The sequence below is a fragment of the Bacteroides sp. OF03-11BH genome, assembly GCF_003604005.1.
Taxonomy (GTDB): Bacteria; Bacteroidota; Bacteroidia; order Bacteroidales; family Bacteroidaceae; genus Bacteroides; species Bacteroides ovatus.
In genome coordinates, this window is the sequence record NZ_QTMW01000010.1 from 1 (window position 1) to 204,288 (window position 204,288).

150 protein-coding genes, 2 tRNA genes and 2 pseudogenes are annotated in these 204,288 nt (G+C 41.1%); 63 read left to right on the plus strand and 91 right to left on the minus strand.

Annotated features, from left to right (window positions below):
* The first annotated feature begins 189 nt into the window (after window positions 1-189).
* The 8 genes from DXA54_RS09545 (at window position 190) to DXA54_RS09580 (ending at window position 18,729) form a co-directional block, all read left to right on the plus strand.
* On the plus strand, window positions 190-1,203 hold the full coding sequence (locus DXA54_RS09545) for a fimbrillin family protein (protein ID WP_157452186.1): 1,014 nt from the start codon (window positions 190-192) through the stop codon (window positions 1,201-1,203).
* A 45-nt stretch (window positions 1,204-1,248) separates the two neighbouring features.
* Window positions 1,249-2,874: a fimbrillin family protein gene (locus DXA54_RS09550; protein ID WP_004301565.1), complete on the plus strand. Its 1,626-nt coding sequence runs from the start codon at window positions 1,249-1,251 to the stop codon at window positions 2,872-2,874.
* A gap of 59 nt (window positions 2,875-2,933) precedes the next feature.
* Complete coding sequence (locus DXA54_RS09555) at window positions 2,934-6,113, plus strand: SusC/RagA family TonB-linked outer membrane protein (RefSeq protein WP_004301566.1); 3,180 nt, start codon at window positions 2,934-2,936, stop codon at window positions 6,111-6,113.
* A gap of 21 nt (window positions 6,114-6,134) precedes the next feature.
* Window positions 6,135-8,147 (plus strand): RagB/SusD family nutrient uptake outer membrane protein, encoded by a 2,013-nt coding sequence (locus DXA54_RS09560; protein WP_004301567.1) that lies wholly within the window; start codon window positions 6,135-6,137, stop codon window positions 8,145-8,147.
* A gap of 46 nt (window positions 8,148-8,193) precedes the next feature.
* A complete protein-coding gene (locus DXA54_RS09565) occupies window positions 8,194-11,244 on the plus strand; it encodes a SusC/RagA family TonB-linked outer membrane protein (RefSeq protein ID WP_055234858.1) in 3,051 nt (1,016 codons plus the stop codon).
* A 21-nt stretch (window positions 11,245-11,265) separates the two neighbouring features.
* Complete coding sequence (locus tag DXA54_RS09570; protein WP_004301569.1) at window positions 11,266-12,987, plus strand: RagB/SusD family nutrient uptake outer membrane protein; 1,722 nt, start codon at window positions 11,266-11,268, stop codon at window positions 12,985-12,987.
* Between the two features lie 80 nt (window positions 12,988-13,067).
* On the plus strand, window positions 13,068-15,149 hold the full coding sequence (locus tag DXA54_RS09575; RefSeq protein ID WP_055234856.1) for a hypothetical protein: 2,082 nt from the start codon (window positions 13,068-13,070) through the stop codon (window positions 15,147-15,149).
* Window positions 15,150-15,330: 181 nt separating this feature from the next.
* A complete protein-coding gene (locus DXA54_RS09580) occupies window positions 15,331-18,729 on the plus strand; it encodes a DUF6250 domain-containing protein (RefSeq protein ID WP_120079325.1) in 3,399 nt (1,132 codons plus the stop codon).
* Here DXA54_RS09580 and DXA54_RS09585 read toward each other — a convergent pair.
* The 3 genes from DXA54_RS09585 to DXA54_RS09595 form a co-directional block, all read right to left on the minus strand.
* The gene (locus DXA54_RS09585) at window positions 18,710-20,470 is read right to left on the minus strand and encodes an ATP-binding protein (RefSeq protein ID WP_004301572.1); all 1,761 of its coding nucleotides are present in this window, start codon (window positions 20,468-20,470) and stop codon (window positions 18,710-18,712) included. The two genes, DXA54_RS09580 and DXA54_RS09585, sit on opposite strands and share 20 nt — an antisense overlap.
* A gap of 712 nt (window positions 20,471-21,182) precedes the next feature.
* Window positions 21,183-22,817, minus strand: a complete 1,635-nt coding sequence (locus DXA54_RS09590) for a rhamnogalacturonan acetylesterase (RefSeq protein ID WP_165863235.1) — start codon at window positions 22,815-22,817, stop codon at window positions 21,183-21,185.
* A gap of 129 nt (window positions 22,818-22,946) precedes the next feature.
* Window positions 22,947-24,086, minus strand: a complete 1,140-nt coding sequence (locus DXA54_RS09595; RefSeq protein WP_120079327.1) for a glycoside hydrolase family 88 protein — start codon at window positions 24,084-24,086, stop codon at window positions 22,947-22,949.
* Between the two features lie 244 nt (window positions 24,087-24,330).
* Between DXA54_RS09595 and DXA54_RS09600 the strand changes: the two genes are divergently transcribed.
* The 4 genes from DXA54_RS09600 to DXA54_RS09620 all read left to right on the plus strand — a co-directional run bounded on the left by DXA54_RS09600 (window position 24,331) and on the right by DXA54_RS09620 (window position 32,436).
* Window positions 24,331-26,172 carry a rhamnogalacturonan lyase gene (locus DXA54_RS09600; RefSeq protein ID WP_120079329.1) on the plus strand — a complete coding sequence of 614 codons (1,842 nt, stop codon included), beginning with the start codon at window positions 24,331-24,333 and terminating at the stop codon, window positions 26,170-26,172.
* Between the two features lie 3 nt (window positions 26,173-26,175).
* A complete protein-coding gene (locus tag DXA54_RS09605) occupies window positions 26,176-27,585 on the plus strand; it encodes a glycoside hydrolase family 105 protein (RefSeq protein WP_120079331.1) in 1,410 nt (469 codons plus the stop codon).
* Window positions 27,586-27,604: 19 nt separating this feature from the next.
* Window positions 27,605-27,919: an L-rhamnose mutarotase gene (rhaM, locus tag DXA54_RS09610; protein ID WP_004308498.1), complete on the plus strand. Its 315-nt coding sequence runs from the start codon at window positions 27,605-27,607 to the stop codon at window positions 27,917-27,919.
* Between the two features lie 224 nt (window positions 27,920-28,143).
* A complete protein-coding gene (locus DXA54_RS09620) occupies window positions 28,144-32,436 on the plus strand; it encodes a two-component regulator propeller domain-containing protein (protein WP_120079401.1) in 4,293 nt (1,430 codons plus the stop codon).
* Between the two features lie 70 nt (window positions 32,437-32,506).
* Here the strand turns inward: DXA54_RS09620 and DXA54_RS09625 are convergent, their stop codons facing one another.
* From DXA54_RS09625 to DXA54_RS09645, 5 genes are all read right to left on the minus strand, one after another.
* Window positions 32,507-32,713, minus strand: a complete 207-nt coding sequence (locus tag DXA54_RS09625) for a DUF3791 domain-containing protein (protein ID WP_004308500.1) — start codon at window positions 32,711-32,713, stop codon at window positions 32,507-32,509.
* Window positions 32,710-33,234, minus strand: coding sequence for a DUF3990 domain-containing protein (locus DXA54_RS09630; RefSeq protein WP_004308501.1), 525 nt, complete (start codon window positions 33,232-33,234; stop codon window positions 32,710-32,712). The genes DXA54_RS09625 and DXA54_RS09630 overlap by 4 nt, the downstream gene beginning before the upstream one ends.
* Window positions 33,231-33,479, minus strand: a complete 249-nt coding sequence (locus DXA54_RS09635; protein WP_004308502.1) for a DUF3791 domain-containing protein — start codon at window positions 33,477-33,479, stop codon at window positions 33,231-33,233. The genes DXA54_RS09630 and DXA54_RS09635 overlap by 4 nt, the downstream gene beginning before the upstream one ends.
* Window positions 33,480-33,550: 71 nt before the next feature.
* The gene (locus tag DXA54_RS09640; protein WP_004308503.1) at window positions 33,551-36,514 is read right to left on the minus strand and encodes a glycoside hydrolase family 2 protein; all 2,964 of its coding nucleotides are present in this window, start codon (window positions 36,512-36,514) and stop codon (window positions 33,551-33,553) included.
* A gap of 14 nt (window positions 36,515-36,528) precedes the next feature.
* Entirely contained in the window at window positions 36,529-38,430 is a 1,902-nt protein-coding gene (locus tag DXA54_RS09645; protein ID WP_120079403.1) for a rhamnogalacturonan lyase, read from the minus strand.
* Between the two features lie 310 nt (window positions 38,431-38,740).
* On the opposite strand from DXA54_RS09645, the gene DXA54_RS09655 reads away from it, so the two are divergent.
* The 24 genes from DXA54_RS09655 to DXA54_RS09770 all read left to right on the plus strand — a co-directional run bounded on the left by DXA54_RS09655 (window position 38,741) and on the right by DXA54_RS09770 (window position 82,700).
* Window positions 38,741-40,051 carry a glycoside hydrolase family 28 protein gene (locus DXA54_RS09655; RefSeq protein ID WP_120079335.1) on the plus strand — a complete coding sequence of 437 codons (1,311 nt, stop codon included), beginning with the start codon at window positions 38,741-38,743 and terminating at the stop codon, window positions 40,049-40,051.
* A gap of 302 nt (window positions 40,052-40,353) precedes the next feature.
* A complete protein-coding gene (locus DXA54_RS09660) occupies window positions 40,354-42,783 on the plus strand; it encodes a glycoside hydrolase family 88 protein (RefSeq protein WP_371682940.1) in 2,430 nt (809 codons plus the stop codon).
* 86 nt (window positions 42,784-42,869) lie between these two features.
* On the plus strand, window positions 42,870-44,438 hold the full coding sequence (locus DXA54_RS09665; protein WP_120079339.1) for a polysaccharide lyase family 1 protein: 1,569 nt from the start codon (window positions 42,870-42,872) through the stop codon (window positions 44,436-44,438).
* Between the two features lie 14 nt (window positions 44,439-44,452).
* Entirely contained in the window at window positions 44,453-46,675 is a 2,223-nt protein-coding gene (locus DXA54_RS09670) for a fasciclin domain-containing protein (protein WP_120079341.1), read from the plus strand.
* 16 nt (window positions 46,676-46,691) lie between these two features.
* Window positions 46,692-49,961, plus strand: coding sequence for a SusC/RagA family TonB-linked outer membrane protein (locus DXA54_RS09675; protein WP_120079343.1), 3,270 nt, complete (start codon window positions 46,692-46,694; stop codon window positions 49,959-49,961).
* Between the two features lie 13 nt (window positions 49,962-49,974).
* Window positions 49,975-51,522 carry a RagB/SusD family nutrient uptake outer membrane protein gene (locus tag DXA54_RS09680; protein ID WP_120079345.1) on the plus strand — a complete coding sequence of 516 codons (1,548 nt, stop codon included), beginning with the start codon at window positions 49,975-49,977 and terminating at the stop codon, window positions 51,520-51,522.
* A gap of 13 nt (window positions 51,523-51,535) precedes the next feature.
* Window positions 51,536-53,275, plus strand: a complete 1,740-nt coding sequence (locus tag DXA54_RS09685; protein ID WP_120079347.1) for a DUF5108 domain-containing protein — start codon at window positions 51,536-51,538, stop codon at window positions 53,273-53,275.
* A complete protein-coding gene (locus DXA54_RS09690; RefSeq protein ID WP_120079349.1) occupies window positions 53,268-54,926 on the plus strand; it encodes a hypothetical protein in 1,659 nt (552 codons plus the stop codon). Before DXA54_RS09685 ends, DXA54_RS09690 begins: the two co-directional genes overlap by 8 nt.
* Window positions 54,927-54,944: 18 nt before the next feature.
* Window positions 54,945-58,079: a SusC/RagA family TonB-linked outer membrane protein gene (locus DXA54_RS09695; RefSeq protein WP_120079351.1), complete on the plus strand. Its 3,135-nt coding sequence runs from the start codon at window positions 54,945-54,947 to the stop codon at window positions 58,077-58,079.
* 2 nt (window positions 58,080-58,081) lie between these two features.
* Complete coding sequence (locus DXA54_RS09700) at window positions 58,082-59,713, plus strand: RagB/SusD family nutrient uptake outer membrane protein (RefSeq protein WP_120079353.1); 1,632 nt, start codon at window positions 58,082-58,084, stop codon at window positions 59,711-59,713.
* A 121-nt stretch (window positions 59,714-59,834) separates the two neighbouring features.
* Window positions 59,835-61,946 carry a hypothetical protein gene (locus DXA54_RS09705; RefSeq protein WP_120079355.1) on the plus strand — a complete coding sequence of 704 codons (2,112 nt, stop codon included), beginning with the start codon at window positions 59,835-59,837 and terminating at the stop codon, window positions 61,944-61,946.
* A gap of 16 nt (window positions 61,947-61,962) precedes the next feature.
* A complete protein-coding gene (locus tag DXA54_RS09710; protein WP_120079357.1) occupies window positions 61,963-65,226 on the plus strand; it encodes a DUF4450 domain-containing protein in 3,264 nt (1,087 codons plus the stop codon).
* Window positions 65,227-65,261: 35 nt separating this feature from the next.
* A complete protein-coding gene (locus DXA54_RS09715) occupies window positions 65,262-66,671 on the plus strand; it encodes a glycoside hydrolase family 28 protein (RefSeq protein ID WP_004320928.1) in 1,410 nt (469 codons plus the stop codon).
* Window positions 66,672-66,698: 27 nt separating this feature from the next.
* Window positions 66,699-67,034: a hypothetical protein gene (locus tag DXA54_RS09720; protein WP_008650812.1), complete on the plus strand. Its 336-nt coding sequence runs from the start codon at window positions 66,699-66,701 to the stop codon at window positions 67,032-67,034.
* 198 nt (window positions 67,035-67,232) lie between these two features.
* Window positions 67,233-68,624: a T6SS effector amidase Tae4 family protein gene (locus DXA54_RS09725; protein WP_008650818.1), complete on the plus strand. Its 1,392-nt coding sequence runs from the start codon at window positions 67,233-67,235 to the stop codon at window positions 68,622-68,624.
* A gap of 9 nt (window positions 68,625-68,633) precedes the next feature.
* The gene (locus DXA54_RS09730; RefSeq protein WP_008650819.1) at window positions 68,634-69,251 is read left to right on the plus strand and encodes a WG repeat-containing protein; all 618 of its coding nucleotides are present in this window, start codon (window positions 68,634-68,636) and stop codon (window positions 69,249-69,251) included.
* Between the two features lie 515 nt (window positions 69,252-69,766).
* Entirely contained in the window at window positions 69,767-71,182 is a 1,416-nt protein-coding gene (locus DXA54_RS09735) for an O-antigen ligase family protein (protein ID WP_232284372.1), read from the plus strand.
* The gene (locus DXA54_RS09740) at window positions 71,182-73,134 is read left to right on the plus strand and encodes a discoidin domain-containing protein (RefSeq protein WP_008650821.1); all 1,953 of its coding nucleotides are present in this window, start codon (window positions 71,182-71,184) and stop codon (window positions 73,132-73,134) included. The genes DXA54_RS09735 and DXA54_RS09740 overlap by 1 nt, the downstream gene beginning before the upstream one ends.
* 436 nt (window positions 73,135-73,570) lie before the next feature.
* On the plus strand, window positions 73,571-74,056 hold the full coding sequence (locus tag DXA54_RS09745) for a DUF4251 domain-containing protein (RefSeq protein WP_008650822.1): 486 nt from the start codon (window positions 73,571-73,573) through the stop codon (window positions 74,054-74,056).
* A gap of 178 nt (window positions 74,057-74,234) precedes the next feature.
* The gene (locus DXA54_RS28515) at window positions 74,235-74,558 is read left to right on the plus strand and encodes a DUF4251 domain-containing protein (RefSeq protein ID WP_243647646.1); all 324 of its coding nucleotides are present in this window, start codon (window positions 74,235-74,237) and stop codon (window positions 74,556-74,558) included.
* Window positions 74,489-74,734, plus strand: coding sequence for a DUF4251 domain-containing protein (locus tag DXA54_RS28520; protein ID WP_243647649.1), 246 nt, complete (start codon window positions 74,489-74,491; stop codon window positions 74,732-74,734). The genes DXA54_RS28515 and DXA54_RS28520 overlap by 70 nt, the downstream gene beginning before the upstream one ends.
* Window positions 74,640-74,972 (plus strand): hypothetical protein, encoded by a 333-nt coding sequence (locus DXA54_RS09755; protein ID WP_243647647.1) that lies wholly within the window; start codon window positions 74,640-74,642, stop codon window positions 74,970-74,972. The genes DXA54_RS28520 and DXA54_RS09755 overlap by 95 nt, the downstream gene beginning before the upstream one ends.
* Window positions 74,973-75,781: 809 nt before the next feature.
* Entirely contained in the window at window positions 75,782-78,313 is a 2,532-nt protein-coding gene (locus DXA54_RS09765; protein ID WP_120079359.1) for a hypothetical protein, read from the plus strand.
* A gap of 100 nt (window positions 78,314-78,413) precedes the next feature.
* Window positions 78,414-82,700 (plus strand): two-component regulator propeller domain-containing protein, encoded by a 4,287-nt coding sequence (locus tag DXA54_RS09770; RefSeq protein ID WP_120079361.1) that lies wholly within the window; start codon window positions 78,414-78,416, stop codon window positions 82,698-82,700.
* A gap of 65 nt (window positions 82,701-82,765) precedes the next feature.
* On the opposite strand, the gene DXA54_RS09775 is transcribed toward DXA54_RS09770, so the two are convergent.
* The gene (locus DXA54_RS09775) at window positions 82,766-83,905 is read right to left on the minus strand and encodes a glycoside hydrolase family 88 protein (RefSeq protein WP_004320924.1); all 1,140 of its coding nucleotides are present in this window, start codon (window positions 83,903-83,905) and stop codon (window positions 82,766-82,768) included.
* Window positions 83,906-84,169: 264 nt separating this feature from the next.
* Between DXA54_RS09775 and DXA54_RS09780 the strand changes: the two genes are divergently transcribed.
* Window positions 84,170-84,493: a nucleotidyltransferase domain-containing protein gene (locus DXA54_RS09780; RefSeq protein ID WP_004301671.1), complete on the plus strand. Its 324-nt coding sequence runs from the start codon at window positions 84,170-84,172 to the stop codon at window positions 84,491-84,493.
* Window positions 84,490-84,892 (plus strand): annotated as a pseudogene (locus DXA54_RS09785) (HEPN domain-containing protein). The gene DXA54_RS09780 and the pseudogene DXA54_RS09785 overlap by 4 nt, the downstream one beginning before the upstream one ends.
* Window positions 84,893-84,915: 23 nt before the next feature.
* Here the strand turns inward: DXA54_RS09785 and DXA54_RS09790 are convergent.
* A complete protein-coding gene (locus DXA54_RS09790) occupies window positions 84,916-85,566 on the minus strand; it encodes an HAD family hydrolase (RefSeq protein ID WP_004301675.1) in 651 nt (216 codons plus the stop codon).
* Window positions 85,567-85,745: 179 nt separating this feature from the next.
* Here DXA54_RS09790 and DXA54_RS09795 point away from each other — a divergent pair, with 179 nt between their 5' ends.
* Both DXA54_RS09795 and DXA54_RS09800 read left to right on the plus strand, forming a co-directional pair.
* Window positions 85,746-86,114, plus strand: coding sequence for a hypothetical protein (locus DXA54_RS09795; protein WP_120079363.1), 369 nt, complete (start codon window positions 85,746-85,748; stop codon window positions 86,112-86,114).
* Between the two features lie 7 nt (window positions 86,115-86,121).
* On the plus strand, window positions 86,122-86,550 hold the full coding sequence (locus DXA54_RS09800) for a DUF6575 domain-containing protein (protein WP_004301681.1): 429 nt from the start codon (window positions 86,122-86,124) through the stop codon (window positions 86,548-86,550).
* An 82-nt stretch (window positions 86,551-86,632) separates the two neighbouring features.
* Here DXA54_RS09800 and DXA54_RS09805 read toward each other — a convergent pair whose 3' ends face one another.
* The 3 genes from DXA54_RS09805 to DXA54_RS09815 all read right to left on the minus strand — a co-directional run bounded on the left by DXA54_RS09805 (window position 86,633) and on the right by DXA54_RS09815 (window position 91,489).
* Window positions 86,633-88,309, minus strand: a complete 1,677-nt coding sequence (locus DXA54_RS09805; RefSeq protein ID WP_004301683.1) for a glycoside hydrolase 43 family protein — start codon at window positions 88,307-88,309, stop codon at window positions 86,633-86,635.
* 154 nt (window positions 88,310-88,463) lie between these two features.
* Window positions 88,464-89,705 carry a DUF4861 domain-containing protein gene (locus DXA54_RS09810; RefSeq protein ID WP_120079365.1) on the minus strand — a complete coding sequence of 414 codons (1,242 nt, stop codon included), beginning with the start codon at window positions 89,703-89,705 and terminating at the stop codon, window positions 88,464-88,466.
* A gap of 164 nt (window positions 89,706-89,869) precedes the next feature.
* Window positions 89,870-91,489: a glycoside hydrolase family 28 protein gene (locus tag DXA54_RS09815; RefSeq protein ID WP_120079367.1), complete on the minus strand. Its 1,620-nt coding sequence runs from the start codon at window positions 91,487-91,489 to the stop codon at window positions 89,870-89,872.
* A gap of 351 nt (window positions 91,490-91,840) precedes the next feature.
* Between DXA54_RS09815 and DXA54_RS09820 the strand changes: the two genes are divergently transcribed.
* The 3 genes from DXA54_RS09820 to DXA54_RS09830 are packed head-to-tail and all read left to right on the plus strand — an operon-like array spanning window position 91,841 to window position 94,471.
* Complete coding sequence (locus DXA54_RS09820; RefSeq protein WP_004301687.1) at window positions 91,841-92,698, plus strand: enoyl-ACP reductase; 858 nt, start codon at window positions 91,841-91,843, stop codon at window positions 92,696-92,698.
* 6 nt (window positions 92,699-92,704) lie between these two features.
* A complete protein-coding gene (locus tag DXA54_RS09825; RefSeq protein WP_008650833.1) occupies window positions 92,705-93,712 on the plus strand; it encodes a hypothetical protein in 1,008 nt (335 codons plus the stop codon).
* A 54-nt stretch (window positions 93,713-93,766) separates the two neighbouring features.
* Window positions 93,767-94,471 carry an SAM-dependent methyltransferase gene (locus tag DXA54_RS09830; protein WP_004304520.1) on the plus strand — a complete coding sequence of 235 codons (705 nt, stop codon included), beginning with the start codon at window positions 93,767-93,769 and terminating at the stop codon, window positions 94,469-94,471.
* Here the strand turns inward: DXA54_RS09830 and DXA54_RS09835 are convergent.
* From DXA54_RS09835 to DXA54_RS09845, 3 genes are all read right to left on the minus strand, one after another.
* Window positions 94,437-95,555: a hypothetical protein gene (locus DXA54_RS09835; protein ID WP_008650834.1), complete on the minus strand. Its 1,119-nt coding sequence runs from the start codon at window positions 95,553-95,555 to the stop codon at window positions 94,437-94,439. The two genes, DXA54_RS09830 and DXA54_RS09835, sit on opposite strands and share 35 nt — an antisense overlap.
* Window positions 95,556-95,618: 63 nt before the next feature.
* Window positions 95,619-96,467: a lipoyl synthase gene (gene lipA, locus DXA54_RS09840; RefSeq protein ID WP_004308530.1), complete on the minus strand. Its 849-nt coding sequence runs from the start codon at window positions 96,465-96,467 to the stop codon at window positions 95,619-95,621.
* A complete protein-coding gene (locus DXA54_RS09845; protein WP_120079369.1) occupies window positions 96,467-98,677 on the minus strand; it encodes a S9 family peptidase in 2,211 nt (736 codons plus the stop codon). Before DXA54_RS09845 ends, lipA begins: the two co-directional genes overlap by 1 nt.
* A gap of 154 nt (window positions 98,678-98,831) precedes the next feature.
* On the opposite strand from DXA54_RS09845, the gene DXA54_RS09850 reads away from it, so the two are divergent.
* The 3 genes from DXA54_RS09850 (at window position 98,832) to DXA54_RS09860 (ending at window position 101,297) form a co-directional block, all read left to right on the plus strand.
* Window positions 98,832-99,134, plus strand: coding sequence for a hypothetical protein (locus DXA54_RS09850; protein ID WP_004301693.1), 303 nt, complete (start codon window positions 98,832-98,834; stop codon window positions 99,132-99,134).
* A gap of 139 nt (window positions 99,135-99,273) precedes the next feature.
* A complete protein-coding gene (locus DXA54_RS09855; protein ID WP_004301694.1) occupies window positions 99,274-99,642 on the plus strand; it encodes a BlaI/MecI/CopY family transcriptional regulator in 369 nt (122 codons plus the stop codon).
* Between the two features lie 23 nt (window positions 99,643-99,665).
* Window positions 99,666-101,297 carry a M56 family metallopeptidase gene (locus DXA54_RS09860; protein WP_120079371.1) on the plus strand — a complete coding sequence of 544 codons (1,632 nt, stop codon included), beginning with the start codon at window positions 99,666-99,668 and terminating at the stop codon, window positions 101,295-101,297.
* A gap of 49 nt (window positions 101,298-101,346) precedes the next feature.
* On the opposite strand, the gene miaA (DXA54_RS09865) is transcribed toward DXA54_RS09860, so the two are convergent.
* The 21 genes from miaA (DXA54_RS09865) to DXA54_RS09965 form a co-directional block, all read right to left on the minus strand.
* Entirely contained in the window at window positions 101,347-102,243 is an 897-nt protein-coding gene (gene miaA / locus DXA54_RS09865) for a tRNA (adenosine(37)-N6)-dimethylallyltransferase MiaA (RefSeq protein ID WP_004308534.1), read from the minus strand.
* Window positions 102,244-102,364: 121 nt separating this feature from the next.
* On the minus strand, window positions 102,365-102,919 hold the full coding sequence (locus DXA54_RS09870; protein WP_004308535.1) for an IS1096 element passenger TnpR family protein: 555 nt from the start codon (window positions 102,917-102,919) through the stop codon (window positions 102,365-102,367).
* A 21-nt stretch (window positions 102,920-102,940) separates the two neighbouring features.
* Entirely contained in the window at window positions 102,941-103,708 is a 768-nt protein-coding gene (gene lpxA / locus DXA54_RS09875; RefSeq protein ID WP_120079373.1) for an acyl-ACP--UDP-N-acetylglucosamine O-acyltransferase, read from the minus strand.
* 19 nt (window positions 103,709-103,727) lie between these two features.
* Complete coding sequence (locus DXA54_RS09880) at window positions 103,728-105,113, minus strand: bifunctional UDP-3-O-[3-hydroxymyristoyl] N-acetylglucosamine deacetylase/3-hydroxyacyl-ACP dehydratase (protein WP_004304529.1); 1,386 nt, start codon at window positions 105,111-105,113, stop codon at window positions 103,728-103,730.
* 11 nt (window positions 105,114-105,124) lie between these two features.
* On the minus strand, window positions 105,125-106,165 hold the full coding sequence (gene lpxD / locus DXA54_RS09885) for a UDP-3-O-(3-hydroxymyristoyl)glucosamine N-acyltransferase (RefSeq protein ID WP_074706692.1): 1,041 nt from the start codon (window positions 106,163-106,165) through the stop codon (window positions 105,125-105,127).
* Between the two features lie 82 nt (window positions 106,166-106,247).
* Window positions 106,248-107,477, minus strand: a complete 1,230-nt coding sequence (locus tag DXA54_RS09890) for an HD domain-containing protein (protein WP_004324970.1) — start codon at window positions 107,475-107,477, stop codon at window positions 106,248-106,250.
* Between the two features lie 30 nt (window positions 107,478-107,507).
* Window positions 107,508-108,332, minus strand: a complete 825-nt coding sequence (pyrF, locus tag DXA54_RS09895; protein ID WP_004304532.1) for an orotidine-5'-phosphate decarboxylase — start codon at window positions 108,330-108,332, stop codon at window positions 107,508-107,510.
* Window positions 108,333-108,408: 76 nt separating this feature from the next.
* Entirely contained in the window at window positions 108,409-109,521 is a 1,113-nt protein-coding gene (prfA, locus tag DXA54_RS09900; protein WP_004304534.1) for a peptide chain release factor 1, read from the minus strand.
* A gap of 3 nt (window positions 109,522-109,524) precedes the next feature.
* The gene (locus DXA54_RS09905; protein ID WP_120079375.1) at window positions 109,525-110,691 is read right to left on the minus strand and encodes an AIR synthase-related protein; all 1,167 of its coding nucleotides are present in this window, start codon (window positions 110,689-110,691) and stop codon (window positions 109,525-109,527) included.
* A 267-nt stretch (window positions 110,692-110,958) separates the two neighbouring features.
* On the minus strand, window positions 110,959-111,540 hold the full coding sequence (locus DXA54_RS09910) for a LemA family protein (RefSeq protein ID WP_008650853.1): 582 nt from the start codon (window positions 111,538-111,540) through the stop codon (window positions 110,959-110,961).
* Between the two features lie 8 nt (window positions 111,541-111,548).
* Window positions 111,549-111,869 carry a type II toxin-antitoxin system RelE/ParE family toxin gene (locus DXA54_RS09915; RefSeq protein WP_008650854.1) on the minus strand — a complete coding sequence of 107 codons (321 nt, stop codon included), beginning with the start codon at window positions 111,867-111,869 and terminating at the stop codon, window positions 111,549-111,551.
* The gene (locus DXA54_RS09920) at window positions 111,866-112,165 is read right to left on the minus strand and encodes a hypothetical protein (RefSeq protein ID WP_120079377.1); all 300 of its coding nucleotides are present in this window, start codon (window positions 112,163-112,165) and stop codon (window positions 111,866-111,868) included. The genes DXA54_RS09915 and DXA54_RS09920 overlap by 4 nt, the downstream gene beginning before the upstream one ends.
* A gap of 71 nt (window positions 112,166-112,236) precedes the next feature.
* Entirely contained in the window at window positions 112,237-113,160 is a 924-nt protein-coding gene (locus tag DXA54_RS09925; RefSeq protein ID WP_120079379.1) for a TPM domain-containing protein, read from the minus strand.
* 72 nt (window positions 113,161-113,232) lie between these two features.
* Window positions 113,233-114,183 (minus strand): alpha/beta hydrolase, encoded by a 951-nt coding sequence (locus tag DXA54_RS09930; RefSeq protein WP_004301723.1) that lies wholly within the window; start codon window positions 114,181-114,183, stop codon window positions 113,233-113,235.
* 18 nt (window positions 114,184-114,201) lie between these two features.
* Entirely contained in the window at window positions 114,202-114,948 is a 747-nt protein-coding gene (locus DXA54_RS09935) for a shikimate dehydrogenase family protein (RefSeq protein WP_004304542.1), read from the minus strand.
* Window positions 114,949-114,954: 6 nt separating this feature from the next.
* Window positions 114,955-115,983: a hypothetical protein gene (locus tag DXA54_RS09940; protein ID WP_120079381.1), complete on the minus strand. Its 1,029-nt coding sequence runs from the start codon at window positions 115,981-115,983 to the stop codon at window positions 114,955-114,957.
* Between the two features lie 17 nt (window positions 115,984-116,000).
* Window positions 116,001-116,738 (minus strand): bifunctional demethylmenaquinone methyltransferase/2-methoxy-6-polyprenyl-1,4-benzoquinol methylase UbiE, encoded by a 738-nt coding sequence (gene ubiE / locus DXA54_RS09945; protein ID WP_004308553.1) that lies wholly within the window; start codon window positions 116,736-116,738, stop codon window positions 116,001-116,003.
* Between the two features lie 162 nt (window positions 116,739-116,900).
* Window positions 116,901-117,845, minus strand: a complete 945-nt coding sequence (locus DXA54_RS09950) for a phosphoribosylaminoimidazolesuccinocarboxamide synthase (RefSeq protein ID WP_004301731.1) — start codon at window positions 117,843-117,845, stop codon at window positions 116,901-116,903.
* A gap of 71 nt (window positions 117,846-117,916) precedes the next feature.
* Entirely contained in the window at window positions 117,917-118,933 is a 1,017-nt protein-coding gene (locus DXA54_RS09955) for a PhoH family protein (RefSeq protein ID WP_004301740.1), read from the minus strand.
* A 101-nt stretch (window positions 118,934-119,034) separates the two neighbouring features.
* A complete protein-coding gene (locus DXA54_RS09960) occupies window positions 119,035-119,712 on the minus strand; it encodes a DUF5715 family protein (protein WP_004301742.1) in 678 nt (225 codons plus the stop codon).
* A gap of 84 nt (window positions 119,713-119,796) precedes the next feature.
* Window positions 119,797-120,657, minus strand: a complete 861-nt coding sequence (locus DXA54_RS09965) for a hypothetical protein (protein WP_004304548.1) — start codon at window positions 120,655-120,657, stop codon at window positions 119,797-119,799.
* Between the two features lie 191 nt (window positions 120,658-120,848).
* Between DXA54_RS09965 and DXA54_RS09970 the strand changes: the two genes are divergently transcribed.
* Entirely contained in the window at window positions 120,849-121,286 is a 438-nt protein-coding gene (locus tag DXA54_RS09970; protein WP_004304549.1) for a DUF6078 family protein, read from the plus strand.
* Between the two features lie 628 nt (window positions 121,287-121,914).
* On the opposite strand, the gene DXA54_RS09975 is transcribed toward DXA54_RS09970, so the two are convergent.
* Together DXA54_RS09975 and DXA54_RS09980 are read right to left on the minus strand one after the other, a co-directional pair.
* A complete protein-coding gene (locus DXA54_RS09975) occupies window positions 121,915-123,567 on the minus strand; it encodes a flotillin family protein (protein ID WP_004304550.1) in 1,653 nt (550 codons plus the stop codon).
* A 20-nt stretch (window positions 123,568-123,587) separates the two neighbouring features.
* On the minus strand, window positions 123,588-124,085 hold the full coding sequence (locus DXA54_RS09980; protein ID WP_008650860.1) for a hypothetical protein: 498 nt from the start codon (window positions 124,083-124,085) through the stop codon (window positions 123,588-123,590).
* Window positions 124,086-124,214: 129 nt separating this feature from the next.
* Here DXA54_RS09980 and truA point away from each other — a divergent pair, with 129 nt between their 5' ends.
* From truA to DXA54_RS09995, 3 genes are read left to right on the plus strand one after another with little or no spacing between them, the layout of a single operon-like run.
* A complete protein-coding gene (gene truA / locus DXA54_RS09985; RefSeq protein ID WP_004320895.1) occupies window positions 124,215-125,018 on the plus strand; it encodes a tRNA pseudouridine(38-40) synthase TruA in 804 nt (267 codons plus the stop codon).
* A 29-nt stretch (window positions 125,019-125,047) separates the two neighbouring features.
* The gene (locus DXA54_RS09990; RefSeq protein ID WP_004308564.1) at window positions 125,048-125,950 is read left to right on the plus strand and encodes a DMT family transporter; all 903 of its coding nucleotides are present in this window, start codon (window positions 125,048-125,050) and stop codon (window positions 125,948-125,950) included.
* A 44-nt stretch (window positions 125,951-125,994) separates the two neighbouring features.
* Window positions 125,995-126,645 carry a DUF3256 family protein gene (locus DXA54_RS09995; RefSeq protein WP_004304571.1) on the plus strand — a complete coding sequence of 217 codons (651 nt, stop codon included), beginning with the start codon at window positions 125,995-125,997 and terminating at the stop codon, window positions 126,643-126,645.
* Here the strand turns inward: DXA54_RS09995 and DXA54_RS10000 are convergent.
* The 9 genes from DXA54_RS10000 to DXA54_RS10040 form a co-directional block, all read right to left on the minus strand.
* Complete coding sequence (locus tag DXA54_RS10000; protein ID WP_004308565.1) at window positions 126,637-127,725, minus strand: phosphotransferase enzyme family protein; 1,089 nt, start codon at window positions 127,723-127,725, stop codon at window positions 126,637-126,639. The two genes, DXA54_RS09995 and DXA54_RS10000, sit on opposite strands and share 9 nt — an antisense overlap.
* A 30-nt stretch (window positions 127,726-127,755) precedes the next feature.
* Complete coding sequence (locus tag DXA54_RS10005; RefSeq protein WP_371682942.1) at window positions 127,756-131,097, minus strand: glycoside hydrolase family 2 TIM barrel-domain containing protein; 3,342 nt, start codon at window positions 131,095-131,097, stop codon at window positions 127,756-127,758.
* 72 nt (window positions 131,098-131,169) lie between these two features.
* Window positions 131,170-132,060, minus strand: a complete 891-nt coding sequence (locus DXA54_RS10010; protein WP_004301761.1) for a YitT family protein — start codon at window positions 132,058-132,060, stop codon at window positions 131,170-131,172.
* Window positions 132,061-132,174: 114 nt separating this feature from the next.
* Window positions 132,175-133,584, minus strand: coding sequence for a Gfo/Idh/MocA family protein (locus DXA54_RS10015; RefSeq protein WP_120079407.1), 1,410 nt, complete (start codon window positions 133,582-133,584; stop codon window positions 132,175-132,177).
* Window positions 133,585-133,890: 306 nt separating this feature from the next.
* Window positions 133,891-135,150 (minus strand): Gfo/Idh/MocA family protein, encoded by a 1,260-nt coding sequence (locus DXA54_RS10020; RefSeq protein ID WP_004308568.1) that lies wholly within the window; start codon window positions 135,148-135,150, stop codon window positions 133,891-133,893.
* A gap of 62 nt (window positions 135,151-135,212) precedes the next feature.
* A tRNA-Gly gene (locus DXA54_RS10025) sits at window positions 135,213-135,285 on the minus strand.
* Window positions 135,286-135,293: 8 nt separating this feature from the next.
* Window positions 135,294-135,376: transfer RNA gene (locus DXA54_RS10030), tRNA-Tyr, on the minus strand.
* A gap of 50 nt (window positions 135,377-135,426) precedes the next feature.
* The gene (ribH, locus tag DXA54_RS10035) at window positions 135,427-135,921 is read right to left on the minus strand and encodes a 6,7-dimethyl-8-ribityllumazine synthase (RefSeq protein WP_004301766.1); all 495 of its coding nucleotides are present in this window, start codon (window positions 135,919-135,921) and stop codon (window positions 135,427-135,429) included.
* 156 nt (window positions 135,922-136,077) lie between these two features.
* Window positions 136,078-136,761: a tetratricopeptide repeat protein gene (locus DXA54_RS10040; RefSeq protein ID WP_004301767.1), complete on the minus strand. Its 684-nt coding sequence runs from the start codon at window positions 136,759-136,761 to the stop codon at window positions 136,078-136,080.
* A gap of 160 nt (window positions 136,762-136,921) precedes the next feature.
* On the opposite strand from DXA54_RS10040, the gene recF reads away from it, so the two are divergent.
* Window positions 136,922-138,040: a DNA replication/repair protein RecF gene (gene recF / locus DXA54_RS10045; protein ID WP_032855812.1), complete on the plus strand. Its 1,119-nt coding sequence runs from the start codon at window positions 136,922-136,924 to the stop codon at window positions 138,038-138,040.
* Window positions 138,027-138,314: a DUF721 domain-containing protein gene (locus tag DXA54_RS10050; RefSeq protein ID WP_004301769.1), complete on the plus strand. Its 288-nt coding sequence runs from the start codon at window positions 138,027-138,029 to the stop codon at window positions 138,312-138,314. Before recF ends, DXA54_RS10050 begins: the two co-directional genes overlap by 14 nt.
* Here DXA54_RS10050 and DXA54_RS10055 read toward each other — a convergent pair.
* From DXA54_RS10055 to gap, 7 genes are all read right to left on the minus strand, one after another.
* Window positions 138,301-139,092 carry a histidinol-phosphatase gene (locus DXA54_RS10055; RefSeq protein ID WP_004324986.1) on the minus strand — a complete coding sequence of 264 codons (792 nt, stop codon included), beginning with the start codon at window positions 139,090-139,092 and terminating at the stop codon, window positions 138,301-138,303. The genes DXA54_RS10050 and DXA54_RS10055 overlap by 14 nt on opposite strands.
* Window positions 139,037-139,564, minus strand: a complete 528-nt coding sequence (locus DXA54_RS10060; RefSeq protein ID WP_004308571.1) for a 5-formyltetrahydrofolate cyclo-ligase — start codon at window positions 139,562-139,564, stop codon at window positions 139,037-139,039. Before DXA54_RS10060 ends, DXA54_RS10055 begins: the two co-directional genes overlap by 56 nt.
* A complete protein-coding gene (locus tag DXA54_RS10065; RefSeq protein ID WP_120079383.1) occupies window positions 139,542-141,290 on the minus strand; it encodes a S41 family peptidase in 1,749 nt (582 codons plus the stop codon). Before DXA54_RS10065 ends, DXA54_RS10060 begins: the two co-directional genes overlap by 23 nt.
* Window positions 141,291-141,320: 30 nt before the next feature.
* A complete protein-coding gene (locus DXA54_RS10070) occupies window positions 141,321-141,770 on the minus strand; it encodes a dCMP deaminase family protein (protein WP_004301773.1) in 450 nt (149 codons plus the stop codon).
* An 8-nt stretch (window positions 141,771-141,778) separates the two neighbouring features.
* Complete coding sequence (locus DXA54_RS10075) at window positions 141,779-142,294, minus strand: DUF4847 family protein (protein ID WP_120079385.1); 516 nt, start codon at window positions 142,292-142,294, stop codon at window positions 141,779-141,781.
* A gap of 31 nt (window positions 142,295-142,325) precedes the next feature.
* Entirely contained in the window at window positions 142,326-144,386 is a 2,061-nt protein-coding gene (locus DXA54_RS10080) for a M3 family metallopeptidase (RefSeq protein WP_120079387.1), read from the minus strand.
* Between the two features lie 172 nt (window positions 144,387-144,558).
* Window positions 144,559-145,569: a type I glyceraldehyde-3-phosphate dehydrogenase gene (gene gap / locus DXA54_RS10085; protein WP_004301776.1), complete on the minus strand. Its 1,011-nt coding sequence runs from the start codon at window positions 145,567-145,569 to the stop codon at window positions 144,559-144,561.
* 142 nt (window positions 145,570-145,711) lie between these two features.
* Here gap and mscL point away from each other — a divergent pair, with 142 nt between their 5' ends.
* Both mscL and guaA read left to right on the plus strand, forming a co-directional pair.
* Window positions 145,712-146,158: a large-conductance mechanosensitive channel protein MscL gene (gene mscL, locus DXA54_RS10090; RefSeq protein WP_004301777.1), complete on the plus strand. Its 447-nt coding sequence runs from the start codon at window positions 145,712-145,714 to the stop codon at window positions 146,156-146,158.
* Between the two features lie 131 nt (window positions 146,159-146,289).
* Window positions 146,290-147,813 (plus strand): glutamine-hydrolyzing GMP synthase, encoded by a 1,524-nt coding sequence (guaA, locus tag DXA54_RS10095; RefSeq protein ID WP_008650876.1) that lies wholly within the window; start codon window positions 146,290-146,292, stop codon window positions 147,811-147,813.
* A 96-nt stretch (window positions 147,814-147,909) separates the two neighbouring features.
* Here the strand turns inward: guaA and DXA54_RS10100 are convergent, their stop codons facing one another.
* Window positions 147,910-148,578, minus strand: coding sequence for a Crp/Fnr family transcriptional regulator (locus DXA54_RS10100; protein ID WP_004316175.1), 669 nt, complete (start codon window positions 148,576-148,578; stop codon window positions 147,910-147,912).
* 137 nt (window positions 148,579-148,715) lie between these two features.
* On the opposite strand from DXA54_RS10100, the gene DXA54_RS10105 reads away from it, so the two are divergent.
* Window positions 148,716-149,315, plus strand: a complete 600-nt coding sequence (locus DXA54_RS10105; protein ID WP_008650877.1) for a MarC family protein — start codon at window positions 148,716-148,718, stop codon at window positions 149,313-149,315.
* 140 nt (window positions 149,316-149,455) lie between these two features.
* Here the strand turns inward: DXA54_RS10105 and DXA54_RS10110 are convergent, their stop codons facing one another.
* Entirely contained in the window at window positions 149,456-150,124 is a 669-nt protein-coding gene (locus tag DXA54_RS10110; protein WP_120079409.1) for a rhomboid family intramembrane serine protease, read from the minus strand.
* A 213-nt stretch (window positions 150,125-150,337) separates the two neighbouring features.
* On the opposite strand from DXA54_RS10110, the gene DXA54_RS10115 reads away from it, so the two are divergent.
* From DXA54_RS10115 to DXA54_RS10125, 3 genes are read left to right on the plus strand one after another with little or no spacing between them, the layout of a single operon-like run.
* On the plus strand, window positions 150,338-152,275 hold the full coding sequence (locus DXA54_RS10115; RefSeq protein ID WP_008650881.1) for a glycogen debranching enzyme N-terminal domain-containing protein: 1,938 nt from the start codon (window positions 150,338-150,340) through the stop codon (window positions 152,273-152,275).
* 16 nt (window positions 152,276-152,291) lie between these two features.
* Complete coding sequence (locus tag DXA54_RS10120; RefSeq protein WP_008650883.1) at window positions 152,292-153,557, plus strand: glycosyltransferase family 4 protein; 1,266 nt, start codon at window positions 152,292-152,294, stop codon at window positions 153,555-153,557.
* Window positions 153,558-153,574: 17 nt separating this feature from the next.
* Window positions 153,575-155,029: a glycoside hydrolase family 57 protein gene (locus DXA54_RS10125; protein WP_008650885.1), complete on the plus strand. Its 1,455-nt coding sequence runs from the start codon at window positions 153,575-153,577 to the stop codon at window positions 155,027-155,029.
* Window positions 155,030-155,236: 207 nt separating this feature from the next.
* Here the strand turns inward: DXA54_RS10125 and DXA54_RS10130 are convergent, their stop codons facing one another.
* Both DXA54_RS10130 and DXA54_RS10135 read right to left on the minus strand, forming a co-directional pair.
* Complete coding sequence (locus DXA54_RS10130; protein WP_008650886.1) at window positions 155,237-156,895, minus strand: DUF4270 domain-containing protein; 1,659 nt, start codon at window positions 156,893-156,895, stop codon at window positions 155,237-155,239.
* 21 nt (window positions 156,896-156,916) lie between these two features.
* On the minus strand, window positions 156,917-157,750 hold the full coding sequence (locus DXA54_RS10135) for a glycogen/starch synthase (RefSeq protein WP_008650887.1): 834 nt from the start codon (window positions 157,748-157,750) through the stop codon (window positions 156,917-156,919).
* A 142-nt stretch (window positions 157,751-157,892) separates the two neighbouring features.
* Between DXA54_RS10135 and panC the strand changes: the two genes are divergently transcribed.
* Complete coding sequence (gene panC, locus DXA54_RS10140; RefSeq protein WP_004309009.1) at window positions 157,893-158,738, plus strand: pantoate--beta-alanine ligase; 846 nt, start codon at window positions 157,893-157,895, stop codon at window positions 158,736-158,738.
* Window positions 158,739-158,756: 18 nt separating this feature from the next.
* Complete coding sequence (panD, locus tag DXA54_RS10145; RefSeq protein WP_004301789.1) at window positions 158,757-159,110, plus strand: aspartate 1-decarboxylase; 354 nt, start codon at window positions 158,757-158,759, stop codon at window positions 159,108-159,110.
* 145 nt (window positions 159,111-159,255) lie between these two features.
* On the opposite strand, the gene DXA54_RS10150 is transcribed toward panD, so the two are convergent.
* The 23 genes from DXA54_RS10150 to DXA54_RS10265 form a co-directional block, all read right to left on the minus strand.
* On the minus strand, window positions 159,256-161,556 hold the full coding sequence (locus DXA54_RS10150; protein WP_120079389.1) for a bifunctional dihydroorotate dehydrogenase B NAD binding subunit/NADPH-dependent glutamate synthase: 2,301 nt from the start codon (window positions 161,554-161,556) through the stop codon (window positions 159,256-159,258).
* Between the two features lie 158 nt (window positions 161,557-161,714).
* Entirely contained in the window at window positions 161,715-162,989 is a 1,275-nt protein-coding gene (serS, locus tag DXA54_RS10155; protein WP_004301791.1) for a serine--tRNA ligase, read from the minus strand.
* Window positions 162,990-163,258: 269 nt separating this feature from the next.
* Window positions 163,259-163,522 carry a 50S ribosomal protein L27 gene (rpmA, locus tag DXA54_RS10160; RefSeq protein ID WP_004301792.1) on the minus strand — a complete coding sequence of 88 codons (264 nt, stop codon included), beginning with the start codon at window positions 163,520-163,522 and terminating at the stop codon, window positions 163,259-163,261.
* 21 nt (window positions 163,523-163,543) lie between these two features.
* Window positions 163,544-163,861: a 50S ribosomal protein L21 gene (gene rplU, locus DXA54_RS10165; protein ID WP_004316691.1), complete on the minus strand. Its 318-nt coding sequence runs from the start codon at window positions 163,859-163,861 to the stop codon at window positions 163,544-163,546.
* A 194-nt stretch (window positions 163,862-164,055) separates the two neighbouring features.
* Entirely contained in the window at window positions 164,056-164,694 is a 639-nt protein-coding gene (locus DXA54_RS10170) for an HAD-IA family hydrolase (protein WP_008650889.1), read from the minus strand.
* Between the two features lie 38 nt (window positions 164,695-164,732).
* A complete protein-coding gene (locus tag DXA54_RS10175; protein ID WP_008650890.1) occupies window positions 164,733-165,617 on the minus strand; it encodes a TraB/GumN family protein in 885 nt (294 codons plus the stop codon).
* Window positions 165,618-165,643: 26 nt separating this feature from the next.
* A complete protein-coding gene (locus tag DXA54_RS10180; protein WP_004324994.1) occupies window positions 165,644-166,267 on the minus strand; it encodes a C40 family peptidase in 624 nt (207 codons plus the stop codon).
* 25 nt (window positions 166,268-166,292) lie between these two features.
* Window positions 166,293-167,000: an ABC transporter ATP-binding protein gene (locus tag DXA54_RS10185; RefSeq protein ID WP_004301798.1), complete on the minus strand. Its 708-nt coding sequence runs from the start codon at window positions 166,998-167,000 to the stop codon at window positions 166,293-166,295.
* A gap of 38 nt (window positions 167,001-167,038) precedes the next feature.
* Window positions 167,039-168,532 (minus strand): DUF5687 family protein, encoded by a 1,494-nt coding sequence (locus tag DXA54_RS10190; RefSeq protein WP_165863237.1) that lies wholly within the window; start codon window positions 168,530-168,532, stop codon window positions 167,039-167,041.
* Between the two features lie 23 nt (window positions 168,533-168,555).
* Window positions 168,556-171,393: a M16 family metallopeptidase gene (locus DXA54_RS10195; protein ID WP_120079391.1), complete on the minus strand. Its 2,838-nt coding sequence runs from the start codon at window positions 171,391-171,393 to the stop codon at window positions 168,556-168,558.
* An 81-nt stretch (window positions 171,394-171,474) separates the two neighbouring features.
* On the minus strand, window positions 171,475-172,275 hold the full coding sequence (gene kdsA, locus DXA54_RS10200) for a 3-deoxy-8-phosphooctulonate synthase (RefSeq protein ID WP_008650894.1): 801 nt from the start codon (window positions 172,273-172,275) through the stop codon (window positions 171,475-171,477).
* Between the two features lie 75 nt (window positions 172,276-172,350).
* Window positions 172,351-173,277: a diacylglycerol/lipid kinase family protein gene (locus tag DXA54_RS10205; protein WP_004301802.1), complete on the minus strand. Its 927-nt coding sequence runs from the start codon at window positions 173,275-173,277 to the stop codon at window positions 172,351-172,353.
* Window positions 173,278-173,335: 58 nt separating this feature from the next.
* The gene (miaA, locus tag DXA54_RS10210; RefSeq protein WP_008650896.1) at window positions 173,336-174,256 is read right to left on the minus strand and encodes a tRNA (adenosine(37)-N6)-dimethylallyltransferase MiaA; all 921 of its coding nucleotides are present in this window, start codon (window positions 174,254-174,256) and stop codon (window positions 173,336-173,338) included.
* A gap of 721 nt (window positions 174,257-174,977) precedes the next feature.
* On the minus strand, window positions 174,978-177,629 hold the full coding sequence (locus tag DXA54_RS10215) for a TonB-dependent receptor plug domain-containing protein (RefSeq protein WP_008650898.1): 2,652 nt from the start codon (window positions 177,627-177,629) through the stop codon (window positions 174,978-174,980).
* Between the two features lie 23 nt (window positions 177,630-177,652).
* The gene (locus DXA54_RS10220) at window positions 177,653-178,858 is read right to left on the minus strand and encodes an ABC transporter permease (RefSeq protein WP_120079393.1); all 1,206 of its coding nucleotides are present in this window, start codon (window positions 178,856-178,858) and stop codon (window positions 177,653-177,655) included.
* A 94-nt stretch (window positions 178,859-178,952) separates the two neighbouring features.
* Complete coding sequence (locus DXA54_RS10225; protein WP_004301808.1) at window positions 178,953-179,597, minus strand: ATP-binding cassette domain-containing protein; 645 nt, start codon at window positions 179,595-179,597, stop codon at window positions 178,953-178,955.
* 20 nt (window positions 179,598-179,617) lie between these two features.
* A complete protein-coding gene (locus DXA54_RS10230) occupies window positions 179,618-181,165 on the minus strand; it encodes a DUF4836 family protein (protein ID WP_004304609.1) in 1,548 nt (515 codons plus the stop codon).
* 51 nt (window positions 181,166-181,216) lie between these two features.
* Complete coding sequence (locus DXA54_RS10235; protein ID WP_008650907.1) at window positions 181,217-181,915, minus strand: 16S rRNA (uracil(1498)-N(3))-methyltransferase; 699 nt, start codon at window positions 181,913-181,915, stop codon at window positions 181,217-181,219.
* 8 nt (window positions 181,916-181,923) lie between these two features.
* Complete coding sequence (locus DXA54_RS10240; protein WP_120079395.1) at window positions 181,924-182,517, minus strand: bifunctional nuclease family protein; 594 nt, start codon at window positions 182,515-182,517, stop codon at window positions 181,924-181,926.
* Window positions 182,518-182,530: 13 nt separating this feature from the next.
* Window positions 182,531-183,781, minus strand: a complete 1,251-nt coding sequence (locus tag DXA54_RS10245; protein ID WP_008650911.1) for a nucleoside permease — start codon at window positions 183,779-183,781, stop codon at window positions 182,531-182,533.
* A gap of 401 nt (window positions 183,782-184,182) precedes the next feature.
* A complete protein-coding gene (locus DXA54_RS10255) occupies window positions 184,183-185,361 on the minus strand; it encodes a class I SAM-dependent rRNA methyltransferase (RefSeq protein ID WP_004304613.1) in 1,179 nt (392 codons plus the stop codon).
* A gap of 63 nt (window positions 185,362-185,424) precedes the next feature.
* Window positions 185,425-186,084, minus strand: coding sequence for a 3'-5' exonuclease (locus DXA54_RS10260; RefSeq protein ID WP_004301815.1), 660 nt, complete (start codon window positions 186,082-186,084; stop codon window positions 185,425-185,427).
* Window positions 186,085-186,086: 2 nt separating this feature from the next.
* The gene (locus DXA54_RS10265) at window positions 186,087-186,749 is read right to left on the minus strand and encodes a DUF5063 domain-containing protein (RefSeq protein WP_008650924.1); all 663 of its coding nucleotides are present in this window, start codon (window positions 186,747-186,749) and stop codon (window positions 186,087-186,089) included.
* 125 nt (window positions 186,750-186,874) lie between these two features.
* Here DXA54_RS10265 and DXA54_RS10270 point away from each other — a divergent pair, with 125 nt between their 5' ends.
* Genes DXA54_RS10270 through trxB form a run of 3 tightly spaced genes read left to right on the plus strand, consistent with a single transcriptional unit; the run spans window position 186,875 to window position 191,021 of the window.
* Window positions 186,875-189,367 carry a DNA translocase FtsK gene (locus DXA54_RS10270; RefSeq protein WP_008650926.1) on the plus strand — a complete coding sequence of 831 codons (2,493 nt, stop codon included), beginning with the start codon at window positions 186,875-186,877 and terminating at the stop codon, window positions 189,365-189,367.
* Window positions 189,368-189,386: 19 nt separating this feature from the next.
* Complete coding sequence (locus DXA54_RS10275) at window positions 189,387-190,034, plus strand: LolA-like putative outer membrane lipoprotein chaperone (RefSeq protein WP_004309851.1); 648 nt, start codon at window positions 189,387-189,389, stop codon at window positions 190,032-190,034.
* A 36-nt stretch (window positions 190,035-190,070) separates the two neighbouring features.
* Entirely contained in the window at window positions 190,071-191,021 is a 951-nt protein-coding gene (trxB, locus tag DXA54_RS10280) for a thioredoxin-disulfide reductase (protein ID WP_004309849.1), read from the plus strand.
* A gap of 169 nt (window positions 191,022-191,190) precedes the next feature.
* On the opposite strand, the gene DXA54_RS10285 is transcribed toward trxB, so the two are convergent.
* The 9 genes and pseudogenes from DXA54_RS10285 to DXA54_RS10325 form a co-directional block, all read right to left on the minus strand.
* A complete protein-coding gene (locus DXA54_RS10285; protein ID WP_008650929.1) occupies window positions 191,191-193,620 on the minus strand; it encodes a beta-N-acetylhexosaminidase in 2,430 nt (809 codons plus the stop codon).
* Window positions 193,621-193,778: 158 nt separating this feature from the next.
* Window positions 193,779-195,068 (minus strand): thioredoxin domain-containing protein, encoded by a 1,290-nt coding sequence (locus DXA54_RS10290; RefSeq protein ID WP_004320880.1) that lies wholly within the window; start codon window positions 195,066-195,068, stop codon window positions 193,779-193,781.
* Window positions 195,069-195,088: 20 nt separating this feature from the next.
* Complete coding sequence (locus DXA54_RS10295; RefSeq protein ID WP_004301823.1) at window positions 195,089-196,264, minus strand: pepsin/retropepsin-like aspartic protease family protein; 1,176 nt, start codon at window positions 196,262-196,264, stop codon at window positions 195,089-195,091.
* Window positions 196,251-197,393 (minus strand): aspartyl protease family protein, encoded by a 1,143-nt coding sequence (locus tag DXA54_RS10300; protein ID WP_004301824.1) that lies wholly within the window; start codon window positions 197,391-197,393, stop codon window positions 196,251-196,253. The genes DXA54_RS10295 and DXA54_RS10300 overlap by 14 nt, the downstream gene beginning before the upstream one ends.
* A gap of 9 nt (window positions 197,394-197,402) precedes the next feature.
* On the minus strand, window positions 197,403-199,109 hold the full coding sequence (locus DXA54_RS10305; RefSeq protein ID WP_120079397.1) for a S8 family serine peptidase: 1,707 nt from the start codon (window positions 199,107-199,109) through the stop codon (window positions 197,403-197,405).
* Window positions 199,110-199,140: 31 nt separating this feature from the next.
* Entirely contained in the window at window positions 199,141-200,145 is a 1,005-nt protein-coding gene (locus tag DXA54_RS10310; protein ID WP_008650932.1) for a TlpA family protein disulfide reductase, read from the minus strand.
* 32 nt (window positions 200,146-200,177) lie between these two features.
* Entirely contained in the window at window positions 200,178-201,188 is a 1,011-nt protein-coding gene (locus tag DXA54_RS10315; protein WP_008650938.1) for a hypothetical protein, read from the minus strand.
* 31 nt (window positions 201,189-201,219) lie between these two features.
* A complete protein-coding gene (locus DXA54_RS10320; protein WP_008650940.1) occupies window positions 201,220-202,761 on the minus strand; it encodes a RagB/SusD family nutrient uptake outer membrane protein in 1,542 nt (513 codons plus the stop codon).
* A gap of 19 nt (window positions 202,762-202,780) precedes the next feature.
* Window positions 202,781-204,076 (minus strand): annotated as a pseudogene (locus DXA54_RS10325) (SusC/RagA family TonB-linked outer membrane protein); the annotation flags it as partial.
* Between the last annotated feature and the right edge of the window lie 212 nt (window positions 204,077-204,288).

The following is a 204,288-nucleotide window of genomic DNA, read 5'->3' on the forward strand; positions in this document are numbered from 1 at the left end:
AGTTATGTTTAAAAAGAGAATCTAACTTTTGTTTAACTTAACAGATATAACTAATGAATATGGAAAACAACAAAAAAAAGGCTTCATTTATTTCAATTGCTGGTTGGAAAAGAATGCAGCCATTGTCTTTTTTACTTTACGACGATTTTACTAATCAACAAAAATATGTTTAACTTTAAAAAACATGGTATGAAAAAAAACTATGTCACAACTGCTGTTGCCTTACTACTTTTAGCAGGATGTAGCAACGATATTAAAGAAACTGATATTCAGTTTACCGGTGATACGGGAGCGAAAGTTTCTTTTAGTGCAGTAATAAACAATCATGAGGCTAGCAATCTTGTTACAAGAGCTACGGAAACAAACTGGGAGGCAGAAGACTCGGTAGGAATCACTTGTGGTACGGAACAAGTGAATATTCATTACAAATACAAGGGCAATGGTCTTTTTGCAGCAAAAGGAGGAAATGCAGAAGAAATTTGGGTATTAGGTTCCGGAGAGTATGATGTAGTGGCATACGCTCCATTTTCTGGTACATCAGGTGAAGAACAACCTGCATTAGAAGTGACTACAGCTAGTGAAAATCAAGCTACAGCAGAAGAACGTGCGAAGATAGATTTTCTTTTTGCCAAAGGGAAGGCTACATCACAAACCCCGAACGTGACATTAGCATTCAATCATGTGATGAGTCGTATTAGATTGGAGTTTCAAGCTGGCGAAGGTGTGGACTTGGCAGATATAACTTGTTATCTTATTGGGCTTAAGAATAATGGTACATTTAATCCTAAAACAGGGGAGACAACAGTCAGTGAAGACCCTGTTACGGATAAAGATGATATTTATTGGGATAAAATAGGAGAGCAGGATAATTATACAGTACAAGCTATTTTACTGCCACAGAAGGTGCAAGGCAAAGTAACTATCCAAGCTAGAATGAACGGTTATCTTTATGAAGCCGAGTTTGCTAACTTGACAGAATTGAAATCAGGATTTTCTTATAATTACATCATCAAGACAAATAAATACGAGGACAATAATTATGTGTTGACAATTACAGAACAAACGCAAATAATAGGATGGGAGGATGAAAACCACGATCCTATAACATCCGACCCGAGTATAGCTGAAACTGGAACAGAGATAACTAATCCTAGTTGGAATATTACAGAAGAAACCGTAACTCCACAGCCTGTTGTGAAGTGATCTGTTTACCAATCTAATATAGATAAAAATGCTAAAAATATAAACATGAGATTTATGAAAATATATAATTATATATCAATGCTTTTTCTGGCTGGCGCAGCCATAGTTGCGTCTTGCTCGCAAAATGAAGAACTCACCGGAGAAACACCGGATTCTTTGCAGGGATTTCAGATTAGTGTGTCTGATGAAGGATTTATGGACGAAAGTGGTAAGACACGTGCTACAGAGAATGGATATACTACCCGATTTTCTAACGGAGATGCTATCGGTATATTTGCGGTAAGAGGAGAAACGGTGGTAGAGGATATCAAGAATCGGAAATTCACACTGACAGATGGCTATTGGGAATTGACTGATGGAGGGGATCCTATTGAATACAAAGGTTCACAATTTCAGCGGATGACTTTTTATGCATACTATCCGTATAATGCGAATGTGACTTTTGATCCGACGAAGGTGGATCCTTTTGAAACATACGTCAACAATTGGAAAATAGGCAGTGAACAAAATGAAGGAAATTATACACAATATGATTTGATGACGAGTACGGGTAGTGTTCAGGGGGATCGTTTGAAAGGACAGATCGCTTTTACTATGCAACATCGGATGGCTCTTGCGGTAGTGAAGATGCCTAATTTGACCTATAGCTTTACAAATGGCGGTATAGATGATTATTTGTTACCATTAACAGCCGGTTCGTTTACAGTGAACAATACTCAAGCAACTCCTTATTATCAGGAAAGTACGGATACATACCGTTTCTTGGTTAATCCGAAGAAGGAATTCTCAATTAAGGGTACTTATTCTGGAGTAAGTGAGATGGAATATGAAGCTAAAGGTACGCTGGAAGGAGGAACGGCGAAAATGTATACCATCGAAGATAAAAGTAAAATCAACCATACTTTGCAGGTAGGAGACTATTTTTGTGCAGATGGAAAAATAGTTTCAGTAGATGCGGAAACGGTGCCGGAGAATGTGATTGGTATTGTATGTTATGTAGGAAATTCACAACCCAGTGTAACACATACTGAACTCTATTCAGCAGAAGTTGATGCTTTGCGTCGCGATTTCCCTGCATGTACGCACGGTATAGTGCTATCTATTAAGAATTCTGTGGTAAAAGATAGTGAACAAAATGATGTTGCTTTGAAAATGTTCCATTCAAGTAAGTCCGGTTATTATTCAGACTGGTTTACTTCAGATGAGAATTGGGCAAACAAGTTTGTAGGTTGTAACACAGAGAAGGATGTTAACAAGAATGATGCTTCATTGGTTTTCCCAGCACTAATGGGATACAATAATACACAGTTACTTACTATGTGTTACGAAGGTATGGGTAGTCCTTCTACTTGCGACCATGCTTATGCGTATATCAAGGCTTATCGTGAAGCGGAAGCTATTCCGGCAAATGTGACTCCTTGGTATTTGCCCTCTATAATGTGTTGGGATACAGTCGCTAAGAATTTGAGTGTTATTAACCGTTGTCTCAAGAATGTAAATGGTGATGAGATGACCTCTGTCGAGTCAGGAACTAACAGTGGACACTATTGGAGTAGCACACAGCGTTCTCCAGCCAACCAATGGACACACGGTATGGCTGGTGGAAGATATCACATAATTTGTGAACGTGATTCGCGTGCCGGTTATTTCCGTATGATGCTTGCATTCTAAAATAATGACGGTATATAAAGTCCGTTAAAATTATACTTATATCATGAACATATACATATATGAATAAGAAAAACTTTATAAAGGGGACAACCTTACCTGTCGCTCTGTTTTTCACTATAGCAACTTTTGCACCTGCATGGGGATTGCAAACAGCCTCGGCAGCCATCGAAGTTGTACAGCAGCAAAGTACTATAAAAGGAACAGTAGTAGATAGCCAAGGCGAACCGATAATTGGAGCAAGTGTACTTGCGGAAGGAACATCTAATGGTACAATTACCGATATTGACGGTGTATTTAGAATAAATGTACGTCCCGGTGCGAAATTGAAAGTATCTTTTATAGGTTATACCGATAAAAAAGTAGTAGCGAAAAATGACATGAAAGTCATTCTGGTAGAGGATGTGACAGCACTTGAAGAGGTGGAAATCGTAGCTTATGGTACGCAGAAGAAAGTGACCATGACAGGAGCTATCGCTAGTGTGAAGGGAGAAGAATTGACCCGTGTATCTGTAGGTTCGGTTTCCAATGTATTAGGAGGGCAGATGACAGGTTTGACTACCGTACAATATTCCGGTGAGCCGGGAGCGGATGCCGCTGAAATTTTTATTCGTGGTAAAGCTACTTGGGAAAATTCTTCACCGTTAATTCAGGTAGACGGTGTGGATCGTGAAAGTATGAGTGATATCGACCCGAATGAAATTGAATCCATTTCTATCTTGAAAGATGCTTCGGCAACAGCCGTATTTGGTATTCGTGGAGCAAATGGGGTCATTTTGATTACAACTAAACGAGGAAAGGAAGGAAAGGCGAAAATTTCGTTTACTACTTCTGCTTCTGTATTGATGCCTACAAAAATGGTAGAACAGGCAAGTTCCTATGACTATGCCCGTTTTCATAATCAAATGATGTCCGGTGATGGCAAATCTGCCTTATTTAGTGATGGCGTGATTCAAAAATTTGCAGATGGTTCCGATCCTATTCGTTTCCCAAATATACAATGGGCTGACTATATTATGAAAAGCTCTACGCTTCAGAGCCAGCATAATCTGAACATCTCGGGAGGAACAGATAAAGTACGTTATTTCATCTCTGCAGGTGCTTATACGCAAGGAGGACTTTTTAGTGAGTTTGATCTTCCTTATAATTTAAGCTATCAGTACCGTCGGTTTAACTATCGTACAAACTTGGATATGGATGTCACTAAAACGACTACTTTGTCATTCAATATTAGTGGTAATGTGAATAATTCAGATCAACCGCGTACGAGTCAGGGATCTTCCGGATTGATTAAAAATATGTATTATGCTACTCCTTTCTCCAGTCCGGGAATCATAGATGGAAAATTGGTAAATTCGAGCGATGAGACTTATTCAGACGGACTGAAATTACCATTTACAGGAGGTACAGGTATGGGATATTATGGAAATGGGTTCAGCCAGACCAGCAACAATTCGCTGAATGTGGATGTGATTCTGGATCAAAAAATGGACTTCTTGACTAAAGGACTTTCTTTTAAAGTGAAGGGATCTTATAACAGCTCGTTTACAGTTAATAAAGTCGGTTCTGGTGGGTCTATTGCTACATACACTCCTGTATTGATGGATGACGGTAGTATTGCTTATCGTAAGTTTGGAGAGAATACAGATGTGAAGTATTCGTATACTACAGGCAAAGCACGTAATTGGTATATGGAAGCCAGCTTTAATTATAATCGTACTTTTGGTGATCATACGGTGACAGCCTTAGTTTTGTATAATCAACAGAAAGAGTATTATCCGAAATTATATTCGGACATTCCTCATGGATATGTCGGATTAGTCGGACGTGTCACTTATGATTGGAAGAGCCGCTATATGGCAGAGTTTAATGTGGGTTATAACGGTTCGGAAAACTTTGCGTCCGATTTGCGCTTTTCTTATTTCCCGGCTGGTTCTATAGGTTGGGTGATGAGTGAAGAGAAGTTTTTCCGTCCTTTGAAGTCGGTGGTTAGCTTCTTGAAATTACGTGCCAGTGTCGGTTTGGTAGGTAACGATAATATTGGAGGATCGCGGTTTATGTATATGGCTGATCCATATAATGTCGGTTTAGGTGACTTGGCAAATCGTGTAACGGCAAGTGGAGGAGCAACTAACGCCTGGGGATATGGATTCGGAACAGATAATGGTACTGTTAGTCTGGGTGCGCGTGAGGTAGCTAAGAATAACCCTGCTGTGACATGGGAAAAAGCTCTGAAACGGAACTATGGTGTTGATATTAACTTCCTTGATGACCGTCTGAAAACAACCTTTGAATATTATAAAGAACGTCGTAATGACATCCTTTTGCGTGACGGTACAGCTCCGGGAATGTTAGGGTTCATTACTCCCTATTCAAATTTAGGAAGTGTAGACAGTTGGGGCTGGGAACTTTCTTTAAAATGGAACGATAAGATTGGCGATAATTTCCGTTATTGGGCGGGTATTAACCTTTCTTATAATCAGAATGAGATTCTTGAAAAGAAGGAAGCACCGCAGAATAATTTATATCAATATCAGAAGGGACACCGTATCGGTTCGCGTAGTCAATATGTTTTCTGGCGCTTCTATGATGAGGATACACCTGCGCTATATGAGCAGACATTTAATCGTCCGTTCCCCACTCACGAGAGTATTCTTCAAAATGGAGATGCAGTATATGTTGACTTGAATGGTGACCGTAAGATTGATGCAAATGATGCAAGTTATGACTATGGCTTTACAGACGATCCTGAATATATGCTAGGTATTAATTTAGGATTCAGTTGGAAGAATCTGGAAATAAGTACTCAATGGACAGGGGCCTGGAATGTAAGTCGTATGATTTCGGATGTATTTCGTCAACCGTTTTATTCATCTTCCAATAGCGAGCAGGGAGGATTGTTGGCATACCATCTGGATCATACATGGACACCGGAAAATCCGTCACAATCTTCGGAGTATCCGAGAGCTACCATTGATAATGCAAAGAATAATTATGCTACTTCCACTTTATATGAGAAAGATGCCAAATACTTGCGTTTGAAAACTCTTCAGGTGGCATACAATTTTCACTTCCCATTAATGAAGAAACTTGGACTGAATACATGTCAGTTGGCTTTTGCAGGATATAATTTGTGGACGATTACACCTTATTTGTGGGGTGATCCGGAGGCAAGAGCTACTAATGCACCTTCTTATCCATTGTCCAAGACTTATACGTTGAGCTTGAAATTAGGATTCTAAAATAGATAAAGGAAAGATACAATGAAATTACAAAATAAATGGTTCATCGGTGCGATGTTGGGAGCGGCGGTTTGTTTGGTTTCCACTTCATGTGTGGACGAAATTAAATTCGGAAACTCTTTTTTGGATAAGGCACCGGGCGGAAATGCTACTATTGACACAGTGTTCAATAGTGCGGAATATACGCGCCAATTTTTGAATACCTGTTACAGTAGACAGTATTACGGATTACCTTATAATACGGACAGTAACGGTAATATTCCTGATTCTTCCAGTCCTTATTTAGGAAAGAAGGATGCGCTAACAGACTGCTGGTCACTTTATTTTAGTGACGCAACTGTATATCAGCAGTATTATTTGGGTTCTCTCAATGCCAACTATGGCACGCGTGGTAATATTTTCCCATATACACGGGAAATGGTATGGGAAGTAGTGCGCTGGTGCTGGTTGTTAATGGAAAATATAGATAGAGTGCCGGGCATGGATAGCACTGAAAAAACTCAGTTGGTGGCAGAAGCTAAATGCCTGATTGCGGCACGCTATTTTGATATGTTCCGTCATTATGGAGGTCTTCCATTGTTATATGCTTCATTCACCGGTACGGAGTCAGGTTATGAAATCCCCCGTGCTACGGTAGAGGAGACTGTTAACTACATGATAAAGATGTTGGATGATGCTATCAATTCCGGTGGATTGGTGTGGGCTTATGCTGATGCCGATCTTGCCAGCAAGGCCGGACACTGGACAAAGGCCGGTGCGATGGCATTGAAATGCAAAATCTGGCAATTTGCCGCTTCTCCGTTGTTTAACGATGTCAACGGATATGCAGGAGGAAACTCAGAGGCTGAACAGCAGCATCTGGTATGGTACGGCGGCTACCATGCGGAACTTTGGGATAACTGTTTGAAGGCTTGTGAAGCATTCTTTAAAGAGCTGGAGAGTCAAGGCGGATATAGCCTGAATAAGGCTTCGGAAGAAACACCGGAACAGTATCGGCAGGCATATCGTATGGGATATATTCGTCAGAACAGCAAGGAGGTCTTGCATTCTGTCCGCACGAATATGTCGGACGCTTTCAACTCAAGTTCTTATATGTGGCATTCCTGGGCTGTTCCGTCACTTTGTCGTACCGAATATCCGCCTACACAGGAATATGTGGAGATGTTCCCATGGGCCGACGGTACTCCGTTTGACTGGAAAAAGACGGAAACAGAAGGTAAGTTGGATGCAATGTTCCTGACCGGAACATTCAAAAATGGAGAACAACTATTGTCGGAAATCGTATTAACCCGTGATCCTCGTCTGTATGAGCATTGCATGGTAAACGGATTGCCGAAGATGTTAGACTGGAGTGCAGGAACAATGTCCGGTTTACCTTATGAATTGTGGGTCGGAGGATACGATGAAGGACAAAATGCTGCACTTGAATCAGGTAACTATGCGACTGGTTATAAAAATATGAAATATTATTTGGGAACAGAGTACCAACGTCAGTATACGCATTGGGTATATCTTCGTTTATCTGACATTTATTTAACTTATGCAGAGGCCTTGCTTCAAGCCAAGAATGATCACCGGGGTGCTATTGACCAAATGAATATAGTACGTGCCCGCGTAGGATTGAAGAAAGATTTGGCGGAGTGTGTTACAGATAAGAATTTACTTTCTGACAAAGCAGCCTTATTGGAAGAATTGCTGTGCGAGCGTGTTCGGGAATTGGGGCTTGAAGATAGCCGTTACTTTGATCTTGTCCGTTACAAGCGTGCCGATCGTTTCGAGAAGCGCCTGCACGGGTTGCTCGCCTATCGTTTGGATGATACCGGTAATCGTATAACGGGAAATGCTAAATGGAATGAAGGAGATAAGAACAAGGGGGCATTGCAGCCTACTCGTTTTGAATATGAAAGGTTTGAGTTATCCAAGCCGGTCCGTCGGTGGTGGACATACGGATTTGATCCCAAATGGTATCTTTCTCCATTCCCGCAAACGGAAATTAACAAAGGATATGGATTGATTCAGAATCCGGGTTGGTAATGTGAGACAGCGAAATAGATTAAAACAATATTGAATATTGATTTATATGAGAAAAAATAAGATTCTGATACTGGCTTTACTGGTTTGTTTGAGCATTCCGGTCAGAGCACAGAATACAGACAACAACATTATAGGTATTGTTGTTGATAAATCGGGAAACCCAGTCTATGGAGCGTCCGTTAATGTGGAAGGTGGCGCAGTGGAGACCCGGGTTGAAACTGATAAAGATGGTAAATTCGAGATTGCGGTCGAGAAAGGACAACGTTTGAGTGTCGTTTCTGTCGACAAAGGCTCTACCACAGTTGTGGCAAAGACTGATGGTCCGATGACTATTGTGATGGGATATGCAGCTCAGACTATTGATGTGGGAGCTAACCGGACATTCAGTCGTCATGAATCAACAGCAGCTGTTTCTACCACCTATAACGAAGAGTTTAATAAGCGGTCTTCCCGGAATATATCCAATTCTTTATATGGATATGGATTGGGCCTTACTACTTTGCAGAATGCGGCCAGTACCGGGTTAATGGCAGATCCTACCTTTTATGTACGTGGTTTGCAGAGCTTGTCAAGTAGTACACCGCTTGTGCTGGTTGACGGTTTGGAACGAGACATGAGCTTGGTGAGCCCAGAAGAAGTAGAATCCGTTTCCATCCTGAAAGATGCCGCGGCTGTGGCATTGTACGGATACAAAGGGGTGAACGGTGCGATCTTGATTACTACAAAGCGTGGTAAGTACAAAACAAAAGAGATAACTTTTACGTATGATCATATCATTAACACTCAGTCTCGACGTCCGGAATTTGTAGATGCAGCTACGTATGCTTCTGCAGTGAATGAAGCGCGTGGATATGAAGGTTTGGGAGCTCGGTATACTCCGGAAGAAGTCGATGCTTTCCGTAATGGAGTAGGTAGTGGAGGGGCTTCCCGTATGTACCCTTATCTCTATCCTAATGTGAACTGGATTGATGAAACCTTTAAAGACAGAGGAGTTTCTAATAAATATACGATCGAATTCCGTGGGGGAGGAGCAAAGTTCCGCTACTATACTATGGCGAATTTATTAACAGACAAAGGGTTTATCAAAACCCCGAATGCAAATGACGGATATTCTACACAGAATATGTATTCACGTGCTAATTTGCGTACAAATCTGGATATTGATTTAACCGCCACTACCAAATTGAAGTTGAATCTTCTCGGTACCTTGTCCGAATCTCGGATTCCGGGGGCTTCGGTTAACCTATGGGATATGATTTATTCGATTCCTTCTGCAGCTTTTCCGGTTCGTACGGAAGATGACAGTTGGGGAGGAAGTACTACTTGGGCGGGAACATCGAATCCTGTCGCACAATCGCAGGGAGCTGCTTATTCTAAAGGACACTCTCGCAGTTTGTTTGCCGACCTTACCTTGTCACAAGATTTATCTGGTTTGCTGAAAGGATTGGGAGCAAACTTTCGTTTAGCTTATGACAACTATTCCAATATTCTGGAAGACCATAGCAAGACTTATACGTATGCCGGTTATGCAACAAGCTGGACAACTAACGGTCCGTTTTATACTGCCATTTCAGGTGGCGAATCCAGTGAAATGGGTTCGGGTGCAGGTATTGACAACTGGGCGCGCCAATTTAACTTTGCAGGTAGTGTCGATTACAATCGCTCGTTTCGGAAGTGGGATGTGTATTCTCAATTCAAATGGGATTATGAGTATCGTGATTCATACGGATTGAACACTACTATTTATCGGCAAAATGTATCCTGGTATAATCATGTAGGTTTCTCTAATCGCTATTATTTGGATCTGGCATTGGTTGGCTCGGCCTCCAGTTTATTGGCACCGGGGCATAAATGGGCTTTCTCGCCTACCATTTCTGCTGCTTGGGTGCTTTCGGAAGAAAAATGGTTGAAAGATGTGTCTTGGGTGAACTTCCTGAAATTGCGCGCTTCGTTTGGAGTGATCAATGTTGATTATCTGCCTAAAGACGGAAGTACTACCGTATATGACTATTGGGATCAGATTTATACGACTACCGGTACGCAATATAAGTTTAACAGTAGTTACGACTCTGAATTCGGAAGTACTATTATCGGGCGCCTGGCAACTGCTAATTCGACACATGAGAAAGCGTATAAATACAATGTTGGTGTTGATGCCGTGTTGTTCAATGGACTGGACGTGACGGCAGAAGGCTATTACCAACGGAGAAAAGATATTTGGGTCTCTTCCGAAGGAAAATATACCGATGTGTTGGGCGTAGATGCTCCGTTCGAGAATGCCGGAATCGTTGATAGCTATGGCGTGGAACTAGGACTTAACTATACGAAACGGTTAGGAGATGTAGTGTTCAACCTTGGCGGTAATTTTGCTTGGAATAAGAATGAAATTAAGGAACAACTGGAAGAACCGCGTTTGTATAAGAATCTTGTGCAAACAGGAAATCGGTTGGGACAAGTATATGGAATGGTAGCTGAAGGTTTCTTCAAAGATAAAGAAGATATAGCAAACAGCCTTCCGCAAAACTTTAGTACGGTAGTGCCGGGAGACATAAAATATAAAGATGTGAATGGAGACGGAATCATTGATGCCAATGATAAAACAGCTATCGGTTATAGTACGACGGCTCCGGAAATTTATTATTCTTTCCATTTGGGAGCCGAATGGAAAGGGATTGGAGTAGATGTAATGTTTCAGGGAACAGGTAACTATTCTGCTGTCTTGAATACGAAGAGTATGTTTTGGCCGTTGATAAATAATACGACACTTTCTACTCATTATTATGAGAATCGTTGGACACCGGAAAATCAAAATGCCAAATATCCTCGTTTGAGTTCACAGAGTAATGCCAATAACTATCAGGCTAATACAGTTTGGTTGGCGGACCGGTCATTCTTGAAGTTACGTAACGCGGAGGTGTATTACAGATTTCCGGAAGAATGGATGAAGAAGACTAAGATATTGGGGAGTGCCAAGTTATATGTCAGAGGAACAGACTTGTTCTGTTCAGATCATATTGATGTGACAGATCCGGAATGTTATGGTGTAGCGACTCCGCTGAATAAGAGTGTAGTAGTCGGTGTTACGATTGGTTTTTAATCATAAAAACAAAGCGAAAGAATGAAACTGAAAAACATTATCTACGGAATGATGTGTGTAGCCGCACTCGGTTCCTGCTCAGATAAGATGGAATATCATGAGTACAATAATTATGATGAGGATTTTGTGAAGCTCAACTTCGGTAATGTAGGAGGGCTGATAACAAATATCTATTTGTCCATGGATGTGGACTTTGGAAACTATAGCGGGGCAATTCTTGGTTCTGCTACCGATGAGTCCGAATATGCTTATTCGGGAAATCAGATTGAAGACTTTTACAATGGTTCTTGGAGTCCGTCGAATGCTAAAAGTAGCATGTGGACGTCCTGTTATGAAGGGATAGCCAATTGTAATTTATATCTGGAGAAGTTTACCGGACTGACATTTCCCGAGTTGGCTTTGAACAGTGATTATGCACAACAGATGTTCCGCTATACCAATTACCAGTATGAGGTACGTTTCCTTCGTGCATATTTCTACTTTAACTTGGTACGGCAATATGGAGATGTGCCGTTTAGCGACCATATATTAACAGCCGAAGAATCGAATACGTTATCGCGCAGACCGGCACAGGAGATTTTTGATTATATCATAGCCGAATGTGATGATATTAAAGATAAGATTATCGTCGATTACAGTAAACTGGGAGATATGGCATTGCCTAGTAGTCCGGCGGAAACAGGACGTGCCAACCGTAAAACGGTATTGGCCTTGAAAGCTCGTGCAGCATTGTATGCGGCAAGTCCTTTATTTAATCCGACTGATAATAGAGAACTGTGGTATCGTGCAGCTAAAGCCAATAAGGAAATTTTAGATGACAGTAATGGGTTTGCTGAAAAGGCAAAACTCTTAGTGGAGGATTATTCATCACTTTGGAGCAAGGACAATTACAATGACGCTACTAATGAATTGATTTTTCTCCGTCGTGCCACTACTACCACTAATTCTTTTGAGGGATATAACTTCCCGGTAGGGTTGGAAAATTGTAAAGGTGGAAACTGTCCCACACAGACACTGGTGGATGCGTATGAGATGAAGGATACAGGGTTGCGTCCGGACGAGTTGGATAACTATGATCCTGCTAATCCTTATTATACCAACCGCGACCCTCGTTTCTATCTGACTATTGCCAAGAATGGGGACGAAAAGTGGCCTAACTGGAATACTGTTCCTCTGCAAACCTATCAGGGCGGACTAAATGCGGAGCCTTTGAGTGGCGGAACTCCGACTGGCTATTATCTGAAGAAGTATTGTCAGACGGCAGTAGACTTACGTGCCGGTACAGCTTCAAAGACCTATCATTCATGGATTACATTCCGTTTTGGAGAGTTCTATTTGAATTATGCGGAAGCTGTATATAAGTATCTGGGTAGTCCGTATGCAACGGATAATGAATTTACAACTTCGGCTGTGGATGCTATCAAAGTAGTTCGTACGCGTGCCGAGATGCCCGGATTCCCTCAAGGGATGACCAATGATGCTTTCTGGAAGAAATATCAGAATGAACGTATGGTAGAATTGGCCTTTGAAGGACATCGTTTTTGGGATGTACGTCGTTGGAAGGAGGGTGACAAACATTTCAAGAACATTGTTGAAATGAAGATTACGAAGAATGGGGATGATACTTATACGTATGAACGTAAGGTAAAAGAAAGAAGTTGGGATGATAAGATGTATTTCTTCCCGATTCCGCAGAGTGAAAAATCTAAGAATCCTAATTTGGAGCAGAATCCGGGGTGGTAACCCACAACCGGAATGCTGATGAATAGTGATAGGATATTCTTGCATAGAACGGATGTTTATAGAATAAAAAAACGAAAGAAATGAAGAAACATTATATAATACTGGGGCTGTTTTGTCTGCTGGCCATAGTTGCCTGCTCAGATAATGACCCCGTCGTTGAAGTGAACAATGGCAATCAAACAGAAGAATTGCCTCCTCTGCCGACCGAAGTCATAACGGGTAGCCGCGCCATGTGGGTGAGTTATGATCCTATTTCGGCTTCTGATCCCAATAACGCATCAGGGATTGCATCCGCATTGATTAGCTGGAGATTATTGAAGACCGATCCGTCTAATGTTGCTTTTGATATTTATAAGTCGGTAGACGGCGAGACGGAAGTGAAATTGAATGAGAAACCTATTTCGAATACTACTTCTTGGGTGGATGCGGATATTGATGTATCAAAAACGAATGTATACCGGGTCACTCTTGCCAATCAGGCTGAAACGCTTTGCGATTATACCTTTACCTCTGAAATGGCAGAAAAGTTTTATCATGAGATTAGATTAAACATGAATGTACCCGATGCGTCGATTACATATTCTCCTGATGATATTCAGCTAGGTGACTTGGACGGTGACGGTGAATTGGAGATTGTGGTGAAGAGAGAACCGTATGATGGTGCCAACCAGGGGGGATGGAATAATGGTTCGACCTTGTTGGAAGCTTATAAGATGGATGGTACTTTTTTGTGGCAAATTGATTTGGGAATCAATATTCGTTCCGGTTCACATTATACTTCATATATTTTATACGATTTTGATGGAGATGGTTTATGTGAAATAGCTTTCCGCTCTTCAGAAGGTACAAAGTTTGGGGATGGTAAGGTCATTACCGATGCTTATGGTAATGTGAACGATTATCGAATTCGTCAGACTGACGCTGTGGGCTGGTATTCGGGAGCAAGTATTAATACAATTTGCGGTTTGATAATGGAAGGTCCCGAATATATCTCTATTTGCCGTGGATATGATGGACGTGAAATTACCCGGGTGGATAATATTCCTCGTGGTGGAAGTGGTTCAAAAGCGTCGCGTGCTAAATATTGGAGTGAATATTGGGGAGATGATTACGGAAACCGCATGGACCGTTTCTTTATCGGGGTGGCTTATCTGGATGGTATACCTGACGAAGCGACCGGAGTGAGAACAAGCAACCCCAGTCTGATCATCAGTAGAGGTATTTATCATAATTGGCAAGTATGGGCACTCGATTTGAAAGGGAATAAACTGGAAACCCGTTGGAAGTTTGATACAGCCGAACATTCTTCAAAATGGTTGTCCATGTGTTCGCATAGTTTTCGTGTAGCGGACTTGGACGATGATGGAAAAGATGAAATCTTGTATGGTTCTGCGGCTATAGATGATGATGGAAGCGAATTGTGGTGTACCGGAAACGGTCATGGTGACTGTTTATGTGTTGGCAAATTTATAAAAGACCGTTCAGGATTGCAAATTGTTGCTTCATTTGAAGAACCGGGCAATTATAATGGACAAGGACACGGTTATGGATGTCAAGTGATTGATGCAAGAGATGGTGGCTTGATTACCGGCCATGGAGCGGGTTCGACTACTGATGTCGGTCGTTGTATTGTGGCAGATATTGATCCGGATAGCCCGAATTTTGAGTACTGGTCTTCTTTGCAGGAAGGGGTATTCAGTTGTAGTGGCAGTGGATTGGTATCCAGTACATATCCTACAGGTATTGGTGGTGGAGTTTTGTATAATGTAGCCATTTATTGGAGCGGGCAGCCGACAAGAGAAATGCTGGACCGTGCTTGTGTCGTGAGCTATAAAGAGAACCCTGATGTAAACAAGACGAATAAGACTCGTTTGGTATATTTTGGAACTTACGGTAGCAATGACGGTAACCATAGCACCAAATACAATCCTTGTTACTATGGTGATTTTCTCGGTGACTATCGTGAAGAAGTAATAATGGGTTCAAGTGACATGAAATCTATTTATATATTCTCCACGAATCATCCTACCGAATTCCGTCTTCCTCACTTGATGACCGATCATAATTATGATATGTCTCAAGCGATGCAGAATATGGGATATAACCAGGGAACTAACTTAGGTTACTATGTAGGTGCTGAAACTTTGAAAAAAGCAGAATAAAAAGGTTTTTGAATAAGAAATCTCTTATTTGATATGAGTTTGTTGAAAAAGAACAATCCGGCTAACTGTCGGGTTGTTCTTTTTTTCATAGTTGAACGAATCGCCATATATATGGATAATATTCTATTTCTTAATTGATCGGCTCTCCCTACCTTTGTAAGGTGAGATAGCAAATATACATATGAAAAAACTCTTTATCCTTTTGTTCCTCTTCATCACTTTAGGAACAAACGCACAAAACAATAAAGTTTCCGGCCTCAACGCCCGCCAGTTTCATAAATATTGGAAGGTAGAGTCGGAATCTCCGGATTATAAAGTGACATTTCAGGGTGATACCGCTGAAATACTGTCTCCTAAAGGCCTTACCTTATGGAGGAAAGAAAAGATGAGCGGACGGGTAACCATTGAATATGATGCGTGTGTAGTTGTAGAAAAAGAAGGAGACCGTTTGAGTGACCTGAATTGCTTTTGGATGGCTTCGGACCCCAAACATCCTGATAATATATGGAAACGTGAGAAGTGGCGTAGCGGAATCTTTCTGAATTGTTATTCTTTGCAACTCTATTACATGGGATATGGTGGAAATTATAACTCTACTACACGCTTCCGTCGTTATGACGGCAATGAAGCAGGAATCACAGATCCCAAAGTACGTCCTGCCATACTGAAAGAATATACAGATACCGAACATTTGCTAAAAGCGAACCACTGGTATCACATTAAGATAACAAATGAAAATAATAGGGTTAGTTATTACATAGACGGCAAGCGACTGGTGGACTTCCGCGATGCCGAACCTCTGACAGAAGGATGGTTCGGCTTTCGCACCACCTTATCCCGTACCCGCATTACAAACTTTCGCTATGAATGTTTACCACCCCAAACGTCTACTGTTCCTTTACATTGGATAGGCAATACTCCTGAACAAGACAAAGCTGTAAGTTTCGGAGTTCCTTTTGATGAAGGCTACCTATTTCCTGAAACTTCATTGCGACTAAAAACAGATAGAAATCAAGAGATTCCGGTAGATACTTGGCCATTGGCTTACTGGCCGGATGGTTCCGTGAAATGGAGCGGAGTTGCCGGAGTCATTTCTGCCGGAACAGAAAGACTGACATTAGAAAAAGCCCCCCGGAAAGCAAAAATTATCAATAAACAGCCTAATGCTTCTATTGCAATCACTGAAACGCCTGAAAATATTCAAATTGAAACAGGGCTGATTTCCGTATTTATTCCCCGACACGGAGATTTCCTGATTGATAGCCTATTGTATAAAGGAACTAAAGTAGGAGAGAAAGCGCGTCTGATTTGTAATACTCAAAGCGAGCCGATTCAAGAAAATACATCTCAAATATCTTTTACTCATTACATAGGGGAAATAAAATCAGTAACCATAGAACGTCTGGGCTCTGTACGGGCACTTGTAAAGTTGGAAGGGATACATCGGAACAGGAATAAGGAGATTGATACGAATCACTCTGAAGGGAAAGGGAATTATGCGAATAACTCTGATATGAACAAACGGAATAACCGTGAGTGGCTTCCTTTTGTGGTACGTCTCTACTTTTATGGTGGCAGTGAACAGATCAAAATGGTACATAGTTTCGTCTATGACGGAGATCAGAAGAAAGATTTCATTCGTAGTTTAGGTATCCGTTTCGACGTTCCTATGCGTGAAGCTCTGTATAATCGTCATATTGCTTTCTCGTGTGCAGATGGAGGAGTGTGGAGCGAGCCGGTACAACCATTGGTAGGGCGTCGCATACTCACTTTAAATAAGGCAGATAATAAGAAAAATAGTAATGAAAAGAAGGACGCACAACAGAAGCCAACAGATGAACCCTCCCTGCAACAGCAGCAAATGGAAGGCAAACGTATTCCGCCTTATGAATCTTTCGATGAAAAGAACCGCTCTCTGCTCGATAACTGGGCTTCATGGAATGACTACCGTCTGTCTCAACTCACTGCCGATGCTTTCTCCATTCGTAAACGTGCCAATAACGATAATCCCTGGATAGGAACCTTTTCCGGCACACGTAGCGATGGATATATTTTTGTCGGAGATATTACCGGAGGATTAGGACTTTGTATGCATGACTTTTGGCAGTCTTATCCCTCTTCTATTGAAATTTCAGACGCACGAACCCCGGTAGCTACCCTTACCGCCTGGTTGTGGAGTCCGGAGTCCGAGCCTATGGATTTACGGCATTATGATCGTATAGCTCATGACCTGAATGCCAGCTATGAAGATGTCCAGGAAGGTATGAGCACGCCATACGGCATTGCCCGTACAACTACGTTGACACTGATCCCACAAAGTGGCTATGCCGGAAAAAAGGCTTTTGCTGATTATGCCAAACAATTTTCTAGCCCTAGTCTGTTAATGCCAACCCCGAATTATCTTCATGCCCGCCAGGCTTTCGGGATATGGAGTCTCCCCGACCGTACTACTCCATTCCGTACTCGTGTAGAAGACCGCTTGGATGCTTACATTGACTTCTATCAGAAAGCAATCGAACAAAACAAGTGGTACGGTTTCTGGAATTATGGTGATGTGATGCACGCTTATGACCCTGTTCGTCATACCTGGCGTTACGATGTCGGAGGATTTGCCTGGGACAATACGGAACTGGCTTCTAATATGTGGCTATGGTATAATTTCCTGCGTACCGGGCGTATTGATATTTGGCGTATGGCAGAAGCTATGACGCGTCATACAGGCGAAGTGGATGTCTATCATATCGGTCCCAATGCCGGATTAGGCAGTCGGCATAATGTAAGTCATTGGGGATGCGGAGCTAAAGAAGCGCGAATCAGCCAGGCCGCCTGGAACCGTTTCTACTATTACCTTACTACAGACGAACGTTGCGGTGATTTAATGACTGAAGTGAAGGATGCCGACCACAAACTCTATGACTTGGACCCTATGCGCCTGGCCCAACCTCGCAGTGAATATCCTTGTACCGCTCCCGCCCGTTTGCGTATCGGTCCCGACTGGCTGGCTTATGCCGGTAATTGGATGACAGAATGGGAGCGCACAGGTAACACTGCTTATCGTGATAAAATAATAGCAGGAATGAAAAGCATTGCCGTCCTGCCTAACCGCCTCTTTACCGGCCCCAAAGCTCTAGGATTTGATCCGTCAACAGGAATCATCACAACCGAATGTGACCCCAAATTGGAAACAACCAACCATTTAATGACGATCATGGGCGGATTTGAGATAGCCAATGAAATGATGCGTATGATTGATATACCCGAATGGAAAGACGCCTGGCTTGATCATGCTGCACGTTACAAGAAGAAAGCATGGGAACTTAGCCATAGCCGTTTTCGTGTCTCCCGTCTGATGGCTTACGCAGCTTATCACTTGCGCAATACCCAAATGGCTGAAGAAGCCTGGAAAGATTTGTTTACCCGGTTGGAACATACACCTGCACCGCCTTTCCGCATCACTACCATACTTCCGCCGGAAGTACCGTCTCCATTAGATGAATGTACGAGCATTAGCACGAATGATGCTGCTCTTTGGAGCTTGGATGCTATTTATATGCAGGAAGTTATTCCGAAGGATGAATAGCAGAAGCATTTATTTCTTCACATTTCACCATATCCCAACCTTGGAACTGAATTAATAATAGGTGAAGTGTCGTTCCAGTAGCCAGTTTCTGCACAACTTTATCCTTACTGTATCGCAACAGTTGCTGTCTTCCTTCTTCTGCTTGGGCTTCAAGTTCAGCATTGGTAGCTGTACGTGTAGCGTATTTCAACTCCAGGATATAGCTGTGTTCTATATCGGAATAACGCATTTTGTCCGGCAATAGGAAGAAGTCACAATAGCCATAGTTCATTTCCAGTTCCGGCTGTACGAGATAATAAGAAGCAATGGCAAGATAGGCTTTTAGGAAACCTTGCAGGTTTCTTTCCCCTTCTATCGCATCACGTATGGAAGAGTTCTCCCGATAGGCACGGGCGATGGTTTCGAAGAATGGTTGCCAATGACCATCGAAGGCGAAATCATCTATCAAGTCTTTCAGATGTGAAAGATTCAGGGTATGGGCCTGTTGATAGTAGTCGCGCAAGAATCCAAGGTACTGCTCGCGCACACAATTGTTAGGTATGCACATTTTCAGACGGTCGCCACGGGTGCCGCACATGGTAAGTAAACCATAATAATAGAGCAGGCTTCGGAAGTTCTCTATATCTGCTATCTTTTCTGACGGGAACGAAGTATGTAAGTCTACCAGTATTTCACCTTTTGCCGCAATTTCTTCGATAGTACTCATGCGGCTTCCCTCATGGGTGTTGTCGTGGTCAATGCGTGCCAGCATTTTCAGTTTACTGTAATCCGTACGGATATTCTTGTCTACCATATTTTCGGGTGGACGGTGAAAATCAATTTGGTTACGTAAATAGTATAAAGTCATATCGCAATTAAACACACGGTCGTTGTCCAAAGATGTTCTGGCGAAGCAATAATTGTCATACCACGGTTTCATTTCTGTAATCATCGCTTCTACATCACCGACCAGCTTTCCATTTTGTTGGTAATAACGGAGCATTTCACGTACTTCAGTTTCATCAAATCCTATCATGGCATTAAAACGGGAATCAGTCGATATATTCCAGTCAATATTATACCCGCTAGATAAATCATCCAGTGTGATAGGGCTGACTCCCATTAGGAAAATTCGGTCAAACATACCTTTGAACTGCTTGAAGTATTCACGGTAGAAGCCGCTGGCATGAGTCAGGTCATGGAACATTTTCTGTCCGTGTTCGCTCAATATGACGTTGGTAAAGTTGTCATATTCGTCAATTATCAGATAGAGAGGATATCCTTTTTCTTTAGCCTTTACTTCTATATATGATAATTTTGCTTTAGCGCTTTCAATGCTTTCTACTGTTGACTTGAAATCTTCATCATAATAAGATGCGTATGCATGGGCAAACTGGTTGATGATGATACTGCAATATTCATTAAAGCTACTCATCAAATCTGCTCCCGGCAGTGAGCAGCCTGCTTTTGAGAAGTCGAAGAAAAGGACTTGGAAACTGTTATGTTGTTTGGTTGGACGGCTTCCTATCCATAAGTCACCGAAATACTTGTCGAAGTTATCCTTCTGTATTATGTCGTAATAAGTACGCATCATGCTTAGGAATAAGCTTTTTCCGAAACGTCTCGGACGAATAAGGAAAAGGTAACTGGGCATTTCCTCGATAAGGGGCAGATACATGGTTTTATCGACGAAATAGAAGTTTTCGTTCCGCATCCGGTTGAAGTCGGATATTCCGTATGGTATTCCTTTCACTTGGCTCATATTGGCAGGCTTTTAATTTGTACAGGCAAAGTTAATCTATTCCGTGGAATAAATCAATGATTTGCGACTGTATTATGTTGGATACGAACATTCATTTTTCCCTTGAATGGGGATGAACATATCCTGTCCAGATGTTCTGTTTTTAAGATTATATTAGAAAATAACCGTTGCGAAATTGATGAATCAGAGAAAAAACTGCATAAATAAGTGCAATAATATGCAGAAATATAGGCGAAAAGTGAATAATATCAGACAGAATATGCGTCTTTTCTAACGGAAAAAGAGTTCGTTAGGTTTAAACCAACAGGGTGATCCTCACCGATGAACGCTGTCTTCCTCACCGATGAACTTGTCCTTCATCGGTGAGGAAGATATAAATGTGCTTTTTTAAGCTAGTTTTTCTCTGATTTACCTGGACTTTTGAATAAGAAAATAATAACATAATGGAAGATTAATCCCTGAATCGATATCGACTTGCAAGTGTTGTAGGATAAAATAGGTGTGAAATGCTAGATAAACTCTATAAATGATAAGAATGAGGATTTGCGTGTTGACAAATGTCGGAGCTTTTTTATTCTTCTTCATCTGCTATGCTGTTTTCTCCATTCTGCACTGCTTAAATATTCCTTTTTTAAGATAGAATATTTAAACAGTCCGGATAGTCTATATTTCCCTTTAGTCCTTTGCTATCTTTACAGGATTCTCTTTCGTATTATTTCAAATACTCTTTTAGCGGGCAATCACTCTTTTTCAACCCTTCAGCAATACTTTTGGCGTTCATGTGCGCTCCTTTCAAAGAAGTATGTGTATGGTCGTGATTGTAGTAAGCTGCAGCTTTCTTCACACCTTTCTTTTCAAGTTTATCGGCACTAATCTTATTCAAGTCAATGAAATAAGCTCCCGTAGCTTCCGCAGCTTCACGTGTCCACTTGCCAAAAGACTCGGTATTACGTTCTATTTTTCCATCTTTCCATTTGTTGCGTGGCGTATGACTAAGAACGATGGGAATGGCACCTTTCTCCTGAACATCCATGATGAACTTTCGAAGATACCAGCCGAAAGTATAAACAACTTGATATTTGCCTGTCTTTTCCATTAGAAAGACTTTGCTCTCATCTCCCGAACCGCGCAATTCGGCACGGGCTTTCCCTTTGTTTATATCTCCTGCATCATTATGTCCGAACTGAATCAGAACGAAGTCCCCCGGTTGCAAGGCATTGTATACCTTATCCCAACGACCTTCATCGAGGAAAGTACGTGCACTACGTCCTGCCATCGCACGATTTTCTACAGAAATTTTATTTAGATTGAACTCGTCAGCAATTACGCTTCCCCAACCCCACATACCGTTTTTGTCTTTATCTTCATTTCTGACCGTACTATCTCCGATAGTAAACAATACCGGACGTCCCTCTTTCCGACTGGAACCTGTCACTGTATCTTTCTCAACAGGTTTCAGATAATTGGCTAATTCCAGTCCTTCATACGCACGTATTCCGTCAGCAGCAGATTCAGCATTTACTTTAGCACCGAAAGCACTTGTATGTATACGGTCGATGTAGAACATATATTTCACCTTATTCTTGCCGAACTTTTCAAATTTGCGGGCGCTGATATCATTCAAGTCAATAAAAGGAACACGCTGTTCTTCTGCCACCTGCTTTGCCCACAATCCGAAAGTTTTGTTGACACGTGTGATAATGGTGCTGTCTTTGTCTTCCCAGGCATTGCGGGGAGTAAGCGAAAATAGGATCGGATGAGCACCTTTGGCTTTTACATCTTGAATGAAACGACGCATATATTCCCCGTAGGTATATACGGTTTCTTTCACTCCGGTTTCTTTAATCGTTACGTTCAGTGTATCTTTACCAATTCCGGGAATGGAAGCACGGGCACGTCCGCTGTCGTATGGGCCGTTGTCATTGTGCCCCAATTCGATGATAACCCAGTCTCCCGGGCGTACTCCTTTGATTACATCCGGCCATAAACGGTTATAGAAAGTACGGCTACTGGTTCCACCCAATGCATGATTCTCTACAGTAATCCGGTTAGAGTCGAAATAATCGCCTGCATAATAGCCCCATCCCCATTGTCCGTTGTTGCCGTTTCCTAAAGTTCCGGTACGCATGGTAGAGTTACCTACCAGGAACAGAACTGGGTTGTCACCTTTCCGGCTGGAACCGGCTTCCGGTCGCGAGGTACGTGCTTTATTCAGGCTGTCCAGCGTGTTGTCAATTACTTGATTGACGTCTGCCATGGGAGCGGAAACTTTATTTTGCGCTTGCAGTTGCAAACTGAATGTAATGGCTGTCAGCCAACATATATACGGGAATAATTTGTTTTTCATGAATCTGTTCTCTTTGAAATCCCTCACTGACCGGTGTCTAAACAGTCAGTGAGGGAACTAGCTACTAACTAACCTCTAACTAAACCTAATGAATGATTATCTTTAAACCTAATGAAAAAACAGTGTATGTTATTTTAATTTATAAACTTCTGTTCCGGCAAGCAGGAAACAACCGACTCCGTAGTCTTCAAAGTCGGGCACACTCTTGTAAGTAACCGGCTGTCCGTCTTTAGGCTCTTTGCCTGTTCCCTGCACATATCCCAGGAATCCGTTCGGATGTACGGCATCTTTCACCATAGCGTTCCATGCTTTTAAAAGGACGGGAAGATATTCTTTGCGGTCGAGCAGTCCGTTGCGCACTCCCCAAGCCATACCGTATACAAACAGTGCTGTTCCGGAAGTCTCTTTGCCTCCGAAGTTCGTCGGATCATGAAGACTCACATTCCAGAAACCATCTTCACGCTGACATTTTTTAAGTGCCTTGCTCATAGCGAGAAAATCATTTATATAATCCTGGCGATGTGTTTCATTGGCAGGGATTTCATCCAATACCCGTACAAGAGCTGCATATACCCAGCCATTTCCACGACTCCAGTAGCAATCTTCTCCATTCGGTTCTTTGTAAGGAGGATCAAAGTCCTGATCGCGCCACCATAAGCAATCTTTAGGATTATACATTCCGGCTTCTCCGTGCACGTTACGAGTATAAGAATACATATCCCACATCTTATCATAGTATTTCTGTTCACCGGTCATTTTTCCAAACTTAGCGTAGATTGGCATTGCCATCTGGATAGCGTCAATCCACCACCAATCGTTCACCTGCGGAGTGTTGACTACCATATCGATACTTGCTTTTATATTTCGGATCATATTTGGGTCGGACGGACACATATTATAAAGGTCGATATAAACTTGTCCGCAGCAATGGTCGTCGGCATTACGGGTCGTATTGCCGTTTCTCATTCCCCATTTGTGGAAATCAGCCCAATCGTAGGCATACTTATAATAATCCTCACGAGGGTAAATGCCATACAGAGTCATTAATCCTTCATAATATACGCCTCTCGTCCATATATTGCTTGGACGAACTCTGCCATAGAAAGAAGGCAATGTATAATCGGCATACTTTTTCATAAAGTAGTCGTTTACTTTTACGATAGTCTCTAAAGTCTCTTTTTGTGTAGGTAACTCTTGTGCCATGACCGGCTTTCCTGTCATAAGACAAAGAAGGGTTACTGTAAAGAATGAGAGTAGTGATTTCTTCATGGTGAAATAATTCTGTTTTATTAATTGGGTGTTTATTCTAATTTTTATTGGCAAAGATAAGGGACGCACTTTTCTTTTTCAATGGATTTCCGTTCAGATATATTCATTTTTGTTCACCAGGTAGTTATAATGCGGTTTAAAAGTGGGCTATATGATGATTTCTACATAGATCTGTACAATATTCTATTTTATAAGTAGGCTGTGCCGCTTACTTTTGTGTTGTAAATTGATTAACGATAAAACTATGAAATGCATAAGTGCTTTTTTAAGTCTGTGTCTGATAGCTGCTTTTGTAGTGGCGCAGCCGAACTATGACTTTTCGAAATTGAAACGCGAACATTTGGGACGCGGTGTAATTGCCATCAGAGAGAATCCATCTACTGTTGCCGTGTCTTGGCGTTATCTGTCCTCCGACCCGATGGACGAATCTTTTGATGTTTATAGAAACGGTGAAAAGGTAAACAAATATCCGATAAGAAATGCGACTTTCTTTCAGGATATATATAAAGGTACGGAATCCGTACTTTATACCGTCAAAGCTATCCAATCAAAAACGGAAAGCTGTTATCAATTGCCGTCCGATGCTCCGGCTGGTTATCTGAACATCCCGCTGAATCGTCCTGAAAACGGTACGACTCCGGCAGGGCAAAGTTATTTCTATGCTCCTAATGATGCCAGTATCGGCGATGTAGACGGTGACGAGGAATATGAGATTATCTTGAAATGGGATCCGTCGAACGCACACGATAATTCGCATGACGGTTACACCGGAGAGGTATATTTCGATTGTTATAAATTAAACGGGCAACATTTATGGCGCATTAATCTGGGACGTAATATACGTGCCGGTGCACACTACACCCAGTTTATGGTGTTTGACTTCGATGGTGACGGTAAAGCGGAAGTAGTAATGAAAACCGCCGACGGAACAGTGGACGGAAAAGGAAAAGTGATTGGAGATGCGCAAGCTGACTATCGGAATGAACAGGGACGTATTTTGACCGGACCGGAATATCTGACTGTCTTCAACGGTCTGACAGGAGAAGCGATGCAAACAATTGATTACGTACCGGGAAGAGGAAACCTGATGGACTGGGGAGACAATCGTGGTAATCGTAGTGACCGCTTTTTGGCTTGCGTTGCCTACCTCGACGGTATCCATCCTAGTGTTGTGATGTGTCGTGGATATTATACCCGTACAGTATTGGCTGCATACGACTGGAATGGAAAGGAACTGAAAGAACGCTGGATTTTCGACAGTAACCATCCCGGTTGTGAAGACTATGCCGGACAAGGTAATCATAACCTTCGGGTAGGTGACGTAGACGGTGACGGATGCGATGAGATTATCTACGGCTCGTGTGCCATCGACCATAACGGCAAAGGATTGTACACAACGAAGATGGGACATGGAGACGCGATTCATCTGACTCATTTCGATCCTTCTCGCAAAGGATTGCAAGTATGGGACTGTCACGAAAACAAGCGTGACGGAAGTACGTACAGAGATGCGGCAACCGGAGAAATACTTTTCCAGATAAAAGATAGTACAGATGTCGGGCGTTGCATGGCGGCTGATATTGACCCGACCCATCCGGGCGTTGAAATGTGGTCTCTTGCTTCCGGAGGAATAAGAAATATAAAAGGAGAAGTGGTGAAAGCCCGTGTCAGAGGATTGTCATGTAATATGGCTGTCTGGTGGGACGGTGATTTACTGCGCGAACTATTGGATAGAAACATAGTCAGCAAATATAATTGGAAGAAAGGAGTCTGTGAGCGTATAGCCATTTTCGAAGGAGCTCTTTCCAACAACGGAACGAAGGCAACACCTTGCCTGCAAGGAGATATTGTAGGCGACTGGCGGGAAGAAGTACTGTTGCGCACAGCCGATAATACCGCTTTGCGGCTTTATGTCTCTACCATTCCCACTGATTACCGCTTCCACACCTTTTTGGAGGATCCTGTTTATCGCATCAGTATCGCTACCCAGAACGTAGCCTACAACCAGCCGACACAACCGGGATTCTACTTTGGACCGGATTTGCAGGGAACCCTATTCAGAGGATGTAAAATACCTAAAAAATAAAATATGAATATTCGTATCATAGCCATTGCTTTGTTGCTGATAGCTTTGCCTGTCAGTGCACAGAAAAAGAAAACTGTAGTGAATGACTCAAACACGCCTTTGCATTTATTGCAACCTGCTTATCAGGGCACTTATGGTGATTTGACACCGGAACAGGTAAAGAAAGAGGTAGACCGTGTATTTGCTTATATAGATAAGGAGACTCCCGCCCGTGTGGTAGACAAGAATACGGGTAAAGTGATTACCAACTATACAACGATGGGAGAGGAGGCACAACTGGAGCGTGGAGCTTTTCGTTTGGCAAGTTATGAATGGGGAGTGACTTATTCTGCCTTGATAGCGGCATCCGAAGCTACGGACGACACACGCTATATGGATTATGTACAGAATCGTTTTCGTTTTCTGGCCGAAGTAGCACCGCATTTCAAACGTGTTTATAAAGAAAAGGGTACAACGGACCCGCAGTTGCTTCAAATCCTCACTCCGCACGCACTGGATGATGCGGGAGCCGTATGCGCGGCGATGGTGAAAGTCCGTTTGAAAGATCCCTCGCTTCCTGTGGATGAACTGATACGGAATTATTTTGATTTCATCATTCATAAAGAGTATCGTCTGGCAGATGGAACTTTTGCACGCAACCGTCCGCAGCATAACACTCTTTGGCTGGATGATATGTTTATGGGTATTCCGGCAGTAGCACAGATGAGTTATTATGACAAGGAGCAAAAAGATAAATATCTGGCAGAAGCAGTGAGACAATTCCTGCAATTTGCCGACCGCATGTTTATCCCCGAAAAAGGATTGTATCGTCACGGATGGGTGGAAAGCAGTAGCGATCATCCTGCTTTTTGTTGGGCGCGCGCCAACGGTTGGGCTATGTTGACGGCTTGCGAACTGCTCGACGTTCTACCGGAAGACTATCCTCAACGTGCGAAAGTGATGGATTATTTCCGGGCTCATGTACGTGGAGTGACAGCCTTACAAAGCGGAGAGGGACTTTGGCACCAACTGCTCGACCGGAATGATTCTTACCTGGAAACTTCCGCTACTGCAATATATGTATACTGTCTGGCACACGCCATCAATAAAGGATGGATTGACGCCATTGCTTACGGACCGGTTGCTCATCTGGGATGGCATGCCGTAGCCGGCAAGATAAATGCGGAGGGGCAAGTGGAAGGCACCTGTGTCGGTACGGGAATGGCTTTCGACCCTGCTTTTTACTATTACCGTCCGGTCAATGTATATGCGGCTCATGGTTACGGACCGGTTCTTTGGGCAGGTGCGGAAATGATTCGCTTGTTGAAAAATCAATATCCGAAGATGAATGACAGTGCCGTTCAATACTACCAGGTGAAACAAAAGACGACAGCACCTATTTTTGCTATCGACACAGAAGAAAAGAAAGATTAACTTTAAATAGATTGAAACCATGAAACGAGAAGCATTTAAAATGTATTTGAAACCCGGATGTGAAGCCGAATATGAAAAAAGACATGCTGCCATCTGGCCCGAACTGAAAGCACTGCTTTCACAGAATGGAGTGTCGGACTATTCGATTTATTGGGATAAAGAAACAAATATCCTGTTTGCTTTCCAAAAAACGGAAGGGGGAGCAGGTTCGCAGGATTTAGGCAATACGGAAATCGTACAGAAATGGTGGGACTATATGGCGGATATCATGGAAGTGAATCCGGACAATTCGCCGGTATCCATTCCTTTGCCGGAAGTATTCCACATGGATTGAGTTTTCAGTAATTCTATCAGTCTGTAATTTTTTAGACGCGGATTACACGGATGACATAGATTTAAGAATAAAAAATCCGCGTCATTCGTGTAATCCGCGTCTAAAAATGGTAATAATTGCTCTTTAGCATATTCACTTCCTACTATTTAATGGAGTGTTTCTTTTATTATCTCAACTATCTTGATTATTTTTGTCCTACATTTATTATTAATCTTGGAATCTATATGACGCAAAGACACCTTTTAGTCTTCACTTTCCTTGTTAGCTTTGTACTGAATGCCTATAGTGCAATAGAGCTTCGTTCTACACAAATGAGAACTAGTGACGGTCTTCCCAACAACTCTATCCGATACATCTATCAGGATAGCAAAGGCTTTTTGTGGCTGGCTACCTTGAACGGATTAAGTCGTTATGATGGCAACTCTTTCCTGACCTTTCGTCCGGAAGCCGGAGATAAAGTGTCTTTGGTCGACAACCGGATTTACGATCTTACAGAAGATAAAGATGGCTTTTTATGGATTTCCACTACACCTGAACTATATAGCTGCTATGATTTGCAACGTGCCCGTTTTGTTGATTACACGGGTTGTGGCGAGTTAAGGCAGAATTACTCTACTGTATTTGTTACAGCCAACGGAGACGTATGGTTATCACATCAAGGCAATGGTTGCCGACGTATGGTGCATCAGAAAAACGGTGAAATGACATCCACCGTATTCAGGACAGAACGTGGAAACCTGCCGGACAACCGGGTGAAATTCGTGAATGAAGATGCCAGTGGACGTATCTGGATCGGCACTCAATGCGGATTAGTTTCTGTCTCCAACGGACAATATCGGATAGAAGACCGGTTGATTCATTTCACTTCTTCTCTGGCTTATAAGGACGACATGTATTTCCTTACAGCAGATGGAGATATTTATTATTACCATTCGGCTACGCAGAAGATGCAGAAGCTGGCTGCCCTTTCAACCGTTGCAGGGCAGACGTCGCCTACCGGAAATTTCTTGTTGAAAGATAAATGGATGATTCTGACTACGACCGGAGTATATACTTATGATTTTACGACCGGAGAAGTAGCCGCTGATCCTCGTCTGAATATTAAAAAGGGCGAACTGATTCGCGACAACCACGGAGACTATTGGATATATAATCATACAGGACGCCTCACCTACGTGGTTGCCGCAACCGGTGAAAGTAAAGATTTCCAGTTGATCCCTCAAGACAAGATCAGTTACATCGACTTCGAACGTTATCATATCGTACATGATTCCCGCGGAATCATCTGGATTTCGACCTATGGGAATGGGCTTTTTGCTTATAACACAGCCGAAGATAAACTGGAACATTTCGTTGCCAACATCAACGATCAAAGTCATATCAGTTCGGATTTCCTGCAATATGTCATGGAAGATCGTGCCGGTGGCATCTGGGTAGCTTCGGAATATTCGGGTTTATCCCGCATTTCAGTGTTGAATGAAGGAACTTCTCGCATCTATCCCGAGTCCCGTGAACTGTTCGACCGTTCGAATACCATCCGTATGTTGACCAAGATGTCTAATGGCGATATTTGGGTAGGTACGCGTAAAGGCGGACTTTATACTTTTGACGCGAATCTTCAGTCGAAAATGACGAATCAATATTTCCATTCCAATATTTATGCAATCGCTGAAGATCGCCAGGGACGGATGTGGACAGGAACCCGTGGTAATGGATTGAAGGTGGGAGATACCTGGTATTATAATACCCCGTCCGACCCGACTTCATTGTCGGATAATAACGTTTTTGCTATTTATCGCGATCGCAAAGACCGCATGTGGGTGGGTACATTCGGCGGAGGGCTCGAATTGGCTGAACCTACTTCTGACGGGAAATATAAATTCCGGCATTTCTTCCAGCAAACGTTCGGAATGAGGATGGTGCGTGTGATAGAAGAAGATGAAAACGGAATGGTCTGGGTAGGAACCAGTGAGGGGATTTGTATCTTTCATCCGGACTCACTGATTGCAGATGGTGATAATTATCATCTTTTCAGTTATACAAACGGAAAATTCTGCAGTAATGAAATCAAATGTATCTATCGTGATACGAAGGGACGTATGTGGATTGGTACTTCCGGTTCGGGACTGAACCTCTGTACGCCGCAGGACGACTATCATTCATTGAAATATGAGCATTACGGAACTTCCGAAGGGTTGGTCAACGATGTGATCCAGTCTGTTTTGGGAGATAGAAAAGGAAACCTTTGGGTAGCGACTGAATATGGAATTTCCAAGTTCACCCCGTCCACCCGTTCTTTTGAGAACTATTTCTTTTCTTCCTATACTTTAGGAAATGTGTATAGTGAGAATAGTGCCTGTATGCGTGAAGATGGGAAATTGCTTTTTGGTACAAACTATGGATTAATTGTGATCGACCCTGAAAAGATACAAGATAGTGAAACGTTTTCTCCGGTTGTTTTCACTGATTTGTACGTCAATGGAACCCAGATGAATCCGCAGATGGAGGATTCTCCTTTAAAACAGTCTCTTGCTTATTCGGATGAAATTACGCTGAAATATTTTCAAAACTCATTCCTGATAGATTTCTCCACTTTCGACTATTCGGATAGCGGACATACGAAATATATGTATTGGTTGGAAAACTACGACCAGGGATGGAGTGCTCCTTCTCCACTGAATTTCGCCTCCTTTAAGTATCTGAATCCGGGAACCTACATACTTCATGTCAAGTCCAGCAATGGATCGGGTATATGGAACGACAGTGAAACTACACTGAAGATTGTAATCGTCCCGCCGTTTTGGAAGACTACCTGGGCAATGTTGTGCTATGTGCTGTTATTGATGGTAGCCTTGTATTTTGCCTTCCGCATCGTCCGCAACTTTAATGGTTTGCGTAACCGTATTAACGTAGAGAAGCAACTGACTGAATATAAGCTGGTCTTCTTCACCAATATTTCTCATGAATTCCGTACTCCGCTTACCTTAATCCAGGGAGCTTTGGAGAAAATCCAGCGTGTCACGGATATTCCGCGCGAATTGATATATCCTCTGAAAACAATGGATAAGAGTACGCAACGTATGTTGAGGCTCATCAACCAGTTATTGGAATTCAGAAAGATGCAGAATAATAAACTGGCGCTTTCTTTAGAGGAAACAGATGTCATCTCTTTCCTTTATGAAATATTTTTGAGTTTCGGCGACGTGGCGGAACAGAAGAATATGAACTTCCGTTTCTTGCCTTCGGTGCCATCTTATAAGATGTTTATTGATAAAGGAAATTTGGATAAGGTGACTTATAACCTGCTTTCAAATGCATTTAAATATACCCCTTCCAACGGAACGATTATTCTTTCGGTGAATGTGGACGAAGGGAAGCAAACATTGCAGATTCAGGTTTCGGATACGGGAGTAGGGATTCCTAAAGAGAAACAGAATGAATTGTTCAAGCGGTTTATGCAGAGTAATTTCTCCGGTGACAGTATTGGGGTCGGTCTGCATTTGAGCCACGAACTGGTGCAGGTGCATAAAGGTACGATTGAGTATAAAGACAATGAAGGTGGCGGTTCTGTATTTACCGTATGTATTCCGACAGATAAGACGGTGTATTCGGAGAAAGACTTCCTTGTTCCGGGCAACGTATTGCTGAAAGAGGCGGACGGTCATGCACATCATTTGTTACAGCTTTCGGAAGAGCTTCCTGACCCGGAAAAGATGGCTGCTCCTTTGAACAAACGGAAAGTGCTGATTATTGAAGATGATAATGATATCCGTGAGTTTCTACGGGAAGAAATCGGCGCATACTTTGAAGTGGAAGTGGCTGCCGACGGCACGTCCGGATTTGAAAAGGCCTGTACGTATGATGCCGACCTGATTATCTGTGATGTTCTGATGCCGGGTATGACCGGATTTGAAGTAACCAAGAAACTAAAAACAGATTTTGATACGAGTCATATTCCCATTATCCTTCTGACCGCGTTGAACTCACCGGAAAAGCATCTGGAAGGAATTGAGGCAGGTGCGGATGCATACATCGCCAAACCATTCAGCGTTAAACTGCTGTTGGCACGTGTATTCCGTTTGATCGAACAGCGTGATAAATTGCGTGAGAAGTTCTCCAACGAACCGGGTATTGTGCGACCGGCTATGTGTACTACCGAACGGGATAAAGAATTTGCAGACCGCTTGGCTGCCATTCTCGAACAGAATCTTGCCCGCCCGGAATTTTCTATTGATGAGTTTGCGCAGCTTATGAAGTTGGGACGAACCGTTTTTTATCGGAAATTACGCGGCGTAACAGGATATTCGCCTAATGAATATTTGCGTGTGGTGCGAATGAAGAAAGCGGCGGAGTTGTTGCTGTCAGAAGATAATCTAACGGTTGCGGAAGTCTCTTACAAGGTAGGCATCAGTGATCCTTTTTATTTCAGCAAATGCTTTAAAGCACAGTTTGGGGTGGCACCATCGGTTTATCAGCGTGGTGTGAATAATGAAGGAATAAATGAAAAAAATGAGTGATAAGGATTCAAAAAGGAACGGTATGAAAAGAAGAGATTTTGTTTGCTTGGTATCATAATATATTCTAAAATTACTGCTTGTCTTGTAATTCACGCAATACATCATTTATAATATAAGTATCACTCATTAGATGCAGTCCGTAACGGGAGTCATGTAACATGGCACATACATTCGTTTCATAAAACAGATTTAATGCTCTTTCCGGGCTTATCTCCAATCGGGCTGATAATAATAGGACGATGCGACTGATTTTTCTCCAAAGTACTTGTTCTCTCATTTGTTACCTCCTTTTCTGTCCATAGTATCCAGTGGAAAACTATTATCAAAATGTAGATATGTATCAATGAGTTGCTGATTGAGCAAACATATCTGATGATTAGGTTGTGCATATACCAATTGCCCGAGGGCTTGCTCTATGGTGATAATGTCGTTAAGGTAATCTTCTATGGTGTCAATAACCCGATCGTTTGCTACGCCTCCTTCTATAATATCATAATCTTTCCAAGGCTGTTTTCCATTCCTACTAGCGACAATAAAATTCAACCAATGCTGATCGTAAGCATCAAAACGAAGTAGCTTGAATCCAGCTTTTATAGCTGCATCCATATCAAATTCGTATACATTAATCCATGCAGTAGTACTTGCCCGTAATAGTTGTACGCGGGCAGCCCACTGTTCTGCTTGTGAGCGTAGTGAGGTTAGATAAAAACCTCTACCGAAATCTAAATCGGCACGTCCCACTTTGGCTAAGGGATGCTCTATAGAAAGGGTGGAGCCATGATAAAGTGTTATTTTCATCCCTTCTCGCCCTCCTGTGCCTCCCAGTTCTTCAAAGCCTCGACCACATCCTCGCCTACATGTTTTAGACTTTGTGTGTGCATCACTTCGTAATTGTCCAGTAGAAGACGTTTGATTAGATTCATTTTCTCTAAACGTCGGCGCATTTCCATAGGAGAAATTCCCATTTCGCGTGCTCCAGCTTCTATTGCCATGACTGCAAAGTGAATCTTTTCACTTTCTAGGATATCCGGTTGTTTACACATAAGCGTTAAAATTCAGTTTATGAACAAAGATACTTGATGGCAGGCAAATAAACAACATTGCCGGAACTTTTTTATTTGATTGTTTCGAGAAACTCAACTTCGATGATTCTCAACTGGTGTTTGCTACTGCTTTTTTCCAATTCCATTGTATTGGCCGCTATAGCCTCTACTTCGATAATCTGTCCGAAAGCATCTTTGTCACTGGTGTTTCCTTTCAAGCGGATGGTTATCGTATTAGCACGTACGGGCTTTTCTACATTGAGATGAATATATCCCAGGCTTTTATCCGTGTTTCCGCTCCAAATCAAGGTGTTGCCGGCATATACTTCCAGCGGGTAACTTCGTGAACGCCATCCTTGCAGTTTGATGCATATATCGTCTATTTCGGCATCTCTTTCCAATGTATAGGTAATCCATGCAGTGCTTAGTTTACCGTCATTCTTCCATTCGGTCAGTTCGATATCATCGTAGCTTTTTTCAGCATCATTATTGTTGGAACCGGCTTTTGCCGAAACGATTCGTACACCCTTTTTGCTGTCTTTGTAAGAAGGGGTAGAAGGTGTTTCTCCTCTATCCAGTCTGCCTTTCAAAGTGGCCTGCGGAAGATAGGTACTCAAACCTCCGGTCACTTTTACAGGCACCGTTTCCAATGTGAGAGAGGCACTTAGAAGTCCTTTAGCCTGTGCTGTCAGAGTTACTTTTCCGGCAGCCGTCGTGCTGCGGATCAGTGCGCGGTTGATACCACATTCTACCGGAAGGTTTGTATCAAGAATATGATTGTTTTTACCTTGAGCAATACCTCCGCGCCATTCCGCCTGACCCTTGAGTGTGAACTGAATAGTGCGGTTGTCCAACGGACAACGTTGTCCGTCTTTATCTACCACTTCCACCTGTATCAATGTCATATCCGCACCGTCTGCATGAAAGCCTTCGGGGTTTTGGATAGCGGTAAGTTTCAGACTGGCAGGTTCACCGGCTGTATTTACAGCATAACGACTGATTTCTTTCCCTGCTTTATTGTAGCTGACAGCTTCCAGTTTGCCCGGTTTGAAGGCTACGTTGTCGAAAGTAAAGAGAAAATTGTATTGGCGTTTGCCTTTACCCAGGGAGTTACCATTCAGGAAAAGCTCCACCTCTTCTCCGGTAGATACTACCTGCACAGGTTTTACCGTATTATCCGGATAGTTCCAGTGTCCGATGATGTAGGTCTGGTCTTTTTCCGTATCTACCCATCCGTCCCACATTACCTGATGTGCGTAGAAAGCATCTTTTTCGATACGCATCGCGTCCGTCACTCCACTTCTTCGGTAGTTTTCCGCACCCCGGTAGTGGGTATTGGTGTCGGAGAAGATAATTTTAGTACCGCCGGAGCTGACTCTGTTACCCGTTCCGGGACGCTCACGCCAATAATCATACCAGCGGGCTATCATGGTGATGGCAAGTTCATCTTGGTTGCGGTTATAGTCAGTGGCCGGTTGTCCTTTATAAAGTGGTCCGTCACCTTCTTTGTGGAAAGGATAGCTATATTCATCCCAGTACTTTCTTAAACCTTCGTCGCGGCAATATTCGGTCGCCCACATCGGATGATGTTCGCTTCTGTTGATGTACAGCATTTCGCCACCGTATTCCGCTTCGCGGATATCCAACATTTCACGTGATCCGATGGCACGTCCGCCGAACGGGTCGTATTTGTCGCGGACAGCTTTCATTTCTATCATGTGTTCGCGGCTGATGGCTTTGTTGCCACATTCGTAGAACAGGATACTCGGATTATTACGGTTGTAGATAATCGCGTCTCGCATCAACTCCACCCGTTGTTCCCATTGACGTCCTTCACGGTCTTTTTCTGCATCTCCGGCAGGCATTGCCTGTATCAGACCTACACGGTCGCAGGATTCTACATCCTGTTTCCACGGAGTAGCGTGCATCCAGCGAACCAGATTCGCGTTTCCTTTCACCATCAGGTCATTAGAAAAATCGCTCAACCAGGCAGGTACGGACAGACCTACTGCCGGCCATTCGTTGCTGGTGCGCTGTGCATACCCTTTCATTTGGATAACACGGTCGTTCAACCATATCTTTCCTTCCGCGAAGCGGGTCTTGCGGAAGCCGGTGCGGGTACTGACTTCGTCGAATATCTGATTATTATCATCTTTCAAAGCGGTTTTTACCGTATACAAGTAACCATATCCCCAACTCCAGAAGTGAAGATTATGAAGGATGGCAGATGCTTTTACCGTCTTAGTCTCTCCGGCTTTCAAAGTCACTTTATCACCTTGGAAAGTTTTCATTAGTTTGCCGTCGGCATCAAGTATAGTCACCTGATAGCTGAATTGCCGGGTAGCTTTACTGTCATTTCTGACTTCCGATTCGGCATGAATCGTAGCTTTGCGTCCTTGGATGTCGAAGTCTTGGGCATAGACGTATACGCCTGTCGTTTTCAGGTTGCTATATAGGGGAAGAGTCTGATATACATTATCAGTAACGTACAAGAAGACGTTTTTAGGAATACCGCCATAGTTGGCATTGAAATTGCGGTCGTTCCACTGGAACTTAGAGTTAGTTCCTTCTTCTCTGTACATCCAGTCGTTGTCGGTGCGAACGGCAATCACGTTCTCACCCTCTTTGATATGTGGAGTCAGGTCGAACCCTACCGCCATAACACCGTTTTCGTGTCTGCCTAGATAATGTCCGTTAAGATAGAAGTCTCCGCGTTGGCGTACTCCTTCAAATTCGACGAATACTTTCTGATTACTTTTCAGTTCCGGAATCTGGAAACTCTTGCGATACCATACCACTGTATCTGTCAATTGTTCAATGGAAAGTTTGAATGCTTCATCTTCATTGAAGGCATGGGGCAAAGTTACTTGTTTCCATTTACTGTCGTCGAATTTTGTATCTTTGGCTTTAGGAAAGTCTCCTATCCGCAGCTTCCATTCGCTGTTGAAATTGTATTTTTTGCGTTCGGATGCCTGTATATTAATGGCGGACAGTATAGCCAGGAGAAATGTGAAAAGAAATAATTTGTGTTTCATGATAGTCTCTTAACTTACTTGAATTGATATCCTCTGAAAGTACCTTTCATTTTTATAAGGTCCGGTCCGAAATAGAATCCCGGTTGTGTTGGCTGGTTATAGCCTACATTTTGGGTAGCGATACTGATTCTGTATATCGGTTCTTCAAGGAAGGTGTGGAATCTGTATTCGGTCGGAATAGTCGAAACGTAGAGCCGGAGAGCAGCGTTGTTCTCGGAGCGTACGAGTACTTCTTCCCGCCAATCGCCTATAATGTCACCTTGGAGACAAGGATTCGATTTCGTTCCATTGTTGAAAAGAGTTCCTGTGAATTTGACAAGCGGAACAAACTTTTTGTTTTCCCAGTCGTATTTAATAATCATGTTTCTATCCAATAGTTCGCGTAATAGGTCTCCATCCCACCAGACAGCCATATTGGTCGGCATATTTCTCATTTTAGGGGCTATGATTTCTCCTTTTACGTTTCGAATTCCTTGTGAATCTCCTGACCACATTTCCACACCCGGATGAGTCGGGTCAATGTCGGCGGCCATACAACGTCCTACATCGGTATTGCTTTTTATCTGTAATAACACTTCTCCGGTGGCGGCATCTCTGTACGTACTTCCGTCACGTTTGTTTTCGTGGCAGTCCCATACTTGCAGACCTTTTCGTGAAGGGTCAAAATGTGTCAGGTGGATGGCGTCTCCATGTCCCATTCGGGTAGAATAAAGTCCTTTGCCGTTGTGGTCGATAGCACAGGAACCGTAAATGATTTCGTCGCATCCATCACCATCCACATCGCCTACACGCAGATTGTGGTTTCCTTGTCCGGCGTACAGCTCGCATCCGGGATGGTTGCTGTCGAATACCCAACGGTTCTTCAGTTCTTTTCCGTTCCAGTCGAAGGCAGCCAGAACAGTACGCGTGTAGTAGCCTCGGCACATGACAACACTTGGGTGTACTCCGTCAAGATAGGCTACACAAGCCAGGAAGCGGTCGCTTCGGTTACCTTTTGCGTCTCCCCAGTCGGCAACGTTGCTGCGGGCAGGGATATAGTCGATGGTATGTAAGGCTTCACCGGTGTCTCCTGAAAAAACAGTCAGGTATTCCTTACCTTTCAAGATACGTCCTTGCTTCATCATTTGATTCCTGCTTTGGTCAAAGGAACCGGCTTCGCGATAGTCTGCATCGGCATTTCCAATTACTTTTCCTTTTCCGTCCACTGTTCCGTCGGCAGTCCGCATCACTACTTCCGCTTTGCCGTCGCCATCCAGATCGTACACCATGAATTGAGTATAATGAGCTCCTGCACGTATGTTTTTACCCAAGTTGATACGCCATAGCTGTTCTCCGTTCATTCGGTAACAATCGATGTATACTTCGCCTGTATAGCCTTCATGTGCATTGTCGTGTGAATTGCTGGGGTCCCATTTGAGGATAATTTCGTATTCGCCGTCACCGTCTACGTCACCGATGGAAGCATCATTGGGACTGTACGTGTAGGTATCACCTGCCGGAGTTACTCCGTCGGCCGGTTTTTGCAGGGGAATTTCCAGATAGCCGAGAGGCGCGTTTTCCGGGAGTGTGTATGTACCGTCAATGTGATGCGTTTCCTTGCCTTTTAGAACAGGACGTATTTCGTAAACAGCCGTTTTCTGACTGTTATTCTTATCACGGAACAAGGTGCTGACTGTGATGGGAGTGTCTGTCAGTTTCTTCCCGTCTCTGTACACATTGAAACCGGTCTGTATCGGATCGGAAGAAAGATACCTCCACGAAACGATTACTTCTGAAGGGTTTTCGCGAATGGCAACTACGCCGCGGTTTAGTTTCTCCCGTTGTAACTTTGAGTAGTTATAACCAGGTTGTGCTGTCATTGTTGCAACAGGCAGTAACATGAATATGCACAATAGATAAATTGCAATTCTTCTCATATTTGTTTCATCGGTTTGGACCTTATTATATTTATTCACTCGCAAAATTACTCCTTTTTTGAATGTATGAAATGGAGAAATGTACAAAGACTATATACAATTGTGCACCCTTTCAAATTAATCTTTCAGCTGATGTAGAATTCGATGTATGTATGAAAGTGCCTCCAGATATGGAATATTGTATATATACAAGTAGTATTTGAATCTTTTGCATAGAACTCCATAAGAAAATCAATATCTCCATATCCTTTGCTTTGGGGCAAATGGAAACATGCGGTACTTTTGCAAAAAAAGTAACGAGATATAGAAAATGATAAAGTCAGCATTTTTAATAGTAGCGACATGTTGCAGTCTGCAACTGTTTAGTCAGGAAAAATTTCCCGATGGTAAAATTATACCGGATTGGTTTTACAAAAATGAAAAAACTGATATAAATGGATTAGGAAAGAGTTTCTTGATTACCGACTATGGAGTAGTGAATGATAGTACACTGTTACAGACAGAGAAAATTCAGGCTGTTATAGATTTGGCGTCTAATAATGGAGGCGGAGTCATTGTTATACCTGAAGGTACTTATCTTAGTGGTGCGCTGTTCTTTAAGCCGGGAACACACTTGCATTTGGAAGAGAAAGCTATATTAAAAGGTAGTGACGATATTAGCAACTTTCCTGTAATAGAAACACGGATGGAGGGACAGAACCTAAAGTACTTTTCAGCTTTGATTAATGTTGATAAGGTAGATGGTTTCACCCTTTCCGGAAAAGGAAAAGTTGATGGAAACGGTGAACGATATTGGAAGTCATTCTGGTTGCGGAGGCGTGTTATTCCTAAATGTACTAATATGGATGAATTGCGTCCTCGTCTACTTCATATATCTCATAGTAATAATGTACAAGTTTCAGATGTGCGACTTGTTAATTCTCCGTTTTGGACAACTCACATTTATAAGTGTGATAGTGTAAAACTTTTGGATTTGCATATCTTTTCACCTTCTTCTCCCGTAAAGGCTCCAAGTACGGATGCAATCGATATTGATGCATGTAAAAATGTACTTGTCAAGGGATGCTATATGTCGGTTAATGATGACGCAATTGCATTAAAAGGCGGCAAAGGACCATGGGCAGATCAAGATCCCGATAATGGTGGCAATTGTGATATTATCATTGAAGACTGTACTTTTGGATTCTGTCACGGAGTGCTGACTTGCGGTAGTGAATCGATATATAATCATAATATAATTCTTCGACGTTGCAATCTAGATCAGGCTAAACGCCTGTTGTGGTTGAAAATGCGTCCGGATACTCCCCAACAATATAAGTACATCCTCGTTGAAGACATAAAAGGAAATGTCCGCAATTGTATCTTTATTGCTCCTTGGACACAGTTTTATGATTTGAAAGATCGCAAGGATATGCCAGTCTCGTATTCCAGCTATATTACAATGCGTAATATTCATCTGGATTGTGATTCCTTTTTTGCTGTAGAGAAATCAAAACAATATAAATTATCCAATTTCTGTTTTGACAATTTGACTATTACGGCTAAAAAAGATGTGAAGATAGATGAAAATATTATTGATGAATTGGTTATGAGAAAGGTTGAGATAAATAAAGTGAATTAAAAAAGAATGGTAGAAAGACTGGAAAATCGTACATAGCCTGTAAAATCGTACAAAATAGGCGTGTGATGGGCTGTACACATATGAATTTACATAAGAAAGTCGAATTCTCCATATTCCTTTTCTTTAACTCTACCATGTAATGCGGTATCTTTGACATGTGCTTATTCAGTAAAATATTGAATCTAAAACTATAAAATACAATGAAATTCTGTAGAATTATTTTTTGTCTGTGGTTATTGGTCTGTTTCTTTCCAATAGGTATTCATGCAGATATACAACTTCCTTCTATATTATCAAATAATATGGTACTTCAGCAAAATGCGAAAGTACGTTTTTGGGGAAAAGCACGTCCCGGAGAAAAGATTTTGGTAAAGACTTCATGGGATCATAAGAAATACAAGGTGACTGCTTTAGCAAACGGTCATTGGGAACTGATGATACAAACACCGGCTGCTACTTCCGGACAATCTGTAATGTTGAAAGGTGATAATAAGATCCGGATCAATAATATATTAATAGGTGAAGTCTGGCTTTGTACGGGACAGTCAAATATGGAATTTCCCGTAGCCCGTAATCCGCAAGTGAAATGGAAAACAGGAATGTTGAATGAAGCGGAAGAAATGAAAGATGCTGATTTTCCGGAAATCCGCCTGTTTCATGTAGAGCATCAACTGGCACCTGATGGTGAGAAAGAAGATTGCGTTGGAAAGTGGGTGGTTTGTAATCCGGAGAATCTGAAAGACTTTTCTGCTGTAGGATTTGTCTTTGGACGTAAATTGTATAAAGAATTGAGTACACCGGTTGGATTAATTCAGTCTACTTGGGGAGGAACACATGCTGAATCTTGGACAAGTATGAAAGTGATGGAAAACAATCCGCTGTATGCTGATGTCTTAAAACAATATTCAAAAGAAAGGGTGAGTAGGGAAAAAGATAAGTGTAAGGTTCCGGCTACTTTGTGGAATGGCATGATTGCTCCTATGGTAGGATACACTGTAAAAGGAAATATCTGGTATCAGGGAGAATCCAACTCTGTTCGTTATGAGAAATATCAGGAAGTATTTACTAACCTGATTAATAGTTGGCGGAAAGAATGGAATCAGCCGGATATGCCTTTCTATTTCGTACAGATTGCGCCACATTACAAACAACCGGCAGGTATTCGTGAAGCACAATTAAAAACATGGTTAAGTGGACTTGAAAATATTGGTATGGCAGTAGTGACGGATGCAGCCGATTCTACCGACATACATCCACGAAATAAAGTTGCACCGGGCGAACGACTGGCAGCTTGGGCATTAGCAAAGCAATATGGTAAAAAGATTGTTTATTCAGGACCTCTCTACAAATCAATGAAAGTGAATGGGGGAGAAATTACATTAGATTTTGAATTTGCGGAAGGTGGCCTGCAGACACCCGGCAATGAACCGGTAAAAGGATTTTTTATTGCCGGCAATGATGCGCGGTTTTATCCGGCTGATGCTGTGATTGATGGAAGTTCGATAACACTTTCTTCAACTTATGTCTCTGCACCTGTAGCTGTACGCTACGGTTATGGGACTTTCTTTAGAGTGAATCTGTTTAATAAAGCCGGACTTCCGGCAGTTCCTTTCCGTACGGATACTTTTGCTCCCGACACTTATTATCGTCTGTTTGCCGATTCGGAAATTCGTCGTTTCCCGGAAGCGTGGCAACTGGATCATGGAAAACGCCTGTATTTTGGTTATGCGCAAGGAGTAGGTTGTTGTGCGATGTTACAAGTTTGGAAGAAAACAGGAGACCGTAGGTACTTTGATTATGTAGAGGCATGGGCTGATTCTTTGGTAGACGATAAAGGTGATATTCATTTATATAAGAAAGAAACCTATAATCTGGATTATATAAATTCCGGAAAAGTTCTGTTTGATTTGTACAATGAAACCAAAAAGGAGAAATATAAATTGGCTATCGAGAATTTGATAGATCAGCTAAAAAAGCAACCTCGTACAACAGATGGAGGTTTCTGGCATAAGAAAATATACCCTAATCAGATGTGGTTGGATGGATTGTATATGGCTTCTCCTTTTATGGCTAGATATGGAGCTGAATTTAATCGTCCGGAATGGATTGATGAGGCTGTTAAACAGTTCACTCTCTGCCATCAGCATACATACGATACCAAGACGGGACTTTATTATCATGCATGGAATGAGGACCGGAGCCAGCGCTGGGCTGATCCGGAAACTGGCCATTCTCCTAATTTCTGGGGACGTAGTATTGGTTGGTGGTTTATGGCTATGGTAGATGCTTTGGAATATATTCCCCAAGATCATTCAGGTTATGCTGATATGATTAAATGGACGAAAGAATTAGCAGAAACCCTTTCAAAATACCAAGATAAAAATGGATTATGGTATCAGGTAATTGACCAACCTTCACGTACCGGTAATTTCCCGGAAGCATCTGTTACGACACAGTGTATGTATGCCTATATGAAAGCTGTGAACAAAGGATATATTGATAGTCAGTATCGTGCTATTGCAGAAAAGGCCTTTAAAGGTTTGTGCGATAAACTGCTGATCTCAAATCCGGACGGCACATTGACATTAACAAGATGTTGTCAAGTGGGTGGGTTAGGTGGTAAGCCTTACCGTGACGGCAGTTTCGAATATTATATAGGAGAGAAAATGAGAGATAATGATGCGAAAGCGACAGGACCTTTCATTATGGGATGTATTGAACTGAACAAATAGTATGAAAATAAAAATTGTGAAATAACGAGATTTTATACGTATTTAAATATATCTACAAATAGTCTAATTATTTAATTTAATTATATATGAAAAACATTACATTATTAAAAGCAAAAGTAGGAATATTGGCAGTTTCCTGCCTTTCAATCACTGCTTTGTTTGCATGTGTTGATAAGGATGCTAGAAGTGATTTGAGTCCCAATTTGCCAACAGATCAAGCGCAAAATGGGGATTTTGGTGATCAAGGGGGAGGCTCGGATCAGGGGCTTAATTTCCCGGTTTTTGATGATGGAGTACTTGCTTTTCCTGGTGCGGAAGGATATGGGAAAAATGCAACGGGTGCTCGTACGGGTGAGGGACGAGAAATTTATCATGTGACTAATTTGAATGATGCGGGGCCTGGATCTTTTCGTGATGCAGTAAGCAAACCTTGGCGCATTATTGTCTTTGATGTATCTGGTGTTATAAAATTGAGTAAGGATCCCGTAGTTTTGAAAAGTAATCAAACTATTTTAGGACATACTGCACCGGGTGATGGAATCGTTCTTTATAATGGGCGTGTTTCTGCTTCAGGTGCACAGAATTTAATTGTTCGTTATTTACGTATACGTATGGGGGCTGCCTATCCAAGCGATCAGGTAGATGCTTGCGGAGTAGCTAATGGAGCAGATATGATATTCGACCATTGCTCTATGACTTGGGGAAGAGATGAATGTTTTTCTATCAATCCTGATGGTAAGGGAACTGCCCCAAAGAATATAACAATACAAAATTCTATAATCGGGCAGGGTTTGCAGAATCACTCGTGTGGTGGCTTAATGCAAACTGATATATCGAATGGGTGTACAATCTTCCGCAATTTATATATTGACAATAAAACTCGAAATCCGAAAGTTAAAGGATTAAACCAGTTTGTTAACAACGTTGTGTACAATTGGGGAAGTGGAGCTGCTTATAATATGGGTGGTGATTCTTCAGGTAAATCGGAAACAACTATTGAAAATAACTATTTTATAGTTGGTCCCTGTAATAATTGGCAGAATGTGGAAATTGCACCTAAAGTATATGAGGCGCAACAGGTACCAATGAATCCTGCAAGACCATTTACTGGTGGTAACAGTGATTTTAGAAGTTATTGTAAAGGTAACTATTATGACTATGACAAGGATGGAGCATTGAATGGAATAGAGATAACAGAAGTGAATTGGTCACAATATTGTAGTGGCTCTCCTACACTTCTTGAAGCTCGTTCTGATCTACATCCAATTATACGCAGTCAGAAAAGTGCACAGGAAGCTTATGAATGGGTAGTTGAAAAAGTAGGTGCTTATCTTCCGGTACGTGATGAAGTAGATAAATACTTGATAGATGAACTTACTTCGTTGGGAGGAAAAGGAACGATTATTCAAGATGAACGTAAAACAGAACAATTTCCGTTGGGAGGTCCTGGTACAATAAATGCTGCACAGAAACCTCTGGATTCAGATAATGATGGGATGCCAGATGCTTTCGAAGATGCATGGGGACTGGACAAATATGATCCGACAGATGCGGTAAAAGAGGCTAAAAATGGCTATTTGAATATAGAAAATTATGCCCTTTCGTTGGAATATCCTGATGAATATGAGTATGAACTTAATAAGAATAAACAATAATCAATTTGTGTAATATGAAAAACATGACATTTACAACAGTACTACTTTGTATACTGTTCATGCCTTTCTTTATCTCCTCATGTACAGATAAGATAGATGAACATTATGAAGAACCTGAATGGTTGAAAGGTAGTGCTTGGGAAGTCCTGGAAGATAGAGGGAACTACTCGCTATTTTTGCAGGCAGTAGAGTTGGCAGGTTTTAAGCCTATTATGGAGGGAAAAAGTATCCTGACTGTGATGGCTCCGGATGATACGGCTTTTTCGGCCTATTTGGAGAAGCACGGCTATTCCGACATCAGTGAAATAAATTTGGATGAATTGAAAAAAGTGATTGGTTTTCATCTGCTTTATTATTCTTACAATAAAAATAAGTTGGTGAATTTTCGTCCGGAAGGTGATTTAATAACTGATGAGGAAATGAATAAAAATGCGGGTCTGTATTATAAGTTTCGTACACGCAGTAGTAATGTACCTACTATGGAAGTAGAGGCTTCTACGGGTAAACGACGTATGGTATATCATCTGGACCGTTTTATTCCGGTTTTCTCTTACCGTTTTTGGGATACCAAAAAGTTGGATGCTGCATCTAATTATACCTATTTTTATCCTAATTCCACATGGAAAGGGACAGAGGGATTCAATGTTTCCAATGCTGCTGTTAGTGAATATGAAATTTTGGCAGATAATGGTTATGTATATATTGTTGATCAGGTAATTGAACCTTTGGAAACCATTTATACCCAGTTGGAATCAAATGAAAATTATTCGATTTTTTTCAACTTATATAATGAAAATACCACTTATACGTATGACGCTACCTTATCTAAAGATTTTGGAGCAGCCTTGGGGGCCGATTCACTTTTTATTCATACACATGGTACTTCTTTGCCTGCTATAGCAGTAGAATGGTATTCAACGAAATATTCGGATGTAGCCAATAATGCTTCAAAAGCATATAGTGTATTTGCACCGTCAGATGTGGCTATGAATAATTTCTTTGATAATTATTGGGAAAAGGGTGGATATGAATCTTTGGATGATGTAGATGATTTAGCAATGAAATATATGTTGAATCAATTTATTTATAAAGATGGAATTGCATTCCCTGATGAAATTACGAGTGGAAAAGTTAAGAATATGTATGACATGGTCTTTAACTTCGATCCTTCTAAGGTGACTGATAAATCAATGTGTGTCAATGGTGTCTTTTATGGATTAAATACAATGGATACACCTATTTTGTTTGCTTCTGTAGTCGGACCGGCTTTCCGTAACAAAGATTGTAATTATTATCTTTACATGTTGGATGGGACTGGACTGATAACTGCCTATTCTTCACAAGATACGAAGTATGTCTTGTTAGTGCCTACTAATGAACAAATAGAGTCAGAAGATATTTACTTGAGAACTTATGCGGATGGAAGTAAGTTACAACAAGAAACCGAGGATGGATTGGTAGATGTTTCTTCTTCTGTAATGAGAACTATTGTAAACATACATACGGCTACAGGTGTAGATGGACTGAAAACAAATGGGACACAGGTTCTAGCTACACAAACCGGTTTTAATTATTGGTATGTGAAGGACGGGAAGATAACAAGTAGTGCAGCTTATAATAAAATTTTGGAACCGGATAATAATGTGGAACCTTTCTCTGAATTTACAGAAGTAAAGAATGGCAATGACAACTGGAATAATGGAAGAACTTATATGTATAGTGGAACAGCCTTGTTTCAAGCGCAAGAAGGTGATGGGTTACAACATAAATTAAGCGTTTGTAATGATAATCGTTATGTTTACTATCAGTTTGCACAGCTGTTGCAGAAAGCTGATATGGTAATGTCTAGCAACTATATATTCGGACTAGCAGGAGCTTCTCATGTTATAGGTTTTATTCCGACAAATGAAGCCATTAGTACAGCAATAGCTGCAGGGCAAATTCCGGGCATGGATGCGACCGGAGCGGTAACTAGTAGTTCGAAACTTCGTCAATACCTGCTTTCATATTTTATACGTGATAGGGAAAATGCACTTATTTCTTATCCTTATCCGGGGTCGGCTATGAAGAGTTCTACATATGTTACTGCTAGTGGAAAGTCTTTGACGTATACAGATTCCGGAAGTTCATTAAGCATAATGGTAGATGGAAAAGTGGCAAACGTGATATCTGATTATAATTTCTTCCCGTTTGCGTTTGACGACGGATGTTTTCAGTTGATTGATACAGTCCTTTGATATAACCGAATTTAATATGAATATGAAATTAGTAAAATATATGCTGATAGCGATACTTGTTCTGGGGACAGGGGAAGTAGCCGCACAGGTACAAGTCGTGTCCGGTAAGGTGACCGAAATGCTGGGAAATCAGATCGAACCGATAGTAGGTGCGAATGTGAATATTGTGAACGCTCAAAACCGTTCTGTAGGAGGTGCGGTGACCAATTTGGATGGTGACTACCGTTTACAAATTCCTGCACAAGAAAACAATCTGACATTGGTATATTCATACATTGGTATGAAAACGAAACGAATCAAATATACTGGTCAGAAGGTATTGAATGTAAAACTGGAATCCAATGTGGAAACGTTGGATGAGGTTGCTATCACTGCTAAACGTATCGAACGTAATAATATGGGTATCGGACATAAAGAGAATGTATCTGCGACCCAGAAAGTGATGATGGAAGATTTGATTGCTACTGCTCCGATAGCTACGGTAGAAGAAGCTTTACAGGGGCAGTTGAGTGGTGTAGATATTGCATTGAGTGCTGACCCGGGAGCACGGAGTTCTATCCGTATTCGTGGTACCAGTACACTGAATGGCTCTGTCGAACCATTAATTGTGATTGACGGGGTTCCCTATACACAAGAGTTAGATGACGACTTTGATTTTTCTACTGCCAATGAAGAAGATTTAGGTGCTTTATTGAATATTGCTCCTACTGATATAGAATCGGTAGAAGTTTTGAAAGATGCGGCTGCTACGGCTATTTGGGGAACGAAAGGTGCTAACGGTGTGTTGTCAATTACGACTAAAAAAGGTAAGACTGGCAAGACTACATTTAATTTTTCTTCTAAGTTCACAGCAAAATTTGAACCGAATAGTATTCCAATGTTAAATGGATCGGAGTACATTGCTATGGTGCAGGAGGCTTTGTGGAATAGTGCTAATTATACAGGTTTGAATGCAGATACTTATTTAAAGTATTTGTATGATACACCTGAAATCAACTACTCGCCCAATTGGAACTATTTCAATGAATATAATGTAGATACGAACTGGTTGGACGAGGTACGTCAGAATGCATTTACTACAGACAATACATTTTCTATGAGCGGTGGTGGTGAAAAGGCCACTTATCGTCTGTCACTGGGATATTTAAGTGAAGGAGGTACAACCATCGGTACAGGGCTGAAACGTTTCAACTCATCTTTGCGTGTAGACTATAATTTCTCGGATAAGTTGAGATTCGGAGCAGATTTCTACTTTACACAGTCTGATAAGGATGACAATTGGGCACCAAAAGATAGCAATGTACGTTCGGAAGCGTTTAAAAAGATGCCGAATAAATCTCCTTATTATATGGATGAAGATGGAAACCGTTCTTCACAGTATTTTTCTTATCAGACGAAGGATTGGGAGGGTGAATTTAAGGCTGATAACAAGTCTGCATCCCATTTTAATCCGGTAGCTATGGCAAACGAAAGTTATAAAAACACCATGTCGCGTGATAGTCGTGCTAATTTCCGCATTGATTATAAAATACTTCCGTGTTTGACATATTCGGCTTATGCTTCTCTTAAGATGTCGACTACTACAACAGACAAATTCCTTCCTCAAGTTGCTACGGGGGTACCTTGGACAAGTCAATATGCCAACCAAAGTACTGCTGCTTCTTCAGAGAGTTTAACGTTGCAAACAGAAAATAAATTGATATTCAATAAAAACTGGAAGGATAAACATAATTTGATTGCAACTGCTGTATTCCGTACTACACAAGCTACTAGTTCCAGTACTACAAGTACGTCTTATGGTAATGCTTCTTCTGGTCTTGCAGATCCGATTACAGGTAGTTCTGTTTATAGTCTGGGTTCAGGGGAGTCAGAAGCGCGCAGTATTTCCGGAACCGGTTTGATTAACTATACTTTATTGGACCGTTATGTATTTCATACCTCTGCAACGATGGATGCTAATTCTGCAATGGGTAAGTCAGAACGTTTGGGTATCTTTCCTACTGTGGGAATTTCTTGGAATATGCAAAATGAACCATTCATGAAAAATACAGAAGACTGGATGGATGAAATCAAACTTCGTTTCAGTATCGGACAAAGTGGTAATGCTCCGAAAGGAACGGCTGCTTATTATGGAGCTTATACTTCACGAGGAGAATATATGGATATGTCTGCTATTTATCCTAGCAGAATGCAGTTGAATAATTTGAAATGGGAAACTTCAACAGAATATAATCTGGGCGGTGATTTTAGCTTTTTCCATGGCAAGTTAAGGCTGACTTTTGAGTGGTATAATAAATATATTAAAGACTTGCTGCAGAAAGAACCGAAAATGCCGACTACTACAGGATTCTCTAAGAATAAATGGTACAACTCTGGAAGAATGGAGAATAAAGGATGGGAGGCCCGTATCGATGGTGTATTGTATGAAAAGAAAGATTGGCGTGTTAGTGCTTATGTTAACTTGAGCCGTAACACTAACGAAATTACCGAACTGCCTGAAACAATGAATCCGGAACCTTACACCTTTAAAAATGGTGAGTATGCTATTCGTATAGAAGAGGGACGTCCGTTCGGTTCCTTCTATGGTTATCGCTACAAAGGAGTCTATCAGAATCAGGAGGCTACTTATGCACGGGATAAAGAGGGGAATGTCATGAATGATGTAAGCGGTAAGCCAATTGTTATGAAGAATGGTGCTAAGCAGGTATGTCCGGGTGATGCTATTTATGAAGATATTAATCATGATGGTGTGATAAATGAATATGATATTGTTTATCTGGGCAACTGTAATCCGATTCTTACTGGTGGTTTTGGCTTTACCGTTAAATATAAGCGTCTAAGTTTGAATGCATTATTCTATGGTCGTTTTGGACAGAAAATTATTAATGCGACTCGTATGGATAATGAATCTATGTATAATGCCAATAACCAAAGTAAAGCGGTTTTGCGGCGTTGGAGAAATGAAGGAGATAATACGGATATTCCACGTGCTTTATATAATGAGGGATATAACTATTTAGGGTCAGACCGTTTTGTAGAAGATGCTTCTTATGTTCGTTTAAAGACTTTGTCGTTGAGCTATTCCTTACCTAAAAAGGTGTGCAATTATTTAGGTATCAATACGCTTAATTTCTTTGTTACTGGTTATGACTTGTTAACTTGGACTGGTTACACAGGACAGGATCCGGAAGCGTCTCTTCCTACTTCGGCTTCTAAACTATCGAAAGATAGTGCAAATACACCTTGCTCTCGCCGTTTTTCTTGTGGTTTAAATTTGAATTTCTAATACATTTACAGACATGAAGAAACTGATTTATATAGGGATAATGGCAGGTAGCCTGCTGCTGAACAGTAGTTGCAGCGATTGGTTGGACTTGCTTCCTAAAAATGAACAAGTGACTGACGCTTACTGGAAATCGAAAGAAGATGTAGAAGCGGTCATTGCTTCCGGTTATTATTATATGCGTTCCTCCTGCCAGTCATTGCTAAAATGGGGAGAACTGCGAGGAGCATCTATTTGTACCTTGACAGGTGATAAGGATGGAATGAAGTTGCAGAATTTCCAGTTGGATGGAACAGAAGCTATTTGTAAATGGGAGAACATGTATCAAGTGATCAACATGGCCAATGTGGTCATCGCTCATGCTCCGGGAGTACGTGAAATAGATGACACCTATACAGAAGGTGCAATGAATGCACATCTTTCCGAAGCTTATTTCATGCGAGCATTAATGTATTTTTACTTGGTACGCAATTTTAAAGAAGTGCCTTTGGTAACAACTCCTTATGAGGATGACTCTACTCCGTTTTCTATTGCCAAATCTTCAGAAGAAGAAATCTTGAAGCAAATTAAGGCGGATGTGCAAACAGCTCTTGACTCTGGAGGTGCGAAGGAATTTTATGATAATGATAATTGGAATGCTTCCAAAGGACGGGCTACTAAATGGGCTTTGTATGCATTAATGTCGGAAGTTTCTTTGTGGACCGAAGATTATGATACTTGTATTAAGTATGCAGACCTATTAATCAACGCTACTGCATCACGTCGTCCGGCATTTATTACAATTCCGGAGAACTGGTATACAATTTTTAATCCGGGGAATAGTAATGAATCCATTTTTGAAGTGAACTGGGATGGCAACACCTATAGCCAGACGGGAGGGCCAAGTGCTATGTATACGACTGGTACAAATCCCAATTATCAATATTCTACTAAAATGGGTGAGGACTTGGAAAATGATTATGAGGAAGTAATAGCGGGAAAGGATGCTGTTCGCAGTTGGTATGGCGCTTTTATAGCACTTACTGATGGAGAGAACACTGTTCATTGTATATGGAAGTACAAGATGGGTGATACCGACCCAACGAATTTGGATGCAATACGTTTGAAAGATGATGCTAACTGGATTATTTACAGAATGGCAGATGTCATGTTGATGAAGGCGGAAGCATTAATTTGGAAAGGAAAGGAAAATTGGCAGGAGGCTGTTGATATTATAAATCAGATCCGTACTCGTGCTAACTTGCTTGAAAAAACTATAGCTATAGATGAGGAGGATGAAAGCTCAATGATGGAGAACTATTTATTGCCGGAACGTAATATTGAATTGGCGGCTGAAGGTAAGCGTTGGTATGACATGATACGTTATGCCAAAAGTAAGAACTATGCTCATAAATCAGCTTTTATTGCTTTGGTTCAGCAATACAATACAACAGCGAATGCTAGTTGGATACGTTCAGTTCTTCAGAATGAGTATGCATGGTATTTACCAATTCATGCGGATGAAATTGAAAATAACACCTTATTGGTACAGAATCCATATTATGGAATAACAGGTAATAATTAATAAACAGCCATTTATGAAGACTTTAGGAAATATATATTTATTATTATTGGTTGCATTATTCAGTGCATGCAACGATCCCTATGAAGACTCTACCTATCAGGTTTATGATATGAATCCGGTATCGTCTTATCTGGAAACTCGTTCTGATGAATTTTCCGAGTGGATCACCGTATTGAAGTATGCAGATTTGTTTAATGCCGTGAATCAGGCTTCATCTTATTTTACGGTATTGGTTCCTACAAATGAAGCTGTGCGCAGTTTCTATACTAAAAAGAATGTATCTTCTATTCAGGAATTGGGAAAAGACTATGCCCGTAGTCTTGCAGAATATCATATCGTGAATGATTCTATCAATCTGAATACTTTTGTTCAAGGAGGTAAACTGGAAGCTAAAACTCTTTCGGATGATTATCTTTCCGTCTCTTTTGATGAAAGTTCGGAGGCTGGAGGATTTAATTCAATTTATGTGAATAAAGAAGCACATGTAAAGGAACTGGCTATCCAAGTGTCTAATGGATATGTGTATGTACTGAATGATGTGATGTCTCCTTTGGTGGAAAGCCTATATGAACGTATCAGTGAAAGTAGTAATAAATACTCCATTTTTATTGATGCTTTGGAACAAACAAGTTGGAAAGATAGTTTGAGTACTATTTACGATGAAATAAGGCAGGAAGATAATACGGTTATTCAGCAAAAACGGAATTATACGTTGCTGGCTGTATCAGATGATACCTATCGTTCTGAAGGAGTTACTTCTGTTGCTGATCTGGCTGCTAAAGTAGGTGCAATAGGAACAGACTATAAAGATAAAGCAAACGAATTATTTCGCTATGTGGCATATCATGTGATTGGTGGAAGTTATTCTGTTTTTGATTTCAACAATTTTAGTGGAGGTGCAACTACACGATTGTGGACTACCAAAGCAGATGCAGTATTGGAAGCATCTATGCAGAGTGGCAATAAGTTGTATTTTAATTATAAAGGAGAAATTGATGGTCAATCGGTGAAAGCGATGTTTGTTGAAGACGGTTCCGATGTACAGGCTAAAAATGGTATTTTACATGAAATAGATAGCTGGTTGCCTTTGTGGGAATCCGAGATTCCGGTGCGCGTAGAATGGGACTTTGCTGATTATGAGGAGGTAGCTTCTTGGGTGAATGGTGGTTATGGTGATCCGGACCAAAAGTATCAGACGGCAGATGAAAAAGAGCGCCAGTCGGATGTCTCTTCGCTCTCTTGTTACACCGTAGATGCCAGGAGCACTTCTACATCTCTAGATGGTCAAAACGGCGGATATTATCGCGTGGGCTATGCAACTCCGAAGACAAAAGGCTCGGACTGGATCAATTGTAAAAATACAGATCATATCTATTTGAATTTGGGATATAATGGTTCCGTTACCATGAAAACACCAATTCTGATAGCTGGCAAATATAAAGTGACGTTGAAAGTTACTTATGCAACATCAATGGATTTTATGCGTACAATGTCTAATGGAAGTAATGGATGTAAAATGAAGTTTACATTTGATGATGACACCGATACAGATGTCGAAGTTCCTATTTATGCGAGTATTACAGCCAATACATTAGGACGTTATGATGTAGTTATTTATGATGAGATTGAATTCTCAAAGACGAAGGTTCATTCTATGAAGATGTTGGTTGCCGATCCGGCTGCTTCTACTCATAGCAAGTTCCGTATCCAATTAGATTATATGACTTTCGAACCGATAATTGAAGATGAATAAACACATACTTATGAAAACTATAAAATATATATTGTCATCTATATTGCTGATAAGTGGTATATATGCATGTAACGATGACTGGGATTCTCATTATTCCCAGGAAGAACAGGTCGTGAATAATGTAAATATTGAAGTAGTCAACAAGTCGGCTGTTGATTATTTACAGTCGCAACCGGAATTGAGTTCCATGTACCAATTGTTTAGTGAAACAGGAGTGCTGGATGAGATGGTTGAGAAGGATTTGTTGTTCACTATTTTAGTGGTTAGTGACGAGAATGCATTATCTCGTGCAGTTGCTACAGATGATAGAACTTTTTTGGCTAAATCACACATTTCGGATATCTCTCTTTCTCCGTCTAATCTTTCTGACGGACAACGTGTATTGATGTGGAATGGAAAATATGTTAATGTATCGAAAGTTGAAAATGAAGATGCATCTGCTTCCATCTCCTTTAATGGCATAGCTGTGAAAAAGATAACGAAGGTGAATAATGGATATGTGTACGAAATGGAAGATTACGTGGAAACTCCCAAATCATTATATGAGTTAATTGAAGGATTAGGAGATGATTATTCAATTTTTAGGGAGATGATAATGGAACGTAATCAACTAACATTTGATAAAGAAGCTAGTAAAATTATAGGTGTTGATGAGACCGGAAGTAATGTCTATGATTCTGTATTTATAGTTACTAATCCTTATTTTGAGGCTAAAGACTTTAATCTGATGTCGGAGTCATTATCAGCAACTGTTTTAATTCCTTCCAATGATGTTGTTAATCAGGCATTGACTATAGCTCGTCAAAATTTGCAAGAATGGGGAATGCAACGAGAAGACTCTATTCTGAGAAATTGGACTTTCCAATCAATGTTTTTTAATAAAAAGCTTTCTAAATCGGATTTTGAAGATAATATAGATTTGAATTCTATTTTTAGTAAACAATGGAGAACAACTGTACAACGGGTTGATTTGGAGAATCCTGTTTCTCTTAGTAATGGTGTTGCATATTATGTGAAAGAACTGAAGATTCCTACCAATGTATTGATTTATCGTGTCAAAGATTTTATGAGATGGTATGAATACCTGTCAGAAGAAGAAAAGGCTCTTTATTTTGAAAATGAAAATCTAACTTTTGATAAAATGGAAACGAAAGTGACGGCATGGTCTGGTTGGCCTGGAGTTTTCCCTAATATAATCAATCGCGTTGTACGCTTTAAAACAACAGATGCTACAATTAAAGAGTATACGTTAAACTTTACTGCTTTCAGTTATGATGAAACTAACAAGGTAGCTACTCCATATACGATACCTCCTGGTGAGTACGATTTGTGTTTGGGATTTGAACAAAAAATGGGGCATGACGTAGAGATTTCTTTTAATGGAGAGTACGTAGGGACAGTAACAGCCTCTCAACTGACAAAGACTGATTTTCATTACGACCGTGGCGGACAGGGTTATCCTGAAGGATATGACACTAATAAAGCGACAGATAAAAAGAAAACGAATTATGATCGTGATGGAGGAAAAGTCGGTGTAATTACCATTGAAGGTACGGAACCGGTAAATGTGGTTATTAAATTCCATGGAATAAACGCAAGCAAATGTTGCTTCCACCACTGGTGTCTGAAACCAACAAAGAACTGTTATTAATTTTGATAAGGAATCAATATGAAGACAATAAAAATCATATTTACAACTTTGCTGTTATTACTGTCGGTAGCCAGTGTATATGCGCAAGGACGTAAAATTAGCGGTAAAATACTTTCACCGCTAAATAAACCGATTGAAGGGGCTATCATTTCGGCTGTAGGAAGTAAAGATGCGAAAACTGGAGTTGACGGAACTTTCAAAATGGAGTTGAAAGAGAATACGACTCAAATTTCAGTGTGGGCAGCTGGTTATTATCCGGAAACTCGCTTGGTAGATGATAATTCACAAGTGGTTATTCTGATGATGCCGGAGAGCACATATAAATATAATGAATCGGCTATATTACCTATGAGAATTGAAAGTTCCCGTCCGGAACTGACTTCTGCGGTGAATATCAATAAAAAAGATTTCACGCAGGGAAGTATGAAGATAGATCGGGCTTTGGCAGGACAGGTAGCAGGCTTGAAGACAACCCGTGCAGGTGGTATGCCAGGTGAGGGAAGTTATATGAACCTGCGTGGTATTCGTTCTTTTGTAGGTTCAAACGCTCCGCTTGTGGTAATTAATGGTGTCCCCTATTTACCTGATTCTCGTGAATCACAATTGATAAATGGATTTTCGAGAGATATATTTCAGGCATATAATATTCAAGATATTCAAAATATCACTGTACTGAAAGGAGCGGAGGCTTCTATGTATGGTTCGATGGGGTCGAATGGTGTTATTCTAATTGAAACGGATGGTGCAACTTCCGATAATTTGGATACGCGAGTCAGCTTTTATGGACAGTATGGGGTGAATTGGAATAATAAACGTATGCCATTACTTACAGGTAATGATTACAAATCTTACCTTTCGGATATTGGTATGACTTATTTCGGTAATATGGAAGGATTTTTCTCGGAATTTCCTTTTTTGAGTGATCCCAATAGTAAATACAATTACTTGTATAACAATACCACAGATTGGCAAGATGAAATTTATAAAAATGGTTTTGTAACAGACAACCTGTTTCGTGTAGAAGGTGGTGATGCTATTGCCAAATATGACCTTTCATTAGGATATGCGATGGAAAATGGACTGATGGATTACACTAAAAGCCAGCGTTACCATACACAATTGAATACAAATGTTTTGATTAGTAAATGGGTGGAGATGACAGCAACGGTCGGTTTAGCTTATCTGACAGGCAATTATCAACAACAGGGAATGGATAATGTTAGCAATCCGATCTTAGCAGCTTATTCGCGTGCTCCATTGTTAAGTCCTTATAAGAAAGATATTGATGGTAATATTTTGGATACTTACTCTACTTATTACTATGGTAATTCAACGAATATGGATTTTGCAGTCAGTAATCCTTTAGCTATCGTCAATACACTTGATGGTCGTAACCGACAGTATGATGTAAATTTCAGACTTGGATTGGTTTACAAACCTTTCAATGGCTTATCGTTCAATGGTACATTCGGAATGTTTTATAATTATAATAAAGAACACCTATTTATTCCCGGACTATCAGATAAGAGTATTTTGCCGATTGTCGATCAGTATGGTAATGCAGAAAATACCGTGAAGGAAGGTGTAGGTGAAACTTTGAACATTTTCGCAAATGGTAATGTACGTTATCAGAGACTTTTTCAAGGTATCCACCATTTGAATATTCTTGCAGGTGCTCAAATGTTGATAACTCAAAATAAGTATGAAGGTGGTGCAGGCCGTAATACTCCGAATGATTTTTATCAAACATTGGGAGATACAAAAACAATCGGACGCTACTTTTACGGTTATCAGGAAAAATGGAACTGGGCGAATTTTTATGCTCATGCAGATTATACCTATCGTGATATGGTAGCAGCTTCTTTGAATGTGGCGGCTGATGGTGCGTCCTCTGCCGGTACTTATGGAAATCACTTTTATATATATCCTTCCGGTGGTGTGACTTTGCTCGGAAAAGGTTGGTTACCATTGACTAACTCTACATTAGTAAATCGCTTAAATTTGCGTGCGGAATATGGCTTGTCCGGTAATAGCCGTTTTTCTTCCAATCTTGGAAAATATTATTATACAAGTTTACCTTATATGACTACTTCCGGTATTGTTCGTGCCAATATATCAAACACCACTTTGAAACCGGAGAAGAACATACAATTTAATCTTGGATTGGATATGAGTCTGTTGCGTAACCGTTTGGAAGTGACATTGGATTATTATAATAATCTGTCCAAAGATGTTATTTTTGCAGTACCTCATACATCGGCACTTGGTTCTCTAAACTATTATGCAAATTGTGGAGAAATAAAAAATAGAGGTGTAGAACTGGCAGTGCAAGCTTCTTTGGTTCGTACACGTGATTTCGAATGGATTATAGGTGGTAATATTGCCCGCAATGAATCGGAGGTGAAGTCATTAGGAAACACATCACAATTGATTAATAGCTATAGTGATGGTGCGCAGTTGGTTTCCCGTGTAGGAGAGTCTCCTTATCAGTTCTATGGTTATCAGACGCTTGGGGTATTCTCTACACAGGCTGAAGCAGATGCTGCTAATCTGGTCAATCAAAAAGGACAGGCTTATCAGGCAGGAGACATCCATTTTGTAGATCAGAACGGTGATGGGCGTATCGATAGTAAAGATCGTGTCTCTTTAGGCAGTGCCGCACCGAAGTATTTCGGTGGCTTTTTTACACGAATCAGTTATAAATCTTTTGCATTGTCTGCAGAATTCTCTTATTCAAAGGGGAATCAGGCTTATAATGGTGTGAGACGTAGTTTGGAATCACTTTCTACTTTTGGCAATCAAAGTGCGGCAGTTGTAAACCGCTGGTCGTTGGAAGGACAACAAACTAATATTCCTCGTGCTCAATGGAACGACCCGATGGGTAACAATGATTTTTCGGACCGTTGGATAGAAGATGCTTCTTTCTTGCGCATGAAGAATGTTACACTTAGTTATAGTTTTGACAAGAAATTCCTGAATTTCTTCCGTTCCGGTACATTGTATGTAACAGGTGAGAATCTGTTGACAGCTACAAAATATTTAGGGTTGGATCCTGAATTCTCTTATTCTTATAGTGATGCTATGCAAGGATTTGACTATGCGAAAATGATGCAGCCTAAATCAATTAAATTTGGTGTTAATTTGAACTTTTAAGGATGATGAAAAAGAATATATTGAAATATGTGTTACTAAGTATGACATTCTTCTTGGGCGCATGCAACGATTTCTTCAATGTCGAGACGAAGAATGTATTAGATCATGACGGATACATTACCGAAGAAAGTGAGATGTATTCGGGGTATATAGGTATTATGACCAAAGTACAAGCCATTGGAGACAAAGTGATCTATTTGACAGATACACGTGGTGAATTGCTGGAACCAACAAAGAACGCTCCCAGTGAGTTGTATAGTATCTACAATTATGATACAGACTTGACAGGAAATTCGTATGCCGATCCGGCTGCTTATTACGATGTAATTATAGCATGCAATGACTACTTGTCAAAGTTGTATGATTATAAAACAGAAAATCCGGCAGCTATTAATCTGGATCATTATAAAGCTTTGGTTAGTTGTACACTTCGTGTGAAAGCGTGGATATATCTTACATTAGGTAAGATTTATGGAGAGGCTGTCTGGTTTAATGATCCGATTCGTGAGATGAAAGATTTGAATGACTTTCCTGTGAAGAATTTGGATGAGATAGTGGAAGGCTGTCTTGATTTGTTAACTAAAGGGTTTGATGGAATAGATGGCACGAATACAATGTCATGGAAAGAATGGCTCGATCCTGATACGGAAACAGCAGAAAGTACATATCGTTATTGGGACTATATGACACCGGAATTCTTTGCATTATATGGAGAGTTATGTTTGTGGCATGGTGACTACCAGAAAACAGTGAATGTTATTTTGAATACAATGAATGCAAAGTTTGCCAGTACGGTGAATGATGCAACACAGTATATGCATAATGTGAAGTTGACAGGTACATATAGTAAGATTTGGGATAATACTAATCCTCAACCACAAGAGACTGTTTCTGCTATTATCTATAATTATCAAGGAAACCAGACTAATAGTTTGTTGAAACATTTTGGGACAGAATCACCCAATGAGTATCTGTTGGCTCCGTCACAGGTAGGAATGGATCGTTATACTGATCCGGATTTTAATCCGCTTGGAGGTGCTACTTCGGATAAGCGTTCTACTTATTATTTTGCGAAAGATAAAAGTGGTAATTATGTTATCCAGAAGTATCGTCCGTCAAATAGCACAGCGCGTACCTATGCTTATCAAGATGATGTGCATATTTATATTTATCGTGGCAGTGAGTTGTATTTCATGTTGGCGGAGGCTCTCAATAATTTGGGACGTGTAACGGAAGCATCGGCATTGATTAATCAGGGAGTGAACGGAAGTTTTCCGAATGGTGGAGTGACATGGGATGGTTTTACAGATGACTGGACCGGAGCTAGTACGTTAGGTACTCGTCGTTATCCGGACCTGGGTATTCGTGGGGCATTTAATTTGGGTAATCGTGAGTTTACACGTGGGGATGCTAGAGCCAATGATGAAGCGATTCTTGATGAAATGATGCTTGAATTTCCGGCAGAAGGAAAGATTTATCCTACTATGATTCGTATGGCACGTCGTTACAATGATCCAAGTATCATAGCTGATCGTGTTTGTCCGAAATATGCTGATCCGGAAGCCATTCGTGCTAAGATTAATGCAGAAGTTGGTGGAAAAGCAGGTTATTTCGTTCATTGGAATTTAAAATAAAGATCCTCAAATCATCCTTTGGATTGGATTATTAGGGTGGAGTGACGCGGGTTTTTGAATGAGAATCCGCGTCATTTGTTTCAAAAATAAATACTTTTGTAAATAACAATAATAAAGAATCATGAAAACATTCGCAGTATCTATTGCAGCACTTTTTATTTGGACAGCTTGCGGAGATGGAAATCAGCCGATAATTGACCGCGAGGCATTAGTAGAAAGGAATAGTCCTGTTGTGACGGCATTCGATTCATTAGCTTCACTTTCTGTAGGAAATGGAGAATTTGCTTATACGGTAGACATAACCGGATTACAGACGTTTCCGGACAATTATAAAAAAGGAGTTCCATTGGGAACGCAGAGCCAGTGGGGCTGGCATAGCTTCGCCAATCCGGACCGGCTTACTCCGGAAGAAACCCTGAAAGAATACGATTTTGGCAGGGGAAAGAAAGAACTTTACGCTACTCAATTCAAAGAAGAAGGCAGACAACAGGATGCCGCTAATTGGTTTCGTGTCAATCCGCATCGTCTTCATTTAGGAATTGTCGGTTTTGACGTGGAAGAAGGTACGGATATTGAACAGGTAACTGATGTTCATCAGAAACTTTGCTTGTGGGATGGAAAGATCGAAAGTCGGTTTAAATTAAACGGTGAAGATTATCAAGTGGAGACAGCCTGCCATCCTTCTAATGATATGATTGCTGCAAATATTACCTCTAAGGCGCATACCGGGATTTGTTTTCGCTTTCCGTATCCTACGGGCGCTCATTGTGATGATGCATGTAATTGGGAAGCCGTTGATAAACATACAACGACTATTGTTACTCAAAATGAATCTTCCGCAGTTTTGAAACATACTTTAGATAGCACAGAGTATTTCGTAACTTTGTATTGGGAAGGGAAGGCTACTTTCAATGAGAAAGCAAAACATTATTTTGTCCTGACTCCGATGGACGATCATTTAGCTTTTACATGTGCTTTTACTAGTACAGCTCCTTCAACGCAGCCTGTTACTGTAGCACAAACTCAAGAAGAAGCAAAAAACTATTGGAATTCGTTTTGGAAGGAAGGCGCAGCTGTTGACTTTTCGGCATGTACGGACCCACGGGCCAAAGAACTGGAACGACGTGTGGTACTTAGCCAATATTTGCTTGCAATTCAGAGCGCAGGTACTACTCCTCCGCAAGAGACGGGGCTTACCTATAATTCGTGGTTTGGCAAATTTCATCTTGAAATGATCTGGTGGCACGAAGCTCAATTTGCTCTTTGGAATCGTAGCAACTTACTTGACCGTACATTAGGTTGGTATGAAAAGGTTGAACCGATAGCGCGTCAAATAGCCCAAAGACAAGGGTTTGATGGTGTTCGCTGGATGAAAATGACCGATCCTTCAGGAACGGAAGCCCCTTCCAAAGTAGGAAGTTTTCTGATTTGGCAACAACCTCATCTAATTTATTTGGCAGAATTACTTTATCGTGCTGATCCGACTAAAGAAGTGTTGGAGAAATATAATCGTTTGGTACAGGAGACTGCAGAATTTATGTACTCTTTTGCTACTTATGATGAACTGGAAGGACGTTACGTATTGAAAGGTGCCATTCCTGCACAAGAAACGTTGCGTGCTGCAGAAACAATTAATCCTCCTTTTGAACTTTCTTACTGGCATTTTGCCATGCAGACCGCCCAACAATGGCGTGAACGTATGGGACAGCAACGTAGTCTGGAATGGGATGAAATGATCGACAAACTTTCCCCTTTAGCATCTAATAATGAAGGACTTTATCTGGCTGCTGAAACAGCCATAGATACTTATAAAGATATTCGTTATACTTCCGACCACATGGCAGTATTAGGGGCAGTCGGTATTCTTCCGATGAATAAACTTATCCGGGAAGATTATATGAAAAATACATTGCACTGGATTTGGGATAACTGGAATTGGGGTAAAACCTGGGGATGGGATTATCCGATGACGGCTATGAATGCTGCCCGTTTGGGTGAACCGGAAAAGGCCGTCGGAGCCTTACTGATGGATAAACGCACAAACACATACTTGCCGAATGGTCATAATTATCAGGACGGTCGTTTACGTATTTATTTACCGGGTAATGGCGGCTTGCTGACTGCTATTGCGATGATGTGTGCCGGTTGGGACGGATGTACGGAGACTAATCCGGGATTTCCGAAAGATGGAACTTGGAATGTCCGTTGGGAAGGATTGAAGCCATTACCATAATCAAACACAAAAAAATATGAGTTATTTTCATCTGAATCTTATTTTAAAAGGAAAGCTGACAGTTTGTTGCCTCTTGATGTTGTCGGTGATGCCATTAAATGCTCAAAGAGAGGCAAAGCAGATCGGTGACTTTAAAGAATCCATCTCCTTGAATGAACATCTGCGAGGTACAAAAAGGACGTTGCAATATCGTCCCGATGGTGATGAGTTTGTTTGTGTCAATGGTAAGAATCGGTATACCCGTGCTTTGTACGGTAGTCACAGTCCCTTTCGGGTAGAAACAAGTGACCGACCGGTTTTTGCTTTTTATAATAACGGACGCGGAGGAAATATAAGTTTCAAAGTCATTCTTCGTGACGGAACAGAATTGGCGCTTGACTGCACCGGGCATTGTGAATCCCGTTATTCGGCTGGAAAACGTACCTATTATTTGACAGACCCGTCTTGGGGAAAAGGAGAACTGCGTATTTCTGTATTGGCATTAGCCGATATGGATGGAGCTATTTGGCGTTTTTCTCCTTCGAATATGCCTAAAGGAGCTATACTTCGTTGGCAACATGGGGGAGCTACCGGAAAACGTTTGAGTCGTAATGGAGATATGGGGGTAGACCCGGCTGATTGCTTCGAACTTCCTGCCGAAGCGACTGACCTTGTCACAGGTGAACTTTCTTTGCAGAAAGAAGTATACTTGGTACGTGGGGAGGTTTCCGAAGGCTATAATGTCCGTAAACTTTATCAACAAGCGGAGGCAGCCTCTTTGGCATTGGCTTCTCATTTGAAGATAGAAACGCCGGACCCTTATTTGAACACGTTGGGTGGTGCATTGGTCGCAGCTGCCGATGGAATTTGGGACGGACAGGTTTGGTTGCACGGTGCTATTGGCTGGCGTATGCCGTTAAGTGGGTGGAGAGCCGGATATACTGGTGATGCCTTAGGTTGGCATGACCGGGCACGGACTCATTTTGATGCTTATGCAGCCAGTCAGGTGACTGATGTCCCGAATACAATACCTCATCCGGCACAAGATTCTACAATGAATCTGGCGCGTTCGGAAAAACGTTGGGGAACTCCTCAATATAGTAATGGGTATATTTGCCGGAATCCTGAACGTAACAACCAGATGCACCACTATGACATGAATCTTTGTTACATGGATGAATTGTTATGGCACTTCAACTGGACGGGAGATACTGCGTATGTCCGCAAAATGTGGCCTGTGATTACCCGCCATCTAGCTTGGGAAAAATTAAATTATGATCCGGACAATGATGGTTTATATGATGCATACGCTTGTATTTGGGCAAGTGATGCGCTTTACTACAACAGTGGCGCAGTCACCCATTCGTCGGCTTATAACTACCGTGCCAATAAAATGGCAGCTTTTCTTGCTTCTTTGATAGGCGAAGATCCTTCACCTTATCAGAACGAAGCCGAGCAAATATTGAAAGCGATGAATAAGCGTCTTTGGATGCAGGGCAAAGGTTGTTGGGCGGAATATCAGGATTTTATGGGACATCGCCGGCTTCACGAAAGTCCGGGATTATGGACTATATACCATGCACTCGATAGCGACGTTGCTGATCCTTTTCAAGCTTATCAGGCTACACGGTATGTTGATACGGAAATACCACATATCCCCGTGTATGCCGATGGACTGGAAGAGGGATATGCAACGATTGCCACTACCAATTGGTTACCTTATTCTTGGAGTATCAATAATGTGGCTTTCGCAGAGGTGATGCATACAGCTTTGGCCTATTTCCAAGCAGGACGTCCGGAGGAGGCATATCGATTGATGAAAAGTTCATTTCTGGATGGTATGTACTTAGGTAACAGTCCCGGCAATTTGGGGCAAGTCAGCTTTTATGATGCTGCCCGTGGAGAGTGTTATCGTGACTTTGGAGATCCGATAGGGGTAGCTTCCCGATTACTGGTACAAGGATTGTATGGCATTTTACCCGATGTATTGAACGGGAAGATGGTGATTCGTCCGGGATTTCCCGCAGGATGGTCAAAAGCTTCTATTTCTTTGCCTGACATAACCTATCACTTTGTCAGGGAGAATGATACAGATATTTACCGGATAGAGCAACGTTTTAAGGCACCTTTGGCTTTGACATTACAAGTGAATGTCGGAAGAGAAAGGATTCATTCAGTGAAAGTAAATGGGAAAGAAGTTGACTGGAGCTTTGCGGAAGCTGCTTCCGGTTATCCGGTGGTTGTTATTCCTGCTTCTTCTGCCAAAAAAGCAATTGTCGAAATTGTGTGGGAAGGAAACAGACTGAATCCGGTTCTGCCTGAAATACAGGCGGAGGCTTTAGCGGAGATCCGTATTCCATCCATTTTAGGGGCGGTATTCGGTGAAATATATGATCCGCAGGGAGTGCTGATACAACCGAATGTTAGTGATACATCTATAAGAAGTAAGGTCAATGATCATTTGGGGCATCATACATTCTTTGTTCGCACGAAACAAGGACAGATGGAATGGTGGCAGCCTGTAAACGTACAGATTACAAGATCGGAAAAATCACCGGTCATTCTTCCTTTCTCACAGGTGAATACGTCAGAGTGCCGGGTGATGAATATGGATTCTTTGTTCAATGCGAATGTGACAGATATTTTCCGGAATGAGTATCTGACACCCCGTTCGCCTTATACCACTTTGCAACTTCCTGTTCAGGGCATTGGCGAGTGGTGTCATCCGAAATTAACTGCTGATATTGATGATGCAGGTTTGCGTGCCTTGGTACGTGATGAGATGCTGACTACCAAACTGGGTGTGCCGTTCCGAACATTGGCTCAAGGAAGCAATATTGCTTTTACTTCGTTGTGGGATAATTATCCCGACAGTTTAAGTATTCCGCTTTCCGGTCGGGCTTCTCATGCCTATTTAATGATGGCAGGCAGTACCAACCACATGCAGTGTCGCATTGCTAATGGTATTGTTCGTGTATACTATACAGATGGAACTTCTGATGTATTGGAATTAGTGAATCCGGATAACTGGTGTCCTATTGAGCAGGATTTCTATGTGGATGGTCAGGCATTCACCGTTGTTTCTCCCCGTCCTTATCGCATTCATTTTAAGACGGGTTTGGTTAGCAATGATTTGGGAAAGGACTTAGGCATAAAGGGTGTTTATGGACGTTCCATCGAGGGAGGAGCAGGTGTACTTTTGGACATGCCTCTGAATCCTTCCAAAGAGTTAAGTCATCTGACGTTGGAAACACTTTCAAACGATGTTGTTATCGGTTTGATGGGAGTTACATTGCAATAAAATAAAAATAACATATTAATAAAAGGATAAGAATTATGATGAGAAGAACTATTAATTTACTACTGATGTTGCTTTTTGTGGCAGAGGTAACATCTGCGAATACTGTTGATTTTGATAAAGCATTTAAAGAAAGCGCCCGTATCGAAAAACAGATTAAACGGACCTCTTTTCCGAAACGAACATTTCTTATAACTGATTTTGGAGCAAAAACGGATGATGAGGCTAATCCTTGCCATGAAGCCATTAATCAGGCTATTTTACAGTGCAGTCTGTCAGGAGGTGGCACAGTAATTGTTCCTAAAGGTACTTTTTATACCGGACCTATTACTCTAAAGAGCAATGTGAATTTCCATCTCGAAGAGGGAGCTGTTTTGAAATTCTCTACAGATCAAAGCCTTTATTTTCCTGCAGTTTTAACCCGTTGGGAAGGAATTGATTGCTATAACGCTCACCCCTTGATTTATGCTTATGGTGAAAGCAATATTGCCATAACAGGAAAAGGTATTATTGACGGACAAGGTAGCATGGAAACTTGGTGGCCGATGTGTGGAGCCGTAAAGTATGGTTGGAAAGAAGGTATGGTGGCTCAACGCAATGGAGGTCGTGAACGTCTGTTGATGTATGGTGAAACATCTACTCCTGTTTACAAGCGTCTGATGAAGCCGGAAGATGGCATGCGTCCACAGCTATTGAACTTACATTCCTGCCACACCATCTTGATTGAAGGTGTTACTTTGTTAAATTCTCCTTTTTGGGTGATTCATCCTCTTTTCTGCGAGAGCTTGATTGTTAGCGGAGTGACTGTTTTCAATCGTGGACCTAACGGAGACGGATGTGATCCTGAATCTTGTAAGAATGTGTTGATAGAGAATTGTACATTTGACACGGGTGATGATTGTATTGCCATTAAATCAGGACGTAATGAAGACGGACGTAAATGGAATATTCCCAGTGAGAACATTATCGTACGTGGTTGCATGATGAGGAATGGACATGGAGGAGTAGTGATCGGCAGTGAGATTTCCGGTGGTTACCGTAATTTGTTTGTAGAAGACTGCCGGATGGATAGCCCGAATCTGGATCGTGTCATTCGTATTAAGACGAGCACTTGTCGCGGAGGACTTATAGAAAATGTATTTGTTCGTAATGTAACGGTAGGACAATGTCGTGAAGCAGTGCTGCGCATCAACTTGCAATATGAGAATCGGGAAAAATGTAAGAGAGGTTTTGACCCGATTGTTCGTAATGTGCATTTGAAAAATGTGACTTGTGAGAAGAGTAAATTAGGTGTGCTTATTATCGGATTGGAGGATGATAAACATGTATATAACATCAGTGTAGAGGATTCTCATTTTAATAATGTAGCCAAAGGAGCAAATGATATTAAAGGGGCGAAAGATGTAACTTTCAAGAACCTTTATATCAATGGTGAATTGGTGAAATAGGATATAGTTGTAATAGATAAAATAACTATGGATGAAGAAGAGTGGAAGACTGCCTATGATGTACAAATCTATGTTACATCTTTATCCGCAATAAGCGATTGCAATTGGAATAAATTAGAACTCTGGGTAAATTTTCATCAAGATGGTTTTATCTATAAGTTGAGACATTATTACCCTGTACTTTCAGAAGATGATATACATGTCATTCTTTTGTTACGTATTGATTTTAGTAATGCGCAGATTTCAGAGTTATTCCATATTCTAGGAAGTTCTTTTCGAATACGCCGTAGTAGATTGAAAAAGAAAATGAATGTTTCTTGTAAATCTATTACCGATTTTATTAAATCGTTGCGTTTGGAATGATCTTTTTTGTAAAAACCATATACAAATGCGTATACATTAACTATGTATACGCATTTGTATATGGTTGATTTTTGTATCTAAACTTAAAATATCGTTTTTTTACACAAGCTGTCATTGTGTAAGCCTTTATACTTACATACTTTTTTATTATTAGCAGCTAGATAACTAATTTTTATTGTTAACTTATAACTATTTCTTATGAAACATTCAACACAACTAATTCGAAGCTTGCTAGGGCTTACTGTTCTTCTGGCTTCTTGTCAAGTGGACGACTCACCTGGTATCTTATCTGACAGTGAAGCTCAATTATTCGTATCAGAGGCGTGTAATTATTATGAGCAAACTATCTCTGAAGCTGCAGAAAAAAGTAAATTAGTGCAAAACAAAAATATGTCACCCGGGGAAGTTACTCCTTGCTGGCATAAAGCTCACATTAAGCAGGATGCAAATTATGAGTATGTATATGTACCTATTATTGCCGGAAACAACTACATACGCCGAGTTAAAATAGGCAAACAGGGAGAGAAGAAGAACTACAGAATTCCGATTTCGCAAACACTGTGTGTACGGAGAGATAAAACGGGTAATTATGATGCAGCTTATGTGACGATAATGCCGTCCCTGAATTATTATCGTGCCAACAAAAGTACTTTCACTGAAAAGGTTATCCATGATAAAAGTCTATATGGCAATTTGTCCGGATATGTAGTGTATAACAACATAGTGAGCAGTAAGATGATAGTGGCAGACAGAGTAAAGTCTGGAAAGTGCTTATGGTCATATTCACCCGCTACATTCAAAGATAAAGCATTATCCCGGAAAATCAAAAAAGAGATCTTTCAAAATATTAATAATATTGGGATGAGCCTCACCCGAAATACGATAGACGGAGGATGGCTTGAAGAAGTTGACATAACACCGGATGGTGAAGATGATGATGATGATGACGAGGATTATTTTTGTGGCTTTTGTGCACAGTATGTACCTTATGGTCATATTTGTTCAGAGGATGAAGAGGTAGAGGAGATTCCTTCTGGTGGTGGAGTCTGGGGAGGAGGAGGCGGTTCGCCTGGTGGTGGATCATCAGGGGGAAGTTCTTCCGATCGTCCTTCTTTCATAAGTCTTCCTCCTTTTAGTACAATTACAGAGAAATTCAAAATCGTTGCTAAAATGGAGCCTATTGATGTAGCAAAATTAATAGGTGGAAAGGTACTTGTTAATTATCAAGGTAATCCAGCCTTTGTGAACGGATGCACAGTTAGATTAAGCTATGCATTAAATATGTGTGGAGGAAGCCATAAAATTCCATTTTCGTACGAAAAAACAATATCAGGAGATGCAGATCGTAATAGTCAGAATGAATGGTATTATTATAAAGTTGCCGATATAATTCCTTATCTTGATGGAAAATATGGTACACACCAGACTGTCACCTTGGAGGATATTAAAGGAAAAACTGGAATTATTGGACAAACAGATTGTGGTTGGGGTGCTGGAGGACATGTAGATATTTGGGATGGAACAAATACCATATCATCAGATCATCCGTACTATGAGTGTAAAAATCTATATTTTTGGAATCTTAAATAAAAGAAAGACATGAAAATAAATATTATAATAACAATACTTTTAGTGTTCATCTCAATGAACATGTATGCCCAAGATAACAAACTGTATATTTATTATTATCCTAATTTCGAGGCTGTTGATGCAACCCTTGGCTATGTAGATTCGAGTGGGAAAGTTATTATTCCTGCAGGGAAATACCCCTATCTTTTTACTGATGTATTTGATAAAATAGCATTTGTTCTTCTTAAGGATAAGAAAGGTGTATATGCAATTGACAGAAGTGAAAAAGTCCTATTTCAAGTTTGTAGTTTTGAACTCGGTCCGGATATAATATCGAATGGCTTATTTCGAATTATAGAGAATGGAAAAATAGGCTTTGCAAATATGAATGGGAAAATAGTTATTAAGCCCAATTGGGGGTTTATATTCCCTTTTCAAGAAAATGGTCTTGCTATATTTTGTGAAAAAGGAAATTGGATATGGATAGATAAAGAACATAGAAAATTTTCTGGTGGAAAATGGGGAGCAATGGATACAAAAGGAAATATCGTAATCCCAGCTATGTATGATGACGGAAAAGAAAATTATTTAAAAAAAGACGGAAAATGGTATAAGGTGAAGAGCTCTGGAGATTTAGAACCGGAATAGAAAAGTCATTAAATAAAGAAATTGTGCGGGGTGGGTGTTAGAGGATATGTAGATATCTGGCATAGAACAAATATATACGTATCCTCCTCCCCTGTCATCTACTTATAAAACTGTATTTTAGTGCTTAAATTAATAGAGGCATACTCCCCTAAATATACCAGTGAAAAGATATGAACTTTAAAATGCTAAATACAAGAATGAATTTCATGCTTTATTTTTTGCAGATATGCTTATGGGGGATACTGTTGCTACCTATCAATTTTATATATAAAACAATCTTATCAGACTATATCTTAATCTCCATAGAAACTATTATATCCGCTTGCTTGGCAATTGTCTCATTGGGATTAGCTATAAGGAACAAAAGGTTTCCCGAAATCTCAATGGTGGACATCATTATTGCCTGTTATGCCGGATATATACTTTTCAACAGCTTCTTCATACGCCCATTACCTGTTACAAATCTTTTTCTACTTAAGTTTCTGTCTGTTTGCCTTATTTATATATCAATCCGAATGATGACGGATAAACAGCAGAGAACGGGAAGTTTATCCATCGCAATAATTGGAACGTTGGAAGCAGTATTGGTCATTTTGCAAAACTACGGATGGGTGGAAAGCGAGCATCTGTTGTTTAATTGTACCGGTTCTTTTTTCAATCCTAGTCTTGCCGGAGGATTTCTCGCTTGTTCATTCTGCATTTCCGTTTATCTTCTTATAATAACACGTATTTGTTTCAAAAAAATATGCTTATTCATAAGCGGTGTTTTACAGATAAACGCTCTTGTACTGACTCATTCACGAGCCGGATGGATAGCTGCCATCATAGGATTATGTTATCTTTTATGGCATACGGATAGCATTGTCATTCAACGAAGTAAAGCATTTATTAAAAAGAGTCTTATTGTCCAATGTATAATAATAGGTATTGCCATAATCGCAGCAATATCTGCTTATCAATATAAGAAAGCATCGGCAGATGGACGTTTGTTCATTTGGGGTATCTGTTTGGACATGAGTAAAGACAAACTAATAACCGGGCATGGGACAGGAATGTTCAGAGAGAAATTCCCCAACTATCAGGCTGCCTTCTTTATGCAAAATCCGGACTCTGACAATGTAGACTATGCTGGCAACCCTTTATATCCTTTCAACGAATATTTGTCGGTACTTGTCACGCAAGGACTAATAGGAGTAGCTTTTCTAATCTTGATTGTAAATTCTTTGTCCTTTCATTCTTCTTCCAAAGGTGTCCGACAACAAAGGGCTTTTCTTCTAACCTGGGGAATTTTTGCCTGTTTTTCATATCCTATGGCGCACTATCGTTTAATGATTCTGCTACCTTTTCTAATAGCACTACTTCCGATAAAGAGTAGGATATTAAGAAACCACCTCGGATTGTGGACAAAAATTATTATTTTAGGAGTAATCATATCAGGAATATATGTAGGAATAAGTGGAATACTTACTTATTCCAAACTTGAAAAAGCCTATAATAAACATGAACGTATTTCACAGGAACTTTATAATGATATAAAATATGATCTTACTTTATTGAATCATTATTATAATTCCATAGCGAATAAATTACCTGCTTGCGAGGAATTCTATTTATTAAAAGAATATGTAGAATTATATCCTTCATCTTACGGATTGTGTGAGCTGGGAAGAAGGTATAAAAGCCGAAAACTTTTTAGTCGTGCCAAAGAGTGTTTCATTTTCGCATACCATATCAACCCTTCGTTAATTGTTCCCCAATATGAACTGTTTCTATTATATCGGGAAGAAAAAAACATGAATCAAATGGTTGCTATTGGAGAACGAATACTACACCAGCCTGTCAAACAAGAGAACACAATATCCATTAAGATCAAAACAGAAGTAAGAAAAATACTTAGGGATCATTTAACTAAAAACATGGTAACAAAGTAATGAAGAAATTAATTTTATTTTTAGTATTGGGAGTATTACTGTCTTGTCAGAGTACAGATAATAGAAGATTGGAAAAGACGCTCGATTTGGCGCAATCTAATCGTGGAGAACTGGAAAAAGTAATCCAATATTATAGCCAGAATGAGGCTGACAGTTTGAAATTAAAAGCTGCTCGATTCTTGATTATGAATATGCCCGGACATTATTCTTTTATTGGCAGAAACTATGAAAATTATTGTAAAGCATCGGAGAAAATTATTTTCTCCAAAACCTCAATGAACAAGAAGGTTGACAAGCTAAACAAACTGATACGCCAATATCCGGCGGAATGTTTTGAAAGGGTAGAGGATTGTTCCATTATCACGGCAGATTATTTGATACAGAACATAAACATAGCATTTGAAGATTGGCAACGAGGAAACTGGGCTAAAGGAATTACTTTTAATGAGTTCTGCGAATATCTATTACCATATAAATGTACAGAGACACAAGCTTTTGATAATTGGCGAACCGTCTTGCGTCCCATAGCCAATGATACATTGCAAGACTTCGAACACAACGATCTTTGGAACAAAACCTCTTATTGGGCTGCCGAAGCCATTAATATGAAATTGCATGATACGGTAATTATACATGTGAGAAAAAATATGAACGGGCATTATTTATACAAAGTGCCATTCTGGTGTAATATACCTTCTAATTCATGCGAAACGAGGACTACAACTGCGTTGGCTATTTTAAGAAGTAAAGGTTTTCCTGTTTCCTATGATTTTATTCTACAATGGGCGACAAATAACAATGCTCATTCATGGTTAAGTGTACTGACAGACCATAACCGAAGAATTCCATGTGAGGGAGGGCATGAGCCTTTCTTGGCAAGTGTCCGCCCCGGAGAATGTAAGGGAAAAGTATATAGAAGAACTTACTCTGCCAATCCTGATCTGGTTTTAATGAACCAACATTCTTCAGATATTCCACCGGTATTTCAAGACTTGTTTATGAAAGATGTGACCGATGAATATGCTGCGACAGAATCTCCCGTATTTCCCGTTTTATCAGAGAAAAAGGAGTCAAAGGAAAAATACGCTTATCTAACGATTTTTAATGGTGTAGATTGGACTCCTATTGGCTTTAGCCGGATAAATAGTCGGAAAAAAGTGACTTTCGAAAAGGTTGAAAAAGGAGCGGTATATATGCCGGCATACTATATAGACGGTAAAATTAAACCGTTTAATTATCCGGCATTGTTAAATGAAAGAGGGAGATTAGAGTTTCTTATACCGGGCAAGGAGAATATACAAAGTATCTTCGTTAAACGAAAATATCCTTTAATTCGCAAAGCTTTTATTGCGGCACAACGTTTAAAAGGAGGTATGTTTCAGGCGGCTAATAAAGAAGACTTCAGTGATGCGAAAACATTGCATACGTTTGACGAATATAGTGTTTCTGGAAATATACTTATTTCTGATACTACCCGGTACCGATATTGGCGCTATTTTAGTCCTCGACCCTTTCGCTGTAACATAGCTGAACTTATATTCTATACAGTAGGAAACAAAAAACTGACAGGTGAAATAATCGGTTCTGAAGAACGGAGTAGCAATCCAAATTATCTCCGGAAGGCTGCTTTCGATCTGAATCCATTATCATATTTTGCATCTAAAACGGTAAGAAACGGATGGGTTGGGTTGGATTTGGGGGAACCTAAGCAAGTAGAAAGAATTGGTTATATGATTCGCAATGATGGTAATAATATATGTGTTGGCGATACATATGAGTTGTTTTATTGGGATATAGATGGTTGGCATTCAATAGAGAAACAAATAGCAGATGATTTTGAACTGACATTTCACAATGTTCCGCAAAATGCTTTGCTGTTATTAAAGAATCGAAGTAGAGGAAAAGACGAACGAATCTTCTTATATCGAGATTCTAAGCAAATATGGTATTAATAGATTATGAAAAGTTTCGTTTCTTTCCATGAGTGCTCCGAATGATATGTAAAAGCCTTGCATTCGTATGGAGTAGTGAAATTAGCCGTATTGCCTTCCAGGACAAATCTATATATGTATACGCATTTGTATACGGTTGAAGTTTGCATTCTAATTTATAAATGTCGTCCTTTGTTACAACAAGAGTGATAAACTTTTATTTGCACTAATATTATGTAAAAATGAGCTCTTTATCTTATGTGATATGGACGAAACTGGAAAATGAGCTAAACGATTATTTACTAATATGAAGAAACGATTTAAGATTGTATTAAAGCCTATACTGAAATGATAAAGGCGAGAATAGAAGAATGTGAGCGAAGGAAGGGTAAGTATCCTATTTAGCATATCATTAAATGTTGAAATAATTATATCTATATTCTAATTTGTAATTGATATGAAAACAAAAAGGCAGGTCTTTATATTACTTGTTGTAGTGTTAGCGGGAATTCTCACTCTTTCTGCTCAAAACAGGAAGGAGCAAAGAGCGGAAGTCGTCAGAAATATTATCAGTTCAAAGAATTATAAGATATATGTGGACACTTACATCCCTCCATATAGAGATCCTAAACAATTGAATTACTTGGATTCGATAGAAATTAAAAATGATTCGGTATTTTCCGACCTCCTTTATCTCGAGGAATCTGATATTCCTTATAGCGATAGGGGAAATCAACTTATCTTTCAGGCTCCTATCAAAAAATATGTTATGGATATAGATGAAAAAGGGAATGCTCGTATCTGTTTTTCAACACGTACGACAGCAGACTATTTCAATTTTAAAATTGAGGTATATTCTAATGGAAGTGCGAACATCAATGTCACTATGCAACACAATCAAAGTGTAAATTATATGGGAGAATTGGATATGCGAAGAGAATGATCGAAATATACCCGCAATACCTGTAGACACTTCTCCGTGAAAAGTATCAGAATTGGAAGAATTATGCTGTGATACTGGAAAATGGAATAGAAGAGTGGGAGCGAGGCAAGGGAAAGTGTACTATTTTAGCGTATCATTAAAAATTGAAAAAGTATCTATATTCTAATTTGTAATTATTATGAAAACAAATAAACAAATTCTTATATTGTTTTTGATAATGTTGATAGGGGCTCCTATCCTTTCAGCTCAAAGCAAGAAAGAATATAATCCGGAAGTTATCGAAAAGATCGTTGCATCAGGAGACTATAAGATAAACGTAGGCACTTATATGCCTCCATCTGGGGAATACATAGAATTAGATTACCCCGAGAATTCGATAGAAATTAAAAATGATTCAGTCTTTTCCGATCTTTTTTTGTTGAGGAATCTGATATACCTTATAGCGGCAGAGGAAATGAACTTCGCTTTCAGGTACCCCTCAAAAAATATACCATGGATATAGATAGGAAAGGGAATACACATATTAATTTTTCAGTACGGACAAAGGTTGATAAATTCAACTTTAAGGTTGTTGTGTATCTTGATGGAAGGGCGATTGTCAATGTTTTTATGCAACACCATCAAAATCACTTCCGGTCTTATGACTCATTCTCCCGGAATGCTGGGATTCGGAGCTAGTTACAGTATCAACAACTGGAATATTGATTTATATATGCGAACACCGTACAAGGCAGTCTCTAAAGGACACCTTCAACAAATTGGCTATGAAAGAAGAAGTGAAAGCCGAACACCTCGCGTCAGCGATCATGTGATTAGCTTATCAGTAAATTATCGTTTCACTTTTGGAAAGAAAAAACATAAATTCGACAACTCGGTTATAGAAGATACGAATCAGTCAACTATATCAAGAGATTAAAACAAATATATTATTGAACGGGAAAACTAATTGGTAAGGAGCATTCTTTAAAAAAACTAAATCAAAATAGCTCTTCTTAATATGAAGTTTGGGTGTAGTTGCTCTTTTGAAATTTAGTTGGGAAGCTCATAATGGTGCACAAAGTAATTAAATAGTGATTAACGGATTAGTAATTAATCGGTGTGGTTTTTAATTATTACAGAATAGAATGGATTTTCTCATCGGATATTTATTTTCAATCTTTCTATGTTTTCTTTCACCTTTTCTCTGTCTCTTCGATGAATAAGGAGTTTGCGGGTGAAGGGTAACAACTTCACCACCTCTTCACCTGTGGCGATTAGTTTCAAAAATAGTTTCACTGCTTGAAACGATTCGTTTCTCGGTGTGAAACACTTCGTTTCAAAGCATGAAACACTTTGTTTCTCGGCGTGAAACTTTTAGTTTCAAATAGGGTTGAAACTAATTACGAAATAGCTTTACTAATCTTGTTCAATGGTTAAATCAGGAAGCAGCTATTTGATTTGATTCACGATGAAGAGAAGGTGAAAGACCGACTATTCACCTGCAAACTCCTTATTCATCGAAGAAACAGAGGAAAGTGAAGGAGATGGAAGAATTGACCATGTTATAGAGAAAAGCATTGAATTGTTCATAACCGTACCGATTATGAACCAATGCAAATCATTGGTCAGTATATGGAAAAAATGACATAAATATGGATAATAATCCTTGTTTCGAAATAGCCTGCTAAGTTTTTTGTATTCATTATTCCTTTTGGCTAGTTTTGCTTGTGTAAATCTTAAAAAGTCATGAAACACATAACTAAAATAAAAGCAATTTTCGCTATTTTACTATTATATATTATAATAGTTCCACCATTATACGCCCAATCTATAAGTGTCCGTTCATTACCTGGCTATGTAAAAGCGATAAATCAATTCAATCAACTGAACCCTCAAGAAAAGGTGTATCTTCATTTTGACAATACTGGATATTATTTGGGTGATACTATCTGGTTTAAGGCTTATGCGGTATTTGCAGAGCAACTTCGTCCCACCACTTTAAGCAAAGTGTTACATGTAGAGCTGTTGACTCCACAAGGAATAATAGTGGATGACCGCCAATTAAAGCTTGAAAATGGCGAATGTCATGGTGAATTTGCCTTGAGTTCCCGTTATCATAGTGGGTTCTATGAAGTTCGTGCTTACACTCGAAGTATGTTGAATTTTGGTGACGATTGTATTTTTTCTCGTGTATTTCCTGTTTATGATTCTCCAGAAATAGAAGGGTATTATACTGATCGGAAGATGGATAGTGGTTTTGGCTTGAAAGACGAACGTAAAAAAAACACAAAAGCTAAGAAAGTCAACCTTTCCTTTTATCCTGAAGGAGGAAATGCTGTGGTTGGGTTACGTTCGAGAATCGGTTTCAAAGCTACAGGAGAGAATGGAGAAGATTTGAATATAACAGGTGCGGTATATGATTCTTCCGGTGAACTGGTTTCATATTTCTCCACTTATCACCAAGGCATGGGATTTTTTGAAATGATTCCTGATAAGATTACATATAAAATTGTAGCCGATTATGATGGAAAGAAATATGACTTTTCTTTTTCAAACATTATTTCTTCAGGATATGTGATGCGTGTGACAGATTTGGATGCAGAGACTTATCAGGTACATCTGCAAAAATCTCCGGACTTGCCGGCTGATACTTTAGCCGTTTCTGTATCATGTCGTGGTACAGTTTATTCAGCAGAAGCTTTAATTTTGGGTGATAAACCTTATATTTATCAATTGAATAAAGGAAAACTTCCTGCCGGTTGCCTTCAATTTACTCTTTATAATCAGGATGGCAAAATTTTGGCAGACCGTTTGGCTTTTAATCGTGCTCCGTTAGAATATTGCCGTGTTACGGTGGAGGCGGATAAACCTTTCTATAAACCTTTAGAAAAGGTGAGACTATCACTTGCTGTGAAAGATTTGTCCGGTAATCCTGTATCAGGCAGTTTTTCATTGTCTGTGCGTGATGCTGGCACAGAAATTCATACTGGTTATCATGAGAATATCCTGACAGACTTGTTGCTCTCTTCTGAAATACGAGGTTACATCGCTCATCCGATGCAATATTTCGGGACGGACGACCGTAGTAATCGTATGAAGTTGGACTTATTGATGATGGTACAGGGGTGGCGCCGTTACAATTGGCAGGTGATGGCGGGGGTATCTCCTTTTCATGTGGCACATTATGCTGAAGAGGGTTTACCAGTGAGTGGTGTAGTGAAATCTTTACTCAAGAATAAGGTGGAAGCGAATGTGGATGTTGTGTTTTGGATTGTTAAGGATAGTGCTTCTTTCCATGGTCATTGCAAAACTGACAAAAAAGGGCGTTTCCATTTCCTGTTGCCGGATCATGCGGCAGTAGACGGTGAATGGCAGCTGGCTCTTTCTGTGACTTCGAAAGGCAAACCGAAACATTGCAGGATTATGCTCGACCGCCTTTTTAGTCCGGAAGCCCGCAGTTATTCTATTTCGGACTTTCAGGTGAAGGATACGGTTATTGTTTTTGCAGATACTTCAGATAGTCTGGCCAATAGTAATGTTTTAGGTATGATACAGAATCTTCCTCAAGTGGTGATAAAGAAAAAACAGATAAAGAATGAGATATTTCCGGATCTGGTTTGTAATGTGGAAAAGGATATTAGTAGGCTGATGGATCAAGGGAAGGATTATCCAGGAACATTGGGGGAATATATGGAAAGAAATATTTCTGCGGTAAACATGGTAGATACTGCGTATACGTATGCTAATAGTGCTATTTGTTATATTTTAGATGGTGGAGGTTCTGTTAATCCGCGAAAGGGCATCGGTGCTTCCGATCATCCGATAGAGAATATAAAAACAATAGAAGTGTATGATGGAAATCTTCAGGCTTGGATAGTGAGAAACATAGATAGTAATTATGGCTATTATCCTCCGAGTGATCCGACATCAGATTTTTATAGTATGAGACATTTACATGATGCTGTTTTTCAGGCTAACCAAAGGCTGGTATTATTCATCGTCCGTTTATATAACGATGTGTTGCATGACAAGTATAAGAAGGGAATGCGTTATACTTTTTTCAAAGCCTTTTCTCCTGTAAGAGAATTCTATCAGGTAAATCATAGTAATAGTGTTCCGGGAGATATCGATTTTCGTCGAACTTTGTATTGGAATCCTGATGTGAGGACTGATAATAATGGAAAAGTGAACGTTAGTTTTTATAATAATGCTACTTGTCGACAAATGACGATCAATGCAGAGGGGATAAATCGTGGGAAGTGTATTATTAAAGAATAAATTTATATGGAGATTTTACTTTTTCATAGTGTTACATTCTATGTTGCAGTGCAAAAGATGTATCTTTGTAACCAGCAATCAAAATAACCCCAACCACTATATGAAATATAAATTATTATGCCTCTTCGTTTTGTTAAGTTTTTCTTTATCGGATTTGTATGCTGATATTGAACTTAGTTCCAAACAAATGAGAACCAGTGATGGGCTACCTAGTAATTCTGTACGATGCATGTTTCAGGACAGTAAAGGATTCTTATGGTTGGGTACTTTAGACGGATTGACCCGTTATGATGGAAATACTTTTCTTACTTATCAGTTGGAAAGCGGGAAACACGATCGGATTTCTTTAGCAGATAACAGAATAAAACATGTGGCAGAGGATAAGAATGGTTTTTTGTGGATAAAGACTGTGCCGGAATTATTCAGCTGTTATGATCTACAGAAAGCTTGTTTTGTAGATTTTACCGGTACCGGAAGTGATGGAGAGAACTATTCAGAAATATTTATGTCCTCTAATGGAGATGTGTGGCTTTGGCATAGAAGGAATGGTGTGCGTCAAATTGTTTGTGAGGATGATCGGACTATGACCTCTGTGAAGTTTAGAACGAAATTTGGAAACCTGCCCGATGACCGGATTAAATTTATAAATGAAGATTCTAGTGGCAGGATCTGGATTGGTACCATGCAGGGACTTGCGTTTGTTTATAAAGGGAAAGTTGAATTTATCGATAGGAAATTGAATTTTTCTTCTTCTTTCCCTCATGGAGAGGATATGTATTTTCTGACAAAGAGTGGAGATGTGTATCGCTGTGTAAATGGATCGAAAAAAATAGACTGTTTAGCGTCGCTGTCTGCTATTGCCGGTAATACATCTGTCAGTACACATTCATTGATAAAAGATAAATGGGTTATATTTACTTCCAGCGAAGGAGTATATGAATTTGATTTTCAGAATTTTCAAATAACTCCTTGCCGGGAATTGAAAATAAATAATGGAAAAGTGATTCATGACAATTATGGAGATTGTTGGGCTTACAATAACACTGGACGAATTTATTATATAAACTCGAAGAGCGGAGAAATAAAGAATTTTCAACTGATCCCTGAAGAGAAGATGAAATATATAGATTATGAACGCTATCATGTGGTGCGTGATGACCGGGGGATTGTGTGGATTTCAACTTATGGAAACGGACTTTTCACCTACGATATTCAGGAGGACCGGTTGGAACACTTTGTTTCCGAAGGGAAGAATGCAGGACCTATAGGGTCAGATTTCTTGTTATGTTTGATGAAAGACAGGACAGGAGGAATATGGGTAAGCTCCGAATATTCCGGTTTGTCTCATATTTCCATTTCAAATAAAGGCATTACACATGTCTATCCAGAATCACCGGATGTTTTTGACCGTTCGAATACAATCCGGTTACTGACTAAAATGTCGAATGGAGATATATGGGTAGGAACGCGAAGAGGTGGATTGTATAATTATGATTCTCATCTGAAAACTAAGATAGATAATCATTATTTGCCCTATAATATTTATGCGATTTCAGAAGATAGTCGGGAGAATATATGGATAGGAACCCGGGGAGACGGACTAAAAATAGGAGATACGTGGTATAAAACGGATCCGTCTAATCCTTTTGCCTTATCTCATTCTAATATTTATTCCATTCTTCGCGATAAGAAAGATCGTATGTGGGTGGGAACATTTGGAGGAGGACTGGATCTGGCAGAATCAATGGAAAAAGGACAATACAAGTTCCGTCGTTTCTTTCAAGGAAAGAAGTATGGCTTACGGATAGTCAGAGTAATGGCAGAAGATGAGAAAGGGATGATATGGATGGGCACAAGTGAAGGTATCTGCATTTTCCACCCTGACTCATTGATCGCTAATGAAGATAACTATCATTTGTTCAGCTACACCGATGGCAATTTTTGCAGCAATGAGATTCGTTGCCTGTTTCGTGATAGCAAAGGGCGCATGTGGGTAGGAACTTCGGGTGCCGGGCTGAATCTATGCGAACTGTCAGACGACTGTCAGTCTTTGAAATATACACATTATGGAATAGCGGAAGGACTGGTTAATAATATGGTGCAATCTATTTTGGAAGATCATTCGGGACAATTATGGATTGCTACGGAATATGGAATTTCAAGGTTCAATCCCAACAGCCATTCTTTCGAGAATTATTTCTTCTCATCTTATACATTAGGAAATGTGTATAGCGAGAACAGTGCGTGTATGGGGGCAGACGGTAAACTGATTTTTGGAACAAACTACGGATTGACGATTATTGACCCGAAGAAGATTCCAACAGAGAGATTGCTTTCTCCTATTGTTATCACAGGATTGTCCGTTAATGGAATTCAGGTGAAGCCTAATATGCCGGGTTCTCCTTTGCAAGAATCTTTAGCCTATTCGGATAAGATTACATTGAAATATTTCCAGAATTCTTTTATGCTTGATTTTTCTACTCTCGATTATTCGGATAATGGTCAAATCAAGTATATGTATTGGCTGGAAAACTATGACAAGGGATGGAATGTTCCGTCTTCGTTAAGTTTTGCCACTTATAAATATCTGGAGCCGGGCAGTTACATTTTCCATGTGAAATATTGTGATGGTGCCGGTATTTGGAATGATACCGAAACAACTTTGAAGATTGTTATCGTGCCTCCGTTTTGGAAAACAAATTGGGCTATGCTTGGATATTTCATCCTGATGTTAATAGCTTTGTACTTTACATATCGTATCATTTTTAATTTCAATAGGTTGCGCAACCGCATCAATGTTGAAAAACAACTGACAGAGTATAAACTGGTATTTTTCACAAATATCTCTCATGAATTCCGTACTCCGCTTACATTGATCCAAGGAGCATTGGAGAAAATGTACCGGATGGATGATATTCCACAAGCCTTATTGCATCCGTTGAAAGTCATGGATAAAAGTACACAACGTATGTTGAGGCTGATTAATCAGTTGCTGGAGTTCAGAAAAATGCAGAACAACAAGTTGGCTCTTTCTCTGCAGGAAACTGATGTAGTTGCTTTCCTGTACGAAATATATTTAAGTTTCAGTGACGTAGCAGAACAGAAGAATATGGATTTCCGCTTTTTGCCGTCTGTGCCATCCTATAAAATGTTTATTGATAAAGGTAATTTGGATAAGGTGGTGTATAACTTACTTTCAAATGCTTTTAAGTATACTCCTTCGGGTGGGACAATTCTGTTTTCTGTGAATGTGGATGAGGTGAAGAAGTGTTTATACATTCAGGTAGCGGATACCGGAGTAGGTATTCCTAAAGAAAAGCAGGGAGAATTGTTTAAACGTTTCATGCAAAGTAGTTTCTCCGGAGATAGCATTGGAGTAGGGTTGCATTTGAGCCATGAATTGGTGCAGGTGCATAAGGGAACGATTGAATATAAAGATAATGAAGGGGGAGGTTCCGTATTTACGGTATGTATTCCGACTGATAAAACTGTTTATTCGGAAAAAGACTTCCTGGTTCCCGGCAATCTCCTGTTGGAAGAAGCGAATATGCAGACTCACCATTTGCAGGAGCTTTCAGAGGAATGTCAGGAACATGAAAAGACAGTCACCACATCAAGAAAACATAAAATATTAGTCATCGAAGACGATAATGATATTCGTGGGTTCCTGCAGGAGGAGCTTAGTGCTTATTTTGAAGTAGAAGTGGCTGCGGATGGAATATCCGGATTTGAAAAGGCATGCAACTATGACGCAGACTTGATTATCTGCGATGTATTGATGCCTGGGATGACCGGTTTCGAAGTGACAAAGAAACTGAAAACTGAATTTGCGACAAGTCATATTCCTATTATTCTGCTGACTGCCTTGACTTCACCGGATAAGCACCTGGAAGGACTTGAAGCGGGAGCGGATGTTTATGTTGCAAAGCCATTTAGTTTTAAGCTTTTGCTTGCGCAGGTGTTCCGGCTGATAGAGCAATGCGAAAAGTTACGGAAGAAGTTTTCCAGTGAACCGGGGGTAGTGCGTCCTGCTTTATGTAACACGGACCGGGATAAGGAGTTTGCAGATCAGTTGGTGGCTGTGGTGGAAAAGATTTATTCTCAATACAACATTTCTATTGATGAATTTGCGCAGATGATGGGGATGGGACGAACTGTGTTTTATAAGAAATTACGCGGAGTGACAGGATACTCACCGAATGAGTATTTGCGTGTCGTACGAATGAAGAAGGCTGCCGAACTGTTTTTGACCGAAAGGGATCTGACTGTTGCGGAAGTTTCTTATAAAGTGGGTATTAACGATCCTCTTTATTTCAGTAAATGTTTTAAAGCGCAGTTTGGAGTATCTCCTTCGGCTTACCAGAAAGGGGAGAGAAGTAAAACGTAGTATATACTTACCTTGAATCCGGTTTGTGAAGGATAGACCGGATTCAAGATAAGTATGTTTATCAGTTACATATTGAGGTCTAATTTATAGATTTCACTTCCGGCAAGAAGGAAACATCCTGTTCCGAAATCCTCAAAATCAGGAACTTTGTCGTATGTGACAGGTTGACTGTCTTTCGGTTCTTTGCCGGTTCCCTGTACATAACCAAGAAAACCATTCGGGTGAACTGCATCCTTCACCATAGCATTCCATGCTTTTATGATTACAGGCAGATAGGTCTTTTTATCCAATAGACCGTTGCGTACGCCCCAAGCCATACCATATACGAAAAGAGCTGTGCCGGAAGTCTCTTTGCCTCCGAAGTTTGACGGATCGTGGAGGCTGACATTCCAAAAGCCATCTTCACGCTGGCATTGTTTCAGTGCTTTGCTCATAGCCATAAAATCATTGATGTAATCTTGGCGATGTTTTTCATCAGATGGAATTTCGTTCATTACCCGCACCAAAGCTGCGTATACCCATCCGTTACCACGGCTCCAATAACAGTTTTCGCCATTAGGCTCTTTGTATGGAGGATCGAAATTATGGTCTCTCCACCACAAACCTTCTTTGACATTGAACATTCCGTTCTCTCCGTGTTTATTACGGGTATATTCGTACATATCCCACATTTTGTCGAAGTACTTCTGTTCGCCTGTAAGTTTCCCCATTTTGGCAAATATAGGCATCCCCATCTGGATAGCATCTATCCACCACCAGTCGTTTATTTGTGGAGTATTGACCAGCATATCCATATTGGCTTTCGTTTTCCGTATTTTTTCAGGATCGGGGCAAATGTTGTATAAATCGAGATAGATTTGGCTGGCGCAGTAATTATCTGCATTACGGGTGGTTGTCCCACGGTGGAAGCCCCATTGGTGGTAATCCGCCCATTCTTTGGCATAGAGATAATATTCGTCTGCGGGATAGATGGAGTAGAGTGCCATTAAGCCTTCGTAATATACGCTTCGTGTCCAGATATTACTGGGGCGAACTACTTTTTTCACAAAGGAAGGAGTGCGATAGTCGGCATATTTCTTCATGAAATAGTCGTTCACATGAAGAGTTACTTTCAGAATTTCTTTTTTATCGGGAACTGTCTGTGCTTTTATGTTCCCGTAACTCAATATTACTCCTGCAAAAAATAGTATAAGATGCTTTTTCATTTTATAATAAATTAGATTACTATTGTTCTTAGATTTAGGCACACAAAGGTGAGCCTTTCTTTACCTGTTGCAAAGAAAATGCATTGTAAGGAAAGTGATATTGAAATTTGTACGGAAAATATGTAATATTAGACTTTATTCTTTATTCATATTAGTCATGGATAAGAACCAAGTATGAATAATTAGCAAGAGCGATTTTTTTGTAAGTCATATTGTTGTATTGATATTTATTGTATATTTGTAGAAGAGTAAGGGGAGACGAATATGAAAAGTCATACAAATAAAATATTAGAGTCTATTAAGCAGGCATTGACAGAGCATTTACCAAAAGGTGGCAAGGCTTTGTTGTTTGGTTCTCAAGCTCGTGGGGATGCACGGATTGATTCTGATTGGGATATTTTGATTATCTTAGATAAAGAAAAATTGGAGCCTGAAGATTATGATAAGGTAAGCTTTCCCTTAACTATGTTGGGATGGGACTTGGGAGCGCGAATTAATCCGATTATGTATACGATGAAAGAATGGGCTGCAAGTTGTATTACACCATTTTATAAAAATGTAGAGCAGGAAGGAATTGAATTAGTATGAAATTGACAGATGAAGAACGTAATTCTTTGGTGATATTACAGTTGGAGAAAGCTAAAGTATTTTTGAAACAAGCAGATGAGATGTTTGATCTGAAGTATTGGGATATTGCTTCCAATAGATATTATTATGCCTGTTTTCATGCTGTTCAGGCTTTATTAATACAAAATGGATTATCATGTAAAACCCATGATGGGTTGATAGCTTGCTTTGGCTTGAATTTTATAAAAACAGGCAAAATTAGTGCACGTTTGGGAAGTTTTTTTGGCGCGTATGGAACAATTACGGCAAAAAGGGGATTATAATTGCATTTATTCAATATCGGAGGATGAAATCAGTACGATAAAAGCTCCGGCAAGAGAACTTATTGAGACTATTGAAGTTTTACTTGCCGAATCATAATTATTCTTGTAAGGATATCATCGTTAAAAGACCATTTTTTTTATTTTTTCGGCCACATCTGTCATATATGCCGGATTAAATTCTTCTAGTTCCGTGCGTGGTCGGAATCCCCATGTCACTCCGCAAGCGGTTACACCGGCATTGGCTGCTGTTTGCATGTCTACACCGGAATCACCTACATAAAGAACATCTTCTTTTCGTACATCGGCAAGTTTTAATATATCAAAAACGATTGTTGGATCAGGTTTGACATTTACTCCTTCCCGTTGGCCGAAAACGGCAGTGAAATGAATTTCCGGAAAGTAGTGGGCAACCAGTTTCTCGGTAGCGGCCTGATATTTGTTGGAGGCTACGGCAATCTGAATGCCTGCGGATTGCAGATAAGACAATAACGCTGAAATACCCGGGTAAGGACGACTATCGTCTGCATTGTGAATATCATAATAAGGAATAAACTCTTTTCTTACCCGGAGCACATTCTCTTCTGTCTTTTCTCCTTCGGGTAATGCACGTTCAAAGAGTTTGTTGATACCATTTCCTACCATGAAGTTATACTTTTCTACATCGTGTGTGGGGTATCCTAATTTATTCAAAGCATAATTAGTGCTATGGGCGAGGTCTGCGATAGTATTTAATAATGTACCGTCCAAATCGAATATTATTAGTTTTTTCATTAAGGCTTATGTTTATAGTTAATTCTATATTTAAATCTTTTATTCTGCAAAGGTATACTAAAAAAATGAGATTGGGAAGAATGAGGCAATAGTTTAGAGAATATCGAATGAACAACAAAGCCGGAAATATATTTGTTATTCTACCAGATTGGCTTAACTTTGCGAAAAACTAAAGAATAATGAATGCAGAATGGTTTGAGGCATTGCCTGAACAATGTCCCCCAACGGATGCGAAGCGGTGCGAAGGCTGTTATTATAGAGTTGCAAATGGTAATCCTGTTACAACAGAAGATTTCTTTTCGCAAAGAAAAATGCAGCCGGATAAGGTCTTTAAAGGATTAGGAATAGATGAATGTGTGACAAGGGCAGTTTCTCTATTTTCAGAGAGGGAAGAAGCGGAGAAAAGATTAAAGCTTCCTAAGTTCAAGAAGGCAAATATTGCTTTAGTCATATTGGAACCAAAAGATGGAGTGTTAAAGAAAACATTTGATATAGCACATTATTCTTGGTGGAGAACAAAGGATTTTAATGTTTTACAAGCTAAATAGTCTGATTATGGGAATGGAAGATGTGTTAAGGATAGACAAAATTCTGGATTTCTGTGATGTGCCTCAGCTTTTTGTGGCAAGAGATGCCTTTGATACACTGTATCTTTGTCTTTTATATGATGATGAGACGGTTTATCGCTATACGGGAATACGTATCTCTACACGTAGACTTGAATCCTTCTTAGCAGGTAAAGCCGATTTGCGTTTACTCTATCTACAGCCTGAAAATGAACATGAGTATTACGATGTTGTGTTTCAATCGGGTGAATACCAGAAAACGTTATTAAAGGAAAGTGTATTGTTGGAAGATAAATTGCCGGCTGAGGGATATGTTTTATCTGGAGAGAAGCGCGAGAATGTGGTCATTAATTTGCCAATAAAAGACCGTAGTCTGCTTGCAGAGCTTGTTCGTAAATTTGGCTGGGCTTGTATGTAAGTTTAAAGAAGATAAAAAAGATTGTCCCGCTACTGCTTGAAAGTTGTGGGACAATCTTTTTTCATCCTTATATATACTTTGATTACTTCTTCGTAATACGGAACCAGTCAACGTCTGCCCAACCGCCGTCATTCGTTTTAATAGCCGGACGCGTACAGAACATACCGACTTTGGCACCAATCCATTGTCCTTCTCTTGCCTGGAAAGGAACACCTAATGATTCATATTTCTTTCCGTCGAGGCTATAGCTGAAATTACACATCACAATGAGGTCATGTCCGCCTTCACTACCCTTGATTTTCTTTCCGTCACAACTGAAACGCACTTTCAGATAAACCGTGTTTTGCGAAAGATCAACAGCGGCTTTCACTTCTTCTGGTTTGCCTTTATCTGCTCTGTCACATTCAACTTGCGACAGAACCAAACCTTTGTCTGTATTTTCTAGAACAAGTCCGGCATAATCCCTGCCCATAACGACAAGTCCAGTGCGTTCGCCTTTATTCTTTTGGTTAGGGCTGAACGTCAGTTTCATTGTTGCGGTAAAATTATCAGAAGGAGTTTTTTGTAATAAGAGGTTGGCTACATCCCACAGGTTCTTATAATCTTCTACTACCGGATAAGAGTATAATCTGACATAGCTTTTGTCACCTGCATAATACGCCCATTTTTCATTAATGTTAGCATGCCATTGCCACTGCGGAGAAAGTGTATACCCATCAAATTCGTCACTTTCTTGTGGAGTGCAGATAGGATATGTTTTACCGACATTTGGCTTCTTGTAAGTCAAAACAGGTTCTCCGCAGCCGTCACCGTCTTTATCAATACCGATAATAGGCCAGTCGTTCACCCATTTCATCGGTTGGAGATGCATAATGCGTCCGTAAGCACCGACATCTTGAAAGTGGAGGAACCAGTCTTCTCCGGTAGGAGTATCTACCCATGCACCTTGGTGAGGACCGTTGACAGGAGAGTTACCTTGCGCAAGTACTGTTTTCCATTCGTAAGGACCGTAGATGTTTTTAGAACGTAATACGACCTGCCAGCCTGTCGGCACACCGCCGGCCGGATGGAAGATATAATAATAGTCGTTTCTCTTGTACATTTTAGGACCTTCGCAAGTCTGATGTGCTTCGTGACCGTCGAAAATTATACGGGAAGGAGTGATCGCTTTTGTTGCTTCTGCATTCAGTTCGCAGATAGTGATTACACTTTTCAGTCCGGCACGACTTCCTGCGTATGCGTGTACCATATATACTTTTCCGTCTTCATCCCAGAACGGGCAAGTGTCAATGATACCTTTTCCCGCTTTCACCAAGACCGGTTCGCTCCACGGACCTTTCGGATCTTTGGCTTTCACCATAAAAGCTCCCTGATCGGGATCTCCCCAAAAGATGTAAAACTCACCGTTGTGATGACGAATAGCCGGAGCCCATACACGATTGCCGTGTTCCGGCCGTTCCGGAGTTTCGATAGGGGAGAGGGCATTGGGAACTGCGGCACCGATGATTGTCCAGTTGACTAAATCTTTAGAATGAAGGATTTGCAATCCCGGCAAACAGTTGAAACTGGATGAAGTCATATAGAAATCATCTCCTACACGGCAAGCATCCGGATCGGAATAGTCGGCATAAAGCACCGGATTTTTGTATTTACCGTTTCCGAGGTCGGAAACCCATACTTCAGATACATAGTTCTTCTGTGCTACTGCGGTGAAAACCGTTAATAAGCAAAAGGCTAAAGTCTGTGTCAATCGTTTCATGTTATAGATAGATTATTTATAGATATGATTCGTTGGTTTTATCTGATGGCAAAGGTAAATAAAAAGACTCTGCACAAGGAGGAATATTTGTGCAGAGTCATAGAAAAATTGGTAGATACCTCGTAATTTTTGTTTAGTTGTATTTGTTTCTACCCTATTTATTGGGGCGGTTATCTTTTATTCTCACTGTCACCGGATGAGCCAGCTCTTCTTTCCATTCGCGGAGATGAGCAAACCATGCTTCCGGCGTTTTATATCCGAATGTCTCTTTCATCGAGGTGAAAGTCGTGTGATACTGGAAATATTTATTTCCCGGGGCGGTAATTGTATAAAGGAAGTTGGCTTTATCCTTTTCTTCCGATTTTACATAACGTTGGGGAATACAAGTGCCCAGCCCTACAGTTTCTTTAGCATATTTTACGGTATCGTTTACCGGCCAGTCCGTTCCCCAACTTCCTACGAGTCCTTTATGATCGGAGAAAGATTTGGAAGTACCTACGATGTCTTGCACACCTGTGCAGAAAATTTCTTTATCGAGCGGTTCGTCAAAGAATGCTTCGATATGAAGATCGCGATGTCCGGCATAAAGCGTGTAGCGTGTCATCATATTCAGTTCCTGGTCCTGATATTTCCATCCGGTTACTTCTATTTCTGCAATTACACGTACCGGTCCATAAGAGACGATACGTTCTGTACGAGTGTCCACTGGAGTAATATGGGTTGCCTTTTGTCCGTCCCAACCTTTCAATGCACCCGGTCCGCAACTGTCGAACACGCGAAGTACGTCATCTCCGAATCCTTTAGCTAACTGCTCATCCGTCGGATAGAACTGCGATTCTTTGATTTCCAGTCCTTTGTTGAACTTGCCGTAAATATCCGGTGTCTGTTTTTCATTGAAATAAAGACGGTATCCTACCAGTTCCGATTCCAAAACCGGACCGTGAGGACGTACCATGCTGTATATATTGCTAGTGCCGGGAACGGTGATAGCCTGTACCCGTTGATGTTTACCTTTCTTGTTGTCTACAATAAACATATCGGCATAAACTCGTTCAGGATAAGTCTTTGTACTCTTTTCCGAAGAAAGTGTAACCTGAAATGTTTTTCTACCATGGGCAGGAAGATCGGCAACAAAGACCAGTTCGTCCATCTTGCGGTCCCGGTTCAAATCGTCCAACTGCGAAGGAATTTCCTTCCTTCCTTCCATGACAACGGCTGATTTTACTTTGAAACCAGCGTGCAACTCATGTAGATTGATAACAACCGGAGCATCCGCTTTGGGCTGATTCCAGTTGTTTTGTACTTCAACTGTGATGGTTTTCTCCTGTTTCTGCGCTTGGGCAGACAGGCTGAAAGCTCCTAAAAAGAAAGTAATAATAAAAAGATTCTTCTTCATGTTTCTAAGGCTGAAATTATACGTCGTATTTCTCCTTGCAAAAATAGCAGAAAAAATAGCAGACTGTGTCTCTTTTGAGGAGATTATAGTCTGCTATTTGAGCTTTTTACTCTATATAATGATATTGTGGTTTCTATTTTGCATCACAGAATGGCAATGAGTTTTTATTTGAGACTTAAAATCTCCTCTTTTGCACCTAATTCCTCATATACCTTTCCGTCTATAGTCAGATTCTTGGCATTCTTAACGTTTAATATATTGTTGCCTTTAGAAGATTCTACATAAATATTTTCCAAAGTAACTCCGTCTACCTGACTGATAACAACTCCATTCGCAGCTTCTGTCATCACAACGTTTTTAACGGTAATATTGCTGATGGGCATTTCCGGCAGTCCGTTGAAGAACATGGCACGTCCCGAACCTCTGCAAACAATATTGGAAATATGAATATTGCGGAAAGCAGGTGTTTCTTCTGTCACCGGAGGAATGGCAGTTTTCATACGGCTCAACAGATCTTCTTCCGATTCTTCACCGGCACCTTTTCCACCGTAGAACAAGTCGAACAATAAGGGTTCATTCGGAATATTAATCATATTGATATTGTTAATGTAGATGTTTTCTACCACACCGCCACGTCCGCGGGTACTCTTGAAACGTAAACCTACATCTGTACCCATAAATGTGCAGTCCTCTACATAGATATTCTTCACACCGCCGGACATTTCACTACCTACCACGAATCCGCCATGTCCGTGCAATACTGTATTGTTTTTCACGATAACGTTCTGGCAAGGTTCTCCACGACGGCGTCCATCTTCGTCTTTACCGGATTTGATACAGATGGCATCATCTCCCGCATCAAACACACTATTGATAATTAGAGCGTTTTTACAAGATTCCAAGTCGATAGCATCACCGTTTTGAGAATACCAGGGGTTGATGACCATGATATTATTTACTGTGAAATCTTCGCAAGACAATGGGTGCAGACACCAGCTTGGTGAGTTTTTGAAAGTAACTCCTTCCAACAGCACCTTCTTGCTTTTGACGATGCTTAACAACACCGGACGTAACCATGGACGGATTTCAGCCCATTCTTCATCTGTGTTGATACCTTCGGGGACATTGAAGTCTTTGCAAGCCATTGCACCTCTCAGTGAGCCGGCAGTGGGATACCATATCTCTTGTTTCTCGTCGAGAACACCTCCCGAGTTTACCAGCTTTTTCCATTGTGAAGCAGTCAGCTTTCCTTTTTTTACCGGACGCCAGCAGTCACCGTTTCCGTCAAATGTACCATGTCCGGTGATAGCTATATTTTCTGCATTGCGTGCTGAAATCGGTGATTGGCAACGACGAGTCTCGAGTCCTTCGAAAGAAGTGGCAATGATAGGATATGCTTCAAAATCACCGGTAAAAAGTACCAGCGCATTTTGTTCCGTATATAGATTTACATTGCTCAACAGCTCGATCGGACCAGTCAACCAGACACCTTCCGGGATAATCACTTTACCCCCTCCGCGTTGATTCACGTCTTTAATAGCATCGTTGATAGCTTTGGTATTCAGGAACAGACCGTCTCCTTTGGCTCCGAATTTCTCAATGTTTACTTCGTAAGCAGGGAAAACCGGTTGCTGTACTTTCGGCATTTCAAAAGGTAAATTCTGGTAAAGAGCGTCACTGATGGAGCTTTCTTTTACGGTAGTCTCGCTTTGTTTACATCCTGATGAGATAAACGGTAAACAGCATAGGGCCATCCAGAAGAGTCTTTTTGTCAATGTGTTCATTTAGTAACTTATTTCTATAGGGTTATACATCTATTGTTTTTCTTGGTAATTGGGTGATGATTAATGAGGGCGATTTCATAATTCTTATGTCCTTCCGCAGGCGATCTGTCGCAGGCAGCCTGCAGGAGAGGAATAAGACAAATTCATGTTAACCTAATTTTAACCTTAAATAAATATTATGAAAAAACCTCTTAATTATCGATTGCAAAGATAGGTGGCAAACCCCAAGAGGATGTGGACTAATTGATAGAATACGTGTATTTTTTGTCATTTCTGTCTATTATTTGCACACTTCTCGTGTTTTTATGCAGAAAGTTCCTATCTTTGCACAAAATTTAACTATTAAAAGATATGAGTTATAACTTGTTGAAAGGAAAAAGAGGTATTATCTTCGGTGCTTTGAACGATCAGTCTATTGCCTGGAAAGTAGCAGAGCGTGCCGTAGAAGAAGGTGCAACTATTACATTATCAAATACTCCGATGGCTATCCGTATGGGAGAAGTCGACGCTTTGGCCCAGAAATTAAATTGCCAGGTTATTCCGGCAGATGCCACCAGTGTAGAAGATTTGCAAAATGTATTCAAGACCTCCATGGATATACTGGGTGGACAAATTGATTTTGTACTCCACTCTATCGGTATGTCTCCCAACGTGCGCAAAAAACGTACTTACGATGACCTTGACTATGGAATGTTGGATAAGACATTGGATATTTCAGCTGTTTCATTCCATAAAATGATTCAGTCGGCCAAGAAATTGAACGCTATTGCTGATTACGGTTCTATCGTTGCTTTGAGCTACGTGGCCGCGCAGCGTACTTTCTACGGCTACAATGATATGGCAGATGCAAAGGCATTGCTGGAATCTATTGCACGTAGCTTTGGTTACATCTACGGACGCGAACATAGCGTACGTGTGAATACTATCTCGCAGTCTCCTACATTTACTACTGCCGGTTCGGGCGTGAAGGGTATGGATAAACTGTTTGATTTCTCCAACCGTATGTCTCCTCTCGGAAATGCTACGGCTGACGAATGTGCCGATTATTGCATCGTGATGTTCTCCGATCTTACCCGTAAGGTAACTATGCAGAACTTATTCCATGACGGTGGATTCTCCAGTGTAGGTATGAGTCTTCGTGCCATGGCTACTTACGAGAAAGGACTCGATGAGTATATGGACGAAAATGGTAACATCATTTACGGATAAAAAAATATGAAACTACGGATCTCTCTTCTTATTATTTTAATGAGTATGCTTTTCGCCTCCTGCGGGATAAGCACAGGAAAGGGTACGGAGCAGAAGGAAGAAGAGATTTCTGTTCTGAGATATGATAAGCTGTTGAGCGAATATGTTCGCTCCAACAGTTTTTCTGCTATGCAGAAGTTGACGATGGACTACCGTATGCCGACGAAAATCCTGATTGAGGATGTATTGTCTATCGGTACAGTGAAAGATGATACCATCTCGCAACGTCTGCAAAAATTCTATTCGGATACGACTTTGGTTCGTTTGCTTAGCGATGTAGAAGCAAAATATCCTAATCTGGATGAAGTGGAAAAAGGACTTAGCAAAGGATTTCGGAAACTGAAAAAGGAAGTGCCTGATACGAAAGTGCCGTTTATCTATTCGCAAGTATCCGCTTTCAACGAATCTATTATTTTAGTGGATTCTTTATTGGGAATCAGTCTTGATAAATATATGGGGGAAGATTATCCTCTTTATAAGCGTTTCTATTACGATTATCAATGTCGCTCGATGCGTCCGGAACGGATTGTGCCGGATTGTTTTGCTTTTTATCTTTTGAGCCGTTATGGAATGAACTATCATGAGGGTACTTGTTTGATTGACTTGATGATGCATACGGGGAAGATCAATTACGTAGTGCAAAACTTATTGGGATATAGTGATATTGGTGAAGCAATGGGGTATTCTAAGGAGGAAAGCGACTGGTGCAAGGATAATGAAAAGGAGATATGGAATTATATCTGTACCAACGATCATCTGCATGCTCGTGACCCGATGGTGATCCGCTATTATATGAAGCCTGCTCCTGCTGTTGATATGTTGGGTGCTCAAGCTCCGGCATTGATAGGTACATGGATGGGAGCAAGAATCATTGCTTCTTACATGAAAAAGCATAAGGATATGAAGCTGAAAGATCTTCTGGAATTTACTGATTACCACGAAATGTTAAGTGAATCTAACTACCTGGCTTCCTGAATCGTTTCTCTTTCTTATTTCTCAATTTTTAATTTTCAATTCTCAATTTAATAAGTGGAAACTGCCCTTTATTTGTTGCCCGTGACTTTAGGCGATACACCTATTGAAAAGGTGTTGCCTTCTTATAATAAGGAAATTATTTCCGGTATCCGGTATTTTATAGTCGAAGATGTTCGTTCTGCCCGTCGTTTCCTGAAAAAGGTGGACCGGGAGATTGATATTGATGCGTTGACATTTTATCCGTTGAACAAACATACTTCACCTGAAGATATTTCCGGTTATCTGCAACCTTTGGTAGGCGGAGCTTCAATGGGAGTTATCTCCGAAGCCGGTTGTCCGGCGGTAGCTGATCCGGGAGCGGATGTGGTTGCCATCGCACAACGTAAAAAACTGAAGGTAGTTCCTTTGGTTGGACCCTCTTCAATTATTCTTTCCGTGATGGCTTCGGGCTTTAACGGGCAGAGCTTTGCGTTTCATGGTTATCTGCCGATTGAACCGGGGGAACGTGCCAAGAAACTGAAAACATTGGAGCAGCGTGTGTATGCTGAAAATCAGACACAACTTTTCATTGAGACGCCTTACCGGAATCATAAGATGATAGAAGATATTTTGTTAAACTGTCGTCCTCAAACAAAGCTTTGTATTGCTGCCGATATTACATGTGAAGGAGAGTATATACAGACGCGTACTGTGAAGGACTGGAAGGGACATGTGCCTGAATTGTCTAAGATTCCCTGTATTTTTCTCTTATATAAATAACGTCTTTTAGGTGTTCATATTCATCTTCGAAACAGCTACTGAAGAAGCCTTTTCCCAAGTTTTCCTCTATCTGTTTGAAGCTCCATAGCTTACTGTTCTTAAAGCGAGGGGTACAAAGGATGGAATCATCCTTGATATCAACGATGAATAAGTAGATAAGACGATTGGTTACTTCATTCTCAAAGTGATAAACGATATTGAACTCTGGCTTGATATCTTTTTCGTGCGGGAAAGCATTGTTAATCAAACGGGTGGCACCCGCCTCTAAAGATTCTCCATATCGGAGATAACATTCCATGGGAATGTCCACTTTTCCTTTGTCCAAAATGGCTGTTGACGGTCTGTCGCAAAGGAACAGCATTCCATGAGTGGATATGGCAATTCTTATCACCGGATTGATGTATGCGTTCTTATAATTAACAGCTTCTATCGCAGGGGTTTTCCCGATCACGTCTCCTTTGGTATTCACAATAGGAACATATTCTGTGTGAGACATTAGGTGATTGAAGAAACGGATAGCGATCTGGTTGAACAGGATGCTCATAAGAAAGACAGTAGGAGGTAACACTTTATAGAGTACAAACAGACTTGTCTTACTTAGTGGGTTTTGGAAAATGACGGTGATGCTGATTATAATAAAATGCAGTATTCCGAAAATCAAGGCAATGCGAGCAGATACAACGGCGGCTTCTGCTCCCTGAGCATATAAACGTTTGTTGCAAGAACCTATCTGTTTTAAGAAGTGGTTGATAAACCTTTTCTTATGCATATAAAGACTTAGCATTGGAATGAGAATACTGACTTCCAGAGTAAGCGGGAGCGCACCGGGGGGAACATAATCACCAGGAATGAGAGCTGCTACGGATAATAGTGCCAGCACTCCGGTCGCTATATAGAGGATAAAATTAGGAATTAACAATCCTTTACGTCGATAAGAAAGGTATATTCCTATAATACCTATACCTGTACCGATGTAAATAGCCGTGTCTTGCGTTATAAGTTCACACAATAAAATGGAAATAATAACGGGGATAAAACCCAGCGACATGTTAAATGCGGAAGAAAGTATTCCTTTATGATCCATCTCTATATTTATGTTTATTTGTCGGTTCTATCTATAAAACAAATAGTGTATGTGTTTTGTTTGCTAACGAATATGTTTCTCTGCATGGTAGGAGGAACGAACAAGGGGAGCACTCTCTACGATGTTGAATCCTTTCTCTAAACCAACTGTTTTATATTTCATGAATTGCAGCGGAGTGATGTATGCCACAACGGGATAATGCCGATGACTCGGTTGCAGGTATTGCCCTATGGTAAGAATCTGGCAACCGGTTGCTAACAGATCGTCCATCAATGTTTCGACTTCCTCCGGAGTTTCACCCAGTCCGACCATTATGCCGCTTTTAGATTTGACTCCCTTTTCGGAAATATGTCTGATAACCTGTAAGCTTGTATCATAATTTGCTGCACTGCGGACTAGTGGACTAATGCGGCGCACAGTTTCCATATTGTGTGATATGATGTCGGGCCGGGCGTCAATTACTAAATCTACCAACTCCATTCTGCCTTGAAAATCCGGAATCAGTACTTCAATGGTTGTCTGTGGATTCAACCGTTTTATCTCCCGGATGGTACGTGCCCAATGCTCTGCACCCAAATCAGGTAAATCATCCCGGTCTACAGAGGTGATGACGGCATGATCCAATTTCATCAGTGCGATGGATTCTGCTACATGGGTAGGCTCGTTTGCATCTAACGGATGGGGACGTCCTGTCTGTGTGTTGCAAAATTTACAGCTACGCGTGCAGATGTCACCGCCAATCATGAAGGTGGCTGTTCCTTTTCCCCAACATTCCCCCATATTAGGGCAACGCCCACTGCTGCATATCGTGTGCAAGCAGTGGGAGTCGACAATTCGCTTTGTTTCGGTGTATCGTTCGTTGGCACCGATATTAATTTTCAGCCATTCGGGCTTACGTACTCTATCCGTCATTATAAGTTGTTCAAGAAGAAGTTGGTCAACCGTGTGTACAAGTGTTGGCGGGTGTTGCCACCATATATTCCATGATTACGGTTCGTGTACACTTGCATATCAAATTGTTTTCCAAGCTGAACTAACTGTTCGGCATATTCTGCACAGTTCTGGAAGTGAACATTGTCATCTGCCATACCATGTACCAGCAACAAGTTGCCATGAAGTTTGTCGGCACGGGTGAAGGCTGATGATTCCTTATATCCTTCCGCATTTTCTTTGGGAGTGCGCATGAAACGTTCGGTGTAAATCGTATCATAGAAACGCCAGTCGGTCGGTGCGGCTACTGCTACTCCGGCTTTGAATACGGGAGTTCCTTCGCTCATGCTCATAAGAGTCATGTATCCGCCATAACTCCAACCCCAGATACCGATGCGGTCTTTGTCCACATACGTTTGTTTGCCTAGGTAAAGCGCTGTTTCCACCTGGTCTTTGGCTTCTTTGACGCCAATTTTTAAATAGGTACATTTCTCAAAAGCTTCTCCACGGCCTCCAGTGCCACGACCATCTACACATACCACGATATAACCGAGGCTTGCCATGTATGTCTCCCAGCTGATTCCCCAAGTATCTAATACCTGTTGGGAACCCGGGCCACTATATTGATGCATCAGTACCGGATATTTTTTGGATGCGGAGAAATTAACCGGTTTCATCATCCAGCCATTCAACTTCACGCCATCTGTAGTCTGGAAAGTAAAGAACTCTTTTTGTGGTACTGCATATCCGGACAATGTTTGCTTCAACGCATCATTTGTAATAAGCGTTTTGAGCGTTTTGCCTGAATTATCGTTCAAGGTAACCAACATAGGAGTATCCAAGCTGGAGAACTTGTTCATATAATACTTCATCGATTTGCTGAAGAGAGGCGTATTGGTTCCTGCCTGTTGAGACAATTTGGTCTTTTTGCCTTTCTTATCTATTTTATAGACAGCCTTGCGCAGAGGACTCTCTTCGTTGCTGGTATAATAGAAAGAACCATCTTCTTCATCATATCCCAGAAAATCTTTCACTTCGAACTTACCGTTAGTAACCTTTTTAATCAAGTTACCTCCCATGCTATACCAATAGAGATGACTGTAACCGTCACGTTCGCTAAGCATGCTGAAATATTCGGGATAGAACTGGATGTTATCGAAAATATTCTCCTTTATGTAATAAGGAGATTCATCACGGAGCATTAGTTTGCAAAGTGTTGAGCGAGGATCGGCAAAGTAGAGGTCGAAACGGTCTTGATGACGGTTTAATGTCATGATAGCCAATTTGTTGGCATCCTTTGTGAAACGGATGCGTGGAATGTATCCATCTGCATCCAGCGGGAGTTTCATCGTACGGGTGACGTGTGACTTGATGTCATACGTGCGTACTTCTACTTTCGAATTCGGGTATCCGGCTTTCGGATACTTGTAGGTATATTCACCCGGATAATCTTTTAAGGCATCAATACGGGGTGCCTGTCCGGCAAATACCGGAAAAGAGTAGGAGGGAACTTCTGACTCATCGAAGCGGATGAAAGCGATCTGTGTATTATCAGCGCTGAATTCCAAAGCACGGTCGAAACCGAACTCTTCTTCATACACCCAGTCGGGGATGCCGTTGATTACAGAGTCCTGTTTGCCATCCTCCGTAATTTGGCTTTCACTGTTGCCATAAAGCAGCTTAACAAGAAATATGTTATTGTTGCGGACAAAAGCAATCATTGTACCGTCTGGAGAAAAGACGGGGACCTGTTGAGGTCCACCGTCAGACAGCCGTTCAATAATGTTGTTTGTCGTAACGCCCTTATCATTTCGTTTCAAAGGGTAAATGTAATGTACAGCTGTGTATGAATGCCTATATATAGGTGTCGTTTTAGTAGCAATCAGCAATTTCTGACCGTCGGGCGAGAACTGGTAACTGTCGAAGTTCTTGAAGTCACATTCGCGTGCAGTGCTTACATCGAAAATCACTTCTACTTTCTCGCCTGTTTTGAAAGAGTATTTAATGATCTGCGTGCCGTCGGCGTTCATCTGCGTGTAGTGTTCGCCATCAGGCATGGGGATTACTCCCTGGATATTTTCCGGGCGGAAACGTCCGGAGGTGATATCTTTTAAATCGAGTGCCTTTTGTCCTTGTGCCATTCCGGTCAGACAGAGAAGGCAGAGTAATAAAGTGATGCTGATCTTTTTCATCTGCTTTTATAATCGGTTTTGGTTTTAATTCGTACTTGCAAAAGTAACAATAAACTTAGATTCAACAAAGCCTGACCGATTTTTATATAGATTTGATAAGGATTATTGGGTGAGATTCAATATCTTTGTGAAAAGGACTTTAAACATTACCACTATGAATTCAAAAAGAAAAGACTTGCAATATGCTTCTGTCTTCTTATTGGCCGTGGCATTGACGTTCCTGATGGGAAAGGGTGATAATCTGTGGTTGGTGTCATGGGGTGACTTGATACCGAGTTTGTTTGTACTGTTCATAGCAGGTGATTGTTTACATAGTTCCCTGCTTCGTATCAAACGTGGCGAAGAGGAGGGAGGAGCCCGGTGGAGTACTTGTTTCACTTTCCTAGTATTCAGCATTATTTTTATGGGCGACTTGTTCTTTATCGGCAACTTTATTGTCAATAAACTGTGGAGTTAAAAGAGATGTAATAAATCTGTTTCACAGGTGTTTAATAGTAGATTATTCGTCTTAACTATATCTTTTAGTTTACTTTAACTAGATAAATTAGTTTATGAACTAAAACTTTTCGTTATTTGCGGCAAACAAAGTTGCAGATATGAAAGGATTAACAGCAAAAGAAGAAGAAATCATGGGCTTTTTCTGGGAAAAAGGTCCCTTGTTCGTGAAGGAAATGTTGGCTTTCTATGAAGATCCCAAGCCACATTTCAATACATTATCTACGATTGTGCGTGGGTTGGAAGAAAAAGGTTTTCTAGCTCATTATACTTTCGGAAATACCTATCAATATTATCCCGTAGTTAGTGAAGAAGATTTTCGTAAAGGAACGCTGCGGAATGTGATTAGTAAGTATTTTAATAATTCTTACCTGAATGCCGTTTCTTCTTTGGTTAAGGAGGAAGATATTTCCTTGGATGAATTGAAACAGCTCATCGAGGAAGTGGAACAAGCTGACAAAAAACACTAATCTATTAAACGAAAATCTATGCTATGGGAGTTTTCTTCATTTATATATTAAAATCATCTGTTTGTCTTGTTCTGTTTTACCTGTTTTTCCGGTTATTACTTAGCAAGGAAACCTTTCATCGTTTCAATCGTATGGCTTTATTGGGAGTGTTGTTCTTTTCATTACTCATTCCTTGTATCGAAGTAACTACCCGGCATCAGGTTGAAGTGCAGCAGGCTGTGCTTTCCATTGAACAATTGCTATTGATGGCAGAGTTGGAGACTACTCCTGCCAATGTCGGTGCAGTGCAGGAGACGTCGGCCATATCTTGGGTACAGATTGTTCTGCTGGTCTATTGGGCGGGTATTCTGTTTCTTGCCTGTCGCAATATCTATTCTTTGATTTGTCTCTTTCGGTTGGTACATTCCGGCAAACATGAGAAGTTGGAGAAAGGGGTTACATTTGTGGTGCATAATCAGGAGATAGCTCCGTTCAGTTGGATGAAGTATATTGTCATCAGCCGGAAAGACTTGGAGGAAAACGGGAGGGAAATCCTTATTCATGAAATGGCTCATATTCACCATCGCCATTCAGTAGATTTATTGGTGGCGGATATTTGCATCTTTTTTCAATGGTTCAATCCTGGTGCATGGTTGTTGAAACAAGAGTTGCAGAACATTCATGAGTATGAAGCGGACGAGACCGTCATTAATGAGGGTGTAAACGCGAAAGAATATCAACTATTATTAATAAAAAAAGCCGTTGGCACAAGGCTCTACTCTATGGCCAACAGCTTTAATCACAGTAAACTTAAAAAACGTATCACTATGATGTTAAAAGAAAAATCGAATCCGTGGGCACGGTTGAAGTACTTGTATGTACTTCCGTTGGCAGCTATTGCAGTAACTGCTTTTGCCCGTCCTGAAATCTCTGAAAAAGTGGAAGAGATTTCTGCAGTCAAAGTTAATGATTTGGCAGCAATTGTGGAAAAAAAGAGTGAAGAAAATGTTGTTAAGGAGCCTATTGATACTACCAAGAATAAGGTAGTAGTGGTAGGGTATCGTACAGAAAAAAAAGATTCTGTCTTAACATCCGGGAAAGAGAAGGTGGCTATTTCGGTACAAGGAATTTCCGGCGAAGGAAAACCTTTGGTTATTATTAATGGGAAGGAGTCTGATCGTGAAGTAGTAAATGCTTTGAATCCTGAACGTATTGAAAGTGTGTCTGTCATAGGTCCTGAAAAAGCTATTAAGATTTATGGAGAAAAGGCTAAGGATGGAGTGATGGATATAAAACTATATTCGGAAAAAAAGTTTGCGCCGAGAAAGATTGAAATCGAAGGCATTAATAAAACAAGGTTGGATGCATTAAATAGTGGGGCAAAGAGTTGGGGAGCTACGTTTCGTTCTGCTGATGGAGGTAAACCTTTGGTTATAATTGATGGCAAAGAGGCTACTGGTGATGATCCTTTAGCGAATATTTCTCCTGATCGTATTAGGAGTATATCTGTATTAAAAGATAAGACTGCATTGGCTGCTTATGGTGATAAGGGAAAGAATGGAGTGATTGAAGTAAATCTATTAGTGAAAGAAGAATATCAAGCCCGTCAAATTTCTATTCGTGCTATTAATGATACAGTGACTTCAACAATAAAAGTAACTGCATCTGAAGAATAGCAGTAGATTTTAGATGTCTTCTGTTTCTAAATATTGTCAAAATATAATGTTATAAAGATTGACGGAGGTACGCTAGTATCTCCGTTTCTTGTTCCGGGTGGAACCATTTTATTTCTTCATCTCTTTTGAACCAGGTCATCTGTTTACGCGAATAAATGCGGGAGTTTTGCTTGATTTTGTCTATAGCAAAGGAGAGTTCCCATTCTCCGTCCAGATATTTGAACAGTTCTTTATAGCCTACTGTATTGAGTGAATTGAGGTGACGATAGGGAAGTACGGAACGTACTTCTTCCAATAATCCTTCCTCCATCATCTGGTCTACCCGGCGGTTGATACGGTCATAAAGTTCTTCCCGATCACGAGTCAGGCCGACTTTCAGAATACGGAAAGGACGCTGTTTTTTTTGTTGGGTGCGAAAAGAAGTATAAGTGCGTCCGGTCATATAGCAAATCTCCAACGCATGAATTACCCGCTTGGGATTCTTCAGATCTACAATCCGGTAATATTCCGGGTCTAACAAGCGAAGTTCTGCGCAGAGTTGTTCAAGGCCTTCCTCTTCATACTTTTGTAACATGAGTTGACGGGTTTCCGCATCAACGGTAGGAATATCGTCAATTCCCTTACAGATAGCGTCTACATACATCATTGAGCCACCAGTGAGAATCACGACTTCGTGTTGCGTGAATAATTTCTCCAGAATTTCCAGTGCTTCTGTTTCGTATTGGGCAGCGCTGTAATAGTCTGTGAGGTGGAGCGTGCCGACCAGTTGATGGGGGACACGTTTGAGTTGGTCGGGAGTAGGAGCTGCCGTGCCTATTTTTAATTCGGCATAAAGCTGTCTCGAATCGGCAGATACAATGCTTGTCTGAAATGTTTCTGCCAAGCGCAGGCTCAACTCCGTTTTCCCCACACCTGTAGGACCTATAAGAACAATGAGAGTAGGCATAGATTTTTAAGTATTAAGTATAGAAGTATTAAGTATTAAAGCGTACGGGACTAAAAAAATATTAGGTATTAACTGCCTGACACTACATAGCAATTAATACCTAATACTTGATATTTAATACTTAAAATTTTTCTTCTTCGTATGGGCTGCTAGTGTCACCACCTATGTCAAATCCTTCCTGATCGAAATCTTCCATGTCGAAGTCCTGGTCTCCATAGAAGTTTTCATCCAGATCAAGAGAACCTCCCGCAGCGGTCATTTCTTCAAAATCTACCGTTTGTTTAGGAGCATCTCCTGATTTCTTGGTACATTTGGCACCATTCATATCTTTTCCGGTGATAATTTCGGATAGTTCGATGAAGAAACAACGTTCTGTTATGTAATCGAATACATATAGCAGTTTCTGTTTTTCGTCTTCTACCAATTCACTGATAGCAGTGTCTTTCATTACCCAGCTATCTATTTCCGGATTGTCGTCCATTTCTTCTAAGGTTACTTCTTTTCCTTTTTCCCAGTCGTCATCGCAGATAAAGAAAGAAGTCATCTGGTCGTTTGCGTACCCTACTGATTTCAGTATTGCTTCATGGAAGTCATAAAAAGTTGCTTCCGGATCAATTTGTATTTCTCTGACAAAATCGTCAACTTCATCAGATATGATAGTAAATCTGTATATCATAATATGACTATTTTGAACTGTTTATTTAATAATACCACGTTCTGAATTACGGATAAAATTGACTATATAGTCAATCTCCGGGCTCTTTTCGAATTCATCTTCTATTTTTTTCAATGCTTCTGTCGTGTTCAAGCCACTTTGGTAGATGATACGATATGCATTGTGAATACTTTCGATCACTTCATTGGCAAAACCACGACGGCGCAGGCCGATGATGTTGATTCCACTAAAAGCAATCGGTTCGCGTCCTGCGATGATGTAAGGAGGAATATCTTTACTGAAGCGGCATCCGCCCTGAATCATTACATGACTCCCTACATGACAGAATTGGTGCATCAATACATTAGCGCTGACAATCGCATTATCATCAATGATGATTTCACCTGCCATTTTGGTAGAGTTACCGATGATACATCCGTTACCAACCAATGCATCGTGTGCTACGTGTACACCCTCCATCAGTAAATTGTTATTTCCTACAATCGTGCGCCCTTTAGCTGCTGTACCACGGTTGATTGTTACATTTTCACGAATCAGATTATTATCCCCGATTTCGGCTGTCGATTCCTCACCGCGAAACTTAAGGTCCTGCGGAATGGCTCCGATTACGGCACCCGGAAAAATAGTGTTTCCGTTACCAATACGTGAACCATATAAAATATTGGCGTTAGCCATAATTTTATTGTTGTCGCCGATAACTACGTTCTTATCTATAAATACAAAAGGCGCAATTTCTACATTTTCCCCAATTTTAGCTTCGGGATGAATATACGCTAAAGGACTTATCATGCTTTTAATATATCAATTATTACTTATTTTTCACTATTTGTGCCATGAACTCTGCTTCGCAAACAACTTTCTCGCCAACAAATGCATATCCTTTCATAGTAGAGATGCCACGGCGGATAGGTGCCAGCATTTCTACACGGAAGATAATAGTATCTCCCGGCACTACTTTCTGGCGAAATTTTACTCCATCTATTTTCATGAAATAGGTAGAATAACGTTCAGGTTCGTCTACTGAATTCAAAACGAGTAAACCACCGACTTGTGCCATTGCTTCTACTTGAAGTACTCCCGGCATAACAGGTTCTTGTGGGAAATGTCCCTGAAAGAAAGGTTCGTTAGCTGTGATATTTTTGATACCTACAATGTAATTAGCACCAATCTCAATCACTTTGTCAACCAGTTGGAAAGGATAGCGGTGTGGCAATAATTCGCGGATACGGTTTACATCCATTACCGGCTCACGGTTACAGTCGTAACTTGGCGCCTGTATTTCGTGCAAACGGATTTCTTTCCGCATTTGGCGTGCAAACTTATTATTGATAGTATGTCCGGGACGGGTAGCAATGATCCGGCCTTTTATCGGTTTACCGATTAAAGCAAGGTCACCGATCACATCCAACAATTTGTGGCGGGCACATTCGTTTGCCCAAACCAACGGTTTGTGATTGATATAGCCTAATTGTTCAGCGTCCATGTGAGGTACTCTCATCACATCTGCCAACTTGTCGAAACTTTCCTGTGACATCTTACGCTCGTAGATTACGATTGCATTGTCCAGGTCACCCCCTTTAATCAATCCAGCGGAGAGCAGCGGTTCTATTTCGCGAACAAAGACGAAAGTACGGCTGGCGGCCACTTCGTCTTTGAAATTATGCATATCCTCAAGTGTAGCAAACTGATTCGGGATAATGGTTGAATCGTAAGAAACCAGTACATTCAGACTGAAATTCTCGTCAGGAAGTACGATGATAGAAGAACCAGTCGTTTCATCCCGGAACTCAATTTTAGACTTGATAATATAAAAGTCTTTGACGGCATTTTGTTCTACTGTTCCTACACGTTCTATTTCTTGTACATAATATTGTGCACTACCATCTAAAATAGGAAATTCCGGTCCGTTAACCTGAATAAGGCAGTTATCAATGCCCAATGCGTAGAGGGCTGCCATACCATGTTCAACGGTGCTTACTTTGACTCCATTCTTCGACAATACAGTACCACGAGTGGTTTCTGTCACATTGTCGGCTACTGCATCGATAGTTGGTTGTCCTTCTACGTCAATGCGCTGGATTTTATATCCATGATTGTCCGGAGCAGGATTAAATGTTACAGTGAGATCAAGTCCAGTGTGAAGACCTTTCCCGCTCAGTGAAAAGCTATCTTTCAGCGTTTTTTGTTTCAGCATTGGTTACTTATTTACTTATTTAATAGTTGTTTTAATTCTTCTATTTCTTTGCGCAAATTACGCAATTCTTTCTGCATATCCGGTAAGCTTCTTTGTGCGACGGATGCTTTGAAGTATTGCTTCAGTTCCATAGGAGGAGTTCCGATAAGCTGGCTACCGGATTTAATGTCTCCGGGTACACCTGACTGTGCACCTAAACCAACTTTGTCTCCTATTTTGGAATGTCCTGCAATACCTACCTGACCTCCGATCATACACCATTCACCAATTTTGGTAGAACCGGCAATTCCGGCTTGTGCAGCCATTACGGTATGTGAACCTATTTCATCATTATGTGCTATTTGTATCAGATTGTCTAATTTGACACCACTATGCACTACCGTAGCTCCCATTGTAGCACGGTCTACACAAGTATTAGCACCTATATCTACTTTATCTTCCAGAATAACAATTCCGATTTGCGGAATCTTATCGTATCCATTCGGAGTGGGAGCAAAACCAAATCCGTCAGCTCCAATCACTGCACCCGAGTGCAGGATACATTCGTTACCTATGCGGCAATCATGATAAACATTTACATTGGAGTACAGCAAGCAACTGTTGCCTATCTTCACGCCGTCTCCAACAAAAGTGTGTGGATAAATTTGGGTATTATCTCCAATCACGGTATTTTCACCAATATAGGCAAATGCACCGATGTATACGTTCTCACCAATTTTGGCGCTGGGTGCAACGAAAGCTAATGAATCTATACCTTGTTTCTTAGGCTTGCTCATCTCATAAAGATTGAGCAATTTAGCCAGACTTTCATATGCATTGTCTACTTTTATCAGAGTAGCTTTAATTTCGTGTTCGGGAGTGAAGTCCTTATTAACCAGGACAATGCTTGATTGTGTCTCGTAGATGTAAGGTGTATATTTGGGATTTGACAGGAAAGAAATTGCTCCGGGCATTCCCTCTTCAATTTTAGCGAATGTGTGTACCGTAGCGTTTTCGTCTCCAATGATTTCCCCTTGGATAAATGCTGCAATTTGCTTAGCCGAGAACTCCATGTCTTTAATTTAAAATTTAATTAGTTCACAAATAACGGATTTTTTTTTCAGATTTCCGTGTTATTGCATGAATATTTTATACTTATCTGTGTAATCTCTGATAGCAGAGATAGTATTTCTTTACCTTTTTGGACAATAATGAGATGTTCAGCATGTCCGATGCTTCGGCAATATTTTTGATAGTGCCGTCTTTGTAGATAATGTCAATACTGTCATCTGCCGGGTCATACATATTCTTTTCGATGCTGGGGGTAGAGACAAAATAGTTCGCTTCGGAAAGAGTTATACCTAATTGCTGGCTGATGTGCAAAGTTAATTCTTTTTTTCTGTCCTCACTAATCGGTTCCGATGAAATTTCTACTTTAAAGATATTTCGGTTTATCATTCCCGTGCTTAAAGTAGAAAGTACCTTGTCTGTATGGGTGCTCCACACTTTCAAGGCTGTCCATATATCATTGTCGTCTAGCTGGATAAAATTCTCCAGACAGTCGGGGTTATGATAGAATTCCGTAGGATTGATATCATTGTAAAGGAAAAAACGCAATGCGGGTGATGCAAACAGTTCCACTCTTTGGGAAGCTAATTCTTTGGCACGTAATAGAGTACTAATCAGCATCTTTTCGTATGCGACGGATGTCTTATGCAGGTATACTTGCCAGTACATCAAGCGACGTGCCGTGAGGAAATTCTCAATAGAATAGATCCCTTTGGATTCGATAACGAGTCGGTCATCCGCTACATCAAGCATTTTGATAATTCGGGCGGAACCGATGTTTCCTTCTGTCACGCCTGTATAAAAGCTGTCACGGCGAAGATAATCAAGTCTGTCCATATCCAACTGACCGCTTACGAGTTGATGCAGAAAGCGTTTCGGATATTCGTCCTTGAAGATTTGGATGGCAAGACTAAGCTGACCGTTCATCTCTTTGTTCATCCGTTCCATCAGCATGAGGGAAATCTCTTCGTGGGAGACTCCTTTTACTATAGTATCTTCCAGTACATGTGAGAAGGGACCATGTCCTATATCATGTAACAGGATGGCCGCCTGTACAGCTTCCGCTTCGCTGTCAAAAATAAAATTACCTTTAGAAGCCAGTTGGGTGATAGCTTCACTCATCAGGTGAAAAGCACCTAAAGAGTGTTGGAAGCGGGTGTGTTGCGCACCGGGGTATACAACAGATGATAATCCTACCTGCTTGATGCGGGTAAGACGCTGCAAAAGGGGATGCCGTACTATATCGTACAGTAACCCCTTTGGAATATTGATGAACCCGAATACGGGGTCGTTAATTATCTTTCTTTCGTAAGGCATTCGTTTTCTTTAGAGATCCTTTTTCTCTTTTCAGAGAATTGCTTTGAGTTGTTCAGCCATTTGCGCCTGTACTTCTTGTGCGGCGGTGCGGGCAGCTTCTGCAAATTTCTCTGTTTTATCTACGTAGATAATACCACGTGAGGAGTTAACAATTAATCCGCATGTACTGTTCATTCCGTATTTACAAACTTCTTCGAGCGAGCCGCCTTGTGCTCCTACACCTGGTACGAGAAGGAAATGGTTCGGAACAATTTTACGAATATCTTCGAAAGCGCGTCCTTGAGTAGCACCTACCACATACATCATACGGTCGTCACTAGCCCATTCTTGTGATTTACGTAATACTTTCTCGAACAGACGTTCGCCGTTTACATCTTCTGTTAGTTGGAAGTCATGTGAACCTTTGTTGGAAGTCAATGCCAACAGAATCACCCATTTACCTTCATAGGTAAGGAACGGAGTAACGCTGTCTTCGCCCATATAAGGAGCTACCGTTACAGAGTCGATATTAAGTTCTTCAAAGAAGGTGCGGGCATACATTGCAGAAGTATTTCCGATGTCACCACGCTTTGCGTCAGCGATGATGAATTGGTCCGGATAATTATCTTTGATGTATTTTACTGTCTTTTCAAATGCGATCCATCCTTTTACGCCCATGCTTTCATAGAAAGCCAGATTGGGTTTATAGGCGATGCACAAATCAGCTGTCGCGTCAATGATGGCCTTGTTGAATGCAAAGATCGGATCTTCTTCTTTCAACAGATGCTCCGGGATTTTCTTGATGTCAGTATCAAGTCCTACACAAAGGAATGATTTTTTGCGCTTTATGTTTTCAAATAATTGTTGCTTATCCATCTTATTATTTACTATTATACAATTTACTATTGACTATTTCTAAGAAATCATTTTCAACTATCAACTCTTCATTTTTCTAAAGTTCGCTTTCTTTCAAGCGTTCCGCGTTTTCCGCTACGATCAGGTGATCGATACAGTCTTGAATATCCCCGTCCATGAATGCAGCAAGATTATAAATCGTGTAATTGATGCGATGGTCGGTGATTCGTCCCTGTGGATAGTTGTAGGTGCGGATTTTAGCAGAACGGTCTCCGGTCGATACCATTGTTTTACGCTTGGAGGCAATGTCATCGATGTATTTCTGATGTTCCTTGTCATAGATAAATGTACGGAGACGGGCCAAAGCACGTTCCTTATTTTTCGGTTGGTCACGTGTTTCGGTACATTCAATGAGTATTTCTTCGGCAATGCCAGTATTCGGGTTCTTCCAGATATAACGCAGACGTACTCCGGATTCTACCTTATTTACATTCTGTCCACCGGCACCACCACTTCGGAAAGTATCCCATTTGATTTCTCCTTCGTTGATGACTACATCGAATTCTTCAGCTTCGGGAAGTACCGCCACTGATGCGGCAGAAGTATGAACACGTCCTTGCGTCTCGGTAGCAGGAACGCGCTGTACGCGGTGTACTCCCGATTCATATTTTAAAATTCCATATACATTATCGCCCGTGACACTACAAACAACTTCTTTGAATCCTCCTGCTGTCCCTTCGTTTGCATTGGAGACTTCCATCTTCCAACCTTTGGTTTCACAGAATTTGGCATACATACGAAAGAGGTCACCGGCAAAGATAGCTGCTTCATCACCTCCTGCACCGCCACGGATTTCAAGAATTGCGTTCTTGCTGTCTTGCGGATCGGCAGGGACAAGCATCAGTTTGATTTCTTCTTCCAATACCGGAAGGCGCTCTTGACTATTGTCCATTTCTTCTTTCGCCATCTCGCGCATTTCAGCATCCGATTCATTAGCAAGGATATTTTTAGCTTCTTCAATATTACCCAGTAATTGGATATATTCTTTCCTTGCTTTCATCAAGTCGTCTAATTCCTTATATTCTTTAGTCAACTTGACATAACGTTTCTGATCGGCAATCACTGCCGGGTCTGTGATAAGGGTAGATATTTCTTCAAAACGGGCTACGAGTCCGTCTAATTTTTCTAATATGGTACTGTTATCTGCCATTCTTTAGTATCTAAATTCTCCGAATTCGCTCTTAATGATTAATTCTGTTTGCTCACATGCTTCAACACGTCCTACAATCTGTGCCGGAATACCGAATGACTTGGAAATAGCAATTACTTCTTCTGCATGTTCCGGTGACAAATAAACTTCGAGGCGATGTCCCATATTGAATACCTTGTACATTTCTGCCCAGTCCGTACCACTTTGTTCTTGAATAGTTTTGAATAAAGGAGGAACAGGGAAAAGATTATCTTTTACTACACGAACGTTTTCAACAAAGTGTAAAACTTTGGTTTGTGCACCACCGGAGCAGTGCACCATTCCGTGGATTTCCGGGCGCAGTGCATCGAGTAATTTCTTCACTACTGGTGCGTATGTACGAGTAGGGGAGAGCACTAACTTGCCTGCATCAATTGGAGAGTCTTCTACACTGTCTATCAATTTTAACTTGCCGGAGTAAACTAATTCTTCAGGAACTGCAGCATCGTAGCTTTCCGGATATTTTTCAGCAAGATATTTTCCGAATACATCGTGACGGGCACTTGTCAAACCATTGCTGCCCATACCGCCATTGTATTCTTTTTCGTAAGTAGCTTGTCCGTAAGAAGCCAAACCAACGATCACGTCACCCGGACGAATATTGGCATTGTCGATAACGTCTGAACGTTTCATGCGACAAGTTACGGTAGAGTCAACGATGATCGTACGAACCAAGTCGCCGACATCAGCAGTTTCACCACCGGTTGCGTATACCCCTACACCCATTTCACGGAGTTCGGCCAGCAATTCATCTGTTCCATTGATGATGGCGGAGATTACTTCTCCGGGAATCAACAGTTTATTACGTCCAATGGTAGAAGAGACAAGAATATTGTCTACGGCACCTACACAAAGCAGGTCGTCGATATTCATAATCAATGCATCCTGCGCAATACCTTTCCAAACGGACAAATCACCCGTTTCTTTCCAGTACATATAAGCGAGAGATGATTTGGTTCCGGCACCATCGGCATGCATAATATTGCAATATTCCGGGTCACCTCCCAATATGTCCGGGATAATTTTGCAAAACGCTTTTGGAAAGATTCCTTTGTCGATGTTCTTGATGGCGTTGTGCACATCTTCTTTTGATGCGCTTACTCCACGCATCATGTATCGTTGATTACTCATGAGTTATAGAATTATTTTGTATACGGCTGCAAAAGTACAGCTTTTTTTTGGTACAGCCAACTAGGTACTGGCAAATGTTAATCATTAACTATTTTACTTTAGAATATTCTCTTGAAAAGGAGAATAATAATAGAAAATTAAGAGTTAAAATCATAGTAATGAAAACTGTGATTTTAACTCTTAATATATAAGGGTTTTATCTAATGAAAAAATGTCAGAATAAATATTTCAGATAATATCTAGTCTCTCTCTTTGTAAATCATTTTTTTAGAATTCTACTTTCGGAGCCTTCTCACTACCTTCCTCTGCTTCAAAATATGCTTTCTTATCGAAACCGAACATTCCCGCGAAAATATTCTTCGGGAAACGGCGGATATTGGTATTATAAGCTTGTGCTGCATCATTGAAGTCTTTGCGTGCTACATTGATGCGGTTTTCTGTTCCTTCCAGTTGAGCTTGAAGTTCCAGAAAGTTCTGGTTAGCTTTCAGATCCGGATAATTCTCGGTAATAGCTAATAATTTGCCTAGTGCTGATGTTACAGCACCTTGTGCCTTTTGATATTGCGCTAACTTTTCCGGTGTCAGATCGGCAGCGTCTACTTTGATTTGAGTAGCCTGGCTACGTGCGGCAACAACTCCTTCCAATGTTTCCTTCTCATGTGTCGCATATCCTTTCACTGTGTTTACCAGATTAGGAATCAAGTCGGCACGACGTTGGTATTGAGTTTCTACATTTGCCCATTTACCGGTAACATTCTCGTCCATAGTAACCAGACCGTTATATACACTTACTGCCCATATGACAAGGATAGCCACAACGGCTAAGATGATAATAATTGACTTCTTCATGTTTCTAATTATTCTATAGTTTTTGTTAATTTATCAGGGTTTTGACGAACGTCCCAGACTGTCACAATGATTACATCCTTATTAGCATCAACGTAATAAATAAGTTTATAATTAGTGTCTACTACTAATGCTCTGTAACAGAGTGTAACTCTTTCTGAAGTGTTTAGAATGTTTCCCGCATTTGGGAAAGTTTTAAGTATCTCTGCTTCTTTGATAAGTTTATTATGCAATTTAGCAGCTATACGTTCGTTTTTTGTATATTGTAATGTTTGTAAATAAACTAATTCTAGCGTTTGCAAAGCCGATTGAGTCCAAACAATATTTGTCATTTCATATAATATTTGAGAACATCCTCATGTGAAACAATCCTTCCTGCCTTGACATCTTCCATACCTCTGTTGATTGCAGTCTCTAATTCTTCTTCAGTATGTGGTAATAACCATGATCTTTGTTCCAGTTCATTGGAGAATCGAAGCATTTCTTTGAGCTGATTGTCTTCCATTAGCATTACTCGTTCCATAATTTTCTGTCTCATGGTGATGGTATCCATACCGTAAGAACCAGTTGGTTCATGGACAACTTTTTCTTGTTCTTTTTTTTCTTGATATTCCTTATTCTCTTTCATTTTTTTCTGTCTTAGTCATTAGGTAAAGTTACTAATTTATTTCGAAACTAGGGCATTGGATAACATTTATTTTAGAAACGAGAACCGGCACCACCACCACCTCCCATTCCTCCGCCAAAGCTGCCTCCACCGAAGCCGCCTCCGCCTCCGAAACTACCTCTACCTCCGCCAAAGCCCCCGATAAATGGACCGCCTCCGCCACCTCCCCGGTGATGGTAGTCATTATCATAACTTTGCTGGCGGCGCATGATGGTATGTCCGCAGTTTCTACATGTATAGGTGACATCTTCTGTCTTCACTCCATTAATCCGGGATACGACTCTGCTTCCTGTTCTCTGCATTTGGTGTTTGCTGCATTTCGGACAACGGCTTTGCCTACGTGCAGAAAAGAAAGCAAGACCTCCACCGATGACAATAAAGCAAAGGATGGCAAGAACAAAATCAAAGGAGCCACCGTCGTTCGAATCGGAGAGGGCATCGTTTTCCATGGAACCGTCAAGACGCTGGCAAGTTGCTTTAAGGCCAGCCACCATTCCTGCATTCCAATTTCCGTCTTTCAGGTAAGGAATCATATATTTGGTTTGAATCCTTTTGCAGATCGCATCGGGGAGCACTCCTTCCAGGCCATAACCGGTATAAAACTGGATACAACGTTGATCCGTAACCAACAAAATAACCAATCCGTTATTTTTATCTTTCTTCCCTACACCCCATTGATTGAGTAGCTGGTGGCAGAAGTTGAAACAATCTTCTTCTCCGATTGAAGGAACTACGGCAACCACCGTTTCAATTCCTGTTTGTTGTTCCAAGGCATAAAGCATGGAGTCTATACTGTCACAAGCTGCCTGTGAAAGTATGCCGGCCGGGTTGCAAACATATTGCATTTTGTTTTGCAGGTGAACTTTCGGGAGGTTGTCCACCGTGTATACTTTCTCTTGAGCTTGTAGTGGGAACAGAAGAAAAGTAGCTAGTATAAAAGTCAATATTGATTTCATAACGATTATTTTACGTTTGCAAATATAGAAACTTTTTCTGTTATGAATCTAAAACTCCTTGTTATAATAGGTTTAATGAATGTATCGCCCGACGAATGCACGGACTCGGTCGGTGTATTCCTGTTTATTCTCTTTGTATGAAACTGCATGAGCCGCTCCTGGAACAATCCATAGTTCTTTGGGTCCCGGTTTGGCTTCGTAGAGCGAATATACCATCCAGGTAGGCACATACGTGTCTTTATCCCCGTGAATAAACAGCATCGGAAGCTGTGATTTGGCTACTTGTTTCAGTGAGGAAGCCTCTTTAAAATTCCATCCATATTTCTTCTCGCAAAGCCAGCTTGTGGTATACATGAGTGGAAAAGGGGGAAGGTGGAAACTAGCTTTAAGCTCATGTGAGAATTCGTCCCATACACTGGTGTAGCCGCAATCTTCCACAAAGCATTTAACAAATGGTTTCTGTTCCTCACCGGACACCATCATGGTTGTCGCACCTCCCATTGAAATGCCGTGTACAACCATTTGTGTACTATCTCCGAAAATCTCATTGGCAATGTTCATCCATTGCAATACGTCCCAACGGTCTTTCCATCCCATCTGGATGGCTGGGCCTTCACTTTCTCCCTGATGTTGCAGGTCGGGAAGTAATATGTTATATCCTAAATCTCGATTATACAGATAACCAATCATAAACATACGGATAGCATTATCTGTATGTCCATGCACAATGACTGCTGTCTTACTGGTGGGTTGGGGAGCAGCAACATAATACGCATGAAGTTGTATTCCGTGCGGATTGATGATGAATGTATCTTTCAGTGCATCCACTTGTTTCAGGCTGTCCACCCATGGACGTAGGAAAGGGTAGTTTCTATACATGAAGGGATAAGAGTCAGCATCTTTAGACAAAATCTTGGCATTCGGAGTCAATGAAAAGTTTAACATATAAAAACTTCCTCCGATGGTGCAGCCGGTCAATGCCAGCATGATAATAATGATGCTATATACAACTTTTCTCCTCATAAAAACTCTCTCTAATCCTTATTTATGCCATATCTCCCATGCGGCAAATGCCTGGAGCAGCAGCATTTCCAGACCGTTTTTAACAACAGCCCCTTGTGCTTCTCCTTTTTTCATGAACAGCGTAACATTCGGATTATATAACAAATCATAGAGCAAATGGTTTGGAGTCAGTAGCTCATAAGGAATATTAGGGCAGAAATCTACCTTAGGAAACATACCTACGGGAGTACAGTTGACGATGATTGTATATTCTGCCATAATTTCGGGAGTCAGTTCCTCATAAGTCAGCATATCATCGGCTTTGTGGGTGCGTGATACGAATATACTTTCAATACCCAGGTTTTTCAGCCCGTGGTAGACGGCTTTGGAAGCTCCGCCGGTACCCAGAATCAATGCTTTTTGGTGATGAGGCTGCAATAAAGGTTGAATGGATTGAGTAAATCCGATGATGTCGGAGTTGTAGCCAACCAGTTTGACTTTCCCTTTCTGCTGGCGGATGATTTTAATGACATTCACAGCACCTATCTTTGCGGTATCACGGTCGAGTTCATCCAAAAAAGGAATCACTTGTTCTTTGTAGGGGATAGTCACATTAAGCCCGCATAAATTGGGATTCTCTTCGATAACTTCCATGAAGTTATTAATGCTGGGAATTTCAAAATTCACATACTCTGCATTGATACCTTCGGATTTGAATTTCTCATTAAAGTATCCGATAGAAAAAGAATGTCGCAGAGGGTAGCCGATTAAACCATATTTTTCCATAATCATTTATTGCTTAGTTGGGTTATTGGGTTTACTTTTTAGAAGACGTACTATTTCTTTTACTTTACCGTCAGGGTATTTGTCTTTATAGTATTCCGTCAAATCTTCGTATATCCAGAAATTATAAGGGCGGCCGATAAAGATATTGAAAGTGTTAGATGACTTCTCGCCGTCAATGCCTAATTTCAATTTTATATGGTTGTATATTTGGTCGTCAGGAGGAATAAGTCTGCAAGTTTTGGCTATTTCAGTCGTTATTCCATACATACCATGAGCTTCTGCTTCTTCGATTGCGAATTCCTTTTTTGTTATAGGAAAGCCATCAGAATTGAGTAATGTATATGTACCGGAGTTCTTTTCCTGAATAGATATACTGTATGATTCTCCATTGGTATAGGGAGATTTACTCTCTAAATCGGCTTTTATTTTTTCTTTAATTTCGTCCGTTTCTACATCTATGCCATATTCTACGGCAACGATATCGAATTTCTGTTCAGATTGAGAGGGGGGGCTGGTAATTACTAAACCTTGTTTCTGGTCAATTTCTTGTCCGTTCAGGCAGAATTTCCGGTCGAATACGGGTTCTTTCTTTGATTTCCAGGTCAGTTTACTGGAAAAAGTGATGACAGATGGTTCTTTTCCGTCATTCCAGTCTATTTCTACTTTCTCATTATCGAATGTATGATCGCCATTGAATTCCCCGAAAGTCAGATAATATTTTCCGTCTTTGCTTATTTCTGTTTGCAGACCTGTGAAATAGGCCATATAAGCTCTGGTGCGTTCGTTTAGCGGAGCGTCTTTTTCGTAGGTCTCCCCTTTGTAGATCGCTTTTATTCCTTGATTGGCGATAGAGCCTTTGGTGAGTGGATTCAGTAAGTCATTGCCTTGAGCATCCTGTACTGAAATGTAAAGAACTATGGGAGCAAAATCCCATATTAGGTCATCTCCTCCATTGTTTGCCGGATCACAAGAGGTGAAATTGATACAACAAAAAATGCAGAGTAGAAATAGTCCAATTGATTTTGTTGTTTTCATAAGGTTACATTATTAGGTTATTTGGTTGCGGTATAAAGAGTGCAGATACCAAAGGTCAGCCGTTTGAAGTTGACTTCGCTAAAACCGGCTCGGGCGATGACTCCTTTCATGACTTCCCCTTGAGGAAATACTTTGATGGTGTCCGGCAGATAGCGGTAGGCACTGTTATCTTTGGATAGAAGCTTACCCAATAATGGAATGACGACTTTAGAGTAGATGGAAAACAGTTGTTTCATCGGGAAGCGGTCCGGAGTGGTAAGTTCCAGAATAACAAGATGACCGCCCGGTTTCAGTACGCGGCACATCTCGGAGAGCCCTTTGTCGAGGTCTTCGAAGTTGCGGATACCGAAAGCTACAGTAATAGCGTCAAAATCATTGTCGGCAAAAGAGAGTGAAGTGCAGTCCTCCCGGGCAAAAGATATTTTATCCGACAGTCCTTCCTTTTTTACTTTTTCACGTCCCACATTCATCATACCTTCCGAGATGTCCGTGCCGATTAGTTCGGCAGGTTGCAGTTTGCGGCAGGCGAGGATGGCAAAATCCCCTGTACCGGTCGCTACATCCATCATTCGCTGCGGTTGAAAAGGGTGTAACCAGGCAATAGCTTTTTTGCGCCAGCTGCGGTCGATACCTAAAGATAAGGTATGGTTCAGCTTGTCGTAGGCATGTGCGATGTTGTCGAACATACGTTCCACTTGCTCGGTCTTTTTTCCTTCTTCGTCGTAAGGCTTGATATGTTGTTGCGGGTAATCCATTTTTTAGTTGATAGTTGATAAATGATAGTTGATAGTTGAAGAAGATAGTTGATAAATGATAGTTGGAAGATGACAGAGTTAATAGTTATATGCGATAAGCTGCATATTAACTATCATTTATCATCTATCAACTATCATTTATTATCTGTCATTTATCGCTTATCAGCTGTTCAAAAAAGTTTCGACGTTTTTGAATATACGTTCAGCGATATTGCTAGTATCTTCTTTCACGAATTTCTCACCGGTGATGTTTTCGAACAATTCGATGTAGCGGTCACTGATACTTTGTACGATAGCCGGAGTCATTTCCGGTACTTTCTGACCGTCTTTGCCTTGGAAGCCGTTTTCCATCAACCATTCGCGAACGAATTCTTTAGAAAGTTGTTTCTGCGGTTCGCCTTTTTCGAAACGTTCCTGATAACCTTCAGAGTAGAAATAGCGGCTTGAATCCGGAGTGTGGATTTCGTCCATCAGGTAGATAGTGCCATTGTGCTTACCGAATTCGTATTTTGTATCTACGAGGATCAGTCCGCGCTCTGCTGCGATTTCAGTACCGCGTTTGAAAAGGGCTAATGTATATTTTTCGAGAATTTCATACTCTTCCGGAGTAGCCAGTCCTTGTTTTAGGATTTCTTCTTTAGAGATGTCTTCGTCGTGCAATCCCATTTCAGCTTTCGTAGTCGGAGTAACGATGGGTTCCGGGAATTTCTGGTTTTCGCGCATTCCGTCCGGCAACTTCACGCCGCAAATTTCGCGTACGCCGCTTTTGTAAGTACGCCATGCGCTACCACACAGGTAACCGCGTACAATCATTTCTACCGGAAAACCTTCACACAATACGCCTACCGTTACCATTGGGTCCGGAGTAGCCATTTTCCAGTTCGGACAGATGTCAGTAGTGGCATCGAGGAATTTAGCTGCAATCTGGTTCAGCATTTGTCCTTTGTAAGGAATACCTTCAGGAAGTACTACGTCAAAGGCCGAAATACGGTCGGTTGCTACCATGACGAGTTTTTCACCGTTGATGTTGTACACATCGCGCACTTTTCCGTGGTACACGCTTTTCTGTCCCGGAAAGTTGAAATCTGTTTTTGTTAATGCTTTCATTGTCTTTATTATAATTACAAATTACAAGTTACAAATAACAAGTCGCAATAGGATTCCGAATCTAAAGACGATTAGTCTTTGGCCAGTTTCACCGGACGTTCGCCGTTGATAACCAGTTGTTCGTTTTTCCGTTTCTCCCGTTCGGCTTTCGCTTCTTTGTCGAATTTTTCGTAAGCATCCACGATACGTTCCACCAGTTTATGGCGTACGATATCTTTTTTATTCAGTTCAACAAAACTGATACCTTTCACTCCCTTTAAGATGCGGAGAGCTTGCACCAATCCCGATGTTTGTGAAGCGGGGAGGTCAATCTGTGTCATGTCTCCCGTCACAATCATTTTGGTGTTCATACCCATACGGGTGAGGAACATTTTGATTTGCTGTGTGGTAGTATTCTGGGCTTCGTCCAAAATGACGACCGCATCATTCAGCGTGCGTCCGCGCATAAAGGCTAACGGGGCAATCTGGATAATGTTCAATTCCATGTATTCCTTTAACTTGGCAGCAGGTATCATATCTTGCAGGGCATCGTATAAAGGTTGCAGGTATGGGTCGATCTTATCTTTCATGTCGCCGGGCAGGAAACCGAGCTTTTCTCCGGCTTCTACGGCGGGGCGGCTAAGGATGATTTTTTTGATTTCTTTATTCTTCAATGCACGTACGGCGAGGGCGATAGCGGTGTATGTCTTTCCCGAACCTGCCGGACCGATGGCAAATACCATATCATTCTTGGCGAATCCTTCTACCAGTTTCAACTGGTTTTCACTTCGGGGGATGATAGGTTTTCCTGTGACACTGAACACAATCACGTTTCCTGTCTGTTCCGCTTGCGGCGCATTTCCTTTTATAATGTCAATGATAACTTCTTCTTTCAGTGAATTATATTCGGCGCAGTACTTTTCAAGTTTGGTGATATTTTCTTCGAAAGCACACATTTCTTCCTCGTCGCCCAGCACTTTGATGACATTGCCTCGGGCAACTATGCGTAGCTTTGGATATAAAGCTTTAATTAACTGTATGTTGGCGTTGTTTACGCCGTAAAAAATAACCGGATCAATGTCCTCAAGAACAATCAGCTTCTCTATCATTAAGTTGTATTAAAGAAAAATTTCTGCAAATTTAATGAAACGTTTTGGATTCTCTGATTGTTTGGAGGTGAATTTTACTGCAATTTACATTCATCTTCCGTTCATCGGGCAGTAATATGGAAACAACCTTGCTTCAGTTCGTATTTGATATAGCATTTTTCAGCTTGTCGTAGATCTCTTAAAACTTCGGATAGAACAAGTTTCAGTGTGTCGGCACTCACGTCCTGCATAGGGCGACCGTCTTTATCTTCCACTTTCTTAAAACGTTTCCAACTAACATCAAAAGTAGCCCCGAAACAATGTGCCGAGTTGGCGGAGGCATTTCCATTGCGACGGCGGAGACGTTTCACATCGTTTTCAGTACGTAGTACGGAGGTGATGATTACCTGATTGGGATTCAGCCCTTTGGCAGCCAATGAATCGAGAAAGTTGGAGCCGATTGTATCGAGCAATGCGCTGGCACGTGGAACGAGGTAGGGAATGGAATGTGTCAATGAATCCACTGCATAAAATTCATTATCAGTGATATGAGTCAACTTTTCTTTCATTGCTTCCGCTTCCTCTCGGTCTGCCAGCGGGCTAATACCTATCTTTTTAGCGACTTCCAGATGTGCATCGTTCAAATCAGGGAAAGAACGTTTGTAACTGACAACGCCACGAATATTGTGCGGCTTGTTCAATTTCAGTGACATGTCTTTCTTTTTGCAGCTTGAAGTAAGCGTTGTAAGCCCAATAACAAGTAAAAATAGCGGTAATATGCGAAGCTTGTAAGTAGTCATTTTGTATTTTTTGCCCGCAAATATACGCTATTTTTTCATACATTCTATGCTTTGCATTATTTTCCGCCTCATATCTTTTACGGGTCACTCTAAAATATTTTCCGGTATTTCCGGATGGGTATCAAGAGTGCCTATAATGGTATAGTCCGTGTTATCTATTGTTGTCTTCAGCGTTGGTATTATCAAATAGTCACTTCTAGTAAGAGCCTTGTTAATCAGTTGCTCCCAATCTACCTTTAAATATCTTTGTATAAGATTGATAACTGCATTTACACTTGTAACTCCATCAAATAGTTCAAATCTTAATTTGTGAGGGGTGGGAGGGGTTGATGCATCCGTGAAATTTCCTTGTTCGTCAGATGCATAATTTAATGTTAAATAAGGTATGGCGTATGTAGGAGATGAGTTGCCGAAACCATTTTCTAATTTGACTGAAAAATCGTATGTTCCTTTGGCTATCGGATTTTGGGATAGTTCGTTTTTGGAGTCGCTATATCGGAAGAAATAGCAATCTTTAGATTCATTGTTAATCAAATAGACCACAGTGCCATTGGACAGTGCCGGATGATTACTTTCTTTTATTGCGTATGCCAAATAACTGTCTATAATTTTAATTTTTAATTCAACTATTTCGTTGGTGATATTATCTTTTACTTTCACCTTTGTTTCTCCTTTCTTTTTGGGGGTAACTTTTAAACTTCCCATTCCTATTGAGCTGGATAAATCTACATCGATGCTTAAAATATCAGTTTCTTCTACAGTCACGGTATAGTCTCTGTTTCCACCTCTAATGGTAATATCTGTTGCTCTTAATAAAGGTTGTTCGTAATACTCTTTTTCAAAGGATAAAGGATATATCTTTTCTTCATTATTATTGCCACAGCTAAAAAAGATAATTGTACAGAGGAATGAAAGTAGTGCTCCAAGTAAATGTTTTGTTTTCATGATTATTTTGTTTTATAGTTTTGCAGGAGAGATATAGTCTTATAAGTTCCTGTGTTGACGTTGGAGGCAAATATAAAGATTTTATCGATATGTTGGAGTAAATAGTGTATTTATTTCCTGTCCTCCAGCTATTTTCATACATTTGTAGCGGTTTATAAAAATAGGCCACTTTCCCACTAAACATAACACACATGAAAACAGATTTCGATTACAATTCTATGCCCGTTAGCTTCGCTCATTGCTTGAATGGACATTGTTTGCGTGCGGACAAATGTTTGCGGCGACAAGTAACTCTCCGAATGCCGAAAGAGCGGGCTGCTGTAATGGTTATTAATCCCGAACATGTCACTTCCGATGGTGTAGACTGCACTTACTTTATTGATGAAAAGCCGGTGTTGTTTGCACGGGGTATGAAACATTTGCTGGATCGGGTGCCGCTTGCTGATGCCACCGTTATCAAACGACAGATGATAGCCTACTTTGGCAAAACGATCTATTACCGTTGTTGCAACAAGGAGCGGCTGATTAAACCGAAGGAGCAGGAATACATACAGGGACTTTTCCGCAGGCGGGGAGTTACAGAAACGCCTCAATTTGACGAATATATAGAATACTATGATCTTGGGTAAGTATATCCGTTAGTTCCGGTAGTCCCACATATTGTGGGAAAGTATTCTTTTATATTATGGGAATTTATTCCCGCAAAATAAGGGAATAAATTCCCTCCAGCTAGGGAATCTTTTCCCATAATATATGGGACTACCGGGGACTGTAATACCCTGATAATAGTTGACTGCCTTTTTTCTTATCTTCGGGTTGGGTTGACATTTATTATGTAGGTATTATATAGCAGTCCCGGTATGAGAAATGCATGATGAAAGTATGAGAAATACCGGTTTTTTATGACATTTCAGGCAAAATACTATGAGAAACAGCTTTTTGAAAAGTATTTCTCATAGTGCTATTGCTTTGAATTACAGGTAATTATTCTATGGATTATGAGAATATGAGAAATGATTTTGCAAAATCATTTCTAGTGGCGCGACATTCCGGGATTATTGTAACTGTATACAAAGAATGAGCGATATGGCTTCACGACTTATTACATATTTTGTGTTACATATTTTATGTAACATAAAGAACGTAATAAATCCGGAATGTTCAAAGAAGATTTATTCGAGTTATATATAAAAAACAAACGCTGATGAGAACAAGTAATCATGCTTTTCTCATCAGCGTATATTAGTTGGATTACAACTATTTCTTATCTTTTTTCTCGTCAGCTTTTGTTGCAGGCTTTTCCTCCGTTTTGCTTTCCGGATTGATAATACCCTTCACTGTTTCACCGATAGGAAGCTTGTCCAATACGCCAAGGCTCGGAGCTACTGTCTTTACTAATGTGTTCAGGAAATTGCTAGTTCCACCGTTTCCTCCGTCGAATACAGTGATATTTCCTAAGTTCATGTGTTCGAACGCCTTCACCTGTTCGCCGGCGATTTCCTTCCACTGGTCTACCATCTTATATTGGATAGCGATAGCTGGATTCGATTCAGCTGCTCTTACCATTGCTTCGAAACCTTCTGCTTCCGCAAGTAATGATTTCTTCTTACCTTCCGCTTCTGCTTCCAGTTTCAATTGGATAGCTTTTGCTTCCGCTTCGGCTTGTGCTAAAGTAGCCTTTGCGCGTGCTTCCGCTTCGCGGGTAATCTTTTCAGCGATGGCATTTGCTTGCAGGATAGCTTCCTGTCTGGCGATTTCCGCAGGAACAATTTTTTCAGCCTTCAATGAAGATTCCACTTTCCGTGCCTTAGCTTCTTCCACTTCCTTTTGCGCAATTTCGCGTGCAGTTTGTACGGCAGCTTCCGATTTTGCGGCAGCTTCACCTGCTTGCTTATCGGCATTAGCTTGTGTTACAGCTAGTTCTGCATTGGAGAGTGCTACCTCTTTCTGTGCGTCATTTCGTCCGATGGCAGCTTTCTTGGCAGCTTCCGCCTGTTTGATTTCCATATCCGAGTTTAGTTCGGCAACACGGCTTTCTTTTTCTGTATTTGCCTGCTCGATACGGATATTCTTTTCAGCTTCAGCCTTTGCTACTTGTGATTCTTTTTCTGCATTGGCAATGGCTACTTGTGAGATTCTGTCCTTATCTGCATTTGCAACGGAGATTTCCTGTAGTTTTTTGGTTTCTGCAATAGCAATATCCTGATCTTTGCGGGTTTCTGCTACTTTTGTTTCACGCTCCTTTATTTGATTAGCAATTTTGATAGCACCCAGCTTTTCCTGTTCTTCGATGTTAGCCTGTGCCTCGTTCAGTGCTTTACTTTCAGCTTCCTTACCTAAATTGACAATGTAGTTGGCAGCATCGCGAATATCACTGATGTTGATGTTCATCAGATACAAACCGAATTTGCGAAGTTCAGTATCAATATTATCTTTCACTTTAGCCAGGAACTTATCCCGGTCAGAATTTAATTCTTCGATAGTCATATCGGCGATCACCATACGCATCTGACCATATACAACATCAGTAATTAAGTTCTGCTTGTCATCCATCGTCAGACCCAGCATACGTTCTGCGGCATTCTGCATCACTTCGGGATCTGTGCTGATGGCTACGGTGATTGTAGTCGGCACATCTACACGAATATTCTGAGCGGATAGCGCACCGGTCAGTTTACATTCGATCTGCATGGGTTTCATGGACAGGAATTCGTAGCCTTGAATAATAGGCCATACGAAGGCTGCACCACCGTGGTATAGTTTTGCCGACTTTTTATCTCCTCCCGTTTTACCATATACGACGAGTACCTCGTCACTCTTACATTTGCGGTAACGGGAAAGGATACCAATGAAGGTAAGCAAAATGACTGCCACTAATATAGCAGCCATTATCAACATTTCTTGTGTCATAAAATTATGTATTTGAATAGTTATTGAATGAACAGTGTTCCGTCTTTGTAACTGGTGATGATTGTTCGGTCTCCAGTCTGGTATGTTTTTCCGGATTCGGAGATGACGTCTACTTCACGCATGGCTCCGTCCCGGGTGGTCTGTACAGTATATTTGCTGTCGCTTTGCTTGAAGTAGATGGTACATTCTCGTCCCACAAGTTGATCTGTCTGTTCAGAATGATTCACTTGTTGCAGTTGATAAGCTTTCTTATAGAGAAACCACACAGCGAGAATAAAGAAAAGACCCACCAGAATTCCGATGACATAACTTTGAATTTCAGTGTTTCCCGCTAAATACATGTACCAGCCGAATCCGATTCCAAAATGAGTTAGTCCTTTAAAAGAAACTACGCTACTGATGTCAGCATCTACGTCTACATCTGCATCTATGTCTCCGAAAAAGATGGATAGAACGAATTGGATTACAAATATTCCTGTTGTCACAAGGGCAATAATAAGGAAAATGGTACTACTCATAATTGTGAGGTATTAGTGAATCATGATTATTTTGTTCTCCAAATATACAGGTTTATGCGAATTATACAAAGATAAATGAGATAAAATGACTACTTTTGCGCGCGAAAACCCTAAAAAAGAGGAATTAGCGTGCAAAGGTATTTTATTTATTTGGCTTACGACGGAACCAATTATCACGGTTGGCAGATTCAACCGAATGGGATTAGTGTGCAGGAATGTCTGATGAAGGCATTGTCTACCTTTCTGCGTCGCGAAATTGAAGTAATAGGAGCAGGCCGGACGGATGCGGGAGTGCATGCCTCTCTGATGGTTGCTCATTTTGATTCCGATGAACTGTTGGATACTACTTCTGTAACTGATAAATTAAATCGTCTGCTACCTCCCGATATTTCCATTTATCGTGTTTGCCGGGTTCGGCCGGATACCCATGCCCGTTTTGATGCGACTGCGCGAACTTATAAATATTATGTGACGACATCGAAATATCCTTTTAACAGGCAATATCGCTGGCGTCTTTATAACCAGTTGAATTATGAACGCATGAACGAAGCAGCGCGTATCCTTTTCGAGTACAACGATTTTACGAGTTTCAGTAAACTTCATACGGATGTAAAGACCAATATTTGTCATATCACTCATGCAGAATGGACGCAGGAAGAAGATGCTACCTGGGTGTTTACCATTCGTGCCGACCGTTTCTTGCGGAATATGGTGCGAGCCATTGTAGGCACGCTCATTGAAGTGGGACGCGGGAAACTGACTGTTGAAGGTTTCCGGCGGATTATAGAACAGCAGGACCGTTGTAAAGCCGGGACATCTGCTCCGGGGCAAGCCCTGTTTCTGGTCAACGTGGAATACCCGGAAAGTATATTTGAATGTGATGACCAGCAATCATCCATAACCGGCGAACCGTCTGTCGCTGATAACTTATAATTGGTAATTAGTAAATAATAAATATTCTCATGTGGTTATTATTAGCATTCCTCTCGGCTACTTTGCTGGGCTTTTATGATGTATTCAAGAAGAAATCGTTGAAAGATAATGCAGTACTTCCTGTTTTGTTTCTAAATACATTCTTTTCCAGTCTCATCTTTCTACCGTTTATCCTGATATCCGTTTATCAACCGGACTTGTTGGGAGGAACAATATTCAATGTTCCCGTTGCTGGTTGGGAACAGCATAAATATATTATCATCAAGTCGTTCATCGTATTGTCTTCGTGGATATTCGGATATTTCGGAATGAAACATTTACCCATAACCATTGTGGGACCTATCAATGCCACCCGTCCGGTGATGGTGCTCGTGGGAGCTATGCTGGTATTCGGTGAACGATTGAATCTCTATCAATGGATTGGTGTGATGCTGGCTATTGCCTCTTTCTTTATGTTGAGCCGTTCGGGAAAGAAAGAAGGAATTGATTTTAAGCATAACAAATGGATCTTTTTTATTGTACTGGCTGCCATTACAGGTGCTATCAGTGGTTTGTATGATAAATATCTGATGAAGTCTCTGAATCCGATGTTGGTGCAATCCTGGTATAATGTTTATCAGGTGTTTATCATGTGTCCTATCCTGTTGTTGCTTTGGTGGCCTAAAAGAAAGTCCACTACTCCGTTCCACTGGGATTGGACGATTATCCTGATCTCCATTTTCCTTTCTGCTGCCGATTTTGTTTACTTTTACGCATTAAGTTACGACGATTCGATGATTTCTATCGTTTCGATGGTCCGTCGGGGAAGTGTGGTTGTTTCTTTTACTTTCGGTGCGCTTTTCTTCCGTGAAAAGAATTTAAAAAGCAAAGCGATTGACCTTATACTGGTGTTAATCGGAATGATATTCTTATATTTGGGGTCTAAAAGTTAAAACAGTTACACAAGACTGTTTGTCATAGGTTAAATAAGATAGATATGAAAATAAATAAACTTGTTATTACTATATTCTTCTCTGCTGTCGGACTTTTTGTTTCGACTGCTCTTCAGGCACAAGAGGCCAAAACGTTGTTTGTGAATATGCCGGATTCTCTAAGCCCCTTGCTTACAAAAGTGAATCGTGAAGATTGCATAGACTTTCTGGAAAGTAAGATGAAAGCGCAAGTAGAAAACCGTTTTGGCAAGAAGTCGGAGATGACTGATCTTAGCAAAGACTATATCCGTATGCAAATGTCAGCTCAATCGACCTGGCAGATGAAAGTGTTGGCATTAAATGATTCAACGAACGTAATCTGTACAGTCTCTACTGTTTGTGCTCCTGCCTGTGATAGCAGCATCCATTTCTATACGGACGACTGGAAACCGCTTACAACATCTCTCTTTATTACCCTGCCCCTGATGGATGATTTTCTGAATGCTCCCGATTCAGCAGGAGTTTATGAGTTTGATGAAGCACGCCGTTCGGCAGATATGCTATTGATGAAAGCCGATTTTAATAAAGAAAATACGGAACTGACACTTACGTTAACAACCCCCGACTATATGTCAAAAGAAACAGCAGAGAAACTGAAACCGTTTCTCCGCCGCCCTGTAGTCTACCATTGGAAAAATGGAGCATTCTCAATTTAATAAGCATTCGTTGATGAACGCTATCATTTCCGGTGTGTTTGCTTCCACACTTTGAAGTAATTTGAATTGTGCTTTGGTGCGAACGAGGTTATGTTCCGGATATTTGATTTTATAATAAGTATCTCCGTTGATATAATCTGCCAGGAACCGTACACACTGCATGTATGGAAATAAAGCCGCCGCATAAGGAAGATTCTCAATCTCGATCTGAGTCAGGAATGATTTGGCTCCTTTCAGATAGCCCTTGGTAAATGCTTTGAATATTTCCATATTGAAGTTTACACGCTCAAGGTCTTTGTCGTCTTCATCACCTGTGTTGGCACCTGTACGTAAGAAGTCACCATAATCGGAGAATATAAAGCTAGGCATTACCGTATCCAGATCAATGACACAAAGCACTTTACCATCCTCGTCGAACATCATGTTATTCACTTTCGTATCGCAATGGCAAACGCGTTTGGGAAGTTTCCCTTCACGATATAAACGTTCAGCCTTACACATTTCATCTGCGCGTTTCTCTATTTCATCCAGATAGTACTTCACTTCTGCTACCCGTCCGGCAGCATCCTTCGCAACGGCTTCACGTAGTTGTTTGAGACGGAACTCCATGTTGTGGAAATCGGGTATGGTTTCACCCAATGTTTCCGGAATATCGGCCAGCATAGCCTGGAAGTTACCGAAGGCTTCTCCTGCATAATTGGAATATTCGGGATTTACCGTCTCATACGTTTTTGCACGTGGGATGAATACCATCACACGCCAATAACTGTCACCGTCAAACCAGTATGTTTTACCTTCTTCTGTTTCGAGGAAACTCAACACCTTGCGGTCTATATCCGATTCTCCGGCTTCCGTCAGTTTCTTGCGAATGTGATTGGTAACAGCGCTAATATTGGATTGAAGCATTTCTACATTCTGGAAAATGGCATGATTGATGCGTTGCAAAACATAGTCGGGAGCATCTGCTTCTTTGGTGTTTACTTTATAAGTGTCGTTGATAAGTCCTGCACCCAAAGGTTTGATTTCTTCTATCGTACCTTGGACTTTAAATTTAGCTACGATGCTAGATAAATCTTTCATGTTTTTTTTCTTTAAAAATTTATACTAAGGTTATCGATAATCATATTTAGCAGCTTCGTTGGCCTGGTTAGCCGAGCGAACGGGTACTAATGTGAAGCCCCACTGGTAATCACGGTTAGCCGGGATCTGGTGGAAAGGTTCCGGGCGAGCACCCCAACTGTCATATCCGCCTACTCCTTGTTGCTTCATATCTACACAAACCTCAACGAAATCTCTGGGAGTGATGTCGTTGACATGATGCATTCTCCGTAATACGTTGCGGGCAGCGTTCTCGTCGTGATTGGCAACCTCTTCCGGGCTGAAGTTATTCCATTGGTAAGGGTGGGGCAGAGCTTCTTCAGAGTCAAAGTCTTCGATAGAGTTGCGCAAGGCATTGAAACCGATAAGACTGTCCGCTACCAACACCAGGCCGTTTCCTTTATTAGGAGATAAAGCGATCCAACGGGTATCAGTGTGATGTCCGTTTTCCTGTGGACGCACATAGTTGAAGTACATTTGATCCGCTGTTGTCTTATATACGCCAACGAGCGTTCCGTGATTGCGGTCGATATAATTCTCTTCCGGGCCACGGCCAAAGTATTGTACATTGTTCATCTGTGCCGGCAAGCGGAAACGCACACCGATACGGGGGACTTCCAGTTTGGAGGCAGCCTTGCGGGCAGCATCACTTCCGGGAGTAAATGTAGCCATGCGGGTAGCTTCGGAAACTTCTGTTTCTGTAGGCTGCATATCCGTTGATGTGAATTTGGCATTTACGTTAACTATTCCGTTCGGATAGATTTTGTAAGTGACAACATACAAGTTGCCGGCAGCCAGTAAGTAGGTTACATTTAAGGAGACTGCTTTATCTTCTGCTGTCATGGTGGCATCCGTTATGCGGAAGTTTTTGCTTGATTGTTTCCATACCTGCAAACGTTTAGGAGTGCTGTTACCATAGTCATTATCATTAGGAGCACGCCAGAAGTTAGGCTGAATACCAAATCCGTCTTTGAAATATTCTGTACCATCTACTTTATACGAGGTTACTAATCCGCTATTCTTGTTGAATACAAAGTTTACTTTGGAGGAAGAAATGATTAATTCATCTCCTTGAATCGTTGTTTTCAATGCCGGACCGTTTGCTTTATATATACTCTTCTCTGCCTGGATAGGAAGTTGGAACTGGTCGTATGCAATTTCATATCCGGTTGGAATCAACGGTTCAGGCTCTGTGGTTGTTACACTGAAGTTGACAAAATATTCTGTTCCCGGTTGGGCTTTCAGACCATTTACCGGTACGGTGAATTCTTTAGAGGCTTGCGGAGCAATATCCAAAGATACTTTTCCACCTTTTATTGTCTTTCCGTTAGCAAGTACATTGTAGTGAATCTGATATTTTTTCAGGTTAGTGAAATAGAAACGGTTGGTGATTTTGAATATACCGGCTGCGGCATCTACTGCTTCAAAACCTACATTCTGATGTACATATTTCACTTCAGCCATTGCCGGATGCGGACCACGATCCGGATTGACAAGACCGTTGCAGAGGAAGTTACCATCGCTAGGTGCGTCTACGCCGAAGTCACCTCCGTAGGCCCAGTATTCTCTTCCATTCTTATCTTTTTGGAGAAGACCTTGGTCTACCCAGTCCCAGATATATCCACCTTGGAGATTCGGATATTTGTAAATTGCCTGCCATTGTCCCCACAGGTTTCCCGTGGAGTTTCCCATGGCATGTGCATACTCCGAAGGAGCTACAGGACGGTCGCTACCATTCTTTCCGATATTTTCCAGCCAGTCGGCACCCGGATATTGCGGAACATACATATCGGAGTTCCATTCCCATTGAGCACGTTCGTAGTTGACCGGACGATCCATCAGATCTTTGTCTGCCTCTTTCAACCACAAATAAGTCTGATAGAAATTATATCCGTTTCCGGCTTCATTTCCCAGCGACCAGAATGTAACGCTCGGATAATTCTTATTACGTTCAAACATATTGATGGTACGATCCATGTGCGGTTTCAGCCATTCGGGATTGTTACCCAGTGAACCGCCTTTCCGGAGATCATAATACATTCCGTGGCTTTCCACGTTGGCTTCATCATATACATAAAGTCCGTATTCATCACAAAGCTCATAGAAACGGCGGTCTTGCGGATAGTGGCAAAGGCGTACACTGTTTAAGTTATGTTGTTTCATCAGTTCGAAGTCACGGCGCATTAAATCCTCTGTAACATAATGACCTGTTGACGGATTATGTTCGTGGATATTTACCCCTTTCAGTTTCAGAGGCTGACCGTTGATGAATAAGCAGACATACGGTTTTCCGTTAGCAGCCTTCTGTTCGATAGGCTTGATCTCAATCCGGCGGAATCCTACATTGAAAGGAATGATTTCATTGATTTTGCCATTCTCTTTTACTGTCATCAACAATTTGTATAGATTCGGATGTTCGGAGGTCCATGTGCTGACATCTGTCAGATTCTTATCGAAAGAAAGTGTACGTACTTCGTTCGATGGAATATAGGCTGTCTTCTCTTCAGTAGCTACAACTTTTCCTTGTGCATCTAATAGTTCATAAACTAATGTAAGATTAGTTGCAGCCTTTTCGTGATTTCTCAAATCGACATTTAAACCGAAGATTCCATTTTTGTAACTGTCGTCCAGCGTAGACTTAATTCGGAAATCTTTGAGAGCTGCTTTAGGCTGTGAATACAGAAAAACATCGCGTTCAATACCACTCATACGCCAGAAGTCTTGACATTCAAGATAGGAACCGGTGCTCCAACGGAGAATTTTAACTGTAAGTACGTTCTTTCCCGGCTTCACGTAATTGTTGATAAGAAATTCTGCCGGATTCTTGGAGTCTTCGCTATATCCTACTTCTTGTCCGTTGATATATACATATACGCCGGACTTAGCTCCTGCCAAATGCAAGTAGATATCCCGCCCGTCCCAGTCTGCCGGAATATCGATGTCCCGGCGATAAACTCCTACCGGATTGGCTTCGGGAAGAGCAGGAGGTTGTGGATTGCGCGGTTTGAATTCATAACCATGATTGGTGTAGATGGCTATTCCGTGTCCTTGTACTTCCCAGTTGCCGGGCACCTGAATATCATCCCACGAATCTGTATTGGTGTTCGGATCGGTAATGTTTTCGGGAAGTTTATTATAAGAGTCTACAAAGTAGAATTTCCAGGTTCCGTTCAGCAAGCGGTAATACTTGCTTCGTTCGAACTTGCCACTCAATGCATCAGCGCGATTGTTGTATGTCATAAAAGAAGTACGTGGATACTCTTTGTTAACTTCAACTACCTGCACGTCCTGCCAATAAGGTTTCACGGCTTTCTCTGCCATTGTACTAAGTGTTGTCAGGGAAAATATTCCCATGAAGATGCCTGTTAATAAGTTGGGGGTTGGTCGAAATTTCATGTTTCTCAATATTGGTTTTTCATTTCTTTTTTATTTTACTTTAATATGATCGAATCCTTCTCCATATACTCCAATGACAGCACTTTGCGATACAAATGCATTCGGGTCTATGTCTTTTATCAACCGGAAGATGATAGGCGATTCCCTTTTCTTGGCTAATACAAACATCATCTTAACTTCTCGTCCTGTATAAAAGCCGGTTGCATTGATAATCGTTACTCCCCGGTGTGGGTATTCGTTAATATGCCGTCCTATTTCTTCATATTTGTTGGATATGATAAAGAACTGTACAGATTGGCGGGCGCTATTCACTACCTGGTCGAGAACGAAACTACAAATATAAAGAGTTACAAACCCATACACCACTTTTTCCCAGTCTTTTAAGACAAAATAACTGGAAGAAATGATAATCATATCGCAGATGAGCACGACTCTTCCTAATGTGATGTCCCGGTATTTGTTGATGATGGCTGCAATTATATCTGTACCTCCCGTACTTCCATTAGCCGAAAAAGCAACACCTATGCCACCTCCACAGAAGGATGCTCCGATGACACATGCCATAAAGGGCTGGTCGTGGAGAAGCCCGAAACCTGCCGTCAATTTTTGAATGACGGACAGAAAGAAGGTGAGGGTAAATACACCAAAAATAGTTTTGATGCAAAACTTTAGTCCCAGCAACTTGAGGGCCAGTAGTAGCAAGAAGAAGTTGATGCTGAAGTACGTATATTGTACCGGAAAACCTGTGGCCCAATATACGATAGAAGCAATACCCGGTACTCCCCCGGTGGTGATATCGTTAGGTAACAGAAAAACGGTCCAACCGATACCATACAAAATCATGCCGATGGCAATCATTACATAATCTCTGGCTTCACGGATAATGCTTTGCTTAGAAGGCTTTGGAATAGCTGTTTTCATAAACGTGATTATGATAATCTATAAAATGTTCAAACACGAACCCATGAATAATCCGGCTTTGGGGGAGAAGCCGGATTGGTTCATTATGCTCGTGCTAAAAGGAAATATGCTGTTTTATTTTGCAAAAGCGTGACGGTAGCCTTGTACTTTATTCCATCCGCCGCGAGTGAAGTCGGGTACTTCTACCGGAGCTGAATTGTTCTCGATAGAAAGTCTGGTAAGTTCAGCCATGCAACACCATTCTGCCAGGTCATAAACGTCCATATCCAATGGCAGTCCATTCTGCAAGCAATATGCCAGACGGTAGTCCATGATAAAGTCCATACCACCATGTCCACCTACTTTCTTGGCTGTTTCTTCCAACTCTATATGAATAGGATCTTTATATTTATCCATCAAGGCTTTTTTTACGTTTTCAGGTACAGAACCATGTGCATTCAGATTCTCATGATTAGGCACATCTTTTGAATCAACTAGTGAAGGTCTCAGGCAATATTCTTCAATCGGATATTTGCTTGCGTAACCATCGGCTCCCACTATCTGATACATACGGCTGTATGGGCGTGGAGTCATTACGTTGTGCTGAATCAACATTGTTTTACCGTTCTCTGTGCGAATCAGGGTAGAAGTCTGGTCACCATTCTGGAAGTCAGTCACCTCTTCTCCTGTTTGTTTCTTAATATAAGCCGGTCCGTTGACAGCTTTCGTATCCATCGATACCAATGTTTTCATGCGGTCACCACGGTGGATATTAAGTACCTGACAAGCAGGGCCCATGCCATGGGTAGCATATACATCACCGCGGTGTAGATGATTATAATCCATTCGCCAGTTATTCCAGTATTCAGGCCAGAAATCTTCCAGATTATGGATATATGAACCTTCTACATGAAGTACTTCTCCGAATACGCCTTGTTGTGCCATATTTAAAGAAGTCAGTTCAAAGAAGTCATATACGCAGTTTTCGAGCTGCATACAATGCTTACGTGTCTTTTCGGAAGTATTGATTAGCTGCCAGATTTCATCCAGTGTCATGGCGGCAGGAACTTCGATAGCTACATGCTTACCGTGTTCCATGGCATAAACACCCATTGCTGCATGATGTTTCCAGTCGGTGGCTATGTATACCAGATCAATATCGTCCCGTTCACAAAGTTGCTTCCATGCCTCTTCCGAGCCACTGTAAGAAGCAGCTTCAGGAAGTCCGGCATTCTTCAAAATTTCTTGTGATTTTTCAACACGTTCGGGAAGCAGGTCGCATAATGCTACAATCTTAGTTCCCGGGATATGGGTCCAGCGTGCCACGGCACCAGGACCACGCATTCCTAATCCGATGAAACCGACACGAACGGTATCAATTTTAGGAGTAACGAGTTGGATTACATCTTCTTGTCCGGCAGGGCGGGCAGGAGTTTCTACTTTGATAGGAGTAAAGGCTTCGGGAGCCTTTGGTTGTAGAGTACAACTGGTGTGCCAAGTTAACAAAGCCAAGCCGATAGCCGTGACTGTAAATAGTTTCTTCATCATATTTTAAAGTTTTTAATAGGGGTTATTCGATGTTTTTCATTTACGTGTCAAAAATAGTAATTAATTAGCCAACTATTTATATTTATAATCGATATTTTCATCATAAAAGTTTCTATTATGAGGTAAAAGATGAGTCTGACTTTTTCTACCTGATTTTGTGTAGGCTTATGTGATGTCAAATACATATAAAAGACATGCCATAAAAAGGCTCTTCCTAAAAAGAAGTCACCTTTTTAGAATTGCTTAACGTTTACTGCTCCTGTTGGGGTAAACTACCTACTTCGTCTGTACTTCTGATAGAACCTAGTATTTGTATTTTTTCCAGGCTCCCCTGGTGAAATCCGGTATTTCTACTGCCATGCTCTTATTCAGTACAGATTTTTCACTTAGTTCTGTGATACACGACCATTCGGCTGCATCGTATACATCCATATCCAGTGGAAGCCCGTTGCGCAGACAATGAATAAGGCGGTAATCCATAACATAATTCATTTCATTGGGTAGGCCTCTGCGATGTGCTTCTTCGCCAATGGTTGCGTTAAAAGGATGTTTATAGCGTGCCATCATTTTTTCTAGCAGTTCTCCTTCAAGTGGAGTGTCTCCATTAGGATCTAGGGCGATACAGGGGACAGGGTATTTTTGGGCGAATCCCAGTGTGCCGCATACTGTTTGAAGGCGGCTGTAAGGACGTGGGGTGGATATGTCGTATTGAAGCATGATTGTCTTCCCTTTGAGCGTGTGGATAAGAGTGGTGTTTACGTCTCCCAATTGATATTTCTGGTGGGCTTCCGGTGAATATTCGCCGAATAGTCTGCGGGCATACTCGCTCATTCCTGCCTGATGAGTAGACATGGACACGAGATATTCCATTCTGTCACTGCGATGAATATCCAGTATCTGGCAGGCGGGGCCCAACCCATGAGTGGGATAAGGATTGCCTGTATGTTCGATGCTGTATCTTTTTCCCCAATGGTTGTGATAGCCGCCTTCGCTCTCTTCGGCAAAGTACATTGAACGAAGATCGTGAATGTAGGCTCCTTCTACATGCATGATTTCTCCGAACAATCCTCGTTGGGCCATGTTGAGAGTCATTAGTGCAAAGGGATCATAACAACAATTTTCGAGCATGATGCAGTGTCGCCTGGTTTTTTCTGCAGTGTCTACCAATTGCCAACATTCTTCCACGCTCATAGCAGCCGGAACTTCAATAGCTACATGTTTATTGCATTCCATTGCGAAAGTTGCCATTGGAGTATGCATTAACCAGTCGGTGCAGATGAATATTAAATCTACTTCATCCGATTCGCACATCTTCTTCCATCCCTCCACTCCGGTATATCCGGTGGCTTCGGAACGGTCGGCTTCTTTTAATAGTTGTTGGGCCTTACTTAGATTTCCTTCTCTTATTTCACAAAGAGCTTTGATTTCTACTCCTTCAATTTGCAGATAACGTTGTAAGGTGAGCAATCCTCGATTGCCCAGTCCTATAATCCCGATGTGGACAGTGGGGATAGGGGGATGTGCTAGTCGGAGTACATGCGATTGTACCGGAGAATTTTTCATAAGCTTAGCGGTCTAAAATAAAACAAAAAAAGAGAATCTAATTTCTCAGATTCTCTTTGGAGAGCGGAAGACGGGGCTCAAACCCGCGACCCTCAGCTTGGAAGGCTAATGCTCTATCAACTGAGCTACTTCCGCAATTTTTGTGGGCAAAGATGGATTCGAACCACCGAAGTCGAAAGACAGCAGATTTACAGTCTGCCCCATTTGGCCACTCTGGTATTTGCCCTTTTTTGCTTTTGAGGAGGTTTGTTTCTCAATTGCGGTGCAAAGATACAACTATTTATTTAAACTCCAAACAAAATCGATCATTTTTATTGCAGTAATTGCACATTCATCTCCTTTGTTACCCAGTTTGCCACCGGCACGATCCTCTGCTTGCTCCATTGTATTTGTGGTAATTAATCCGTAAATAACTGGTATATCGCCAGTTGCGTTTAATTCGGTAATTCCTTGGGTTGCTCCCATGCAAACATAATCAAAATGTGGGGTATCTCCTTTAATTACGCAACCAATTGCAATAATTGCATCAAGATCGCAATTTTCCATCATTTGGTTGGCTCCAAAAGTAAGTTCGAAACTTCCCGGTACAGTTTTCACCAGAATATTTTCGTCTTTTGCTCCATGTTTTTTTAATGTATCGACTGCGCCTTTCAGTAAAGCACCGGTAATATTGAAATTCCATTCGGATACGACGATACCAAATTTCATTGCTTCTGCATTCGGAACGGAATTGAAATCATATTCGGATAAGTTATGGTAAGCTGTTGCCATAGTTAATTAAAAGTTGAGAATTATAAAATGAAGATTTGAGAGTATGAGAGATTTAAGAAGAAAGGCACGGATTTCACGGATTCCACGGTTTTAATAGATAGTCCGCTTAATCCGGTGTAATCCGTGCCTCGATTTCCTTATATAATAGATGGTATATTATTTTTTCATCAATTTAGCTTGCTCGATATATTTGTCGATGTCCATAGCCTGATAAGATTGGAAATATTTATCCTTGATCTTAGTGTAAGCGTTTACAGCATCGTCATATTTTCCCTGTTTTACCAGGATTTCACCAGCTTGTATCAGGAAGATCGGGCTTAATGTGTTGTTGTCAGCTTTGTCTGCTGCCGACAATAAAGTAGAAGCCGCTTTGTCTAATTGGCCAAGTTGTGCGTAGCAGTTACCTGCAGCACCCAAAATTGCCGGAGCAACCATTTGGTCTTTTCCATTGAAGCTGTCCAGCATCTTCACTGCTTCTTCATATTTGCCAAGTTGTGCGTAGCAAATACCAGCATAAGCTTTTGCCAAATTGGCAGCTTTTGTTCCGCTGTAGTCATCAGCAACTTTCAGGAAACCTGTATAACCGATGCTGTCACCGTTCAAAGCTTGTTCAAAAGCATCCTGTTCAAAGTATTCCTGTCCTTTGAAAAGAGCTGCCTGTGCTTTTTCTTCACGTGGTTCAGCATAGAGGTTTTTGTACATGATAAAACCTGCTACAATAATAATCACAGCAACAACACCGCCAATAATTGCGTTTTTGTACTTGATAAGAAATGCTTCCGATTGTGTCAGTGCATCTTCTACGTTCAGATGTTCGTTCTGATTCTTTTGTTCTGCCATTTTATATGATTCTTTTTGTTATTATTCACAGTTTGATATTTCGACTCGCAAAAGTAGTTTTTTTATATCTACAAACGAAATTTAGAAGCATCTTTTTTTGTTTTACACCCGAAAACCACGAAAATCTTGCTACTTTTGTGAACAAATTAACGTGTACACAATGATACTGAAACGAATATCCATATTAAACTATAAGAATCTGGAAGAGGTAGAACTGGGATTCTCTGCTAAGCTGAATTGTTTTTTCGGACTGAATGGAATGGGAAAGACGAATTTGCTGGATGCGGTGTATTTCTTGTCTTTCTGTAAGAGCTCCGGAAACCCGATTGATTCTCAAAATATTCGTCATGAACAAGACTTTTTCGTGATTCAGGGCTTTTATGAAGCGGAGGACGGAACTCCTGAAGAGATTTATTGTGGGATGAAACGCCGTTCGAAGAAACAATTTAAGCGGAATAAGAAAGAATATAGCCGTTTTTCGGACCACATCGGTTTTCTGCCTTTGGTGATGGTTTCACCTGCCGATTCCGAATTGATAGCCGGGGGAAGTGAGGAGCGTCGTCGGTTTATGGATGTAGTGATTTCGCAGTATGATAAGGAATATCTTGAAGCGCTGATACGGTATAATAAAGCATTGGCGCAGCGTAACACATTGTTGAAGAGTGAGTTTCCGGTGGAGGAGGAGCTGTTTCTTGTATGGGAGGAGATGATGGCGCAAGCCGGTGCAATCGTATTCCAGAAACGTGAAGCGTTTATCCGGGAGTTTATTCCTATTTTCCAATCTTTCTATTCCTTTATCTCGCAGGATAAAGAGGTGGTGGGATTATCTTATGAGTCTCATGCGCGGGATGCTTCTTTGTTGGAAGTGTTGAAGCAAAGCAGGGAGAGGGATAAGATAATGGGATTCTCTTTGCGTGGGATTCATAAAGATGAGTTGAATATGTTGTTGGGTGAATTCCCGATAAAGAAAGAAGGTTCGCAGGGACAGAACAAAACGTATCTGGTAGCATTGAAACTGGCGCAGTTTGATTTCTTGAAGCGTACCGGCCGGACTGTTCCTTTATTATTATTAGATGATATTTTCGATAAGTTGGATGCTTCCCGTGTAGAGCAAATAGTGAAGCTGGTGGCTGGAGACAATTTCGGGCAGATATTTATAACGGACACGAACCGGGGACATCTCGACCGTATTTTACATAAGGTAGGCAGCGATTATAAAATATTTCGTGTAGAAGAGGGTACAATTCAAGAAACGGAGGCTGATAATGAAGCGCAATGATGCCGAACAAATAGGAAAACTGATTCAACAGTTTCTTCGTCAGGAGAGTTTGGAATCTCCGCTGAACGAACAAAGACTGCTGGATGCCTGGCCTCAAATTTTGGGACCGGCGGCGGCTTATACCAGCAATCTTTATATTCGTAATCAGACACTATACGTGCATCTGACTTCCGCAGCTCTTCGTCAGGAATTGATGATGGGACGTGAGGTATTGGTGCGCACGCTGAATCAGAGAGTCGGAGCTACCGTAATTACAAATATTATTTTTCGTTGAAGAAAGATATTCTGTCTGTAACCTTTATACCTAGCTTCCGGAGTGTTTCGGTTGCACGGTTGTAATAAAAAGGATTTTCCAAATATTGATTGTTATGGGCGTCTACGCCGATGATAGCGGTGCAACCTTCATGGGCGGCTATTTTCCAGAAATCCGGATGAGGAATGGTAGTAATACCATGAATATCATTGTACTCTTCATATCCGATATTATATTCCAACGGTAAGTTTAACCGTACTGCCGTCCGGCAGATATGTCTGCTGACTAGCTTACAATGACGATCAAACTCGGGGTAAGAACGCATAAATAAATCCGGATGGGCAAGGTAGGCAAATAGTCCGCTTTCCATTCCTTCAATGGCACTCTCTTCATAGAGTTCGAGCATGTCTACCGAATCTGTATTCCGGCCGAAGTAGGGGAACTTCTCATCTGTGTGAAAATGGTGATTTCCGAAGATGATATAGTCCAGTTTATATTCTTTGATGATTCCTTTTAACCAGTGTATGTATTCAGGAAAGTATTCGCATTCCAATCCTATTTTTATGCTGATTTGATTTTTATATTTCTCTTGCAGCGAACGGATACTTTCCACATATCCCGGTAACTCTTCGGGAAGCATCCGAATGTCGGATATATAATCAGTGTGATATTTCCACGGAGTGTGGTCAGAAAAGCCTAATTCTTGATAGCCGCCTTTGATGGCACTTAAAACAAATTCTTCGTCACTCCCTGTCGCATGATGGCAGCGGGTGGTGTGGGTGTGATAATTCGTCTTCATTGATTGTTATGATTATATCCATGCGGATGTCGAATGATTCCGCCGGAACTTCTTCTACTAATTGAAATGGGAAACAGATTCCTGCTTTATAGGCTGATGGTATGCGTGGCAGGAGACGGTCATAATATCCTTTTCCCCGCCCCAAACGGTTACCTTTAGCATCGAAAGCTACTCCGGGAACGACGATGAAGTCTATGGCCGCATAGTCTGTGAATATTTCTCCGGTTGGTTCTGCTATACCGTAGATACCGCTGATTGACATGTCTTCCGGTCCTGTGTATATCCGTAGTTCTAAATCATCGCCTACTACTACAGGGAGTAGAATCCGCTTTTCGCTACTCCATTTTTGAATAAAGGCATGTGTATCTACTTCATCATTCAGCGAATGGTATAGTAATACAGTATTTGCCGCCCTGAAAGCCGGATGGGCTTCAAGGGCGGCAAGTATATTAGCTGATTGCAGCTTTCGCATAGTTGAATCCGCGTGTTGGGTCTTCAGTAATGCTATATGCTTGCGCAGTTCTTTTTTTCTTTCCATCTTTTTTATCTTTCGTCACTTCTTCTTCAACGGCTACCGGAGCTTTGGGGAAAGCTTCTCCTTTTTCAAGTATCTCAATACCTTTAATGACAGTAGCATCTGTTTTGTTGAAGTATTGGAGATAGGCTTCCAGTCCAAGCATATTGTAGATGATGTTGCCAAAGAGGTTCTTTTCCAATAGTTTGTATGATTTCTGAATGAGGATATTTCTTCTTTTCACTCCTTTACTGTCGGCAAAACGGACAAACTGTTCCACCAAACCTTGATGACGAAGATAGTTTAGTAATTCTTCCTCAGTTTCGTATTGGCTTAACTTCTTCCGGTTATTGTCGGTGTATTGGAATGTGAACTGAATAGTCAGTCCCCGGTTAATAACTGTCGATAGATAAGAAGTGACTCCCGTTGTATCCTGCGGTACGAATATATCCGGCATGATACCACCGCCGCCATACACAGTACGTCCCAAGCTGGTATTATAACGTTCGCTCTCATTCTGCTTGATACTATCACGTGAGAAAAATTCTCCATGTTCGTAACGGGTGTATAAATCCAGCTCGTAGTTACGGTCTTTACCGCTTTCGTATGGGCGTTGGATGCAACGTCCGGATGGGGTGTAGTAGCGGGCGATTGTCAGGCGGATAGCCGATCCGTCACTGAAATCGATAGGCTGTTGCACAAGTCCCTTACCGAAAGAACGGCGTCCTACAACTGTACCCCGGTCGTTATCTTGAATAGCTCCGGTGAAAATTTCACTGGCGGAAGCAGATCCTTCGTCAATCAATACAACGAGCGGCATTTTCTGACAACTACCCGTACCGTTGGCAAATTCTTCTGCACGTGGATATTTACGGCCTTGAGTATATACGATCAACTTACCTTCAGGCAAGAATTCATTTACCATGCGGATAGCAGCTTCCATATATCCTCCGGTATTACCGCGCAGGTCAATGATTAGACCTTTGCATTTTTTGTGGTTGAGTTGTGCTAATGCATTAAGCAATTCCACATGGCTGGTACGTCCGAATTTGCTGACTTTCACATAGCCGATATGGTCGTTTACCATGTAAGCAGCATCTACGGTATTTTGAGGAATGTCTCCACGTGTGATGTTGAAGTGTAATAAGTCCTTTTCTCCTGTTCGTTTGATTCCCAATTTTACCTGTGAGCCTTTCGGACCTTTCAAGGTGCGCATAGCCCGTTCGTTCGTTACTTTCTTGCCGACAAACAAGCTATCATCTACAGTAACAATGCGGTCGCCCGCCATTAATCCTATCTTTTCAGAAGGACCTCCCTGAACAACAGCATTGACATGAATGGTGTCATTCTGTATGGTAAACTGGATACCAATTCCGCTGAAGCTGCCTTCCAGTTCAGAGTTGACTTCTTCGAGATTTTGGGCTGGGATATAAGTTGAATGCGGATCCAGTTCGGCTAGAATTTGCGGCATGGCTTTTTCTACCAAATCGGCCATGTTTACGGTGTCGACATATTGATCGTCTACAATGCGTAACAAAGCGTTTAGCTTATTGGAGGAACCATTAATGATACCCAAACGGTTGCCGGCAAAATGCTTGGCATAAAATGTACCGATAAGAATCCCGACTACCACACTGACTGCTATGATGACAGGTGTAAAACGTGAAGAGTTTTTTGTACTCATGTCTATTCCTTTTTTAAAACGTTCGTCTTCTTATTTATTTGGAGAGGAATTATCATCTAACTCTGTGTAGATAACTTCGATTCCCGCCCGTTTTAATAACTCTATTCCATCTTCCAGGCGGTAATGCTCGGAATAAACTACCCGTTTGATTCCTGCCTGTATGATTAACTTTGCACATTCGATGCAAGGAGAGGCGGTGACGTACATGGTAGCACCGTCGCTACTGTTATTTGAACGCGCTATTTTGGTAATGGCATTGGCTTCCGCATGCAGAACGTATGGTTTTGTCAGGTTGTTTTCATCTTCACATACATTCTCGAATCCGGAAGGTGTTCCATTATATCCGTCGGAGATAATCATTTTATCCTTAACAATTAAAGCTCCTACTTTACGGCGTTGACAATAGGAATTTTCAGCCCATATACTGGCCATACGTATATAACGTTTGTCAAGTTCTAATTGTTTCTTTTCAGTGTCCATGTTGTTTACTATTTACTGCTTACTACCCGGAAAACCATACGGAAAGTTTGTTTACCGGATGCCGGTTTGTATAAAAGGTATAAGTTATTACTATCTCCTTCGTAAGATGTAGCTGCATTAAGCCCCTCTATAAAATTTTTGGCGAGTTTGTCGTCGCCATAACTACCTGCAGTGGTAACTGTAGCTTTGAAGCTATTGTTTTTGGCGTTGGCATTCCATTTTCCTTCAAAAGTACTGGTTGCAATTACAGTTCCTTTTATATTTCCGTTAATAACATCTCCATCTACTGTGCCATCAAATACAATATTATATGTACCGTTTTTATTAAGCTCTTTAATACTTGTTTTCTCTTGTTCTTCATTCTCCCAAAAGCCAAACATCTCATGACCTCCATCTACTGTGATATAATTTAGTTTCCAGGTTTTTCCTGTAAAGATGGCAGCTACATCGTCCGAATCATTACATCCTGAAAATAAAGGAAGCAATAAAAGCAATCCTACTATTTGAAATATACTTCTCTTCATATTTAATATCTAATAACTTAATATTTACTACTTATTTCTTTATCCCATTTCTGATTAGCAAAGCATCAATGCTCGGTTCCTGTCCGCGGAAACGTTTATAAAGTATCATCGGATGTTCCGTTCCTCCTTTCGACAGAATATTATTGCGGAATGAGTCTGCCACTTCCTGATTGAATATCTCTTTTTGCTTGAATAATGAAAATGCGTCGGCATCCAATACTTCGGCCCATTTATAGCTATAGTATCCGGCGGCATATCCACCGGCAAAGATGTGGGAGAATTGCGTACTCATACAAGCTTCTTGTACTACCGGCAATATTTGCGCATCCTTCCAGGCTTCTTGTTCATAAGCTTTCACATCTCCTTCAAAAGGAGTGTTGCGCGTATACCATGCCATATCAAGTAAACCGAAACTTATTTGTCGTAGACAAGCATACGCAATATTGAAGTTTGATGCATCTACAAGGCGTTTTATCAATTCATCCGGCAATACTTCTCCCGTCTGATAATGGCGGGCAAAGGTATTGAGGAAATCTTTCTCTATGGCGAAATTTTCCATAATTTGTGAGGGAAGCTCCACGAAATCCCAATATACATTGGTTCCACTTAAACTCCTGTAAGTAGAATTGGCAAACATACCGTGCAGACTATGCCCGAACTCATGCAAGAATGTTTCTACTTCATTGAAAGTCAATAAAGCGGGCTTATTCTCGGTTGGCTTGGTGAAGTTCATCACAACGGATACATGAGGGCAGCTGTTTTTACCGGTCTTTTTATCTATCCATTGGTCCTTATAACTCGTCATCCAGGCTCCGGCCCGCTTTCCCGGACGCGGATGGAAATCGGTGTATAAGACGGCTAAAAATTTACCGTCTTTATCAAACACTTCAAAGGCTTCCACCTCTTTATGGTAAACCGGAATTTCTGTATTTTTCCGGAAAGTGATTCCATATAACTTTTCTGCCAAGCCAAACACTCCTTTCTTCACTTGTTCCAGTTCGAAGTAAGGGCGGAGCATTTCTTCGTTGATATTGAATTTTTTGTCCTTTAGTTTATTTGAATAATAACTCCAGTCCCAAGGCATGACAACGAAATCAGCTCCCTGTTCTTCGCGAGCCAGTTCTTGTATCTCTTTATATTCTTGTTGTGCAGTAGGAGTGTATGCTTCCAGCAGTTGGTTGAGCAGCTTGTATACCGACTTGCTGTTTTCAGCCATTCTTTTCTTTAGCGTATATTCCGCATAATCTTTGTATCCCAGTAACTGGGCTATTTTCATGCGTGTATTGGCTATCTTTTTTACGATGTCGATATTATTGAATTCGTTATCGTGTGTACATTTGGTATTATAAGCCATATAGAGTTTTTGACGTAAATCCCGATTGTCAGAATACGTCATGAAAGGAATATAGCTCGGAGCGTGAAGTGTGAATGCCCATCCTTCTTTTTCTTCGTTCTTGGCCGTTTCTGCAGCTGCTTCTATGATAATTTCAGGTAGTCCGGCGAGGCTCTCTTTTTTCGTTAACAGCATTTGATAAGCATTCGTCTCTTTCAGGTTGTTTTCACTGAAGGTAAGCGTCAATTTACTCAATTCGGTAGTCAGACGACGGTATTCTTCCCGTGCTTCTCCTTCTAAATTGGCGCCATGACGAATAAAACTGTTATATGCATTTTCCAGTAACTGTTTTTGTTCCTGTGTCAGTTGCAAAGTCTCTTTTTGGTTATACACTTCCTTCACACGTGCGAATAGCTTTTCGTTCAGTGTGATATTATTGCTGTGTTCACTAAGCAACGGCATAATCTTTTGAGCGAGTTCTTGTAGATCGTCATTCGTTTCTGCGCTCAACATATTACCGAAGACGGCAACTACTTTGTCAAGTAATTCCCCTGACTCTTCGAAAGCTTCTATCGTATTGGTAAAATCAGCCTTTTCCGGATTCTGTATGATGGCCTCTATTTCAGCATTTTGTAGCTTGATTCCTTCGAGGATAGCAGGCTCATAATGTTCTGTTTCAATCCGGTCAAACGGCACGGCTTCGTGCGGCGTGTGGTATTGCCCGTAGAAAGGATTCTGGGCATTTGTTATATTGTTCATAGTGCAAACTAGTATCAATGTTATTAATAATCTCTCCATAGAGTTACAAAGCTACTAAAATTGTAGCTTATTCAACGGATAACACGTTGCTTTTTAACAATATATAAAATGAAATGTATAAAAAAACCGCTACGGTTTCCCGCAGCGGTTTCTATATTGTTCAGACTTCTAATTAAGCGTTAACTGATGCCATGTGAGCGATCAAGTCAAGAACTTTGTTAGAGTAACCGATTTCGTTGTCATACCAAGATACAACTTTAACGAAAGTATCAGTCAAAGCGATACCTGCTTTAGCGTCGAAGATAGAAGTACGAGCGTCACCCAAGAAGTCAGAAGAAACTACTGCATCTTCAGTGTAACCCAGGATACCTTTCAATTCGCCTTCAGAAGCTTCTTTCATTGCAGCGCAGATTTCAGCGTAAGTAGCCGGTTTAGCCAAGTTAACTGTCAAATCAACTACAGATACGTCCAAAGTCGGAACACGCATAGACATACCAGTCAATTTGCCGTTCAATGCAGGGATTACTTTACCTACAGCTTTAGCAGCACCAGTAGAAGAAGGAATGATATTGCCAGAAGCAGCACGACCACCTCTCCAGTCTTTCATAGAAGGACCGTCAACTGTTTTCTGAGTAGCAGTTGTAGAGTGAACTGTAGTCATCAAACCGTCAAGGATACCGAACTTGTCATTCAATACTTTAGCGATAGGAGCCAAACAGTTAGTAGTACAAGAAGCGTTAGATACGAATTGAGTACCTTTTACATATGTTTTTTCGTTTACACCGCAAACGAACATCGGAGTGTCATCTTTAGAAGGAGCTGACATTACAACATATTTTGCACCAGCTTCGATGTGAGCCTGAGCTTTGTCTTTGCTCAAGAACAAACCTGTAGATTCAACAACGTATTCTGCACCTACTTCATTCCATTTCAAGTCAGCCGGATTTCTTTCAGCTGTGATACGGATAGCTTGACCGTTAACGATCAGTTTGCTGTTTTCAACATCTGCTTCGATAGTACCGTTGAACTGTCCGTGCATTGTGTCATACTTCAGCATGTAAGCCAAGTAATCAACCGGGCAAAGGTCATTGATACCTACGATTTGAATATCGTTTCTCTCCATTGCAGCGCGGAAAACGAAACGTCCGATACGTCCGAATCCATTAATACCTACTTTAATCATTTTGTTTAAACTTTTAAGGGTTTTATAATATTTGTTCAAATATCTCTCGACCTGCGCACTTGTTTTATTTTCAAATGCGGTGCAAAATTACAAAAATGTTTTTATATTCGCATATTAAATTCACATTAAATATTGAAAAAAGATGGGAAAGAGCACATTTTTACAGGACTTTAAGGCGTTTGCTATGAAAGGTAACGTCATAGACATGGCTGTCGGTGTAGTTATTGGTGGTGCGTTTGGAAAAATCGTATCATCATTGGTTGCTAATGTTATTATGCCTCCGATTGGTTTACTGGTTGGCGGTGTGAACTTTACGGATTTGAAATGGGTGATGAAAGCGGCGGAGATCGGTGCTGACGGTAAGGAGATAGCTCCGGCTGTGACATTGGATTATGGTCAGTTTCTGCAAGCCACCTTTGATTTTCTGATTATTGCTTTTGCTATATTCTTATTTATACGGTTGATTACGAAACTGACAACTAAAAAACAGGCAGAAGTGCCAGCTACTCCTCCGGCTCCTCCTGCACCAACGAAGGAAGAAGTCTTGTTGACGGAGATACGCGATTTGCTGAAAGAAAAGAATAGTTGATTCTAATTAAAATAAAGGAGATTCCAAGTATAAACTTGTGAATCTCCTTTATTTTTCTCTTCATTATTAATATAGATTGCGTACTTTTTTCTACTTTTGCAACTCAATTTATTCAAAATCCAACCATTGATATGCAGGAAAAAATAATAATTCTTGATTTCGGTTCGCAGACAACACAGCTTATAGGCCGTCGTGTACGTGAATTGGATACGTATTGTGAAATTGTTCCTTATAACAAATTTCCTAAAGAAGACCCTACTATTAAAGGAGTCATTCTCTCCGGAAGTCCTTTCTCGGTTTACGATAAAGATGCTTTCAAAGTAGATTTGAGTGAAATTCGTGGTAAATATCCGATATTGGGTATTTGTTATGGTGCACAATTTATGTCATACACCAATGGCGGAAAAGTGGAACCAGCCGGAACACGCGAATATGGACGTGCTCACTTGTCTTCTTTCTGCAAAGATAATGTGCTATTTAAAGGTGTACGTGATGGATCGCAGGTATGGATGAGTCATGGAGATACGATTACTGCTATTCCTGATAATTTCAAGAAAATAGCTTCAACAGATAAAGTAGAGATTGCTGCTTATCAGGTAGAAGGTGAGCAAGTGTGGGGTGTTCAATTCCATCCGGAAGTATTCCATAGTGAAGACGGAACTCAAATCCTGAAGAACTTTGTGGTAGATGTTTGCGGTTGCAAACAAGACTGGTCGCCGGCTTCTTTCATTGAAAGTACGGTTGCCGAGCTGAAAGCGCAGTTGGGGGATGATAAAGTCGTTCTCGGTTTGAGTGGCGGAGTTGATTCTTCAGTTGCAGCAGTGTTGTTAAACAAGGCTATCGGTAAGAACTTGACTTGTATCTTTGTAGATCACGGTATGCTACGTAAGAATGAGTTCAAGAATGTGATGAAGGATTACGAGTGTCTCGGTCTGAATGTGATTGGCGTTGATGCCAGCGCAAAGTTCTTCGCGGAACTAGCTGGTGTGGCTGAACCGGAAAGTAAGCGTAAGATTATAGGTAAGGGCTTCATCGATGTATTTGATGTGGAGGCTCACAAGATAAAAGACGTGAAATGGCTGGCGCAGGGTACCATTTATCCGGATTGTATTGAGTCATTGTCTATCACGGGTACAGTGATTAAGAGCCATCATAATGTAGGTGGACTTCCTGAAAAGATGAATCTGAAATTGTGTGAGCCACTTCGTTTGTTGTTTAAGGATGAGGTTCGTCGGGTAGGTCGTGAGTTGGGTATGCCGGAACATCTGATTACCCGCCATCCGTTCCCGGGGCCGGGGCTGGCAGTGCGTATTCTGGGTGATATTACTCCTGAAAAAGTACGTATTCTGCAGGATGCTGATGATATCTTTATTCAGGGATTGCGTGACTGGGGATTGTATGACCAGGTATGGCAGGCAGGAGTTATCTTGTTGCCGGTACAGTCTGTAGGCGTGATGGGAGATGAACGTACGTACGAAAGAGCAGTTGCTTTACGTGCTGTGACATCTACAGATGCCATGACAGCCGACTGGGCGCATCTGCCTTATGAATTTATGGGTAAGGTATCGAATAATATTATTAATAAGGTGAAGGGAGTGAACCGTGTAACCTATGATATCAGTTCTAAACCACCAGCAACCATTGAGTGGGAATAATAACACTTTATAATCTAAAAATAGCCTCAATAGGAATTCCTGTTGAGGCTATTTTTATGATGAATAGGTTCTTTATTATAATGAGTCAGTCTGTATCTACTCGCTTACCAGCTTCTGTGCATCCGGAATAAGAATCTCTTTCCGACGTAATTCTAATAATCCTTTGTCTTGTAGCTCATTGAGCGCTTTTGAAGTATTCAGCCGGGTGTCATCTAAGTAGCGGGCAAGATCGTCCATCTTCATTTTGAATATCTTTTCTCCCTGAATCTTTTCACAATGCAACAGAAAAAAGCGAATGATTTTCTCTGTTAAATCCTGTGTCGGCTCTTCCCATAAGCGGGAGTAAAGATTTTGTGCCCGGTTACTTACGATATTCATATAGTTGAGCCGGAATATTTCATATTTGAACAGATCGCTAAGTACAAATGCTTTGCTGATACTGACAGTATGCGCTTCTGTATGTGCCACATAAGCAGAAGTGTAATGGGTGTTCATGCCAAACAGCGACTGTGGTTCCAGCAGGTAAGGTGCTTCCATCTGTTCAATGACGGTGTATATATTTTCTTTGGAATTTGTGACGATAGAAACCTCGCCTTTTAACAGGAAGCAGAGTTGTTTACACGGACTACCACTCTCAATGATAGTTTCTCCCACTTTATGCTTGATAAAGTGTAGCTTGACCTTATCCAGAATACTTGTGAAATCTTCATGACAAAGACCTTGAAATAAAGGCAATTGGAGCAAAGTGTCGAACATTGTTTCCATATGTTGTAATCTCTTGTTAATCGTACAAATTTACTCATAATACAACACTGCTGTCAACATCTGACCGTTCTTTTTGTTTTTTTTATTGTTTGAATGCATAAAAATAGAGTATATTTGCAGAAAAAAAGGAGGAAATTATGTTCGCAGGCTTCAATTGGCAACAGATGATTAGTGCGTTTATCGTACTTTTTGCCGTGATAGACATTATCGGCTCTATACCTATTATAATTAACCTGAAAGAAAAAGGGAAAGATGTGAATGCAATGAAAGCTACCGTCATCTCTTTTGCTTTGCTGATCGGATTTTTCTATGCGGGAGATATGATGCTGAAACTCTTCCATGTAGATATCGAATCGTTTGCAGTTGCCGGTGCGTTTGTTATCTTCCTCATGTCTTTGGAGATGATTTTGGATATTGAGATTTTCAAAAATCAGGGTCCTATCAAAGAAGCTACTTTGGTGCCGCTTGTCTTTCCTTTGTTGGCAGGTGCCGGAGCTTTCACTACTTTGCTTTCTCTTCGGGCGGAATATGCCAGTATCAATATCATTATAGCTTTAGTATTGAACATGATCTGGGTTTACTTTGTAGTGAGTATGACTGGTCGTGTAGAACGTTTCCTGGGAAAAGGTGGTATCTATATTATTCGTAAGTTTTTTGGTATCATCTTATTGGCTATTTCTGTAAGGTTGTTTACGGCCAATATAACCTTATTGATTGAAGCGTTGCATCGGTCTTGATTAGGCTTAATCCTTCTTGTTAAATTGAATACTATTGTATCGGTTGTGCCATCGTGTTGGCACAACTGTGACATGTCTCTGTCACAAGCGTGCCACTTCGATGGCACAAGTCTGCCAATATGGGTGACATGAGTTGGCATTTATAGCGTTTCTTCTTCTTCTTCTTCTGCTGCTGCTGCAGTTGTTGCTTCTTCTTCTGTATTCTCTTCCTCTTCCGTTTCATCTGCAAAAGGTTCCGGCCGTTGCGGTCCGTGATTTACGAAAACGAAAGCGCAGAGCGTTCCCATAATTCCTCCGCTAAGATGTCCTTCCCACGACATATTGGTAGGGGAGAAATAAGGAAACATATGCCATATAATTCCTCCATATAAAAAGGTGACAAGTAAAGAGATGGCAATGAGTGGAACATATTTGCGGAGAATACCACTGAAAAAGAGAAAGAAGGCAAAGCCATAGATCAGTCCACTGGCACCGATGTGCCATCCCGGTTTTCCGATCAGAAAAGTTAGTAGTCCGCTTCCGAGCCAAATGAGAATAAAAATTTTACCGGCTATTCCCCAGTAAAAGTAAAAAAGACACCATGACAAGAAGAATAAAGGGATTGTATTTGCTAATAAATGACTGAACCCGCTGTGTATCAGCGGATGGGTTAAAATGCCGATCAGTCCCCGTTTCTCCATAGGATATACCCCCAAGCGAGAGAAGTCCCAGTCCATCCCGACTTCCATAATCTTGAGTATATAGAGAATAAAAATAAGAAACAAAGGCTTTGCTGCAGCCAGCATGATACGCTGAATATCTTGCTTCATGACATTCTTTTCTTTAGATATTTTACGCAATACTACGAATATTTGCACAAAATCTGAAAATAAAAAGCCTTTTTATTTTTGTTTTTATCTATAATTTGTACATTTGGGCGTTATACCCGTTGTATATGCTGCTACAGCCAATATATGCGGTATGTAACAATAAATAGATATACGATATAATGACCAATAATTAACCTTTAATAATGCACAACTATGAGTTATTTACGATTTGACAAGACCCTCATGACGAATCTGGAAGAGTCTCTTCAAAGAGAAATCCTCCGGACGAACAAAGCAGGAGCTTATCATTGTACGACGATTGTTGATTGTAACACACGCAAATATCACGGCCTGTTGGTAATTCCAGTTCCCAATATCGACGATGAAAATCATGTGCTGCTATCTTCTCTTGATGAAACGGTAATTCAACACGGTGCGGAGTTTAACTTGGGATTGCACAAATATCAGGGAAACAACTTTAGTCCTAACGGACACAAGTATATCCGCGAGTTTGACTGTGAGCATATCCCGGCAACAACTTACCGTGTCGGAGGTGTTATCCTCCGCAAAGAAAAAATCTTTGTACATCATGAAAATAGAATCCTGATTCGTTATACTTTGCTGGATGCGCATTCGGCTACGACTTTGCGCTTCCGCCCATTCCTCGCTTTCAGGAGTGTACGTGAGTACACACATGAAAATGCGCAGGCAAGCCGTGAGTATCAACTTGTGGAAAATGGTATTAAAACCTGTATGTATCCCGGATATCCGGAACTATATATGCAGTTGAATAAAAAGTGTGAGTTTCATTTCATGCCTGATTGGTATCGGGGTATTGAATACCCGAAAGAACAAGAGCGTGGGTATGACTTCAATGAAGATCTTTATGTTCCCGGTTATTTTGAGGTGGATATAAAGAAAGGGGAGAGCATCGTATTCTCTGCCGGAACTTCGGAAGTGACTCCCCGTAGATTGAAACAGACATTTGAGGCTGAAGTAGCTGATCGTACCCCGCGTGATAGCTTTTACCACTGTCTGAAGAATTCCGCTCACCAGTTTCATAACCAGCAGGAAGACGAACATTATATTCTTGCCGGTTATCCGTGGTTTAAATGTCGAGCACGTGATATGTTCATTGCCCTGCCAGGACTGACGCTTGCGCTTGATGAGGTCGATCAGTTTGAGGATGTGATGAAAACGGCGGAAAAGGCGATTCGTAATTTTATAAATGAAGAGCCTGTAGGGTATAAAATTTATGAAATGGAGCATCCAGATGTTTTGCTTTGGGCTGTCTGGGCTTTGCAGCAATATGCAAAAGAAACTTCCCGTGAGCAATGTCGTCAGAAATACGGAGAACTCTTGAAAGATATTATGGAGTTTATTCGTCAGCGGAAACATGAGAATCTTTTTTTGCATGACAATGGATTACTTTTTGCCAACGGTACGGATAAGGCGATTACATGGATGAATTCTACAGTGAACGGACATCCAGTGATTCCTCGTACGGGGTATATTGTTGAATTTAATGCGTTGTGGTATAATGCGTTGCGTTTTATAGCTGATTTGGTGCGCGAAGGAGGAGACGTATACTTGGCAGATGAACTGGATGCACAGGCAGAAGTGACAGGAAAATCTTTTGTCGAGGTATTCCGTAACGAATATGGTTATTTGCTTGATTACGTAGACGGCAATATGATGGACTGGAGCGTACGTCCAAATATGATATTTACCGTAGCGTTTGATTATTCTCCTTTGGATCGTGCACAAAAAAAACAGGTGCTCGATATTGTGACCAAAGAGCTGCTTACTCCGAAAGGAATTCGTTCGTTGAGTCCGAAGAGCGGCGGATACAATCCGAACTATGTAGGTCCGCAGATACAACGCGATTATGCTTATCATCAGGGAACGGCCTGGCCTTGGTTGATGGGATTCTATCTGGAAGCTTATCTTCGAATTTATAAGATGAGCGGATTGTCATTTGTTGAACGCCAACTGATTAGTTATGATGACGAGATGACAAGCCACTGTGTTGGTTCCATTCCCGAGTTATTCGATGGGAACCCGCCTTTCAAAGGACGCGGCGCAGTATCATTTGCGATGAATGTAGCAGAAATACTACGTGTCTTAAAGCTACTGTCTAAGTATTATTAAAAAAGGAGGAACGAAGATGAAAGTTTTAATGTTTGGATGGGAATTCCCTCCCAAAATATATGGTGGTCTTGCAGTTGCTTCTTATGGAATAACTAAAGGATTGAGTCTGCAAGGTGATATGGAGACGATTTTCTGTATGCCTAAACCTAGCGGCGAAGAAGAAAAGTTCTTGAAAATAATCGGTATGAATCAAGTACCCATCGTGTGGCGTGATGTCAACTACGACTACTTGAAGTCCCGCTTGTTGGAAATGACACCAGAGGAGTATTATTCTTTCCGTGATCATATCTATGCCGATTTTTCTTATATGCATGTGAATGATTTGGGATGTATGGAGTTTGCTGGTGGTTATCCCGGGAACTTACACGAAGAAATTAACAATTTCTCGATCATTGCCGGAGTAGTGGCTCGTCAGCAGGAGTTTGATATTATTCATGCTCACGACTGGCTGACTTACCCTGCCGGCGTACATGCCAAGATGGTAAGTGGAAAGCCGCTTTGTATCCATGTGCATGCTACTGATTTTGACCGTTCTCGTGGCAAAGTCAATCCTACTGTTTATTCGATTGAGAAGAATGGTATGGATCATGCCGATTGTATCATGTGCGTATCCGAGTTGACTCGCCGCACTGTTATTAACGAGTATCATCAAGATCCCAGAAAAGTATTTGCAATGCATAATGCTGTTTATCCATTGTCGCAGGAGCTGTTGGACATTCCACGTCCCGATCATTCAAAAGAAAAGGTGGTCACTTTCCTCGGACGTATTACGATGCAGAAAGGACCGGAATATTTTGTAGAAGCTGCTGCACTTGTGTTGCGTCGTACTCGTAATATTCGTTTCGTCATGGCTGGCTCGGGCGATATGTTGAATGCTATGATTAATCTGGTGGCCGAACGTGGTATTGCTGACCGGTTCCATTTCCCGGGTTTTATGAAAGGTAAGCAGGTATATGAGGTTTATAAGAACAGCGATGTATTTGTCATGCCATCTGTCTCTGAACCTTTCGGCATTGCTCCATTGGAGGCCATGCAGTGTGGAACACCTTCCATTATTTCTAAGCAGTCGGGGTGTGGCGAGATTCTTGATAAGGTGATAAAAACTGACTACTGGGATATTCATGCAATGGCTGACGCTATCCATTCTCTTTGTACTAATCCGTCTCTTTTCGAATACCTCAAGGAAGAGGGAAAGAAGGAAGTAGATGGGATTACTTGGGAGAAAGTTGGCTTGAGAATCCGTGCTCTCTATGAGACTGTGTTAAGAAACTATGGTAAATAACAAAACAATAAATAAAAATGAGAACTATCTGTCTTTATTTTGAAATACATCAAATTATCCATTTGAAACGTTATCGTTTCTTCGATATTGGTAATGACCATTATTATTACGATGACTATGCGAATGAAACGGGTATGAATGAGGTTGCTGAACGTTCGTATATTCCTGCTCTCAATGCTTTAATTGAGATGGTGAAAAACTCGGGTGGTGCTTTTAAAGTAGCGCTTTCTATCTCGGGGGTAGCCTTGGAACAATTGGAAATTCATGCTCCGGCAGTCATTGATTTATTGCACCAGTTGAATGAAACAGGATGTTGTGAGTTTTTGTGTGAACCTTATTCACATGGTTTGTCTTCACTTGCCAACGAGGATTGCTTCCGCGAAGAAGTGCTTCGTCAACGTGATAAGATGAAACAGATGTTTGGTAAAGAACCGAAAGTATTCCGCAACTCTAGTCTGATTTATTCTGATGAAATTGGTGGCTTGGTAGCTTCTATGGGCTTCAAGGGGATGTTGACGGAAGGGGCTAAACATATCTTGGGATGGAAGAGTCCGCATTATGTTTATCACTGTAATCAAGCTCCAAGTCTTAAGCTCTTGTTGCGGGATTTCAAACTCTCTGACGACATCAGTTTACGTTTCTCTAATTCTGATTGGGCGGAATATCCTTTGTTTGCCGATAAATATATTAATTGGATTGATGTATTGCCGCAAGAAGAGCAAGTTATTAATATCTTTATGGAATTGAGTTCGCTTGGTATGGCTCAACCGTTATCCTCTAATATTCTTGAATTCTTAAAAGCGTTGCCGGAATGTGCAAAGGCTAAGGGGATTACTTTTTCTACACCGACTGAAATTGTAACGAAGCTGAAATCAGTATCACAACTCGATGTTGCATATCCGATGTCGTGGGTGGATGAAGAGAGAGATACTAGTTGTTGGCTGGGTAATGTTATGCAACGCGAGGCTTTCAATAAATTGTATAGTGTAGCTGAACGTGTTCATTTGTGTGACGACCGTCGTATCAAACAGGATTGGGATTATTTGCAGGCTAGCAATAACTTCCGTTTTATGACAACGAAGAATAATGGTATGTGGTTGAATCGTGGAATCTATGATTCTCCTTATGATGCTTTCACTAACTATATGAATATTCTGGGTGACTTTATCAAACGGGTAGATGCACTATATCCTGCCGATGTAGACAGTGAAGAATTAAATTCTTTGTTGACTACAATTAAGAACCAGGGAGATGAGATTACAGAGTTGGAGAAAGAAGTGGCTAAATTGCAGGCAAAAGTGGAGGCTGCAAAGAAAGCAACTGTTAAGAAGGCTGCTGATGCTAAAGAACCGACAGTAAAAGAAAAAGCTGTTGCTAAATCAAAACCTGCTGCAAAGAAAGCTGAAGTTAAGAAAGCTGCTGCGGAGCCGAAGAAGGCTACAGGTAAAGCAAAAAAGGCTACAGTAAAATAGGAAAAGAATAAAATCTTGTTTATATATGAAGCCGTGAGTGAGATAGAATCAAACTCGCGGCTTTTTTGGATACATCTGTTTTATTTATTCGATTGTGTTGTATTTTTAATGCATAAATAAAGAGGGTGCCATTCAATGTGTGAAGTGGACCCTCTCTTTATTTATTACTGTTTAATCTAGGACTAATTTGTATGTTTTAGTCTTTATCTATGGTTTTGTAAAACTGGTATAAACAACTTCCAAGTTTAGTGCTCCACCCTCTTCTCCTCCTTTTAATTTTACATATCCGGGTCGCAGATCATGTTGGATACCAATAATATTGCTGGAAGTACCATAATAATTATTGTTATTTGAAGAGTCGTAAGTTACCAGAACCGGAATTAATACAACTTTATCCCATTCTGTAGCTTTCTCCCATTCTGTGATATCATTAGTTGATTTAACTTCATCAATTCCAGTTTCTGTATCATACACTGTATACTCAACCTTACCTTTTTCCCTTATATCTCTATCTGCAGTTTTTCTGTCGTTTACACACGCATTGATAAGACCAGTGATATTGTTGAAAGTATATTGGTTGGTACTGGTGGAATGAGAAGTTAGGAAAGAAGAAACTCCATCATTTAGCAGGTTTTTTGCAAAGAATCTGTCTTTATCTTTTTTCCGTATCAGCATTACGTTAGATGGTGCAGACATTCCAAAGTTGTTATTATTGCTTGCTTGATTATAATTGGAGAATGTCAATTTTACAGCATTTAATGTATCTCCTGATAATTCTTCATTGATCTTACTAATAGGCAGAACGGCTTCTGTGAAAATTCCGGCAGGAGTTTTTAGGTATGTACAAGTCTTATCATTCTCAATTAGTTCATCAATTTTGCTATCATTATCGAGTCGATTAGCTTGAATGACTTCACGTGTAGAGTTAAAGACACGATAGGCATAATAGGTTGAGTCTTTTCCGTCGTGTGTTAAATGTGGCGTTCCTTTTATACTATCAATAGCATAACATTTATATACAACATTCATTTGAACCTGATCGACATATAATACTGTTCCGTCTCCAAAATCGCTCCTTACATATAGTCCCTTGAATGCTTCAAAGAATTCTTTATTATCAAATTTAGCACCTTTATCTTGAGCTTTTCTGAATTCTCTTAATATGTTTCCTCCTACTCTTTCAGCAATAGGCTTCTCAAAAGTAAGATGTACACTTGGAACATAAGTGTCTAAGTTACGAATAGAGTCTTTAACAGAGAGGTCAACAGCTGTATATGCTTTACTTCCTAAAATATCACTCTCTTTATAAAACTCATCTGGGTTAATGTCAGTATAGTAATAATCTTTATTTTCCGCTTTTTCTAATTCTTTGTCTAACTCATAGATACTTAGACGACAGGCCGTTAATGAATCTCCAAAATAACTATTGTACCATAAATAAAGTTCGATAGTATGGATATTGCCTATGACTTCGCTACTTTCATCATTTGGGTCCTTATGAATCAATACGATATCATCAGAAGCTTTTTCTACCATTGTATTGGTAATCTTCTTATTATTACCGAAAGCAGTATTGTTATACAATCCAGGAAAAGTCAATCCTTCCGGACAATTCAGTGTAGACAAGAATCCCGCCTGATAAGTACCGAATTGACTATCTGTGAATTTACCTACATATCCAATATTTGTTTTAGCATAAATTCGTCCGGCAGCCACAGAACTTGTTGTTACAGGATATGTTTTTAATTGTCCATTGATATTTTGGTCGCTTCCCGGAAACATTCCCAATCCCAGTCCGGCAGTGTTGTCATCACAACCCCAAAAGGTGATTGCCAGTAAAGCTATTAAGGCGTATTTTGCTTTCATGATCGTCGTATCTTGATTTTTTTATTCTTCTTCGTTTGCAGTAGCATCCCATACCTGATCGTAGAACTCGTTGCAGGCATCTGCATAGTTTTCCGGGTTTTGGTAGTCAAGTACCAATTTGCCAGATTGGCGGGCATATTCAATAATAGACTCGTCTACCTTTTCGCTGTTTTGTATTACTCCGTCCGAATAGTCAACAGCGAGTTTGCAAAGAGCGGCGTAGTCTACCGGTTCCTTCAAATCACCTAAATCTTTCTTAGTAATACCTTTCAGCATCAGTTTTGTTGCGAAATCGTCGCTAAGCGTACTCTTGAAATCATCTTCATAAACAGAGAATACCACTTTAGCGTCGCGAAAAGAAGGTTCGTCTTTATAGGCTTTCTTAATATAAAGAGGAGCTAAAGCTGTCATCCAGCCATGACAGTGAATGACATCAGGACACCAGCGAAGTTTTTTCACTGTTTCCAATACACCGCGTGCATAGAAAACGGCACGGCTATCGTTATCATCATATTCTATACCATTTTCATCCGTTGTCTGCATACGATTCTGGAAATAATCATCGTTATCGATGAAATATACCTGCATGCGTGCGGATTGGATAGAAGCAACTTTTATAATCAAGGGGTGGTCAGTATCGTCGATAATCAGGTTCATACCAGAGAGGCGGATCACTTCGTGCAGTTGATTTCTGCGCTCATTGATATTTCCCCATTTAGGCATAAAGGTTCTGATTTCACGGCCTTTTTCTTGTATCGCCTGTGGAAGGTTTCTACCTATATTGGCCATTTCGGATTCTGAAACGTAAGGTGTAATCTCTTGAGTAATAAATAAAACTTTATTCGCCTTTGTCATAATAACAATAGTTCACTATAATATTCTGCAAAGATACGAAAAAAAAGACACATTAAATAAGATATTCTTTCTTTATGTGGCAAATATTAGTTTATTTTGCAGAGTTTTTGCAAACGAGTAAAACATAAACCAATTGACGAAAATGAAAGTAGTGCACACTATCAAGGACTTACAGGCAGAATTGGCTGTCCTAAGAGCCCAAGGTAAAAAGGTGGGACTGGTTCCTACAATGGGTGCTTTACATGCGGGACATGCATCTCTGGTAAAGCGCAGCGTAAGTGAGAATGGTGTAACTGTTGTGAGTGTTTTTGTGAATCCCACACAGTTTAACGATAAAAACGACTTGGAGAAATATCCGCGTACATTGGATGCAGATTGCCGTTTGTTGGAAGAATGCGGGGCGGATTTCGCTTTTGCTCCTTCAGTTAGCGAAATGTATCCGGAACCGGATACCCGTCAATTTAGCTATGCACCATTGGATACGGTGATGGAAGGTGCTTTCCGTCCGGGACATTTTAACGGTGTTTGCCAAATTGTTAGCAAGCTGTTTGATGCTGTACAGCCGGATCGTGCATATTTCGGAGAGAAAGACTTCCAGCAGTTAGCAATTATTCGTGAGATGGTTCGACAATTGAAATATAACCTTGAAATTGTAGGTTGTTCAATTGTACGTGAGGAAGACGGACTGGCATTGAGTAGCCGGAACAAACGTTTATCTGCAGAAGAACGTGAAAATGCTTTAAATATTTCTCGCACCTTATTTAAAAGTCGTAACTTTGCAGCCACTCATACAGTGAGCGAGACGCAAAAGATGGTTGAAGATGCGATTGAAGCCGCTCCGGGTTTGCGTATGGAGTATTTTGAGATCGTAGACGGAAACACATTGCAGAAAATTAGTAATTGGGAAGATACTTCCTACGCAGTAGGATGCATCACAGTGTTCTGTGGAGAAGTCCGGCTGATCGATAACATTAAATATAAAGAATAACTAAAAAGACGAAACCTTATGATGATTGAAGTGTTGAAGTCGAAAATTCATTGTGCACGTGTCACGGAGGCAAATCTGAACTACATGGGTAGTATCACGATTGATGAAGACCTGTTGGATGCTGCAAACATGATTCCGGGAGAGAAAGTGTATATCGCTGATAATAACAACGGTGAACGCTTTGAAACCTACATTATCAAAGGTGAACGCGGTTCGGGCAAAATTTGTCTGAATGGTGCTGCTGCCCGCAAGGTGCAACCCGATGATATTGTGATAATCATGTCCTATGCATTGATGGATTTTGAGGAAGCCAAGTCGTTTAAACCGGCTGTAATTTTCCCTGATCCTGCGACGAACAAAGTGGTAAAGTAGAAAGTATCTTTGATATTTGAAATGAGAAAAGCCCCGTTTACAGTTCGTAAACGGGGCTTTTCTTATTCTACTTTTTTATGCCGGGGGTGATCGATGTTCTACCCACGTGTGAGTTGGTTTTAGCCCGGGTGTTAATAAGCGGCAGTTAGTTGCCGGCGTTTGTTTTCAGTTGCTCATTCATAGCAGCGGCAGCTTTACGGCCATCACCCATCGCCAGAATTACAGTAGCTCCACCGCGAACGATGTCGCCACCTGCGTAAATCATCGGGATAGAAGATTCCATGTTGTCATTTACTGCGATAGTTCCTTTCCGTCCTAATTCCAGTCCTTTGATAGAGCTTGGAACAATCGGGTTAGGAGATACCCCAACGCTGACAATGGCCAGATCTATGTCAATTGTTTCTGTTGCTCCCGGGATGGCTACAGGACTACGACGTCCGGAAGCATCCGGTTCGCCTAATTCCATCTTTTGCAGAATAACTTGTTTTACGCAACCTTGTTCATCAGCAATATATTCGATAGGATTATGCAGAGTGAGGAATTCAACCCCTTCTTCTTTGGCATGTTTTACTTCTTCGATACGTGCAGGCATTTCTTCTTCCGAGCGACGATAGATAATAATAGCACGTTCAGCACCAAGACGTTTTGCCGTACGGACAGAGTCCATAGCTGTGTTGCCACCACCGATTACTGCCACATTCTTACCGAATGCTACCGGAGTGTCCGAATCTTCGCTGGCGGCATCCATCAAATTGACACGGGTGAGGTATTCATTTGAAGACATGATATTGATAGAGTTCTCTCCCGGGATATTCATAAAGTTTGGCAGTCCGGCACCGGAAGCCACGAATATTCCTTTGAAACCTTCCGCTTTCAAGTCTTCTACACCGATAGTCTTTCCTACAATACAGTCTTTGATGAAATTAACGCCCATCTTACCGAGATTGTCGATTTCTACGTCTACAATCTTGTTTGGTAAACGGAATTCGGGGATACCGTATTTCAATACACCGCCAATTTCATGCAGCGCTTCAAATACAGTTACATCATATCCATATTTAGCCATATCTCCGGCAAATGCCAATCCTGCAGGTCCTGAACCGATAACAGCTATTTTGATGCCGTTTTTCTCTGCAATGACAGGTACGGAGATTTGCCCGCTTTCACGTTCGTAATCAGCTGCAAAACGCTCCAAATAACCGATAGCTACCGGCTTTTCATTCATTTTCAGATGAATACATTTTGATTCGCACTGTTTTTCTTGCGGACACACACGGCCGCAAACTGCAGGGAGCGCACTTGTTTCTTTCAATGTTTTAGCAGCTTCGAGGAACTCACCGCGTTCGATATTCTTAATGAAGCGGGGAATATCAATACCTACCGGACAGCCTTCCATACATCCAGGATTAGCACAGTCGAGACAGCGTTTGGCTTCTGTAACAGCCTGTTCTGCTGTTAATCCTTGATTAACTTCCTCTTTACGGCTGTGTGAACGGTATTCAGCATCGAGTTCATTCATCTCTACACGAGGAATAGCCGTACGTTCTTTTGGCTTCATGGATTTGCGTAACTCCTGCCTCCAAGCAGCATTACGACTTTTTTCATCGATTTCTTTGGTTGCTTCACATTCCGATTCCAGCTTATGCATTTCTTCGCGTTCGATATTCTTGAACGCACCCATACGTTTCAGCATTTCGTCGAAATTCACCTGGTGACCGTCGAATTCCGGACCATCTACACAAACGAATTTAGTCTTTCCTCCTACAGTGATACGGCAAGCGCCGCACATACCAGTTCCGTCCACCATGATAGTGTTTAGCGAAACATCTGTCGGAATTTCATATTTTTTAGTCAGCAAGCAAACGAATTTCATCATGATGGCAGGGCCAATAGCGAAACATTTGTCTACTTTCTCACGTTTGATAACTTCTTCTACACCTTCTGTCACCAGACCTTTCCGGCCGTAAGAACCGTCATCCGTCATGATAATTACTTCGTCAGAGCTTTCACGCATTTCTTTTTCCAAGATGATGAGATCTTTATTGCGTCCAGCCAATACAGTGATAACACGGTTACCGGCAGCCTTCAAAGCCTGTACGATAGGAAGCATCGGAGCCACACCTACACCACCACCAGCGCAGATTACTGTTCCGAATTTTTCTATATGGGTAGCTTGTCCGAGTGGGCCTACTACGTCAGTGATAGATTCGCCTTCATTCAGCTCGCAGAGACGGGTAGAAGAAAGCCCGACTTCCTGCACTACCAGAGTAATGGTACCCTTTTTCAGGTCGGAACCTGCGATAGTCAATGGCATACGTTCTCCTTTTTCGCCTACACGTACGATGACGAAGTGTCCGGCCTTACGAGATTTAGCAATTAAAGGAGCTTCAATTTCAAATTTGAATACTTTTTCAGAAAAGCGTTCCTTGCTAATGATTTTGTTCATTATCTAATTAATTTGTTGTTTTTATTACGTAACTGCTATCAGAATGATATAAATTTTGGCAAAGATACAGCTTATTTGCGAAATATAAAAGAAAAGCCACTCTTTTGATGAGTGGCTCTCTATATAAGGGTGCTTTTATTAGTCTGTCAGATCAAGTCTTAGTCTATCATGTCGAAGCCGCAGTACGGAACCAACGCTTTCGGAATTCTAATGCCTTCCGGAGTCTGGTTGTTTTCGAGTAGGGCAGCAACGATACGTGGCAGTGCTAATGCTGAACCGTTCAGTGTGTGGCAGAGTTCGGTTTTCTTTTCTGCATTACGGTAACGGCATTTCAGACGATTGGCCTGATAGGTATCGAAATTGGATACGGAACTTACTTCCAACCAGCGTTTCTGTGCCTCTGAATATACTTCGAAGTCGAAACAAAGGGCAGCAGTGAAACTCATATCACCACCACAGAGGCGGAGGATACGATATGGAAGTTCCAGTTTTTGCAACAGACCTTCTACGTGGTCTAGCATTTCCTGATGAGATTGTTTGGAGTGTTCCGGTTTGTCAATGCGAACCAATTCTACTTTGGAGAATTCGTGCAGACGATTCAGTCCGCGCACATCTTTACCATAGGAACCAGCTTCACGACGGAAACATTGTGTATAGGCGCAATTCATTATTGGCAACTGTTTTTCTTCCAAAATTACATCACGGTAGATGTTGGTTACAGGCACTTCTGCTGTCGGAATCAGATATAAATCATCTACTTCGCAATGATACATTTGTCCTTCTTTGTCAGGAAGCTGTCCTGTGCCATAGCCGGAAGCTGCGTTAACTACTGTCGGTGGCATGATTTCAGTATATCCGGATTTGCGTGCTTCGTCCAGGAAGAAGTTGATAAGAGCGCGTTGAAGTTGTGCGCCTTTACCTTTATATACAGGGAAACCTGCACCTGTGATTTTTACACCCAGGTCGAAGTCTATTAAATCATATTTCTTAGCCAGTTCCCAGTGGGGGAGTGCATCTTTAGGAAGTTCAGTTTCCATACCTCCCATTTTTTCCACTACGTTATCTTCAGCGCCTACACCTTCGGGTACGCTGTCGTAAGGAATGTTGGGGATGGTGTAAAGTACATTCTGCATATCTGTTGCAGCCTGTGTCATAGCGGCGTCTAATTCTTTGTTACCTTCTTTTAGTTCGGCAACGCGTGCGCGTGCAGTCTCAGCTTCCTCTTTCTTGCCTTCTTTCATCAGTTGACCGATGGTGCGTGAAAGCGAGTTAACCTCTGCCAGATTCTTATCTAATTCATTTTGTGTGCTACGTCTCTTGTCGTTAAGAGCGATCACTTGATCGATCGTTTCCTTTGCATTTTTGAAATGCTTCTTTTCCAGTCCGCGGAGTACCGCCTCTGTGTTTTCTGTAATTTGTTTAATGGTAAGCATATCTATACTTTTTATGAACTTTCTTATTTAAGGCTACAAAGATAAAGAAAAAACGAATAATCAAGCAAATATATGTGTTATATATAATATATATGATGTGTCTATGATATATATAATACATGTATTGAGCTGTATAATAAACATATATGCAGTGAATGATACATACATGTCTCTTTTAGAGTGATATATAAAACTCTGGTTGTTAAAAAGAAAGGAGATGTAATCCAATGGATTACATCTCCTTCTCTTAAATATTTTCAGTTGTGCAATTATGCCTCAGTAGCAGGAACAACAGAAACATATCTTCTGTCTTCTTTGCCAACTTTGAAGCTAACTGTACCATCTACTAAAGCGAAAAGAGTGTGGTCTTTACCCATTCCGATGTTTTCACCCGGGTGGAATTCAGTACCTCTTTGACGAACGATGATGTTACCTGCTTTGCAAGCTTCGCCACCAAATATCTTAACGCCTAATCTTTTACTTTGTGATTCGCGGCCGTTCTTAGAACTACCGACACCTTTCTTATGTGCCATTTCTTCTTACTTTTTAATTGATTAAGCTACTACTTCTGTAATTGTTAATTCAGTGAACTGTTGACGGTGACCGTTCAGTTTTCTGTGTCCTTTTCTTCTTTTCTTGTGGAAAACAAGAACTTTGTCGCCTTTAACCAAGTTTGAAACAACCTGGCAAACAACTTTAGCGCCTTCTACGGTAGGAGCACCTACTGTTACGTTTCCGTCTTTGTCTACCAAAAGAACTTTTTCAAATTCTACTGTTGAACCGTTTTCTGCACCTTCGATGTGGTGAACGAACAACTTTTGACCAGCTTCTGCTTTAAATTGCTGACCGTTAATCTCTACAATTGCGTACATCTTATATATAAATGTATAAGTTAGCTCCGGCGGGTGGTCTTTAATCACTTAAAGAACTCTTTATCGAACCCGTTGCGGAATAATCGGGCACAAAAGTACTATTTTTATTCGTTCCCGACAAATATTTCTTTTATTTTTTATAGGAGATAAAATGATTACGGCAAATAAATGAGCATTTTAGCTCTCATTGTAGCCTATTGGACTAATTCTCCTAAATTCTGCATAATGATTTTGTGTGGATAAACACGAAGTTCCTCTGCCGTTGTCATTCCGTTCAGCACACCTGCAAAATCGACTCCTGCATTCTGCGCTGTTTCGGCATCTACGGTGCTATCTCCAATATACAATGTCTCTTCGGGGCTACTTCCCAGATGTTCCAATGCAAATTTAACTCCTTCCGGCGAAGGTTTCGGTGCTTTTACATCTTCTCCTCCCACTACTATATCAAGAAAATCCTTAGGCAGATATTCTTCCAGATAACTCAATATCCGGAAACGATACTTGGTAGAGATAATTCCGACGCGGGCACCCCGTTTCTTCAATTCTTTCAGTGTAGACAATGTGTCGGGAAAAAGACGGGTATTTACATTCATGTGTACATCAGCTTCCAGTCTGTACTCCTGCCGGAAGGCCTCCAGCTGTGCCGGGTTGGTAATTCCGGTAAGGATACTGAATGATTCTTCCAATGTTTTGCCGATTGTACGCTTGATAGCTTCATCAGTAACGGTTAAATACTGATGCCGGGTAAGTACAATTCTGAAACACTTAACGATACCACGCGACGAATCGGCTAGTGTGTAGTCGAAATCGAATAAATAGGTTTTGTAGTTCATTGGGGAAAACTTTTCCGCAAAAGTACTAAATACTTTTCTTATTTCACAGCTTCTACTGTGTATCCTTGTCTTTTTAGTAAGTTTAATAATCCTTTTTCTCCGGGGAGGTGCAGGGCGCCTACTGCAACAAAAGTCGGGGCAGCCTTCATGATTGCCGGTAGTTTTTCAGCCCATGCTTTATTACGGTTGTAAATTAGGACATTTTCTTCGCCGGGAAGTGCGTCACATTGATCGCCTTTACGTTCTTCACTGATTTTAAGCATGGTGTTCAGATCTTGGTTCATGTAGGCGTTTGTGAGCCTTTTCAGGTTTTCTACTTCAGTCTCTATATGGTTAAGAGTGCACATTAATAGTTGTGCTTGCCGTTGTAGTGAACTGCCATTGAAAAGCAGGTTGAATTGGAATTCTGCAGTTTCCAGTCCGTCCACCTTTTTTCCGTTTTGGATGGCTTGACTTTGAAAGAATGTGTCGAGTTGCTCTTGCGGGTTGAATTTCTCTATATGTTTTACGTAAGCCATCACCACTACATTATTTAATAAGAAGGCAGGTTTTAGCTTCGGAGCCATATTTAAATCTACCATCAGGTTTTCTTTGCAGAATTTATTAGCAGTCTCAAAGTCTTTCGGAGAAAGGAGAGAGTTTAGCGTGGTATCACTTTCAATCATCATTGCCTTTTGCATCTTTTCCATGGTGGCAGGCGATTGCATTTCCGACATTTTCATCTCTCCATATACTTGTTGAGTTTCATTCATAGCCTTTTTAAGTCCGGCAATGCTATCCATGATGCTGAACGGTGCTAGATGGTGAGTGCCTATGATGTAGGAAGGTTGGTTCAGTCCGTTGCCGGACACTTTCCATAAAAGCTGTGCATTGGCGCTGAATGCCACGCAAATAAATAGAACTGCTCCGATGAATGATTTCATAATTTTATATCATTAGAAGTTGATAATTAACGTATCCTGCCGCCGCTTATCCAGTGTTTGGTATAATAGTTCTCGTTCAAGTTGCTGACGATCACTCCTTTACTGGTGCTGGAATGAATAAACTTACCGTTTTTGAGGTAAATGCCTACATGAGCTACTTTATTTTTTGAACGACTGCTGGTGAAGAATACCAAGTCTCCTTCCCGGAGATTCCGTTTGGCGACTTTATTACTTTCTTTTTTTAGATCTTCCGTGTTACGCGGCACTTGGGTGCGGTATACCTTACGGTACACTTGATAAACTAATCCCGAACAGTCGGCTCCTCGTTTCGAATCACCTCCACCACGATAGGGAACCCCTATCCAGTCGGCTGCTTCCAGATAGAGCTTATGGTTATCCTCCATATTAATATCTACCCCCAACAATATAGAAGCTCGCGCCAATGCTTGATAATCCAGCCGGGGTGCGGAAGTGCGGCAGGAACTAAGGCTGGCAATCAGTCCTAATAAAAGGATGAATTGCAGAAAGTATCTTTTCTTTCTATCAGGTTTCTTTATACTAGACTTATGGGTATCAGACTTTTCTGTTATATATCTCATCATAATTAGTTTATGCAATAATTTTAGTAAGGATGGATACTTACCATTCATTATTTTATCATTCCCTATTTACCGTTTACTCTTCTTCTACATTAAAATAATCCTCCAGTTCTTTCTCTGCGGAGTTGTCCTCGTTGATAATATCCCGGATGATGACACCGTGTTCCAATAAAGCAATCCTCGGACATACATCTACGGTATGATTGAGATTGTGACTGGATATGATAACCGTAGCTTGATGCTCCTCATTATATTTCTTGAGCAGATGTTTGATGATAGACTGAGAACTTGGATCGAGAAAGTTGAATGGTTCGTCCAGTATCAGTAATTGCGGGTAATGAAGCATGGCAGAAATAATTCCGATCTTTTGCTTGTTACCTGCGGAGTAGTTACGGATTAGCTTCTTGTGCCCGATCACTTCTCCACTCATAAAACGTTCGAAAGGAATCAGACGTTCGTCCACTTCTTCTTTCTTTAGTCCGTACATCTTTCCGATGAAATAGAAATATTCTTCCGGAGTGAGATAATCAATCAGAAAACCATCGTCAATGAAAGCACCGGTAATGCTTTTCCAGTCTTCGCTTTGGCTGACATCAATATCATTAATAATCACCTTACCATCGTCTGCTTTTAACAGATCCAGCATGATTCGGAAGAGAGTTGTTTTACCGGCACCGTTGTTTCCCACCAATCCGAGCATATCGCCTTGATTGATTTCGTAGTGTTCTATGTCTACGGCAATCTTCTCACCGAAATTCTTTTTAAGTTTGTCAATGATAATCATGATCTTCAATGTTTATATGGTTAATGATTCATGAGCGTTTATTGGCGGCTGTCTCTGAAGCCTTCCATGTTTTCGTATCGCCGTTTCATGAAACGATGATATACATTTTTAATCCATAAAGGAGAAGTCAGGGTAAATCCGAGACCGACAACTAACAGAATAATGTAAGTGATTGTTTCACCTAAAAATGCATTTAATAGACTGTATAAGATGAGAGGCACACCGAAAGCAGCGAAATTAACCACCATCTGTATAGCGCTATTCGTTTGTCGGCTTGTCACTTTCTCGTTTAAGGGGACCGTCTGTTTGTTGTAGACAGCCAGTTGGAAAAAACAGAAATAAATAAAGCCGATGGTATAGAAAAACCAGGCGAAGGCGCCCAGTAAAGTGAGTTTATTCATGATGATGGCGGGAATCATGAGTATGAAAGGTATGATTTCGCCAATGCTGTATGTGTAATATTTGGCTTTCAGTAGACTCATAATTGATTCTTTACGAGACATCAGGCCATCAATGTAATTACCTTCGAATGACATAATCTGTGAAAGGATAATCATTCCGAATACGGCAAAGTTGTATACACAGATGAAAGAAGTCATGAAATTCCCGTCGTAGACACTGGAAAAGCTAAGTGCGACGGAGAAAGCCACCACTACAATTGCGATATTGCGTAATGCACCTTTGCAGCGGCGGTTGCGTAAAAGCATTTTCAGTTCCAGCCTCATATATTCGCCAACTTCCCCGTAGCGTTCGAAGAATTTATATTCGGAGACATGTTTAATCTGACTATCTTCTACTTTTGCCAGCTCTGCATAGATAAGTCCGGACATGATCTTGCGGTTAATCAACCATAAAATGGCAATCACAAGTATGGTGCCGAGAAAATAGAGAATGTTGCCCTGTATGTATCCGTCTCCCAGATCCATGAAGAAATAGAAGAGAGGACTATCTTCGGGAATAAAAAGAAGGCAGCCTATTCCACCGTAGAAAGCGATAGGTAATAGAATCCACCAAATACGTTCGTTGATAAGAGTGCGGCAAAGCAAGTACCAGTAATTATTGGCAATAATCAATAGCAAGATACCGATAAGATAGGTGATGACACCGGGGATACCGAAAAACTTGGTAATAGTGATGAAGGAAAAAGGGACAAACAGAAACAACCAGAACAGGTTGAACAGGCTTAGTCCCGAGCGGATCAGTAAGAAGTCGATGACACGAATTCGTTTAACCGGCAGCAGGAGGTAAGGTTTTACCTCCTGCGTCGGTGTTTTTTGAAACGGAACACGCAACAGAAAGTCCAGTGCCAGGATAAAGATCAGAACCACTGCGTTCATCACATGATATGGTTCCCGGTTAGGAACCATATCAGAAAATCCGAACGCGAACGTCGTACCGAAGAATATCAGGTAACCGGCCCAGAATGCGCCCATGACATAACCGAGTATTTTAGCAACTTTGTTCTTTTCATACATCGGATGCCGTTTGGCGGCAAGCCTTCCATGTTTGCGTAATTCGTTGAATATCATCATTCAGTAGATATACTAGAGAATTTTTATTTGTTTTCTTCCGGCACGGTCATGATGACTTGAATTTCGTTGTTCTGTTTCAGCAATTTGGCGAGGAAGTCTTGCACTTCTTTTGCTGTGATGCTGTTGACCAACTTTTCATAGTCTTTTGTATTATCCACACCCGTGTAGAGGTATTCGTCCATATTATTAAGCCAGTAGCCGTTTTCTTTCTGGGCGTCTTTATACTTCTTCAGCATATATTCTTTGATCTTCTGCATGTGTTCGGCAGACGGACCTTCTTTTGCCATTTTGTGAAGTTGTTCTACAACAACAGCAGACAATTTATCTTTCTTGGCAGGGTCAGTTTGGAATACAATCTGAAGAACAAGTTCCTCTTTCGGGTATTTACCAAGACTTCCGTTGCAGCTTACACCGTATGTACCTCCTTCTTTTTCACGGATTTCAGCAGTGTAAACCAAATCCAGAGCCTGATCTAAGAAGCTAAGCAGGACATTGTTGCGCAAGTCATATTTGCAAGTGCCGCTATAAAGGAACATGATGGTAGCCATCGGAGTTTCCTGTGCCTTTGCAAATACATTTTTGATCTCTCCCTTGCGGATATCCATCTTGTTATCTTTGAAAGTCTCTTTACGATTGATAGATGGCAGACCTCCCAGATATTTAGCGATTAACGGTTTCATTGTAGCCAAGTCTACGTTTCCTACCAGAAAGAAAGTGAAGTCACTTGCATCTTTGTAGCGGTCTTCGTACATTTCAAGAATACGGTCATAGTCGATCTGGTCTACCATGTTTTCTTTCATTCTGATAGCACGTGGATGGTGACCGTATAGTACGCTTGTAATAGTGTCACTGAAAGCAGTCATCGGGTTAGCGTCCGCATTTTGAAGTTCGGCTTTCAAACGGTTCTTGTAAGATTCGAATGCTTCGTTATCCTTACGCGGAGAAGTGAAAGTCAGATAAGTAAGCTGCATCATTGTCTCAAAGTCTTTCGGGGCACAGCTACCGGAAACAGTTTCCGTAGTGTTGCCGATACCCGCACCTACGTTTGCACGTTTGCCAGCCAAAGCTTTACCCAGATCTACTTTGCTGAAATTACCGATTCCACCTACTAGAGCTACTCCGTTTAATTGAGAGATATTGATAATTTCTTCGTTCGGGAATACGCTGGTACCACCAAAGCTTACACCTTTCATAACAATCTGGTCAGCCTTGAAATCAGTTGGCTTCACATATACGGTTACACCGTTGGAAAGTACCAACTTAGTCGTACCATAGATTTTACCAGCTTTTTCAGAAACAATCTTGCCACCTTTAATATCTTCAGAGATTAGCGGTTCGTTAGAAACTTTATCTTCATAAGGTTTCAGATCGAATGACTTCATTTGTTTCAATAAAGCAGCAATTTCTTCTTTAGTAGGGTATTTTGCTCCTTCTTTTTCCGGACCGGCCAGCAAAACCACCTGATTGTTGTCAGTGATTAGTTGTTGCATCACCTGATTGACAGCTTCTACAGGGATATTCGGAGCCAGTTTGTTTACCAGTGTATATTCAACTTCGATTCCCGGAATCGGTTCTTTTTCAAGGAAATTGTTAACGTATTCGTTGACGTAAGAACCACTTTTAGTCTTTTCACGTTCGTTGTAAGCAGATTCTACGGCTTGCAAATAGTTGGCGCGTGCGCGTTCATATTCTGATGCGGTAAATCCGAAGCGGCGTGCACGTTCCGCTTCTTCCAAAACAGTTTTCATTGCTAAATCGATACCGTCTATTTTGCTGCTTGCATCAAGTGCGAGTGCTTCTTTAGTCTTGGCAAGAAAATAGTTTCCATATTCTGCGCTTGCGCTAGTGAAAGGAGGATTAGCGGTTTGACGGAGTTCATTCAAACGGTTGTTCAGCATATTCATAGCCATGCTGACCATATATTGAGTAGCATAATAAGCAATGGTGTTTTTCAAAGAATCCGGTGTAGCGTCTTGTTTGAAGAAGATGTTCACATAAGGATTCTTCACTTCCTTGTCTGTACCGATATAGATCAGCGGTTCCTGATTATCTGCCACTGGATAGTAGATACGTTCGGCCGGGTTTACCGGAGCTTTTACATCTGCAAATACCTTTTTCAGTTTAGCTTCAATTTCATCTACATTGATATCACCTACAATAACGATTCCTTGTAAGTCCGGACGATACCATTTCGCATAATAATCGCGGATATCCTGATAAGGGAAGTTGTTGATAACATCAATACTTCCGATAGGCATACAGTCTGAATATTTAGAATCCGGATACAGAGTCGACTGTGCATCAGTCATGATGCGAAGCATACCACTGTTGCGGCTTCTCCATTCTTCGCGGATAACGCCACGCTCTTTGTCAATTTCCTTGTCGGCAAGGTTGATAGCGCTCGACCAGTCGTGAAGAATCAGCAGACAAGAGTCTACCACGTTTATATTTTCAGTTGGTACGTTGCTGATGTTGTACACCGTCTGGTCGACACTGGTATATGCATTCAGGTTCGTGCCGAATTTAATACCTTTTGTTTCACACCAGGGCACGATGCCAAGTCCGGTTTCATCACCTGGGAAGTGCTTTGTTCCGTTGAAAGCCATGTGCTCCAGAAAGTGAGCCAGACCACGTTGTTGCGGTTCCTCAAGAATGGAACCTACTTTCTGGGCGATGTAGAATTCAACTCGTTTTTCGGGAAGGGCGTTGTGGCGAATGTAATAGGTAAGCCCGTTGTCTAGTTTACCGATGCGAACATTCTTGTCCACAGGTAATTCTTGCATGGGTTGTGCAAGTACGAGCTGGAAATTGCAGCATATAAAAAGGACTGCAATAAATAATCCACGTAATAAATGTTTCATGTTCTATTTAGTTTAAATAAATATTTCTGTGTTATTTGTCGTTGTGCTTGGTTGTAAATCACAAATAGACAGGGAAAAGAGTTATTTTATAGCTTCCCGTATCCTGACTAGCTTAGTTAACAGTCCTTCCAGAAGGTCTAACTTTAACATATTGGCACCATCGCTTTTGGCTACGGCAGGGTTTTCATGTGTTTCGATGAATATTCCGTCGGCACCTACGGCGATACCTGCTTTGGCGACAGTCTCTATCAACTGCGGCATTCCTCCCGTTACCCCACTGGTTTGGTTGGGTTGCTGCAAGGAGTGAGTGACATCCAGAATCACCGGATAGCCAAATGACTGCATTTCGGGGATACCACGGTAGTCTACAACAAGATCTTGATAGCCGAAAGTTGTTCCACGTTCGGTAAGCATCACATTCTTGTTTCCGGCTTCCACCACTTTGTCGGCAGCAAACTGCATTGCCTGCGGTGAAAGGAACTGTCCTTTCTTGATGTTAATCGTTTTTCCGGTTTTGGCTGCGGCAACCAACAAGTCGGTCTGGCGACAAAGAAAAGCTGGGATTTGAAGTATGTCCACGTATTCGGCTGCCATTGCAGCTTCATCTGCAGTATGGATATCGGTTACGGTGGGGACTCCGAAAGTCTCATGTACCTTTCTCAATACTTTGAGTGCTTTCTCATCGCCAATGCCGGTAAACGAATCCAGACGTGAGCGGTTTGCCTTACGGTAAGAACCTTTGAATACATAAGGTATTTGCAGTGCTTCGGTGATCTTTACTACTCGTTCGGCAATGCGCATTGCCATTTCTTCACCTTCTATCACACACGGACCGGCCAACAGGAAAAAGTTGCCGGTGGGGTTGTTCTTAAGTTCTATCATTTTATTATTTACCAATTACAAATTATCAATTAGGTTGTGAGTATATGTCTCTCTCCTTGGGGGGAGTGATCCTGATTAGTTGGGGATGATAAGCGTTGTCTTTTCCGGGAGCACGCCTACTTCTAAAGGAAAATGTTTAGGCAACAAACGCCCGTCCAAATCCACCGCTGCATTCTGTGCCCGGAGTACCTTTACTTTTCTCGTCCGGTAGCTTTTCACCACTTTGTGATTCAGGATTCTTCCCTGAATCAGCATCCATAGTCCGGAAATAATTTGCAGGAATTCCGGGCGGTAGATTACAGATACATCCAGCCATCCGTTGTATGGAACGGCACTGGGAGTTTGTCCCCATCCCCAGGCACTGCCTATACATACGGTCATGATGCGTCCACGGATATGTTCATCATTGATGCGGAGATGCATTCTGTAGAGCTTCCGTTCGAAGATGAGGGAGAACAGGGCGGCAACGTATGAAAGAAACTTCACCCCCCAGAAACGTTTGGTCTGATCGGTGATTTTGACGATTCGTGCTCCCAGTCCGATATTAACGGCATTGAGGAAATAGCGGCGCTGGTGTTCGTTTCCGTCGTAGAAGTTGCAGTAGCCTACGTCTATTTTCTTCAACCGATGATTGATGATACAGTCGACAGCCGGCTTGTATTCGGTACTAAGTCCCCAATATTTGGCGAAGTCATTTCCGATACCGTTCGGAATCATGCCGAGGGCGATGTTCTCTTTGTCTTCGGCATCGGATAGCATAATGCCATTGATGGCATCGTTCAATGCCCCATCACCTCCCACAATGACAATCGTGCGATAACCATTGTTGGCCAAGATTTTAGCGAGACGCTCTACCGAACCGAAACCTTCGGATTGTACATAGTCATAGTCTACACCTTTACTGTCCATGTACTCCTTAATTTCTTTCCAGCGCTTCTTTACCTTTCGGGTACCAGCTTTTGGGTTGTAAATCACTCCCCATTTCTTCGGTTCTACACTCATATTTGTTTATCTATCCTATTGTGTATTAAAAATCGCACTATAATAACTGCCAAAGATACTAATTCCCTTGCAGTTTCTCTTTTACAAAAGCTATCTTTTCTTCCATCGGCAGCTCTGCATTCATCCAATGGATCGTAAATCCTCTTCTTTCCATGCCGCGGAACCAGGTCATTTGTCGCTTGGCAAACTGATGGATGGCTATCTCCAAACCGTTGAACATTTCTGCATAAGTCAGTTTGCCTATGACGTATAATGTCAGGTATTTGTATTCCAGTCCATAGTAGATGAGATCGTCCGGTGCAATTCCCTGTTCGATCAATCGTCTTACCTCGTCCACCATTCCTTCATCCAATCGTTGTTTCAATCGGCGGGTGATCTTTTCACGGCGCAGTTCCCGGTCAATGTCCACTCCGATGATGAGACTGTTCAGTTCCGGAAATTCCCTTTCGGGAACCGGATGGGCTGCATAATACTCTTCAATTTCTATCGCCCGTATCGCCCGTTTCATGGTATCCACATCGGTGGAGTTATGCAAAGCCTTGTATTGACTTATCATTTCCGTCAACTCTTCCAGCGAATGATTTGCCAAACGGTTACGCAATTCCGGATTTTCCGGTACGGGCATCAGTTTATATCCTTTCAACACGGATTCCAGATACATACCTGTCCCTCCACATAAAACGGGAAGATAGCCTTTTTGTTTGATGCTTTCGTAAGAATTCAAGAAATCACGTTGATATTCAAACACATTGTATTTATATCCGGGGTCTGCAATGTCAATCAGATGATAGGGGATTGTACGTCCGTTTACGGTATAGTCGGCCAAATCTTTTCCTGTACCGAGATCCATTCTTCTATATATCTGACGGGAATCGGCACTGATAATTTCTGTGTTGAGTTCATAGGCCAAGGCAGCGGCAAAGGGAGTTTTACCCGAGGCTGTAGGTCCGAGTATGGCGATTAAATCATAGTCCGGCATAGCTTCATTCTTTTATATCTGCAAAATTACGAAATATTTTTAACCTGTTTGGTATTCAATCGCTTTTTTATCAAGATTAATAAGGGGATAGGGAAGGTTAATTTGCATTTTAACCTCTAATTGGTGGTATTCAATCTAATAATAATGAAGTGTATGAGAATACCGCCATCTGATATTATCTACTATAATATTTGTGTTGTTTTTATTGTCAATCTGTCAGGGTAGTGGCTAATCTTTTGATTTTTAGTGGAATATGGCTGATGATAGGAGCTGACAATAGGCTGACAATAAAGGTCTTGTTTTTTATTGTCAGCTTTGTTTTTGCTGATTAAATAGTATAGCTATTTGATAAACAGTTGTTTATCTCCTTTTTTATCATGATGCTATTTTTGTGATAACTTCTGTATATCTGTATGTTTTTACGTTATATTACCACTAAGGTTGTGTTGAAAAATCAGGTGTGATAACTCTAGTATGCTGATAGAATAACACGGAGATACGGGTAAAGTAGCTTAAAGATACTGGCATTGTTCAGCTAGAGTGCCTTTATTGTTCAGCTAAAGTACCGCTCTTGTTAGTTCTCCACGGCCGTGGTGAATGAATGATATCGGTAGCTTAACAGATGTATACCTGCTTGATAGAATAAAGATAAAGGTGCCTTAATAGAGTTGTGCTTACTTGCGTAAGTCTATAAACCTGACATTCAAAATCTTTTCCACATTTATCTGTTGTTGATCGTTTGTACTATCCGGCATACCTTTCCGTTTTTATCCACGCCTTCTATGGTTATATCTTCCGGTGCAGTGCTGTCCGGAGTATAGTATTCGATGGTTGCTTTTCCATTAGCATCCAGTTGAAGGGTAGGATTCCAATAGATCGTACTTCGTAAATCCGAGCGTTGGTCATTCTTCTTTTCAGGCGTATCATAAGTAGGATGATAGAACTCGACCGAGTCGCTGTACCCCAGTGGAGTACATGTGATAATGCCCTGTGCCGGTCTTGCCGGGATCTCTTTGCCGTCTTTCAGCGTAATAACGATAGCACCTGCCGAACCGCGGGAACCTAAGATCGCTGCATCGGCACCGCGAAGAAGGCTCAAGCTCGACATATCACTGGTTTGTATCATGGTCAGGATGTCGTTATCGTCTTCATACACCACGTCGTCAACAACAATGACAGGTTGCTCGGGATTGTTGCGGATATGTATTTCATTTCCATTTGTCACGCTAATGCCCGGAAGTCTGGTGACTGCATCAAAAGCTGTTTGTGCACCGAATCCTTCCAGTCTGTCCCCTTCGATCGTGTAGGTGTTGATACCTCCTGTGTAAATACTTTCTGAACTGGCCTTTTTACGACTTCCAGTGACTACCACTTCTTTCAGATTGTACACTCTCATTCCACCTTCCATGTAATATTGGTCGCGGGTGTTGAGCAAATAATCTTCCATAAACGTTGCTGTTCCATCATGGAAAGGAGACTTGTGCGAAGTTGCCGGGTATTGAGGAGTGTCAATCACGATGTCCACTCCGGCAAATCCTCTTTTGGTACGTGCCTGAACAAGGAAAGTCGTGCTATCTCTGAAAGATGTGTTCACGATAAACTCTCCTTTTTCGTCTGTGGTGGTAGTGGCGATGATGTTCTGTTTGGGAGCCAGAATACAAATAGGTCCTTTCTTAACGTTACCTCCAAAGAAACCTTTGATACGTCCGCTGATAGTTTGCCCCTTTTCCATATAGTTGGTGAGGTTCATTGAAGGTGCAGTCAGTACATTCTGGATATGGTGTCTGCGCCATCCGTGCGTCATCATCAGGAAGTCTACCGTGCGGAGAGTCCGGAGGTCTTGCTGCAAAAAATAATATCCGGGATTTTCTACATATCCTTTTAAGTCGGAGGTCAATAGAAAATTCGATACGATATTGTCAGCAAGCGAATCCGGGCGGATACTCTTTCTGTCGGTAATGCTGATGGAAAAACTACCTTCTACCGGAGTACCGTTATCGTCTTTTGCTGAAATTTGCAGGGATACCTTTTCTCTTTTTCCGTATGTCGGCTTATCTGCAAGAATTTGCCATTGATGCGGATTCCGGTCGGGTATGAAAACCAGGCGTTCGCTAAGTGCGTTGCCCTGTTGGTCGATCAGCATGAAATGGGTGATGCCTGCGTTGAATAAACTGTCGTTCATTCTTCCAAAAGTCCTGTCGATACTGACTGGCTGCAGGATGACCAGCTTTCCACGAGTGTGCGCAATCAAGAATAACTTTTGAGGCCATTCGGTAGCTTCTGTTTTCTGGATTTCGTAACGGATTTCCTTTTTATAATGTGTCATGGAAAGTGTGATTCCTTTTTCTTCTACAGCTGGGAGGTCGAATCGTTTACTGATACCGTCACCGGATTTGGCAATCACATAGTAAGAGTTTCCCACAGTCGGATTCAGTGTGAAAACTCCCATGCCGTCATGCTCCGAGCGGAAAGCTGTCAATGTGTCTCCGTTGGCATCGAACAGGAATCCTTCTATTTCTGTAGAAAAGCCATCCGATCCTTGAGCCTTGAAAGCTATATTCTGATGAGCAACGGTCAGGAGAGCACCTCCTTCCGGGAAGAACTTAACATCAAAGTCTTTTGTAAACGAAGGCAGATAGAAAGTCTTTTTATAAATATATTGGGGATCATCGAACTCTACTTCAATGTGGCGTGTGGCAATAGGCTTCAAATCCGGCAGGGAAATAGAAATCAACCCATTCTCGTCTGTCTTTCTTTTACCTTTATCTTTAATCTTTCCGTTTTCAATGTAGCGGTAGCGGATGGCAGTATTTCCGAAAGCCTCTTGGGTATTGCTGGTAAATCTTACCTTGGCTGTATAATGTGATTCGTCTTCTTGCTGATACTCAATATTTGAAACAATCGTATTATCAATCGAATTACCGATTTTCAGATTGCGTGAATAAAAGAATTCCGGTTCCTGATTAAGCATCCAGTTGCTATATCCCCGCAAATAATAATCACCTGCAGGGAGAGTGGGAGGGAGGGTGAAAGCATTATGAAAACCCAATGAATCTCTGCGGATCTTTTTCCGTTCTACAATAGAGTCGGAACGGTTGACAAGCTCTGTAATGATGAAGTTGCTTTGTGTATTACCTTGATGTGTAACAGAGTTTACCAGATATCCCTTGAACCATATTTTTTCTCCTGCCCCATAAAAGGGCTTGTCCAGATGTAAGTAGAGTTTCTCCTGTGGGACTTTTTCCAGTAGATTAAAATACGCAATAATTGTATCTTGTATGTTTTGCCCTGACAATGGGGCAAAACAGAACAGTATTCCGAAAAAGAAAGCTATTAAGCCTCTATGGATAGAAAATGTAGTTTTGTTTTTCATACGTTATGTGTTTGATTCTACATCTATGATTTGTGCATCCAGATCGAAAGCACTTTCTTTTTTACTGCCAGTATGTTAATCACCGATACAACGATAAATAATAGAATACCCATACTGATTGCTGCCCATAATGATCCGGTTTCCAGCTGTGGAAATAGGATGCGGATGCTGTCTATGTAATAACTGCGCAACCAGGAGACTAATCCGATGGATAATACAAGCACAATAACGTTCAATCCTACCGTGAGCAACTGATAAGGCAATGCTACCTTGTTGGGACTGTATCCGATTAGTAATAGACTTTCCAGCTTGGTTGTATTCTTTTGTAAAAGCAGGAAGATGCTCAACATCAGTATATAGAATGAAAGGATACTGATAAATAAACCCACTCCCAATACAATACCTACGATAAGACGGAGGAAATAAGTTGTATTTCCGGCATCCAGCTTACCATCTTCCGTTTCATATCCTTTCTTCTGAAAATAACTGGCGATGGCGGAATCTGCCGGATTGCTGACCTCGATAATCAATCGTGCCGGTTGGGCTTCTGCATTCGGTGCGAAATTCTCATTAGCCCATTTCATAAAGGACTGGGGAACAAGAATCGTATTCAGACGATTGGAAAAACCGACAATGTTTCCTTTGTACTGTTCCACCCGTCCGTTGCCACGCATCATAATATCCATTTGAATCAGACTCATTAACCCTTCCGATAGTTTGGGGAGGCTGCGGCTTTGCGCAAAACCGAAGTTATAAAGGTTCAGATAGTTGCGCGGAATGATAATGGGTATGGTATGTGTGTTTTCATCGAAATGCCATTTATCGAGTTTGATGTCGACAAACTCATCGGGAACAGACTCAAAAAACATATCTGTGGAAAGATGAATACCGGCTTCCTTCATTCCCAATCCTGCTGAAACTTTGAATTGAGAAGGAGTGAAAGCTCCTATTGTTTTGGTAAACGGTTGCTTTTTCAGATCCGCAATTTCTTCGGCAGAGAATGTATTACTCTTTCCTGCAAAAGAACCGAGAGCACTGATTTTCTTTGTAGCTATGATGAAATCCTTTTTCATAAAGCTGTCTCCTTCGGTGAATACCGGAATGACATCTTTATAAAACTGTACGCTAAGCAATACAATCATCATGCCGAATAGGTTGGCTAAAAAGAAACCGGCTAATTGACCGATACTGATATGTTGGCGGAGAAGCTTCCAGACAAGAGTTGGCATTTTATTTACGATTTTACAATTTACGATTTACGATTTGAAATGATGCTGTGAAAAGAGGTTGTTCATTACCTGCTACTTGTTATTAACCAGCTTACTACAGTTGAAGTGTATGGCTGTAAGGCAACTCGATATGTTTACCGATGGAAGTGGCGATCACTCCGGCTCCTTGTGCCTTTGCTTCGGCAATGATAAGTTCACCCATGATGCGGCTGTTATCATCGTCCAGGTGGCTGATCGGTTCATCCAGAAATAAAAAGTCGAACGGCTGGCAGAGCGCCCGGATAAAGGCGACGCGCTGTTGCTGTCCGAAAGATAGCTTGCCGGCTTTCACATTTATTTTATCTGCGATCCCCAGTTGTTCGAAGAACGATAAGATTTCTTTTTTCTTTTTGCATCCGGTGAGGTTATTCTTCAATTGCACATTTTCAAGAGCGCTAAGTTCGGTGAAGATGCGTAAATCCTGAAAAAGCATACTTAGTGAATGCTTTCGCAGGTCGACCCATTGCTTCACGGAGTATGCTTTGATATTGGTTTCATCGAAATTAATAATCCCCTGATAGTCGTTGCGGTAGCCATAGATATAGCTGCACAACGAAGATTTGCCGGTGCCGGAAGCTGCTTCGATCAGATACATTTCTCCTTTCCGGAAGAAAAGATCCTGATGCCATACGTCCGAAGTCACCGAATTACGGTCAGCAAACACTTGGGGAAGTGTTTGCTGTAAGTGAATACTATTCATACCGTTGGTTTATACATTTATTACATGCCGGCAAATTGCTTGGCAAAGTCTACAATTTGTTTGAGGGCATTTACATCTTTGTCTTTCAGGCAAAGGTCGATCTCGCTGACTTCTCCTTCCGAACTCATGGATAGGTAAGAAACCTTGTTGGCCAGTTCAATATATGTCTTAGCTTCCTGTCCTCCGAAACCTGCTACCATTTTAACGATAGGCAGATCGAGGATTGCTTCGGCATTGATTGCTATAAATAGGCTCTTTCCCTTCATATCCGATGCATAAGGAGCATCTTTGACTGATTTGTCGGCAGCTTTACCTACGTTTTTGTAGAGTAACTCATCATTGGTTGCATACATTTGTTTATCCTTGATGCCGAAGAATATATTCATGCCTCTTGTCTTGTAGACATATTCGTCTTTGCCAAGTTGCATGATATCTTCCCCTCTCTTCAATCCCAATGATTCCTTGTTCTTGTAAATCATTTCAAGAGCATTGCCGTTCTTCACGTCAGCGTACATCATGAAAGTGGGAGCACTGCTCATCGTAACGTTGATTAATCCTGCAGAAATATCACCATTGAACGAGCTGAACAACTCTTTTACTTCGTCTGCCTTTGCGATAGATACTGTGTTGCGGAATTCCTTGTTTTCGCTCAACAGGTTATACAGTTCGCCTCCTTTTACACCTACGTTGAAGAACATCAGGGTAGAAGCCGGGAAGTATTTAACGAAAGTATTGTTCGCTTTTCCAACAGATTCCATTTGTTTTTTTAGGAGAGCTTTCACTGCTTCGTTTTCAGTATAGTTTTCTGTTTTGAGGGCAATCTTTCCTTTTTCAAAGTTCAGTCCTCCTATCAGAGTGATGTCTTCCGCTTTCACTTCAGTAGGTAATCCCATGGTTATCTGATCGCGGTAGGTTGAAGGAATAGCTGTCATGGAAGCAAAGAAGTTAATATCACTTTTCTGTTTCTCCATTTTCTGGAAAGCTCCTGATTTCACGATACTATTGCTTGCTGTCTGTTTCAACAAATTAGTAATGGCTTCTTTGGCTTTATCAGTTTGAGTTGTTCCGCTGACATTGACTACCAATATAGTAGAACTATTGAAAACAAGCAAACCGCTGTTCATCGTTGTAAAACTGTAACCGTCAGCTTCGCCTACCGGTTGGCAGATCTGTTCTTTTGCCATCACGTCGAGTGAAGCATGCAACTTATCTTCATTGTTCACTTTACCTACAACAGTAGGATAAGGGAAAGAAGATGAAGAGAACACATAGAATGGAGATTCAACATCGATTCCCGATTCGCCCGGATTCTTCATAACCTTTTCCAGTTGTTGGAATGTGGCCGCATTCATTCCGCTTTTCAGTGCTTCCAGTACTTTTTGTTTAGCAGCTTCATTCTCTTTATCATCCAATCCCGCTTTGCTTGCGAGGGATTTAAGGTTGATAGAGGCAACTACCGAAGCGTCAGCCGGTATCACATTTGTATATTCCGATGTTTTGGAACATGCTGCCAGAAAAACAATCAGTACTGCCAGTACCGAGAGTCGTGAAATCGTTTTCTTTGCCATACTTATGTTATTTAAAAGTTGTATAATCATTGATTCAGACATTTACTGCTGTTATTGATTTTGCAGATTCAGCGTGTGGCAGGCCACCAATGCCGCTGTTTCTGTACGGAGCCGTGATTTGCTGAGACTAATCGGTACGAATCCCCGTTCGATGGCCTTCTTCACTTCTTCTTCACTGAAATCTCCCTCGGGACCTATCAGAACAAGGGCGTCTTCTCCTGGTTTCAGAACATTCTTCAATAGAGGTTTCTCCCCTTCATAACAGTGGGCGATAAACTTCTGTCCTTTAAACTCCTGCCTGATGAACTGATCGAACTCAATCATTTCGTTCAATTTTGGCAGTCGTGCCTTGAGAGATTGTTTGATGGCTGATACCAGAATCTTTTCAATCCGTTCGGTCTTGATGACTTTACGTTCCGAGAAACGGCAGTTGAGGAAAGTCAGTTCGTTAAAACCTATTTCGGTAGCTTTCTCTGCAAACCATTCGTTGCGGTCCATATTCTTCGTCGGTGCCATGGCAATGTGTAAATGGCACGGCCATAACGGTTCCTGAAAAATGGTTTCTTTGATGTTTACGAAACAACGTTTGTTGGTTGCAACAGTAATTTCAGCTTTGTAGAAGTCACCCTTACCGTCGGTAAGCGTGATTTCGTCTCCGATACTTAGCCGCAGAACACGGATACAGTGTTGTGCTTCCTCTTCGGGAAGCTCGTTGCTTTTCTGTATATCGGGAGTATAAAATACGTGCATAATATTACTTACTGATTTTTATTTCTTGAATTGATTTGATCGCGTATTTGCGCGGCTAACTCGTAATTCTCATCTTTAATAGCCTGTTCCAGTGCTTCTTCAAGCGTTCTGGAAGTAGCACCGGGCAAATCATGTTCTTCTTCAGCCCCTTCGTCGTTGTCTGTTTCTTCAGAACGGGTTCTTTCTTCTGACGACATGTGAAGACATTCCTGTTCAAGAATAGATTCATAAATAAGAATCGGGCAGTCGGCACGCACTGCCAGGGCAACTGCGTCTGAAGTCCGTGCGTCGATACGTATAATCTCTTCGTCTTTTTTGAGGTAAATATAGGAGTAGAAAATACCATCCTTTGCTTTGTAAATTAATACACGTATCAGGCTGGCTCCCAGTATAGTAAAACTTGTTATAAATAAATCATGTGTCAACGGACGGGGAGTTTTCACTCCTTTCAGATATAGAGCGGTAGCCTGGGCTTCCGCTGGACCGATGATGATAGGCAGTTGCCTTTCACCGTCCACCTCGCCTAATAGCATTGCAAACGCGCCTACTTGCGCCTGGCTGTTCGTGATATTTATAACTTGTAATTCTACCTTTTTGTCCATCGTTCTCTTTTACTTAATTTGTTTTACTCTCCTGCTGGTGTTTGTACTTGAATACCAAGGCAAACAAAATGCCGATCACCAGCGCATAAGCGGCAAAGATCAGCCAGATGTCCATCCATTCGCGGCTCACCAGTCTGCCGTCGGCATATACAGAGAATGCATCAACTACCGCACCGCTGGCATATCCGCCCATAATGGCTCCCAATCCATTAGTCATCATAAAGAACAAGCCCTGTGCACTGGCACGGATAGAAGAATTGGCTTCTTGTTCAACAAACAACGAACCGGAAATGTTGAAGAAATCAAAGGCCATACCATAAACGATCATGGAAAGGATTAGCATCCATAGTCCCGATCCCGGATCTCCAAAACCGAACAGTCCGAATCGGAACACCCAAGCGAACATACTGATTAGCATGACTTGTTTGATTCCGAAATGACGCAGGAAGAAAGGTATGGCAAGAATAAACAATGTTTCGGACATCTGTGAAATGGATAACAGGATGACTGAATGTTTCACTCCGAAAGAATCTGCATATTCAGGGATGCTGGCAAAACTGCCTAGGAAAAGGTCGCCGTAAGTATTCGTAATCTGCAATGCTGCACCTAGAAGCATGGAGAAAAGGAAGAAAATAGCCATTTTCTTTTTCTTGAATAACACCAGCGCATCCAGTCCGAAAGCGGAGAGCCATGATTTGTTTTCAGATTTAGCCGGTCGACAGGCCGGGAGCGTAAATGAATAAAGTCCGAGTAGCAATGCGGAAGCACCTCCTACATAAAGTTGTGCACTTGAATTCTTGAATCCGGTAAGGTCGACAGCCCACATGGCACAAATAAAACCGATTGTTCCCCATACGCGGATAGGAGGGAAGTCTTTAATCAGGTCACATTTGTATTGCTCCAGTGCATTGTACGATACCGTGTTGGCGAGGGATAAAGTGGGCATATATACCAACAGGTTGAGTAACATGGCCCAATACATCTGGTCGTATCCCGTTGCGGTGGAAGCGTAGAAGAGACATCCTGCTCCTGCAATATGGCAAAGTCCGTATAAACGTTCTGCATTAAACCATTTATCGGCAATAATACCGATAATACCCGGCATTACCAAAGAGGCAATCCCCATGGTGGCGAAAATGGCTCCGATTTGTCCTCCTTCAAAATGAAGTTCTCTTCCCATATAACCACCTAATGATATTAACCATGACCCCCATACAAAGAATTGCAGGAAGTTCATAATAATCAAACGAACTTTTATACTCATGACTTTTTTAATTGGTGTTTCTCTTCACATTCATAAACCTTGCAAATATAATATTTTCGTTGAATAGGTGGATAAGTAATTTGATAAAAAGGGGATAAAAATGGCATAAATGCGAAGAAAAGATGAGATTTGGGTGTGAAAAAACAAATGAAGGGGGTATAAAAAAAAGAAGGCTATCTATCCCAGACAGCCAATCTTTGTTAACCTTAAATCTAATACCATGAAAAACACAGTGCAAAGATATAGGGTTTATGTTATACAACATAATGTTTTCTCGAAAATCTTCTATTTGTTAACTCTAATTAACTTTGAATCTTCCGTTTTTCTGTTACTGCCCTCTCTAATCAGCCATACTTCCGGAGAAATGTCTGATATCCGAATGGAAACTTGGTTCCGGCCGGTTATTCTACGTAGAGTACCAATCCTTTCAGATATTCTCCTTCGGGATGATAGATGTTTACCGGATGGTCGGCCGGTTGAGTCAGCTGGTGTAGAATGCGTACGCTACGCCCTGACATGGCTGCTGCGGTAAATACGGCAGTACGGAAATTGTCTTTGCTTACCACTTGCGAACAAGAGAAAGTAAACAGGATACCGCCCGGTTTGATTTTCTCGAATGCTTTGGCGTTCAGTTTACGGTAACCTTGCAAAGCATTCCGCAGTGCATCTTTATGTTTGGCGAATGCGGGCGGATCAAGGATGATTAAATCATATTGGTCGCCCATGCGGTCGAGATATTTGAAAGCATCCTCGGCAAACGCCTCGTGGCGGGAATCACCGGGGAAGTTTAATTCCACGTTTTTGTTAGTTAGATCAATCGCTTTGGCTGAACTGTCGACAGAGTGCACGAGTTTCGCACCTCCGCGCATGGCGTAGAATGAGAATCCGCCGGTGTAGCAGAACATATTCAGTACCGAACGGTCTTTGGCGTAACGTTCCAGCAAAGAACGGTTTTCACGCTGATCTACAAAGAATCCGGTCTTCTGACCTTTCAGCCAGTCCACATGGAACTTCAAGCCATATTCTTGTGCGATATTATCACTGCTTCCTCCTTTCAGAAAACCGTTTTCGGGGAAAAGGTCTGCCTTAAAAGGAAGAGTTGTTTCTGATTTATAATAGATATTTTCGATCTTGTCACCCATTACTTCGGATAAAGCTTCGGCAATTGTCATGCGGTCTACATGCATTCCTGCAGAGTGTGCCTGCATAACAGCGGTTTTGGCATAAACGTCAATCACCAGTCCGGGGAGATTGTCTCCTTCACCGTGAACGAGACGGTAAGTGTTGTTGGTCGGATTAGTGGCGATGCCGATACTGCGGCGCATATCGTATGCAATTTCCAGTTTGCGTTTCCAAAAATCGTGATCGATAGGTTCCTGGCGGAAAGACAGTACGCGCACAGCAATACTTCCGATCTGGAAATGTCCTTCGGCAATAAATTCTTTTTTTGAGGTGTACACTTCTACAACTTCACCTTCATCGGGCTCTCCGTCAAAACGAGCGATAGCACCGGAAAAAATCCAGGGGTGGAATCTCTTAAGAGAATCTTCTTTACCAGGTTTGAGATATACTTTATGCATAATGTAGTCTTTCCTCAACCCTCTCCCAAGGGGGAGGGCTTCAGATCGTTTTATTATTGGTTATTAATCACTTATTTTATTACTTATCACTTCTTCCGCGGGAGAGACAGTAGCTGTCAGCGGAGAAACCTCCCAATCTCCCGTCTGTTTCAGTTCTTGCAACAGATTGTAGATATTGAGGCATGCCCATGCATCGGTAGCAGCGTATTGTTTCTGTCCGTCACTTAATACATCAGCTTCCCAGTTGGACAAGCGTTGTGATTTGGATATTTTTTCTTTGAATAAGATGGCGTAAATCTTTTGCAGACTTTTGTCTTGTATTCCGAATTGACGCACATAGTCCTGTAATTCGATACAGCTTTGTTGGGTGAAAGGTGCACGTTTGTGCAGCATCATAAAGTCGTCTTTCAGTGAAAGTCCCACTTTGATTACAGCCGGATTTTCTAACAAGTCAACCAATGGCTGGGTCAATCCCGTCATATTGAGCCGGAATAAGAAACAGCATTCTTCGGAAGAAATCTGGAGAAGTGCTACTTTGTGCGATTGTCCTTTGGTAAAGGAAGGGCGAGTTTCGCTGTCGATACCTATCACTGGTCTGGATTGGAGGTAAGCTACTGCTTTTTCCGTTTCAGCTTCCGACTGGATAACATAAATACGTCCCGGAAAGACTGTTTTCGGGAGTTCTTTTAGTTCATCTTTATCTATGGTTCTTCTTACAATCATTTCTATTTTAATTCATCATCGTGGCAATGGCAACCGTCTTCGTGACAGTGGCAATCATCATCGTGGCAATGACAGCCATCTTCTTCACAACAATCGTTGTCGTCGCTTGGTTCGTAAAATCCTTCTTCATTACCTACTTCCTCTTCTTCTTCCTGGTTGTATTTCACGTCATGAAGGGCACGAAGTGTGTTTACCAGTTTCTGTCCCCACAGTGTACCGAAGTTTTCCTGGCAGATGGCCAATGAATCATTCATTGTTTCGTTCAGTCCCAGTTGGAAGACAAATATGAAATCTTTAATATCCTGATAAATGTCGGCCAGGTCTTCCGATATAGACTTCTTGATAGGCTGGTCGCTATACACCATATCTTGCACGAATACGTCCAGATAATCATCCTTGTCAGCCATCAATCCGGAAAGGTTGATACGCAGAATTTCGTAAATCTCTTCTGTGACATACGTTTCAAGTGCTTCGTCCCCGATAGTCTCACATTTGGGCAGCATAGATGCTTTGAGATAGAGCAGGGGAAGTATTTTTAATGATGTATCAACGAAAGTGCTGCGCTTCATGCGTTCGGCACGTTCGAGAAATGCACAAAATTCGGCAGCTACCGTTACGAACTCAATTACGTTTTTATCAAATATCGTTTGGCTTTCTTTTTCCATGATCTATATTGATTTGAAACGCAAAGGTAAGAAAAAGGATTGAATGAGCGTAGTGCTCGTTATTTTTTTATTATTTTTGCAGCTTAGAATCTCATTCCTGTTTTATAAAAAAGAATTAAAGACTCATGGCAAAGAAGAAATTAGATAAGGAGGCGGAACGCACTCCCTCTTCCCCCAGTAAAATTGTGGCTGTATGTAAGAATGAAACTGTTCATTTTGTGATTGGATTGATGCTGGTCATCTTTTCCGTTTACCTGTTGTTGGCTTTTTCTTCCTTCTTCTTCACGGGGGCTGCCGATCAAAGTATTATTGATAGTGGCAGTTCGGCAGATTTGGCGGCTGTTAATAATCAGGTGAAGAATTATGCAGGTTCACGCGGAGCGCAGTTGGCCAGTTATCTGATTAATGACTGTTTCGGTGTTTCTTCTTTCTTCATACTTGTTTTCTTGGCAGTGGCAGGATTGAAGTTAATGCGTGTACGTGTTGTACGTCTGTGGAAGTGGTTTATCGGCTGCACACTCTTGCTGGTCTGGTTCTCCGTATTCTTCGGATTTGCCTTTATGGATCATTATCAGGATTCCTTCATTTATTTGGGAGGTATGCACGGATATAATGTCAGTCGTTGGTTGATCTCGCAAGTTGGAGTACCCGGTGTGTGGATGATCCTGTTGATAACCGCTATCTGCTTCTTCATATATATAAGTGCACGTACCGTCATCTGGTTGCGTAAACTTTTCGCATTGAGTTTCCTGAAACGCGAAAAGAAAGAAGAAAAGGAGAATGTTCCGGAAGGAGAAGGCGATCCGGAATTTACGACGTCCCAACCGCAAGAAGTGGAGTTCAATTTGAAACGGACGTATAAACAGACACCTCCTCCGGCACCAGTGATGGATATTCAGGCTGAAGAACCTGAAGACGACTTTCCTATTAATAAACCGGAAAAGGAAGATATTTCCGTATCTGACGAAAGTGAAGGAGTGACTATGGTATTTGAACCGACTGTTTCCAATCCTGCTCCTATTGTGCAGGAAGACTCTTTGGAAGAGGCGGAACCCGGATTTGAGGTGGAACCGGCAGCTTCGGAAGAAGAATACCAGGGACCTGAACTCGAACCGTATAATCCTACTAAGGACTTGGAAAACTACCGTTTCCCGACTATCGATTTGATGAAGCATTTTGAAAATGATGATCCGACGATTGACATGGACGAGCAGAATGCAAATAAAGACCGCATCATCAATACATTGCGCAGCTTCGGAATCGAAATCAGTACGATTAAAGCAACCGTGGGACCTACGGTAACTCTATATGAAATTACTCCGGAACAGGGAGTACGTATTTCTAAAATCCGTGGTTTGGAAGATGATATCGCATTGAGCCTTTCCGCTGATGGTATCCGTATTATTGCTCCGATACCGGGTAAAGGAACCATCGGTATTGAAGTACCGAACAAGAATCCGAAGATTGTTTCCGGACAGAGTGTGATCGGAAGCAAGAAATTCCAGGAATCCAAATATGACTTGCCTATTGTATTGGGTAAGACGATCACGAACGAAGTCTTTATGTTCGACCTTTGCAAGATGCCGCACGTATTGGTGGCAGGTGCAACCGGTCAGGGTAAATCAGTCGGTTTGAATGCCATTATCACTTCCTTATTATATAAGAAGCATCCGGCAGAATTGAAGTTTGTACTGGTCGACCCGAAGAAAGTAGAATTCAGCATCTATTCGGTGATTGAAAATCACTTCCTTGCCAAACTTCCTGATGGAGGCGAACCGATTATTACGGACGTAACGAAAGTAGTGCAAACCCTGAACTCGGTTTGTGTGGAGATGGATACCCGTTATGACCTTTTGAAGATGGCACATGTGCGTAATATCAAAGAATATAACGAGAAATTTATCAACCGCCGCCTGAATCCGGAAAAGGGACATAAGTTTATGCCGTATATCGTAGTGGTGATTGACGAGTTCGGAGATTTGATTATGACCGCCGGTAAGGAAGTGGAACTTCCGATTGCCCGTATTGCACAGTTGGCGCGTGCTGTCGGCATCCACATGATTATCGCTACACAGCGTCCGACTACTAATATTATTACAGGTACGATCAAAGCCAACTTCCCGGCACGTATCGCATTCCGTGTATCTGCCATGATGGACTCCCGTACTATTCTCGACCGTCCGGGTGCTAACCGTTTGATTGGTAAGGGGGATATGCTCTTCTTGCAGGGAGCCGATCCGGTGCGTGTGCAGTGTGCCTTTATCGATACGCCGGAAGTGGAGGAAATTACGAAGTTTATTGCCCGTCAGCAAAGTTATCCTACTCCGTTCTTCCTGCCAGAGTTCGTGAGCGAAGATGGTGGTAGTGAAGTAGGAGATATTGATATGGGACGGCTTGATCCGTTGTTCGAAGATGCAGCCCGACTGGTAGTGATCCATCAGCAAGGTTCCACTTCGTTAATTCAGCGTAAATTCGCTATCGGTTACAACCGTGCCGGACGTATTATGGACCAACTCGAAAAAGCGGGAATCGTAGGCCCTACCCAGGGAAGCAAGGCACGCGATGTCTTGTGCATGGATGATAATGATCTTGAAATGCGATTGAACAATTTACAGTAACCGTTCGTTTATTAATCAAATGAGAAAATACATTTTTAGTGTTTTAATAGCTTTACTGTCTTTGCCTGTGATTGCCCAACAACAGCAGTCGCAGGCTAAAGTCATTCTTGATAAGACGGCAGAGGCGTTTCGTAAAGCAGGTGGTGTAAAGGCCGATTTTACTGTAAAGGCTGTGACGAACGGTCTGGTAGAAGGTGTTGAAAATGGAACGATTCAGTTGAAAGGAGAGAAATTCGTACTGAAAACGTCGGATATCATCACTTGGTTTGATGGAAAAACGCAGTGGAGTTATATGACAAAGAATGATGAAGTGAACGTCAGCAATCCGACACAGGAAGAGTTGCAGCAGATTAATCCGTATACATTTCTATATATGTATCAGAAAGGATTCTCTTATAAGTTGGGAGCAACTAAGATGTATCGTGGAAAAGCTGTTTGGGAAGTCGTTTTGACTGCCAGAGATAAGAAACAGGAGTTGGAACGTATCACTCTTTTTGTGACGAAGGATACTTATGAACCTTTGTATATTTTGCTTCAACAGCGTGGTCAACAGACACGTAATGAGATAACCATTACAAGTTATCAGACAAAGCAGAATTATGCGGATCAGGTTTTTACGTTTGATAAAAAGCAATATCCCAATGCGGAAGTGATAGATTTGAGATAATATACGTTTATAACAAAACGAAAAAGATAAATTAAAATGGCAGAAATAGAAAAAGTAAAATGCCTGATTATAGGTTCAGGACCTGCCGGATATACGGCAGCGATTTATGCAGGACGTGCAAATTTATGTCCGGTACTTTATGAAGGATTGCAACCGGGTGGCCAGTTGACTACTACTACGGATGTGGAGAACTTCCCCGGTTATCCGGAAGGAATCAGTGGTCCGCAGTTGATGGAAGACTTGCGTGCACAAGCAAGCCGTTTCGGAACAGACATTCGTTTCGGTATTGCTACGGCGGCCGATTTGAGCAAAGCTCCTTATAAAATAACAATCGACGGTGATAAGGTTATTGAAACAGAATCATTGATTATTGCTACCGGAGCTACTGCTAAATATCTGGGACTGGAGGATGAGAAGAAATATGCCGGAATGGGGGTAAGTGCTTGCGCTACTTGTGACGGATTTTTCTATCGTAAGAAAGTTGTAGCTGTAGTCGGTGGCGGTGATACAGCGTGTGAAGAAGCTGTTTATCTTGCCGGACTTGCATCCAAAGTATATCTGATTGTCCGCAAACCTTTCCTGCGCGCATCGAAGATTATGCAGGAACGAGTAATGAACCACGAGAAAATAGAAGTTCTTTTTGAACACAACGCAGTTGGTTTGTTTGGCGACAATGGGGTAGAAGGTGTAAATCTGGTGAAACGTTGGGGCGAACCGGATGAAGAACGTTACAGCTTGCCTATCGACGGTTTCTTCCTGGCTATCGGACATCAACCGAATACTGAAATATTTAAAGAATATGTTGATACGGACGAAGTGGGTTATATCATCACGGAAGGTGATAGTCCTCGTACAAAAGTTCCCGGAGTTTTTGCGGCAGGAGATGTTGCCGATCCGCATTATCGTCAGGCTATTACGGCTGCGGGAAGTGGTTGCAAAGCTGCTTTGGAAGCAGAACGTTATCTTTCTGCCAAAGGACTCATTTAATCCGGTTTATATCCGACCATAGGAGGGTATTAAAACCCTTATGAATATGAAAATCACCCACGCTAGAGTTTAATCTGTAGCGTGGGTGATTTTGTTGAGAGGGGAGTCTTGCTCCCCTTTATTTTATAAACTCAAAGCTTTTCGAACAATATTTGTCGATTGTCTTTGGTTAATACGCTTCTATTTCATCTATCCATAATTCGGCAGGAATGATTTCCGGCCCGTTATTCTTTTCAAAGTTGACACCATTACGCAGTGTGCCGCCATTCTTGATTTTGACTTTCAGGAATGTAGCCTGTGCCGGTTCAAATTCAATGGAATCGGTGAATGCAATTCTTCCTGTTTCCGGATAATCGTGTTTCAAAGCTTTTTCGGCTATCCGTGTGTATTGCTTGCCGTCTGCTGATACTTCTACAGCAACTCCTCCTGCAGGAAGAATTCTCATGGCAGGATTGAATAAAGAACCGAAAATAACTTTGCTGACTTGTGTCGGTTTATCCAGATGAACGATAAATTCCAAGTCCTTACCCTCCACGATGCCAAAACTACACCACGGAGTATAAGAAGCATTATTGCCTCGTTTGCCGTTGGTCAGTCCAAAGGTGGTTTTGTCAGCTCCTAATACATCGTTTTCATCGAATATATCGCCTGTCCATCCCATCGTATAATTAACCGTATAGGACTTTCCTGTCAATAAATTGCCATACAGTGGCTTGTGAGCTACTTTGCCCAACATCTTTCCGTCTTTGAAAGCAGCGGCTTTCAGGTCGATATTACCTTCAAGAACGAAAGGCTTTTCATATAAGATGGACACTTTGGACGGTTCGCTGCCGTCCGTTGTATACCGGATTTCCGCATTCGGGTAGAAACTTTCCAGCAATACCATTAAAGGGCCGTTTTCATCTGCGTGCGTATTTATATTTACGTCATAGAAGTTGAGACAAGGTTGGGTGTTCATAACTTTCAAACGTTCAAATTCAGTCACCATCCGTTCGCAGAAATTCTTCCAGTCTTTGTTTGCGTTTTGTGTCCAGGCCGTTTCGGCGATAGCCATTGCACGTGGGAAAGCCTGGTAGTCTGTACGTTCTGAAGTCTGCATATATTCTCTCCAAATATTACCTTGTATTCCGATGATATGCTTCTTGGCAAGCTCGTCAGCGTCGTCCGGAACAGGGTTATAGCTATATGTTTTCTTCAAGGTATTGTATCCGCCAATAGTAGTCGGAGCAATTTCCGGCTCTTCCTGATAGTAGTCCAGATATACATAAGGATTCGGAGTCATGATGGCATTATGCCCTGCTTTGGCTGCGTTCATACCGCCTTCTACACCGCGCCATGACATAACAGTCGCATTGGGAGCCAGACCACCTTCGAGAATTTCATCCCAGCCAATGATGTTTTTGCCTTTGCTATTCAGGTATTTCTCCATACGGGTAACGAAATAGCTCTGCAACTTATCTTCTTTGCTGTGCTTTATTCCGTCTATCTTACTGGGAGTCGTATCATCTTTCAATCCCAACTGACGGATTAACTGCTGGCAGAAAGCACTATTCTTCCATGCTGTCTTGGGACATTCGTCGCCACCGATGTGAATGTATTCGCTGGGGAATAATTCTATTACTTCATCCATCACTCCTTCAAAGAATTTGAAAGTCGTTTCACTCGGACAGAATACCTGTTCGAATACTCCCCAGGTAGGAGATACTTTGTAAGTCTGTGTAGAGTCGCATGACAATTCCGGATAGGCGGCAAGTGCAGCCAATGCATGTCCCGGCATTTCTATTTCGGGAACAACATTGATGTATTTACTTGCAGCATAAGCCACTACATCTTTGATTTGCTCCTGTGTATAATAACCTCCATGTTCTTTTCCGTCGAATACTTGCGGATAGTTTACATAGTAATAGTCTACTAATGTCTTTTCACGTTTGGAACCGATTTCCGTCAATTTGGGATATTTCTTGATCTCGATTCTCCATCCCTGATCGTCTGTCAAATGCCAGTGGAAGACATTCATCTTGTTCATAGCCAGTAAGTCGATAAACTTGTAAATGTAGTCAATCGGTACATAATGGCGGCAAACATCCAACATGAGTCCGCGATGAACAAAACGGGGTGAATCTTCAATTTCTACGGCAGGAACCGACCAGTCAGCTTTCTTATCCAACTGCTTTCCGTAAATTGCCGGAGGGAGTAACTGATAAAGAGTCTGCACTCCATAAAAGAATCCGTTTGGCTGGGAAGCGGTGAGTGTAATGAGACTGGGAGTGACCGATAATTTATAACCTTCTTTCGGCATACCTTCCTGTACAACAAAAGAGATCGCCGTTTTTCCATCTGCACTTTCAGCTTCTTTCAAGGAGATTCCTGCTGTCAGTTTTAGTTGTTCGGCCAGGCTGTCGGCAATGCTTTTTACTTCCGGAGCATCCGAGAGAACTACGAGGCAGACTTTGTTGTTTAGTTCAAAGCGTCCTTCCTGTGGAAGAATCTGGTTGGGTTTGGGAACGATGTTGTACTCGTTCGCCGCTTCTTTTGTCTTCTGGCAACTGGGGGTAATCATTAGCAAGGACAAAAGAAGAAGAGAAATACTTTTCTTCATGGTCAAAATGTGTGTTAAGTTATAAATAGATTTGACAGGGCAAATGTACTTGTTTATATGATAAGTTCCAATAATATGGAAATAAAAAAAGCCGGAATGATGTCCGGCTTTTAGCTAAAGTTTCAGATTAATGTAGTTATATAATTAAGAGAGAGTTTTTATTTCAGTAGTTGCTCTTCGATGATTTGTACGTACTTCTCCGGAGTAGCTCCGACTTCAATAATCGGTTTGCCGCCTGCAGGTATGAAGAATAAGGTAGGCAATGCCTGTACACCGAAGTGATTGCATAAATCCTTTTCTTTGTCCGCATTAACCTTGTAGAATACAACTTTACCTTTATACTTTTCAGCCAGCTTTTCCATTTCCGGAAGTAAGCGCATGCAAGGTCCACACCAAGTTGCCCAGAAATCAATTACAACCGGTTTGTCGCCATTATAAACGAAATCGTTCCCTTTTCTGTAGTCGAAGATGTGTTCGAGGAAGAATTGGCGGGTAATCGGATTCAGTTTACCGTCTTCAACTTTAGTTTCCGTTACTTTAGCTTCCGCTTCCGGTATAGGAACCATGTCAAACGGCTGGAAATAAATTTTCTGATGAATATAGTCAATGGATATGATTCCGTAGTCCAATATCTTTTTGCCTAATACGGAGCGTTTCAGGTATGGATTCTTCACTGCCATGGCATCCTCAATCTTTGTTTTTACAAACATGGTTTCAGGTAAGATGAGGCTTTCCTCTTCTTGAGTCGCTTCTTTATATCCATTGGAAACTTTTTGGTTGGTTCCTTTGGTATATTGTGTGCTCCATGTATTGAAATCTTTTTCGGTAAGATTCACTAATCCTTCGCTCCATGTATCCAGAACAAGAGAAACGGGTTTTCCCTGAATGGATATCGGACATACGATTCCTAATCCTGTAATTAGCTCAAAGTTCTCCCGGTAGTTTAATTTCATGTAAGAAGGACGATAGGGCTGCGTAATTGTGAGTTTTTTCCGCTGCATATCAATAGTCAGAACGGAAGTGCGGAAAATAGCACCGCTTAATACACCCATCACTCCCAGCTTGCGCAGATATGGTTCGTCTTCCAGAGTGAAAGCAGGCAGATCGTTGTTAAACGTGTTGTTGCCAATAGCAACTGTTGCCATTTCATATACTTTTCCAACAGGTACTTGTTTGAATACAAAATCCTGATAAGCACTAAAAGTACCGTTCTTCCCCGTGTCGATGCGTAACTTCTTGAGAGCCTCAGGAAGCAGGGCGTTATGTCCTGACAGATCGAGGACGAAGTCTGCCACTTCGCCATTAATGGCGGCTTCTACGATAATCTTTCCATCAATGGTTTTGAATGGAATGACCTCTGTCATACTGTTCTGTGTCTGTGCACTGATTCCTCCGGCAATACAAAATGCAAGTAGACAGAGATACATCTTTGTTATTATTCGCTTCATATCTTTTTTCTGTTTAAAGTTCATTTCTCTTTCCTGATTTCAATCTTTTTCTCTTGATTGTCTTTCTTGACAATAATATAACCGGTATCACCGGGGATGGCGTTCATGATATCTTCCACAGCCATTTGGCTCATGGGACAATCGTCCAAAGAAGTACCGTTGATATTAATCACCTGGTCGCCGAAAGCAACTTTATCTTTCATGCTGTCCCAGATCGTTGTAATTTCGAATCTGTCATTGCGTGGCAGAATACTCACGTTCCAGAGAGCGGGAGCACCGCCCATGTCGGTTTTTCCTTCTTCAAACGGGAAAAAGTAGAATCGTCTGCGCATATAATCGATAATTACTTTACCGTATTCCAGTAAATCCACCCCGATGATGCTTCCATTCATCACTGTGGTCGTACTACCCACGTTCGTGAATTCTTTCCCCATGATGTTGATAGGAGGAACAGTCACCTTCTTTATATCCACCGGCTTGCCTAGACCTGTTATTCCGGCAGCTACGATACCATATCCATGGTTAGTAACTTTCGAAATGTCAGACAGCCTTTCATAATCTTCTGTAGAATAAAGCAGAAAGCCTCCCGCACCTGTATCGAACAGAACCTTGAAGTCATTGTCCCCTAAGCGGACATTGACAATGGAGTGATGATCCGTCTCATCCAACAGCGGAATCCCATCCGTTACTTTTAGTCCTTCGGGACGATACGGATAATTGATAACCATTATTTTAGAACGGGAATCGAATGTGACTACCGACTGTGCGAAAGCGTCTCCTCCAAGAATACCGACAACCCCTAGTCCGGTGAAGAATGGATTCTTAGGCAGTACCATCGTCTTCAACTGCTTGATTTTATAGTTTTCCCCGATAGAAACATTCTGTACGTGCGCTTCCTGATAATTGGAGCCTTGTGCATTCACATCGGAGATACGCATATATCCTGCGGCAGTAGCTTTCATTTCCGTTGCGGCATCATACATCGTTCCGGTTCTTCCTCCCGTATCGACGATATATTTCACTTTTATACCGTTAACAGTGACGGGGATAATGATTTTCTCTTGTATAAACTCATAAGGAATGGTGTCGCAAACCTTATTCCGGATTTGCGCTGCCATTCTTTGTCCGCAGTTTAGAAATAATAGCAGCCATAAGCCGGTCAGTATTCCTATACTTTTCATATTATTCTTTTTCATAGATAATATCCTTTACTCCGGAAGCTGTCTCAATCGTCAGTTTCGTCTTCTTTTTCTCTTTTAATTCCGGTATTCCGTTCAGAATACTTTCGCAGAAGTCATATTTCTTAGCAGGTTTGCCATTGATTTTAACTACCTTGTCTCCGACTGCTATCTTACCTTTCGTACTGCTCCATACGGTAGATACAAACAAATCTCCGTCTTTGACCGTTAAGTCAAAATTGTTACCTTGATTGTTTATTTCATTGTCCGGTTGAAATGCTTCGAAATAGAATCTTCCGCGTGGATAGTCAATGGTCACTTTACCGTATTGCAACAGTTTGACGCCCAATAATGTGTAAGGGTGATTGTTGGTGCTGGTTGTTACGTTACGGAATTTGGTGGCTCCGACTGATAGCAATGGAATACGAACCCTGTAAGAAGAAGCTTTGTCCGCCTGGCCGGATACTCCGATACTCCCTTCTCCATACCCTTCGGAAACCACTTCCATAGAGGCTTCCAGTTTGATTTTTTCAAAATCACTTTCGATAAGTGATAACAGACTGGGACTACCTGTATCGAATAATACATTTATATTGCTAACCGGAGCTATTTGTATGCTGACGATCGGCATACCGCCCCCTTTGGTGAAATTCAACATCTTTCGTAAAGACACTGTCGATGGCTTTTCAGCAGAGGTAACTATAATATTTTTGGCTTGTGAATCAATAGTGACAATGGTGTTGGCGAATAAATCACTGCCGATGATGCCATCTACTCCAAAACATTCCCAGCCTTTTACTTCATCAATGACCAGTGACGGAGCATTTTTGAAATTAATAACATGGTCGGGGGTAGTCAGGTTCTCTATCCGGGTAGTCTTGTAATAGCTTTCCACGTTATTCACATCCGTTACTTTAGCCGAGTCGGTGGCTGCCATTTGCAGTGCCTGGCAGGCTTGAGTCGTGAGTGCCGTACGTCCTCCTGTATCAAAAATGAAAGGACGTGCCGTGCCGTTCACTTTCATTTCGATAATCATCTTTTCACCTACCATCCGGTAAGGTATAGTTGCCTTATATTGTTGGGCGAATACAGGAACCGCCATGCAAAAGGCGACAACGGTTCCTATCATACGAGTCGTATACTTCATAAGCTAATTTTATTTGCTGACTTTTTCTGCTTCCAAAATTGCCTGATAAGCGTTTACAATACCTCCGGAAATACACAAATCATCGAAAAGGAACAAGTCTTGTGAAGGACTGTCGTTTACGCGGATTCCTTTTTCCACTTCCACCCCTTTGCGTGAAGTGACGCTCTTCAGTAGTATGTCACGGATTTGCGAGCCGGTTAATTTAGGGAAATATGATTTCACTAAGGCAGCTACACCGGCTACAGTAGCCGAAGCCATTCCTTCACCTGTACCTTTTTGGTACGTATCACCCATATAGGATGAATAAATATCTGTTCCCGGTGCATAAAGATCGAGAGTAGTTGCACCGTAATTGGTGTTTAGTACCGGATTTCCATTCTTATCAGAAGAAGCAACCACCATAAAATTGGTAAGTTCTCCGTCTTTTCTCATCTTCCGGTTAGGGAAGAATTCATCTTTATCCATATCTACTGACAGATCCCAAACCGGAACTATTACCAATGCTCCTTTCTTTTCAGCTTCTTTCAGCGCATCTGCTACCCATTGTCTCTGTTCTTCCGGGTATAACGAATTTTGTTCCGGCAATAAAATAATATTCGCTCCGTGGTTTACTGCATACCGGATGGCCAGTGCCATATCTTTTAAATAAGGTTCTCCTTCTCCCGGATGAATACGTAAAGTCATAATTTCTGCATTATCGGCAATACCGTTACTTCCGACACCGTTGTCGCGTTTGGCTGCGATCACTCCCGCTTTCATAACCCCTGTTGCTGCATCAGACGTCAACAGTACATTATTGCCATATTGTGTGTCGTTAATATCCAGAGGATTATCACCTACAATTTCTTTCCGCTTATCAGTTCCATATTTCTTTAAAGCATCTTCATAGGACGTTTTGGCTGTTGCTACACTTTTCTTTCCCATATTTTGATATACGGGTTCCCATTTATCCGTATTATAGATACTGAAATAGTAGGCAGTAAACACAAAGGCAACTTCTGAAAGACTGTCTCTTTCTGCTTTGGGATCATAACAACTTTGGAAGTCCTCAACGGTTAACTCTTTTCCGGGGAAGCGTTTTTTCATGTCCTTATCGAACTTTTCAACATATTCTTCTATTACATAAGAAAGTTGGAGACCACCATAGGTTCCTCCGATTCTTGATTCCGGCATGACTTTATAGCGATAGTAGTTATATTCTTCCATATTTTCCGGTGCGGGAACTTCTTGGCGTTTTCCATTGACAATCTTATAGTACTTTTTTCCATCGAAAATATAGTCAGCATATTTATCTTTTAGGCGGAAAAATTCACGTTCTCCTTCGCGCGTCAGAGCTTCCATTACTTGACCGTCTTTACCTCCGATGAAGTTCCAGCCATTGATATCGTCAACAAGCCCGTTTTTATCATCATCTTTTTGGTTTAGTTTTTCTTTCAGGTTCATCCAGATTGCATGTTTCAGGTCTTCGTGTTCTACGTCCATTCCTGTTCCGATCAATGCAACAACCGGTCTTTTCTTTGCTTTCTTTTTGTTGGCTTTCAGGTAGTCATAAGCTTTGTTTACTTCAGCTCCGTACACACTGTCCTGGTCGAAAGAACAGTTAAACCAATCCAGTTCGGATTGTTTTTTTTGTGTCTCCACCTTTTGTTTGACTAACTGGGCTGATACAGCAATGCTGATAAAACAGCATACGATTGAAAATATAAGTTTCTTCATTGTCGAATGAGTTATAATTTATACAGTTTGTTTATTTTCTGATTTTTAAAATAGCTTCGCGTACTTGTTCGCCGCGTACGTTGCGTGCAGCGAGTTTGCCTTCCTTGTCAATGACTACAAGGAAGGGGATGGAGTAGAAGCCATAAGCATTTTGAATAGTGCTGGGAGTTTTGCTGTTTTTAGGGAAACCTGTCTTATCCCACAGCATCACCCACGGTAGTTTTTCTTCATCTAGCATTTTTCTCCATTTTGCTTCACTGTCGTCCAGCGAGACACTAATGAATTCCAGATCATCAGCTTTCAATTCATTGTATATTGTCAACATGCTACGCATTTCTTTGCGACAAGGACCACACCAGGAAGCACAGAAATCCAGTACGACAATTTTGCCACGGAAGTCTTTCAGACTTACATTTTTTCCATTAGCATCTATGAAAGTAAAATCGGGACATTCTGCACCAATGATTTGGTGGGAGAGGATCTCTACCCTGTTTATCAACCATTTGGCAGATAAAGACTTTCTGTCTTGTTCCGGTATCATATCCAATAGCATTTTGTTGGATTGGTAATCATTTACATCTGCCAGATAAGCCAATGCAGATGCCATGGCAGGAGTCAGTTTTCCTTTGACAGAAGTAGAAATTGTTGCTATATCCGGATCTTTTTCGGTTGGCATATAGTTTTGTAAAGTCAGATACGGATCGATGCCGGTGAATGAAAGCGAACTTTGTTCAGGGTTCTTTTCATCGAAGTAACCATTAATTGTTATCGGGTTATTTTCCAGATAAACATTCTGTTCAGTTTCTCCTAAATATAGTTTATAGACATCAGGAATGATGTTTATTTCATCGGTACTAAATGTGCTATTAGTACCGATGATGCAACTTAAAACAACGCCTTCATTCATATCTTTTATTTGTAAAGTCGTTGGCTTTAATACCTTTATTCTTCCTGATATTTTCAGTCCGTTATTTCCCCATACAGTGGCACCGCATACGAGTAATATAGTTAATAATAGATTTTTTGTTTTTGTCATTATTATTAGTTTATTGTTTATTATCAGAGTTGTTATTCTTCATCGGGAGTCTCCGGTATTGGAGGTAAAGGTAAATTCCAATCCTCCGGTCCGTTGGCTATTGCTTCCAGGTCAATCTGGTATTTATCTTTTAAATATTTCTGTACGAAAGCAAACTTTTCGGTGAGAAAAGGATATTTATCAGCCGGATATACCTCTGCTAGTTGTGCTTGATTATAGAACATGGAAAGATGCATATATCCTATAAAAGTCTCTTCATTGGTTGGAGGATAAGAGTTGTTGGCTGGTGTGCTGGTGCTATTGAATACATACGTGTTTACACTTCCCGGATATCCTCTTGTAAGATAATAGTTCGGGTCATCTTCCATTCCCAAGCCTGCTATCAGATTGGTGACATGGTCAAATCCCATTTCAAATTCTTCAGGTATAATGATGTTTCCGGCTTTTACTGCTTTTTCCAATACGGGAGCCAATATCATTTTCCGACGTCTGTCAAGGAGTGCTCTGTCTGTGGGAATTAAATAAGGATCGCTGGGATTGTCTTCTCCAAACATACAAGTGCACCAATAATCCAGCCCATCGTAATTTTCGTGTATGGGTACAATCCAGCTCGCTAGGATTACGCCTCCAACTTCTAATACGCTTTTACTATAGACATTGTATCCCAAATACCAATACATAGGCAGAACTTTAGAAGTGATCGGCGGATTCAAGTATGCAAAGATATGTTTTTTCATAAATTCGACATAATAATTGGCCATTTCATCATTTACACAGCCCTGGCCTTCGTAACCACTACCGTATGCTATACCTGTCCAGCTACGGTTAAAATCAGCTCTTTGTAGATCTTTATAAATAAGATATACATTATAGTCTTCGTATATTTGGGCGATGTCATTGTCCCAACTATTATTTCCTTGAGGTACTTTGAAACGTAATTCAACGCCTCCTTCTGTAGGAGTCAGTGTGTCTTCTTCGTAACATGAAGTGAATGCCATACAAGCAAGTAATCCCCATAATATATATATATTTCTCATATTCATTTCTTTTGTTTAATTTATAAGATATATACTATTAATTTTCACGTTTTGGAGCTAATGGATTCTGTTCCAGTTTTTTATTTTTAATTAAGACAGCGTCTGGTATAGGCATGGTATAGGAAGGATCATTCTGTTTTAATGTATATACCTGTTCTCCCCATCTATGAACAATTTGTGGCATTCCGTAACGTCGGAGATCAAACCATCGTTGCCCTTCAAAACAAAGTTCTTTTCTTCTTTCATTTTTGATGAAAGTTTTGAGCGCATCACCTGTTAATCCGGTAGGCTCAACAAGTTTGTCGGGTTCATACCGTTTAGCCAGTAAGGTTTTTAAAGCAGAGAGTGCTGTACTTTCGTCATTATTATGAGCAGCTGCTTCTGCTAGATTTAAATAAGCCTCACCTAGTCTGAAGGATAAAGCAAAGTTTTCCGATCCACTAGGCTCACCTGTAGCCGAAAGTTTGTATTTGCCGAAAGTAGTATAAGAATCTTCATAGAAAACTTCATCATCTTTATTGAACTCTTTTGCTATATACTTTTCTTTTCTTAAATCTCCATCTTCAAAGCTTTCAATCAGGTTATCAGAAGCGATAAAAGCTTCTCGGTAGTAGGTGGTATTACCGAAGTAACCTTCTTCCTCATACTCTACCGACTGATCATTGAATACAGTTAAGTCTGAAACGCTTCCATATAACCAAATAACCTCAGATGATTTTAAAGATGTAAAATTGTAATAAGGCTCTGCCACTATTGGAGAAGGGAGGTCGTTTAAATCTATTAAAGCGAAGGACCAGTCTTTTATTACTTTGTTGGCGTATATGGCTGCATCTTTCCAGTTTTCCATATAAAGAAAGACACGTGATTTCAGTAATTGTATCATTGGAAGGCTGACCAGATAATTCGGCTCATATTGTTTATCTTTGCTTAAAGTAAGAAATAAACGTTCAGCTTCATTCAGATCGTCCACAATTTGGTTGTATACTTCCTCAACGGTGTTTCGTGTCATTAATAGTTGGTCTTCAGGGAGCAGGTTGCTGTCTAATTTGAGCGGAACTCCTAAAGCTTGTTTGTCATAGTTGTATGGTGCTCCAAAATGATTAACCAACATAAAATAATAGAAAGCTCTTAATCCGAGGGATTGGGCTATTACATAATTTTTTTCAGCCTCCGTACCATTTACGTCACCGATATAATCAAGAGCTGCATTTGCGCCTAAGATATAGTTATAGTATCCTTCCCAGATATTCTGAAGAGGATAACCATTCCTTTCCATAATAAAAAACATATCCGGTTGCCATGTATAAACAGCTTGTTTGGCTTCCACATCTTTTAGAGAGTTAATGCTAAATTCATAGTCAGTTTTATGGAACTGAATGTCATCGTCTAAGAAGCTAAGAAAGGGTAGTAGAAAATTACCTTTGTCCTGTCTGGGATAAGCAGAACCGATCAGCATTTCTTGTAAAGCATTTGCATCTTTGGGAACATACTCACTTTGAGATTTAGGCTCTAGAAAATCTGAGCAAGAGGATAGTGATAGTAAGACTATTCCTGTTAGTATATATATAGTTCTTTTCATTGTCTATCTTTTTATTTTTTTAGAAACCAATGTTAATACCTAATGAATAATTCCGTGGAAGTACACTGTTGCTAACTTCCGGGTCGAAACCGTTGAAACGTTTGCTGGCGATAACAAAGATGTTATCCATGTTAAAGTTGAGTGATAGATTTTTCATATATATTTTTTCGCACCACTCACGTTTCATTTGCCAGGATAGACCGATGTTGCGACAGCGTAAGAAAGAACCACTGACCACCATAGCGTCAGATTGTTCCCATAATGGAATACTATAAACATTCTCATTGTTTGGCAATTCTATATAAGCCATTCCTGCTTTGGGTAAAGAAGGAATGATTGTATGGGCTTCGTCTCCCGGTTCTTTCCAACGGTTCAGTAAATCGCGGTTTATATTTGTATATGGATCTGGCATATAATAAGAACTAGCGAATTGTTCGTATGGTGATGGCAGACGCTTCTTGTTGCCGAGTAAAAGTGAAAAACTGGTGTTTAAAGTTAATGATTTATAGCGGAAACTTAAGCTCAATCCACCTGTGAAATAAGGCTCTTTCTGACCAGAATATACCAGATAAGTAGTCGGATCTATTTGTCTGCTACGTTCTTCTTCCGGAATGTCCAAAAGATTGAATAAAGCTTCACCGGTTTTTCCGTCTAATCCTGCAAAAGAGTATGACCAGAAACTGCTGAGCGGATACCCTTCTTTTAGTACAATATCTGAGCGTCCACTTAAGAAGGAAGCTGCATTGACATCAATGTCTGTATGTCCGCCTTCATTCCAGTTCTTGGAAGCATTCAAGCTGATACTTAATGCATAGTCCCGTTTCTGTATCGGGGTAAAAGTTAATGTATATTCGATACCTCTGTTGTGGATAATACCACCGTTGCGTTTCATGGATGTTATTCCATATTCATAAGGTAATTCCAGTTCAACAATGGCATTGGAGCGTCTTGTATAATATTCCAAATTCATATAAAACATACTGAATAATTCCAGGTCTACACCGAAATTCCATGATTTGGTACGTTCCCATGATAGATTCGGATTTGGGATTTGGGAGATGGTAGATTGATATCTGTTGTATAGATTAGCCACTTTCCCCTGATTTAAAATCAAATCCGGACTAATGCGCGTTACTGCATTTCCTTGAATACCATAGGTGCCGCGGAAGTTTAAGGTTGTTATCCATTTTACATATTTCTTCATGAAGTCCTCTTCTGAAGCTCTCCAGGAGAAACCGAATGAATAGGTAGGATCAATACGGTGATTAGCATCCTGACCGAAACGGTTGGATGCATCATTACGTATATTTGCGTCATGAAGTTACGAAAAGAGTGTAATTTATTGGAAATGAGCATTGGGTAATCGCTCATAATAGTAATAGGTTACGAATTAGTTAGTTATCTACTGCATTATTCTTCTGTGCGTTGCGTAACCTTCAAAGAACTCTTCGTATGCAAAAGTAACAATAAAACGGGAGATTTAGAAATGAATCTCCTGATTTTTTCTTCTCACACAAGTTTTTCCGT

Coding starts and splice junctions, on each gene's coding strand:
- DXA54_RS10275 (WP_004309851.1), top strand. CDS start 189,387: ATGAGAAAATACATTTTTAGTGTTTTAATAGCTTTACTGTCTTTGCCT.
- DXA54_RS09620 (WP_120079401.1), top strand. CDS start 28,144: ATGACGCAAAGACACCTTTTAGTCTTCACTTTCCTTGTTAGCTTTGTA.
- DXA54_RS09775 (WP_004320924.1), bottom strand. CDS start 83,905: ATGAAAAAGCATCTTATACTATTTTTTGCAGGAGTAATATTGAGTTAC.
- DXA54_RS28515 (WP_243647646.1), top strand. CDS start 74,235: ATGAAAACAAATAAACAAATTCTTATATTGTTTTTGATAATGTTGATA.
- miaA (WP_008650896.1), bottom strand. CDS start 174,256: ATGCCGGACTATGATTTAATCGCCATACTCGGACCTACAGCCTCGGGT.
- DXA54_RS10245 (WP_008650911.1), bottom strand. CDS start 183,781: ATGAGTATAAAAGTTCGTTTGATTATTATGAACTTCCTGCAATTCTTT.
- DXA54_RS09685 (WP_120079347.1), top strand. CDS start 51,536: ATGAAGACTTTAGGAAATATATATTTATTATTATTGGTTGCATTATTC.
- DXA54_RS09555 (WP_004301566.1), top strand. CDS start 2,934: ATGAATAAGAAAAACTTTATAAAGGGGACAACCTTACCTGTCGCTCTG.
- DXA54_RS09795 (WP_120079363.1), top strand. CDS start 85,746: ATGAATGCAGAATGGTTTGAGGCATTGCCTGAACAATGTCCCCCAACG.
- DXA54_RS10055 (WP_004324986.1), bottom strand. CDS start 139,092: ATGAAGACGAATTATCACACCCACACCACCCGCTGCCATCATGCGACA.
- DXA54_RS09665 (WP_120079339.1), top strand. CDS start 42,870: ATGAAAAACATTACATTATTAAAAGCAAAAGTAGGAATATTGGCAGTT.
- DXA54_RS09595 (WP_120079327.1), bottom strand. CDS start 24,086: ATGAAGAAATCACTACTCTCATTCTTTACAGTAACCCTTCTTTGTCTT.
- DXA54_RS10310 (WP_008650932.1), bottom strand. CDS start 200,145: ATGACAAAAACAAAAAATCTATTATTAACTATATTACTCGTATGCGGT.
- DXA54_RS09825 (WP_008650833.1), top strand. CDS start 92,705: ATGAAACTACGGATCTCTCTTCTTATTATTTTAATGAGTATGCTTTTC.
- DXA54_RS09915 (WP_008650854.1), bottom strand. CDS start 111,869: ATGACAAATATTGTTTGGACTCAATCGGCTTTGCAAACGCTAGAATTA.
- DXA54_RS10065 (WP_120079383.1), bottom strand. CDS start 141,290: ATGAGTACAAAAAACTCTTCACGTTTTACACCTGTCATCATAGCAGTC.
- DXA54_RS09845 (WP_120079369.1), bottom strand. CDS start 98,677: ATGAAAAAGATCAGCATCACTTTATTACTCTGCCTTCTCTGTCTGACC.
- DXA54_RS09920 (WP_120079377.1), bottom strand. CDS start 112,165: ATGAAAGAGAATAAGGAATATCAAGAAAAAAAAGAACAAGAAAAAGTT.
- DXA54_RS10070 (WP_004301773.1), bottom strand. CDS start 141,770: ATGGACACTGAAAAGAAACAATTAGAACTTGACAAACGTTATATACGT.
- DXA54_RS09910 (WP_008650853.1), bottom strand. CDS start 111,540: ATGAAGAAGTCAATTATTATCATCTTAGCCGTTGTGGCTATCCTTGTC.
- DXA54_RS09545 (WP_157452186.1), top strand. CDS start 190: ATGAAAAAAAACTATGTCACAACTGCTGTTGCCTTACTACTTTTAGCA.
- DXA54_RS10195 (WP_120079391.1), bottom strand. CDS start 171,393: ATGAAACATTTATTACGTGGATTATTTATTGCAGTCCTTTTTATATGC.
- DXA54_RS09820 (WP_004301687.1), top strand. CDS start 91,841: ATGAGTTATAACTTGTTGAAAGGAAAAAGAGGTATTATCTTCGGTGCT.
- DXA54_RS09670 (WP_120079341.1), top strand. CDS start 44,453: ATGAAAAACATGACATTTACAACAGTACTACTTTGTATACTGTTCATG.
- DXA54_RS09835 (WP_008650834.1), bottom strand. CDS start 95,555: ATGGATCATAAAGGAATACTTTCTTCCGCATTTAACATGTCGCTGGGT.
- DXA54_RS10315 (WP_008650938.1), bottom strand. CDS start 201,188: ATGAATATGAGAAATATATATATATTATGGGGATTACTTGCTTGTATG.
- DXA54_RS09715 (WP_004320928.1), top strand. CDS start 65,262: ATGATGAGAAGAACTATTAATTTACTACTGATGTTGCTTTTTGTGGCA.
- DXA54_RS09940 (WP_120079381.1), bottom strand. CDS start 115,983: ATGAAAACAACAAAATCAATTGGACTATTTCTACTCTGCATTTTTTGT.
- ribH (WP_004301766.1), bottom strand. CDS start 135,921: ATGGCAACAGCTTACCATAACTTATCCGAATATGATTTCAATTCCGTT.
- DXA54_RS10235 (WP_008650907.1), bottom strand. CDS start 181,915: ATGCACGTATTTTATACTCCCGATATACAGAAAAGCAACGAGCTTCCC.
- DXA54_RS09950 (WP_004301731.1), bottom strand. CDS start 117,845: ATGAAAGCATTAACAAAAACAGATTTCAACTTTCCGGGACAGAAAAGC.
- guaA (WP_008650876.1), top strand. CDS start 146,290: ATGCAGGAAAAAATAATAATTCTTGATTTCGGTTCGCAGACAACACAG.
- serS (WP_004301791.1), bottom strand. CDS start 162,989: ATGCTTACCATTAAACAAATTACAGAAAACACAGAGGCGGTACTCCGC.
- panD (WP_004301789.1), top strand. CDS start 158,757: ATGATGATTGAAGTGTTGAAGTCGAAAATTCATTGTGCACGTGTCACG.
- DXA54_RS09585 (WP_004301572.1), bottom strand. CDS start 20,470: ATGAGCCAAGTGAAAGGAATACCATACGGAATATCCGACTTCAACCGG.
- DXA54_RS10125 (WP_008650885.1), top strand. CDS start 153,575: ATGAGAACTATCTGTCTTTATTTTGAAATACATCAAATTATCCATTTG.
- DXA54_RS10215 (WP_008650898.1), bottom strand. CDS start 177,629: ATGAAAAACAAAACTACATTTTCTATCCATAGAGGCTTAATAGCTTTC.
- DXA54_RS09975 (WP_004304550.1), bottom strand. CDS start 123,567: ATGACACAAGAAATGTTGATAATGGCTGCTATATTAGTGGCAGTCATT.
- DXA54_RS10005 (WP_371682942.1), bottom strand. CDS start 131,097: ATGGGAATATTTTCCCTGACAACACTTAGTACAATGGCAGAGAAAGCC.
- DXA54_RS10185 (WP_004301798.1), bottom strand. CDS start 167,000: ATGATTATCATTGACAAACTTAAAAAGAATTTCGGTGAGAAGATTGCC.
- DXA54_RS10170 (WP_008650889.1), bottom strand. CDS start 164,694: ATGAACTACAAAACCTATTTATTCGATTTCGACTACACACTAGCCGAT.
- DXA54_RS09790 (WP_004301675.1), bottom strand. CDS start 85,566: ATGAAAAAACTAATAATATTCGATTTGGACGGTACATTATTAAATACT.
- DXA54_RS09695 (WP_120079351.1), top strand. CDS start 54,945: ATGAAGACAATAAAAATCATATTTACAACTTTGCTGTTATTACTGTCG.
- DXA54_RS09575 (WP_055234856.1), top strand. CDS start 13,068: ATGAAGAAACATTATATAATACTGGGGCTGTTTTGTCTGCTGGCCATA.
- DXA54_RS09635 (WP_004308502.1), bottom strand. CDS start 33,479: ATGTGTAAACAACCGGATATCCTAGAAAGTGAAAAGATTCACTTTGCA.
- kdsA (WP_008650894.1), bottom strand. CDS start 172,275: ATGATAGAACTTAAGAACAACCCCACCGGCAACTTTTTCCTGTTGGCC.
- DXA54_RS09800 (WP_004301681.1), top strand. CDS start 86,122: ATGGGAATGGAAGATGTGTTAAGGATAGACAAAATTCTGGATTTCTGT.
- mscL (WP_004301777.1), top strand. CDS start 145,712: ATGGGAAAGAGCACATTTTTACAGGACTTTAAGGCGTTTGCTATGAAA.
- DXA54_RS09735 (WP_232284372.1), top strand. CDS start 69,767: ATGATGACGGATAAACAGCAGAGAACGGGAAGTTTATCCATCGCAATA.
- prfA (WP_004304534.1), bottom strand. CDS start 109,521: ATGGCAGATAACAGTACCATATTAGAAAAATTAGACGGACTCGTAGCC.
- DXA54_RS09740 (WP_008650821.1), top strand. CDS start 71,182: ATGAAGAAATTAATTTTATTTTTAGTATTGGGAGTATTACTGTCTTGT.
- DXA54_RS09890 (WP_004324970.1), bottom strand. CDS start 107,477: ATGCCTTACGAAAGAAAGATAATTAACGACCCCGTATTCGGGTTCATC.
- miaA (WP_004308534.1), bottom strand. CDS start 102,243: ATGCCTACTCTCATTGTTCTTATAGGTCCTACAGGTGTGGGGAAAACG.
- DXA54_RS10175 (WP_008650890.1), bottom strand. CDS start 165,617: ATGAAATCATTCATCGGAGCAGTTCTATTTATTTGCGTGGCATTCAGC.
- DXA54_RS09600 (WP_120079329.1), top strand. CDS start 24,331: ATGAAATGCATAAGTGCTTTTTTAAGTCTGTGTCTGATAGCTGCTTTT.
- DXA54_RS09705 (WP_120079355.1), top strand. CDS start 59,835: ATGAAAACATTCGCAGTATCTATTGCAGCACTTTTTATTTGGACAGCT.
- DXA54_RS09755 (WP_243647647.1), top strand. CDS start 74,640: ATGGAAGGGCGATTGTCAATGTTTTTATGCAACACCATCAAAATCACT.
- DXA54_RS09580 (WP_120079325.1), top strand. CDS start 15,331: ATGAAAAAACTCTTTATCCTTTTGTTCCTCTTCATCACTTTAGGAACA.
- DXA54_RS09720 (WP_008650812.1), top strand. CDS start 66,699: ATGGATGAAGAAGAGTGGAAGACTGCCTATGATGTACAAATCTATGTT.
- DXA54_RS10020 (WP_004308568.1), bottom strand. CDS start 135,150: ATGAAAAATTCTCCGGTACAATCGCATGTACTCCGACTAGCACATCCC.
- DXA54_RS10135 (WP_008650887.1), bottom strand. CDS start 157,750: ATGACAAAGGCGAATAAAGTTTTATTTATTACTCAAGAGATTACACCT.
- DXA54_RS09690 (WP_120079349.1), top strand. CDS start 53,268: ATGAATAAACACATACTTATGAAAACTATAAAATATATATTGTCATCT.
- DXA54_RS09745 (WP_008650822.1), top strand. CDS start 73,571: ATGAAAACAAAAAGGCAGGTCTTTATATTACTTGTTGTAGTGTTAGCG.
- DXA54_RS09645 (WP_120079403.1), bottom strand. CDS start 38,430: ATGAGAAGAATTGCAATTTATCTATTGTGCATATTCATGTTACTGCCT.
- DXA54_RS10100 (WP_004316175.1), bottom strand. CDS start 148,578: ATGGAAACAATGTTCGACACTTTGCTCCAATTGCCTTTATTTCAAGGT.
- DXA54_RS10075 (WP_120079385.1), bottom strand. CDS start 142,294: ATGAAGAGAAGTATATTTCAAATAGTAGGATTGCTTTTATTGCTTCCT.
- DXA54_RS09855 (WP_004301694.1), top strand. CDS start 99,274: ATGAAAGGATTAACAGCAAAAGAAGAAGAAATCATGGGCTTTTTCTGG.
- DXA54_RS09860 (WP_120079371.1), top strand. CDS start 99,666: ATGGGAGTTTTCTTCATTTATATATTAAAATCATCTGTTTGTCTTGTT.
- DXA54_RS09605 (WP_120079331.1), top strand. CDS start 26,176: ATGAATATTCGTATCATAGCCATTGCTTTGTTGCTGATAGCTTTGCCT.
- DXA54_RS09680 (WP_120079345.1), top strand. CDS start 49,975: ATGAAGAAACTGATTTATATAGGGATAATGGCAGGTAGCCTGCTGCTG.
- DXA54_RS09655 (WP_120079335.1), top strand. CDS start 38,741: ATGATAAAGTCAGCATTTTTAATAGTAGCGACATGTTGCAGTCTGCAA.
- DXA54_RS10105 (WP_008650877.1), top strand. CDS start 148,716: ATGTTCGCAGGCTTCAATTGGCAACAGATGATTAGTGCGTTTATCGTA.
- pyrF (WP_004304532.1), bottom strand. CDS start 108,332: ATGGATAAGCAACAATTATTTGAAAACATAAAGCGCAAAAAATCATTC.
- DXA54_RS10060 (WP_004308571.1), bottom strand. CDS start 139,564: ATGCGAAAGCTGCAATCAGCTAATATACTTGCCGCCCTTGAAGCCCAT.
- DXA54_RS09625 (WP_004308500.1), bottom strand. CDS start 32,713: ATGAGAGAACAAGTACTTTGGAGAAAAATCAGTCGCATCGTCCTATTA.
- DXA54_RS10000 (WP_004308565.1), bottom strand. CDS start 127,725: ATGAAAGATTTATCTAGCATCGTAGCTAAATTTAAAGTCCAAGGTACG.
- DXA54_RS10115 (WP_008650881.1), top strand. CDS start 150,338: ATGAGTTATTTACGATTTGACAAGACCCTCATGACGAATCTGGAAGAG.
- DXA54_RS09730 (WP_008650819.1), top strand. CDS start 68,634: ATGAAAATAAATATTATAATAACAATACTTTTAGTGTTCATCTCAATG.
- rpmA (WP_004301792.1), bottom strand. CDS start 163,522: ATGGCACATAAGAAAGGTGTCGGTAGTTCTAAGAACGGCCGCGAATCA.
- DXA54_RS09870 (WP_004308535.1), bottom strand. CDS start 102,919: ATGATATACAGATTTACTATCATATCTGATGAAGTTGACGATTTTGTC.
- panC (WP_004309009.1), top strand. CDS start 157,893: ATGAAAGTAGTGCACACTATCAAGGACTTACAGGCAGAATTGGCTGTC.
- DXA54_RS10290 (WP_004320880.1), bottom strand. CDS start 195,068: ATGAAGCGAATAATAACAAAGATGTATCTCTGTCTACTTGCATTTTGT.
- DXA54_RS09965 (WP_004304548.1), bottom strand. CDS start 120,657: ATGAAAACAAAACATTTACTTGGAGCACTACTTTCATTCCTCTGTACA.
- DXA54_RS10295 (WP_004301823.1), bottom strand. CDS start 196,264: ATGAAAAAGAATAATATGAAAAGTATAGGAATACTGACCGGCTTATGG.
- DXA54_RS10255 (WP_004304613.1), bottom strand. CDS start 185,361: ATGCATAAAGTATATCTCAAACCTGGTAAAGAAGATTCTCTTAAGAGA.
- trxB (WP_004309849.1), top strand. CDS start 190,071: ATGGCAGAAATAGAAAAAGTAAAATGCCTGATTATAGGTTCAGGACCT.
- DXA54_RS10205 (WP_004301802.1), bottom strand. CDS start 173,277: ATGAGTGTAGAACCGAAGAAATGGGGAGTGATTTACAACCCAAAAGCT.
- DXA54_RS10240 (WP_120079395.1), bottom strand. CDS start 182,517: ATGGACAAAAAGGTAGAATTACAAGTTATAAATATCACGAACAGCCAG.
- lpxD (WP_074706692.1), bottom strand. CDS start 106,165: ATGGAGTTCTCGGCTAAGCAAATTGCAGCATTTATCCAAGGGGAAATC.
- DXA54_RS09765 (WP_120079359.1), top strand. CDS start 75,782: ATGAAACACATAACTAAAATAAAAGCAATTTTCGCTATTTTACTATTA.
- DXA54_RS10050 (WP_004301769.1), top strand. CDS start 138,027: ATGAAGCGCAATGATGCCGAACAAATAGGAAAACTGATTCAACAGTTT.
- DXA54_RS10270 (WP_008650926.1), top strand. CDS start 186,875: ATGGCAAAGAAGAAATTAGATAAGGAGGCGGAACGCACTCCCTCTTCC.
- DXA54_RS09990 (WP_004308564.1), top strand. CDS start 125,048: ATGTGGTTATTATTAGCATTCCTCTCGGCTACTTTGCTGGGCTTTTAT.
- rplU (WP_004316691.1), bottom strand. CDS start 163,861: ATGTACGCAATTGTAGAGATTAACGGTCAGCAATTTAAAGCAGAAGCT.
- DXA54_RS09905 (WP_120079375.1), bottom strand. CDS start 110,691: ATGAGTAATCAACGATACATGATGCGTGGAGTAAGCGCATCAAAAGAA.
- DXA54_RS09930 (WP_004301723.1), bottom strand. CDS start 114,183: ATGAGGAGAAAAGTTGTATATAGCATCATTATTATCATGCTGGCATTG.
- DXA54_RS09995 (WP_004304571.1), top strand. CDS start 125,995: ATGAAAATAAATAAACTTGTTATTACTATATTCTTCTCTGCTGTCGGA.
- DXA54_RS10130 (WP_008650886.1), bottom strand. CDS start 156,895: ATGAAAGCAAAATACGCCTTAATAGCTTTACTGGCAATCACCTTTTGG.
- DXA54_RS10080 (WP_120079387.1), bottom strand. CDS start 144,386: ATGAACAATATAACAAATGCCCAGAATCCTTTCTACGGGCAATACCAC.
- lipA (WP_004308530.1), bottom strand. CDS start 96,467: ATGACGGATAGAGTACGTAAGCCCGAATGGCTGAAAATTAATATCGGT.
- DXA54_RS10120 (WP_008650883.1), top strand. CDS start 152,292: ATGAAAGTTTTAATGTTTGGATGGGAATTCCCTCCCAAAATATATGGT.
- DXA54_RS09725 (WP_008650818.1), top strand. CDS start 67,233: ATGAAACATTCAACACAACTAATTCGAAGCTTGCTAGGGCTTACTGTT.
- DXA54_RS09850 (WP_004301693.1), top strand. CDS start 98,832: ATGAATTCAAAAAGAAAAGACTTGCAATATGCTTCTGTCTTCTTATTG.
- DXA54_RS09570 (WP_004301569.1), top strand. CDS start 11,266: ATGAAACTGAAAAACATTATCTACGGAATGATGTGTGTAGCCGCACTC.
- lpxA (WP_120079373.1), bottom strand. CDS start 103,708: ATGATAAGTCCTTTAGCGTATATTCATCCCGAAGCTAAAATTGGGGAA.
- DXA54_RS09660 (WP_371682940.1), top strand. CDS start 40,354: ATGGTACTTCAGCAAAATGCGAAAGTACGTTTTTGGGGAAAAGCACGT.
- DXA54_RS09780 (WP_004301671.1), top strand. CDS start 84,170: ATGAAAAGTCATACAAATAAAATATTAGAGTCTATTAAGCAGGCATTG.
- DXA54_RS10225 (WP_004301808.1), bottom strand. CDS start 179,597: ATGAATAGTATTCACTTACAGCAAACACTTCCCCAAGTGTTTGCTGAC.
- DXA54_RS09565 (WP_055234858.1), top strand. CDS start 8,194: ATGAGAAAAAATAAGATTCTGATACTGGCTTTACTGGTTTGTTTGAGC.
- DXA54_RS09925 (WP_120079379.1), bottom strand. CDS start 113,160: ATGAAATCAATATTGACTTTTATACTAGCTACTTTTCTTCTGTTCCCA.
- DXA54_RS09710 (WP_120079357.1), top strand. CDS start 61,963: ATGAGTTATTTTCATCTGAATCTTATTTTAAAAGGAAAGCTGACAGTT.
- DXA54_RS09805 (WP_004301683.1), bottom strand. CDS start 88,309: ATGAAACGATTGACACAGACTTTAGCCTTTTGCTTATTAACGGTTTTC.
- ubiE (WP_004308553.1), bottom strand. CDS start 116,738: ATGGATTACCCGCAACAACATATCAAGCCTTACGACGAAGAAGGAAAA.
- DXA54_RS09810 (WP_120079365.1), bottom strand. CDS start 89,705: ATGAAGAAGAATCTTTTTATTATTACTTTCTTTTTAGGAGCTTTCAGC.
- DXA54_RS09550 (WP_004301565.1), top strand. CDS start 1,249: ATGAGATTTATGAAAATATATAATTATATATCAATGCTTTTTCTGGCT.
- DXA54_RS10265 (WP_008650924.1), bottom strand. CDS start 186,749: ATGGAAAAAGAAAGCCAAACGATATTTGATAAAAACGTAATTGAGTTC.
- DXA54_RS10230 (WP_004304609.1), bottom strand. CDS start 181,165: ATGGCAAAGAAAACGATTTCACGACTCTCGGTACTGGCAGTACTGATT.
- DXA54_RS09880 (WP_004304529.1), bottom strand. CDS start 105,113: ATGCTGAAACAAAAAACGCTGAAAGATAGCTTTTCACTGAGCGGGAAA.
- DXA54_RS10305 (WP_120079397.1), bottom strand. CDS start 199,109: ATGAAGAAACTTATATTTTCAATCGTATGCTGTTTTATCAGCATTGCT.
- DXA54_RS09640 (WP_004308503.1), bottom strand. CDS start 36,514: ATGAAACACAAATTATTTCTTTTCACATTTCTCCTGGCTATACTGTCC.
- DXA54_RS10040 (WP_004301767.1), bottom strand. CDS start 136,761: ATGGCAGAACAAAAGAATCAGAACGAACATCTGAACGTAGAAGATGCA.
- DXA54_RS09560 (WP_004301567.1), top strand. CDS start 6,135: ATGAAATTACAAAATAAATGGTTCATCGGTGCGATGTTGGGAGCGGCG.
- DXA54_RS10220 (WP_120079393.1), bottom strand. CDS start 178,858: ATGCCAACTCTTGTCTGGAAGCTTCTCCGCCAACATATCAGTATCGGT.
- DXA54_RS09960 (WP_004301742.1), bottom strand. CDS start 119,712: ATGACTACTTACAAGCTTCGCATATTACCGCTATTTTTACTTGTTATT.
- DXA54_RS09970 (WP_004304549.1), top strand. CDS start 120,849: ATGAAAACAGATTTCGATTACAATTCTATGCCCGTTAGCTTCGCTCAT.
- DXA54_RS09590 (WP_165863235.1), bottom strand. CDS start 22,817: ATGAAAAACAAATTATTCCCGTATATATGTTGGCTGACAGCCATTACA.
- DXA54_RS09935 (WP_004304542.1), bottom strand. CDS start 114,948: ATGGAAAAATATGGTTTAATCGGCTACCCTCTGCGACATTCTTTTTCT.
- rhaM (WP_004308498.1), top strand. CDS start 27,605: ATGAAACGAGAAGCATTTAAAATGTATTTGAAACCCGGATGTGAAGCC.
- DXA54_RS09630 (WP_004308501.1), bottom strand. CDS start 33,234: ATGAAAATAACACTTTATCATGGCTCCACCCTTTCTATAGAGCATCCC.
- DXA54_RS09815 (WP_120079367.1), bottom strand. CDS start 91,489: ATGAACACATTGACAAAAAGACTCTTCTGGATGGCCCTATGCTGTTTA.
- DXA54_RS10010 (WP_004301761.1), bottom strand. CDS start 132,060: ATGAAAACAGCTATTCCAAAGCCTTCTAAGCAAAGCATTATCCGTGAA.
- DXA54_RS10260 (WP_004301815.1), bottom strand. CDS start 186,084: ATGATTGTAAGAAGAACCATAGATAAAGATGAACTAAAAGAACTCCCG.
- DXA54_RS09980 (WP_008650860.1), bottom strand. CDS start 124,085: ATGAGTAGTACCATTTTCCTTATTATTGCCCTTGTGACAACAGGAATA.
- DXA54_RS09700 (WP_120079353.1), top strand. CDS start 58,082: ATGATGAAAAAGAATATATTGAAATATGTGTTACTAAGTATGACATTC.
- DXA54_RS10110 (WP_120079409.1), bottom strand. CDS start 150,124: ATGAAGCAAGATATTCAGCGTATCATGCTGGCTGCAGCAAAGCCTTTG.
- DXA54_RS10190 (WP_165863237.1), bottom strand. CDS start 168,532: ATGATGATATTCAACGAATTACGCAAACATGGAAGGCTTGCCGCCAAA.
- recF (WP_032855812.1), top strand. CDS start 136,922: ATGATACTGAAACGAATATCCATATTAAACTATAAGAATCTGGAAGAG.
- DXA54_RS10320 (WP_008650940.1), bottom strand. CDS start 202,761: ATGAAAAGAACTATATATATACTAACAGGAATAGTCTTACTATCACTA.
- DXA54_RS09770 (WP_120079361.1), top strand. CDS start 78,414: ATGAAATATAAATTATTATGCCTCTTCGTTTTGTTAAGTTTTTCTTTA.
- DXA54_RS09675 (WP_120079343.1), top strand. CDS start 46,692: ATGAATATGAAATTAGTAAAATATATGCTGATAGCGATACTTGTTCTG.
- DXA54_RS10180 (WP_004324994.1), bottom strand. CDS start 166,267: ATGAATGGTAAGTATCCATCCTTACTAAAATTATTGCATAAACTAATT.
- DXA54_RS10015 (WP_120079407.1), bottom strand. CDS start 133,584: ATGAAGAAACTATTTACAGTCACGGCTATCGGCTTGGCTTTGTTAACT.
- DXA54_RS10300 (WP_004301824.1), bottom strand. CDS start 197,393: ATGAAGTATACGACTCGTATGATAGGAACCGTTGTCGCCTTTTGCATG.
- gap (WP_004301776.1), bottom strand. CDS start 145,569: ATGATTAAAGTAGGTATTAATGGATTCGGACGTATCGGACGTTTCGTT.
- DXA54_RS10285 (WP_008650929.1), bottom strand. CDS start 193,620: ATGAAGAAAAGTATTTCTCTTCTTCTTTTGTCCTTGCTAATGATTACC.
- DXA54_RS09955 (WP_004301740.1), bottom strand. CDS start 118,933: ATGATAGAGAAGCTGATTGTTCTTGAGGACATTGATCCGGTTATTTTT.
- DXA54_RS10150 (WP_120079389.1), bottom strand. CDS start 161,556: ATGAACAAAATCATTAGCAAGGAACGCTTTTCTGAAAAAGTATTCAAA.